This window comes from Synechococcus sp. CCY 9618 (assembly GCF_019038415.1).
In the GTDB taxonomy this organism is placed as follows: Bacteria; Cyanobacteriota; Cyanobacteriia; order PCC-6307; family Cyanobiaceae; genus Cyanobium.
In genome coordinates, this window is record NZ_JAFKRG010000034.1 from 1 (window position 1) to 205,275 (window position 205,275).

General features: G+C 69.3%; 207 protein-coding genes, 2 tRNA genes and 1 pseudogene. 106 read left to right on the top strand and 104 right to left on the bottom strand.

The window, feature by feature from the left end:
- The 5 genes and pseudogenes from KUG41_RS07435 to KUG41_RS07455 form a co-directional block, all read left to right on the top strand.
- Window positions 1-335, top strand: a pseudogene (locus KUG41_RS07435) (photosystem II q(b) protein); the annotation flags it as partial.
- A gap of 263 nt (window positions 336-598) precedes the next feature.
- On the top strand, window positions 599-1,510 hold the full coding sequence (locus KUG41_RS07440) for a metal ABC transporter substrate-binding protein (RefSeq protein WP_216903066.1): 912 nt from the start codon (window positions 599-601) through the stop codon (window positions 1,508-1,510).
- A gap of 4 nt (window positions 1,511-1,514) precedes the next feature.
- On the top strand, window positions 1,515-2,336 hold the full coding sequence (locus KUG41_RS07445) for a metal ABC transporter ATP-binding protein (RefSeq protein ID WP_254216957.1): 822 nt from the start codon (window positions 1,515-1,517) through the stop codon (window positions 2,334-2,336).
- The gene (locus tag KUG41_RS07450; protein WP_216902717.1) at window positions 2,333-3,205 is read left to right on the top strand and encodes a metal ABC transporter permease; all 873 of its coding nucleotides are present in this window, start codon (window positions 2,333-2,335) and stop codon (window positions 3,203-3,205) included. Before KUG41_RS07445 ends, KUG41_RS07450 begins: the two co-directional genes overlap by 4 nt.
- A complete protein-coding gene (locus KUG41_RS07455) occupies window positions 3,202-4,371 on the top strand; it encodes a DUF4336 domain-containing protein (protein WP_216902719.1) in 1,170 nt (389 codons plus the stop codon). The genes KUG41_RS07450 and KUG41_RS07455 overlap by 4 nt, the downstream gene beginning before the upstream one ends.
- Window positions 4,372-4,375: 4 nt before the next feature.
- On the opposite strand, the gene KUG41_RS07460 is transcribed toward KUG41_RS07455, so the two are convergent.
- Together KUG41_RS07460 and lepB are read right to left on the bottom strand one after the other, a co-directional pair.
- The gene (locus KUG41_RS07460) at window positions 4,376-4,735 is read right to left on the bottom strand and encodes a DUF760 domain-containing protein (RefSeq protein ID WP_216902721.1); all 360 of its coding nucleotides are present in this window, start codon (window positions 4,733-4,735) and stop codon (window positions 4,376-4,378) included.
- 49 nt (window positions 4,736-4,784) lie between these two features.
- Window positions 4,785-5,375 (bottom strand): signal peptidase I, encoded by a 591-nt coding sequence (gene lepB, locus KUG41_RS07465; protein WP_216902723.1) that lies wholly within the window; start codon window positions 5,373-5,375, stop codon window positions 4,785-4,787.
- 53 nt (window positions 5,376-5,428) lie between these two features.
- On the opposite strand from lepB, the gene menD reads away from it, so the two are divergent.
- The 7 genes from menD (at window position 5,429) to KUG41_RS07500 (ending at window position 12,872) form a co-directional block, all read left to right on the top strand.
- The gene (gene menD / locus KUG41_RS07470; RefSeq protein ID WP_254216959.1) at window positions 5,429-7,240 is read left to right on the top strand and encodes a 2-succinyl-5-enolpyruvyl-6-hydroxy-3-cyclohexene-1-carboxylic-acid synthase; all 1,812 of its coding nucleotides are present in this window, start codon (window positions 5,429-5,431) and stop codon (window positions 7,238-7,240) included.
- A complete protein-coding gene (gene menB / locus KUG41_RS07475) occupies window positions 7,237-8,088 on the top strand; it encodes a 1,4-dihydroxy-2-naphthoyl-CoA synthase (protein WP_216902725.1) in 852 nt (283 codons plus the stop codon). The genes menD and menB overlap by 4 nt, the downstream gene beginning before the upstream one ends.
- Window positions 8,089-8,114: 26 nt before the next feature.
- Window positions 8,115-8,729, top strand: a complete 615-nt coding sequence (locus KUG41_RS07480) for a L,D-transpeptidase (RefSeq protein ID WP_371734070.1) — start codon at window positions 8,115-8,117, stop codon at window positions 8,727-8,729.
- A 61-nt stretch (window positions 8,730-8,790) separates the two neighbouring features.
- Window positions 8,791-10,335, top strand: a complete 1,545-nt coding sequence (glgA, locus tag KUG41_RS07485) for a glycogen synthase GlgA (RefSeq protein ID WP_216902727.1) — start codon at window positions 8,791-8,793, stop codon at window positions 10,333-10,335.
- A 23-nt stretch (window positions 10,336-10,358) separates the two neighbouring features.
- Window positions 10,359-11,036 carry a hypothetical protein gene (locus tag KUG41_RS15935; protein ID WP_216902729.1) on the top strand — a complete coding sequence of 226 codons (678 nt, stop codon included), beginning with the start codon at window positions 10,359-10,361 and terminating at the stop codon, window positions 11,034-11,036.
- Window positions 11,036-12,457: a UDP-N-acetylmuramoyl-tripeptide--D-alanyl-D-alanine ligase gene (gene murF, locus KUG41_RS07495; RefSeq protein ID WP_216902731.1), complete on the top strand. Its 1,422-nt coding sequence runs from the start codon at window positions 11,036-11,038 to the stop codon at window positions 12,455-12,457. Before KUG41_RS15935 ends, murF begins: the two co-directional genes overlap by 1 nt.
- Window positions 12,458-12,506: 49 nt before the next feature.
- Complete coding sequence (locus tag KUG41_RS07500; protein ID WP_216902732.1) at window positions 12,507-12,872, top strand: YbjQ family protein; 366 nt, start codon at window positions 12,507-12,509, stop codon at window positions 12,870-12,872.
- Here KUG41_RS07500 and KUG41_RS07505 read toward each other — a convergent pair.
- The gene (locus tag KUG41_RS07505; RefSeq protein WP_216902734.1) at window positions 12,815-13,225 is read right to left on the bottom strand and encodes a hypothetical protein; all 411 of its coding nucleotides are present in this window, start codon (window positions 13,223-13,225) and stop codon (window positions 12,815-12,817) included. The genes KUG41_RS07500 and KUG41_RS07505 overlap by 58 nt on opposite strands.
- Before the next feature lie 411 nt (window positions 13,226-13,636).
- Between KUG41_RS07505 and KUG41_RS07510 the strand changes: the two genes are divergently transcribed.
- From KUG41_RS07510 to KUG41_RS07525, 4 genes are all read left to right on the top strand, one after another.
- Entirely contained in the window at window positions 13,637-13,876 is a 240-nt protein-coding gene (locus tag KUG41_RS07510; protein ID WP_216902736.1) for a DUF4160 domain-containing protein, read from the top strand.
- Window positions 13,877-13,907: 31 nt separating this feature from the next.
- Complete coding sequence (locus KUG41_RS07515; RefSeq protein ID WP_254216983.1) at window positions 13,908-14,144, top strand: DUF2442 domain-containing protein; 237 nt, start codon at window positions 13,908-13,910, stop codon at window positions 14,142-14,144.
- Between the two features lie 193 nt (window positions 14,145-14,337).
- Complete coding sequence (locus tag KUG41_RS07520; RefSeq protein WP_216902740.1) at window positions 14,338-15,345, top strand: NAD(P)-dependent alcohol dehydrogenase; 1,008 nt, start codon at window positions 14,338-14,340, stop codon at window positions 15,343-15,345.
- A gap of 35 nt (window positions 15,346-15,380) precedes the next feature.
- Window positions 15,381-17,573 (top strand): FAD-dependent oxidoreductase, encoded by a 2,193-nt coding sequence (locus tag KUG41_RS07525; RefSeq protein ID WP_216902742.1) that lies wholly within the window; start codon window positions 15,381-15,383, stop codon window positions 17,571-17,573.
- A 21-nt stretch (window positions 17,574-17,594) separates the two neighbouring features.
- Here the strand turns inward: KUG41_RS07525 and KUG41_RS07530 are convergent, their stop codons facing one another.
- The 7 genes from KUG41_RS07530 to KUG41_RS07560 are packed head-to-tail and all read right to left on the bottom strand — an operon-like array spanning window position 17,595 to window position 23,083.
- The gene (locus KUG41_RS07530; RefSeq protein ID WP_216902744.1) at window positions 17,595-18,110 is read right to left on the bottom strand and encodes a tryptophan-rich sensory protein; all 516 of its coding nucleotides are present in this window, start codon (window positions 18,108-18,110) and stop codon (window positions 17,595-17,597) included.
- On the bottom strand, window positions 18,107-18,478 hold the full coding sequence (locus KUG41_RS07535) for a VOC family protein (RefSeq protein ID WP_216902746.1): 372 nt from the start codon (window positions 18,476-18,478) through the stop codon (window positions 18,107-18,109). Before KUG41_RS07535 ends, KUG41_RS07530 begins: the two co-directional genes overlap by 4 nt.
- Window positions 18,479-18,526: 48 nt before the next feature.
- Window positions 18,527-19,903, bottom strand: coding sequence for a bifunctional UDP-N-acetylglucosamine diphosphorylase/glucosamine-1-phosphate N-acetyltransferase GlmU (gene glmU / locus KUG41_RS07540; RefSeq protein WP_216902748.1), 1,377 nt, complete (start codon window positions 19,901-19,903; stop codon window positions 18,527-18,529).
- A 29-nt stretch (window positions 19,904-19,932) separates the two neighbouring features.
- Window positions 19,933-20,787, bottom strand: a complete 855-nt coding sequence (locus KUG41_RS07545; protein WP_216902750.1) for an MnmC family methyltransferase — start codon at window positions 20,785-20,787, stop codon at window positions 19,933-19,935.
- A gap of 7 nt (window positions 20,788-20,794) precedes the next feature.
- Window positions 20,795-22,141 carry a 3-phosphoshikimate 1-carboxyvinyltransferase gene (gene aroA, locus KUG41_RS07550; protein WP_371734071.1) on the bottom strand — a complete coding sequence of 449 codons (1,347 nt, stop codon included), beginning with the start codon at window positions 22,139-22,141 and terminating at the stop codon, window positions 20,795-20,797.
- A gap of 53 nt (window positions 22,142-22,194) precedes the next feature.
- Entirely contained in the window at window positions 22,195-22,524 is a 330-nt protein-coding gene (locus KUG41_RS07555; RefSeq protein ID WP_216902752.1) for a DUF2605 family protein, read from the bottom strand.
- 43 nt (window positions 22,525-22,567) lie between these two features.
- Window positions 22,568-23,083, bottom strand: coding sequence for a rhodanese-like domain-containing protein (locus tag KUG41_RS07560; RefSeq protein WP_216902754.1), 516 nt, complete (start codon window positions 23,081-23,083; stop codon window positions 22,568-22,570).
- A gap of 29 nt (window positions 23,084-23,112) precedes the next feature.
- On the opposite strand from KUG41_RS07560, the gene KUG41_RS07565 reads away from it, so the two are divergent.
- Complete coding sequence (locus KUG41_RS07565; RefSeq protein ID WP_216902756.1) at window positions 23,113-23,802, top strand: DUF547 domain-containing protein; 690 nt, start codon at window positions 23,113-23,115, stop codon at window positions 23,800-23,802.
- A 15-nt stretch (window positions 23,803-23,817) separates the two neighbouring features.
- Here KUG41_RS07565 and KUG41_RS07570 read toward each other — a convergent pair whose 3' ends face one another.
- On the bottom strand, window positions 23,818-24,576 hold the full coding sequence (locus KUG41_RS07570) for a TIGR04283 family arsenosugar biosynthesis glycosyltransferase (protein WP_216902758.1): 759 nt from the start codon (window positions 24,574-24,576) through the stop codon (window positions 23,818-23,820).
- Window positions 24,577-24,617: 41 nt separating this feature from the next.
- On the opposite strand from KUG41_RS07570, the gene ubiG reads away from it, so the two are divergent.
- Complete coding sequence (ubiG, locus tag KUG41_RS07575) at window positions 24,618-25,382, top strand: bifunctional 2-polyprenyl-6-hydroxyphenol methylase/3-demethylubiquinol 3-O-methyltransferase UbiG (protein ID WP_216902760.1); 765 nt, start codon at window positions 24,618-24,620, stop codon at window positions 25,380-25,382.
- Here the strand turns inward: ubiG and KUG41_RS07580 are convergent.
- Window positions 25,351-25,797: an Rrf2 family transcriptional regulator gene (locus KUG41_RS07580; RefSeq protein WP_216902762.1), complete on the bottom strand. Its 447-nt coding sequence runs from the start codon at window positions 25,795-25,797 to the stop codon at window positions 25,351-25,353. The genes ubiG and KUG41_RS07580 overlap by 32 nt on opposite strands.
- Window positions 25,797-27,377, bottom strand: a complete 1,581-nt coding sequence (locus KUG41_RS07585) for a UbiD family decarboxylase (protein WP_216903076.1) — start codon at window positions 27,375-27,377, stop codon at window positions 25,797-25,799. Before KUG41_RS07585 ends, KUG41_RS07580 begins: the two co-directional genes overlap by 1 nt.
- Window positions 27,378-27,437: 60 nt before the next feature.
- Here KUG41_RS07585 and KUG41_RS07590 point away from each other — a divergent pair, with 60 nt between their 5' ends.
- Genes KUG41_RS07590 through sds form a run of 5 tightly spaced genes read left to right on the top strand, consistent with a single transcriptional unit; the run spans window position 27,438 to window position 32,009 of the window.
- On the top strand, window positions 27,438-28,193 hold the full coding sequence (locus KUG41_RS07590) for a 2-phosphosulfolactate phosphatase family protein (protein ID WP_216902764.1): 756 nt from the start codon (window positions 27,438-27,440) through the stop codon (window positions 28,191-28,193).
- A gap of 60 nt (window positions 28,194-28,253) precedes the next feature.
- Window positions 28,254-29,072: a carbon-nitrogen hydrolase family protein gene (locus KUG41_RS07595; RefSeq protein ID WP_216902766.1), complete on the top strand. Its 819-nt coding sequence runs from the start codon at window positions 28,254-28,256 to the stop codon at window positions 29,070-29,072.
- A 6-nt stretch (window positions 29,073-29,078) separates the two neighbouring features.
- Window positions 29,079-30,179: an N-acetylmuramoyl-L-alanine amidase gene (locus tag KUG41_RS07600; RefSeq protein WP_216902768.1), complete on the top strand. Its 1,101-nt coding sequence runs from the start codon at window positions 29,079-29,081 to the stop codon at window positions 30,177-30,179.
- Window positions 30,176-31,000 (top strand): glutamate racemase, encoded by an 825-nt coding sequence (gene murI, locus KUG41_RS07605; RefSeq protein ID WP_216902770.1) that lies wholly within the window; start codon window positions 30,176-30,178, stop codon window positions 30,998-31,000. Before KUG41_RS07600 ends, murI begins: the two co-directional genes overlap by 4 nt.
- Before the next feature lie 37 nt (window positions 31,001-31,037).
- Window positions 31,038-32,009 carry a solanesyl diphosphate synthase gene (gene sds, locus KUG41_RS07610; RefSeq protein WP_216902772.1) on the top strand — a complete coding sequence of 324 codons (972 nt, stop codon included), beginning with the start codon at window positions 31,038-31,040 and terminating at the stop codon, window positions 32,007-32,009.
- Here sds and KUG41_RS07615 read toward each other — a convergent pair.
- From KUG41_RS07615 to KUG41_RS07625, 3 genes are all read right to left on the bottom strand, one after another.
- Window positions 32,003-32,662, bottom strand: a complete 660-nt coding sequence (locus tag KUG41_RS07615) for an HAD family phosphatase (protein WP_216902774.1) — start codon at window positions 32,660-32,662, stop codon at window positions 32,003-32,005. The genes sds and KUG41_RS07615 overlap by 7 nt on opposite strands.
- Window positions 32,663-32,676: 14 nt before the next feature.
- A complete protein-coding gene (locus tag KUG41_RS07620; protein ID WP_216902776.1) occupies window positions 32,677-32,988 on the bottom strand; it encodes a hypothetical protein in 312 nt (103 codons plus the stop codon).
- A 106-nt stretch (window positions 32,989-33,094) separates the two neighbouring features.
- Window positions 33,095-33,541, bottom strand: coding sequence for a TspO/MBR family protein (locus KUG41_RS07625; RefSeq protein WP_216902778.1), 447 nt, complete (start codon window positions 33,539-33,541; stop codon window positions 33,095-33,097).
- 81 nt (window positions 33,542-33,622) lie between these two features.
- Here KUG41_RS07625 and acs point away from each other — a divergent pair, with 81 nt between their 5' ends.
- Window positions 33,623-35,596: an acetate--CoA ligase gene (gene acs / locus KUG41_RS07630; RefSeq protein ID WP_216902780.1), complete on the top strand. Its 1,974-nt coding sequence runs from the start codon at window positions 33,623-33,625 to the stop codon at window positions 35,594-35,596.
- 38 nt (window positions 35,597-35,634) lie between these two features.
- On the opposite strand, the gene KUG41_RS07635 is transcribed toward acs, so the two are convergent.
- Window positions 35,635-36,366, bottom strand: a complete 732-nt coding sequence (locus tag KUG41_RS07635; protein ID WP_216902782.1) for a DUF1350 family protein — start codon at window positions 36,364-36,366, stop codon at window positions 35,635-35,637.
- A gap of 1 nt (window position 36,367) precedes the next feature.
- On the bottom strand, window positions 36,368-36,850 hold the full coding sequence (locus KUG41_RS07640; protein ID WP_216902784.1) for a peroxiredoxin: 483 nt from the start codon (window positions 36,848-36,850) through the stop codon (window positions 36,368-36,370).
- Between the two features lie 118 nt (window positions 36,851-36,968).
- On the opposite strand from KUG41_RS07640, the gene KUG41_RS07645 reads away from it, so the two are divergent.
- Together KUG41_RS07645 and KUG41_RS07650 are read left to right on the top strand one after the other, a co-directional pair.
- Window positions 36,969-37,907 carry a 3'-5' exonuclease gene (locus tag KUG41_RS07645; RefSeq protein ID WP_216902786.1) on the top strand — a complete coding sequence of 313 codons (939 nt, stop codon included), beginning with the start codon at window positions 36,969-36,971 and terminating at the stop codon, window positions 37,905-37,907.
- Between the two features lie 109 nt (window positions 37,908-38,016).
- A complete protein-coding gene (locus tag KUG41_RS07650) occupies window positions 38,017-38,271 on the top strand; it encodes a hypothetical protein (protein ID WP_216902788.1) in 255 nt (84 codons plus the stop codon).
- Between the two features lie 118 nt (window positions 38,272-38,389).
- Here the strand turns inward: KUG41_RS07650 and KUG41_RS07655 are convergent.
- The 7 genes from KUG41_RS07655 to KUG41_RS07685 form a co-directional block, all read right to left on the bottom strand.
- A tRNA-Pro gene (locus KUG41_RS07655) sits at window positions 38,390-38,463 on the bottom strand.
- 14 nt (window positions 38,464-38,477) lie between these two features.
- Window positions 38,478-38,834 (bottom strand): hypothetical protein, encoded by a 357-nt coding sequence (locus KUG41_RS07660; RefSeq protein WP_371734072.1) that lies wholly within the window; start codon window positions 38,832-38,834, stop codon window positions 38,478-38,480.
- Window positions 38,831-38,992, bottom strand: a complete 162-nt coding sequence (locus KUG41_RS07665; RefSeq protein WP_216902790.1) for a hypothetical protein — start codon at window positions 38,990-38,992, stop codon at window positions 38,831-38,833. Before KUG41_RS07665 ends, KUG41_RS07660 begins: the two co-directional genes overlap by 4 nt.
- Window positions 38,989-39,294, bottom strand: a complete 306-nt coding sequence (locus tag KUG41_RS07670; protein ID WP_216902792.1) for an MliC family protein — start codon at window positions 39,292-39,294, stop codon at window positions 38,989-38,991. Before KUG41_RS07670 ends, KUG41_RS07665 begins: the two co-directional genes overlap by 4 nt.
- 10 nt (window positions 39,295-39,304) lie before the next feature.
- Window positions 39,305-40,039, bottom strand: a complete 735-nt coding sequence (gene msrA, locus KUG41_RS07675) for a peptide-methionine (S)-S-oxide reductase MsrA (protein WP_216902794.1) — start codon at window positions 40,037-40,039, stop codon at window positions 39,305-39,307.
- Window positions 40,040-40,067: 28 nt separating this feature from the next.
- On the bottom strand, window positions 40,068-40,346 hold the full coding sequence (locus tag KUG41_RS07680; protein ID WP_216902796.1) for a hypothetical protein: 279 nt from the start codon (window positions 40,344-40,346) through the stop codon (window positions 40,068-40,070).
- A 108-nt stretch (window positions 40,347-40,454) separates the two neighbouring features.
- Window positions 40,455-42,203, bottom strand: a complete 1,749-nt coding sequence (locus KUG41_RS07685; RefSeq protein WP_216902798.1) for an ABC transporter ATP-binding protein — start codon at window positions 42,201-42,203, stop codon at window positions 40,455-40,457.
- Between the two features lie 70 nt (window positions 42,204-42,273).
- Between KUG41_RS07685 and KUG41_RS07690 the strand changes: the two genes are divergently transcribed.
- The 9 genes from KUG41_RS07690 to KUG41_RS07730 all read left to right on the top strand — a co-directional run bounded on the left by KUG41_RS07690 (window position 42,274) and on the right by KUG41_RS07730 (window position 53,002).
- On the top strand, window positions 42,274-42,582 hold the full coding sequence (locus KUG41_RS07690) for a DUF3288 family protein (RefSeq protein WP_216902800.1): 309 nt from the start codon (window positions 42,274-42,276) through the stop codon (window positions 42,580-42,582).
- Between the two features lie 173 nt (window positions 42,583-42,755).
- Window positions 42,756-43,796: an anthranilate phosphoribosyltransferase gene (gene trpD / locus KUG41_RS07695; RefSeq protein WP_216902802.1), complete on the top strand. Its 1,041-nt coding sequence runs from the start codon at window positions 42,756-42,758 to the stop codon at window positions 43,794-43,796.
- Entirely contained in the window at window positions 43,793-44,965 is a 1,173-nt protein-coding gene (gene carA / locus KUG41_RS07700; protein WP_216902804.1) for a glutamine-hydrolyzing carbamoyl-phosphate synthase small subunit, read from the top strand. The genes trpD and carA overlap by 4 nt, the downstream gene beginning before the upstream one ends.
- A 104-nt stretch (window positions 44,966-45,069) precedes the next feature.
- Window positions 45,070-45,420: an STAS domain-containing protein gene (locus tag KUG41_RS07705; RefSeq protein WP_216902806.1), complete on the top strand. Its 351-nt coding sequence runs from the start codon at window positions 45,070-45,072 to the stop codon at window positions 45,418-45,420.
- A gap of 16 nt (window positions 45,421-45,436) precedes the next feature.
- On the top strand, window positions 45,437-45,844 hold the full coding sequence (locus tag KUG41_RS07710) for a Mini-ribonuclease 3 (RefSeq protein WP_216903080.1): 408 nt from the start codon (window positions 45,437-45,439) through the stop codon (window positions 45,842-45,844).
- Window positions 45,841-47,574, top strand: a complete 1,734-nt coding sequence (gene rlmB, locus KUG41_RS15590; protein WP_254216961.1) for a 23S rRNA (guanosine(2251)-2'-O)-methyltransferase RlmB — start codon at window positions 45,841-45,843, stop codon at window positions 47,572-47,574. The genes KUG41_RS07710 and rlmB overlap by 4 nt, the downstream gene beginning before the upstream one ends.
- Window positions 47,575-47,634: 60 nt before the next feature.
- Entirely contained in the window at window positions 47,635-47,886 is a 252-nt protein-coding gene (locus KUG41_RS07720) for a DUF1816 domain-containing protein (RefSeq protein ID WP_216902808.1), read from the top strand.
- A gap of 30 nt (window positions 47,887-47,916) precedes the next feature.
- Window positions 47,917-49,389: an Asp-tRNA(Asn)/Glu-tRNA(Gln) amidotransferase subunit GatA gene (gene gatA / locus KUG41_RS07725; RefSeq protein ID WP_216902810.1), complete on the top strand. Its 1,473-nt coding sequence runs from the start codon at window positions 47,917-47,919 to the stop codon at window positions 49,387-49,389.
- 94 nt (window positions 49,390-49,483) lie between these two features.
- Window positions 49,484-53,002: a DNA polymerase III subunit alpha gene (locus tag KUG41_RS07730; protein ID WP_216902812.1), complete on the top strand. Its 3,519-nt coding sequence runs from the start codon at window positions 49,484-49,486 to the stop codon at window positions 53,000-53,002.
- On the opposite strand, the gene KUG41_RS07735 is transcribed toward KUG41_RS07730, so the two are convergent.
- The 3 genes from KUG41_RS07735 to ruvA all read right to left on the bottom strand — a co-directional run bounded on the left by KUG41_RS07735 (window position 52,982) and on the right by ruvA (window position 54,418).
- Window positions 52,982-53,410 (bottom strand): PAM68 family protein, encoded by a 429-nt coding sequence (locus KUG41_RS07735; protein ID WP_216902814.1) that lies wholly within the window; start codon window positions 53,408-53,410, stop codon window positions 52,982-52,984. The two genes, KUG41_RS07730 and KUG41_RS07735, sit on opposite strands and share 21 nt — an antisense overlap.
- A 10-nt stretch (window positions 53,411-53,420) precedes the next feature.
- Entirely contained in the window at window positions 53,421-53,690 is a 270-nt protein-coding gene (rpsO, locus tag KUG41_RS07740; RefSeq protein WP_216902816.1) for a 30S ribosomal protein S15, read from the bottom strand.
- 74 nt (window positions 53,691-53,764) lie between these two features.
- Window positions 53,765-54,418: a Holliday junction branch migration protein RuvA gene (gene ruvA / locus KUG41_RS07745; RefSeq protein WP_216902818.1), complete on the bottom strand. Its 654-nt coding sequence runs from the start codon at window positions 54,416-54,418 to the stop codon at window positions 53,765-53,767.
- Between the two features lie 22 nt (window positions 54,419-54,440).
- On the opposite strand from ruvA, the gene KUG41_RS07750 reads away from it, so the two are divergent.
- Complete coding sequence (locus tag KUG41_RS07750) at window positions 54,441-54,908, top strand: hypothetical protein (RefSeq protein WP_216902820.1); 468 nt, start codon at window positions 54,441-54,443, stop codon at window positions 54,906-54,908.
- On the opposite strand, the gene KUG41_RS07755 is transcribed toward KUG41_RS07750, so the two are convergent.
- Together KUG41_RS07755 and KUG41_RS07760 are read right to left on the bottom strand one after the other, a co-directional pair.
- A complete protein-coding gene (locus KUG41_RS07755; RefSeq protein ID WP_254216962.1) occupies window positions 54,897-56,162 on the bottom strand; it encodes a cation:proton antiporter in 1,266 nt (421 codons plus the stop codon). The genes KUG41_RS07750 and KUG41_RS07755 overlap by 12 nt on opposite strands.
- A 150-nt stretch (window positions 56,163-56,312) precedes the next feature.
- A complete protein-coding gene (locus KUG41_RS07760; protein ID WP_216902824.1) occupies window positions 56,313-57,173 on the bottom strand; it encodes a DMT family transporter in 861 nt (286 codons plus the stop codon).
- Between the two features lie 150 nt (window positions 57,174-57,323).
- Between KUG41_RS07760 and dnaG the strand changes: the two genes are divergently transcribed.
- Together dnaG and KUG41_RS07770 are read left to right on the top strand one after the other, a co-directional pair.
- Window positions 57,324-59,414 carry a DNA primase gene (gene dnaG, locus KUG41_RS07765; protein WP_216902826.1) on the top strand — a complete coding sequence of 697 codons (2,091 nt, stop codon included), beginning with the start codon at window positions 57,324-57,326 and terminating at the stop codon, window positions 59,412-59,414.
- Between the two features lie 92 nt (window positions 59,415-59,506).
- Window positions 59,507-60,505, top strand: a complete 999-nt coding sequence (locus KUG41_RS07770; protein WP_216902828.1) for a sensor domain-containing diguanylate cyclase — start codon at window positions 59,507-59,509, stop codon at window positions 60,503-60,505.
- Window positions 60,506-60,529: 24 nt separating this feature from the next.
- Here KUG41_RS07770 and KUG41_RS07775 read toward each other — a convergent pair whose 3' ends face one another.
- The 4 genes from KUG41_RS07775 to KUG41_RS07790 are packed head-to-tail and all read right to left on the bottom strand — an operon-like array spanning window position 60,530 to window position 63,123.
- Window positions 60,530-61,810, bottom strand: coding sequence for a Y-family DNA polymerase (locus tag KUG41_RS07775; protein ID WP_216902830.1), 1,281 nt, complete (start codon window positions 61,808-61,810; stop codon window positions 60,530-60,532).
- The gene (locus KUG41_RS07780; protein WP_371734073.1) at window positions 61,789-62,175 is read right to left on the bottom strand and encodes a LexA family protein; all 387 of its coding nucleotides are present in this window, start codon (window positions 62,173-62,175) and stop codon (window positions 61,789-61,791) included. Before KUG41_RS07780 ends, KUG41_RS07775 begins: the two co-directional genes overlap by 22 nt.
- A 50-nt stretch (window positions 62,176-62,225) precedes the next feature.
- Window positions 62,226-62,660 (bottom strand): hypothetical protein, encoded by a 435-nt coding sequence (locus KUG41_RS07785; RefSeq protein WP_216902832.1) that lies wholly within the window; start codon window positions 62,658-62,660, stop codon window positions 62,226-62,228.
- A gap of 10 nt (window positions 62,661-62,670) precedes the next feature.
- Window positions 62,671-63,123, bottom strand: a complete 453-nt coding sequence (locus KUG41_RS07790; protein WP_254216965.1) for a pentapeptide repeat-containing protein — start codon at window positions 63,121-63,123, stop codon at window positions 62,671-62,673.
- A 305-nt stretch (window positions 63,124-63,428) separates the two neighbouring features.
- Between KUG41_RS07790 and KUG41_RS07795 the strand changes: the two genes are divergently transcribed.
- From KUG41_RS07795 to KUG41_RS07805, 3 genes are all read left to right on the top strand, one after another.
- Window positions 63,429-65,024, top strand: a complete 1,596-nt coding sequence (locus KUG41_RS07795; RefSeq protein ID WP_216902836.1) for a bifunctional diguanylate cyclase/phosphodiesterase — start codon at window positions 63,429-63,431, stop codon at window positions 65,022-65,024.
- Between the two features lie 13 nt (window positions 65,025-65,037).
- The gene (locus tag KUG41_RS07800) at window positions 65,038-65,532 is read left to right on the top strand and encodes a DUF2721 domain-containing protein (RefSeq protein WP_216902838.1); all 495 of its coding nucleotides are present in this window, start codon (window positions 65,038-65,040) and stop codon (window positions 65,530-65,532) included.
- A gap of 99 nt (window positions 65,533-65,631) precedes the next feature.
- Complete coding sequence (locus tag KUG41_RS07805) at window positions 65,632-65,997, top strand: YraN family protein (RefSeq protein WP_216902842.1); 366 nt, start codon at window positions 65,632-65,634, stop codon at window positions 65,995-65,997.
- 88 nt (window positions 65,998-66,085) lie between these two features.
- Here the strand turns inward: KUG41_RS07805 and KUG41_RS07810 are convergent, their stop codons facing one another.
- Window positions 66,086-67,126: a hypothetical protein gene (locus KUG41_RS07810; RefSeq protein WP_216902843.1), complete on the bottom strand. Its 1,041-nt coding sequence runs from the start codon at window positions 67,124-67,126 to the stop codon at window positions 66,086-66,088.
- A gap of 595 nt (window positions 67,127-67,721) precedes the next feature.
- Window positions 67,722-67,988 (bottom strand): hypothetical protein, encoded by a 267-nt coding sequence (locus KUG41_RS07815; RefSeq protein ID WP_216902844.1) that lies wholly within the window; start codon window positions 67,986-67,988, stop codon window positions 67,722-67,724.
- A 74-nt stretch (window positions 67,989-68,062) separates the two neighbouring features.
- Between KUG41_RS07815 and rsmA the strand changes: the two genes are divergently transcribed.
- The 7 genes from rsmA to KUG41_RS07850 all read left to right on the top strand — a co-directional run bounded on the left by rsmA (window position 68,063) and on the right by KUG41_RS07850 (window position 74,009).
- Window positions 68,063-68,908, top strand: coding sequence for a 16S rRNA (adenine(1518)-N(6)/adenine(1519)-N(6))-dimethyltransferase RsmA (gene rsmA, locus KUG41_RS07820; RefSeq protein WP_216902845.1), 846 nt, complete (start codon window positions 68,063-68,065; stop codon window positions 68,906-68,908).
- A 5-nt stretch (window positions 68,909-68,913) separates the two neighbouring features.
- Entirely contained in the window at window positions 68,914-69,864 is a 951-nt protein-coding gene (ispE, locus tag KUG41_RS07825; RefSeq protein WP_216902846.1) for a 4-(cytidine 5'-diphospho)-2-C-methyl-D-erythritol kinase, read from the top strand.
- On the top strand, window positions 69,861-70,163 hold the full coding sequence (locus KUG41_RS07830) for a DUF3082 domain-containing protein (protein ID WP_216902847.1): 303 nt from the start codon (window positions 69,861-69,863) through the stop codon (window positions 70,161-70,163). Before ispE ends, KUG41_RS07830 begins: the two co-directional genes overlap by 4 nt.
- A 153-nt stretch (window positions 70,164-70,316) precedes the next feature.
- Window positions 70,317-71,300: a pyruvate dehydrogenase complex E1 component subunit beta gene (locus KUG41_RS07835; RefSeq protein WP_216902848.1), complete on the top strand. Its 984-nt coding sequence runs from the start codon at window positions 70,317-70,319 to the stop codon at window positions 71,298-71,300.
- 1 nt (window position 71,301) lies between these two features.
- The gene (gene secD, locus KUG41_RS07840) at window positions 71,302-72,825 is read left to right on the top strand and encodes a protein translocase subunit SecD (protein ID WP_216902849.1); all 1,524 of its coding nucleotides are present in this window, start codon (window positions 71,302-71,304) and stop codon (window positions 72,823-72,825) included.
- A gap of 9 nt (window positions 72,826-72,834) precedes the next feature.
- Window positions 72,835-73,788 (top strand): protein translocase subunit SecF, encoded by a 954-nt coding sequence (gene secF / locus KUG41_RS07845; protein ID WP_216902850.1) that lies wholly within the window; start codon window positions 72,835-72,837, stop codon window positions 73,786-73,788.
- Window positions 73,785-74,009: a hypothetical protein gene (locus KUG41_RS07850; RefSeq protein WP_216902851.1), complete on the top strand. Its 225-nt coding sequence runs from the start codon at window positions 73,785-73,787 to the stop codon at window positions 74,007-74,009. The genes secF and KUG41_RS07850 overlap by 4 nt, the downstream gene beginning before the upstream one ends.
- A gap of 12 nt (window positions 74,010-74,021) precedes the next feature.
- Here the strand turns inward: KUG41_RS07850 and KUG41_RS07855 are convergent, their stop codons facing one another.
- From KUG41_RS07855 to psb28, 3 genes are read right to left on the bottom strand one after another with little or no spacing between them, the layout of a single operon-like run.
- Window positions 74,022-75,029: an AI-2E family transporter gene (locus tag KUG41_RS07855; protein WP_216902852.1), complete on the bottom strand. Its 1,008-nt coding sequence runs from the start codon at window positions 75,027-75,029 to the stop codon at window positions 74,022-74,024.
- Window positions 75,026-76,099: an AI-2E family transporter gene (locus tag KUG41_RS07860; protein WP_216902859.1), complete on the bottom strand. Its 1,074-nt coding sequence runs from the start codon at window positions 76,097-76,099 to the stop codon at window positions 75,026-75,028. Before KUG41_RS07860 ends, KUG41_RS07855 begins: the two co-directional genes overlap by 4 nt.
- Window positions 76,096-76,479: a photosystem II reaction center protein Psb28 gene (gene psb28, locus KUG41_RS07865; RefSeq protein WP_216902861.1), complete on the bottom strand. Its 384-nt coding sequence runs from the start codon at window positions 76,477-76,479 to the stop codon at window positions 76,096-76,098. Before psb28 ends, KUG41_RS07860 begins: the two co-directional genes overlap by 4 nt.
- A gap of 110 nt (window positions 76,480-76,589) precedes the next feature.
- Between psb28 and KUG41_RS07870 the strand changes: the two genes are divergently transcribed.
- Window positions 76,590-77,336: a GUN4 domain-containing protein gene (locus tag KUG41_RS07870; RefSeq protein ID WP_216902864.1), complete on the top strand. Its 747-nt coding sequence runs from the start codon at window positions 76,590-76,592 to the stop codon at window positions 77,334-77,336.
- 33 nt (window positions 77,337-77,369) lie between these two features.
- Window positions 77,370-77,795 carry an ATP-binding protein gene (locus KUG41_RS07875; RefSeq protein ID WP_216902866.1) on the top strand — a complete coding sequence of 142 codons (426 nt, stop codon included), beginning with the start codon at window positions 77,370-77,372 and terminating at the stop codon, window positions 77,793-77,795.
- Here the strand turns inward: KUG41_RS07875 and KUG41_RS07880 are convergent.
- On the bottom strand, window positions 77,761-78,096 hold the full coding sequence (locus tag KUG41_RS07880) for a DUF6439 family protein (RefSeq protein WP_371734074.1): 336 nt from the start codon (window positions 78,094-78,096) through the stop codon (window positions 77,761-77,763). The genes KUG41_RS07875 and KUG41_RS07880 overlap by 35 nt on opposite strands.
- A 64-nt stretch (window positions 78,097-78,160) precedes the next feature.
- Between KUG41_RS07880 and KUG41_RS07885 the strand changes: the two genes are divergently transcribed.
- Window positions 78,161-78,430: a hypothetical protein gene (locus KUG41_RS07885; RefSeq protein WP_216902868.1), complete on the top strand. Its 270-nt coding sequence runs from the start codon at window positions 78,161-78,163 to the stop codon at window positions 78,428-78,430.
- Between the two features lie 18 nt (window positions 78,431-78,448).
- On the opposite strand, the gene KUG41_RS07890 is transcribed toward KUG41_RS07885, so the two are convergent.
- Window positions 78,449-79,777, bottom strand: a complete 1,329-nt coding sequence (locus KUG41_RS07890; RefSeq protein WP_216902870.1) for a glutamine synthetase family protein — start codon at window positions 79,775-79,777, stop codon at window positions 78,449-78,451.
- Between the two features lie 161 nt (window positions 79,778-79,938).
- On the opposite strand from KUG41_RS07890, the gene KUG41_RS07895 reads away from it, so the two are divergent.
- Together KUG41_RS07895 and KUG41_RS07900 are read left to right on the top strand one after the other, a co-directional pair.
- Window positions 79,939-80,457 carry an allophycocyanin subunit beta gene (locus tag KUG41_RS07895; protein WP_216902872.1) on the top strand — a complete coding sequence of 173 codons (519 nt, stop codon included), beginning with the start codon at window positions 79,939-79,941 and terminating at the stop codon, window positions 80,455-80,457.
- 116 nt (window positions 80,458-80,573) lie between these two features.
- On the top strand, window positions 80,574-81,752 hold the full coding sequence (locus KUG41_RS07900) for an alanine--glyoxylate aminotransferase family protein (RefSeq protein ID WP_371734075.1): 1,179 nt from the start codon (window positions 80,574-80,576) through the stop codon (window positions 81,750-81,752).
- Between the two features lie 8 nt (window positions 81,753-81,760).
- On the opposite strand, the gene KUG41_RS07905 is transcribed toward KUG41_RS07900, so the two are convergent.
- Window positions 81,761-82,258, bottom strand: a complete 498-nt coding sequence (locus KUG41_RS07905; protein ID WP_216902874.1) for a nucleoside deaminase — start codon at window positions 82,256-82,258, stop codon at window positions 81,761-81,763.
- 41 nt (window positions 82,259-82,299) lie between these two features.
- On the opposite strand from KUG41_RS07905, the gene KUG41_RS07910 reads away from it, so the two are divergent.
- The gene (locus tag KUG41_RS07910) at window positions 82,300-83,757 is read left to right on the top strand and encodes an aspartate aminotransferase family protein (RefSeq protein ID WP_371734076.1); all 1,458 of its coding nucleotides are present in this window, start codon (window positions 82,300-82,302) and stop codon (window positions 83,755-83,757) included.
- Between the two features lie 92 nt (window positions 83,758-83,849).
- On the opposite strand, the gene KUG41_RS07915 is transcribed toward KUG41_RS07910, so the two are convergent.
- The 4 genes from KUG41_RS07915 to KUG41_RS07930 are packed head-to-tail and all read right to left on the bottom strand — an operon-like array spanning window position 83,850 to window position 88,654.
- Window positions 83,850-85,445, bottom strand: coding sequence for a YcjF family protein (locus tag KUG41_RS07915; RefSeq protein ID WP_371734077.1), 1,596 nt, complete (start codon window positions 85,443-85,445; stop codon window positions 83,850-83,852).
- Complete coding sequence (locus KUG41_RS07920) at window positions 85,442-87,628, bottom strand: transglycosylase domain-containing protein (RefSeq protein WP_216902878.1); 2,187 nt, start codon at window positions 87,626-87,628, stop codon at window positions 85,442-85,444. Before KUG41_RS07920 ends, KUG41_RS07915 begins: the two co-directional genes overlap by 4 nt.
- Window positions 87,609-88,082: a signal peptidase II gene (gene lspA / locus KUG41_RS07925; protein ID WP_371734083.1), complete on the bottom strand. Its 474-nt coding sequence runs from the start codon at window positions 88,080-88,082 to the stop codon at window positions 87,609-87,611. Before lspA ends, KUG41_RS07920 begins: the two co-directional genes overlap by 20 nt.
- A 2-nt stretch (window positions 88,083-88,084) precedes the next feature.
- A complete protein-coding gene (locus KUG41_RS07930; protein WP_216902880.1) occupies window positions 88,085-88,654 on the bottom strand; it encodes a biotin transporter BioY in 570 nt (189 codons plus the stop codon).
- 81 nt (window positions 88,655-88,735) lie between these two features.
- Between KUG41_RS07930 and KUG41_RS07935 the strand changes: the two genes are divergently transcribed.
- Window positions 88,736-89,047: an NAD(P)H dehydrogenase assembly family protein gene (locus KUG41_RS07935; protein WP_216902882.1), complete on the top strand. Its 312-nt coding sequence runs from the start codon at window positions 88,736-88,738 to the stop codon at window positions 89,045-89,047.
- Here the strand turns inward: KUG41_RS07935 and KUG41_RS07940 are convergent.
- Entirely contained in the window at window positions 89,007-90,332 is a 1,326-nt protein-coding gene (locus KUG41_RS07940; RefSeq protein WP_216902884.1) for a pitrilysin family protein, read from the bottom strand. The two genes, KUG41_RS07935 and KUG41_RS07940, sit on opposite strands and share 41 nt — an antisense overlap.
- Entirely contained in the window at window positions 90,329-91,603 is a 1,275-nt protein-coding gene (locus KUG41_RS07945; RefSeq protein WP_216902886.1) for a pitrilysin family protein, read from the bottom strand. The genes KUG41_RS07940 and KUG41_RS07945 overlap by 4 nt, the downstream gene beginning before the upstream one ends.
- Window positions 91,604-91,645: 42 nt before the next feature.
- Here KUG41_RS07945 and KUG41_RS07950 point away from each other — a divergent pair, with 42 nt between their 5' ends.
- The 11 genes from KUG41_RS07950 (at window position 91,646) to KUG41_RS08000 (ending at window position 102,477) form a co-directional block, all read left to right on the top strand.
- Window positions 91,646-92,389, top strand: a complete 744-nt coding sequence (locus KUG41_RS07950; RefSeq protein ID WP_216902888.1) for a phycocyanobilin:ferredoxin oxidoreductase — start codon at window positions 91,646-91,648, stop codon at window positions 92,387-92,389.
- 8 nt (window positions 92,390-92,397) lie between these two features.
- On the top strand, window positions 92,398-93,279 hold the full coding sequence (locus tag KUG41_RS07955) for an HlyD family efflux transporter periplasmic adaptor subunit (protein WP_371734084.1): 882 nt from the start codon (window positions 92,398-92,400) through the stop codon (window positions 93,277-93,279).
- Between the two features lie 16 nt (window positions 93,280-93,295).
- The gene (gene devC, locus KUG41_RS07960) at window positions 93,296-94,462 is read left to right on the top strand and encodes an ABC transporter permease DevC (protein WP_216902890.1); all 1,167 of its coding nucleotides are present in this window, start codon (window positions 93,296-93,298) and stop codon (window positions 94,460-94,462) included.
- A 5-nt stretch (window positions 94,463-94,467) separates the two neighbouring features.
- On the top strand, window positions 94,468-95,199 hold the full coding sequence (locus KUG41_RS07965; protein WP_216902892.1) for a DevA family ABC transporter ATP-binding protein: 732 nt from the start codon (window positions 94,468-94,470) through the stop codon (window positions 95,197-95,199).
- Between the two features lie 40 nt (window positions 95,200-95,239).
- Window positions 95,240-95,395: a hypothetical protein gene (locus tag KUG41_RS07970; protein ID WP_006171625.1), complete on the top strand. Its 156-nt coding sequence runs from the start codon at window positions 95,240-95,242 to the stop codon at window positions 95,393-95,395.
- Window positions 95,396-95,536: 141 nt separating this feature from the next.
- A complete protein-coding gene (locus tag KUG41_RS07975; protein ID WP_216903102.1) occupies window positions 95,537-96,475 on the top strand; it encodes a glycosyltransferase family 2 protein in 939 nt (312 codons plus the stop codon).
- 110 nt (window positions 96,476-96,585) lie between these two features.
- A complete protein-coding gene (gene rpsB / locus KUG41_RS07980) occupies window positions 96,586-97,302 on the top strand; it encodes a 30S ribosomal protein S2 (protein WP_216902894.1) in 717 nt (238 codons plus the stop codon).
- 37 nt (window positions 97,303-97,339) lie between these two features.
- Window positions 97,340-97,999 carry a translation elongation factor Ts gene (gene tsf / locus KUG41_RS07985; protein WP_216902896.1) on the top strand — a complete coding sequence of 220 codons (660 nt, stop codon included), beginning with the start codon at window positions 97,340-97,342 and terminating at the stop codon, window positions 97,997-97,999.
- Window positions 98,000-98,036: 37 nt separating this feature from the next.
- The gene (locus tag KUG41_RS07990; RefSeq protein WP_216902898.1) at window positions 98,037-99,203 is read left to right on the top strand and encodes a hypothetical protein; all 1,167 of its coding nucleotides are present in this window, start codon (window positions 98,037-98,039) and stop codon (window positions 99,201-99,203) included.
- Window positions 99,161-101,713, top strand: coding sequence for an ATP-dependent DNA helicase RecG (gene recG, locus KUG41_RS07995; RefSeq protein ID WP_371734078.1), 2,553 nt, complete (start codon window positions 99,161-99,163; stop codon window positions 101,711-101,713). Before KUG41_RS07990 ends, recG begins: the two co-directional genes overlap by 43 nt.
- Before the next feature lie 62 nt (window positions 101,714-101,775).
- Window positions 101,776-102,477 (top strand): M15 family metallopeptidase, encoded by a 702-nt coding sequence (locus KUG41_RS08000; RefSeq protein WP_216902900.1) that lies wholly within the window; start codon window positions 101,776-101,778, stop codon window positions 102,475-102,477.
- Here the strand turns inward: KUG41_RS08000 and KUG41_RS08005 are convergent.
- Together KUG41_RS08005 and sir are read right to left on the bottom strand one after the other, a co-directional pair.
- Window positions 102,456-102,866: a hypothetical protein gene (locus tag KUG41_RS08005; RefSeq protein ID WP_216902902.1), complete on the bottom strand. Its 411-nt coding sequence runs from the start codon at window positions 102,864-102,866 to the stop codon at window positions 102,456-102,458. The genes KUG41_RS08000 and KUG41_RS08005 overlap by 22 nt on opposite strands.
- An 80-nt stretch (window positions 102,867-102,946) precedes the next feature.
- Window positions 102,947-104,716: a sulfite reductase, ferredoxin dependent gene (sir, locus tag KUG41_RS08010; protein WP_216902904.1), complete on the bottom strand. Its 1,770-nt coding sequence runs from the start codon at window positions 104,714-104,716 to the stop codon at window positions 102,947-102,949.
- Window positions 104,717-104,831: 115 nt separating this feature from the next.
- Between sir and glyS the strand changes: the two genes are divergently transcribed.
- A complete protein-coding gene (glyS, locus tag KUG41_RS08015) occupies window positions 104,832-106,997 on the top strand; it encodes a glycine--tRNA ligase subunit beta (protein WP_216902906.1) in 2,166 nt (721 codons plus the stop codon).
- A gap of 33 nt (window positions 106,998-107,030) precedes the next feature.
- Here glyS and KUG41_RS08020 read toward each other — a convergent pair whose 3' ends face one another.
- From KUG41_RS08020 to KUG41_RS08030, 3 genes are read right to left on the bottom strand one after another with little or no spacing between them, the layout of a single operon-like run.
- Window positions 107,031-108,146, bottom strand: coding sequence for a type III polyketide synthase (locus tag KUG41_RS08020; RefSeq protein WP_216902907.1), 1,116 nt, complete (start codon window positions 108,144-108,146; stop codon window positions 107,031-107,033).
- Window positions 108,137-109,291 carry an NAD(P)/FAD-dependent oxidoreductase gene (locus KUG41_RS08025; RefSeq protein WP_216902909.1) on the bottom strand — a complete coding sequence of 385 codons (1,155 nt, stop codon included), beginning with the start codon at window positions 109,289-109,291 and terminating at the stop codon, window positions 108,137-108,139. The genes KUG41_RS08020 and KUG41_RS08025 overlap by 10 nt, the downstream gene beginning before the upstream one ends.
- Window positions 109,288-110,022: a methyltransferase domain-containing protein gene (locus KUG41_RS08030; protein ID WP_216902911.1), complete on the bottom strand. Its 735-nt coding sequence runs from the start codon at window positions 110,020-110,022 to the stop codon at window positions 109,288-109,290. The genes KUG41_RS08025 and KUG41_RS08030 overlap by 4 nt, the downstream gene beginning before the upstream one ends.
- Before the next feature lie 285 nt (window positions 110,023-110,307).
- On the opposite strand from KUG41_RS08030, the gene KUG41_RS08035 reads away from it, so the two are divergent.
- On the top strand, window positions 110,308-111,603 hold the full coding sequence (locus KUG41_RS08035) for a hemolysin family protein (RefSeq protein WP_371734085.1): 1,296 nt from the start codon (window positions 110,308-110,310) through the stop codon (window positions 111,601-111,603).
- Window positions 111,604-111,628: 25 nt separating this feature from the next.
- On the opposite strand, the gene chlP is transcribed toward KUG41_RS08035, so the two are convergent.
- Window positions 111,629-113,017 carry a geranylgeranyl reductase gene (gene chlP / locus KUG41_RS08040; RefSeq protein WP_216902915.1) on the bottom strand — a complete coding sequence of 463 codons (1,389 nt, stop codon included), beginning with the start codon at window positions 113,015-113,017 and terminating at the stop codon, window positions 111,629-111,631.
- A 127-nt stretch (window positions 113,018-113,144) separates the two neighbouring features.
- On the opposite strand from chlP, the gene KUG41_RS08045 reads away from it, so the two are divergent.
- From KUG41_RS08045 to ccsB, 7 genes are all read left to right on the top strand, one after another.
- A complete protein-coding gene (locus KUG41_RS08045; RefSeq protein ID WP_216902917.1) occupies window positions 113,145-113,870 on the top strand; it encodes a M15 family metallopeptidase in 726 nt (241 codons plus the stop codon).
- Window positions 113,871-114,169: 299 nt separating this feature from the next.
- Window positions 114,170-115,978 (top strand): translational GTPase TypA, encoded by a 1,809-nt coding sequence (gene typA / locus KUG41_RS08050; protein WP_216902919.1) that lies wholly within the window; start codon window positions 114,170-114,172, stop codon window positions 115,976-115,978.
- Window positions 115,975-116,394 (top strand): DUF309 domain-containing protein, encoded by a 420-nt coding sequence (locus KUG41_RS08055; RefSeq protein WP_216902921.1) that lies wholly within the window; start codon window positions 115,975-115,977, stop codon window positions 116,392-116,394. The genes typA and KUG41_RS08055 overlap by 4 nt, the downstream gene beginning before the upstream one ends.
- Window positions 116,395-116,423: 29 nt before the next feature.
- Complete coding sequence (locus tag KUG41_RS08060) at window positions 116,424-116,909, top strand: LptA/OstA family protein (protein WP_254216969.1); 486 nt, start codon at window positions 116,424-116,426, stop codon at window positions 116,907-116,909.
- The gene (gene lptB, locus KUG41_RS08065; protein WP_216902925.1) at window positions 116,906-117,634 is read left to right on the top strand and encodes an LPS export ABC transporter ATP-binding protein; all 729 of its coding nucleotides are present in this window, start codon (window positions 116,906-116,908) and stop codon (window positions 117,632-117,634) included. The genes KUG41_RS08060 and lptB overlap by 4 nt, the downstream gene beginning before the upstream one ends.
- A 56-nt stretch (window positions 117,635-117,690) precedes the next feature.
- Window positions 117,691-118,851 (top strand): LptF/LptG family permease, encoded by a 1,161-nt coding sequence (locus tag KUG41_RS08070; protein ID WP_254217005.1) that lies wholly within the window; start codon window positions 117,691-117,693, stop codon window positions 118,849-118,851.
- Between the two features lie 55 nt (window positions 118,852-118,906).
- Window positions 118,907-119,818, top strand: a complete 912-nt coding sequence (gene ccsB / locus KUG41_RS08075) for a c-type cytochrome biogenesis protein CcsB (protein WP_216902929.1) — start codon at window positions 118,907-118,909, stop codon at window positions 119,816-119,818.
- On the opposite strand, the gene KUG41_RS08080 is transcribed toward ccsB, so the two are convergent.
- Together KUG41_RS08080 and rpe are read right to left on the bottom strand one after the other, a co-directional pair.
- Entirely contained in the window at window positions 119,794-120,126 is a 333-nt protein-coding gene (locus tag KUG41_RS08080) for a hypothetical protein (protein WP_216902931.1), read from the bottom strand. The genes ccsB and KUG41_RS08080 overlap by 25 nt on opposite strands.
- Before the next feature lie 414 nt (window positions 120,127-120,540).
- Complete coding sequence (gene rpe, locus KUG41_RS08085) at window positions 120,541-121,224, bottom strand: ribulose-phosphate 3-epimerase (protein ID WP_216902933.1); 684 nt, start codon at window positions 121,222-121,224, stop codon at window positions 120,541-120,543.
- A gap of 192 nt (window positions 121,225-121,416) precedes the next feature.
- Between rpe and glpX the strand changes: the two genes are divergently transcribed.
- The 7 genes from glpX (at window position 121,417) to KUG41_RS08120 (ending at window position 128,394) form a co-directional block, all read left to right on the top strand.
- A complete protein-coding gene (gene glpX, locus KUG41_RS08090) occupies window positions 121,417-122,421 on the top strand; it encodes a class II fructose-bisphosphatase (RefSeq protein ID WP_216902935.1) in 1,005 nt (334 codons plus the stop codon).
- A 34-nt stretch (window positions 122,422-122,455) separates the two neighbouring features.
- Entirely contained in the window at window positions 122,456-123,766 is a 1,311-nt protein-coding gene (locus KUG41_RS08095) for a glutamyl-tRNA reductase (RefSeq protein WP_216902937.1), read from the top strand.
- A 119-nt stretch (window positions 123,767-123,885) separates the two neighbouring features.
- Window positions 123,886-125,181, top strand: a complete 1,296-nt coding sequence (locus tag KUG41_RS08100) for a glucose-1-phosphate adenylyltransferase (protein ID WP_216902939.1) — start codon at window positions 123,886-123,888, stop codon at window positions 125,179-125,181.
- Window positions 125,182-125,294: 113 nt separating this feature from the next.
- On the top strand, window positions 125,295-126,713 hold the full coding sequence (gene gndA / locus KUG41_RS08105) for an NADP-dependent phosphogluconate dehydrogenase (RefSeq protein ID WP_216902941.1): 1,419 nt from the start codon (window positions 125,295-125,297) through the stop codon (window positions 126,711-126,713).
- A complete protein-coding gene (gene pgl, locus KUG41_RS08110) occupies window positions 126,701-127,441 on the top strand; it encodes a 6-phosphogluconolactonase (RefSeq protein ID WP_216902943.1) in 741 nt (246 codons plus the stop codon). The genes gndA and pgl overlap by 13 nt, the downstream gene beginning before the upstream one ends.
- A gap of 4 nt (window positions 127,442-127,445) precedes the next feature.
- Window positions 127,446-128,000, top strand: a complete 555-nt coding sequence (locus tag KUG41_RS08115; protein WP_216902945.1) for a CIA30 family protein — start codon at window positions 127,446-127,448, stop codon at window positions 127,998-128,000.
- Window positions 127,987-128,394 (top strand): hypothetical protein, encoded by a 408-nt coding sequence (locus tag KUG41_RS08120; RefSeq protein ID WP_216902947.1) that lies wholly within the window; start codon window positions 127,987-127,989, stop codon window positions 128,392-128,394. The genes KUG41_RS08115 and KUG41_RS08120 overlap by 14 nt, the downstream gene beginning before the upstream one ends.
- A gap of 34 nt (window positions 128,395-128,428) precedes the next feature.
- On the opposite strand, the gene KUG41_RS08125 is transcribed toward KUG41_RS08120, so the two are convergent.
- The gene (locus KUG41_RS08125) at window positions 128,429-131,773 is read right to left on the bottom strand and encodes a chemotaxis protein CheB (protein WP_254216970.1); all 3,345 of its coding nucleotides are present in this window, start codon (window positions 131,771-131,773) and stop codon (window positions 128,429-128,431) included.
- 490 nt (window positions 131,774-132,263) lie between these two features.
- Between KUG41_RS08125 and KUG41_RS08130 the strand changes: the two genes are divergently transcribed.
- Complete coding sequence (locus KUG41_RS08130; RefSeq protein WP_216902949.1) at window positions 132,264-133,241, top strand: helix-turn-helix domain-containing protein; 978 nt, start codon at window positions 132,264-132,266, stop codon at window positions 133,239-133,241.
- Between the two features lie 44 nt (window positions 133,242-133,285).
- Here the strand turns inward: KUG41_RS08130 and KUG41_RS08135 are convergent, their stop codons facing one another.
- From KUG41_RS08135 to upp, 4 genes are all read right to left on the bottom strand, one after another.
- Window positions 133,286-133,480 (bottom strand): hypothetical protein, encoded by a 195-nt coding sequence (locus tag KUG41_RS08135; RefSeq protein WP_216902951.1) that lies wholly within the window; start codon window positions 133,478-133,480, stop codon window positions 133,286-133,288.
- 214 nt (window positions 133,481-133,694) lie between these two features.
- Complete coding sequence (gene ilvD / locus KUG41_RS08140) at window positions 133,695-135,371, bottom strand: dihydroxy-acid dehydratase (protein WP_216902953.1); 1,677 nt, start codon at window positions 135,369-135,371, stop codon at window positions 133,695-133,697.
- A gap of 45 nt (window positions 135,372-135,416) precedes the next feature.
- Entirely contained in the window at window positions 135,417-135,704 is a 288-nt protein-coding gene (locus KUG41_RS08145; RefSeq protein ID WP_216902955.1) for a hypothetical protein, read from the bottom strand.
- A 45-nt stretch (window positions 135,705-135,749) separates the two neighbouring features.
- Entirely contained in the window at window positions 135,750-136,415 is a 666-nt protein-coding gene (gene upp, locus KUG41_RS08150) for a uracil phosphoribosyltransferase (RefSeq protein ID WP_216902957.1), read from the bottom strand.
- 191 nt (window positions 136,416-136,606) lie between these two features.
- Between upp and KUG41_RS08155 the strand changes: the two genes are divergently transcribed.
- The gene (locus tag KUG41_RS08155) at window positions 136,607-137,083 is read left to right on the top strand and encodes a pentapeptide repeat-containing protein (protein ID WP_216903107.1); all 477 of its coding nucleotides are present in this window, start codon (window positions 136,607-136,609) and stop codon (window positions 137,081-137,083) included.
- A gap of 54 nt (window positions 137,084-137,137) precedes the next feature.
- Window positions 137,138-138,223, top strand: coding sequence for a cobalamin biosynthesis protein CobW (gene cobW, locus KUG41_RS08160; RefSeq protein WP_216902959.1), 1,086 nt, complete (start codon window positions 137,138-137,140; stop codon window positions 138,221-138,223).
- Between the two features lie 19 nt (window positions 138,224-138,242).
- On the opposite strand, the gene KUG41_RS08165 is transcribed toward cobW, so the two are convergent.
- Window positions 138,243-138,542: a hypothetical protein gene (locus KUG41_RS08165; protein WP_216902961.1), complete on the bottom strand. Its 300-nt coding sequence runs from the start codon at window positions 138,540-138,542 to the stop codon at window positions 138,243-138,245.
- A gap of 157 nt (window positions 138,543-138,699) precedes the next feature.
- On the opposite strand from KUG41_RS08165, the gene purS reads away from it, so the two are divergent.
- Together purS and purQ are read left to right on the top strand one after the other, a co-directional pair.
- Window positions 138,700-138,957, top strand: a complete 258-nt coding sequence (gene purS / locus KUG41_RS08170; RefSeq protein WP_216902963.1) for a phosphoribosylformylglycinamidine synthase subunit PurS — start codon at window positions 138,700-138,702, stop codon at window positions 138,955-138,957.
- A 13-nt stretch (window positions 138,958-138,970) separates the two neighbouring features.
- Window positions 138,971-139,624 (top strand): phosphoribosylformylglycinamidine synthase subunit PurQ, encoded by a 654-nt coding sequence (purQ, locus tag KUG41_RS08175; RefSeq protein WP_216902965.1) that lies wholly within the window; start codon window positions 138,971-138,973, stop codon window positions 139,622-139,624.
- A 22-nt stretch (window positions 139,625-139,646) separates the two neighbouring features.
- On the opposite strand, the gene KUG41_RS08180 is transcribed toward purQ, so the two are convergent.
- Window positions 139,647-140,246 carry a peroxiredoxin gene (locus KUG41_RS08180; RefSeq protein WP_216902967.1) on the bottom strand — a complete coding sequence of 200 codons (600 nt, stop codon included), beginning with the start codon at window positions 140,244-140,246 and terminating at the stop codon, window positions 139,647-139,649.
- A 121-nt stretch (window positions 140,247-140,367) separates the two neighbouring features.
- Between KUG41_RS08180 and KUG41_RS08185 the strand changes: the two genes are divergently transcribed.
- Complete coding sequence (locus KUG41_RS08185; RefSeq protein WP_216902969.1) at window positions 140,368-140,715, top strand: hypothetical protein; 348 nt, start codon at window positions 140,368-140,370, stop codon at window positions 140,713-140,715.
- A 172-nt stretch (window positions 140,716-140,887) separates the two neighbouring features.
- Here the strand turns inward: KUG41_RS08185 and KUG41_RS08190 are convergent.
- The 6 genes from KUG41_RS08190 to psb32 form a co-directional block, all read right to left on the bottom strand.
- Window positions 140,888-140,961: transfer RNA gene (locus tag KUG41_RS08190), tRNA-Met, on the bottom strand.
- 47 nt (window positions 140,962-141,008) lie between these two features.
- A complete protein-coding gene (locus tag KUG41_RS08195) occupies window positions 141,009-142,016 on the bottom strand; it encodes a LysM peptidoglycan-binding domain-containing M23 family metallopeptidase (RefSeq protein ID WP_371734079.1) in 1,008 nt (335 codons plus the stop codon).
- Window positions 142,017-142,170: 154 nt separating this feature from the next.
- Window positions 142,171-142,662 carry a tRNA (cytidine(34)-2'-O)-methyltransferase gene (locus KUG41_RS08200; protein ID WP_216902973.1) on the bottom strand — a complete coding sequence of 164 codons (492 nt, stop codon included), beginning with the start codon at window positions 142,660-142,662 and terminating at the stop codon, window positions 142,171-142,173.
- A gap of 12 nt (window positions 142,663-142,674) precedes the next feature.
- Window positions 142,675-143,259 (bottom strand): bifunctional adenosylcobinamide kinase/adenosylcobinamide-phosphate guanylyltransferase, encoded by a 585-nt coding sequence (locus tag KUG41_RS08205; protein ID WP_216902975.1) that lies wholly within the window; start codon window positions 143,257-143,259, stop codon window positions 142,675-142,677.
- On the bottom strand, window positions 143,249-144,394 hold the full coding sequence (gene pxcA / locus KUG41_RS08210) for a proton extrusion protein PcxA (RefSeq protein ID WP_216902977.1): 1,146 nt from the start codon (window positions 144,392-144,394) through the stop codon (window positions 143,249-143,251). Before pxcA ends, KUG41_RS08205 begins: the two co-directional genes overlap by 11 nt.
- Window positions 144,395-144,415: 21 nt before the next feature.
- Window positions 144,416-145,144 carry a photosystem II repair protein Psb32 gene (psb32, locus tag KUG41_RS08215; protein WP_371734080.1) on the bottom strand — a complete coding sequence of 243 codons (729 nt, stop codon included), beginning with the start codon at window positions 145,142-145,144 and terminating at the stop codon, window positions 144,416-144,418.
- Between the two features lie 93 nt (window positions 145,145-145,237).
- On the opposite strand from psb32, the gene KUG41_RS08220 reads away from it, so the two are divergent.
- Entirely contained in the window at window positions 145,238-145,921 is a 684-nt protein-coding gene (locus KUG41_RS08220; RefSeq protein WP_254216973.1) for a cofactor assembly of complex C subunit B, read from the top strand.
- On the opposite strand, the gene lptC is transcribed toward KUG41_RS08220, so the two are convergent.
- Window positions 145,839-146,969, bottom strand: a complete 1,131-nt coding sequence (gene lptC / locus KUG41_RS08225; protein WP_216902981.1) for an LPS export ABC transporter periplasmic protein LptC — start codon at window positions 146,967-146,969, stop codon at window positions 145,839-145,841. The two genes, KUG41_RS08220 and lptC, sit on opposite strands and share 83 nt — an antisense overlap.
- On the bottom strand, window positions 146,966-148,576 hold the full coding sequence (gene metG / locus KUG41_RS08230) for a methionine--tRNA ligase (protein ID WP_216902983.1): 1,611 nt from the start codon (window positions 148,574-148,576) through the stop codon (window positions 146,966-146,968). The genes lptC and metG overlap by 4 nt, the downstream gene beginning before the upstream one ends.
- A gap of 168 nt (window positions 148,577-148,744) precedes the next feature.
- On the opposite strand from metG, the gene KUG41_RS08235 reads away from it, so the two are divergent.
- From KUG41_RS08235 to KUG41_RS08245, 3 genes are read left to right on the top strand one after another with little or no spacing between them, the layout of a single operon-like run.
- Window positions 148,745-150,625: an FAD-dependent oxidoreductase gene (locus KUG41_RS08235; RefSeq protein ID WP_216902985.1), complete on the top strand. Its 1,881-nt coding sequence runs from the start codon at window positions 148,745-148,747 to the stop codon at window positions 150,623-150,625.
- Window positions 150,622-151,203 (top strand): hypothetical protein, encoded by a 582-nt coding sequence (locus KUG41_RS08240; protein WP_216902987.1) that lies wholly within the window; start codon window positions 150,622-150,624, stop codon window positions 151,201-151,203. Before KUG41_RS08235 ends, KUG41_RS08240 begins: the two co-directional genes overlap by 4 nt.
- Window positions 151,204-151,240: 37 nt before the next feature.
- Entirely contained in the window at window positions 151,241-151,549 is a 309-nt protein-coding gene (locus KUG41_RS08245) for a hypothetical protein (RefSeq protein WP_216902989.1), read from the top strand.
- 11 nt (window positions 151,550-151,560) lie between these two features.
- On the opposite strand, the gene KUG41_RS08250 is transcribed toward KUG41_RS08245, so the two are convergent.
- From KUG41_RS08250 to rpmG, 3 genes are all read right to left on the bottom strand, one after another.
- A complete protein-coding gene (locus tag KUG41_RS08250) occupies window positions 151,561-153,606 on the bottom strand; it encodes a ribonuclease catalytic domain-containing protein (RefSeq protein WP_254216974.1) in 2,046 nt (681 codons plus the stop codon).
- Window position 153,607: 1 nt separating this feature from the next.
- On the bottom strand, window positions 153,608-153,829 hold the full coding sequence (rpsR, locus tag KUG41_RS08255) for a 30S ribosomal protein S18 (protein ID WP_006041316.1): 222 nt from the start codon (window positions 153,827-153,829) through the stop codon (window positions 153,608-153,610).
- 87 nt (window positions 153,830-153,916) lie between these two features.
- Window positions 153,917-154,111 carry a 50S ribosomal protein L33 gene (gene rpmG, locus KUG41_RS08260; protein WP_015108195.1) on the bottom strand — a complete coding sequence of 65 codons (195 nt, stop codon included), beginning with the start codon at window positions 154,109-154,111 and terminating at the stop codon, window positions 153,917-153,919.
- Between the two features lie 113 nt (window positions 154,112-154,224).
- On the opposite strand from rpmG, the gene pheT reads away from it, so the two are divergent.
- Window positions 154,225-156,681 (top strand): phenylalanine--tRNA ligase subunit beta, encoded by a 2,457-nt coding sequence (gene pheT, locus KUG41_RS08265; protein ID WP_216902991.1) that lies wholly within the window; start codon window positions 154,225-154,227, stop codon window positions 156,679-156,681.
- 27 nt (window positions 156,682-156,708) lie between these two features.
- Here the strand turns inward: pheT and rlmD are convergent, their stop codons facing one another.
- Window positions 156,709-158,079 carry a 23S rRNA (uracil(1939)-C(5))-methyltransferase RlmD gene (gene rlmD / locus KUG41_RS08270; RefSeq protein ID WP_216902993.1) on the bottom strand — a complete coding sequence of 457 codons (1,371 nt, stop codon included), beginning with the start codon at window positions 158,077-158,079 and terminating at the stop codon, window positions 156,709-156,711.
- A gap of 120 nt (window positions 158,080-158,199) precedes the next feature.
- On the opposite strand from rlmD, the gene KUG41_RS08275 reads away from it, so the two are divergent.
- On the top strand, window positions 158,200-158,694 hold the full coding sequence (locus KUG41_RS08275; protein ID WP_216902995.1) for an allophycocyanin subunit alpha-B: 495 nt from the start codon (window positions 158,200-158,202) through the stop codon (window positions 158,692-158,694).
- 930 nt (window positions 158,695-159,624) lie between these two features.
- Here the strand turns inward: KUG41_RS08275 and KUG41_RS08280 are convergent.
- Together KUG41_RS08280 and KUG41_RS08285 are read right to left on the bottom strand one after the other, a co-directional pair.
- A complete protein-coding gene (locus KUG41_RS08280) occupies window positions 159,625-160,653 on the bottom strand; it encodes a J domain-containing protein (RefSeq protein WP_216902997.1) in 1,029 nt (342 codons plus the stop codon).
- A gap of 45 nt (window positions 160,654-160,698) precedes the next feature.
- Window positions 160,699-162,363: a DUF3370 family protein gene (locus KUG41_RS08285; protein WP_371734081.1), complete on the bottom strand. Its 1,665-nt coding sequence runs from the start codon at window positions 162,361-162,363 to the stop codon at window positions 160,699-160,701.
- Between the two features lie 175 nt (window positions 162,364-162,538).
- Between KUG41_RS08285 and KUG41_RS08290 the strand changes: the two genes are divergently transcribed.
- Window positions 162,539-162,730: a sigma factor SigF gene (locus KUG41_RS08290; RefSeq protein WP_216902999.1), complete on the top strand. Its 192-nt coding sequence runs from the start codon at window positions 162,539-162,541 to the stop codon at window positions 162,728-162,730.
- On the opposite strand, the gene KUG41_RS08295 is transcribed toward KUG41_RS08290, so the two are convergent.
- From KUG41_RS08295 to KUG41_RS08310, 4 genes are all read right to left on the bottom strand, one after another.
- Window positions 162,678-163,496, bottom strand: a complete 819-nt coding sequence (locus KUG41_RS08295; RefSeq protein WP_216903001.1) for a sigma-70 family RNA polymerase sigma factor — start codon at window positions 163,494-163,496, stop codon at window positions 162,678-162,680. The two genes, KUG41_RS08290 and KUG41_RS08295, sit on opposite strands and share 53 nt — an antisense overlap.
- A 137-nt stretch (window positions 163,497-163,633) precedes the next feature.
- Window positions 163,634-164,464 (bottom strand): DUF4922 domain-containing protein, encoded by an 831-nt coding sequence (locus KUG41_RS08300; RefSeq protein WP_216903003.1) that lies wholly within the window; start codon window positions 164,462-164,464, stop codon window positions 163,634-163,636.
- On the bottom strand, window positions 164,454-165,503 hold the full coding sequence (locus tag KUG41_RS08305; RefSeq protein ID WP_371734082.1) for a SpoIID/LytB domain-containing protein: 1,050 nt from the start codon (window positions 165,501-165,503) through the stop codon (window positions 164,454-164,456). The genes KUG41_RS08300 and KUG41_RS08305 overlap by 11 nt, the downstream gene beginning before the upstream one ends.
- A gap of 114 nt (window positions 165,504-165,617) precedes the next feature.
- Complete coding sequence (locus KUG41_RS08310; protein WP_216903005.1) at window positions 165,618-166,538, bottom strand: NAD(P)H-dependent glycerol-3-phosphate dehydrogenase; 921 nt, start codon at window positions 166,536-166,538, stop codon at window positions 165,618-165,620.
- Window positions 166,539-166,617: 79 nt separating this feature from the next.
- Here KUG41_RS08310 and KUG41_RS08315 point away from each other — a divergent pair, with 79 nt between their 5' ends.
- Window positions 166,618-167,346: an SDR family NAD(P)-dependent oxidoreductase gene (locus tag KUG41_RS08315; protein WP_254216976.1), complete on the top strand. Its 729-nt coding sequence runs from the start codon at window positions 166,618-166,620 to the stop codon at window positions 167,344-167,346.
- A 3-nt stretch (window positions 167,347-167,349) separates the two neighbouring features.
- Here KUG41_RS08315 and KUG41_RS08320 read toward each other — a convergent pair whose 3' ends face one another.
- Window positions 167,350-167,721 carry a DUF2237 family protein gene (locus KUG41_RS08320; protein WP_216903009.1) on the bottom strand — a complete coding sequence of 124 codons (372 nt, stop codon included), beginning with the start codon at window positions 167,719-167,721 and terminating at the stop codon, window positions 167,350-167,352.
- A gap of 131 nt (window positions 167,722-167,852) precedes the next feature.
- Between KUG41_RS08320 and KUG41_RS08325 the strand changes: the two genes are divergently transcribed.
- Window positions 167,853-168,080: a hypothetical protein gene (locus KUG41_RS08325; protein ID WP_216903011.1), complete on the top strand. Its 228-nt coding sequence runs from the start codon at window positions 167,853-167,855 to the stop codon at window positions 168,078-168,080.
- A gap of 13 nt (window positions 168,081-168,093) precedes the next feature.
- On the opposite strand, the gene KUG41_RS08330 is transcribed toward KUG41_RS08325, so the two are convergent.
- The 3 genes from KUG41_RS08330 to KUG41_RS08340 are packed head-to-tail and all read right to left on the bottom strand — an operon-like array spanning window position 168,094 to window position 173,029.
- Window positions 168,094-168,366 carry a DUF4090 family protein gene (locus KUG41_RS08330; RefSeq protein WP_216903013.1) on the bottom strand — a complete coding sequence of 91 codons (273 nt, stop codon included), beginning with the start codon at window positions 168,364-168,366 and terminating at the stop codon, window positions 168,094-168,096.
- A 50-nt stretch (window positions 168,367-168,416) separates the two neighbouring features.
- Complete coding sequence (gene metH / locus KUG41_RS08335) at window positions 168,417-172,112, bottom strand: methionine synthase (protein WP_216903015.1); 3,696 nt, start codon at window positions 172,110-172,112, stop codon at window positions 168,417-168,419.
- Complete coding sequence (locus KUG41_RS08340) at window positions 172,112-173,029, bottom strand: branched-chain amino acid transaminase (RefSeq protein WP_216903017.1); 918 nt, start codon at window positions 173,027-173,029, stop codon at window positions 172,112-172,114. Before KUG41_RS08340 ends, metH begins: the two co-directional genes overlap by 1 nt.
- A 53-nt stretch (window positions 173,030-173,082) precedes the next feature.
- Here KUG41_RS08340 and cobN point away from each other — a divergent pair, with 53 nt between their 5' ends.
- Window positions 173,083-176,847, top strand: coding sequence for a cobaltochelatase subunit CobN (gene cobN / locus KUG41_RS08345; protein WP_216903019.1), 3,765 nt, complete (start codon window positions 173,083-173,085; stop codon window positions 176,845-176,847).
- A gap of 66 nt (window positions 176,848-176,913) precedes the next feature.
- Here cobN and KUG41_RS08350 read toward each other — a convergent pair whose 3' ends face one another.
- From KUG41_RS08350 to KUG41_RS08380, 7 genes are all read right to left on the bottom strand, one after another.
- On the bottom strand, window positions 176,914-177,450 hold the full coding sequence (locus tag KUG41_RS08350; protein WP_216903020.1) for a hypothetical protein: 537 nt from the start codon (window positions 177,448-177,450) through the stop codon (window positions 176,914-176,916).
- Between the two features lie 29 nt (window positions 177,451-177,479).
- Complete coding sequence (locus KUG41_RS08355) at window positions 177,480-178,145, bottom strand: PHP domain-containing protein (protein WP_216903022.1); 666 nt, start codon at window positions 178,143-178,145, stop codon at window positions 177,480-177,482.
- Entirely contained in the window at window positions 178,132-178,749 is a 618-nt protein-coding gene (hemJ, locus tag KUG41_RS08360) for a protoporphyrinogen oxidase HemJ (RefSeq protein ID WP_254216978.1), read from the bottom strand. The genes KUG41_RS08355 and hemJ overlap by 14 nt, the downstream gene beginning before the upstream one ends.
- A 68-nt stretch (window positions 178,750-178,817) precedes the next feature.
- Complete coding sequence (locus KUG41_RS08365; RefSeq protein ID WP_216903024.1) at window positions 178,818-180,359, bottom strand: cryptochrome/photolyase family protein; 1,542 nt, start codon at window positions 180,357-180,359, stop codon at window positions 178,818-178,820.
- 12 nt (window positions 180,360-180,371) lie between these two features.
- Window positions 180,372-180,683, bottom strand: coding sequence for a hypothetical protein (locus KUG41_RS08370; protein ID WP_254216980.1), 312 nt, complete (start codon window positions 180,681-180,683; stop codon window positions 180,372-180,374).
- Window positions 180,680-182,725 carry an excinuclease ABC subunit UvrC gene (uvrC, locus tag KUG41_RS08375; protein WP_254216981.1) on the bottom strand — a complete coding sequence of 682 codons (2,046 nt, stop codon included), beginning with the start codon at window positions 182,723-182,725 and terminating at the stop codon, window positions 180,680-180,682. The genes KUG41_RS08370 and uvrC overlap by 4 nt, the downstream gene beginning before the upstream one ends.
- 9 nt (window positions 182,726-182,734) lie before the next feature.
- Window positions 182,735-183,226: a flavin reductase family protein gene (locus tag KUG41_RS08380; protein WP_216903026.1), complete on the bottom strand. Its 492-nt coding sequence runs from the start codon at window positions 183,224-183,226 to the stop codon at window positions 182,735-182,737.
- A 67-nt stretch (window positions 183,227-183,293) separates the two neighbouring features.
- On the opposite strand from KUG41_RS08380, the gene coaD reads away from it, so the two are divergent.
- Window positions 183,294-183,797, top strand: a complete 504-nt coding sequence (coaD, locus tag KUG41_RS08385) for a pantetheine-phosphate adenylyltransferase (RefSeq protein WP_216903028.1) — start codon at window positions 183,294-183,296, stop codon at window positions 183,795-183,797.
- Complete coding sequence (locus KUG41_RS08390; RefSeq protein WP_216903030.1) at window positions 183,790-184,737, top strand: hypothetical protein; 948 nt, start codon at window positions 183,790-183,792, stop codon at window positions 184,735-184,737. The genes coaD and KUG41_RS08390 overlap by 8 nt, the downstream gene beginning before the upstream one ends.
- A gap of 30 nt (window positions 184,738-184,767) precedes the next feature.
- Here the strand turns inward: KUG41_RS08390 and KUG41_RS08395 are convergent, their stop codons facing one another.
- The 5 genes from KUG41_RS08395 to dapF all read right to left on the bottom strand — a co-directional run bounded on the left by KUG41_RS08395 (window position 184,768) and on the right by dapF (window position 189,767).
- Window positions 184,768-186,102, bottom strand: coding sequence for a D-alanyl-D-alanine carboxypeptidase/D-alanyl-D-alanine-endopeptidase (locus tag KUG41_RS08395; RefSeq protein ID WP_216903032.1), 1,335 nt, complete (start codon window positions 186,100-186,102; stop codon window positions 184,768-184,770).
- Between the two features lies 1 nt (window position 186,103).
- Window positions 186,104-186,628 carry a DUF4330 domain-containing protein gene (locus KUG41_RS08400; protein ID WP_216903034.1) on the bottom strand — a complete coding sequence of 175 codons (525 nt, stop codon included), beginning with the start codon at window positions 186,626-186,628 and terminating at the stop codon, window positions 186,104-186,106.
- Window positions 186,629-186,711: 83 nt separating this feature from the next.
- Complete coding sequence (locus KUG41_RS08405; protein ID WP_216903036.1) at window positions 186,712-187,401, bottom strand: DUF1995 family protein; 690 nt, start codon at window positions 187,399-187,401, stop codon at window positions 186,712-186,714.
- Between the two features lie 25 nt (window positions 187,402-187,426).
- On the bottom strand, window positions 187,427-188,647 hold the full coding sequence (locus KUG41_RS08410; protein WP_216903038.1) for a cysteine desulfurase family protein: 1,221 nt from the start codon (window positions 188,645-188,647) through the stop codon (window positions 187,427-187,429).
- Window positions 188,628-189,767, bottom strand: coding sequence for a diaminopimelate epimerase (gene dapF / locus KUG41_RS08415; RefSeq protein WP_216903040.1), 1,140 nt, complete (start codon window positions 189,765-189,767; stop codon window positions 188,628-188,630). The genes KUG41_RS08410 and dapF overlap by 20 nt, the downstream gene beginning before the upstream one ends.
- A 35-nt stretch (window positions 189,768-189,802) precedes the next feature.
- On the opposite strand from dapF, the gene KUG41_RS08420 reads away from it, so the two are divergent.
- Complete coding sequence (locus tag KUG41_RS08420; protein ID WP_216903042.1) at window positions 189,803-190,042, top strand: hypothetical protein; 240 nt, start codon at window positions 189,803-189,805, stop codon at window positions 190,040-190,042.
- A 45-nt stretch (window positions 190,043-190,087) separates the two neighbouring features.
- On the top strand, window positions 190,088-192,742 hold the full coding sequence (gene leuS / locus KUG41_RS08425; protein WP_216903044.1) for a leucine--tRNA ligase: 2,655 nt from the start codon (window positions 190,088-190,090) through the stop codon (window positions 192,740-192,742).
- A gap of 18 nt (window positions 192,743-192,760) precedes the next feature.
- Here leuS and fghA read toward each other — a convergent pair whose 3' ends face one another.
- The 3 genes from fghA to KUG41_RS08440 form a co-directional block, all read right to left on the bottom strand.
- On the bottom strand, window positions 192,761-193,603 hold the full coding sequence (fghA, locus tag KUG41_RS08430; RefSeq protein WP_216903046.1) for an S-formylglutathione hydrolase: 843 nt from the start codon (window positions 193,601-193,603) through the stop codon (window positions 192,761-192,763).
- Between the two features lie 14 nt (window positions 193,604-193,617).
- A complete protein-coding gene (locus tag KUG41_RS08435) occupies window positions 193,618-194,730 on the bottom strand; it encodes an S-(hydroxymethyl)glutathione dehydrogenase/class III alcohol dehydrogenase (protein ID WP_216903048.1) in 1,113 nt (370 codons plus the stop codon).
- Between the two features lie 89 nt (window positions 194,731-194,819).
- Window positions 194,820-196,421: a glucose-6-phosphate isomerase gene (locus KUG41_RS08440; RefSeq protein WP_216903050.1), complete on the bottom strand. Its 1,602-nt coding sequence runs from the start codon at window positions 196,419-196,421 to the stop codon at window positions 194,820-194,822.
- 395 nt (window positions 196,422-196,816) lie between these two features.
- Here KUG41_RS08440 and KUG41_RS08445 point away from each other — a divergent pair, with 395 nt between their 5' ends.
- Window positions 196,817-197,494 (top strand): helicase DnaB, encoded by a 678-nt coding sequence (locus KUG41_RS08445; RefSeq protein WP_371734086.1) that lies wholly within the window; start codon window positions 196,817-196,819, stop codon window positions 197,492-197,494.
- A 13-nt stretch (window positions 197,495-197,507) separates the two neighbouring features.
- Here the strand turns inward: KUG41_RS08445 and KUG41_RS08450 are convergent, their stop codons facing one another.
- The 3 genes from KUG41_RS08450 to KUG41_RS08460 are packed head-to-tail and all read right to left on the bottom strand — an operon-like array spanning window position 197,508 to window position 200,456.
- Complete coding sequence (locus tag KUG41_RS08450; protein ID WP_216903052.1) at window positions 197,508-198,383, bottom strand: peptidoglycan recognition family protein; 876 nt, start codon at window positions 198,381-198,383, stop codon at window positions 197,508-197,510.
- Window positions 198,380-200,119, bottom strand: coding sequence for a PDZ domain-containing protein (locus KUG41_RS16105; RefSeq protein WP_216903054.1), 1,740 nt, complete (start codon window positions 200,117-200,119; stop codon window positions 198,380-198,382). Before KUG41_RS16105 ends, KUG41_RS08450 begins: the two co-directional genes overlap by 4 nt.
- Window positions 200,112-200,456, bottom strand: coding sequence for a DUF1257 domain-containing protein (locus KUG41_RS08460; RefSeq protein ID WP_216903056.1), 345 nt, complete (start codon window positions 200,454-200,456; stop codon window positions 200,112-200,114). The genes KUG41_RS16105 and KUG41_RS08460 overlap by 8 nt, the downstream gene beginning before the upstream one ends.
- Window positions 200,457-200,463: 7 nt before the next feature.
- Here KUG41_RS08460 and purN point away from each other — a divergent pair, with 7 nt between their 5' ends.
- A complete protein-coding gene (gene purN / locus KUG41_RS08465) occupies window positions 200,464-201,147 on the top strand; it encodes a phosphoribosylglycinamide formyltransferase (protein WP_216903058.1) in 684 nt (227 codons plus the stop codon).
- Here purN and argC read toward each other — a convergent pair.
- Window positions 201,138-202,202 (bottom strand): N-acetyl-gamma-glutamyl-phosphate reductase, encoded by a 1,065-nt coding sequence (gene argC, locus KUG41_RS08470; RefSeq protein WP_216903060.1) that lies wholly within the window; start codon window positions 202,200-202,202, stop codon window positions 201,138-201,140. The two genes, purN and argC, sit on opposite strands and share 10 nt — an antisense overlap.
- Before the next feature lie 120 nt (window positions 202,203-202,322).
- Here argC and ribBA point away from each other — a divergent pair, with 120 nt between their 5' ends.
- Both ribBA and KUG41_RS08480 read left to right on the top strand, forming a co-directional pair.
- Window positions 202,323-203,999 (top strand): bifunctional 3,4-dihydroxy-2-butanone-4-phosphate synthase/GTP cyclohydrolase II, encoded by a 1,677-nt coding sequence (gene ribBA, locus KUG41_RS08475; RefSeq protein ID WP_216903062.1) that lies wholly within the window; start codon window positions 202,323-202,325, stop codon window positions 203,997-203,999.
- 128 nt (window positions 204,000-204,127) lie between these two features.
- Entirely contained in the window at window positions 204,128-205,195 is a 1,068-nt protein-coding gene (locus tag KUG41_RS08480) for a hypothetical protein (RefSeq protein ID WP_216903064.1), read from the top strand.
- Window positions 205,196-205,275 lie beyond the last annotated feature (80 nt).

Sequence of the window (205,275 nt, forward strand, 5' to 3'; positions counted from 1 at the left end):
TTGCAGCCCACGGCTACTTCGGTCGTCTGATCTTCCAGTACGCCTCCTTCAACAACAGCCGCAGCCTGCACTTCTTCCTGGCCGCCTGGCCGGTGGTGGGCATCTGGTTCACGTCCCTGGGCATCAGCACCATGGCCTTCAACCTGAACGGCTTCAACTTCAACCAGTCGGTGCTTGACAGCCAGGGCCGGGTGATCAACACCTGGGCCGACGTGATCAACCGGGCCAACCTGGGCTTCGAGGTGATGCATGAGCGCAACGCGCACAACTTCCCCCTCGACCTGGCCACCGTCCAGTCGATCCCCGTCGCCCTGACCGCTCCAGCGATCGGCTGATCCTCAGGTCCGTTGCGGTCATCCGCTTCCGGCCTCTCAGCGCCTCCTCGGCCCCCTTGCGGAAGGGGGCTTTTTCATGGCCGTGAAGCAGCGGATCGGCTCTGTGGCCGCCATCGGCAGCACCCCCCGCGAACGTCGCCGGCGGCTGGAACAGGGGGGATGATGAGAAACTTTCTCAGCTTTCCCCCGCCCCCATGTCAGCCCGTCGCTGCGACGGCCCGCTCCGCAGGCCCCTCGCCAGCCTTCTGCGCAGGGGCCTGCTGATGGCTGTGCTGGTGCCCCCCCTGCTGGTGGGGTGCGGTCCCGGCCTGCTGACGGGGTCCGGCACCTCCGGGAAGCCCTCCGACGCCGACTCCCGCCCCCTGGTGCTCACCACCTTCACGATCCTCGCCGACATGGCCCGGCAGGTGGCCGGCGACCGGGTGCGGGTGGAGTCGATCACCAAGCTGGGCGCCGAGATCCACGGCTACGAGCCGACCCCCAGCGATCTCAAGCGGGCCAGCGGCGCCCAGATGGTGCTCGAGAACGGCATGGGCCTCGAGCGCTGGGCCCAGCGCTTCTACGCCACGCTGCCCGATGTGCCCCATGTCACCCTCACCGAGGGGATCACCCCCCTGCCGATCGCCAGCGACGCCTACAGGGGCAAGCCCAATCCCCATGCCTGGATGTCCCCGCGGCTGGCCAAGGTCTATGTGCAGAACATCCGCCGGGCCCTCACCGAGCTCGATCCCGCCGGCGCCGAGATCTACCGCCGCAACGCCGAGCGGTACGACGGCGAGCTGGACGCCCTGGACAAGGAGTTGCAGGCCTCCCTGGCCCTGATTCCCCCCCGCCAGCGGGTGCTGGCCAGCTGCGAGGGGGCCTTCTCCTACCTGGCCAGGGATTACGGCCTCACCGAGGCCTACCTCTGGCCGGTGAATGCCGAATCCCAGGTCACCCCCCAGCGCATGGCCAGCCTGATCGCCCTGGTGAAGGAGCGCCGGGTGCCGGCGGTGTTCTGCGAGAGCACCGTGAGCGCCGAGCCCCAGAAGCAGGTCGCCAGGGAGTCGGGTGCCCGTTTCGGGGGGGTCTTCTACGTCGACTCCCTGTCCCTCCCGGGCGGTCCTGCCCCCAACCTCCTGGAGCTCCAGCGTCGTAACCTGAAGACCCTGCGTGCGGGTCTGGCGGGGAGCTGAAACCATGCCGTCACGCCCTGATCTCCGTTCCGGCCCTGAGTCCGGTATCCATTCAGGTCTCGAGCGCATTTCGGTTCGCAATCTCTGCGTCGACTATCACGGTGTGGTGGCGGTTCACGACGCCACCCTGCACCTCGATGCCGGCACCATCTGTGCCCTGGTGGGCATGAACGGGGCGGGCAAATCCACCCTGTTCAAGGCGCTGATGGGCTTCGTGCGCCCCTCCGCCGGCAGCATCGCCATTGATGGCCAGCCCCTGCGCCAGGCACGCCGGGCCCGGGCGGTGGCCTACGTCCCCCAGACCGAGAGCGTCGACTGGAACTTCCCGGTCAACGTCTACGAGGTGGTGATGATGGGCCGCTACGGGGCCATGAACCTGCTGCGCATCCCCCGGCCCGCCGATCGCGAGGCTGTGCGGGAGGCCCTGGAGCGGGTGGATCTTTGGCCCCTGCGCCATCGCCAGATCGGCGCCCTCTCCGGCGGTCAGCGCAAGCGGGCCTTCCTGGCCCGGGCCCTGGCCCAGGGGGCCTCGGTGATGCTGCTCGACGAACCCTTCAACGGCGTTGACATCCGCACCGAGAAGCTGATGATCGAGCTCTTCCAGCAGTTCCGCCGCGAGGGCCGCACCCTGATGATCTCCACCCACGACCTCTCGCACGTCACCAGCTTCTGCGACCAGGTGGTGCTGATCAACAAGACCGTGCTCGCCTACGGCGAGACCTCCTCGGTGTTCACCAGCGAGAACCTGGCGCTCACTTTCGGCGGCCTGCGCCTGGAGGCGGAGCTCCCGTCTGCCATCGACACCGATTCCCCCCAGGCCCCATGACCGCCGTGCTCACCTGGCTGATCGAGCCTCTCCAGCAGGACTTCATGGTGCGGGCCCTGCTGGTCAGCACCCTGGTGTCCTGCGTCTGCGGGTTGCTCTCCTGCTTCATGACCCTCAAGGGCTGGGCCCTGATGGGGGATGCGGTGTCCCATGCGGTGATGCCCGGCGTGGTGATTGCCTACGCCCTCAACCTGCCCTTCGCGGTGGGGGCCTTCGTGTTCGGCGTGGGGTCGGTGGCGGTGATCGGTTACATCAAGCAGATGACCCGGATCAAGGAGGACACCGTGATCGGGCTGGTGTTCACCGGCTTCTTCGCCCTCGGCCTCACCCTGATCTCCAAGGTGCGCAGCACCATCGACCTCTCCCACATCCTGTTCGGCAACGTCCTGGGCATCAGCTCCGGTGACATCCTCCAGACCGTGCTGATCAGCGTGCTGGTGCTGGCGGTGCTGCTGGTGTTCCGGCGCGACCTGATCCTGTTCTGCTTCGATCCCACCCACGCCCGCTCGATCGGCATCCACACCGGGGTGCTGCACTACCTGCTGCTCTCGGTGCTCTCCCTGGCGGCGGTGGCCGGCCTGCAGACGGTGGGCATCATCCTGGTGGTGGCGATGCTGGTCACCCCCGGGGCCACGGCCTACCTGCTCACCGACCGCTTCGACCGCATGGCCTGGATCGCCATTCTCTCGGCGGTGCTCTCCAGCCTCGGCGGCATCTACTGGAGCTACTGGATGGATGCCTCCACGGCGGGCTGCATCGTGCTGGTGCAGACCCTGCTGTTCCTGGTGGCCTTCCTGTTCGCCCCCCGCCACGGCCTGCTGGCCCAGCGCCGGCGTTCCCCCCGGGCCACCCAGTTTCCTTCGGCGTGACGGCCACGGCGGCGGAGCAACGCTGGCCCTGGTGGCCCCTGCTTCCCCTCTACCCCTACGGCCGTCGCCGCACCCTGGTGCGGGAGCTGATCGCCGAGCGCCTCTGGAGCTTTGAGCAGCTGCAGGGGGTCTGGTACGTGGCGGTGCCCATCCGCATGACGGTGCTGCGGGTGCGCGAGGGACTGCTGCTCTACGCCCCGGTGGCCCCCACCGCTGAGGTGCTGGCACAGCTGCACCAGCTGGAGGAGCACCATGGCCCAGTGTGCACCATCGTGCTGCCCACCGCCTCGGGGCTGGAGCACAAGCTGCCGGTGCCGGCCATGGCCAGGGCCTTCCCTGCCGCCCAGGTGTGGGTGACGCCGAAACAGTGGAGTTTTCCCCTGTCCCTGCCGTCCGCCTGGCTGGGCTTTCCCCCCTCCCGCACCAGGGTGCTGCTCACCGACGGGGTCCCCCACGGCGACCAGCTCGACTGGCTGCCCCTCGGCCCCCTGGACCTTGGTCTGGGCACCTTCATGGAGATCGCCTGTTTCGATCGGGCCAGCGGCAGCCTGCTGCTCACCGACGCCCTGGTGGCGATCCCGCCGGAGCCGCCGGAGCTGTTCGATCTTGATCCCACTCCCCTGCTGTTCCACGCCCGTGAGCGCGGCGATGAGCCCCTGGTCGACGATCCGGCGCTGAGGCGGCGGGGGTGGCGCCGGCTGGTGCTGTTCGCCAATTACCTGCGGCCCCGGCCCCTGGAGGTGCCGCCCCTGGGGGAGGTGCTGAGCCACTGTCTGGCCCCGGGCTGCCGCCGCCCCCGCAGCCACTTCGGCTTCTACCCGTTCCGGTGGCTGCCGGACTGGCAGGCGGATTTCGAAGCGCTCGTACCCGATGGCCGCTGCAGCGTGCAGGTGGCGGCGGTGCTGGAGCGGTTGGTGTTTCCCCGCCAGCGGAACGCTCTGGTGGCCTGGATCCGTGGCCTGGCCGGCCTGCGGGAGCTGCGCTGGCTCGTGCCGTGCCACTACGAAGCTCCGGTGGCCTGCTCGCCGGCACGGCTGTCAGCCCTGGCGGATCGGATCGAGGCCGGTCCATGGGCCCAGGATCAGGGGCCATGGCTGACCCTGGCCGGCATTGACCGAACCCTGGTGAAGCTGGGCGTGGTGCCGGGCGAAGAGGCCGACGGCTGAGGCCCTACAGCTCCAGCTCGCCGGGATCATCCTCGAAACTTCCCTCCAGGCCGCCGCTGCCGATCAGGGCGGTTTCCAGCTCCATGCGCTGCTCCATCTGGCGCAGGAAATAGCCGGTCATCATGGCCGAGGCCAGCAGTCCGGCCAGGTTGTCGCGGCTGGCCTGGATCTTCACTTCGAACTGCTCGCCGGGCAGCATGCCCAGCAGGCCCTGGACGTTGTGACGGATGATGTCCTGGATGTCACCGGTGGCGGAGCGAGCCACCCGTTGGAGCACGTCCGGAGACTGGTCCTGCAGGTACTGAATCAGCGAATTGTCGCTGATCGCCTCATTATCGGCGGTCAGGAACTCCGGGTTGAACATTTTCCCTCCGGTGTGCTCTGAAACACGACGTGCACCATAACGCAGCATTTCAAGGGGGGTCCCCGTCGTCCGCAGGGGAGAACCGAATCGGACCGAAACGGGCCGGGGGCCAGTAGCGCCAGATCGCGGTGCCGATCAGTTCGTGCTCCGGAAGGGGACCCCAGAGATGGGAATCCAGACTGGCATTGCGGTTGTCCCCCAGCACCAGCAGGTCACCCGCGGGCACCACGAAGGGCGCCAGGTCGTAGGCCATCGGTTCCCTCGCCCAGTCCGGATCGGCGAGCTGGCCGTTGCGCCAGAGCTGACCCTGCCTCACCTCCACCCGGTCGCCCGCCACGGCCACCACCCGTTTGATCAGGGCCGAGCGGGGATCGTAGCCAGCGTCCCGCAGGGGTTCGGGCGGATGGAAGACCACGATGCTGCCGGGGCGGAGGCCTGCCCCGAACCGGGGGCTGAGCTTCTCCACCAGCACCCGGTCCTGCAGCTGCAAGGTGGGCAGCATCGAGCCGGAGGGAATCCAGCGGGGCTCCACGACGGTCCAGCGCAGCAGCAGAGCCACCAGGACCCAGAGCAGCAGCTGGCTGATCTGGCGCAGGAGCGGCGGGAAGGTGGGTCTGGCGTCGGCGGGGCCACTGCCCATGGGGTTGCCGTCCGTGAGGATGATCGCCCCATCCTGAACAGTGGAGTGCCCCCTTGGCCGGGTCCCCGTCCTCGCTGGCCAATGTCCGGTCGGCCCTGGTGTTGCTGGGGGCCCTGCGGCGGGCCGGGCTGGCCCATGCGGTGCTCTGCCCCGGCAGCCGCTCCGCCCCCCTGGCGGTGGCGGCTGCCCAGCTGGAGCCGGGCGGCCTGCATCTGCATACCGCCATCGACGAACGTTCCGCCGCCTTCTTCGCCCTGGGACTGGGCCGGGGCAGCGGCCTGCCGGCAGTGGTGATCACCACCTCGGGCACGGCGGTCGCCAACCTGCTCCCCGCCGCCGTGGAGGCTGATTTCGGCACCATCCCCCTGCTGCTGCTCACAGCCGACCGGCCGGCGCGCCTCAAGGGCTGCGGCGCCAACCAGAGCGTCAACCAGGAGGCCTTCCTGGGCTGCAGCTGCCGCTGGGTGGGCCATGGGTCGCCGGCGGGGCTCGCGGCCATGGCGCCGGCGGCCCTTGAGGCCCTGGCGGCCCGGGCCCTGGCAGAGGCCCTGGGAGGCAGTGCCGGCCGGCCGCCGGGGGCGGTGCACCTCAACCTCCCTTTCGAGGAGCCCCTGCATGCGGGCGGTGCCGAACTGACGCTGCTGGCTGCCGAACTGGCGGCTGAAGCCGTGTCGCCGCTTCCCATCCCGTCGCGGCCGGGCCCCTCGTCGGCGGCAGGGGGAGGTCTCGATCCGGACCGCCCCGGGGTGGTGGTGGCGGGCCCCTGGCGGGGTTCCCCTTCCGCCTGGCCCGGCCATGTGGCGGCCCTGCGCCGCTGGCAACGGCGCAGCGGCTGGCCCGTGCTGGCCGATGCCCTCTCCGGCCTGCGGGGCCTGGCTGATCTGGAACTGGTGACCGCCTACGACCTGGTGCTCGCGGAGGGCAGGGGTCCCCAGGCGGCGGCCTGGCTGGCGACCCCCCAGGTGCTGCGGCTGGGCCCCCTGCCCGCCAGCCGGCGCCTGCAGCGCTGCCTGGCCACCCAGCGGGGGCGGCAGGTGCTGGTGAGTGAGGGGGACGGCCGCAACCTCGATCCCCTCGCTGTCGTGGAGGCCCAGTGCTGCGACGGTCTGGAGGCCTGGGTGGGGGCCCTGCCGGCGGCCACCTGGCCGGGCCTGGTCGGCGAGGACTGCCGCGCCCTGGCCGACCGCTGGCGACAGGCGGATCAGGCCGTGCAGGGCCTGCTGGAGCGGGAACTGGCCGGGAGCGGCGGAGAGCCGGCTCTGGCCCGTCGTCTCAGCCGCCTGCTGCCCGCGGATGTGCCGGTGCTGCTGGCCAACAGCAGTCCGGTGCGCGACTGGGAGAGCTTCACCGACCCGGCGGCCCCGCCCCGGCCCATGCACGGCTTCCGGGGCGCTTCCGGCATCGACGGCACCCTCTCCAGTGCCTGCGGTCTGGCGGAGGCCCTCGGCCGGGCGGTGCTGGTGAGCGGCGATCTGGCCCTGCTGCACGACAGCAACGGCTGGCTGTGGCACCGCCAGCTGCGGGGGCGGCTCACCGTGGTGCTGATCGACAACGGCGGCGGCGGCATCTTTGAGCAGCTGCCGATCCGCACTCAGCCTGAATCGGCTGTGGATTTCGAGCGGCTGTTCGCCATGCCCCAGGCCCTTGACCCCCTGGCCCTGGCTGCCGTGCACGGGGTGCCGGGGCGGCGGCTGGGCGGCCCGGCCGAGCTGGAGGAGGCCCTGGCCTGGGCTCTGGCCCAGCCCCTGGCCCTGCTGGTGGTGACAAGCGACCGGCGCCGCGACGCGGCCCTGCGGCAGCGGCTGCGCACAATGGCGGCAGGACTGGTGGCAGGACGCTCCACCGGGCCGCTTTCCTCCCCATGACCACCCCCCCAACCCTGCCGACCTGGACCGCTGCCGGCCATTACCGCGACATCCGCTTCGAAACCAGCGGCGACGGCATCGCCCGGATCAGCATCGACCGGCCCGAGAAACGCAACGCCTTCCGGCCCCTGACCGTGCAGGAGCTCTGTGATGCCTTCAGCCGCGTGCGGGACGATCCCTCCATCGGCGTGGTGCTGTTCACCGGCGCCGGTCCGGCGGCCGATGGGGTGTGGGCCTTCTGCGCCGGCGGCGACCAGAGCGTGCGCGGCGACGGCGGCTATCTCGATGAGACCGGCCTGCCGCGACTCAACGTGCTGGACCTGCAGAGGATCATCCGCAGCCTGCCCAAGGTGGTGATCGCTCTGGTGGCGGGGTATGCCATCGGCGGCGGTCAGGTGCTGCACCTGTTGTGCGACCTCAGCCTGGCGGCGGAGAACGCCGTCTTCGGCCAGACCGGCCCCCGGGTCGGCTCCTTCGACGGCGGTTTCGGCGCCGGCTACCTGGCCCGGGTGGTGGGCCAGCGCAAGGCCCGGGAGATCTGGTTTCTGTGTCGCCGCTATTCCGCCGATCAGGCCCTGGCCATGGGGCTGGTGAACGCGGTGGTGCCCCTGGAGCGACTGGAGGCCGAAGGGGTGGCCTGGGCGCGGGAGGTGCTGCAGCACAGCCCGACGGCGATCCGCTGCCTCAAGGCCGCCTTCAATGCGGAAACCGACGGGTTGGCCGGCCTGCAGGAACTGGCGGGCCAGGCCACCCATCTCTTCTACCGGACCAGCGAAGGCCAGGAGGGGCGCAATGCCTTCCTGGAGAAGCGGGATCCCGACTTTTCCGGCGCCCCCTGGCTACCTTGAAAAGGAGGAATTGCAGTCCCAGGGCGGTGACCACCGTGCCGCGCCGTTACAGAACTCCCCTTTTTCGCAGCAGGCGTCAGCTGGCCTGGTGCCTGGCTTCCGTTTTCCTTGCTTCGCTGCCGATGGTGGCTGGGGCCGAGCCCACCAGGGAAGCCCTGGCCCAGCCCACCACGGAGGCCTTGGCCACCTTTCCGGGCCCGGTCGTCGACCGGGAGCTGGTGCTCGACCGGCGCCAGCGGCTGCTGCGGGTGCTGGAGGGGGGGCGGGAACTGCGCCGCTTCCAGGTGGGCGTCGGCATGCCTGGCTGGGAGACGCCGGTGGGCCGCTTCAGCGTCATCGAGATGGTCGTCAATCCGGTCTGGGAGCACCCCGCCAAGGGCCTGACGATCCCCCCCGGCCCCACCAATCCGCTCGGTTCCCGCTGGATCGGCTTCCACCGCGACTGCCTGGGCCGGAAGGGCTTCAACGGCCAGGAGCATCTGGAGGTGAAGGGCTGTGTGACGGCCGGCTTCCATGGCACCCCCCAGCGGGGCAGCGTGGGGGGTGCGGTGTCCCACGGCTGTGTGCGGCTGTACGACGAGGACGTGCGACAGCTGTTCGATCTGGTGCAGATGGGCACTCCGGTGACGGTGCTCCCCTGAGGCGCCGGGCGGCCCCGGGGACGCCCGTAGAGTTCCCAGCGCACCACCGGATCGAGAGCGGATGAGGGTTCTGTTTGCCGCCGCCGAGTGCGCCCCGATGATCAAGGTGGGGGGCATGGGTGATGTGGTGGGCTCCCTTCCGCCGGCCCTGGCGGCTTTGGGCCACGATGTGCGGATCATCCTTCCGGGCTACGGCAAGTTATGGAGCCGGCTGGAGATTCCGGCCGAGCCGATGTGGCGTGGCCATGCCATGGGCACCGATTTCGCCATCTACGAAACCCGCCACCCCGAGAGTGGCCTGACCATCTATCTGGTGGGCCATCCGGTGTTCGATCCGGAGCGCATCTACGGCGGTGAGGACGAGGACTGGCGCTTCACCTTCTTCGCCAACGCCACCGCCGAATTCGCCTGGAACGGTGGCTGGAAACCCCAGGTGCTCCATTGCCACGACTGGCATACGGGCATGATCCCGGTGTGGATGCACCAGGACCCGGAGATCAGCACCGTCTTCACCATCCACAACCTCCGCTACCAGGGGCCCTGGCGCTGGAAGCTCGACCGCATGACCTGGTGCCCCTGGTACATGCAGGGGGACCACACCATGGCGGCCGCTCTGCTCTACGCCGACCGGGTGAATGCCGTGTCGCCCACCTATGCGATGGAGATCCGCACGCCCGAGTACGGCGAGCGCATCGACGGCCTGCTCAATTTCATCAGCGGCAAGCTGCGCGGGATCCTCAACGGCATCGACACCGTGTCCTGGGATCCGGCCACCGACACCAGCCTGGCCGCCAATTTCTCGGCCCAGGATCTCAGCGGCCGATCGGCGAACAAGCGGTTGCTGCAGGAGCGGATGGGGCTCAACGTGAGCCCGGCCAGCTATCTGATGGGCATGGTGAGCCGGCTGGTGGACCAGAAGGGGGTCGACCTGCTGCTGCAGGTGGCCGACCGGGTGCTGGCCTACAGCGACAGCCAGTTCGTGGTGCTGGGCACGGGCGAGCGGGGCTACGAATCGGGTCTCTGGCAGATGGCGGCCCGCCATCCCGGGCGATTCTCCGTCTTCCTCACCTACGACGATGCCCTCTCCCGGCTCATCTACGCCGGCAGTGACGCCTTCCTGATGCCGAGTCGCTTCGAGCCCTGTGGCATCAGCCAGATGCTGGCCATGCACTACGGCTCGATCCCGGTGGTGCGTCGCGTCGGCGGCCTTGTGGACACCGTCCCCCCCAATGACCCCAGCGCCGGCACGGGCACCGGCTACGGCTTCGACCGCTATGAGGCGATCGACTTCTACACCACGATCGTGCGCTCCTGGGAGGCTTACCGCAACCAGCCCAGCTGGCAGGAGCTGCAGCGCCGCGCCATGACCACCGACTTCAGCTGGAACCGCTCCGCGCTCGAGTACGACGCCATGTACAGGGAGGTCTGCGGCGTCAAGGAGCCCACCCCGGACGCCGCCCAGGTGGAGCGCTTCTCCCAGGGCCAGGGGGCCGACCCCAGCCTGCTGCACGACGAACCGCGGCCCGAGGTGACTTCCAAGGAGCCGCCGCCGCCTCAGAAGAGCCGCAACCCCTTGTCCCTGCTGCGCCGTCGCAGCGACGGCTGAGCCAGCCCCCTCGCCCGGCGCCCATGGCTGATCCGGTTCCGCCCCCCTCCGATCTGCCGGCGCCCTATGCCAGCCCCTGGGGCCAGCTGAGCCTGGCCCTGCGGGCCGTTGTGGCCTCCCTGCGCCTCAAGGCGCGGGAGCTGTGGCGCCGCAACGCCGAGGGCGACCTGTCGGTGCCGGGCTTCTGGCCCCAGGGTCTGGCGGCCCTGTTCTGGCCGCTGCTGCTGGCTTTCCTGCTGGCCATGCCGCTGCTGGTGTGGCGGCTGCTGCCCCACCGGGCGCCTGATCCGGCCCCTGCCGCCGGCGGCGCCCCGCCCGTGTCGTTGGCCCCTCCCGCAGCGGTGGAACCCCCTGAGATCGGCACGGCTGAGGAGCCCGTCGCCCCGGCGTCTCCGGCCCCCGAGCCCCCGCCGCTGGAGCTGGATCCCCTGCTGACCCTGCTGGCCGACGACGATCCCGACCACCTGATCGCTTCGGCCCATCCCGAAACGGCCCATGCGCTGCTGGTGCTCACCATGCAGCCGGCCTATGGCCTGCAGGCACCGGCGGCGCGGCGGCGCTGGGCGGAACGCTGGCAGGAGCGGGCCCGGGCCCTGGGCTACGGGCGTCTGCAGCTGGTGGATGGCGGCGGCCAGCTGCTGGCACGGGGGGCGCTGGTGGGCTCCGGCATGATCCTGCTCGATCCCGGTCCGCCCCCCTGATGGTCCTGACAGTCGCGTCGCTCCGCCAGCTCTGGGGCGAGCCGCTCGCCGCCCCCCGGGCGGCCGATCCCGGTCCCATCGCCAGGGTGAGCACCGACAGCCGCGCTGATCTGGCCGGTGCCCTGTTCGTGCCCCTGGTGGGGGAGCGCTTCGACGGCCACCGTTTCCTGGACGCGGCCCTGGCGGCCGGGGCGGTGGCGGCCCTGGCCCAGCGCGACAGGCTCGAGGCAGAACCCGCCCGCGCCCTGGCCGCCGCCAGCGGCCGGCCCATCTGGCTGGTGGACGACACCCTGACGGCCTACCAGCAGCTGGGTCGCCTCTGGCGCCGCGGCCTGAAGGTGCCGGTGGTGGCCGTCACCGGATCGGCGGGCAAGACCACCACCAGGGAGCTGATCAAGGCGGCCCTGGCACCCCTGGGGCCGGTGGTGGCCAGCAGCGGCAACGAGAACAACGACGTCGGGGCGCCCCTCACCCTGCTGAAGGCCGACCACACCACCGCGGCGGTGGTGGTGGAGATGGGCATGCGGGGGCTGGGGGAGATCGAGCGGCTCACCCGCTGCGCCGAACCGGACGTGGCCGTGATCACCAACATCGGCACCGCCCACATCGGCCGCCTGGGCAGCCGCGAGGCGATCGGTCAGGCCAAGTGCGAGATCACCAGCGGCCTGGGCCCCGATGGGTTGCTGGTGGTGCCGGCGGGAGATCCCCTGCTCGAGCAGGCCCTGGCAGCGGTGTGGAGCGGCCGGGTGCGGCGTGTGGCCCTGGCCGACGAGCAGGCAGCCTTCCCCGCCGGTCTGCCTCCGGCCGATCTGGTGGGCCGCCTGGAGGACGGTGCGCTCAGCCTGCCGGCCGGCAGCGACGACCTGCGCCTGCAGCTACCCTTGGAGGGACGCCACAACGCCCGCAACCTGCTGCTGGCGGTGGCCGTGGCGCTGGAGCTGGGGGTGCCCGCCGCCGCGCTGGCCCAGCTGCGGGTGGAGCTCCCTGGCGGCCGGGCCCGGCGCCTGCGGCTGGGGGAGGTGGAGCTGCTCGACGAGACCTACAACGCCTCCCCGGAGGCGGTGCTGGCGGCCCTCGACCTTGTGGCCGCCCCCGGCGCTGGCCGCCGCTACGCGGTGCTCGGCACCATGCTCGAGCTGGGCGAGCGCAGCCTGGAGCTGCACCGGGCGGTGGCGGCCCGCGCCCTGGAGCTCGGCCTCGATGGTCTGGTGATCGTGGCGCCGCAGGCCGAAGCGGCGGCGATGGAGGCCGCCGCCGCCGGGCTGCCGCGCCTGCAGCGGGTGGAGTCGCCGGAGCAGGCGGCCATGGTGCTGCTGGGCTGGCTGGACCCGGGCGACCGGGTGCTGCTCAAGGCCAGCCGGGGGGTGGCCCTGGAGCGGATGATCCCGCTGCTGTCGGCGGGACTGGTGCCTGCCGCTTGAAGCACCGCCCCGGCGCCACCAGGATGGAGGGGCCTGCTGCGCCGCCGTCATGGTGAAACCCGTGTTCGTGACCACCACCTTCACGATCGAGGGCTACGCGATCACCGCCTACCGGGGGATCGTGCGGGGGATCGTGGTGCGCTCCCCGACCCTGCTGCAGGGGTTTTTCGGCGGGCTCAAGCAGATCGTGGGGGGAAAGATCGGCGCTTACACCAACATGTGCGAACAGGCCCGGGAGCAGGCCTACGAGCAGATGATCCAGCACGCCCGTTCCCTGGGTGCCAACGCGATCGTGGGCACCCGCTACGACGGCTCGGAGGTGCAGGGGGGCACGGCGGCAGCCACCGAAGTGCTCTGCTACGGCACCGCCGTGGTGGTGGAGCCCCTGGCCGGCAGCAGCGGCAGCAGCGCGTAGACCAGCAGCAGGGCCAGATAGACGCTGCCAGACACAGGATCCCGGCTCCCGATGATCTGCGACAGCGATTGATGCTCCAGCAGGACCCCCACAGCGAGCTCCGCCAGGAGCACCAGGCCCAGGGCGATGGCCCCGGTGGCGGCCCGCTGGCCGGCGCCGGCTCCCGAGAGCTGACGCCGCCCCACGAAGCGTGCGGCCAGCACCATGGCCACGGCCATGAACGGCATCTCCAGCAGCTCGGCCGTGCGTACCCCCAGCCGCGGCACCAGCAGCGGCACCCGCACCATGCCGAGCAGGAAGCCGGTGCCGAAGACCAGGGCGAAATAGGTGCCGGCCGCGCGCAGGATCGCCATGGGGAAAATGGGGATCGGATCAGAGTCTGGCGTGGCTGGGGGTGGGTGGTACGCGTGGACGCATCACTTCAGGATCCAGACCCTGAAACGCCGGCAGCAACTCGTGAGCTGCAGCGGGCTGAACCCAGGCGTGATGGGGCCAACCTGATCAGCAGAACGCCATCACGGATTGTGTATCACCATGAACAAGTGGTTGGCAGACCCGTAACCATGGATAGAGATTTGAGGCCCCCTACCCGAAACCGTTGCAGCATCAGGCCATTGACCCCGCTCATCTGCTTCGGTCACTCTGGCTCACGGAAAGGGCAGTTACCTACGACGTGGTTCTCGGAACCGCCCAACGACTAGTTGGAAAGATGTGAATAGCCATTGCAGACGCGCCTATGCTGAGACAGGCGTTCAAGACTTAACTTGTCACCAACCGTCTTCAGGGATGGCGAATTTCGTTTCTTCTTCTTCTCACGGGAGGAGAGTCGTCCTCACGTCCATGTCAGTCATCCTGATGGTGAGGCGAAGTTCTGGCTAAGCCCTACCGTTGAACTCGCTCGCAACATCGGGCTAAGCTCACCAAGGATCAAAGAAGCTGAGCGCCTGGTCCAGACACGCCAACAGGAGATCATCGATGCCTGGAACAACCACTTTGGCAGCTGAGGTCACGAATGTCTCTGGACATTGCGTCTGGATGCTTATTGATGATGAAGAGCTAGCGCTTCCCTATTCAGAGTTTCCCTGGTTTAAGGCGGCAACGATTCAGCAGATCCTTAACGTACTGCGTCCGACCTCGGACCATCTTTATTGGCCTGATCTAGATGTTGACTTGTCTGTCGAGTCGATACGCCACCCGGAAAGGTTCCCGCTGAAGGCCGAGAGTACTTTCCAACACTGCCATACACCTGACCCGCCTCCTTCAATGTATTGAGCCCACGGAGACTCGGAATCCGTACCTCTTTGCGGGCAGGTGATGGCCAGCGTTATGCAGCGATAGGCTCGCATCTATCTGTCAGGGCTGCGCATTCGTCTGTCGCTCCACGCCTGATCCGCCATCGATCATTCCGGCGCAGCATCCACCCTGCCCAGATCATTGCCCTTCACGCCGCCCTTCCGTCTCTCCCATGAAGGCCTTTCTCTGCAGGCGCTACGGCCCTCCCGAAGTTCTCCAGCTGGCCGAGATCCCCACACCCACCCCCGCCGCCAACGAGATCCTGATCCGGCTGCGGGCCACCACGGTGAATTCCGGTGATGTGCGGCTGCGGAGCATGGACCTGCCGCCGGGTTTCGGCCTGCTCGCCCGGCTGATCTTCGGGCTGCGGCGGCCCCGTCAGCCCATCCTGGGCACTGAGCTGGCCGGGGATGTGGTGGCCGCCGGCACGGACGTATCCAGCTTCGCCGTGGGGGATCGGGTGTTCGCCTTTCCCGGGGAAGCCATGGGCTGCCACACCGAGTACGTGTGCCTGCCGGCGGATGGGCCTGTGGTGGCCATGCCGGCGAACCTCTCCTACGAGCAGGCGGCGGCCCTGTCTTTCGGGGGGTCCACTGTGCTCGATTTCTTCCGCCGGGCCCGGCTGGCCCGTGGGGAGCGGCTGCTGGTGGTCGGTGCCAGCGGGACGGTGGGCACGGCGGCGGTCCAGATCGCCCGGCACCTGGGGGTCCATGTCACCGGCGTCTGCAGCGGCGCCAACGCCGAGTTGGTGCGCTCGCTGGGTGCCGAGCGCGTGATTGACCACACCCGCGAGGACTTCACCCGCCTGGGCGACTCCTACGACGTGATCCTCGACGCCATCGGCACCGCGTCCTTTCCCCGTGCCCGCCCCCTGCTGGCCCCCGGCGGCCGGCTGCTGCTGGTGTTTGCGGGTCTGGGCGGCATGCTGCTGGCGCCCTGGCATTCCTTCATCAGCGGCCTGGGGGTGGTGGCCGGGCCCGCTGAAGAGCGGATCGCCTATCTCCATGAGCTCGCCGCCCTGGCCGCCGCAGGCACCGTTGTGCCGGTGATCGACCGCGCCTGGCCCTTTGCGGAGCTGGTGGCGGCGCACCGCTACGTCGACCTCGGCCACAAGCGGGGCAGTGTGGTGATCCGGATGGAAGCCGCCCCGGACCCATCCGCCGTGGACTCTCCCGGGTAATTGGTCAGGATGATTCCTGACCGCCTGAGCCCCCCATGACGTCACCCTCCCGCCAGGCGAGCCAGGGCATCCCCCTCGGCCGGGTCCTCATCGCGGCCCTAGTGGTGGCGGGTGTGGCCCTCATCTACAGCCAGGGCTGGCACCGCCAGCTGGATCTCTCCGCCCTGCAGGCCTCCCGGGACCAGCTGCTGGCCTGGCGCCAGGCGTCCCCCCTGGCCACCGGCGCGGCCTTCCTGCTGCTCTACGTGCTGGTGGCCGGCCTGTCGCTGCCCGGGGCCACCGTGCTCACCCTGGCGGGGGGCGCCGTCTTCGGGCTGCTGTGGGGCACCGTGCTGGTGTCGCTGGGCTCCACCCTCGGTGCCACGGCGGCCTGCCTGCTGGCCCGCACCCTCTTCCGCGACCTGGTGCGCCGCCGCTTCGGCAGCCGCCTGAAGCCGATTGAGGAGGGCTTCCGGCGCGACGGCGCCGCCTACCTGCTCAGCCTGCGGCTGGTGCCCGTGTTTCCGTTCTTTGTTGTCAACCTGCTGATGGGGCTCACCCCCATGCCCCTTCTGCCCTTCGCTCTGGTGTCCCAGCTGGGCATGCTGCCGGCCACCATCGTCTATGTGAATGCCGGCACCCAGCTGGGGCAGCTCACCTCCTTGAAGGGGATCCTTTCGCCAGCGCTGCTGGCCTCCTTTGCCCTGCTCGGCCTGCTGCCCTGGATCGTGCGGCTGCTGCAGCAGCGCTGGCGGCTCTGGCAGCTCTACCGGCCCTGGAGCCGGCCCCGCAGCTTCGACCGCAACCTGATCGTCATCGGTGCCGGCGCCGCGGGATTGGTGACGGCCTACATTGCCGCCACCGTGCGGGCCAGGGTGACCCTGATCGAAGCCCAGCGCATGGGCGGCGACTGCCTCAACACCGGCTGCGTGCCCAGCAAGGCCCTGATCAGCAGCGCCCGCCTCGCCGCCCGCCTGCGCCGCGCCGACCATTACGGCCTCACCCCCCAGGATCCCCCGGTGGACCTGCGCCGGGTGCTGCGGCGGGTGCGGGCCAAGGTGGCGGCCATCGCCCCCCACGACAGCGTCGAGCGTTACACCGCCCTGGGGGTGGACGTGCGCCTCGGCCATGCCCGCCTGGTGAGTCCCTGGGCGGTGGCGATCACCTGCGCTGACGGCAGCGAGCAGGTGCTCACGGGCCGTTCGATTGTGCTGGCCACCGGCGCCGCACCGGTGATTCCGCCGATCCCCGGCATCGACACCGTCCGGGCCCTCACCAGCGAGACCCTCTGGGACGCCCTGGCCGACCATCCCCTGCCCCGGCCCTCGCTGGTGGTGCTGGGGGGCGGCCCGATCGGCTGCGAGCTGGCCCAGGCCCTGGCCCAGCTGGGCCTGCCGGTGACCCTGCTGCAGCGCAACGACCGCCTGCTGCCCCGGGAGGACCCGGAGGTGGGCGCCCTGGTGCAGGCGGTGCTGGAGCGCGACGGGGTGCAGGTGCACACCGGCTGCCGGGTGGAGCGGCTGGAGCCCGGCGCCGGCGGGGGGGTGCAGGTGCATTTCGATCTCGGTTTCGGCCCGGCCCGCGTCGAGGCCGACGAGCTGCTCTGCGCCGTGGGCCGCCGGGCCCGGCTGGAGGGCTACGGCCTCGACACCCTGGGCATCCCCAGCGGCCGCACCATCGATACCAGCGCCCACCTCCAGACCCTCTACCCCAACATCCTGGCCGCCGGTGACGCCGCTGGCCCCTGGCAGTTCACCCACACCGCCGCCCATCAGGCCTGGTATGCGGCTGTGAACGGCCTGTTCGATCCGGTCCGCTTTGCCGTGGATGGCCGGGTGATTCCCCGCACCACCTTCACCGATCCGGAGGTGGCCAGGGTGGGCCTGAGCGAATCCGAGGCCGACGAGCAGGACGTGGCGTACGAGGTGACCCACTTCGATGTGGCCGAGCTGGACCGGGCCATCGTGGAGTCGGCCGAGACCGGCTTCGTGAAGGTGCTGACCGTGCCCGGCAAGGACACGATCCTGGGGGTGACGATCGTGGCGGAACAGGCCGGCGAGCTGCTGGCCGAATTTGTGCTGGCGATGAAATGGAAGCTGGGTCTGGGCAAGGTGATGGGCGCCATCCATGCCTACCCAACCCTGGCGGAGGCCAACAAGTACGCCGCCGGCAACTGGAAGAAGGCCCACGCCCCCCAGCGCACTCTCGCACTGCTGGAACGGTTCCACACCTGGCGGAGGGGAGGATGAGCCCTGTGCAGATGAACGCGCTCAGCCTCCGGAAAGGAACGGATCGACGTTGAGCAGCGCCACGCTCACCGCCACGGCACTGGCCAGCAGCAGCCACAGCAGACGCAGCAGGATCAGACCCGCCGCCCGCCGGTCCAGCCCCGCCGCCGCCGCCACGCTCACCACCGCCGCCCCAAGCCCCGCCACCGTGTCCACGGCGGCGAGCACCGGGCTGTGCAGCCCGAAGTAGAGGGTGGTGAAGACGGCGAACAGCAGCCAGCCAATGCCTTCGGACACCAGCACCACCTGCCGCCGCCATCCGTCGACCGCCCCCAGGTTGGCCACCCGGGCCAGACCCATCAGGGAGGTGACGTTCAGCACCAGCCACATCGGTGCGAACAGCCAGTCGGGAGGGGCGAAGGGAGGCAGTTGGAAGCTGGTGTAGAAGGCGCCATCGCCCTGCAGGCCCGCCGGCCAGAGGCTGACGACATTGGCGGCCCCGAGGATCGCCGCGCCATGCCACCAGCGGAAGCGCCGGGCGGGGGCGCCGAGTGTCATGCCTGGGAATGGAGCCCGATGGTGTTGCCCTCGCTGTCGAGCACCAGGCTCATGAAACCGTAGGCGCCGATGGACATCTTCGGCTTGATCACCCGGCCTCCGGCGGCCTCCACCCGGCTTTCCTCCACTCCGCAGTCGGTGCAGGAGAAATAGATCAGGGTGCCGCCGCCCCCCGGTGCCATCCCCTCCATCCTGGCCAGGGCGCCACCGGCCCCCACCCGCTCGTTGTCCATCGGAAAGGCCCAGTACTCCATGCCCGCATCCGGCATGTTCTCCAGGCTCAGCTGGAACACGCCTTCATAGAAACGCCGGGCCCGCTCCATGTCGTCGACGTAGAGCTCGAACCAGATGACAGGATTAGCGGCCATGGCCCCGAAACAGAGTCCCGCAGCGAGACTAGGCCAGGACTGCGGGATTCAGCCCGCCACTCCCTGCTCCTGTCGCGGCGCCGGAGCCGACCAGTTCTCCTTCACCAGCTGACGGGCCCGCCCCAGGGCCAGGGCCCCGGCGGGCACGTCCTTGGTGAGGGTGGAGCCCGCTCCCACCGTCACCCCCTCGCCCAGGGTGATCGGCGCCACCAGCACCGAGTTGGCGCCGGTCTTGCTGCCGCCGCCGATCACCGTCCGGTGCTTATGAACCCCGTCGAAGTTGGCCGTGATCGTGCCGGCACCCACGTTCACTTCGGCGCCCAGGTCGGCGTCGCCCAGATAGCTGAGGTGGTTCGCCTTGCAGCCCTCCCCCAGCCGGCTGTTCTTCACCTCCACGAAATTGCCGATGCGGCAGCCCTCCTCCAGATGGGTGCCGGCCCGGAGCTGGGCGAAGGGCCCAATCACGCAGCCGGGAGCCACGCTGCTGTCGCGCAGCACCGAATGGATCACCTCCACCTCCGCGCCCAGGTGGCTGTCCTCGATCAGGCAGCCCGGTCCGATGCGGCAGCCGTCGCCCACCGTCGTGGCCCCGCGGAAATGGCACTGGGGCTCCACCAGCACGTCGCGGCCGAAGCGGGTGTCCTCGCTCAGGGTGCAGCTGGCCGGATCGATGAAGCTCACCCCCTCCGTCATCCAATGGCGCCGCAGTCGCTCCTGCAGCACCCCTTCGCAGTGGGCCAGCTGCTGGCGGTCGTTGATGCCGGCCACCTCGTTGGGGTCGATCACCTCCAGGTGCATGGCCGGCCGCAGCAGCGCAATCGTGTCGGTGAGGTAGAGCTCCCCCTGGTCGTTGTCGGTGCTCAGCTTCGGCAGCACCGCCGCCAGCTTCGGCCAGTCGAAGCAGTAGATGCCCGCGTTGGTGAGGTCGTTGCGGCGCTGCTCGGCGTCGCAGTCGCGGTGCTCGACGATGGCGTTCACCTGGCCCGTCCAGTCGGCAAACACCCGGCCGTAGCCGCTCGGATCGGCCAGCCGGGCACTGAGCAGGGTCACCGCCGCCCCGCCTTTCCGGTGGGTGGTGAGCAGTTTCTCCAGGGTTTCCGGGCGCAGCAGGGGCACGTCGCCATTGAGCACCAGCAGCTCCCCCTTGAAATCCGCCAGGGGCTCCAGCAGCTGCTGCACCGCATGGCCCGTGCCGTTCTGGGGCTCCTGCAGCACGAATTCCAGGCCCTTCACCCGGCTGAGGGTCTGCTCCACCCGTTCCGCCTGGTGTCCGACCACCATCAGCTGGCGGTCGGGGGCCAGCAGGTGACAGCTGCCCAGCACCCGCTCCACCAGGGTGGCGCCGGCCAGGGGCTGGAGCACCTTGGGCAGGGCGCTCTTCATGCGGGTCCCTTTCCCGGCGGCCAGAACGGCAACGGCGAGCATCGGCGGAGCGGGGGCGTCTGGGCCGGAATCTACCGGTGCCGTCCGGAGCGGCCCAGCCCCTGCTCCCGGCGGCGGCGCTCCAGGATCTCGGCGGCCGTGGCGGTGCCGCTGGGATCCCGGTAAGGCACGCCGGCCCGGCTGGCCAGGTGCTCGTGCTCAAAGGGCTCCAGCGGTCGCAGAGCCGGATGGGGAGCCAGGGGGGCCGGGCCGGCGGCAGTGCCGGCGCTCCATTGCCCCGCCTCGGCAGGGTCCGGCCGGATCGCCTGCACCGCCATTCCCAGATCCAGCAGGCAGCGCCGCAGGGCCGCCGCCGAGCAGTAGGTGAGCAGGCGGCCATCGTTCCGCAGCAGCCGCACCAGCCGTTCGAGGAATTCCCGGCTCCAGAGCTGGGGGCAGCGGCTGGGGGAGAAGGCATCGAGCAGCACCAGGTCGCAGCTTCCCTCCAGGGGGCCCAGCAGGTCCGGCAGCCGTTGGCGGGCATCGCCGAGCAGCAGCCGGCCGCCGGCGCCGAGAGCTTCCAGCCGCGGGATCACCCCGGCGGGCCACTGGGCCCGGAAGCCGCCATCGGCCAGTGCCAGGGCCAGGGGGCGGGGATCCTGTTCCAGCCCCCACCAGTCGAACCCCAGGCGGGCGGCTCGGCAGGCGGCGATCAGGGCCGCGGTGTTGGTGCCGGTGCCCACCGCCACCTCCGCCACCACCAGCTCCCGGCCCGGGGCGAAGCGCTCCAGGGCAGCCGGCCGCACGAATTTTTCGTTCGCCTCCCGCAGGGCGCCCGCCGCGCTGTGGAATCCCTCGCCGAAGCTGCGGCTGTAGAGGCTGAAGCTGCCGTCGGCCCCGCGGCGCAGCAGCAGGTCCGCCGCGGTATCCGCCGAGGCCGCTGCCATCGGTGGATCAGGCCCGCAGCCGGGCCAGATCATCCCAGAAACCCGGATAGGAGACGGCGGCCGCCTCCGGACGGTGCAGCCGGCTGTCGCCCAGGGCCACCAGCGAGGCCACCGCCAGGCTCATGGCCACCCGGTGGTCGGTCTCGCTGTCCACCTCCGCCCCGTGCAGGGGCGTGAGGCCCGCGATGCTGAGGCCATCGGGGTGCTCCTCGAGCCGGGCCCCCATGGCGGTGAGCTGGCGGGCCATCACCGCCAGCCGGTCGGTCTCCTTCACCCGCAGTTCGGCCGCGCCGCTGATCCGGCTGGTCCCGTCGGCGCAGCAGGCCGCCACCGCCAGCACCGGGATCTCATCCACCAGCCGGGGGATCATCGGGCCTTCGATGCTGAAGGCCCGCAGGGGGCCGTGCCGCACCCGCAGCTCCCCCACCGGCTCCCCGGCCACATCGCGGGCATTCAGCACCTCGATGCGGGCCCCCATCCGCTCCAGCACCTCCAGGATGCCCGTGCGGCTGGGGTTGAGCCCCACGTTCTCGATCGTCAGGTCGGCCCCCGGGGTGATGGCCCCCGCCACCAGCCAGAAGGCGGCGGAGCTGATGTCGCCGGGCACCACCACGCTCTGGCCTCGCAGGGTGGGGCCGGGCCGCACGGTGATGAACCGCCCCAGGTCGCCACCCACCTCCAGATCGGCCCCGAAGGCCCGCAGCATCCGTTCGCTGTGGTCCCGGGTGGGTGCCGGTTCGATCACGGTGGTGGGGCCGTCGGCGGTGAGGGCCGCCAGCAGCAGGGCGCTCTTCACCTGAGCCGAGGCCACCGGCGTGCCGATCACGCTGCCGTGCAGGGGCTGGCCCTGCACCGCCAGGGGCGCCAGGTTGCCGTCCTGGCGGCCATGGATCCGGGCTCCCATCTGGGCCAGCGGTTCCCCCACCCGGCGCATGGGCCGGGAGCGCAGCGAAGCATCACCACTGAGCACGAAGTGGCGCCCCCGGCGGCCCGCCAGCAGCCCCAGCATCAGCCGCATGGTGGTGCCGGAATTGCCGCAGTCGAGCACCTGGGCCGGTTCCTGCAGACCATCCAGGCCCACCCCCTCCACCAGCACCGGTTCGCCAGCCTCGATCGGCGAGACCGTCACCCCCATGGCTCGCAGGCAGGCGGCGGTGCTGAGGGGATCCTCGGCGGGCAGCAGGCCGTCGATGCGGGTCCGTCCTTCGGCGATCGCCCCGAACAGCAGGGCGCGGTGCGAGATCGACTTGTCGCCCGGCACCTTCACCGTGCCGCTCAGGCTGCCACCCGCCGGCAGGGCCAGCGGAGCGACCAACAGATCGACGCTCCCATCGGCGCCTGCGGAGGGGGACAAGAGCTCTGGTGACGACTGGGGCGATCCTATGGAGCGACCGGTACGGGACCCGCTCAGGGGCGGATGCCGACGGCCCGCAGACTGCTCGACAGGCTCCAGACCTCCACCACCAGCCGGTGCCAGGGGGTGATCGTCTCCATCGACAGGCCCATGGGCTTGGGGGACGCAGCCCGCAGGGACCGGGCCGCCGCCAGGGAACGGCGCGCCTCGTCGAGCCGCTGCCGCAGCAGCTCCTGTTCACCGGCCGTCAGGACCGTGTCCGGGCAGTGCTCCAGCAGCAGCAGGCCACGGTCGAACGACTCGGCGTAGTCGGCCAGAAGCGGCACCAGCAACTCCTCCAGGAGGGGGCCGGTGGGGTCGGGCAGGGAAGGGGCAGGAACCATCAAGCCAGCGTAGGAATCGCCTCTGTCGCCGGACGGGTACGGATCACCAGCCCTTCTGCGCTGAATCGGCCGCGGTCACGGGAGGCTCCAGCAGGCCTTCCCAGAGAGGATGGAACGGATGCACCGGGCGTTGCCCGGGCGGGGCGCCCTCCAGTGGCAGGCCCAGGTTGGCCCAGCGGAACAGGGAGCCTTCCAGGTTGCGAACATCCCGGTACCCCGCCCGCCGCAGGGCTCGGGCCAGCCGGGCGGAGCGGTAGCCCACCGAGCAGTAGGCGACGATCGGCCTGTTCAGCTCCAGCCCCGCCGCCGCGACGGCCTCCACCGTGGCCAGCCGGCGGGCCCCGGCCAGGCGGCTGACGGCGAACTCCTCGTCGGAACGGGCGTCGACCAGCACAGGCGCCGGTCCATCGGCGGCCAGCTCCGCGGCCAGCTGTTCGCAGCCGACCACCGGCACCTCCGGGAAGCGCCGGCGGATCGTCGCCATCACCAGGCTCCAGGCAAGCCGACGCAGGGCCCGGAGGCTGGCCTGACGGAGAGCGCCAACCGGCTGGAAGGCCATGGAACGATGGGCTCCGAACGGATCCCCCCATGATCGATCTCGCCGTCTGGGATGGCCTGCTGCGGCGCCACGTGGACAGCCGTGGACGGGTGGACTACGCCGCCTGGCAGGGCCAGGACGCCAGGGAACTGGACGGCTGGCTGGCGGCCCAGCGCCCTTTCGATCCGGATCCTGGCGACGGGCCCGAGGCGATGGCCTTCTGGATCAACCTCTACAACGCCCTGGTGATCCGCCAGGTGCTGGACCGTTTCCCCCTCGCCTCCATCCGCCCCACCTGGGCCGGGATTCCCAACTGGCCGGCCTTCCTGCGCTTCTTCTCCCGGCCGGCGATCGTGCTGCAGGACCGGCCCCTCAGCCTCGACCGCATCGAACACGGCATCCTGCGGCCCCGCTTCGGTGATCCCCGGATCCATTGCGCCCTGGTCTGCGCCGCCATCGGCTGCCCCCTGCTGCGGCCGGAGGCCTACCGCCCGCAGCAGCTTGAGATCCAGCTGCAGGAGGACGCAGGTCGCTTCCTGCGGCATCCGCAGAAGCTGCGATTCGATCCGGCCACCGGACTCCTGCACTGCAGCCGGGTCCTCCAGTGGTACCGCCGCGATGTCCTGGCGGTGGCCCCCTCGATCGGCGCCTGGGTGAGTCGTTACCGTCCGGATCTGGATCTGCCGCCCCGCCCCCGGATCGTCTGGCTCCCCTACGACTGGGCCCTGAACGGACGCTGACGCAGGGTCACCCGCTCACTGGCGGGTCTCGCCGTAGAACCGCTTCAGCGTCGCCGCCGGCACACCCAGCCCCCAGAGCAGACCGATCGCCAGGTGGATGCCGGTGGCCTTCCAGGCCCCCCAGCGGGCCACCCGGCGGTCGGAGGATTCCACCACCCTGTTCAGCTGGCGGATGCGTCCCAGCCGGCCGAGCCGGCGGCAGAGATCGGCGTCCTCCATGATCGGCAGGGACGCATCGAAGCCGCCGCAGCGCTGGAAGTCGGCCCGGCGGCAGAACATCACCTGATCGCCGAACAGCACGCGGAAGCCGTTCAGCAGGTAGCGATGGGGCCGGAACAGCAGGGCCGCGTAGTGGGTCTTGAGAGCGTTGTGGAGGCTGATGCCCCAGCGGGTGCGGCGGGGGCCGCCCATCAGGGACAGGAAGCCCCCGCAGCTGATCGCCGGGTCGGCCAGGGTGTCGCAGATCAGCGGCACGAGATCCGGGGGCACCAGGGTGTCGGCATGCAGGAAACAGAGGATCTGGCCCCGGGCCAGGCCCGCTCCCCGGTTCATCTGCACGGCTCGCCCCGGCCGCTCCACGCGCACCACCCGGCAGCCGTGCACATCAGCGATAGCCAGGGTGGCGTCCGTGCTGCCCCCATCCACCACGATCACTTCGGCGGCGGCTGGATCCAGGATCTCCACACGGTTGAGGGTGCACTCCAGATGAGCGGCTTCGTTGAGGGTGGGGATGATGATTGACACCGTCGGGGTGTTGAGGGGGCGGCTGTTCACCTCACTGTTCACATCGAAGCTTCTTCTCGCGGCGTGACATCTTGATCCGGAACAATCTTCAATTCTACGATCAGCAGGCGGCGACCTGGTGGGAGGAGGGCGCCACCATCTTTGCCCTGCATCGACTCAATCCGCTCCGCTTTCTTTGGTTCGATCGCCAGGTTCCCCAGTGGCGGGGACTGCGGGTTCTCGATGTGGGTTGCGGTGGCGGCTACAGCTGCGAGTTCCTCGCCCGCCGAGGCGCGCTGGTCACCGGCATCGACCGCTCTGCGCCCTGCATCGAGGCCGCTCGGGTCCATGCCGCCGCGATGGGGCTGACGATCACCTATCACGCCGGCCTGGCAGAAAGTCTTCCCTTCGCTGCCGAACGTTTTGATGTGGTGCTCTGTGTCGATGTGCTCGAGCATGTGGAACATCCGCAGACCGTGATCCGTGAGATCGGCCGTGTGTTGGTGCCGGGAGGTGTCTTCTGCTTCGACACCATCAACCGCACCTTTCGCTCCCGCCTGATCATGATCTGGCTGCTGGAGCATCTGCTGCGGCTGATTCCCGCCGGCATCCACGACTGGGACCGCTTCGTGCCCCCGGACGACCTGCGCCGCTGGCTGGCGACCAGCGGCTTCGAGGCCATGGCCATCGAGGGCATGGACCTGTTCGGTCGCGGTCCGCTGCGCACCCTCGGACGGCTCGTCCACTACCTGCGCACCGGATCCCTGCAGGTGCGCTTCGATCAGGATCTGGCCGTGATGTTCATTGGTTCGGCCCGGCTCAGCCTCAGCCCAGCAGCAGACCGCCCGATTCGCTGAAGGCCGCCCGGGCGCTGTGCAGATCGAAGAGCAGATCCTCCAGGGTGAGGTTGTCGAGCTCCCGCTCCAGGGCCTGCAGCAGCCGCCGGTTGAGCACCCGGGTCACCCGGTCGCTGGGCAGGGGATCCTCGCCGCCATCGGCCGGGGCGAGCAGGCTGGCGGCCGGGGCCTCCACTGCCGCCAGGATCGCGGCCAGGGGCAGGTCCGCCGGCTGGCGCCGCAGCCGGTAGCCCCCCTGTCGCCCCCGCCGGGCCTCCACCAGAGCGGCCCGGCGCAGTTTGAGCATCAGCTGCTCGAGCATCGGCGCCGGCAGGTCCTGGGCTTCGGCCAGCGCGGTCACCGACTGCCAGCGGGGGGGGTCGAGGGCCAGCTCCAGCAGGGCCTTGAGGGCGTAGGTGCCACTGCGGCGCAGCATCAGCGGCCGGCGGCCAGGCGTTCCAGCACGTGTTCCAGGGTGTAGCCGAACAGGGCGGGATCCGCTTCGCCGCCGCCCAGGTCATCGAGGCCCAGCTCGCTCCAGCGGCGGTCCACCCGCGCCTCGAGTTCAGGATCGCGGCCCAGGGCCTGGCCCCAGTCGTGGCGTTTCTCCGGCCCGATCTTGGTGGTGGCATCGATCGCCAGCCGTCCCCCCAGCCCAAGCCGCTCACTGGCGAAGTCGAGCGAATCGAAGGGGGTGTTCTCCAGGACGAACAGGTCGCGCTGGGGATCCACCTGGGCACTGATCGCCCAGATCACCTGGCGCGGATCGCGGATGCTGATCGCCTTGTCGACCACCACCACGAACTTTGTGTAAGTGAACTGGGGGAGGGCGCTCCAGAAGGCCATGGCCGCCCGCTTGGCCTGGCCGGGGTAGGCCTTGTCGATGGCGATCACCGCCAGCTTGTAGCTGAGCCCCTCCATGGGCAGGAAGAAATCGACGATCTCCGGGATCTGCTGGCGCAGGATCGGCGTGTAGATCCGGTTCAGGGCGATCGCCAGCATCGCCTCCTCCTTGGGGGGCCGGCCGCTGAAGGTGGTGAGGAAGATGGGATCGCGGCGCTGGGTGACGCAGTGGAAACGCACCAGCGGCGAGTCCTCCTCGCCGCCGTAGAAGCCCATGTGATCGCCGCAGGGCCCGTCGGGGAGCATCTCCCCGGGGGTGATCGTTCCCTCCAGCACCACCTCGCTGTGGGAGGGCACATCCAGGTCGAGGGTCTTGCAGCGGGTGAGCCGCACCCCCTCCCCGGCATACAGCCCGGCGAACAGCCATTCGCTCAGCTGCACCGGGATCGGCGTGGCCGCCGCCATCACCAGCAGGGGGTGGACGCCGATCGCCACCGCCACCTCCAGCTTGCGGCCCAGGGCCGCCGCCTTGCGCAGGTGCCGGGCTCCGCCCCGCACGCTCAGCCAGTGCACCGTTGCCGTGGTCGCCGACTGGCGCTGCAGCCGGTAGACCCCCACGTTGGGCACACCGGTCTCCGGGTCCTTGGTGATCACCAGGCCCAGGGTGATCACACCGCCCGCATCCCCCGGCCAGGGGCGCAGCAGGGGCAGCTGCTCCAGGTTGACCTGCTCGCCCTTCAGAACCTGCTGGTGGCAGGGGGGGGTGAGGTCGCGATCGGGCCGGGCCCGCACCAGATCCCAGAACACCCCGCCGAACTTCATCAGTTCCTTCATGCCCTTGGGCGGGCGGGGCTGCTGCAGCAGGGCCAGCCGCTCCCCCAGGGCCTCGAGTTCCTCGGGCCGTTCCATGCCCATGCTCCACAGCACCCGCTCCACCGTGCCCAGCAGGTTCACGGCCACCGGCATGGGGGAGCCGATCACGTTCTCGAACAGCAGGGCCGGTCCGCCCATGGCCAGCACCCGGTCGGCGATGGCCGCCAGCTCCAGATCCGGATCCACCGGCGCAGGGATGCGCCGCAGCTGGCCGCGCCGCTCGAGCAAGGCGATGAAGTCGCGCAGATTGCGCTGGCGCCCGACCGCCTTGCCGATCCCGTCTGCCGCCACCGTCACCACGCCGTCCTGAGCCGTCAAGCCGCTGCCTACTGTGACGCACCCCCGTAGCGACCGCGGCCCGTGCAGCTCTCCTATTTCCATACCTCCGAAACGGTGCCTCCCCTGCTGCCGGTCGAGGAGGGTGGCCCCGACGCCGCGGTGGTGATCGACGTGCTGCGGGCCACCACCACCATCGCCTGGGCCCTGCAGAACGGGGCCGAGGCCATCCAGGCCTTCGCCGATCTGCCTTCCCTCCAGGCCGCCGCCGCCGCCTGGCCCGAAGTCCGCCGTCTGCGGGCCGGTGAGCGGGGCGGCCAGCGGGTGGAGGGCTACGACCTGGGCAACTCCCCCCTGGCGGTGACCCCGGAGGTGGTCGGCAGCAAGCGGATCTTCCTGAGCACCACCAACGGCACCCGCTCCCTCGACCGGGTCCGGCAGGTGCCCCTGCTGCTGACCGCCTGCCTGCCCAACCGCACCGCCGTGGCCCGGCGGCTGATCGAGCGGCAGGCCCTGCAGGTGTGGATCGTGGGCAGCGGCTGGGAGGGCTCCTATTCCCTCGAGGACAGCCTGGCGGCGGGGGCGGTCGCCTCAGCCGCCATCGAGCTGGCCGTGGCCCCCCACATGGGGGTGCGCTGCGCCAACGACGAGATGCTGGCGGCCCTGGCCCTCTGGCAGCAGTGGCGCCATGACACCGAAACCTGCCTGCGCAGCGCCACCCACGGCCAGCGCCTGATCGGCCTGGGCAACCACGATGCCGATTTCGCCTGCTGTGCCGCCGTGGACAGCCTGGAGATCGTGCCGATCCAGGCCGAACCGGGGGTGCTGCGGGCCAGCTGAAGGGCGCATTGCCCCCCTTGGCAGCTCCCTTACGATTCGCCGGTCTTGAGGGGTCCGGCGGTGAGCAGTTTTCTGGCAGCGGCGCTGCAACTCACCAGCACCCCCGACCCGGAGGCCAACTTCGCGGTCGCCGAGGAGCTGATCGAGCTGGCGGCCCGCCGCGGCGCCGACCTGGTGGGACTGCCGGAGAACTTCTCCTTCATGGGCGACGATGCCCGCCGTCTGGAACTGGCGCCGACCCTCGCCGAGCGCTGCAGCCGTTTCCTGGTCACCATGGCGCGCCGCTACCAGGTGACCCTGCTCGGGGGAGGCTTTCCGGTGCCGGCCGGCGACGCTCAGACCTTCAACCGGGCTGAGCTGGTGGGCCGGGAGGGCCAGCTGCTGGCCCGCTACGACAAGATCCATCTCTTCGATGTGGACATTCCCGATGGCATCACCTACAGGGAATCGGCCACGGTGCAGCCCGGCCACGATCTGCCCCCGGTGGTCGACGTCCCGGGCCTCTGCAGGATCGGCCTCTCCATCTGTTACGACGTGCGCTTTCCGGAGCTCTATCGCCAGCTGGCCGGAGCGGGGGCCGAGCTGCTGATGATCCCGGCCGCCTTCACGGCTTACACCGGCAAGGACCACTGGCAGGTCCTGCTGCAGGCCCGGGCGATCGAGAACACCGCCTACGTGCTTGCCCCCGCCCAGACGGGCCTCCACTACGGCCGTCGCCAGACCCATGGCCATGCCCTGGTGATCGACCCCTGGGGCACCGTCATGGCCGACGCGGGCGTGGAGCCTGGCCTGGCGATGGCCCCGGTGGACACCGCCCACGTGGCCCGGGTGCGGGCCCAGATGCCCAGCCTCCAGCACCGTCATCCGGCCCTTTTCTGAGTGGCCATGGGAGTGCGTCCGGCGCGATTCGCCTGGTTACTGGCCCTGCCCCTGCTGCTCTCGGCCCTGCCGGCGCGGGCGGCGAGCGCTCTGGCGGCCTGGCGCCTCAGCCGGGAGGGGGTGCTGGAGCTGCGCACCTCACCCGGGGTGAGGCTGCAGGCCTTCTTTGAGGAAGGGTCCGGCGGCACCGGTCCCCGGGTCTGGGTGGATCTGCCGGGGGCCCCCCAGCGCAGCCGCTCGGTGCCCGTGGGCGGCCTGGTGCGGGAGGTGCGCATCGGCCGGCCCGATCCCGGCACCACCCGGCTGGTGCTGGAGTTCCGACCCGGCACCCGCATTGACCCCCGCCAGCTGCGACTGGTGGGCACCTCCCGGGACCGCTGGCGCCTGGCCCTGACCGGCCTCCCCACCAGCGGCTTCACCCGCACGGTCGGCGAAGGTGACATCAACGCCCCGACATCGAGCTGGACCGCTTCCCGCCCCGGCGGCTTCGGCAGCAGCGGCCAGGCCACCTCCGGCCGTCCCCTCTCCGCCGATGGCCTGCCGGTGGTGCCCCGTGGCCGCTTCCGGGTCGTGATCGATCCGGGCCATGGCGGTCCCGATCCCGGGGCCGTCGGCATCGGCGGCCTGCGGGAAACCGACATCGTCCTGGACGTGGGTCTCCAGGTGGCCCAGCTGCTCCAGGCCCGCGGGGTGCAGGTCCTGATGACCCGCACCTCCGAGGTGGACGTCGACCTTCCGCCCCGGGTCTCCCTGGCCAACAACAGCAATGCCGACGTGTTCGTCAGCATCCACGCCAACGCCCTGAGCATGGCCAGGCCCGATGTGAACGGCGTCGAGACCTTCTATTTCCAGGCGGGCAATTCCCTGCGGCTGGCCCAGGCGATCCAGTCCCAGATCATGGCCGTCTCGCCCGGCACCCCCGATCGCGGCGCCCGGCCGGGCCGGTTCTTCGTCATCCGCCGGACGGTGATGCCGGCGGCGCTCGCCGAGATGGGCTTCGTCACCGGTCGCATCGATGCCCCCCGCCTGGCCGATCCCAACTTCCGCCGCCGCCTGGCGCTGGCGATTTCCGCCGGCATCCTCAACTATCTCCGGGGGGCCTCTTGAGCCTGCTGGTGGGCCTGTTCGACAGCGGCCTGGGAGGACTCACCGTGCTGCGCCAGGTCCATGCCCTTTATCCCCACTCCCCCTGTCTCTACCTGGGGGACACGGCCCGGGTCCCCTATGGCCAGCGTTCGACCGAGGAGATCCGCTCGATCGCCTCGGAGGTGGTGCACTGGCTGCGGCTGCAGGGGGTGGGGGTGCTGGTGATGGCCTGCAACACCTCCAATGCCCTGGCCCTCGACGTGGCCGTGGCCGAGGCGGGGGTGCCCGTGGTGGGGTTGATCGACAGCCTGGCCAGCGAGCTGGCCAGCGACCACGTGGGGGTGCTGGCCACACCGGCCACCGCCGCCAGTGGCGCCTACCGGCGTTCGATCCAGGCCTGCCGTCCCTCGGCCCGGGTGCTGGAGGTGGGCTGCCCCGCCTTCGTCCCCCTGATCGAAGCCGGCGACCTGGAGGCCCCCGATCTGCGGGCGGCGGCGGGGGATTACCTGGCGCCGCTGCTGGCGGCGGGCGTGGACACGATCGTGCTGGGCTGCACCCACTACCCCCTGCTGCGGGCCCTGCTGGCCCAGCTGCTTCCCCCCGATGTGCAGCTGGTGGATCCGGCCCTGGCGGCCGCCCAGCGCCTGGGTCCGCTGCTGGCCAGCCTCGGCGATGCACCGGAGGTGGACCAGGCGGGGGAGTCGGTGCGGCCGCCCCTGGAGCGCACGCGCTTCTGCGTCACCGGAGCCGCCGATGACTTTGCCGTCGCCGCCTCCGCCTGGCTGGGCAGCCGGCCCGCGGTGCGCAGCGTCAGCCTGCAGTCGCCTGCCCGCGCCTACTGAGGCACGGCACCTAGGATCCAACCATCGTGGAGGTGACGTGGCGACGGTTGCAGAGTTGCTCCAGCCGGTGGAGTCCGACCTCGATGCCCTGCTGGCCGACCTGCGCAGCCTGATCGGCGCCGGTCATCCGATTCTTCAGGCCGCCGCAGAGCATCTGTTCGCGGCTGGCGGCAAGCGCATCCGACCGGGGATCGTGCTGTTGCTGTCCCGGGCCATCGCCCCCGACGGCGGCCTCAGCCCCCGGCACCGGCGCCTGGCGGAGATCACCGAGATGATCCACACCGCCTCCCTGGTCCACGACGACGTGGTCGACGAAGCGGCCACCCGCCGTGGTGTGGCCACCGTGCACAGCCGCTTCAATCACCGGGTGGCCGTGCTGGCCGGAGACTTTCTCTTCGCCCAGGCCAGCTGGCACCTTGCCAACCTCGACGATCTGGAGGTGGTGAAGCTGCTCTCCCGGGTGATCATGGATCTGGCGGATGGCGAAGTGCGACAGGGCCTGTTCCGTTACGACACGGGCCAGAGCTTCGAGACCTACCTCGAGAAGAGCTACTGCAAGACCGCCTCTCTGATCGCCAACAGTGCCCGCGCCGCCGGCGTGCTCACCGGCCTGGCCGAAGGGAGGCTCGACGCCCTCTACCGTTTCGGCCGCCAGCTGGGCCTGGCCTTCCAGGTGGTCGACGACATCCTGGATTTCACCGCCAGCGACCAGCAGCTCGGCAAGCCCGCCGCCAGCGACCTGGCCTCCGGCTACCTCACCGCCCCGGTGCTCTATGCCCTGGAGGAGCGGCCCGCCCTGGCGGGGCTGATCGAAAGGGAATTCTGTGAGGCCGGCGATCTGGAGCAGGCTCTTGCCCTGGTGCGGGGCTGTGATGCCATCCCCCGTTCCCGGGCCCTGGCCGAAGGTTTCGCCCGCGAGGCCCATCAGGCGATCGAGTGGCTGCCGGCCTCCGAACCGCGCAGTGCCCTGCGGGCCTTGCCCGAATTCGTCCTCAGCCGGCTCTACTGATTGAGGCGCACCTCCTCCAGCGACCGGAGGCAGTGGACGTCCCCCGGGTAGGCATCGCAGCTCACACCCGGCGGCAGCAGCACATGCACCCGGCAGCCGGCGGCCCGGGCTGCGGCAACTCCGGCGAGTGAATCCTCGAAGGCCCAGCAGGCCGTCGGGGCCACACCCAGCCGCCGGGCCGCCAGCAGGAAGGGATCGGGGGCAGGTTTCCCGTCGCTCAGTTCGGGGTCGTCACCATGGACCCGTTCGCTGATCAGGGCGATCCAGGCGTGGGGAGCCACCTTGATCTCCACCGCTGGACGGGAGCTGCTGGTGGCCAGAGCCATCGGGATGCCGAGGGTCAGGCAACGCCGAACCAGGGCCTCAGCGCCGGGCATGGCCGGTGCCGAGGCCAGCAGGGCTTCGGCGATGGGCTGACGCACCGCCAGCAGGGCCTCATCACTCAGCGGCGGGCCACCGGCGGCCGCGATCCAGCGGCGCACCTGTTCGGCGCAGTCCAGACGCCGCCGGCCCCGCAGCGCCTGCAGTTCTGCCTCCGTGAGGGGCCGGCCGAACTGCCGGGCCGTCTCCTGCCAGGCGTGGGCATGGGCGGGCTCGGTGTCCAGCAGCAGACCATCCAGATCGAAGAGGCAGGCGGCGGGACGGGGAAGCATCTCCCCAGCCTGCATCAGGACGGGTCGTTCTCCGGATACCTGTCCTCCAGGGCCGTTTCCAGCGTCGTGAGCAGCAGCACCAGGGCGGCCCGGGCATCGAGGTCGGTGCCGCTCACCTCCTCGATCCAGCGGTGGCAGAGGGCTTCGATCTGCTGGAACAGGCCGCTGCCGCCCCGCAGCAGGGTCATCACCTTCTCGACGCTGTCCTCGTCGATGTCCGGTGGCAGGCCCACCACGTAGCGGCGGCCGTCGTCGCCCACGTAGGTGAGATTGCCGTCTGCGTCGACGGTGGGGCCGGCATGGGGCGTGATCGGCTGCTCCTCCATGGCCATTGGCTCCCTTTCCGATCGTTCGTTCCCTGGCTAACGCCGCCCGGGGTTCTTGCCAACCCGCCATGAGCAGCCCTGATCAGCCCGGTCCGCCCGGCGCCCTTCAGGGATTCAGCTTCTGCATCCGCCAGGTGACGAAGGTGCCGATCGGGCTCCAGAGCAGAAACGGCAGCAGCAGCCAGGCCGCCGGCGCCGAAAAGCCGGCCACGCGGATCGTCAGCCCCAGCCCCCACAGCCAGCCGGCCAGGCCCGCTGCCGTGCCCCACACCAGCCGGCGGGTGCGGCAGATCAGCAGTGTGTAGCTCTGCACCAGCACCTGCAGCACCAGGTAGGCCGCCATCGGCGCCTCCCCGCCGCCGCTCTGCCAGCTCAACAGGGCCGAGGCGTAAAAGCACAGGTAGATCAGGCTCCAGATCAGGGGGATCCAGCGCTCGAAGCTGAGCCAGCGGGGGCGCCGCAGCTGCATGAACCAGCGGAACTCGGCCCGGCTGGGGGTGAGCAGGACGATCACCACCCCCATCACCAGCAGGATCGTCAGCCAGGCGGGCATCGGGGCGTTGCGGAACTGCCTCCAGCGTGGCCCCACTGCGGTTGAATGCACCATGTCCAAGCCCGTCCGGCAGGCCTTGCCATGACCCAGGACTCCTCACCCACCATCGAGTCGGTGCTCCAGGAACAGCGGCAGTTCGATCCGCCGCCCGAGCTGGCGGCGGGAGCCCGCATCGGTTCGATGGCGGCCTACGAAGCCCTGGCGGCCCGGGCGGTGGCCGATCCCGAGGCGTTCTGGGGGGAGGCGGCCCGACGCGAACTGCACTGGTTCGAGCCCTTCACCAGCGTGCTCGACTGGAGCGATCCCCCTTTCGCCCGCTGGTTCGAGGGGGGCACCACCAACCTCTCCACCAACTGCCTCGATCGCCATCTCGAGGGTCCCCGGGCCGACAAGACGGCACTGATCTGGGAAGGGGAGCCGGGGGACGTGCGCACCTTCACCTACCGCCAGCTGCACGGTGAGGTGTGCCGGGCGGCCCAGGCCCTCAGGGCCCTTGGGGTGGGCAAGGGGGATCTGGTGGCCCTCTACATGCCGATGGTGCCGGAGGCGGCCATCGCCATGCTGGCCTGTGCCCGTATCGGCGCCCCCCACTCGGTGGTCTTCGGCGGCTTCTCCGCCGAGGCCCTGCGCGACCGGCTGATCGACGGCCAGGCCAGGCTGGTGATCACCGCCGACGGCGGCTTCCGCAAGGACAAGGCGGTGGCCCTCAAGCCGGCGGTGGACCAGGCCCTGGCCGAGGGCTGCCCCAGCGTTGAGCATGTGCTGGTGGTGCGCCGCACCGGCGAGGTCACCGACTTCGAACCGGGCCGCGATGTCTGGTGGCATGAACTGGTGGACGGCCAGAGCGGCGACTGTCCGGCGGAGCCCATGGCCAGCGAGGACCGCCTGTTCGTGCTCTACACCTCCGGCTCCACCGGCAAGCCCAAGGGGGTGGTGCACACCACCGCCGGCTACACCCTCTGGGCCCACCTCACCTTCCAGTGGATCTTCGACATCCGTGAGGACGACATCCACTGGTGCACCGCCGACGTGGGCTGGATCACCGGTCACAGCTACATCGTCTACGGACCCCTCTCCAACGGCGCCACCACGGTGATGTACGAGGGGGCACCGCGTCCCTCCAAGCCGGGCGCCTTCTGGGAGGTGATCGAGAAGCACCGGGTGACGATCTTCTACACGGCCCCCACCGCCATCCGCGCCTTCATGAAGAGCGGCCGCGAGGTGCCCGACCAGTACGACATGTCGAGCCTGCGGATCCTCGGCACGGTCGGTGAGCCGATCAATCCCGAGGCCTGGATGTGGTACCGCGACGTGATCGGTGGCAACCGCTGCCCGGTGGTGGACACCTGGTGGCAGACCGAAACCGGCGGGGTGATGATCAGCCCCCTGCCCGGGGCCACCCCCACCAAACCCGGTTCGGCCACCCTGCCCCTGCCGGGCATCGTCGCCGACGTGGTGGATCTGGAGGGCAACAGCGTGCCGGCGGGTGAGGGGGGCTACCTGGCGGTGCGTCAGCCCTGGCCGGGGATGATGCGCACCGTGCACGGCGATCCCGACCGCTTCCGCCGCAGTTACTGGGAGCACATCCGCCCCGCCGACGGCAGCTGGCTCTACTTCGCCGGGGACGGTGCCCGCCGCGACGCGGACGGCTACTTCTGGGTGATGGGCCGGGTGGACGACGTGATCAACGTCTCGGGCCACCGGCTGGGCAGCATGGAGATCGAATCGGCCCTGGTGAGCCATCCGGCCGTGGCGGAGGCGGCGGTGGTGGGCCGGCCCGACGACCTCAAGGGCGAGAGCATCGTCGCCTTCGTGACCCTGGACGTGGGCCTGGAGGGGAATGCGGCCCTGGAGGCCGACCTGCGCCGCCACGTGGGCCAGGAGATCGGCCCGATCGCCAGGCCGGATCTGATCCGCTTCACCGATGCCCTGCCCAAGACCCGCAGCGGCAAGATCATGCGCCGCATCCTGCGCTCCCTGGCCTCGGGGCGGGAGGTGAGCGGCGACACCAGCACCCTGGAGGACCGCTCGGTGCTCGATGCCCTGCGGGTCTGAGGCCGGACCCGGAACGGGTCGCCGGCCCAGCCGGCCGCTCAGGTCCCGGAGCTGCTCCAGGCCAGCACCGCCTCCGCCAGCCGCTCGATCTGACGCTGGCGGGACGGATCGTCGGCCCAGTCGCCCAGCAGGTTGCGGCGCACGCCGGCACTGGCGGGGGTGAGGTGGTCGCCGGGCAGTTCCAGCAGGTCGCTGGCATCGCCGGGCCGGGCCTGCAGGGCCTCCAGCAGCGGCGGGCTCTCATCAAGGCCGTCCCGCCGGAAGCGCACCAGCAGGTTGCGAGGCTGGCGGTAGCTCTCGTTCACCTGCTGCAGGGTCTGCCGGGGCGAGGGGCTGAACTCACTGCGGAACCCGAACTGCTGGCCCATCTCCGCCAGCAGCGGCACGGAACGCTCGGCCGAGAAGTTGTTGAAGCTCAGCGCCACCAGCCCGTTGCAGCCCCGGCCGCCGTCGGGGGCCAGCAGGTGCAGCTTGCAGCCCAGGCTGTGGCCCAGCCGCAGCCGCAGGCCGCTTCCTGCCTCGACGCCACGGGCAGTGCGGAAGGCACGCCAGGCTTCGTTGGCCTGGTTCTGGTGGTCGAAGCCCGGCACGTAGCTCCAGGCCAGGATGCGCCGACCCCTGGCGGCCAGGGCCTCCAGCAACCGCCGGTAGCTCAGCTGGGGCGTGGCGGCCAGGTAGCTGCCGCCGATGAACTCCACCACGCCGAGGTCTCCGCTGCCCGGGGCGGGCGCGAGGGTCCAGAGCGGGCCTTGCTGGCGCCAGAGGGCCATCTCAGGAGCCGCTGCCGGCGGAGCCGGCGGCCAGCTGCTGCAGGACCTTCCGGGCCTCGCTCCGGTGGGCCGGGCCGTCCAGCAGGTTGTTGAACACGTGGCGGATCACCCCCTCGGCGTCGATCACATAGGTGACCCTGCCGGGCAGCAGGCCCAGCACGCTGGGGACCCCGAAGGCCTTGCGCAGCCGGTTGCCGCCGTCCACCAGCAGTGGGAAGGGCAACTGGTGGCGGCCGGCGAAGCGCCGGTGGCTGGCGGCATCGTCGCCGCTCACGCCCCACACCTCGGCGCCCAGCTCCTGGAATTCGGCATAGCTGTCGCGGAAGGCGCAGGCCTCCATGGTGCAGCCGGGGGTGTCATCCTTCGGATAGAAGAACAGAACCAGGGCCTTGCCGCCCAGCTGGTCGCTGCGCCGTTCGATCCCCTCGGCATCCGGCAGGGCGATCGGGGGGGCGGAATCGCCGGGGACGAGGGCAGCGGCCACGGAGCGGGGGGGTCAGGGCTCGACAACCCTAGGAAGCAGGGCCCGTCGGGGTCGGGCGCTGCACCCGGGGGGGTCTTGCCCGGCTTGCGACCATGGGAGAGAGCGTGAGCGCGCCGCTATGCACGAGCAACCCGGTCTCTGGCAGCAGAACGACCTGCTGGGCCTCGCCGAGCCACCGCCCGCCCCCGATGCCAGCCCCGACGCCAGCTCCAGCGCCATCGCCCCCCCCACTCCTGCCCCTGCGTCCACCGGGAAGGCCGGCCTTCCCGCTCCGGCAGCGCCCCAGGCTCCCGTGGCCCTGCCCGCCTGGTCGGGACCCCCTGCCCGGGCGCGCCGCCGCTGCCCCGACACGCTGCTGATCCTCGACACCGAGACCACCGGCCTCTCCAGTCGCGAGGGCCAGTGCATCGAGGTGGGCGCGCTGCTGTTCCATGTGCCCCACCGGGCCGTGCTCACCCAGGTGTCGTTTCTGATGCCCTGCGCCAGCAACGGCGCCGAGGCCATCAACGGGATCGCCGCCGCGGTGACACGGCTGGAGCAGCCCTGGCAGGACGCTCTGGCCTGCTTCATGGCCATGGTGGCGGCCAGTGAAGCCCTGGTGGCCCACAACGCCGCCTTCGACCGCCAGTGGTTCGGACTCGGCGCCCTGCCGGTGCTGGATCGCCCCTGGATCTGCTCCATGGAGGACATCCACTGGCCCGCCGACCGCCAGTTGCGCGGCACCCCATCGGTGCGGGATCTGGCCCTGGCCTACGGCGTGCCTGTCTGGGCCGCCCACCGGGCCCTCACCGACTGCACCTACCTGGCCCAGGTGTTCGAGCGCTGCACCGATCTTGAAGCCCTGCTGGAGGCGGCCCTGGAACCCCGCAGCCTCTACCGCGCCGAGCTGCCCTACGCCGAGCGGCACCTGGCCAAGGCCGCCGGCTTCCGCTGGAACGACCCGGTGCCCCGTGCCTGGAGCCGACGGCTCAGCCGGCGGGAGGTGGAGGATCTGCCGTTCGGCGTGCAGCCGGTCGGGGACCCTGCGGCGGCGGCGGACCTGCCCTGCACGGCCTGAACCGGGCAGGATCTTCCGTTTTTGTTTCGCTAGTTGAAGCAGAAGCGAAGATCCCGGACGCCGTGCTCAGGCCTTCCCACCCTGGGAGCGTCCGCCCGGCACCGATGCGATGCTCACCCGGCTGCCGTCCAGCTCCGGTGACCTGGGCGAACCCGCCCAGCAGCGGGTCCGCCGCTGGCAGACGGCGCGCACCTGGGCGCGGCTGATCCGGGAAGCGGAGGCCCTCTGGCGTGTCGACGTGCGGGCCCTGCATCGACTCGCCGCTCAGGAGCTGTTCCAGCTGGTTCAGGAGGTGCCGCCGAGGATGCGCCGCCGCGTCAACCTCTGGCTGGTGCGCTTCCGGGTCATGACCCGCCTGCACTGAGCGCGGACCCCGAGATCGGCCAAAAAAAATCAGCTGATGGGATCAGCTGACACGAGGCAATGAATGAGGCGATGAAAACAGAGCACCGCGGTGGCGGTGGCCCTGCGGGCCGGCTGAATCGGAGCGGCGGGATTTGAACCCACGACCCCCACTACCCCAAAGTGGTGCGCTACCAAGCTGCGCTACGCCCCGGCGAATCGAAGTTATCACAGCGTCCTGGGGCCCCGGCGCCGTCGGGAGAGGCGTCGCAGCAGCCGGTTCGTGAGCCGCTGCCGGCCCATGGACGCGTAGCCGCAGATGCGCTCCCGGCAGGCCAGCTGCCGCAGTTCCGCCAGTCCCATCGTGGCCAGCTGCAGTTCCGGCAGTCGCTGCCAGGCCATCGACGGCAGCGGCAGCTCGGAGCCATCCCGGGCGTCCCGGAAGCCGCTCAGGACGCCGCCCGCCATCCATTCCGGCACCAGCACGAACAGCACCGCCAGAAGGCCGTACAGCTCAACGAGCCCCCTGGGCAGGGGGTGCATCTGGCGCCGCGGCCGCTCCGGTTCCTCGACGGGATCTCTCACGGAGCGACCGTCAGCAGCTGGGCGCTCGGTCCCTGGCGCCACTGCAGGGGTGGTTCACCGGAGGGATGCAGCCGGACGGTCCAGAAAGCCAGGGCGAAACACAGGCCGACTGCCGTGATCAGGGCCACGATCACCACCCTGTCGGGGAGCGGCGTCATACCTCTTCGGTGCGCAGGCAGACCCGGCGGGTGGGAAGTTGCTCGAGGGTGAGCTCGTCTCCCCGCAGGATCACCCGCAGGGACTCGTTCTGGTAGCGGAGCCCAGGGGCATCCGATTCCTCGCGGAACAGGGTCGCCCTGGAGCCCCCGGTGATCAGGGAGGCCTGGGAGGCATTGCGCTCCAGAACCACCGACAGCCGTTCACCGCAGACGAAGCGTTCGCGCAGGTCGTAGTGCTCCCACCAAGGGGACTGCATCGCCAGCAGCGGCAGGAGTCCGAGCGTCAGCAGCGGTGCGGCCATGGACGAGGCGTCAGTCGAGGGCGATCGGCGCATTGTCGCCGCGCAGGACGCAATGGGGAATGGCCCAGTCATAGCTTTCCCACACGAGGGGAGGCAGCCGGTAGGTCGCCCCTGGGAACGGGCCGAGGTCAACGCCCGTGGGCTGGGCGGAGCAGTAGGGCCTGCTGCCGGGCTTGGCCAGGTACTGCTGGTGGTAGGGCTCAGCGAAGTGGAACGGCTGGCCGCTGGCGATCTCCGTGGTGATCGTTCCCCTGCCTGCGGCCGTCAGAGCGTCCTGATAGGCCTGTCGGCTGGCTTCTGCCAGGGCCAGCAGATCCGGATCGTCCACGAAGATGGCCGAGCGGTACTGGCTGCCGCGGTCGTTGCCCTGGCGGTTCCCCTGGGTGGGGTCGTGACATTCCCAGAACAGTTTGAGCAGGTCGGCGAAGGACACTCTGGTGGTGTCCCAGACCACCCGCACCACTTCGGCATGGCCGCTGCGGCCGCTGCACACCTGCTCGTAGCTGGGGGACGGCAGCTGACCGCCGGCGTAGCCCACCGCCGTGGTGACAACCCCGGGCAGGCGCCAGAATCCCTTCTCCGCTCCCCAGAAGCAGCCGCAGCCGAACAGAACCTCAGCCTGCCCCGCTTCCAGAGGGGCCGCCAGGGGTGTGCCGAGGACGGCGTGGGTGAGACCCACCGGCCCGACTGCGGCTGCGGAGGCTGGGCCGGTGCCCCCGGAAGGGCTGCTGAAGAGTCCGAACAAGGCGCGTGCTGCGATCAGGCTGAACAGCCTAGGAAGGGCTCCGGCGCTCCGGCTCCGGCACCAGGGCGATGTGGTTCAGCAGGGTGGTGGTGAAGGCGAACAGCAGGAAGGGCAGCGACAGCACCAGAATCAGGCCCACCCCCACAAGGGCGAACAGGGGACGGCTCGCTCCCATCAGGGCCAGGCCCGCCGCCAGGCTCACGAAGATCACCGCCATCCAGATCAGGATCTGTCCGTAGATGTCCCCGAAGGTCAGGGTGCAGCGCAGGTTGTACGGCTGGCTGAGGCTGGACGGGGTGGGGGCCATGGGGACGGCGTGGCAGGCGGCGGGGATGGACCACGGCCCTTCCAGGTAAGCCCAACCGCTGCCCCTGGACGATGTCGCTCAACATCTTTTGAACCGCCGACAGGCCTGTCAGGCGGCCTGCAGCTGGCGCACGGCCTCTTCCCGGTCCCACAGCCGCCGGTAGGTGCCCTCCTGCTGCAGCAGGTCGTTGTGGTGGCCCTCCTGGACCAGCTGGCCCGCTTCCAGCACCAGGACCCGATCACAGGCCGCCGCAGCCGAGAGCTGGTGACTGATCATCACCACCGTGCGGCGCTGTTCCTCGCGCACCGAGCGCAGGATCCCGGCGGCGGTGGTGTTGTCCACGCTCGCCAGGGCGTCGTCGAGAACCAGCAGGGGAGCCTCCACCAGCAGGGCCCTGCCCAGAGCCGTGCGCTGGCGCTGGCCGCCGCTCAGGGTGATGCCCCGTTCCCCCACCAGGGTGCGGAAGCCGTCGGGGAACCCCTTGATGTCGCCCTCCAGCCGGGCCTGCCGGGCAGCGTCTTCGACCCGGTCGAGGCCGGCCTCCGGATCGCCGTAGCGCAGGTTGTCGGCCAGGCTGGCGGTGAACAGGTAACCCTCCTGGGGCACCAGGGCCACCTGACGGCGCAGGTCGGGCAGGTCCAACCGGGTCACATCCACCCCGTCCAGGAACAGCTGGCCCGGGGGCACCTCCACCATCCGGCCCAGGGCCCGCGCAAGTGTGGTCTTGCCGCAGCCCACCGGTCCCACCACCGCCACCAGTTCCCCCGGGTGGAGTCGGAAACTGAGATCCACCAGGGCCGGGCGATCGGCACCCGGATAACGCACCGTCAGCCCCCGGGCTTCCACCGCCCCGAGGGCCGGCCGTCCGGGGGGCAGGGGATCGACGGGCGACTCGATGGCGGGTCGGTGGCTCAGCAGCGTCTCCACCCGCTCCATGCTCACCTGGCCGGTCTGGAAGGTGTTGAGGGTGAAGCCCAGCAGGGCGGTGGGAAAGACCAGCCGCTCCACGAAGAGAATCAGGGCCACCAGGTCGCCGATGCTGAGCCGGCCGCTCTCGAGCTGGCCGCTGCCCAGGGCCAGCAGCAGCAGCAGGCTGAGGGAGGCGATGCCCTCCAGCAGGGGAAACAGGGTGCTGCGGGTGCGGGCCAGGGACAGCTGGGCGTCGAGGTAGACCCGGTTGAGAGCGTCGAACGCCTTCTCCTCGGTGGCCTCCTGGCCGTAGATCTTGATGGCGCCGATCCCGGAGAGGTCCTCCTGGACCAGGTCGCTCAGCTGGGCCAGCGCCTCCTGCTGGCGTCGCTGCTGCTTCATCATGCGGCCGCCGAACAGGCGCACCACCATCAGCATGCCGGGGTAGAGCGACACCGCGGCCAGGCTGAGCCAGGGATCGATCGCCAGCATCGCCGGCAGGGTCAGGGCATAGGCCAGCACGGTGTTGGTGAGGCTGAGCAGGGCGAAGCCCAGCAGGCGGCGGATGTTCTCCACGTCGCTGGTGGCCCGGCTGATCACCTCGCCGCTGCCGGTGGTCTGCACCCAGCCCGGATCCTGGGTGAGCACATGGGCAAAGATCCGTTCCTTGAGGCTCGCCTCCACCTGGCGCCCCACCCCGAAGACCAGCATCCGGGAGTAGAGGCGGCTGGCTCCCATCGCCGTGGCCATCACGATGATCAGGCCGGCCACGCCCAGCACGTCAGAGAGCACGAAGCCGGGCTTCAGGTCGTTGATCGCCTGCCGGACCAGCAGGGGAATGCCCACCCCGAGCAGGTTCACCACCACCAGGGCACCGGCACCCAGCAGAACCGTGCGCCGGTGCGGGCGGAGATACCGCCGGATCAGATCCAACCGCAGGGCGCTCATGCCGGGGGGTGGGGCAGCAGGGCCCCCTAACCTAGGCAGTGCTCCCCAGGGCCCATGGGCCGCCCGGGCCATGGACGACCAGAACCATCCGCTGCATGCCCTCGATCGGGAGACGGTCGATCGACTCCTGGTGGTGGACACGCCCCAGGAAGTCCATCTGGTGGACGCAGCACGGTTGCAGATGCGTTACCGGGGGTTCCCCGGAGCCGCCGACATCCGCGACGATCTGGACAAGGTGCTGGCGCACTGGGGTCTGGCGCCCGACGCCCTCCACGCCCGCACCAGGGCCATCTGGGCTGCCGGCTTCCGGCCGGGCCCGGCTCCGGTGCCCGAAGCAGTGGGTTCGGGCTTCGACACCGCCTCCGACGAGGCGTCCTGAGCCGGTTTCGCTCCCGTTGGCCAGAAAGGCGTTCTTCGGGTGATAGTGGGAGTGTCCCCATCACCCGGCCCGGCGTGCCCTGCACCCGGGCTTTTTCTTGCCTTCACCTCGGCGTCTTCGGCGGTGATGTCAGGGGCTCCCGTAAGTTGCCGGGATCAGTTCCGTTTTCGCTGATGAGCGCTCGAGCCGCCTGGCCCCCGCTGCTGGAGCAGCTCCTCCGTGGGGAGGATCTCCGGGCGGATCAGGCCGATGCCCTGATGCGGGGCTGGCTGGCCGGGACGATCGAACCGGTGCTCACCGGTGCCCTCCTGGCGGCCCTGCGAGCCAAGGGCACCACCGGGGAGGAGCTGGCGGCGATGGCGGCCGTGCTGCGGGAGGCGTGTCCCCTGCCGGGGGAAAGGCCCTCCCTGGAGCTGATCGACACCTGCGGCACCGGCGGTGCCGGGGCCGACAGCTTCAACATCTCCACCGCCGTGGCCTTCACTGCCGCCGCCTGCGGTGCCCACGTGGCCAAGCACGGCAACCGCAGTGCCAGCGGGCGGGTGGGATCCGCCGACGTGCTGGAGGCCCTCGGTCTGCGCCTCGGGGCGCCGGCCCAGCAGGTGGTGGACGCCCTGCCCCGCACCGGGGTCACCTTTCTGTTCGCGCCGGGCTGGCATCCGGCCCTGGTGGCCATGGCGCCCCTGCGAAAGACGCTCGGGGTGCGCAGCGTCTTCAACCTGCTCGGACCGCTCGTCAATCCCCTGACCCCCGAGGCCCAGGTGCTGGGCGTGGCCCGGCCCGACCTGCTCGACCCCATGGCCGACGCCCTGCGGCGCCTCGGTCAGCGGCGAGCGATTGTGGTTCATGGTCATGGCGGTCTGGACGAGGCCACCCTCTCCGGTCCCAGTGAGCTGCGCGTTCTGGAGGACGGCCAGGTGCGCAGCGCCTGGCTGGACCCCGTCGAGCTGGGGCTGGAGCCGGCCGATCTGGAGGCCCTCCGGGGCGGGGACGTGGCCGCCAACCGCGCGATCCTGGAGGCGGTGCTGCAGGGTCGGGGCACCCGGGCTCAGGCCGACGTCGTCGCCCTGAACGCCGCCCTGGTGCTGAAGGCGGCGGGGCTGGAGGACTCCCTTGCCGCCGCCCTGCCCCGGGCCCGCCAGGCGCTGGTGGATGGGCGTGCCTGGGCCCGGGTGGAAGCCCTGCGCGAGGCCCTGGCCGGGTCTGAAGGATGATCGGGATTCCTGCCGCCCCCGCCCTGGACGCCCCTGCGACCACCGCCGATTCCGCCGTTCTGGTGCTGGCCGACGGCACCGTGCTGCGGGGCCGGGCCTGCGGTGCCCGGGGCAGGGTCTGCGGGGAAGTGGTCTTCAACACCGGCATGACCGGCTACCAGGAGGTGCTCACCGATCCGAGCTACGCCGGCCAGCTGATCACCTTCACCTACCCGGAACTCGGCAACACCGGCGTCAACGGGGAAGACCAGGAGGCGGACCGGCCCCATGCGCGGGGCTTCATCGCCCGCCAGCTCGTGCCCGGCGCCAGCAGCTGGCGTCGGCAGGAGGACCTGGACCCCTGGCTGGCCCGCCATGGCGTGGTGGGCATCTGCGGGGTCGACACCCGTGCCCTGGTGCGCCATCTGCGTGAGGGTGGTGCCATCAATGGCGCCATCGCCAGCGACGGCACGCCACCGGCCGCGCTCCTGGAGCAGGTGAAGGCCACCCCCGCCATGGATGGCCTGAACCTGGCCGCTCTGGTGAGCACGGACGAGCCCTACGAATGGCGCCGGACCTGTGCGGCCGGCTTCGATGGGCGCCCCCAGCCCCGGCCCGAACGGCCCTACCGGGTGGTGGCGATCGATTTCGGCATCAAGCGGGCCATCCTCGAGCGTCTGGTGGCCCACGGCTGCGACGTCACGGTCCTGCCCGCCACCGCGACGCTGGCCCAGGTGCTGGAGCGGCATCCGGAAGGGGTGTTTCTCTCCAATGGGCCGGGGGATCCGGCGGCGGTGAGCGAGGGCATCGCCCTGACCAGGGAACTGCTCCGGCAGCCGGATCTGCCGCTCTTCGGCATCTGCCTGGGCCACCAGATCCTCGGGCTGGCCCTGGGGGGGAGCAGCTTCAAGCTGGCCTATGGCCATCGAGGTCTCAACCATCCCTGCGGATCGCCCGGGTCGGTGGAGATCACGAGCCAGAACCATGGCTTCGCCATCGATGCGGACTCCCTGCCCGCCGAGCGGGTGCGCATCACCCATCTCAACCTCAATGACCGCACCGTGGCGGCCCTTGCCCTGCGTGATCAGCCGGTGTTCGGGATCCAGTACCACCCGGAGGCCAGTCCCGGCCCCCACGATGCCGATCATCACTTCGCGCGGTTCGTGTCGCTGATGGCGGAGCGCCGCTGACTTCCCCACGATTCGTTGCGGTTTCCTGATTCGCTGTGCGGGTCCCTACACTGCTTCGCGAGCATCACCGAACGGGGGCCGAGACCATCACCGACCTGCAGCGATTGACCGTCTCCCTGAGAGGGGGCTGCGAACGGCGGGAACAGTGCCTGCTGTTCGGTTTCACAGGACAGCTCGACGCCTACTCCGACAAGCAGTTCACCGACTTCGTCTCTGATCACGCCAAGGCCACCAAGGTCCCCGTGATCATCGACCTCAGCCGCATCGACTTCATCGATTCCTCCGGACTCGGTGCTCTGGTTCAGCTCGCCAAGCAGTTCAACGACGGCTCCCGTCAGTTCCTCGTGGTCGGCAACGCCCGCGTCGTCCAGACCGTGAAGCTCGTGCGCCTGGAGGCATTCCTGCACCTGCAGCCCGATCTGGAGTCGGCCCTTGGCAGCCTCGCCCCCGCCTGAGGGTCCCGGGCGCTGGCTGGCTTCCCTTCCCACGCTCGCCTCGGAGGTTCCTCTGGCCACAGCCCAGCTGGCCTGGCTGGGGGATGCGGTCTGGGAACTGCACCAGCGGCTGCGCCACTGCCAGCGGCCGGCCAGAGCAGCTGATCTGCACCGGGCGGTGGTGGCTGAAGTGCAGGCCGAAGCCCAGGCGGAGGCCCTGCGGCGACTGGATCCTCTGCTGAGCGAGGAGGAACGGCGCGTGATGCTGCGTGGCCGCAATCAGGCCGGCCGGGGCCCCCGTCGTGGCGCCCCAGCGGCCTATGGGCAGGCCACGGGATTTGAGACGATGCTGGGATGGCTCTTTCTGCAGAACCCCAGACGGCTGGCTGAGCTGCTGGACCATCTTGAGAAGACCGAACCCTGTCCCCCGTCCACCAGCCCATGAGCCCCCCTCCCGATCGCCGCAGCGACCGTCGCTCCGACCGTCGTCCCGATCGCCGTCCTGAGCCAGGCGCCGACCGCACCCCCCGCCGGCTCGGCTCCGGAGCCGGAGGCCGCCCGGTGGGCCGCGGTTCCGCTTCCGCCCGCCCCCGCCGTCCGGGAGGTGCCTATGGCCGGGACAAACCGCCCTACGACCGCGAAGGGGGCGGAGAGCGGGGCCGTGAGCGTGGCAGTGAGCGCCCCGGTGGTGCCGACCGCTTCGGCGCCGGCGAACGGTCGGGCGGTTCTGCCTATGGCCGCCGCCCTTACGAGGCCCGTCCCGACAGCGATGGTTCCTTCTCCCCCCGCGGTGGCGAGAGCCGTCCCCCGCGCGAGCGTCGTGGCGGCGACCGCTTCCCTGCCTCCCGTCCGGCCTTCGGCCGTTCTGGCCCTGGGACCGGCCGCCCGGGCATGGGCCGTCCCGGCACCGGCCGGCCCGGTGCCGTGCGCCGCGGGCCGGCCCTGTTCCGGGACGCCGACCGGGCTCCCCGGGCCTTCCAGGGGCGCCCGGGGCAGGAGGGTCCCGAGTCCGATGGCTCCGATGTGGATTTCCGCGGCGAAGCCAGTGCCTTCGCCGCCGCCGCCCCCAGCGACCTGATCTGGGGACGCCACACCACCCAGGCGACCCTGGAGAGCGGCCGGCCGATCCACCGGGTCTGGTGCACGCCCGAGATGCGCTTCAGTCCCCGTTTCCTGCAGCTGCTGCGGGATGCCAAGGCCTCCGGCGTGCTGGTGGAGGAGGTTACCTGGGCCCGGCTGGGCCAGCTCACCGGCGGCGCGGTCCACCAGGGCATCGTGCTCCAGCCGGCCGCCGCCGAGACCCTCGACCTGGGCAGCCTCATCGACGGCTGCCGCGCCATCGGCGAGGCCCCGCTGCTGATCGCGGTGGACGGTCTCACCGATCCTCAGAACCTGGGGGCGATCGTCCGCAGCGCCGAGGCTCTCGGCGCCCACGGCATGGTGCTGCCCCAGCGTCGCAACGCCGGCCTCACCGGTTCGGTGGCCAAGGTGGCCGCCGGAGCGCTGGAGCACCTGCCGGTGGCCCGGGTGGTCAACCTGAACCGTTCCCTCGACACCCTCAAGCAGGAGGGCTATCGGGTGGTGGGCCTCGCCGAGGAAGGCACGGTCAGCCTGGAGGAGGTGGACCTGGAGGGTCCCCTGGTGGTGGTCACGGGTTCCGAAGGCGATGGCCTCTCCCTCCTCACCCGCCGTTCCTGCGACCAGCTGGTGCGCATCCCCCTGCGGGGGGCCACCCCCAGTCTGAACGCCTCGGTGGCCACCGCCCTGCTGCTCTACGAGGTGGCCCGTCGCGGCTGGATGCGCGGCCTTCGGGGTTCCGCCCCGGCCCCGAGGATCGTGCGACCCTCCATGCCTGCGCCGCCCGATCCCGAGCCGGAGGCCCTGGCCGAGCCGCCCGCCCTCGATACACCCGCCGAGCCGCCTGCCCCGGCCACACCCTCTCCAGAACCCGCCCCGGACTCAGCTTCCGAGATCTCCGCGGACCTGGAATCCGTCCCGCCGGCGCCACTCGAACCGGCACCCTCTGAAGTGGCGTCAGCTGCCGAGGAAGAACCCCGGGCGCTTGAGGATGGTCTGCCCGTGGCCGAGCCGCCGCCCCCCGCGTCGGGCGCCTCTGAGTCGCTGCCCTACCCGATCGTTCCTCCCTCAGGTTTCGATGGCGACATCCGCCTCTGACTCCTCCGGGGGAGTGGTCCCAGCGGCCCCCCAGAATGGGACCCTCGCTGCTCCTGCTCCATGAATCCGCTGCTCTGGCCCATGCGCGGTATCGCCAATGGGTTGGGCCTGGCCTGGTGGGCGCGGGTGGAGACCCGCTCCCCCGACGCGGTGTACTGGTTCGGTCCCTTCGTGCGTCGCCAGACGCTGGAGCAGGCCCTGCCGTCCTTCCTCGACGACCTGCGCTCGGAGTCGCCCGCCTCCCTGGAGCACCGCTGCCTGCGCACCGGCCGCGGAGAGCCCCTCACCGAATCGCCGGATCTGGCCGACTGATAGCGTCCATCCCAGCGGATGAGCGGTTGGATGGGCATCGCCGAATGGCGGCAGCGGCTTCGGCGGGGAGAGGTGTCGGCCCGGGAACTCACCGATCGCCACCTGGCCCGCATCGCAGTGGTGGACCCCACCCTTCACGCCTTTCTGGAGATCACCAGTGAGCGGGCCAGGGCCGATGCCGACCGCATCGACGCCGCCCGGGCTGCCGGGGATCCCCTGCCGCCCCTGGCTGGCATCCCTCTGGCGATCAAGGACAACCTCTGCACCCGGGGCATCCGCACCACCTGCTCCAGCCGCATGCTGGAGACCTTCGTGCCCCCCTACGAATCGACGGTGACCGACCGGCTCTGGCAGGCCGGTGCCGTGCTGCTGGGCAAGACCAACCTCGACGAGTTCGCCATGGGCAGCTCCACCGAGACCTCCGCCTTCGGCGCCAGCCGTAACCCATGGAATCCGGACCGGGTTCCCGGTGGCAGCTCCGGGGGCAGTGCGGCCGCCGTCGCTGCCGGTGAGTGCCTCGCTTCCCTCGGCTCCGACACCGGGGGCTCCATCCGCCAGCCCGCCAGCTTCTGCGGTGTGGTGGGTCTCAAGCCCACCTATGGCCGGGTGAGCCGCTGGGGCCTGGTGGCTTTCGCCTCCTCCCTCGACCAGGTGGGGCCCTTCAGCACCAGCGTGGCCGATGCCGCCGAGCTGCTGCAGGTGATCGCCGGGGAGGATCCCAGGGACGCCACCTGCCTGCGGGCTCCGGTGCCCGACTACAGCGCTGATCTGGAGAAGCCCATCGCCGGCCTGCGGGTGGGGCTGATCCGGGAGTGCTTCGACCAGGAGGGTCTCGATCCCGAAGTGAAGGCCTCGGTGCTGGCGGCCGCCGCCCAGCTGGAGGCCCTGGGCTGCGAACTGGCGGACGTGAGCTGCCCCCGTTTCAACGACGGCATCGCCACCTACTACGTCATCGCCCCGTCGGAGGCCTCCGCCAACCTGGCCCGCTATGACGGCGTCAAGTACGGCTACCGGGCCGCTGCCGGCGAGCCGGGCAGCGACGGCCTGGCGGCCATGACCGCCCGCAGCCGGGCCGAGGGCTTCGGCGAGGAGGTGCAGCGCCGCATCCTGATCGGCACCTATGCCCTCTCCGCCGGCTATGTGGATGCCTACTACAAGAAAGCCCAGCAGGTGCGCACATTGATCCGCCGCGACTTCGATCGCGCCTTCGAAACGGTCGACGTGCTGCTCACCCCCACGTCTCCCACCACCGCGTTCCCCAGCGGCTCCCACGCCGGTGATCCCCTGGCCATGTACCTGGCCGACCTGCTCACGATTCCCGCCAACCTGGCCGGCCTGCCGGCCATCAGCGTGCCCTGCGGGTTTGATGCGGCGGGATTGCCCATCGGCCTGCAACTGATCACCGGTGTGCTCGAGGAACCGAAGCTGCTGCAGGTGGCCCACCAGTACGAACGGGCGGCGGCGGTGATGGCCCGGCGACCCGCGGCCCCGCTGGTGCCCTGACCCCATATCTGGTGTGCAAGGCCGCGCCAGGGGCTCCCATGACCCCGAATGTTGCGTGCCCCCTTACCCTGGGTTCCACCAGGACGCGTTCCCGTTGGCCTTTGTTCCGCTCCACAACCACAGTGACTACAGCCTGCTGGACGGGGCCTCCCAGCTGCCGGCGATGGTGGCGCGGGCCGTCGAATTGGGCATGCCGGCCCTGGCCCTCACCGACCACGGGGTGATGTATGGCGCCATCGAGCTGCTGAAGCTCTGCATGAAGGCGGGCATCAAGCCGATCATCGGCAACGAGATGTACGTCATCAACGGCTCGATCGACGATCCCCAGCCGAAGAAGGAGCGCCGGTACCACCTGGTGGTGCTGGCCAAGAATGCCGTCGGCTACCGCAACCTGGTGAAGCTCACCAGCATCAGCCACCTGCGTGGCATGCGCGGCCGTGGCATCTTCGCGCGGGCCTGCATCGATAAAGCTCTGCTGAAGCAGTACAGCGAGGGCCTGATGGTGGCCACCGCCTGCCTGGGCGGGGAGATCCCCCAGGCGATCCTGCGGGGCCGCCCCGATGTGGCCCGGGAGGTGGCGCTCTGGTACCGGGAGGTGTTCGCTGACGACTTCTACCTGGAGATCCAGGACCATGGCGGCCTCGAGGACCGCATCGTCAACGTCGGCATGGCCCAGCTCAGCGCCGAACTGGGCATCCCGCTGGTCGCCACCAACGACGCCCATTACCTCACCAGCAACGACGTGGAGGCCCACGACGCCCTGCTGTGCGTGCTCACCGGCAAGCTGATCAGCGACGAGAAGCGCCTGCGCTACACCGGCACTGAATACATCAAGAGCGAGGCGGAGATGGCCGCCCTCTTCGCCGACCATCTGGCGCCGGAGGTGATCGCCGAGGCGATCACCTCCACCGCCCGGGTGGCCGAGAAGGTGGAGGACTACGACATCCTGGGCCGCCAGCAGATGCCCCGCTTCCCGATCCCCGAGGGCCACACCCCGGTGAGTTACCTCAGCGAGGTGAGCCACCGGGGGCTGCGGGCGCGGCTGTCCCTGGTCGAGGATGCCCCCATCGAACCGGCCTACGGCGAACGGCTGGCCTTCGAGCTGCAGGTGATGGAGCAGATGGGTTTTCCCACCTACTTCCTGGTGGTGTGGGACTACATCCGCTTCGCCCGGGAACAGGGCATTCCGGTGGGGCCGGGCCGCGGCTCGGCCGCCGGTTCCCTGGTGGCCTATTCCCTCGGCATCACCAACATCGACCCGGTGGAGCACGGCCTGCTGTTCGAGCGCTTCCTCAACCCGGAACGCAAGTCGATGCCTGACATCGACACCGACTTCTGCATCGAGCGGCGCGGCGAGGTGATCGAGTACGTGACCCGCCGCTACGGCGAAGACAAAGTCGCCCAGATCATCACCTTCAACCGCATGACCTCCAAGGCCGTGCTCAAGGATGTGGCCCGGGTGCTCGACATTCCCTACGGCGAGGCCGACCGGCTTGCCAAGCTGATCCCCGTGGCCCGGGGCAAACCGGCCAAGCTGGCCGAGATGGTCGGGCCTGACTCCCCGGCCCCCGAGTTCCGCGAGAAATACGAGAACGATCCCAAGGTGCGCCACTGGGTGGACCTGGCCCGTCGCATCGAGGGCACCAACAAGACCTTCGGTGTCCATGCCGCCGGGGTGGTGATCGCCGCCGAGCCCCTCGATGAACTGGTGCCCCTGCAGCGCAACAACGACGGTCAGGTGATCACCCAGTACTTCATGGAGGACGTGGAGGCGATGGGCCTGCTGAAGATGGACTTCCTGGGCCTCAAGAACCTCACCATGATCGAGAAGACGATCGAGCTGGTGGCCCGCTCCGAGGGCGAGCGCCTCGATCCCGACGCCCTGCCGGCCAACGATCCCGGCACCTACGCCCTGCTGGCTCGGGGCGATCTGGAGGGCATCTTCCAGCTGGAATCCAGCGGCATGCGCCAGATCGTGCGCGATCTCAAGCCCTCCTCCCTGGAGGACATCTCCTCGATCCTGGCCCTCTACCGGCCGGGGCCCCTGGATGCGGGCCTGATCCCCAAGTTCATCAACCGCAAGCACGGCCGTGAGGCCATCGAGGTGGCCCACGCCAAGCTCGAGCCGATCCTGAAGGAGACCTACGGGATCATGGTCTACCAGGAGCAGATCATGCGGATCGCCCAGGATCTGGCCGGCTATTCCCTCGGCGAAGCCGACCTGCTGCGGCGCGCCATGGGCAAGAAGAAGGTGTCGGAGATGCAGAAGCACCGCCAGCAGTTCGTCGGCGGCGCCACCGATCGGGGCGTGGAGGGGGCCGTCGCCGAGGCTCTCTTCGATCAGATGGTGCTGTTCGCCGAATACTGCTTCAACAAGAGCCACTCCACCGCCTACGGGGCCGTCACCTACCAGACCGCCTACCTCAAGGCCCACCACCCTGTGGCCTACATGGCCGCCCTGCTGACGGTGAACGCCGGGGCCAGCGACAAGGTGCAGCGCTACATCGCCAACTGCCTGGCCATGGGCATCGAGGTGATGCCGCCGGATGTGAACGCCTCCGGCATCGACTTCACGCCGGTGGGCAAGAAGATCCTTTTCGGCCTCTCGGCCGTGCGCAACCTGGGCGACGGGGCCATCCGCCAGCTGATCGAGGCCCGCGCCACTGACGGACCCTTTCTGCATCTGGCCGATCTCTGCGACCGCCTCTCCGGCCAGCAACTCAACCGCCGGGCGATCGAATCGCTGATCCACTGCGGCGCCCTCGACGGCCTCGAGCCCAAGGCCAACCGGGCCCAGCTGATGGCCGATCTGGATCTGGTGCTCGACTGGGCCAGTTCCCGGGCCCGCGACCGGGCCAGCGGCCAGGGCAACCTGTTCGATCTGTTCGCCGGGGCCGGCGACGGGGCGGCGCCCGTGGCGGCTCCCGCCCCGCCGAAGGCGGCACCGGTCCCGGACTACCCCCCCACCGAGAAGCTGAAGCTCGAAAAGGAGCTGCTCGGCTTCTACATCTCCGACCACCCCCTGCGCCAGCTGGCCTCCCAGGTGCGTCTGCTCACACCCATCGGCCTGGCCAACCTGGAGGAGATGGCCGACAAGGCCAAGGTGAGCGTGGTGGTGATGGTGAGCGAGATCCGCCAGGTGACCACCCGCAAGGGGGACCGCATGGCCGTGCTGCAGCTGGAGGATCTCACCGGCGCCTGCGAAGCGGTGGTGTTCCCCAAGAGCTATGCGCGCCTGGCCGACCACCTGATGGTGGATGCCCGCCTGCTGCTCTGGGCCGGCGTCGATCGCCGCGACGACCGGGTGCAGCTGCTTGTCGACGACTGCCGCAGCATCGAGGACCTGCAGCTGGTGATGGTGGAGCTGGCCCCGGAGCAGGCCGGAGACATCGCCGTGCAGCATCGCCTGCGCGAGTGCCTCACCCGCCACCGCCCCGGCCAGGAGGAGGCGGGGGTGCGGGTGCCGGTGGTGGCCCTGGTGAAGCAGCAGAACGAAACCCGTTTCGTGCGCCTGGGGGGCCAGTTCTGTGTCGCCGACGCCCAGGCGGCCGTCCAGACCCTGGGGTCTGCGGATTTCAGGGCCTGGCTGCGCTCACCCCTGGGGGCTGCCTGAGCCGCCGCTGCCCTGGCGCATGGCCCGCACCGAGGCCCGCACCCTGCTGATGTTGATGCCGATCTGCTCCAGGCCCAGCAGGCTGCCGGGGCCGTCCTCCCAGCTGGCGGAGAGCACCCCGTAGCTGAGACCCAGCAGGCCCAGCAGGAAGAAGGCGCCGGAACCCACCAGCGTGAGGCCGGGGGGGATGTCGAGCACCCCGCGGCTCACCAGCAGGTAGCTGGCCACGAACACGGCCATGCCCAGAGCCGTTGGGGTGCCGGTGGCGATGGCGATGCGCCGCACCATGCGACTGGCCACCGCATCGGGGATCACCTGCTGGCGGGGAGCTGGGCGGGTCTTGCCGGGGTTCGGCCCACCCCCGGCTGGGGCGGTGCCGAAGGCTTTCGGGCGGGGCCGACGGGCCATCGGAACGACCTCAGCCGCGAATGCCGAGCTTGGCGATCAGGGTGGCGTAACGCTCTTCGCTCTGGGCGCGCAGGTAGCCCAGCAGCCGCTTGCGGCGGCCGATCATCTTGAGCAGGCCCTGGCGGGAGGAGAAGTCGTGGATGTTCTTCTGCAGATGGCCACTGAGTTGCTGGATCCGCTCGCTCAACATCGCGACCTGCACCTCCACCGATCCGGTGTCAGTGCCGTGGGCCTGATGGGAATTGATCAGTTCCTGTTTCTGGGTGGTGGAGAGCGGCATGGGCGGATCGGGGCCCGGACGGTGCAAACCAACACCTTAACGTGCGGCCCGATGACCTCCCCGTCCCGCCGCGCTCAGGCCACGGCACGGGACAGCCAGCGCAGACTCTCCCGCAGCCAGTCGTCGGGGCCGGCCGCCCCATCCAGGCCGGCGGTGGCCACCGCCCGCAGGGCCCGGTGGATCTCCAGGGGCTCGTAGCCCAGGGCCGCCAGGGTGATCTGCACCTCATCCCGGCAGGGACCGGAGGGGGAGGACGGTGCTCCGGTGGCGAGTTCCTCATCTCCCTCCAGGGGATCGACCAGTCCGGTGAAGCGGTCCTGCAGCTTGCGGCGCAGTTCCACCGACAACCGCTCGGCCGTGCGTTTCCCCACCCCGGGGGCCTGGCAGAGGCTGCGCAGGTCGGCGTGGACGATGGCGCGCACCAGGGCGTCCACCTCCAGCACCCCGAGCAACCCCAGGGCCATCTGGGGTCCCACGCCGCTGACTGCCACCAGTTCGCGGAACAGGTCCCTCTCCTGGCGGGTGGCGAAGCCGTAGAGGGTCCAGCCGTCGTCGCGGATGCTGTGGTGCACATGCAGGCCCAGGTCGGCGCCGGGCTCAGGCAGCCGTTGCCACTGGCGCAGGGTCAGCTGCACCTCGTAACCCACCCCCTGGCAGATCAGCAGCACCCCGCATCGGTGGGCCTGCTGCCATGGTTCGGCCAGTCGCCCCTGCAGCCAGCCGATCATGGTCCAACGTGCGTCGGCCCCCATGCTGCCCCTTCTGCCAAGCCCCCAGCGCCCGCGGTCGGCGCTGGCCTCCCTGGTGCTGGCACCGCTGCTGGCCCTGCTGCTGCTGCTGGGAGGCTGCTCCAGGGTGGGCCAGCCCCCCCGGAGCGTGCTGCTCGAGGCCCTCTCCCTGCAGATTCAGCTCACCCAGGGGGCCATCGCCGAGGCCCTGGAACTGGAGGCCGGCGGTCTGCCCGAGGTGAGCCGGGTGCGGGTCGAACAGCAGGAGGCCGTTCCGATCGGGGATGGCCGTGGTCTGCACCTGGCCGGTCGCTTCGACTGGCGGCTGCCGGGCGACCCCATCCGGGTCGACAGTCCGTTCGAGCTGTACCTGGAGCGGGGTGTCAAGGGCCAGAGCTGGCGCCTGGCCCGCCCCAGCGGCAGCGGGGACGGCAGCCGCCAGGCGTGGATCACCGATCCCCTCCCCCTGCCGGGCCGGTCACGGGGTTGAGGTCAGTTGCTCATCGGCGGTGAGTCCAAGCCAGCGGGACATGTGGGGGAGGGTGAGCCCCTGCACGAGCAGGTTGATCACCACCACGCAGAAAACGATGCCTCCCGCGTTCTGCACCAGGCTGGGAACGGTCGCCGGGTCCATCCCCCGCACGCGGGGGATGGCGTCGACCATGACGAAACTCAGGGCCAGGGGAACAGCCCCCCGCAGACCGCACCAGGAGACCAGCAGCGACTCCCGCAGGCTGAAGGGCGAAAATCGCTGCAGCAGCAGCACACTCACCGGCCGGGCCACCAGCATCATGCCGATGGCGACGACGATCCCCTCGGGGACCGCGGGCAGGATCGTGAGCGGGTCGATGCTGAGGCCGAAGATCAGGAACACGGTGATCTCGGTCATGTTGTTGAAGGGCAGCAGGGTCTGCTGCAGGGCCTCCGGGGTGATCTTTTCGTTGCTGTAGCTGTGATTGCTGAGCATCAGGCCGGCCACGTAGGCGCTGATGAACCCGGATCCCCCCAGGATCTCCGCCATTCCGTAGGCGATCAGGCCGATGGAGACGCCCAGGATCAGCAGCTGGCTGGTGTCGCGTACCAGCTGATTGAGGCTGAAGCGCCCCAGATAACTGACGATCACCCCGATCAGCAGGCCGGAACCGATCTTCTGCAGGAACATCTGCACCTCCCCCAGCACCAGCTCATGCCCGCTGGTGCCGTTTCCGACGGCCGTCAGCCCGATCACCAGCCCCAGGAAAAGAATGGCGGTGGGATCGTTGACGGAGGATTCGAACTGCACCAGGGCCGCCAGCCGGCGCGGAATCGCCCTCGGAACCGACTGCAGCACGTTCACCGTCGCTCCCGCATCCGTGGAGCCGAGGCAGGCGGCGATCAGCATGGCCACCGAGACAGGGATCTGGCGGAATCCGAGCTCAATCCCGCCGGCATCGGGGGAGGCCACGAACCAGACGATCAGCCCCAGAATCAGGGTGGAGAAGATCACACCGCCCACCGCCAGAATGATGCCATATTCAAGAAAGCCGCGAATCGATCGGATCTCGGTTTCAAGTCCTGCATTGAACAGCAGGATCGACAGACTCAGCACCTGCAGGCGTTCGATGGCTCCGTGGCTGAACAGGGTGTAGGAGGGATTGATGACAAATCCGAAAAGCAGCACCCCGAGGATGGCTGGTATGCCGATCTTCAGTGAGAATCGACTGATCGCCAGGGTGCCGAGGAAGAGGCCCCCGATGATCACCATCATCAGCGGTAGAGATATGGAATTCTGCAGAACAGATGATGTGAGCAATGGCGTTTCGGGCGCCTCATCGACCGCTGCGACCAGCGTTGCCAGCCAGGGATTCAGAGCGCTGGGCTGAGCGATTGACAGCAAGTGCAGGGTGCCGGGGGCTCACTGTACGGGCGTTTCCGGTGGGGCTTCCGGCCGTTTGCTGACCCCCGCACGATCGCTCAGGCTGATCAACGTCGCCATCAGGATCAGCAGAGCTCCGGCCGCCGTCGACAGGTCGATGGTCTCCCCGAAGATCCACCAGCCCCAGAATCCGGCCAGGCCCACCTGCACGTAGCTGATCGCCGTGGCCCGGGCCGCCGGCAGTGCGGAGAGGGCCCGGGTGAGCCCCACCTGCCCCACCTGGGTGAGCACTCCCACCCCCACCAGGGCGAGGAGTTCCATCGGGGTGGGGAGCACCGGATCGAGCAGCACCAGGGGCAGGCTCATGGGCACGGTCACCAGGGGGAAATAGAGCACGATCACGGCCGGATGCTCGCTCTCCGCCAGGCGGCGCACGCTCACGTAGGCCAGGGCGGTCAGCACGGCTCCGGCCACCGCCACCAGCACCCAGACCGGCGGCAGGGGGGCTGTCGCCGCCGGCCGGGCCACCAGCAGCACCCCCAGCCACCCCAGTCCCATGGCCATCAGCACGCGCCGTCCCAGGGGTTCCCCCAGCAGCATCCAGGCGAGCAGGGCCGTGAAGGTGGGATAGAGGTACTGCAGCACCGTGGCGGCGGCCAGGGGCAGGTGCACCACGGCGGCATAGACGCAGAACAGGGCGGCACTGCCCACCAGCCCACGCAGCGCCAGCAGCCCCCGACGCCGGCCCCAGGGGTTCACCCCCAGGCGCCGGACCATCCACAGGCTCAGGGCCAGGCTCACCAGCCCCCGGGCCAGCACCACCTCCCCCAGGGGGATGCGGTCGCCCACCTGCTTGACCCCCACCACCATCAGGCTGAAGGCGAGGGCGCTGAGCAGCATCCAGCCCCCGGCTCCAGGCACGCCGCCGCTGTCGCTGCCGGGCGTTCGGTTCAGGGTGAGACCTCCATCGGTGGTGGCAGGCCCCAGAATGGCGGTAGGGAACCACTACCGATGGTGCCCTGAACCCGTGGTCCTCTTCCCGCGTCCGCCTTGAGCCTTCCCCGTCTCCACCCCCGCACGATCGAGGCCGTCAAGGAGCGGGCCGACATCGTCGATGTGGTGGGGGAGCACGTGGTGCTCAAGAAGAAGGGCCGCGAGTTCGTGGGGATCTGTCCGTTCCACGACGACAAATCCCCGTCGATGACGGTGTCGCCGGCCAAGCAGTTCTACTACTGCTTCTCCTGCGGCGCCGGTGGCAATGCCATCAAGTTCCTGATGGAGCTGCAGCGCACCAGCTTCAGCGAGGTGGTGCTGGAGCTGGCGCGCAAATACCAGTTGCCGGTCGACACTCTCGATGGCCCCCAGCAGGAACGGCTGCGCCAGCAGCTCTCCCGCCGCGACCGGCTGCACCGGGTGCTGGCCCTGGCGGCGGGCTGGTTCCAGGCCCAGCTGCGGGCGCCGGAGGGGCAGGCGGCCCTCGCCTACCTGCGTCAGCAGCGCGGCCTCAGCGAAACCACCCTGGAGGCGTTCCAGCTGGGTTATGCACCGGCCGGCTGGGATGGTCTGCTGCGGCATCTCCAGCAGGTGGAGGGCCTTGGCCCCGACCTGCTGGAGGCCGCCGGGCTGGTGGTGGCCCGCAAGGGCGGCGGCGGCTTCTACGACCGCTTCCGGGATCGGGTGATGGTGCCGATCCGCGACCGTCAGGGCCGGGTGATCGGCTTCGGCGGCCGGGGCCTGGACGGGGCTGAGCCCAAATACCTCAACTCCCCGGAAACGGAGGTGTTCGAGAAGGGCAAGCACCTGTTCGGCCTGGATCGGGCCGCCGACGCCATCCGCCGTGATGACCGGGCCGTGGTGGTGGAGGGCTACTTCGATGTGATCGCTCTGCACGCCGCCGGCATCACCAATGCGGTGGCCGCCCTCGGCACCGCCCTCAGCTCCAGCCAGATCACCCAGCTCTGCCGCTGCTGCGACAGCCGCCGGCTGATCCTCAACTTCGACAGCGACGGCGCCGGGGTGCGCGCCGCCCAGCGGGCCATCGGCGAGGTGGAGCAGCTGGCCCTGCAGGGCCAGCTGGAACTGCGGGTGCTGCACCTGCCCGCCGGCAAGGACCCGGACGAGTTCCTCAAGGACCACGGCCCCGGCGAGTACCGCTCCCTGCTCGACCAGGCCCCCCTCTGGCTCGACTGGCAGATCGAGCAGGTGCTCGAGGGCAAGGACCTGGCCCGGGCCGACCAGTTCCAGCAGGCGGTCACGGGGCTGGTGGAACTGCTGGGCAAGCTGCCCCAGTCGGCGGTGCGCAGCCACTACCTGCAGCAGGTGGCAGAACGCCTCTCCGGCGGCCAGGCCCGGCTGGCCATCCAGCTGGAGGACGACCTGCGCCAGCAGGTCAAGGGCCAGCGCTGGCACGGCCGCTCGGTGAAATGGGAGCAGCCCGGCGAGGTGGGGCTCCGTGAGCGGGCCGAGGCGGAGATCCTGCGCCTCTACCTCCACTGCCCCCCCTGGCGCGGGGTGATCCGCGCCGAGCTGCGGCGCCGGGAGCTCGACGATTTCGCCCTCCAGCACCACCGCCAGCTCTGGGCCGCCATCGGCGAGCTGGAGGAGGACAATCTGGGCGCCGGCCGGCTGGAGGCCATCAACCGGGGCACCGATCCGGGCCTGGATCTGGGCGATCTGGATCTGCCCCGGCTGCTGGGGGATCAGCTGCTGGTGGAGCAGAGCGCCCTGCTCAGCCGCCTCACGCCGCTGCTGGAGCCCACCGAGGTGCAGCGCATGGCCCTGGCCCACCCGCCCCTGCAGCTGCGGGGGGCGACGGCGTCTCTGGAGCGTCAGCGGGTGCTGCGCCGCTGCCGCCACCTGCTCGATGCCTGGTCCAGTCAGCGGCTCCAGACCCTGGAGCACTGCATCGCCCGGCTGCTGGAGGAGGAGCGCCAGGCCGCCCCGCCCGCGCCTGGCTCCACCCCAACCGCTCCCGGCGCCGGACTCGACATGGAGACCCGCATCCACGTCCTCTTCGATGCCCTCAACGGCGATGCCCTGCGTTTCCAGGAGGCCTACTACGCCGAGCGCCGCTACCTGAGCCAGCTGGACGACGGTCGCCGCGCCGGCTACGAGGAGACCCTGGCGGTGCCCGCCGCCTGACCCTCCGGGTTTTCCTGGCCGGTTCTCTCTCCCCCGCCGATCCCCGGCCCCGACGGCCTCCTGCCTAAGTTCGGATTGGTCGCTGATCCGCGATGGCTCCCTTCCCGTCGTTTCCGGTCCCCGTCGATGAGGATCAGCGGCTGCGTGATCTGGAGCGCTACGGCGTCCTGGATACCGGACGCGACGAGCACTTCGATCGCATCCTCGACCTGGCCGGGGCCATTTTTCATACCCCCATCGTCGCCATCTCCCTGGTGGAGTCCGACCGCCAGTGGTTCCTGGCCCATCGCGGGCTGGACGTGCAGGAAACGCCCCGCGACCAGAGCTTCTGCGCCCACGCCATCGTCCACGACGAGGTGATGGTGGTGCCTGATGCCCGCAGCGACGAGCGCTTCCGCACCAACCCCCTGGTCTGCGCGGATCCCCACATCCGCTTCTACGCCGGTGCCCCGCTCCAGACCCCGGAAGGCCACAACCTCGGCACCCTCTGCATCATTGACCGGGAACCCCGCGATCTCACCCAGGAGCAGCGCCAGTTGCTGCATCGCCTGGCCCAGCTGGCCATGCGTGAACTGGAGCTGCGTCGCCAGGCCCATCTCTGTCCCGTCACCGGCCTGCCGACACGCCACACCTTCCTGAGCATCGGAGCCCGGGAGTTCGACCGGTCCCGCCGGGATCACCGCTGCCTTTCGCTGCTCCTCTTCGATGTCGACAACCTGCGCCTGATCAACAACCGCTGGGGTCATGAGGCCGGCGACCAGGTGCTGGCCGATGTGGTTCGCCTGGCCTGCACCTTTCTGAAGGAGCGGGATTTCGCGGCCCGTCTGGGGGACGGTGAATTTGCCATGCTGCTGGTGGGCATCGACCCTGACCAGGCCATGGCCCTGGCCGACGGTCTGCGCACCGCGGTCGCCCACATGCCCGGTGTGTACACCCATTCCGATTTTTGTCTGCACATCAGCGGCGGCCTCACGGCCCTGGCTGCCTCGGACCGCCGCTTCACCGACCTGGTGGGACGCGCCAGCCGCGCCCTGGAGCTGGCCAAGGGCAACGGCCGCAACCAGATCGCCAGCCTCTATGAGGGTCGCTGAGACCTGCCCTGGCGTCTGCCGGCCTCATGCCCGCACCACCGGCACGTCGCTCAGCCGGGTGGTGGCGGCCCGGGACAGCCGTGAGCGGCGCATCGTCCAGTGGGGGTGCAGTCCGCAGGCGGCCCACTGCACGGTGCCGCTGCCGTAGCGGCGGTTGAGGCCGTCGATGGCGGCCATCAGGGCCTCACGACGCCGCTGCTGCTCCGGCGGCAACGGTGCCAGCAGATGGTGCTGCAGCAGTTCCACCGGCTGCAGATCCTGCAGCAGCACGCCCGCCTTCTGCAGGGGCTTGTGGGGCCGGAACAGCCGCCCGGCCAGGGGCAGGGCGGCACTGAGCAGCACGGCGGTGTCGTTGCTGGCCAGCGGCAGCTGGACCGTGGCGGCGTTGGCGTAGAAGCGGGTGCCGTTGAAGGGGCTGCTGCGCACGAAGACCGTGACGCAGCCCGCCCGCTGCCCCTGGCGGCGCAGCTTCTCGCAGCCCCGGCTGAGGTAGGTGGCGATGGCCTGACGCAGGTCCTCCAGGCTGGTCACCGGTTCGCTGAAGCTGCGACTGACGCAGGTTTCCTGCTTCGCCGGCGGCAGGCTGACCAGGGGCAGGCAGCTGTGTCCCCGCAGTTCCTGCTGCAGACGTACCCCCACGACACCGCAGCGATGCCGCAGTTCGCCGCTGGGCATGTCGCGCAGGGCCCGGGCATGGCCGATGCCCCGCAGCCGGCACCAGCGGGACAGTCGGCGGCCGATGCCCCAGACGTCCTCGACGGCGACCGCCTCCAGCCAGGGGTCCGGATCGCCGGCCCGGTCCAGGTCGAAGACGCCGCCGTGGCGGGGGTCGCGCTTGGCGATGCGGTTGGCGATCTTGGCCAGCACCTTGGTGGAGGCGATGCCCACCGCCACCGGCAGCCCCAGTTCGCGGCGCAGCTGACGGCGCAGGTCCCTTCCCCAGGCGCTGAGGTCGCCGTCGCCCGGCGGGCGGTGCAGGCGGCCGAAGGCTTCGTCGATGGAATAGATCTCCAGCTCCTCCACCCAGGCCTCGAGGCTGGCCATCAGCCGCTGGCTCATGTCGGCGTAGAGGCCGTAGTTGGAGCTGCGCACGATCACGCCGCGGCGCTCCAGGTCATGGCGCACCTGGAACCAGGGGGTGCCCATGGGAATGCCCATGGCCCGGGCCTCGGCGCTGCGGGAGACGATGCAGCCGTCGTTGTTGGAGAGCACCACCAGGGGCCGTCCGATCACGGAGGGATCGAGGGCCGCTTCGCAGGAGGCGTAGAAGTTGTTGCCGTCGATCAGGACCGTGGCCGCTCCCATCGCCCTCCCGGCAGCGAACGGATCACGTGCAGCGCCACCCCCCACAGCCGGTCGTCGTCGCTGCCGCCCAGGGCCAGGGGCGGGTAGGCGGGGTTGGCCGCCTCCAGCCACCAGCGGGGCCCGCGGCGGACCAGACGCTTGAGGGTGAAGCCCCCCTCCAGCAGGGCCACCACGATGCGGCCGGACCGGGGCACGGCGGCCCGGTCCACCACGAGCAGATCACCGTGGCGGATGCCGGCGCCGAGCATCGAGTCGCCGCAGACCCGCAGCAGCAGGGTGCGGCCGGGGTGGAGGTTCAGCTGCTCGTTGAGATCGATGCCGCGGCTGCCCGGGCCGGTGGCTGGATGGGTGGCTGGATCGGGCACGGGCACCGGGCGACGACCCGCAGCTTAGTACTCCTGTACTGGTTCAGCGGTCAGTCGTCGTCCTCCAGCAGCAGTTGCTGGAAGGCGGTGTAGAGGTCCTGGTGGGGATCGCCGGCGGTGGGCCGAGGCTTCAGGGGGCGCTGTCGCGGGGACCGCCGGCGCCCGGGCGCCACGCCTGCGCCCGGGCCTGCAGCTGAGCCCGGTCCGTCGGCAGGCGTGCCGCTGGGCGGGGGCGGCGCTTCCAGGTGCCGCAGCCGCTCGAGCAGATGGGGGGGGACGCTGCCGTCGGGACTCACGTCCATCAGTTCACGGAACAGCTGGTGCGGATCCTGTTCGGTCTCCACCGGATGGCGGCGATCGACGGCCCGGTCGCCGCTGGCTCGGCCGCCCGCGGAGGCGGTGGGCAGCGTCGGCGCGACGAGCTTCTGGGGCAGCTGGCGGCCGAGGGCCTCGAGGCGTTCCCGGCTGCGGGCATCGAAGCTCATCGGGACGGGTTCAGGGACAGTTCAGTGTGTCGCGGGTGGAGCGGCCGCTGACGGGGTTGGTGCCGCTGGCGGTAGCGCAGAGCGTCGTCAGGGCATCACCGCGCAGGGGGACGTTGCTGAAGTCGGCGCCGTCGATGCGCACGTCGCGGAACTTGGTGTTGAAGGCGAAGGCGTCGTCGAGCCGGGCATTGCGCAGGTCGGTGCCCTCGAACACGGCCGAATCCAGGGTCGCGTCCCGCAGATCGCTGCCACTCAGGTCGGCGTCCTGGAGCTTGGCGCCGAACAGGCTGGCGCCCCGCAGGTCGGCCTCCGAAAGGTCGGCGTCGCGCAGGTTGGTGAGGTTGAAGGTCACGCCGCGCAGGTCGGCGCCGTGGAAATCGGCACCGATCAGCACCTGCTTGGCGTAGTCCATGGCCGCCGCCACCGGGACGGGGCGGGCCAGCAGCAGGAGGACGCCGAGCATGACCGAGAGGACCACGGACAGCAGCGTGGCTGCGGACCGAGGCGGGGAGAGGGGGCTCGCCATCGGGGAGGGAGCGGAGCGTATCAGCCTAGGAAAGTGGGGCATCGCCACTCCGGAGCCGGTGGATCCATGCCGATGAGGTCGGGGCGACTAGCGTGGAAAGGGCAGGATTTGCCGATCACCCGATCACCGATTCCCTATCCATATCCATTGATGGTCAAGGACGTCCAGCGATCAGGAGTCGGAGGGTGCCACCGCACCGGAGCACCATGACCGGGCGGAAGAGGGCCGCAGGCGGAGAAGAGATGCCAGGCACCGGAGCGATCGAGGGTCTGCTGAGGAGAATCGAGAAGCCTGCGGCCCTGGCCGATGGTCAGGGTGTGATCGTGGCGGCGAACGAGGCGTTCTGCCGTCGGGCGGGTCTGGAGCTGGCGGAACTGCGGCAGCGGGATCTGCAGCAGCTCTGCATCGCCGACGTGACGCCGCTGCTGAAGGGAACGGTGGCGGCGCTCAGCAGCGATCTGCTCGGCTCCCCAGGAGCCGATGGCGCCATCCCCCTGTCGCTGACCCGTCTGGAGGCCACCGCGACCGATGATGGCGAGCCCCCTGCCCCGGAGCGGGGGTGGTGTCTGCTGGAACTGCTGGATCAGCGGGTCAGCCTGGGGGATCTCGATGAGCTCGTGTCGGCCCGCTGCCCGGACGGTGCGGTGCTCCTGCACCTGGAAGTGCTGCAGCTCGACCTGGTGCGCGGCCGGCTGGGCATCGCCGCCTGCGAGGCCCTGATCGAGGAGATCGCCCACCGCCTGGAAGCGGTCCTGCCCTCCAAGGGGTTCTTCTCCCGACAGGGCGGCGATCGGCTCCTGGCCCTGCTGCCGGGTTCGATGGGCATCGATGCGGTGCGGGACCTGGCCGGCGAGCTGCTCGCCAGCCTGGAGGCCCCCACGACGGTGCTGGAGCACGTCATCGAACCGTCGCTCAACGTGGGCATCAGCCGCTGTCCCGAGGACGGCAGCGAGTTCGCCCTGCTGCTGGATGCCGCCACCCGGGCACTGGAGGAAACCCACCGCCAGCCCTTCTCGAGCTGCTGCATCGCCGCGCCGGTGGAACGGTCGGTCCAGCTGCAGGAGCTGCTGGCCCGTCCCCTCGCCCTGGCGATCGAGCAGGAGCAGCTGGAACTGGCCTACCAGCCCATCATCGAGCTGGAGTCAGGTCGGGTGATCGCCGCCGAGGTGCTCTGCCGCTGGGATGATCCGGTGCTCGGTCGCCAGTCGCCCGCCGATTTCATCGACGTGGCCGAGGCGACGGCCCAGATCTCCTCCCTCGGTCGCTGGGTGATGGAGCGGGCCTTCGAGGCCCTGCATCGCTGGGATGTGGCCGGGCTGCAGCTGGAGAAGATCTGCGTCAACGTCTCCCCGCTCCAGGTGCAGGATCCCACCTGGAGCAGCGACCTGCTGATGGCCCTGGAGCGCCACCGGCTGACCCCCGATCGGATCGTGCTGGAGCTCACCGAGGGCAACATCATGGAGATGTCCAGCCACGTGGCCAACCAGCTGCGGGATCTGCGCCGGCAGGGGTTCCATCTGGCCATGGACGACTTCGGCACCGGTTACTCCGGCCTGCAGCGGCTCACCGAACTGCCCTTCAGCGAGGTGAAGATCGATCGCAGCCTCATCTCCGCGATCGACTACGACCAGCTGCAGCAGGCCATGCTCAGCGCCGTCATCCGGCTCAGCGAAGCCACCGGGATCACGGTGGTGGTGGAGGGGGTGGAGCGCTCGCGTCAGCGGCAGATGCTGCTCACCCTCGGCTGTCGCCACGGTCAGGGCTATCAGCTCTCGGCCCCCCTTTCCGATCTGGATCTGGAGGCCCTGCTCCAGAGTCAGATCTTCCCTGCGGCCTGACCGCCGACCGGTGATGCTCTGGAGCGATCCGCTGCTGCTGTCCCTGGAGGTGGGGGACGCCAGAGGCGTGGCGGGCCTGTCCCGGGCGATCCAGCTGTCGGTGGCGCCGGTGTTTCTGTTCACGGGCGTCACGGGGCTGCTGAGTCTGTTCACCTCGCGGCTGGCCCGGATCATCGATCGCACCCGCGTCATCCAGGAGGCGCTGGGGGCGAGCCTGGCGCGGGGGGAGAGCGAGCGCCAGGAGGCGGAACGGCTGGAGCAGGTGCTGGTGGTCCAGCGGCGCCGCACCTTCCTGATCAACCGGGCCATCCTGGCGGTCACGCTCACGGCTCTGCTGGTGGCGGCCGTGGTGGCGGTGCTGTTCATCAGTGCGGTGGCGGCCCTGGACGTGGCCGCGATCGTGGTGCCCCTGTTCGTGACGGCCATGGGCGCGATGATCGTGGGGCTGCTGCTGTTCCTGCTGGAGGTGCAGCTGGCCATTCGCCAGAATCCGCGCCGCTATTACTGATCCCTGGTCACCCGCCTACCCCATCACCGGTTCTGATCACCCTTCACCCGCAGGTTGGCGGCGGCCGGGAAGTCTGGATCCGTTGATGCCAGGCTCGCCATGTCCCGCAGCCCCGCCCAGCGTCAGGGAGCCTGGGCGGAGCAGCGGGTGCTGAGGTTGCTGCGACTGCGTGGCTGGCAGTTGCTGGAGCGCAACTGGCGCTGCCGCTGGGGGGAGCTGGATCTGGTGGTCCAAAAACCGGGGCGCCTGCTGCTGGTGGAGGTGAAGGGGCGCCGTCCCGGCAACCGGGACGGGTGGGGCACCGCGGCCCTGCGCCGGCCCAAGCGCCGCCGCCTGGCGCGGGCCTGGTCCTGCTGGCTGGCGGATCACCCCCGCTGGGAACGGACGCCGGTGGAGCAGGTGGCGGCCCTGGTGCCCCTGCCGCCGTCGACCGCTCCGGTGCGCTGGATCCGGCTCGGGGACTGAACGTCGTGAGGTCCCTCAAGGGGGGGATGTCCGCGGCCAGGCCAGGAGTCCCGTCATGGTGAGGACAGGCTGTACCAAAGGGTCGGGGTCACGCTGACCGCCTGCGGCTCACTGATCGCGGGCCATGCGGTGCGCTGTGGCCCTGTCGGGGATCGGTGCCGCACTGATAGGGCCGCTGCTGCTGGGGGAAGAGCGTTCCGGAACGCTCGGATCGGCAGAGGGGGTGCGGCTGCAGCCGGTGGAGGTGAGGGGGGTGTCCGGGGCTCCAGGACAGGAACAGGGAGGCTCGGTGAGCTGGGGGATCGGAACACCGTGTCGCCTTCGACGCGGCGCGGATCACGGAACCTGCCTCTTGCGATTTCTGGCTCGTGCTGTGGGAGGCCATGGCCCGGGGAAGATTGGAGCCCAGTTCCGCGTCGGTGATGGAGCCATCGCCGTTGATGTCGGCGGCACCATCCAGGGCTCGGATCAACAGTGGGGTGAAAAGACGCTTGGCAGGCACTTCTGCATGGACATCCCCCGCAGTGATGAACTGTCTGACGGGCATACTGATCTGGCGCTGCGGATAGGTGGGCAGGGGAGATGCGGAGCGGACCTTGAACATCGCGCCGGAGACACAACTGTTAAACATGAACAGGACGTGGCGGGCTTCCATCTGCCGTGCCCAGGACATGACCTGCTCCATGCTGAGAGCGGAGGTCGCGAAGGCCAGATCACCCTCGACCCGATCGTTGGCCGGAGCATCCACGGCTACGAGATAGCCCAAAGCGTTGTTTCGAGTCCATCGATGACCAGCAAAACAGATCAACAGACGGATGTAGTAAGCAAACCCGTAGCGTTTGATGAATGAGTCGATCGAACTCTTCAGCCTGATCGAATCAGGATTCGCAACCATTTCCAGCTTGGAGCCTTGGCGATTCAGGACCTGCCTGAAGTCGCTGGCCATCTGCTGAAGATTGTGCAATGTCTTCCAGAACGAATGCTTGTCGTCCACGGCCCGGATCACCAGGACATGACTGCTGCCCTGCCGAAACAGGTGAGTTCCGCCGGCATGCTTGACCTCCGGCTGGCCCTCGGCGGCCGGTCCCTGGATCGCCGGGCCCAGGCTGATGGCGAAGCCGATCGGCACCCGTTGTGCCAGGCCGACAGCTGTCTTGGCAGCAGAGATTTGATCGCATCGATGACTTCGGCCCGCTTCGGCTGTTCCTGGACACGGAAGATCCTGAGCTGTCCTGACTGTCCCTGGTCCACCAGAATGGTGCCAGCCGCCAGGCGTCGGTCGTTCTGGACCAGCAGCTTCCCGTCGTGCTGCCGCCGAACGACGATGCCGCGGTAGCGGATGTCTTTGGACGCGGTCATCAGCGTGTTCACCAGGGCATCGACGCTGACGATCCCGACCAGCAGGTAGAGCAGGGCAGAGGAGCGCAGCTACCAGCGGATGTCCACCTGACGGTCAACGATCGAGTCCGTCCGTCCAGGGAGAATGCTCTGGAGCAGCAAGAGAAGCCCCAGGCCCATACAAGTGGTTGAGGCGCTGCCTGCATGGCCGTAGGAATTTTGGCCGCTTCGGGTGCTGCGGTTCGAAGGGGAAGGGAAGAGTTCCATGCCCGGATGGACCGCCATTCTCTGCATTCTGGAGACCACCGGCAGCCAGGGAGCAAGGCACGCCTGAATGCAGCAGTTCCGCTGTTTTGTGAGGGCCTCCCCGCTCCGATGGCGAGGACTCAGGGCTGGGAGGGGGCCGGCGCCGCTGGATCGGTCGTGTAGAAGACGGTGCACCGGTAGCGGGTGTTGTCCATCCCCACCTCCAGGTCCTCGCAGAGTGTGCGGGTGACCCTGGCTCCCTTGGGCACCTGTTCCATGGCCCTCTGGCGGGTCGCCTGGCGATCGAAGATCGATTCGGCGGTGACGCTGCCGGCGTGGACAGGGCCACTCAGCAGCACCAGGCCGCCCGCCAGGAGGGTGCCGCTCAGCAGGATTCGATGGACCATGGGGATCAGAGGGGCTGTACCACCCCTGGCCAGGGCTGACGGCCCTGCAATCTGGGGAGACCTGTCGGCGCCCCATGACCTTCAGCGGCCACCGGGCCCGCAAGCGCTTCGGCCAGCACTGGCTCCAGGATGGCCAGGTGCTGGATCGCATCCTGGCGGCCGCCGAGCTCGACAGCGGCGACCATGTGCTGGAGGTGGGCCCCGGTCGGGGGGCCCTGACCGAACGGTTGCTGGCCTCCCCGGCCGCATCCGTGCTGGCGGTGGAGCTGGACAGGGATCTGGTGGCGGGCCTGCGCCAGCGCTTCGGAGCTGATGGTCGCTTCAGCGTCATCGAGGGTGACGTGCTGGCCCTGCAGCTGCCCCCCCCCGGCCGGCCGGTCCCCACCAAGGTGGTGGCCAACATTCCGTACAACATCACCGGACCGCTGCTGGAGCTGCTGGTGGGGCGCCTGGGCCGGCCGGCCCCCTGCCCCTTCGAGCGCCTGGTGCTGCTGGTGCAGCAGGAGGTGGGCCAGCGCATCCGGGCCAAGCCCGGCAGCAGTGCCTATTCGGCCCTGAGCGTGCGGATGCAGTTGCTGGCCCGCTGCAGCAGCGTCTGCCCGGTGCCGCCGCGCAGCTTCTCGCCGCCGCCGAAGGTGAACTCCGAGGTGATCCTGATCGAGCCCCTGCCTGAGGCGGCCTTGCCACCGCCGGAGCAGGCCCTGGCGGTGGAGCGGTTGCTCAGGCGCTGCTTCGCCGCCCGGCGCAAGATGCTGCGCAGCAGCCTGGCGGGGCTGCTGCCGCCACCGGCCCTGGCCGAGCTGGTCGCCACCGCCGGGGTGGACCTGCGCCAGCGCCCCCAGGAACTGGGACCCGAACGCTGGCTGGCCCTGGCCACCGGCTTGAATCGGGCGTCCACGCCTTCTCCTGGCGGAGCATGACTTCGATGGCTGACGTGACGGTGCGGGCCCCCGCCAAGATCAACCTGCACCTGGAGGTGCTGGGTCTGCGGCCCGACGGCTTTCACGAGCTGGCCATGGTGATGCAGAGCATCGACCTGAGCGACACCCTGGTCCTGCGGACCACCGCCGATGCCGGCATCCGCCTGCGCAGCGACAGCCAGGAGCTGCCCACCGATGGCTCCAACCTGATCGTCAAGGCGGCGCAACGGCTCCGGGACCGGGTGGGGCTGCCGGAGCTGGGGATGGAGTGCACCCTCCACAAGCGCATCCCCATCGGTGCCGGGCTGGCGGGCGGCTCCAGCGATGGCGCCGCCGCCCTGGTGGGCCTGGACGCCCTCTGGGGCCTGGGGCTGGGCCGGGAGCGGCTGCACGGCCTGGCAGCGGAGCTGGGATCCGACATGCCCTTCTGCCTGGAGGGTGGCACCCAGCTCTGTTTCGGCCGGGGGGAACGGCTGGAGCCGGTCCCCCATGCCGGGGCCGCACAGCGGGCGGTGCTGCTGCTCAAGCACCCGGCGGCCAGCGTGTCCACCCCCTGGGCCTACGCCCGGTGCCGCGATCTGCGGGGCGATTTCTACCTGGACAACGAGGCGGATTTTGAGCAGCGTCGCCTGGCCCTGCGCCAGGGGCCGCTGCTCAAGGCCCTGGCAGGATCCGCTCTCCTGCCGCCCCTGCGCAACGATCTTCAGGCCGTGGTGGCCCCGGAGGTGGAGAGCGTGCGTCTGGGCCTCGACCTGCTGCGCAGCCAGCCCGGATCGCTTGCCGTTGCCATGAGCGGTTCCGGGCCCAGTCTCTACGCCCTCTTTCCCGACCTGGCAGCGGCTGAGGCGGCCCGCAGGGGACTGGAGCAGGAGCTGGTGGAGCTCGGCTTTGAGGCCTGGTGCTGCCGCTGCGGCGGCTCCGGTGTCAGCCTGGTCGCGGATGGATCCCCACCATGACCGACGAGAGCCCTGCCCCGCCCCCCCGCAAGGGACCACTCAGCTTCCTGTCCGGTGCCCTCACCAGCGGCCTGCTGGCCTGGCTGAGCCTGGGGCTGAGCCAGCGGGTGGTGGGCTGGTACGTGAGCCATCCGCCCCACTTCGATTCACCCTTCGCCCAGAGCATCGCCACCGCCATGAAGACGCTCATGGTGGGGATGTGTTTCCTGGCCACCTTCAGCTTCGCCTTCATCGGGCTGGGGCTGCTGCTGGTGTTTGTCCGCAGTCTGTTGCCGGCCGGAGCGGAGAGCCCTTCCTAGGCTGCAGACGTCCCTGACCTCCTCCCATGACCCCCCACGACCTGGGCCTGCTGGTGGTCCTGCTGCTGCCGGGCATGCTGCTGTCGGTCCTGCTGCTCAGCACCTTCGCCGCCGGAGGCTGAGATAGGTTGGCCGCGCAAAGGCCCCTGCCCCGTGGCTGAAACCCTTCTGTTCAACGCCCTGCGCGAAGCCATCGACGAGGAGATGGGGCGAGATCCCCATGTCTGCGTCATGGGAGAGGACGTGGGCCACTACGGAGGCTCCTACAAGGTCACCAAGGATCTCTGCGAGAAATACGGCGAACTGCGTGTGCTCGATACACCCATCGCCGAGAACAGCTTCACCGGCATGGCCGTGGGTGCCGCCATGACGGGCCTGCGGCCGATCGTGGAGGGCATGAACATGGGCTTCCTGCTGCTCGCCTTCAACCAGATCTCCAACAACATGGGGATGCTCCGTTACACCAGCGGCGGCAACTACACCATCCCCGCCGTGGTCCGGGGTCCGGGGGGTGTGGGTCGCCAGCTCGGCGCCGAGCACAGCCAGCGGCTGGAGGCTTACTTCCATGCGGTGCCGGGCATCAAGATCGTTGCGGTGAGCACCCCCACCAACGCCAAGGGCCTGATGAAGGCCGCCATCCGCGACAACAATCCCGTGCTGTTCTTCGAGCACGTTCTCCTCTATAACCTCAGCGAAGATATCCCCGAAGGGGACTACATCTGCGCCCTCGACCAGGCTGAGCTGGTGCGGGAAGGGAAGGACGTGACGATCCTGACCTATTCCCGCATGCGCCATCACTGCCTCAAGGCGGTGGAACAGCTGGAGGCCGAAGGGGTGGATGTGGAACTGATCGACCTGATCAGCCTCAAACCCTTTGACATGGAGACGATCGCCCGCTCAATCCGCAAGACCCACAGGGTGATGGTGGTGGAGGAATGCATGAAGACCGGCGGCATCGGCGCCGAACTGATCGCCCTGATCACCGAGCATTGCTTCGACGACCTTGACGCCCGCCCCCTGAGGCTTTCGTCCCAGGACATCCCCACGCCCTACAACGGCAATCTGGAGAACCTCACCATCATTCAGCCCCATCAGATCGTCGTTGCGGCGCGCGAACTGAAAGCAGGCCGTCGCTGAGATGGGACGTCAACAGGGCTGGTTCGCCCTCATCCTCGCCCTCACCATCGCCTCCGGGGCCCTGCTGGCCAGCTACGGGCTGCAGCTGGGTCTGGATCTGCGGGGCGGCAGTCAGCTCACCCTCCAGGTGATGCCGGCCGGGGCCATCACCCGGGTGGATGCCGAGCAGCTGGAGGCGGTCAAGGACGTGCTGGAGCGGCGCATCAACGGCCTGGGGGTGGCGGAATCCACCCTGCAGGCCGTGGGCAGCGACCAGCTGGTGCTGCAGCTTCCCGGCGAGCAGGATCCCAGCCAGGCGGCCCGGGTGCTCGGCAGCACCGCCCTGCTGGAGTTCCGGGCCCAGAAGCCCGGCACCGAGGAGGAGATGCAGGGGCTGCTGGCGCTCAAGCGCCAGGCCGAGTCGGTCCTGAGGGCCAAGCGCCCATCGGCGGCAGACGCTGCCGATGGGCCCCAGGCACCGCCGCCGCCGGTCCTCTCCACTAAGGATCTGGCGAAGGCCCTGGCCGCGCTTGGCGTTCAGGTGCCCCCCGGCAGCAGCGAGGTGGACCAGATCGAGCTGCTGCTCCAGGAAGCCAACCGCCGCATCCTCAGCCTCTACGGCCCGCCGCTGATCACCGGCAAGGACCTCACCAGCGCGGGTCGTCAGCAGCAGGCCACCGGCTCCGGTTGGGAGGTGACTCTGGGTTTCAACCGCGAAGGAGGCGAGAAGTTCGCTGCCCTGACCCAGTCGATCGCAGGCACCGGAAGGGTGCTCGGCATCATCCTTGATGGCCGCTCGATCAGCGAGGCCAGTGTGGGAGAGCAGTTCAAGGTGGCGGGCATCACCGGTGGCGCCGCCTCGATCACCGGCAATTTCAGTGCCGACGAAGCCCGCGATCTCGAGGTGCAGTTGCGGGGCGGCTCCCTGCCCCTGCCGGTGAAGATCGTCGAGGTCCGCACCGTGGGACCGTCCCTGGGGGCCGAGAACATCCGCTCCAGCCTGGTGGCAGGCCTCTCCGGCCTCGCCCTGGTGGCGGTGTTCATGGTGGTGCTCTACCGCCTGCCTGGGGTTGTCGCGGTGGTGGCCCTGAGTCTCTATGCCCTGTTCAACCTGGCGATCTATGCCCTCATCCCGGTCACCCTCACCCTGCCGGGGATCGCCGGTTTCATCCTCTCGATCGGCATCGCCGTGGATGCCAACGTGCTGATCTTCGAGCGGGTGAAGGAGGAGCTGCGCAGGGGCAACACCCTGATCCGTTCGATCGACACGGGCTTTTCCCTGGCCTTCTCCTCCATCTTCGACGGCCACGTCACGGGCATGATCAGCTGCGCGGCCCTCTTCTTCCTGGGCACCGGGCTGGTGAAGGGTTTCGCCGTCACCCTGGCCATCGGCCTTCTGCTCAGTCTGTTCACCGCCCTCACCTGCACCCGCACCCTGCTGCGGTTGCTGATGAGCTATCCGGCCCTGCGGCGACCCACCTACTTCCTCACCGCCCGCCAGCTCCCCGGGGCCAAGGCGGCGGATACCAACCCGGGTCTGGCCTGACTGTCCCCCATGACCACTCTCCCCTCCCCCAGGTTCCGCATCAACCGCCATCGCCGTCTGGCCTGGACGGGTTCGGTGCTGGCCTGCGGCCTCAGCCTGCTGGGCCTGGCGCTCTGCTGGCTGAACCCCTCGATTCATGCACCGCTCAAGCCAGGCCTCGACTTCACCGGCGGCACCCAGGTGCAGGTGGAGCGTGACTGCGCCCCATGCACGGCGATCACCGCGCCCGAAATCCGCCAGAGCCTGGCCCGGTTGAACCTGCCTGTGGCGGAAGGGGAGCAGCCGCCGAACCTCGACGGCGCCTCGGTCCAGGTGCTGGACGGTGGCCGCTCCCTGCTGCTTCGGCTTCCCACCCTCGCGGCCGACCAGAGCTCGGCCCTGGTCACACAGCTTTCCAGCAGCTTCGGGCCGCTGCGGGCCAGCGGCACGTCGGTGAACACCATCGGTCCGACCCTTGGTTCCCGTTTGCTGCGCGGCAGCATGATTTCCCTGCTGGTCAGCTTCGTGGGGATCGCCGTCTACATCTCCTTCAACTACAGCGGCATCTTCGCCTTTCTGGCCCTGCTCTGCCTGGCCCACGACGTGCTGATCACCTGCGGACTGTTCGCCTGGCTCGGCCTGCTCCAGGGCGTCGAAGTCGACTCCCTGTTCGCCGTCTCCCTGATCACCGTGGCCGGTTACTCGGTCACTGACACCGTGGTGGTCTATGACCGGATCCGGGAGCAGCGCCGCACCATGGCTGAGCTTCCCCTGGTGGACCAGGTGGACGTGGCCGTGGATGCCACCCTCACCCGTTCGATCTACACCTCCATCACCACTCTGATGCCATTGGTGGCGCTGATCTTCTTCGGAGGCAGCACCCTGTTCTGGTTCGCCGTGGCGCTCACCGTCGGCATCGCCGTCGGCAGCTGGTCCAGCATCGGTCTGGCCCCCACCCTGCTGCCGGTGATGTCGAAGCGATGAGCGCGTCTCCCCGCCGCCAGGGGAGCCGGCGGGGTCTGCCGCTTCTCCCCCTGGTGCTGCTGCTCCTGGCCCTGATCGACCTGCGGGTGGAGTTGATGCTCCTGTGGGATCACCTCACTTGGACGGCCATCAGCGCCGCTGTCCGCTCCCATCTCCTGGCCGTGACCGTCCTGCTCTCCCAGCCTTCCCTCTGGCGCCACTACCGACGTGCCCGCGGTTGATCTCCGGCCGGATCAGGCCTGGTCCCAGGCATCCATCAGATCACGGACCAGGACCTCTTCGCAGGCCACCTGCAACACCACGACCAGGGGCAGGGCCAGCAGCAGACCGGGCAGCCCCAGCAGCGCCCCCAGGCTCAGCTGGGCCATCAGGGCCACCGTCGGCAGCAGGTTGACGGTGCGGCGCAGCAGCAGGGGAGTGAGCAGGAAGGCTTCGCCGTTCTGGAGCAGCAGGCGCAGCACCAGCACCTGCACCACCTTGGCCGGCGAGATCAGCAGCGCCACGGCCAGGGGCAGCAGGGTGGCGGCGGTGGGGCCGATGGTGGGCACGAAGGTGAGCAGGCCGCAGACCAGGCCGCTCAACAGGGCCAGGGGCACCTTCAGCAGGGCCAGACCGGCCCAGGTGGTGACGAACACCACCGTGGCGGAGATGGTCATGCCCGCCAGCCAGCCGCCGAGGGCCAGGCGGCACTCCCGCAGCAGCAGCTCCATGCGCCGCCGGTAGAACTTCGGTGTCGCGGCCACCACCAGCCGTTGATGGCTCACCGGATCGAGAGCCATCAGGATCGCCAGCAGCAGCATCAGCAGCAGCTGAACCGTGCTGTTGGCGGCGCCGCCGGCCACCCCCAGCAGCTGGGTGCCGAGGGGCTGGAGCCGGTCCCAGAGGGAGCCCTCGTTCAGCTGGCGCTCCAGGTCCCGCAGCAGGGGAGCCTTGGGCACCATGTCGCCGAGCCGCTGCATCAGCTGGGGAACCAGCTGGCTGAACTGGCGGACCTGATCGATCAGCTCCGGCAGCAGCAGATTGCCCAGGAACCATCCCACCACCAGCACAGCCAGCAGCACCAGCGAAAGGGACGCGCCCCGGTTCAGGGGGCTGAGGCGGCGCAGCAGACTGGTGGGAACGTCAAGGGCCACGGCCAGCACCACGGCCCCGAAGAGGATCAGCAGCACCCAGCGCAGCTCCCAGAGCAGCAGGAACAGGGCCACCAGGGCCAGGGTTCCGAGGAGGGTGCGTGCCTTCATGTCAGGCGCCGTTCCCGCTTCCAGGGGTCGAGGATGTCGCGGATCAGCACCTCCCGGAGAATCACCTGCAGGCACACCGCCAGGGGCAGGGCGAGCAGCAGCCCGAGCGGGCCGAACACCACGGTGAAGATCAGCTGGGCCGTGAGCGTCAGACCCGGCAGCAGACGCAGCTGGTGGTGCATCACCGAAGGGGTGATGACGTAGCTCTCCAGGTTCTGGACCAGGATGTAGACCAGCAGGACAGCCACGGCCTTCCACGGCGCATCCAGCAGGGCCACCGACATCGGGAAGATGGTGCTCAGTGTCGGACCCACGTTGGGGATGATGTTGAGCAGGCCGGCCAGCAGGGCGTTGGCCGCCACCAGCTTGATGCCCAGCAGGGAGAGGCCGATGGCGGCCAGCAGCCCCACGCACACGGAGCTGATCAGCACCCCCACCATCCAGCTGCTCAGAGCGGTGCCGCAGGCCACCACCACCTGGCGCAGCCGTCGCCGATAGAAGGAGGGACACAGGAGCAGCACCACCTCCCTGTAGGCGTCCGGCTGGGCGGCCACCATCAGGGACACCGCCACCACGAACAGGGTCTGCACCAGGCCTGTGCCGAGGTTGCCGGCCACCCCCACCAGTCCGATCGCTCCCCCACCGATCCGGTCGAGCAGGTCAGGAGGCAGGGTCCTGGGAATTCCCAGACTCGATTTCAGCCAGTCCAGGGAGCCGTCAGTCTGTCCGTAGAGCATGCGCGAGGCGCCCTGCAGGGTCTGGCGCAGCAGTTTCAGCAGCTCCTCCCAGGCCTGGGGCACCTGGAGCAGCAGTTCCCGGAACTGCTCCACGAAAGGCGGAATCACCGCCGTGGCGACGACCACCACCACCAGAACCACCACCAGCAGGGCCAGCAGCAGGGCCAGGGGCCTGGGACAGCCGATCCGCTGCCGGATGGCGCCCACCAGGGTGCAGAGGGCCATGGCGAGAACCACGGCGGCGAACAGGAGCACGAGGGCGTCCCGCAGGTTCCACAACAGAACCAGCGCCGCCAGCAGCGCGATCAGGCCCAGCCACTGGCCGAATTTCAAGCCTCCTCCTGCCCCTCCGCGGCGGCCTCGCCTTCCCCATCCCCCTGGCCGGCGAAGCCGAGGCCGTGGCCGTCGGCGTAACGCTGGGCGAAGCGCATGAAGCGCTCGAAGTCGGCGGTGCTCTTCCAGGTGTAGGTGGCCTCGAGGGCGCTGGCCTTGCCGTTCACGAACCTGGCCTTCACTTCGCGGGTCACCATCTCGCCCTCCTCATCGAGCATGAACATGCCGGTGATGTCGCCCACCGCCTGGGGCGCCAGGGCCTCCGGTTCCTCGAACACGAACGTGGCCTGGCCGGTGCGGCCATCCCGGGAGCGCGTCAGACGGATGTCGGGCACGACCGTTTCGTCCACCCCACGGAAGAACTGAATGGCGGCGGCCATGGCACTCGGGCAAAGGGGGACTTTAGGCAGAGCCCGCTCCGATTTCTCCGGCCCGTGGCCCCTGACATAGTGGGGCCAGCCATGCTGCCTTTTCGGCTGGTCGTTCTTCCATGCTCTCCGGTCCCCCGGTTTCCAGCACCGTCGGTGCCGAACAGCTGCTGGAGCGTTTCCTCTCCGGCTCGCTGCGCCAGCGCCGCAGCCTCATGGCCGCCCTTGAGCAGGCCGGCTCCGAACTTCTCGAGCTGATTCCGGATCGCCTCGACCGACTCGATGCCACCGGCGATGACTGGGCCGCCGGCCACCTGATCCAGCTCCTGCTCAGCGCCGCCGAGCCCGGAGCCCGGCAGGCGCTGCTGGAGCGCCACCCCGAAGGCTGGCTGGCGGTTCCCAGCGCCGCCGGCCGGAACTATGCCCCGCTGCAGCGGCAGCTGATGGGCCAGGACTTCGAGCAGGCTGACCGGCTCACCAGTGAGCATCTGCGTCAGCTGGCCGGCGAGGCGGCGGTGCGCCGCGGCTACGTCTATTACAGCGAGGTGGCGACGATGGCCAGCACCGACCTGGAGAGCCTGGATCGGCTCTGGGTCTGCTACTCCCAGGGCCGCTTCGGGTTCTCGGTCCAGGCCCGGCTGCTGCAGGGCTGCCAGGGCCAGTGGGATCGGCTATGGCCCCGGCTGGGCTGGAAGGCACAGGGCACCTGGACCCGCTACCCCGGGGCCTTCGTCTGGTCGCTGGAGGCGCCTGAAGGCCACATGCCACTCATCAACCAGCTGCGCGGGGTACGGCTGATGGACGCCCTGTTGCAACATCCCGCCATCCAGGGGCGCCTGGAGGCGGCGAGGCTGGACCGTCCGCGTTAGGTTCCGATCAGGCGAACCGGAAACCCCTGCTTCATGCCGCTCCGCTGGGCCGATTACATCACGCCGTCCACCCTGCAGCTGGCCCCTCTGGTGGAGCTGCTTCTTGAACCCATCGGCTGTGCTCTGCGTCAGGCGGAGCTGCAGCTGGGTCTGCAGGAAGCCCTGGTCAATGCGGTGCGTCACGGCAACGGCTGCGATCCGGGCAAGTGTCTGCGCATCAGGCGGATCGTCACTCCCCGCTGGGTCGTGTGGCAGGTGCAGGACGAAGGCCCGGGTCTGCCGATTCATGCCCGTCGCAGCTGTCTCCCCTGCCAGGCCGATTCCATCTCCGGCCGGGGGCTGTTCCTGATCCACCACTGCTTCGACGATGTCCGCTGGAGCGGCCGAGGCAATCGCCTGCAGCTGGCCGTCCGCCGGGCGAGGGTCAGCGGCCGTGACGCGGACAGCCCGGGTCGCTGATCTCCGCCTTCAGCCAGGCCTGGGCATGCTCCAGCAGGGCCAGCGCCTGATCCCGGCCCTGCGTGGTCGCAGCGGCACCGGGGTCGTCGGAGGCCAGGAGCTGCACCAGGGCTGCGGCCACCTGCTCGGCGGCCCGCCTGGGCCGCTGCCGCTTGAGGGCATGCCAGTCCCGGTCACTGATGCTCAGCTGCCGGTGCAGCCGTTCGGCCAGGGGCAGGGCCCCTTCGGGCCAGCCCCGTCCCGGCTGGACGGAGGGATCCGAGGGGGCAGGGGCTTCAGGGGGGATGGTGATGGCAGCCACTGGACGTACGGCCGGAGTGCGTTCATCCTGTCGTCCCCGGGTCCTCCCTGTCGATGCCGCACCGATGAGCCGCCTCCAGCGTCGACGCCGGACCTCCCCGGCCCGTCTGCTCCATCACCTGGCCGCCGTGCTGCTGCTGGCCGGCCGTCCAGAGGCCGCTCCCCTGAGCGGCCTGAGCCTGCGGCGCCGCCGTCAGCGCCTGGAGCTGGCCCAGCGGCTGCTCGATCCCCTGCCGGAGGCCCTGCAGCCCAGCACCCGGCACGGGGATCGCTTCTGGTCAGCCCTCCGCTGGGGGGGACTGGGAGTGCTGCTGGCCTGGCTGCTGCGCCCCTGAGCGGGACCGGATGGTCGATCAGGCGTTCGGATGGAGGCTGAACTCGTGGGGGTGAGGCCGCTCCTCCACCGCTTCCACCTCCTGACGCTTGGTTCCGATCCAGTGCTGGATCAGCTCTGAAGGGAACACCCCTCCGGCCAGCAGATAGGCATGGTCCGCGGCGAGGGCGTCAAGGGAGCCGGTCAGGTCACGGGGCAGGGCAGCGGTTCGGTCGGGCGTCGCGGCCCCGGCCGAGGCCTCCCGATCGCACGGCGGACCAGGATCCAGCTGTCGACACAGGCCATCGAGACCGGCCAACAGCATGGCCGAAAAGGCCAGGTAGGGGTTCGCCAGTCCATCCCCCTGACGTGCCATCACCTGCCGATGCCAGGGATCCTCCCCCGTCGGCGGGACGCCGATGACGGTGGAGGGGTCGTGGCGGGCATAGCTGAGCCGCGTCGGCGCCTGCGGACCGCTCGCCAGGCGCCGGTAACTGTTGGTGCCGCAGTTGCTGAAGGCCGCCAGGGAGGCCCCATGGTGCAGCAGACCTCCCACGTACCAGCGCGCGGTCTGGGACAGATCCGCGTAGGTGCCCTCGCCGAAGAACAGCGGATGGCCGGCTTTGAAGAGGCTCTGATGCACGGCCAGGCCGGCGCACAGCGGAGCCGGCAGGGGCTTCGGCAGGAAGGTGGCGGTTCTGCCATGGCGCCGGGCGCCATGGCGCACCACGTAACGGGCGACCATCAGGTTGTCGGCGGCCCGCAGCAGATCGGCGCTCTGCAGGGCCAGGGTCTGCCGGGGCCCTGCCGGTGGGGCTGAGGACGGGCCCACCGCGATTCCCAGGGCTTCGAGGGTGAGCAGCAGCTCCTGCCGGAAGGCCTCCGGCGGCGGCTCGCCGGGGATGACGCGGCAGCCATCGCCGCTGGCGTCGGAATGGCAGGTGACCTCCTCGAAGACGAAGAAGTCACTCTCCGTCGCGAAGCGGGCCCCGTCGGCCAGACCGGTGCTCCCCAGATGGGCCATCGCCCGGGCCGCCAGGGAGCGGGGGCAGTGGCGCAGGCCGTCCACCGTGCCTGCGGGCACCTGAAAGCTCCCGATCAGACTGAGGCTCCTGGGGGTCAGAAAGGGATCGATCCAGGCGGTGGTCGGGTCGGGTCTGACGGTCAGGCTTCTGGGCAAGGCCGCAGGCCAGGCTTCGCTGGCGGCGACCTCGAAGCTGATGCCGTGGTGGAAGGCGTCCTCACTCAGCCGCTCGGCGTCCAGGCCGATCGAATGCCAGCTCCCCCCGAGGTCGCTCAGCTTGAGAACGATCCGTTCGATCCCGTCGTCCCCGAGACGGCGCAGAACGTCCTGGATGGAGGTGGCCATGGCGGGGGCTGGGAAGGAGCTGGCGCCACGATCGTGCCGCCCGGACGGATCCGCGAGCGCGTAACCGTTTCTGTCAGATTCTCCAGAACCAGCCGCAGCACAGGAATCTGGCGGATTGCAAGTGCTACCTTCCGCTGCAGGTGCGTCGATCCGTTTCGTCCATGCGAGATGCCATCACCGGTCTGATCGGTCGGTACGACCAGCTCGGCCGCTACTTCGACCGCGCCGCGATCGACCGGATCGATTCCTACTTCGGTCAGGCGGAACTGCGGCTCGCCGCCGTGGAACTGATCAACCGCGAGGCCGCCACCATCGTGAGGGAAGCGGCCCAGCGGCTGTGGCTGGAGGACCCGGAACTCCTCCTTCCCGGTGGCAACGCCTACACCACCCGGCGGCTGGCGGCCTGTCTGCGCGACATGGATTACTTCCTCCGCTATGCCAGCTACGCCCTGATCGCCGACGACGTCACCATCCTCGACGAGCGGGTGCTGAACGGGCTCGATGACACCTACAAGAGTCTGGGAGTGCCCACCGGTCCCACCGTGCGCAGCATCGCCCTGCTGGGCGAGGTGATCAGCGAGATGCTCGCTGATGGCGGCATGGCCGACACCGCCGTGGTGCGGGCCCCCTTCGATCACATGTGCCGCGGCCTCTCCTCCAGCAACGTCCGCGCCCGCTGAGGCCAACGCTCGCTTCGCCCCCTGAGGCCAACGGCTGCGTCGCTCACTGACGCCGACGGCCGTTTCCTACTCTCGGTTCACTTCCGCCGCTCCGCCCGGTCTTGCCTCCTCTCCCCGTGCCTTTCTCCATCAGCAGCACCCACAGGCTCGGGCTGGATCCCATCGCCACCCCCGAGCGCCTGCTCCTGGGGCCCGGACCCTCCAATGCCCACCCCACGGTGCTGCAGGCCCTTTCCAGGATGCCCATCGGTCACCTCGATCCGCTCTACATCGAGCTGATGGGGGAGGTGCAGGAGCTGCTCCGCTACGCCTGGCAGACCGACAACCGGCTCACCATCCCGATGAGCGGCACCGGCAGCGCCGCCATGGAAGCCACCCTGGCCAACACCATCGAGCCCGGCGACAAGGTGCTCGTGGCGGTGATGGGCTACTTCGGCCTGCGGCTGGTGGACATGGCCGGCCGTTACCGGGCCGAGGTGGCCACCATCGAACGACCATGGGGTGAGGCCTTCGACCTCGCGGAGATCGAAGCCGCCCTGATCGCCCACAGGCCCACCATTCTGGCCATGGTGCACGCGGAAACCTCCACCGGGGTGTGCCAGCCGATGGAGGGCATCGGTGAGCTCTGCCGTCGCCACGACTGCCTGCTGCTGCTCGACACGGTCACGTCCCTCGGCGCCGTGCCTCTCCACATCGACGCCTGGCAGGTGGATCTGGCCTACAGCTGCAGCCAGAAGGGCCTCAGCTGCCCCCCCGGACTCGGTCCTTTCACCATGGGACCCCGTGCCGAGGCCAAGCTGGCGGCCCGCAGCGACAAGGTGCCCAACTGGTACCTGGATGTCTCCCTGCTCAACCAGTACTGGGGCAGTGACCGCGTCTACCACCACACGGCCCCGGTGAACATGAACTTCGGCATGCGCGAGGCCCTGCGCCTGCTGGCCGAGGAGGGCCTGGACGCTGCCTGGGCCCGCCACCGCGCCAATGCCGAGCGTCTGTGGGCCGGGCTGGAGCGCCTGGGTCTGGAGCTGCACGTCAGCGAACCCCTGCGGCTCGCCACCCTCACCACCGTGCGGATCCCCGAGGGTGTGGACGGCAAGGCCTTCAGCCGCCACCTGCTCGACCGTTTCGGCATCGAGGTGGGGGGGGGGCTGGGTGCCCTGGCCGGGAAGGTGTGGCGCATCGGCCTGATGGGCTACAACAGCACCCCCGAGAACGTCGATCGCCTGCTGGGTCTGTTCGAGAGCGAACTGGCGGCCTTCCGCTCTGCCCCGGCAGCCGTCGCTGCCATCGCCTGAATCAGTCCTCAGGCGTCGACGGGTCGCCCGGAGGCAGTGCCCTTTCCGCGCCTCTGCCGGAACCATTCCTCCAGTTCCCGGCCGGCGCAGTCGCCCAGCACTCCGCCGACCACGCGCATGTGGTGATGCGCACTGGCGTGGCGTGAGAGATCCAGACAGCCGCCCAGGGCTCCCCGCTTGGGATCCGCCGCGGCGAAGACCACCGTGCCCACCCGGGCCTGGATCAGGGCACCGGCGCACATCGGGCAGGGCTCCAGGGTGACGATCAGGGTGCAGTCGTTGAAGCGCCAGTCGCCCCTGGCGGCGGCGGCCTGACGCAGGGCCAGCAGTTCGGCGTGGCCCAGGGGATCGGCCTGCCGGTGGCGACGGTTGGTGCCCCAGCCCAGACAGCGGCCGGAGCCATCCAGCAGGGCGGCGGCCACGGGGATCTCACCCCCTGCTCCGGCCGCCCGGGCCCGCCGCAGCAGGCGGTCCATCCACAACAGGGTGAGGGCGTCATCCACCATCCCTTCCTTCTAGCCATCCGGGCTTGAAGGCAAGCGGCAGAATGCCGATGCCCTCACTTTCGCCGTTGGCCAGCGTTCCCCCCGCCCAGCGGCTGCCGCCGCCCCTCCGGGACTGCGAACCGTTTGCGGATCCCTCCGTTGCGGATCCGGCCCTTGAGGCCTTCCTGCAGCAGGCGGCCGCTCTGCTGTGTCGCTGGCTGGGCCAGGCGGGACAGGGCACCCCCCTGCCCGGCCTGAGTGTGCTGCCCGTGGTGGAACCGGAGCGGGCAGGGCTGGACAGCGAACGGCTGCTGGCCGATCTGCAGCTGGTGATGGAGGGGGCCTACAACCCCAACCATCCCGGCGCCCTGGCCCACCTGGACCCACCGCCCCTGACGGCGTCGATCGTGGCCGACCTGGTCTGTGCGGGGCTCAACAACAATCTGCTGGCGGAGGAGCTGTCCCCCAGCCTCAGTCGGCTGGAGCGGGCGCTGTGCGCCTGGATGGCCAGCCGTCTGGGGCTGCCCGGCGGGGCCGGTGGCGTGGCCGCCAGTGGCGGCAGCCTCAGCAATCTGATGGCCCTGGTCACCGCCCGTCGGCAGCGGGGGCTGGCCTGCCGCGGCGATGCCGTGGTGCTCTGCAGTGAGGATGCCCACGTTTCCCTGGCCAAGGCCGTGGCGGTCATGGGCCTGCCTCCGGAGGCCCTGGTTCAGCTGCCCGTCGATGCCGCCGGTGCCCTTGAACCCCTGGCCCTCGAGAGCTGCCTGGCGCGGCTGGATCGTTCCGCCACCCCTGTGATCGCCGTGGTGGCGACCGCCGGCACCACCGTGCGGGGAGCCCTGGATCCCCTCGACACCGTGGCGACGCTCTGCAGCCGCCAGGGTCACTGGCTGCATGTGGACGGCGCCATCGGGGCGATCTTCGCGTTCAGCGACCGGCACCGCTCCGGGCTCGCCGGCCTGGGACGGGCCGATTCCGTCACGGTCAACCCCCAGAAGCTCCTGGGCATCACCAAGACATCCTCCCTGCTGCTGCTGGCCGACCCCTCCCATCTCCAGCAGGCCTTCCGCACCGGCCTTCCCTATATGGAACCCAGCTGGGGGGGTGGCCATCAGGGGGAGGCGGGGCTGCAGGGCAGCCGGCCGGGGGAGATCCTGAAGCTCTGGCTCGGTCTGCGCCAGCTCGGCCTGGACGGCATGGCCGCCCTCATCGACGGGGCCGTGGCGCGTCGCGCCGAACTGGAGCGCCGGCTGCGGGCCATCGGCGGCCTGGCCCTGCGCGGCGGTCCACTGCATCTGATCGCCTTCCGGCCGGAGGGGCTCGATGGCCCCGCGGCGGAACGCTGGAGTATCGCCACCCGCCAGTGCCTGCTGGAGGAACAGCTGATGCTCTCCCGCCCCCACTACCGAGGGCACCACCATCTCAAGGCCGTGCTGGGCAACCCCCACACCGGTCCGGAGCAGCTGGATCGGCTGGCCCTGGTGGTACAGCGCAGTCTGATGGGAGGCTGCGGTGCCTGAAGCCGGCCCTTCTCCCGACCGTCGCGGCCGCTGGGTGGCGATTCTCACCGGGGCCCTCTCGATCCTGATCGGGGTCGCCTATCTGGTGCTGATCACGGTGCTGGATTCCCGCGGCCCCCTTCAGCCTCCTCCGCCCGAGGCCCTGGGCGGGGCGGCAGCCGCCGGGTCCGGCGCTGCTGCAGCGGCTCCACCACCCGCCCCAGGGCCGTTTCCAGGAAGCTGCGCAGCAGGCCCTCCCGCCTGTTGAGGTCGTATTCCCGTTGCAGCACCTCCTGCAGGCCCCCGTCGCCCCAGTCCTGGTTCTGGCGGAAGTAGGTGATGAAGCTCCTGCCCGCCACCCGCGTCAGCCAGGCCGCACTCACCGCCTGGATGGCACGGCTCACAAGCAGCGTGGGCAGATTCAGACTCAGGGCGCTGCTGATCAGCCCCACACCCCCCTTGACCAGGCCCAGGCCCGCCAGGGTGCGGCCCACGGAGAGGGCCAGATCCTGGGCCGTCTCGCGGCTGAGGCTGACGCCGTAGACCTTGCCGATCTCCACCACCATCTGGGCGTTCACCGCCGCGGTGCCGAGCAGGTCGATGCCGGGCAGAGGCGTCACCATGACCACCCCGGCGCCGATCCACATGTAGCGGTCGACGATGGTGGTGGCATCGCTACGACGCTGACGATCCAGCAGGGCCTGGCTGGCATGGCTGAGTCGCCTGCACTGGAGCAGCAGGTTGTCGGCGATCAGTTCCTCCCCGTCGGCATGGAGCACGGCAGCCATGCGGCGCACCAGGGCCTCCACCTCCGGCATGGGCTGGAGCGGCCTCCCCCCCGGCATCGGCACGCTCTGGGGGGAGGCGCTGGCGGGGATCACGTCGTCCGGCTCGAGGCGGCCTGCGCAGCGCTGCCGCAGCAGCGCCAGCAGGCGCCGTTCCTCCTCCTCGCCGCGCAGGTCGCACTTGTTGAGCACCAGCAGCAGCCGCTTGCCCAGCCCCGCCAGCGCCTCGAACACCTCCAGTTCGCTGGCGCGCAGATCCCCATCGACCACCAGCAGCAGCAGATCGGCCCGGGCGGCCAGGCCCCGGGCCAGCCGCTCCCGCTCGCGCCCCTCCTGGCCGGCCTCGAGGATGCCCGGAGTGTCCTCCAGGATCACGGCGCGGGGCAGGCCTCGCAGGCGCAGTCGGTAGCGGCTGGAGGCGGTGGTCGATCCCATCGGCGCGCCCACCTCCCCGACGACCTCCTGCAGCAGGGCCCTGATCAGGGAGGTTTTTCCGGCCGACCCCGTTCCGAACACGACGATCACCAGATCGCCCCGCTCCAGTTCGGCCGTCATCCGCTGGCGTTCCTGGCGCAGGGCTTCCCGCTCCACCGCATGGCGCACCTTCTCCAGGGTGCGGTCGATGGCTCCCAGGTTGCGCTCGGCCGCCTCCCGGCGGCTGGAGGAGGGCGGGACGGCGGCTGTCCGGCGTCCCGCTGCCGGGCCCCTGCGGCGCCACAGCTTCAGCCAGGGCCAGCCCACCTGCACCCCCGCCACCAGCACGGCCGCCAGCAGCAGCAGCATCAGCGGCCCCACGAGCCAGTAGGGGAGCCAGGTGCTGAGGGTCCACTGCAGCTGCTGGATCGCCTGCAGCACCATGCCCAGGGCCAGCAGGGCCAGCAGGCCGAGAACGATCCCGATCCAGAGGCGGGGGGGCAGGTTCACGGCGCCGGCGGAGCGGTGCGGACGATCTCCCCCCACAGGGAGGCGGCCAGGGCGCTGCTGGCGGCGGTGGGGCTGTTGTCGTCGTTGCCGAGCCAGATGCCGATCACCCAGTGGCGTCGGGGGACATAACCCACGAACAGCAGATCCCGACCCTCATTGGTGGTGCCTGTCTTGCCCCAGCTGCCAGGGCCCACATCGGCGGCTCTGCCGGTGCCGCCGCTGACGACGGCCTCGAGCAGCGATTGCATCGCTTTCGCCGTGGCGACGCTGGTCACACGGCGCCCGGGACTGGCAACGGCCCTGGCGCCGGCGGCCCGGCAGTCAGCCCCCCCGTTCCCGGCGCTGGACTGGGAGCCCGGGCAGGCCTCGGCATCGGTGAGACGTCGGATCGTGGTGGGTGGTCGCCAGACGCCTTCCGCCGCCACCGCGGCATAGGCGGCGGTCAGCTCCAGCAGGGTGACTTCGCTCTGGCCCAGGGCCAGACCGGGCACCGGCGCCAGGGGGCTGGTGAAGCCCAGGTCCCGCCCCTTGCGGACGATCGCGTCCAGCCCGTCCTTGCGGGCCAGCCGCAGGGCGGCGGTGTTGCTGCTGATCGCCAGCGCCTGGCGCAGGCTGAGGCTGCCCCCGCAGCCGCTGGCGAAGCGCTGGCCTGCCCACTCCAGGGGTCCACAGCCGATCCGGTCTCCCGGCTTTGCACCCCGTTCCAGGGCCACCAGGTAGGGCACCAGCTTGAAGGTGCTGCCCGGCTGGCGCAGGGCCATCGAGGCCCGGTTGAACTGGCTCTGCAGGTAATCCCGCCCGCCGGCGATCGCCACGATGCCACCGCTGCGGCTGTCGAGCACCACCACCGCCCCCTGGCTCACCCCCAGGGACCGGCTGGCGTCGATCCGCTGCCGCAGCAGCAGCTCGATCCGTTCCTGGAGGGCCGGGTTGAGGTGGGTGTCGATGAGGAAGTTGCCTTCCGCAGCCACATCCTCGCCCACCAGGTTCTCCAGGTCGCGGCGCACCTGATCGGTGTAGAAGGGGGCTCCTCTTCCCTGGGTGGAGAGACAGGCATCCGCCGCCAGCCGGATGGGCTGGCGGCGGGCGCTTCGGGCCCGGTCGGCATCGATGCGGCCGGCGGTCGCCATCTTGTCGAGCACCCGGTTGCGGGAGGCCAGGGCGGCGGCGGGATCCAGGCAGGGGTCGTAGCCGTTGGGGGAGGGAAGCAGACCCACCAGCAGGGCGGCCTCTTCGAGTGTCAGCGCGGCTGCCGGCCGGGCGAAGAAGCGTCGTGAGGCGTCCTCGAAGCCCCAGACGGCGCCCAGGTAGACCCGGTTGAGATAGCTCAGCAGCAGCTCCCCCTTGCTGAACCGGGCCTCCAGCTGGAGAGCCACCAGCAATTCCCGCCATTTGCGGCCCAGGGTCTCCCCCTGTCCGACCTGCTCCGGGTAGAGGCTGCGGGCGATCTGCTGGGTCAGGGTGCTGCCGCCCTCAAGCACTCTGCCCCCGAGCAGGTTGGTGAGCAGGGCGCGGGCGGTGCCGATCGGATCGACCCCTGGATGCCACCAGAAACGGTTGTCCTCGCTGGCCAGCAGGGCCTCGATCAGGACGGGGGGATAGGCCTCCAGGCTGGCCAGCTCCCGATGCTTGCGATCGGCCAGGGAGGCCACGGGCCGGTCGCCGCGGTCGTAGAGGAGCAGAGGGCCGCGCACCGTGGCCAGGCTGCCCCGGGTGGGCACCTGCACCAGGGAGAGGCCCAGCAGCAGGATGCCCGCCCCGGCCAGGCCCGCGGCGCAAGGCCCCGCCCAGCGCCCCAGCCGCTTCCAGGCTGGATTCCCGTCGCGCCGGAACAGCAGCGTCGGCAGGTCGGCCTGGTCGTCCGGACCGAAACGCACCCGGTCGCCGTCGCGCAGCAGCAGCTCCCGCACCCGCCGCCCCTGCCACCAGAGGCCGTTGGTGGAGCCCTCGTCGCTCAGCAGCCAGTGCTCCCCGTGGTTCTCCAGCAGGGCGTGCCGCCGGCTCACGGCGCTGTGGTCGATGACGATGTCGTTGTCCGAGGCCCTCCCCAGCCGGTAGCAACCGCCGTGGAGCGGATGGGTCCGCTGCTGCAGTCCGGGGCTGTGCAGCTCAAGTCTGGCCCCCGCGAGCGGGGGCCGGCGGCGCAGCCGCGGCTCCAGGCGCTCAGGAATGGCGGTCGGCATGGGGGCGGAGCAGATCGAGGAGGAAGCAGGCCACGGCCAGGTTGATGGCCACGTCGGCAATGTTGAAGATTGGGAAGTGGATCGGGATGAACTCCAGGAAGTCCACGACCGCACCGTCTCGCCAGCGGTCGATGCCGTTGCCCACGGCCCCGCCGAGCAGCAGTCCTAGGGCGAGGACGTTCCAGGGTCCGGCGGGTGGGCGCCAGAGGATCCAGCCCAGCAGAACCAGGCTCACCACCGCACTCACCAGCCCCAGCAGAGCCGGTGCCCCGGTGAGCAGACTGAAGGCAGCACCGGTGTTTCTCACCCTCTGGAGCTGGAGCAGGCCTGGAAGCAGGGGCTGGATGCGGCCGCTGGCGAGGTGCTCCAGAGCCCATCCCTTGCTCAACTGGTCCAGGGCCACGGTCAGGGCCGCCAGCAGCAGCATGGCCAGCCGTCGCAGGGTCACGCGCACGGTCACGAGGGCACCAGCAGCAGCCGGCGCAGCAGCCAGGCCACCAGCCCGGCGGAGCAGCAGAGCAGCAGCTGGGGCAACAGGGCCAGGCTGTAGGTCACCGCCAGTGTCAGGGAGTCGCCCCCCCAGCGGCCGGCCAGATGGCCCAGCAGCAGGTTGGCGAGACCGCAGAGATGCAGCACCACCAGACCGATGGCGGCGGCGCCGGTGAGGGTGAGGGGATCGTCCATGCCCTGCTGGCGGGCGAGCTTGCCGGTGATCCAGGCGGCCGGAAGGAAGCCAGCCAGATAGCCGAAGCCCGGATCGAGAAGGTAGCCGATGCCTCCTCCTTCATGGAAGACCGGCAGCTGGAAGAGTCCGACGCTCAGATAGGCCACCGCCGCCAGGGTGGCACTGCGGGGGCCGCAGACCAGGGCACTCAGCAGCAGGGCCGGCACCTGCAGGGTGATGCCCAGGGGGCGCACGCCCCAGCCGCTGGCCTCGTGAACCGGAAAGGCCGCCGGCACCAGGCCGCCGACGAGAATCAGGAGCAGGCCGGCGATCGCTCCGCTCCAGGTGGCAAGGGCCCGCAATGCTCCGTCCGTGGCTGGCGCCCATCCTGCTGCAGCTAGGTTCGGCTGAGAAGGGCACGGTGCCCCTGGAGCGTCGAACCCATGCCGGATGCCACCCCCGCCGATCCCCTGCCCGAGAAGGGACTGCCCGAAAGGGGCCAGGCGGGTGAACCTGCCGGAGAGGCCCCTGGAGCGACGGTCCGCCTGGGGGATGCGGTCCGGCTGCGCCAGCCTCCCCGCTACCTCAAGAGCGCCGATCCGATGCCCATGCTTCGGCCACCTGACCTGGTGGATCCGGAGGAAGTGGGACGGGTGGTGGAGATCCGGGCCCTCACCCTGAGAGCGGTCCGCTTTCGCCGCGGCACGTTCCTGATCAGCGAAGCGGATCTGGAACCTGTGCCCCCGGGCGACTGAGCGGATGGCTGAGCCAGGCCCGCCGGCAGGCCGCCAGGGCCGGCTCCGGACCCACCAGGCTCAGGCAGGGTGCGGCCAGCCAGCGGCGGGCGGCGTCCCGCAGTTCCTGGGCGCTGATCCCTGGAGCCCGCTCCAGAACACGGCGAACGTGATCGGTCGGCAGGCCGTGGCTGAGCACGAGTGCCTGGCGCTCGGCGATCTGGGAGCAGGTCTGGCGACCCATGGCGTCCTGGCCCCGGAATTTCGCCAGGGCCAGCAGGCGGGCTTCCCCATCGAGGGGCTCCTGCAGGATCCGCTCCCATTCCTCCAGCAGACAGGTGGTGGCCTCCGCCGCCCGTTCGGCCGAGGTGGACAGGTGCATGACGAACGGGGTTGGGCCTGACCGGGCCGGCAGGTGAACGCCGACGTCGTAGGCCAGGCCGCGTTCCTCCCGCATGGTCACGAACAGCCGACTGGACATTCCCATGCCCAGATGGGACTGCAACAGCCGCAGGACCAGGGCATCCGGATGGCCCAGGGGCACGGTGGCGGCCCCGAGCATCAGCACCACCTGCTCGGTGTCCTGGACCTGCTGGCCGTAGCGCCCGGTGGGCTCAGGGGGGCCGGCGAAGGGCTTGGGTGCAGGCATGCCGGTGGTCCAGGGGGCTGACGCCAGGCCCTGCTCCAGCAGCGTCGTCAGGGACGCAGGTGCATCACCGCAGAGCACAAGCACGGCGCCGTCTTTGCCGAGCCTTTCGACGAGGGGGTGGAGCTGTTCCTGTCCGAGACCAGCCAGGTCCGCCTCGATGCCGAGCGGATCGTGGCCGTAGGGGCCGCTGCCGTAGAGCAACTGACACAGCTGGTCGTGAGCCACCTGGAAGGGATCCTCCTTCTGGCGCTGCAGCAGCTGCAGGTTGAGCTGGCGTTCGATCGCCACCTGGTCAGGTTCCAGCCGCGGCCTGCGGGCCATGGCCAGCAGCAGGGGCAGCAGATCGGATGCGTCGGCGGCGGCACATTTGAGAGCCAGCACGAGGCCGTCCTCATGGGCCTCCACCCGCAGGGCCGCCCCGGATCCTTCCACCCGATCGGCCAGGGCGTCGGCGTCCAGATCTCCGCAACCGCGGGTCATGGTGCCGGCCAGCAGCTGGTGGGCGCCGCGCTGACCCATGGGATCCAGGCCGCTGCCGCCCGGTACCGCCAGACGGGCCGCCAGGATCGCCGGGCCGGGTCGGTGCAGCACCCGGAGCGGCAGCCCGCCGCTCAGCCGGCGGTGGTCGTCGTGGCAGGTCGGGGGGGCGATGGTCATGCCGGCACAGCCTCCAGAAGACAGGCCCGGGCGGGGTCCAGCAGGGGAAGCAGCTGCCGCTGCAGGCGCACGGGTGACCAGCCATCAAGCAGCTGCAGGGGGTGGTCCAGGGGCTGGCTGCGTCCCCAGAGGTGGTTGCTGCCGATCAGGGAAGCGACGCCACCGGCGGATTCCAGCGAGAAGCGATAGCCGTTGGCCACCAGCCGGCGGGCCCGCAGCCATTCCTGCTCCCCGAGCGGCTCCCGGTGCAGCTCCCCCCAGACCTCCTCGATCGCCTGGCCCACAGCGGTCAGGTCCTCCGGGTCACAGACCGCCTCCAGCAGGGCGAAGCTGCCGCCTTCCATGGCATGCAGATCCAGGTCGATGCTTTCCACGATCTGCAGCTGCTCCCGCAGCCGTTCCACCAAGCGGCTGCGCCGTCCCTCCGCCAGCACGGTGGTGGCCAGATCCGCTCCCGCCATGCCCTCCAGGTCGCTGGCGGGGGGCAGCCACCAGAGCATCAGCAGCCGGGCGGCCTCCAGCCGCGGTACGGCCAGCCGGTGGCGGCCGGTCACCACGTTCAGTTCAGCCGGATGTCTTGCCCCCTCGGCGGCGGCCAGGGATCCGAGCGGCCCGGCGGCGGCCCGTTCCATCAGCGCGCCGTCGCCGACGGCTCCGGTGAGGGCCAGCACACAGCGGCGACCTCCATAGAGGCGCCCATGAAAGGCGGCCATCGCGGCCGGATCGTGGGCGAGCAGCGCCTCCCGCCGGCCGAGGATGGGCTGGCCGTAGGGGTGGTCGGGGCAGGCCAGGGCGAGCAGCCGCTGCAGGGCCACCTCTTCGGGCTGGTCTTCGCTCTGGGCCAGCTCCTCCAGCACCACCTGCCGTTCCATGGCGAAGCTGCCCGCCTCCAGCCGGGGCCGCAACACCAGATCCAGCAGCAGATCGAGGGCCTCGCTGGCCCCCTCCGGCGGGATCAGAACGTGGTAGTGAACGTCATCGAAGCCGGTGGCGGCGTTGCTGCTGCCGCCCAGCGCCTCGATGCGACGGTCGAACTCTCCGGCAGCCAGTCCGTCGCTGCCCTTGAACACCATGTGTTCCAGAAAATGGGCGATGCCGCTTTCATCGGCGCGCTCAAAGGCACTGCCGGCACGGCACCAGAAGTCGAGACACACCAGGGGGGCCTCGGCCTGGTCGAGCTGCACGAGCTCGACGCCGTTGGCCAGGGGGCGGCTGATCGGTGTGGCCAGACCGGGCAGCAAGGAGCCGCAACAACCCAGGGAAATGCTCACGGACCCATGGCAGGATCCGCATTCTGCTGCGGCGGTGCGTCGATGGGTGAGGTCGGTCGGGATGCGGACGGTGGCATCCACCCCATGGTGGATGCTCTGGCCGAGCGGATCCGCCTCTGCCGCAGGGATCTTCCGGATCTGGCGCCGCTGCCCATAGACCCGGAACTGGAGGCCATCACCGGCAGCCTGGATGGGGATGCTCTCTTCATCCGCAACGAGGTGCACCGCTGCAGGGGGCTGCGCAAGCTGCATCTCGAGACCGCCCGTCTCGGGGCCGGGCTGCAGATCCTGCACTGTGTCTTCTTCCCCGATCCGCGCCACGATCTGCCGGTCTTCGGCGCCGACATCGTGGCCGGCAAGGCCGGTGTGAGCGCCGCCATCGTCGATCTCTCCCCGGTGGGGGAGACCCTGCCGGCCCCGGTGGCCGAGGCCCTCGCCGCCCGCCCCCGGGCCAGCTTCAGCCAGGAGCGGGAGCTGCCGCCCTGGGGTTCGATCTTCTCGCCCCATGTGCTGTTCGTGCGGCCTGGCTCCCCTGAGGAGGAACAGGCCTTCATCGAGGAAGTGGCCGCGTTCCTCGGGGTGCTTTCCGCGGCGGCGGCGCAGAGCACTTCCCAAGCACCGGAGGATGCAGCTACCGTTGCCCGATGGAAGGGGCAGTTGAAGTATTGCAAGCAACAGAAACTAAACGACAAGACCCGTCGGGTCCTGGAGAAGGCGTTCCATCCCCAGTGGGCGGATCGCTACATCGAGGAGTTGCTGTTCGACGACCCACCGGCCCCTGGCTGAAAGCCCTGCTGATCCTGGGGGCCGCAGGTCTCCTGGTCTGGACAGTGGCATTCGTTCGCCGCAGCCCATCCACACCGTCCGCGGCCACTGCCGTGGTCAATCGTTCGCCTGCACCGACGAAGGCGGTCGCCGCCCTCGGCCGCCTCGAGCCGGCCGGAGACATCAGGGTGCTGGCGGCCCCGATCACCGGGATCGGTGGCAGCCCCCGCATCACCCAGTTGCTAGTCGCCGAGGGCGACAGGGTCAGCGCCGGCCAGTTGCTGGCCCGCTTCGACAACCAGGACAACCAGCGTGCCGAACTGAATCTGATCCGCACCCGCATTTCCAACCTGAGCCGCCGCCTGACCATTCAGCAGCGGGATCTGGGTCGCTACCGCAAGCTCGCCAGTGATGGTGCCTTTTCCGCCGCTGACCTCGATGTCCTGGAGCAGCGGACCCTGGAGCTGCAGGGTCAGCTGCTGGAGGCGAGGGCCGCTCTGGTCAAGGCGTCCACGGATCTGGTCAACACCGAGCTGAGGGCCCCGATGAACGGCACGGTCCTGAGGATCCACACCCGGGTCGGCGAGCGACCGGGTGACAAAGGCATTCTCGAACTGGGGGCCAGCGACCGGATGGAAGCGATTGTGGAAGTCTACGAAAGCGACATCGATCGGGTGCGGCTTGGCCAGGTGGCCACACTCACCAGCGAGAACGGAGGTTTCAGCGGAAACCTCACCGGCCGTGTCAGCCGGATCAGCCCCCAGGTGCGCCAGAGAGATGTGCTCTCCACCGATCCCACGGGAGATGCCGACGCACGCATCGTCGAGGTCCGCGTCGTGCTCGATCCCGACGATATCGCCCGTGTCCGTGACCTCACCGGACTGAAGGTGATCGCCCGGCTGACTCCCTGAAGCCCCCTAGTCGCTGATGCAGTTCTGGCAGGCTCGAAAGATCCCCCTGGCGTGGCTCCTGCTGACCCGTCAACCGATGCGGCTGGCCGTGGCGCTGGCGGGGATCGGCTTCGCCGGTCTGCTGATGTTCATCCAGCTCGGTTTCCGTGACGCTCTGTTTGATTCCAGCGTCACGGTTCACAAGATGTTTGACACCGATCTGGTGCTGCTGAGTCCTCGAACTACCAGCTCCATCAGGATGGCGAGCTTTCCTCGCCGCCGGCTGGCCCAGGCCATGGCGAACCCTGCTGTTGTTGACATTGTGCCTGTGCACTGGGATTTCGCCCTCTGGAGAAACCCTGAGAACAAATCCAATCGACCCATCCTGGCCCTGGCCTACGAACCCGGCCACAAGGTGTTTCTCGATGAGAAGATCACCGATCAGTCCAGCCGGCTCACGCAGCGGGGCCGGGTGCTTTTCGATGAACTGTCCCGCAACGAATTCGGGCCTGTACCGGAATGGTTCCGGCAGGGCCGAACGGTGGAGACGGAGGCGGCTGGGAAGCGCCTGAGGGTGGCCGGGCTCTTCAGCGCGGGCCCCTCCTTCGGAGCCGATGGCACGATTCTGCTCAGTAACGAGACCTTCCTGAACCTGTTCCCCAACGCCCCTCCAGGCAGCATCGAGCTGGGACTGATCCGGCTCAGAAACGGTTCTGACCCGACCAAAGTCAGGGATCAGCTCAGGCGTCTTCTTCCCAATGATGTCAGTGTTCTGACCAAGCAGGGATTCATGGATATGGAGATCAATTATTGGCGCACCAGTACGGCCATCGGTTTTATCTTCGGCCTGGGAGCAGCCATGGGGTTTGTTGTTGGATGCGTGATCGTTTACCAGATTCTTTATTCTGATGTGAGCGACCACTTGCCTGAATATGCCACCTTGATGGCCATGGGATACAATCTCTTTTCACTCGTCGGAGTTGTGGCCCGCGAGGGTTTTCTGCTTGCGCTCATCGGTTACCTTCCAGCCTTGGGAGTCAGCAATCTTCTTTACATCGCTATTAAGAGCGCCACAAAGCTTCCTGTCCTGATGATCTTTGACAGGGCGCTGCTTGTCTTCGTCATGATCCTTGTGATGTGCATGGGATCGGCAGCTCTTGCCATGCGACGCCTGGGTGATGCCGATCCAGCAGAAATCTTCTGACTCCGATGGTGCTCTCTTCTCCTATCGCCGATACCTCCAGCCAGACTTTCGCCACCGTCGCCGTGAGAGGGCTCAGTCACTGGTTCGGCACCGGGACGATGCAGCGCCAGGTGCTGCAGGGCATCGATCTGGAGATTCGCCCCGGCGAGGTGGTGCTGCTCACCGGACCCTCCGGCTGTGGCAAGACCACCCTGCTGACGCTGGTGGGAGCGCTGCGGCAGGTGATGGAAGGATCCGTGCGGGTGCTGGGCTGCGAGCTGAACGGTTCGAGCCGCCAGGAACGGCAGTTGCTGCGCCGCAGTGTCGGGATGATCTTCCAGGGTCACAACCTGCTGCGCTGCCTCACCGCCGAACAGAACGTGCAGATGGGTGCCGATCTCCTGCCTGGGCTGGGCTACCGGGCTCGCCGCGACCTCGCCAGGGAGTGGCTGCGGGCCGTGGGTCTCGATGACCATCTGAGCAAGCTTCCCCACGACCTCTCCGGTGGCCAGAAGCAGAGGGTGGCCATCGCCCGGGCCCTGGCGGCCCATCCCCGCCTGCTGCTGGCGGATGAACCCACCGCCGCCCTCGACAGCCGCACCGGCCGGGAGGTGGTGGATCTGCTCAAACGCCTGGCGCGGGACGAGGGCTGCTCCGTCCTGATGGTCACCCATGATCCGCGCATCCTCGACGTGGCCGATCGCCTCGTGCGCATGGAGGATGGCCGGCTCTGGGCCAGTGAGGCCCCGGTCGTTTGAGTAGGGTGGAGGTTCTCCGTCTCTCTGAAGCGCTGTCCGTATGGCGAAACGCAGGAATCTCAAGAAAGAAAAGCAGGAGCGCAACCGCGCCTACGCCCGCAAATTCAAGAAGCGCAAGCTGCGCAACGACGGCCGCGGTGAAGGGGCCGGCAACGGCGTGACCGGCACGGCCAACAACGGCGGCGCCGCCGACTGATCACGGCAGGCCAGCCACGGCTGATCCGGGGGGATTCGATCGGGATCCCCTTTTTTCATGGCCGCCCCTGATTTCATGGCCAACCCTGAGGCTGCTCGCCCCGTCACGCCCCTCCGCGACCCTGAACCGCCCCACCCTCCGATGTTCATCAGCGTCGTCATCCCCACCTACAACCGGCTGCCGATCCTGCGCCAGTGCCTGCAGGCCCTGGAGCGGCAGGAGGTCGATGGTCCCCTGGAGGCCTATGAGGTGGTGCTGGTGGACGACGGCTCCACCGACGACACCGTGCGCTGGCTGGATGCCCATGCCACCGCCTTTCCCCATCTGCGTCTGATCCGTCAGGACCACGGCGGTCCGGCGGAGGGTCGCAACCGCGGGGTGGAGGAGGCCCGCGGCGATGTGATCGTCTTCATCGACAGCGACCTGGTGGTGACCGGGCGTTTCCTTCACCACCACGCCACCGCCCTGGAGCGGGCCTGGCGGCAGGACGGGGACCGTCTCTGCTTCACCTACGGCGCCGTGATCAACACCCACAACTTCGAGGATCCCACCGCCGAACCCCACAAGCTCCGGGATCTGTCCTGGGCCTATTTCGCCACCGGCAACGTGGCGATCGACCGCCGGGTGCTGGAGGAGGCCGGGCTGTTCGACACCGGCTTCCGGCTCTACGGCTGGGAGGATCTGGAGCTGGGGGAACGGCTGCGCCGCATGGGGGTGCGGCTGGTGCGCTGCCCGGAGGCCGTCGGTTACCACTGGCATCCGCCCCTCAGCCTTGAGCAGATCCCCGACCTGGTGCGGGTGGAGCGGGAGCGGGCACGGATGGGGCTGGTGTTCTTCCGCAAGCACCCCACCCGCCGGGTGCGCTTCATCATCCAGTTCACCTGGCTGCACCTGCTGCTCTGGGAGCTGCTCACCCTGGGGGGGCTGATCAACGAACGCAGCCTCCGGCCCCTGCTGGGCTGGCTGATCCGCCATGGCAAGCCCGGTCTGGCGATGGAGCTGCTGCGGCTGCCCCTCAACCGTTTCGGGGTACGGGCGCTCCACGCCGAGGCCCGTGGGCAGGGCCGTTTGATAGGTTGACTCAGTAACCCAACACCGCACACCTGCATGTTTCGGGTGATCCGCTGCCTTCCCTATGGCGCGGCATCCCTGGCAGGTGGAGGCCAACCCGAAACCCAACCCCAACTCAAATGGCTGTCGTCACTCTTTCCGAGATGATGGAGGCTGGTGCCCACTTCGGACACCAGACCCGTCGCTGGAATCCCAAGATGTCGCGCTACATCTATTGCGCGCGCAACGGAGTCCACATCATCGACCTCGTGCAGACCGCCGTCTGCATGAACAACGCCTACAAATGGACCCGCAGTGCCGCCCGCAGCGGCAAGCGTTTCCTGTTCGTGGGCACCAAGAAACAGGCTTCCGAAGTGATCGCCCAGGAGGCGGCCCGCTGCGGTGCCTCCTATGTGAACCAGCGCTGGCTGGGGGGCATGCTCACCAACTGGAGCACGATGCGGGCCCGCATCGATCGCCTCAAGGATCTGGAACGCATGGAGTCCTCCGGCGCCATCGCCATGCGGCCCAAGAAGGAAGCTGCCGTGCTGCGTCGTGAACTCGACCGCCTGCAGAAATACCTCGGCGGCCTCAAGAACATGCGCCGCCTGCCCGACGTGGTCGTGCTGGTGGACCAGCGCCGCGAGACCAACGCCGTGCTCGAGTGCCGCAAGCTTGACATCCCTCTGGTGTCGATGCTCGACACCAACTGCGACCCTGATCTCTGCGACGTGCCGATCCCCTGCAACGACGACGCCGTGCGCTCGGTGCAGCTGGTGCTCGGCCGGCTGGCGGATGCCATCAACGAAGGCCGCCATGGAGCCCAGGATCAGCGCGGCAGCGACGACGACGCCTGAGCCGTTCCCTCCCTCCCGACCATCCTCCCTCCCCCCCATGGCTGAGATCACAGCGAAGCTCGTCAAGGACCTGCGCGACAAGACCGGCGCCGGCATGATGGACTGCAAGAAGGCCCTCACCGAATCGGGCGGGGATGCCACCAAGGCCGCCGAATGGCTGCGCCAGAAGGGCATCGCCACCGCCGAGAAGAAGTCCGGGCGCACCGCGGCCGAAGGGGCCGTAGGCAGCTACATCCACACCGGCGCCAGGGTCGGGGTGCTGGTGGAGGTCAACTGCGAGACCGACTTCGTGGCCCGCGGCGAGCTCTTCCAGGAGCTGGTGCGCAACGTGGCGATGCAGATCGCCGCCTGCCCCAATGTGGAGTACGTCAGCACCGACGACATTCCCCCCGAGGTGGCGGAACGGGAGAAGTCGATCGAGATGGGTCGTGATGATCTATCCGGCAAGAAGGAGGAGATGAAGGTGAAGATCGTGGCCGGCCGCATCGGCAAGCGCCTCAAGGAACTGGCCCTGATGGACCAGCCCTTCATCCGTGACAACACCGTCACCGTGGGCGAGATGGTCAAGTCGGCCGCCGGCAAGACCGGCGAGAACATCCGGGTGCGCCGCTTCACCCGCTACACCTTGGGCGAGGGGATCGAGGTGGAGCAGTCCGACTTCGCTGCCGAAGTGGCGGCGATGGGCAAGGCGGCCTGAGCCGCACCCTTCCCCCCTCTGCCGATCCGGAGCCCCGTTGAGCGACCCGTCCGATCCCATTGATCTGCCGGGTCAGCTCGAGGCCCTGACGGGGATGCTGACGGACTCCAATCCCCAGCTGTACCGCCATCTGGCCCTCTACCTGCAGGTGCTGCGCCAGGTCCTGCCGCAACGGGTGAGCCAGGCCTGTTTCCATCTGGCCACCCAGGTTCACCCGCAGCGCTATGCGGAGCTGTCGCAGGAACGGCGCAAGTGGCTCCACCGTCAGGTGGAGCAGCTGGTCCGCCGTTGCTCCAGCCTGCTCACCGTCGAGCAGCTGGCCATCCTCGCCGACCAGATCGCCCGCGAGAACCAGCGGCGCAGGCGTCACGACCAGCAGCAGATCCTGACGGAACTCACCCTGGCCGGGGATCCGGAGCCCATCCCCGGCTCTGATGTGTCTGCCGAGCTGCTGCCTCCCGGTTCTGTGCAGCTGGCCCTGGCTCCGCCGCTCTCCGGAATGGCGTTCGCCTGGAGCCGGATCGGACACGGCGACAGCCGGCAGGAGGAGGATGGGGAAGAACCCGAGGCCGAAACCGCCGAGACAGGCCTGGAGGATCACCAGAGCCTGGCCAGAGTCCTGGCGGCGGGGCAGACCGATCGCAGCGACGAACCTGATCCGACCGGGGAGGAGACCGGCACGGAAGCGGCCACCCAGGGCGACGGGAGCATGGACGGTCAGAGTCCGGACTCCATCTGGCAACCGGGACGGTTGCCCCGGGATCCCCGCCAGGTGCTCCGGTGGATGGACGGCATGGAGCTGGCCCTGGCACGGCGGCTGCGCAACCTCTCCCATGCCATCAACGTCGAACTGCTGCGGGCCGGGGTGAACCGCAGTCTTCTGCCGGTGAGCCTGCTCGATGCGGTGCTGACCGGCCAGCTGGACACGATGGCGGCTCCTCCCAACCTGCTGCGGCTGCCACTCCCCTTCGGTGGAGGTGTCGGCAGCACCCAGGCCCAGACCATGGCGGTGCTGCTGCGGGCCGTGGAAATGGAACTGGAGGAGCCCCGCCTGAGAACCTGCCGGCGGCGGCTGCAGCAGCATCGCCAGGAGGTCCGCAGAATGGCCCAGCAGTTCCGTCGCCTGCAAGGGCGTCTCCGGATTCACCAGGCCGAACAGCTTTGGCTGCAGGACATCCGCCCCACCCCGAACCCGGACGACTGAGCAGCTCGGCGGCGGCTGGTGCTGGGCTCGCGTCCGGCTCCCCGACGTTCGACGCCTGGTGCACCCCCCTGCAGCAGGCCTGTCGGCTGGAGGCCGAACGGGGCTTCGGGGATCTTCAGGGGCGTCAGGACTGCTTCAGCGGCTTCGTTGGCGCAGCCCTGGCGGCTCCGGCGGCAGGGCTCGGGGCACGGGAGCGGCAACGGCTGACGAGCCTGGCCAGGGAGTTCGCCGGCTACGGCCGACTGGCCCTGGGACACCGCCAGTCGCTGGTCCGGCGGCTGCGCCAGATGCTCCATGACCTGCGGCTTCAGCGCCAGGAGGCGCGTCCGGTGGGTCCGCCCCGCCTGCGGCTGGCGACTCCACCCGAGGCCGCGCCCGCCGCCGGGCGGTCGACGCAGGGGCTGACAGCGGAGACGCCCCTGGCGGAGGTGGCCGGCATCGGTCTGAAGACGGCCACCCGGATGGCCGCCCTCGGCCTGCTGGTGGTGCGCGATCTGGTGCACCACTATCCGCGCGACTATCTGGATTACGCCCATCTGGTGCGGATCGCGGCCCTGGAGCCGGGGCGTACCGCCACCATCGTCGCCACGGTGCGCCGTTGCCATGCCTTCGGCAGCCCCCGCAACCCCAACCTGGCCATCCTGGAACTGCACCTCCAGGACGTCACGGGACGCCTGAGGGTCTCCCGCTTCTTCGCCGGCCGTCGTTTCAGCAGTCCGGGCTGGTTGAAGTCCCAGCAGCGGCTGTACCCGGTGGGCGCCACCGTGGCGGTGAGCGGCCTGGTGAAGGAGAGCCCCTACGGGCCCTGCTTCGCCGATCCGCTGCTGGAGGTGCTGGAGGCGCCTGGGGCAGCGGTGCGCTCCGAGCAGATCGGTCGGCTCGTTCCGGTCTATGCCCTCACCGAGGGGCTCAGCGGTGAACGGCTCGGCAGGGCGGTCGCCGCCCTGCTGCCCGAGGTGGGCCGCTGGGATGATCCCCTGCCGGAGTCCCTGCGGCGGGATCTGGACCTTCAACGTCGTGGCGAGGCCCTTCAGGGCATCCACCGACCCCTCGATCGGGCCGCCCTCCAGGGCAGTCGGCGGCGCCTGGTGTTCGACGAGTTCCTGCTGCTGCAGCTGGCCCTGGGGCAGCGACGGGAACGGCTGCGCCGGCTGCCCGCCCCACCCCTGCTGCTGCCCGGCGGCGGCGGCGACCTGGTGGGTCGGTTCCTGGACCTGTTGCCCTTCGCCTTCACCACCGCCCAGAGCCGGGTGCTGGCGGAGATCCGCGCCGACATGGCACGCCCCCAGCCCATGGCGCGGCTGGTCCAGGGGGATGTGGGCAGCGGCAAGACCGTGGTGGCCCTGGCGGCCCTGCTGGGCGCCATCGAGGCCGGCTGCCAGGGGGCCCTGATGGCCCCCACCGAGGTGCTGGCGGCCCAGCATTTCCAGAAGCTGGCCCAGTGGCTGCCGCAGCTCAACGTCAGCGTCGAGCTGCTCACCGGCTCCACCCCCTCCCGGCGGCGGCGCCAGGTGCTGCAGGATCTCGCCAACGGGCAGGTGAAGCTGCTGGTGGGCACCCATGCCCTGCTGGAGGACCCGGTCCAGTTCGATCGGCTGGGGCTGGTGGTGGTGGACGAGCAGCATCGCTTCGGCGTGCGTCAGCGCAACCGCCTGCTGGCCAAGGGGTTGCAGCCCCACCTGCTCACCATGACCGCCACGCCCATACCCCGCACTCTGGCCCTCTCGATCCACGGGGATCTGGACATCAGCCAGATCGATGAGCTTCCGCCCGGTCGCACCCCGATCCGGACACGGCTGCTGCGTGGTTCCGAGCGCCCCTCCGCCTGGGAGCTGGTGCGTCAGGAGGTGGCCCGGGGCCAGCGGGCCTATGTGGTGCTGCCGTTGGTGGAGGATTCGGAGAAGCTGGATCTGCGCTCCGCGGTGGAGGTGCACCGCCATCTCGAGGAGGAGGTGTTTCCCGCCCTGAGCGTGGGGCTGCTGCACGGCCGCATGACCGGTGAGGAGAAGCAGCGGGCCATCGCCGCCTTCCAGGACGGTCGCTCCCAGGTGCTGGTCTCCACCACGGTGGTGGAGGTGGGAGTGGACGTGCCGGCGGCCAGCGTGATGGTGATCGAGCATGCCGAGCGTTTCGGCCTGGCCCAGCTGCACCAGCTGCGGGGACGGGTGGGCCGGGGCTCCGCGGCCTCCCACTGCCTGCTGATCCATGAGGGCGACAACCCCATGGCCCGCCAGCGCCTGGAGGTGCTGGCCCGCAGCAGCGACGGCTTCGAGATCGCCGAGATGGATCTGCGCCTGCGAGGCCCCGGTCAGGTGCTCGGCACCCGTCAGTCGGGTCTCCCGGACCTGGCCCTGGCCAGCCTCAGCGACGACGGGGCCGTGCTGGAGGAGGCCCGCACAGCGGCCCGGCTGATCCTGGAGCAGGACCCCGACCTGGAGGGCCATCCCGGCCTGCGTGAGGCCCTCGAAGCCCAGCGCCGCCGATCGGTGGAGGCGGCCCAGCTGAACTGACCGGTGCCCGTGAACCCTTGCTGGCGGCGATTGAATGGAATCCAGCCGCAGATGCTGCAGCCATGGCGCCCCTGCGTCCCTGGAGTCCGATCCCCATCCACGATGCGGGTGAGCCGCTGATCGGTCTTCCGGCAGGTCTCTGGCGTCTGGAGCCCCATCCCTATCAGGCCCTGGGGGCCCCCTACGGCGAGGGGGCCAGCCCGTTCCGGTTGCGCCGGGCCGTGATCACCCGGCTCGAGAAAGCCCAGCAACGGCTTCAGCGGCAGCAACCCCGCTGGCGACTGGCCATCTTCGATGCCTGGCGCCCCATCGCCGTGCAGGCCTTCATGGTGCGCCACGCCTTCGTCGAGGCCTGCCGCCAGCGAGGGCTGGATGCGGATGGCACCGGTCCCGCCCAGCGGGCCCTGGCGGCCGAGGTGGATCGGTTCTGGGCGCCGCCCAGCGCCGATCCGGCCACTCCGCCCCCCCACAGCACCGGCGCGGCCGTGGATCTCACCCTGGCGGACGGGCTGGGTCGGCCTCTGGCCATGGGCGGTGCGATCGACGCCATCGGGGCCGTTTCAGAGCCCGACCACCACAGGGGCGCTGCGCAAGGCACCGAAGCCGCCGCGTGGCACCAGCGGCGGGTCCTGCTCGCAGAGGTGATGGCCGGCGCGGGCTTTGTCCAGCACCCCAATGAATGGTGGCATTTCAGCCACGGGGACCAGCTCTGGGCCTGGCGGCAGGGAGAACCCCGCGCCCGCTACGGCCGCGTGGATGGCTGAACCGAGTCCTGTGGCGCCTGGCCGGGCGGCATGGCACCGGCCGGAGGGATCGGGGTGCCCGGCAGGGTCAGCCCCAGTTCCCGAAACAATGTGCTGGCCTCCTTGCGGAGCAGCAGGCCCTTCTGGACGCAGCGTTTGAGGCTGGCCAGGGTCATGTCGTCCTGGAGCCGCCGCAACCGGGCCAGCACCACGGGGCTCTGATCGGCGTAGGGCAGCAGATGGGCCCGGTAGGAGGAGCGGATCGCTTCCGGCTTGCAGGCGAGCGGATCGGAATCGAAATACCTGGTGGGCGGGGGCGGCGACTGGGGACGCTCCGGCTCCACCGTCCAGCCGGGGGATGCTGCCCCAGACCAGCACAGCCCCCCCAGGACGGAGGGCAGCAGGATCAAGCGGAGGAAAGAAGCAGGCGTCCGCATCCAGGGGGCCTCACGGCTTCAAGGGTAGGAAACCGGGGGCTCCGGATCAGAAATCAGGCAGGGCTGAGCAGCCGGGCCACCCGTTCGGGACCGATCTTCTCGATGAAGTCGCCGAATCGGCTGCGCTGCCCGCCCTCGTCCCGCCAGGCCGTCAGCAGGGGTTCCAGGGTGGTCTCCAGGTCCTCCAGGGCCATTTTCTCCAGGTACGGCTGAGCAAGTCTGGTCAGGCTGTGGCTGCCGCCGAGCCACAGCTGGTAGGCGTCCACACCGCTGCCCACCAGACCGATCTCCGCCATGTAGGGGCGGGCGCAGCCATTGGGACAGCCCGTCATCCGCACCAGCAGGGGTTTGCGGATCTCCAGCTTCGCCAGCAGGGCATCGAGGCGGTCGAGCACGGCGGGAAGGATCCTCTCGGCTTCGGTGATGGCCAGGCCGCACAGGGGCAGGGCCGGACAGGCCAGGGCATGGCGGGCCAGGGCGGCGGGGGCCTCCGGGCTGGTGATGCCCAGGGACGTCAGCCCCTCCCGCACCGAGGCCCGCTGGGAGGTGCCGATGTTGCAGAGGAGCAGGTCCTGGTTGGGAGTGAGTCGCACCTCCAGCTGGTAGGTCTCGACGAGCTGGCGCAGACCCCGCTTCAGTTCACCCTGCAGGCGACCGCAGAGGACGGGAAGACCCACGAACCAGAGGCCGGGTGACTGGCGGTGCCAGCCCAGGTAATCGGTGAGGGTGGAGGCCGGTTCGCTGCGCAGACCCTTGATCGGATGAGGGAAGTAGCGGCCCAGTTCCTCCCGGAACCAGTCCACCCCCCGGTCCTGGATGAGGTACTTCATCCGGGCATGGCGGCGCTGCTCGCGGTCGCCGTGATCCCGCTGCAGGGCCACGATCGCCTGCACCAGCTCCAGCACATGTGCCGCGGCCACGTAGCCGAGGGGATCGGCGGTCCGGGCGAAGGTCTCCTCCTTGTTGTGGGTCCGGCCCATCCCGCCGCCGACGTAGACGTTGCAGCCGCGGGGTCGGCCGGATGGATCGGTGAACAGCACCAGGCCGATGTCCTGGGTCAGCAGGTCGACCGAGTTGTCGCCGGGGACGGTGACGGCGACCTTGAACTTGCGCGGCAGGTAGGTGGCGCCGTAGAGGGGCTCGGCGGCATCGCCGCTGAAGACGGCCCCGGCCTCCTGGAGCTTGCGTGCCTTCTTCACGGCCCCCTCGGGCTTGATGCGGTAGCTCAGATCACCGTCCACCCAGAGGTCGAGATAGGAGCCCTCGGCCGCCTGGGGGGCGAGCAGGTCGGCGATGCGATCGGCCAGCAGGCGGGCCTCCGGATAACCATCGCGCTCAAAGGGAGCGGCAGGGGCCATCACGTTGCGGTTGATGTCGCCGCAGGCCGAGAGGGTGGAGCCCAGGGCCCGGACGATGCCGCCGATCACCTCCTTGAGGTCGGCCTTGGTCACCCCATGCATCTGGAAGGCCTGACGGGTGGTGATCCGCAGGGTGCCGTTGCCCAGCCGATCGGCGAGGGCGTCGATGGCGAGGTAAAGGGAGGCAGGAACGCGACCGCCAGGGTTGCGCAGCCGCAGCATCATCTGCCAGTCCTTTTCAGCCCCCTTGCGGCGCTTGTCCCGGTCGTCCTGCTGGTAGCTGCCGTGGAACTTGAGGATCTGAACGGCCGGTTCACTGAAGCTGGGCCGATCGTTGTCCAGTTCGCCCGCCAGCGGATCGTGCAGGTGGCCGCTGCCGGCCTTGAGGGCCTCCTGGCGGGTGGGGGGTTTGGCAGGGGAAGCCGATGGGAGCGACGTGCTGTCGGCGACCGTCGTCGTGGACATCGGCAGATGGACGGGTAGGAGAGGAATGAAACTAGCGAACGGCAAGTCTCGCCCCGCTGGATCGCCTGCCCTTCTCCCCCATTTGCATACAGTCTCGTACTGACCGCCCCGCCGCATGGCCACCTTTCTGCTGGAGATCGGAACCGAGGAACTGCCGGCCGATTTCGTGCGCCTGGCTCTCCCCCAGCTGGAGGCGATTGTGGCCCGCGATCTGGCGGACGCCCGGCTGGCCTCGGACGCGATCACGGCCAGCGGCACCCCCCGGCGGCTGGCCGTGAGCATCACCGGGCTCCCCGAGCTGCAGCCGGATCTGGTCGAGGAGCGCAAGGGACCGCCGGCCCTGCAGGCCTTCCGGGATGGCCAGCCCACCGCCGCCGCCATTGGTTTCGCCCGGCGCTGCGGCTGTTCCCCCGAGCAGCTGGAGATCCGCGACACCGACAAAGGCCCCTTCGTGTTCGCCCGCACCACCGCTCCCGGCCGTGCCACCGCTGAGGTGCTGGCCGGCCGGATTCCCGAATGGATCCGGTCGCTCCAGGGACGACGCTTCATGCGCTGGGGTGAAGGGGAGGGACGTTTCAGCCGCCCCCTTCGCTGGCTGGTGGCGCTCCTCGACGAACGGGTGGTGCCGGTTCAGCTCCCGGATCTGGACCCACCCCTGACCAGTGGCCGCCTCAGCCGCGGTCACCGGCTCCACGACACCGAGGTGGCGATTTCCTGCGCCGATCGCTACGTCCCCTCCCTGGCCGAAGCCTGTGTGCAGGTCGACCGGGGGGAGCGGGCCGCGGGCATCCGGCAGGCCCTGGAGGGGGCGGCGGCCCGGGCGGAGGGCGTCCTCGATCTGCCGCCGGAGCTGTTCGACGAACTGGTGGATCTGGTGGAGTCCCCCCGGCTGATCGAAGGCGCCATCGACACGGCTTACCTGGCCCTGCCCCCGGAGGTGCTCAGCACCGTGATGCGTCTGCACCAGCGGTATGTGCCCCTGAAGGTCTCCGCCGTCGCCGCCGATCCCCTCGCCCTGACGTCCGATGGGGTGCTCCTGCCCCGCTTCCTCTGCATCGCCAATGGCCTTGCTGCTGCCGACGCCACCATCCGGCGGGGCAACGAGCGAGTGCTGCGGGCGCGGCTGGCCGATGCGGCGTTCTTTCTGGCCGCCGACCGGCGTCAGAGCAGCACCGAGCGGGTGGCGGCCCTTGATCGGGTCACCTTCGCCGAAGGCCTCGGCAGCCTGGCGGATCGCAGCCGGCGCATCGCCTGGCTCACCGACCTTCTCTGCCGCAGCCTGGAGATCGATCCGGCCACCGCGGAAGTCGCTCGACGGGCCGCCCCCCTGTGCAAGCACGATCTGGTGAGCCAGATGGTGGGTGAGTTCCCTGAGCTGCAGGGGGTGATGGGGGCTAAGTACCTGCTGGCCGAGGGGGAACCGCGCGCTGTGGCCCTGGCCGTGCTGGAGCACTACCAGCCCCGCGGTGCCGGCGATGCCCTGCCCGGATCCCCGGCTGGCGGCCTGCTGGCCCTGGCAGAAAGGCTGGAACTGCTGCTCAGCATCTTTGCCCGGGGGGAACGGCCCACGGGCTCCTCCGATCCGTACGCCCTGCGCCGCGCCGGCAACGGCCTGCTCCAGATTCTCTGGGATCGGGGCTGGTCCCTGGATCTGGTCAGTCTGCTGGGCCAGGCGACGGCCCACTGGCAACAGCTGCTGGAGACCCTGGCGGTGCGACCCCAGGCCCTGGCGGCCGACCTGCTGGAGTTCCTGCGCCAGCGGCTCGCCAGCCTGCTGGAGGAGGAAGGCTTCGGCACCGATCTGGTGCAGGCGGTGGCTGGTGAGGGGGTGTCCGTGGAGAGGGTGCTGCGGGATCCGGCCGACGCGCGGGCCCGGGTGGACCTGCTGCGGCGCCTGCGACAGGACGGCCGCCTGCCCCTGGTGCAGGCCGTGGTGCAGCGGGCCTCGCGCCTGGCCGAGCAGGCCGATCTGGAGCCGGAGGTGGTGACTCCGGAGGGGGCGGTGGACCCGGCCCTGTTCCGTTCCCCCAGTGAAGCTGCCGTTCTGGGCGTGCTGGAGCGGCTGGCGGTCCACGCCGCCGCCGCCGGCACCTCCCGCTACGAGCCCCTGGCCCAGCTGCTGGGGGAGAGCGGTGAAACCCTGGCCGCCTTCTTCGACGGCGCCGACAGCGTGATGGTGATGTGCGACGAGCCGGAGGTGCGCCGCAACCGGCTCAGGCTGCTGGCGGTGCTGCGCAACCAGGCCGCGGTGCTCGCCGATTTCAGCCGCCTCGGGGGCTGAAGTTTGTGGCCGCCGGCGCCGGCGGCGGATGCCTCAGTGCAGCAGGGCCACCTCCACGCACAGGCCGGGGCCGAAGGCCATGGCCAGGCAGGGGCCGGGTGCCCCGCTACGCCGCAGTCGCTCGAGGATGAACAGCAGCGTCGGGGAGGACATGTTGCCGCAGTCCCTGAGCACCGAGCGGGAGGGTTCGATCAGCGTGGGGGCGAGTCCGAGGGCGTCCGTCACCGCCGAAAGGATGCGGGGCCCGCCGGGGTGCACCGCCCAGCTGCCGATCGCCGCCAGATCCAGGCCATGGCCGGCCAGCCAAGCCTCCAGCCAGGGCCGCAGATGCTCCCCGATCAGCTCCGGCACCCGGGGCGAGAGGTCCATGGCGAAGCCGTGGTCCTCGATGCCCCACGACATGGCCTCGGCGCTGGCGGGCACGACCAGGGAGCCACTGGCGATCAACCGCCCCAGCGGGGGAAGGCCTGGCCCCCCCACCGTCCTCTCCCCTCCACAGGCCACCAGGGCGGCGGCCCCGTCGGCGAACAGGGCATTGGCGACGATCCGCTGGGCATCCCAGCCGTACTGGAGGTGCAGGCTGCAGAGCTCGACGGCGCACAGCAGAACGCAGGCCTGCGGATCGGCGCCGATGAACCCGGCGGCCACCCGCAGACCGTTGAGGGCCCCATGGCACCCCATGAAACCCACGTGGGTGCGGGCCACATCGGCGGCCAGGGGCAGGGCGGCCATCAGGGCGAGATCGACCCCGGGTGCCTGGAATCCCGTGCAGGAGACCGTGACCAGGTGGGTGATCCGTTCGGGGGGCAGCCGGGCCTGGGCGAGGGCGGCCTGCACGGCCCGCAGGGCCAGGGGGGCCGCTTCGCGGGCATAGCGCCGCATCCGTTCACCCGTGCCGGGGCTGGTGGGACCGAAGAAGGTCTGGTGGCAGGCGGCGTCGCTGTCTCCGTCCGGACCGCCGGGCTCAAGCAGGACGCTGTGGCGCGTGGCGACGCCGGAGCGGCGGTGGAGCGTCTCCAGCAGCCGCAGCTGGGTCGGGGAGCGGCCCTGGTTCGGCAGGGCCACCTCGGCAGCCAGAGCCGAGGCCTCTCCCTGGGCGATGCGATGGGGGGGCAGGGCCGTGCCCAGGCCGTGGATCGTCAGGGCCATGGGTCCAGGCTCAACTGTTCCAGGGTTGCACCTTCGAGCTGATGAAACAGCGGCGCCGCCAGCGCCGGCCAGCGGGCCACCAGCGCCAGCAGGCGGCGACTCAGCCCGGGGCGCCTCAGGGCGAAGGCGAGGCCGTGGCAGAGGCGCTGCCTGGAACCGATCAGACGGGCATGGCGGCGGGACCATTCCCGCTCGATCGCCACGGACCAATCCTCCTGGCCGCGCAGCACCAGGGGCACCGCCGCCAGTGCCCCCACCAGTCCCCAGCCCATGCCCTCGCCGGTGAAGGGCTCCACGTAGCCGGCGGCATCCCCCAGCAGCAGCAGGCGCTCGGCCGAGGGCGGGGTGCAGCGGCGGGTGAGGGCCGGGGTGGCGCGCCAGCAGGCTGCCTCCGCTTCCGGCAGGGGATCGAAGCCTGCGTCCGCCAGAACCCCGGCGCTGGCGGCGGCAGGTCCCCCGGCGGCGATCACATGGGCCCGGTCGAAGGCGGCGGCCAGGTTGAGGTCGCCGGTTTCGTTCCGCACCAGCCCCACGTACCCGTGGCGACCGATGGCCATGTGGATCGTCCCCGCTGCGTAGCCGCCGCTGTCGCCGGCCATCCTGCAGCCGGCGCCGATCCTGGCGCCCGGGCGGATCCGCGTCCGGATCGGCAGGGACTGGTCGAGGCCGGGGCTGCCAAGCCCTGTGGCCAGCAGCACCACCCGGCCGCTGGTGCTCCAGTGGTGGTCGCCGCTGCGCAACAGCACCTGCCGGCCCCCGGTGCAGGGGGCCGTCACGGTGGCCTCGGTGTCCATCCGCAGCACGGCGCCGGCGGCCTGCGCAGCCCCGCAGAGGGCCTGGTCGAAGCGCGCCCGGGAGATGGAGAGGCCCATGGGCAGTCCCAGTTCCGCCCCCTGGCCCCCCAGGCCGAGCCGAAGCCTGGCGAGGGGCACCCCCCCGAGCCCTGCGACCAGCCCGCCGAGGCCCGCCTGCTCCAGCGCCCTGAGGCCGACCCCGCTCAGGCAGCTGCCGCAGACCTTCCAGCGGGGAAACGTGCGCTTCTCCACCAGCAGCACCCGCAGGCGGTGGCGGGCCAGCTGCTGGGCGGCCAGGGCCCCGGCAGGCCCCGCCCCGAGCACGATCACGTCCCACTCCGGAGGATTCATCGGTGGGCCGATGTGCCGTTCGGCTGGTGCCAGCTCAGCAGGTACCGCTCGGGCCAGCTGCGGCGGACCCGGGCGCCCTCCAGACCGGCACGGGCCGCCAGGTCCCGCACTTCGTTCAGACGAAAGGCTCCCTGCACCGAGACCGGCCCATCGAACCGGACGATCGCTGACCGGCTCAGCAGACGGCAGCCCACCCAGGCCAGCCCGTAGCCGAGGGGGCTGCGGATCAGGTCGTTGACCAGCACCAGGGAACGGCTGGCCTGGGCCATGCGGCCCAGCAGATCGATGGCGGCTCCCTCGTCGAGGTGATGCAGGAACAGGGAGCACAGGATCACGTCGTAGCTCTCGGGCAACCGGTCCTTGAGGACATCGGCCTGGAAGAAGGTGGCATTCAGATCGCGCTCGGCCGCACGGCGGCAGGCGATGGAGAGCGCCGTGGGGCTGAGGTCGCAGCCGTCGACCTGCACCGCCAGGCCTGCTGAGCGGGCCTTCCCGGCCAGGGCGATGGTGTTGTCGCCACCACCGCAGGCCAGATCCAGAACCCTCAGGGGCCGGCCGTGCCGCTCCCTGGCCAGCACATCGATCGGCCCGAACAACGATCCGACCGCGCCGCTGATGGCATTGATGCGTCGCAGCCCTGCCAGGGCCTCGGCATGGGCCACCGGATCGATGCCGGGCTGATCCATCATTTCGGCTTGCCGGTGCCGCTGGGCCAGGGGTTGGAAGCGCATCGGGTCAGTTCATGGGGCCAACGGCGCCGCAGCGACCTGGAGGTGTGGGAATGGCAGAAGAGTGAGTTTCAGGTTAATTCGTTTACCAGAAGGCTGTGACGCCAAGACGAGGCGAACAGCTCAAACGGCAGTGGGCCTTGCTGTTTGCCCGATTCAGCCACTTTCTCCACGGCAAAGAATCTGACCGGATAGATACACCACTACCTGTTAATCTTGCCTTCCTATCCGTACGTGGTCTGTACGGCCTCCCTGGCGTCATCAATGCTGCTTGAGTGTCTGTTGATCGTGCTGTTGATTCTCATCAACGGTGTTTTTTCCGGTTCGGAACTGGCCATGATGTCGGCGCGGAAACTTCGTCTGGAGCACCGGGCGGAGCAGGGTGACCAGAAAGCCTCCGTGGCCCTGAAGCTGATCCGTTCCCCCAATGACTTTCTCTCGACGGTCCAGATCGGCATCACCCTGATCGGCATCCTCAGTGGGGCCCTGGGTGGGGCCACGGTGGCCCGATCGCTGCGGCCGATGCTCGAGGCCCTGCCCCCGCTGCGGCCCTGGGCCGAGCCCCTGTCCCTCGGAATCGTCGTCACGCTGATCACCTATCTGTCCCTGGTTCTCGGGGAACTGGTGCCGAAGCGCGTCGCCCTCAGCGACCCGGAGCGCATCGCCTGCTTCGTGGCACCCCCGATGCGGATCCTTTCGGGCTGGATGGCGCCCCTGGCCCATCTGCTGGGCTCCTCCACCGATCGCCTGCTCTCGGTGATGGGCATCGTCGAGAGTCAGGAGCCCGACATCACCGAGGAGGAGATCAAGGCCCTGCTGCGCCGGGGTACGGAGTCGGGTCTGTTCGACGTGGAGGAGCACGCCATGGTGCAGCGGGTCTTCCGGCTGGCTGATCGTCCGGTGAAAGCGATCATGACGCCCCGCACCGAGATCAGCTGGCTGGATCTGGCCGAGTCCCCCCAGACCCATCTGGATCAGGTCAGGGCGGTGAACCACTCCCTCTTTCCGGTGGCCCGCGACAGTCTCGATGCCTGCGTCGGGGTGGTGCGCGGACGCACCTTCCTGGCGGCCCAGCTCAGCGGCGGTCCCCGGGAGGTGGAGGCCTTTCTGCAACCACCTCTCTATGTGGGGGAGAGCACCCGGGCCCTCACGGTGATCGAGCAGTTCAAGACTTCGGGCATTCACATCGCCCTGGTCACTGATGAATTCGGCGGCGTCGAAGGCCTGGTGACTCTCAACGACATGATGGAGGCCATCGTGGGCGATCTGTCCTCCGCCAGAGACAGGGAGGACCCGATGATCATCCTGCGTGAAGATGGCTCGTGGCTCCTCGATGGCGCGCTCGACATCGCCGACTTCAAGGACCTGGTGGCCAGGACTCGCCTTCCGGATGAGCTGCGGGGCGGCTATCAGACCCTGGGTGGTTTCGTGATGCACCACCTCGAGCGCATCCCCCGGGCCGGGGAACATTTCGTATGGGAAGACCTGCGGATCGAGGTCGTCGACATGGACGGCAAGCGGATCGACAAGCTCCTGGTCAGCCGGTTGCCGTCTGGGTCCAGTTCGGGAGAAGGGTCGGACTGAACCCGGCCCCCCACGGGTCAGTCGATCACTTGCTGGCCAGCACCGGCTCCCGCAGGGACTCTGGCCCCGGTTCCGGATCCACGGCGGTGGTGGGGCGCCCGCCCGCGGGCTTCATGGCGGAGCGGGGGGCATCGGCCGCCAGGATGGCCTCGGCCTCCTCGGCGGAGCGAACGGCACTGGGCACCGGCCTGTAGCCGGCCGGGGCCAGGGCCTGACCCCGCAGCACCGCGCCGAGGGTGAGAACCGTCAGCTTGATCTGCTGCCAGGGGTTCATCATCACCACCCGCTTGTAGAGGTAGCTGTCAAAGGTGAGGCGCTGCACGTCCTTGTCGTCGCACATCTCGACGAAGGCCTCCCGGGCCGCATCGTTGCTGTAGAAAATGTTCTGCAGCAGTTCGAGCACCTTGTAGGTGGCGCCGTACTTGCGGTCCCACTTGCGGATGTAGACCTTGAGATTCTTCTCGGTGGGGATGCGGGTGCCGGCGGCGCTGGCCGCCACGATCTCCTCGGCGCACATGCGGCCGCTCTTGGCGGCGAAATAGATGCCCTCGCCGGAGCTTTTGGTCACATAGCCGGCGGCATCGCCCACCAGTGCCATGCGGCCCACCACCCGGCGGGGACGGGGATGTTCCGGAATCGGATGGGCTTCCACCTTGATCACCTCACCGCGAAGCAGCCGGCGGCTGGCCCGTTCCCGGATGCCCTTCTGCAGTCCCTTGATCAACGACTGGTTGGCCTGCATGGTGCCGGTTCCCACGGCCACGTGGTCGAACTTGGGGAAGACCCAGGCGTAGAAATCAGGGGAGACATCGGTGCCGACGTACATCTCGGCCAGATCCTCGTAATAGGCCATCTCCTCGGCCGGCAGGCGGATCCGCTCCTGGAAGGCGATGGCGACGTTGTAGTCGCCGGCATCCATGGCCTTGGCCACCCGGCTGTTGGCCCCGTCGGCGCCCACGATCAGGTCGACCTCGAGGGTCTTGAGTTCGCCGGTGGGCCCACCCGAGGAGTAGTCGGCGTAATGAAGGGTGTAGGGACCCTGCCGGTTGCTGCCGGTGTCGATGCTCTGCACCAGGCCATTGACCAGGTGGGTGCCGAGCTCGGCGGCCCGGTTGCGCAGGAAGCCGTCGAGCACCTCGCGCCGGCACATGCCGATGTACTCGTTGCTGTTCTCCAGATGGATGTCCACTTCCCGGTTGGAAGGGGAAATCATCCGCATGTTCCGCACTTTGCGGTCGATGATCGATTCGGGCAGATCGAATTCCTCCACCATGCAGAGGGGGATCGCCCCGCCGCAGGGTTTGGCGTTGTCAAGCTTGCGCTCGAACAGCCAGGTCTCGATGCCGGCCTTGGCGAGAACTTCCGCAGCACAGGAACCGCTGGGGCCGCCGCCCACGACTGCCACTCGCAACATCTTGAAACCTGCTCCGCCATTGGGATGTGAACGGAAACTAACACCGTCGTGCGGTCATCCGACGGGGAGAAAGTCCAATGAAATGGGGCCTCCCATCTAAGATCGCCGCCGGCTTGCAGCACAGGGAGTGTCCGCCCCAGGCGTCGGTGATGACATTCCTCTGGCCCGGCGCACCACGCCCCGCCCCCGCAGGCAAGCCTCACTCCGGAAGCGGCTGGCACGGCTCCTGCTCACCAGCGCCCTGCTGGCCGGCGGGGGCGTGCTGCTGCTTCTGGGGCCCCTCCGCAGCCTGATCGCCCCACCCCCACCGGTGCCAGGCCTGGCGGCGCGGCTCGGCCCGGACGGCCGGCTGCTGGGCCATTTCCCCTATCCCGACACCGACCAGGCGGATCTGGTCAGCATCGCTCCCGGGCTGCAACTGCGGCCCGAGGCGGCCCGTGCCCTGGAGGCCATGCGCGCGGCGGCGGACGCTGATGGCATCGCCCTGTCCGTGCTGAGCGCCTACCGCGGTCGCGATCTCCAGCAGCAGCTGTTCTTCGATGTCAAGGCCGAACGCAACCAGACCTCCGTGGACCGGGCCCGGGTGAGTGCCCCGCCCGGGTTCTCGGAACACAGCACCGGCTACGCGGTGGATCTGGGCGATGGCCGACGGCCGTCCACCAACCTGATGGAGAGCTTCGAAGACACCGAGGCCTATCGCTGGCTCGATCGCCACGCCGCCCGCTTCCACTTCGTGCGCTCCTTCCCCAGGGGGAACCGCCAGGGGGTCAGCTACGAGCCCTGGCACTGGCGTTTCGAGGGATCCACCGAAGCCCTGGAGATGTTCGAACCGGCCCAGCGGCTGGACCGTTGAGGCCAGGGTTCGGGGACCCACCTCCTGGGAGAAGGAGGCTGGGAGTAGGATCAAGAATCGCTTCAACGTTTCGCCATACGTCCACCTCGGGCCGGCGCGGCAGGGCCCTTGCAGGGGATTATTTCTCCAGAAGATCCCCGCCGGAGCGTCAGAGCGCAGGTTGGCTCGATTTCACCGGCCCGTTTGCAGCGAACCACACCCTCCTTGTGTCGCTTCCAACGCTTCATCTGCCACCAGACGAACGCCGTCGTTTCGATTCCATCGAACCCTTCTCCCCCCCATCGCAGGACGACATCCCCATGAGCGGCGACATCAAAGGCGCCCCGATACGCAATATCGCGATCATTGCCCACGTCGACCACGGCAAGACCACCCTGGTGGACGCCCTGCTCGAGCAGTCCGGCATCTTCCGCGAAGGTGAGGCGGTGCCCACCTGCGTGCTCGATTCCAACGACCTGGAAAGGGAGCGGGGCATCACGATCCTTTCCAAGAACACGGCCGTCGATTACAACGGCATTCGCATCAACATCGTCGACACGCCCGGCCACTCCGATTTCGGTGGTGAGGTGGAGCGGGTGCTGGGCATGGTGGATGGCTGCCTGCTGATCGTCGACGCCAACGAGGGCCCGATGCCCCAGACCCGCTTCGTGCTCAAGAAGGCCCTGGAGAAAGGGCTGAGGCCGATCGTCTTCGTCAACAAGATCGACCGGGTCCGGGTGGATCCCGAGCAGGCCGTCGACAAGGTGCTGGATCTGTTCATCGAGCTCGGCGCCGACGACGACCAGTGCGACTTCACCTATCTGTTCGGCAGCGGCATGGGGGGCTACGCCAAGCCCGACATGGCCACCGAGAGCGACAACATGAAGCCGCTCTTCGACGCCATCCTGCGCCACGTGCCGCCGCCGGTCGGTGATCCGGCCAAGCCCCTGCAGCTGCAGGTCACCACCCTCGACTACTCGGATTTTCTCGGCCGGATCATGATCGGCCGGGTCCACAACGGCACCATCACCGGCGGCCAGAGCGTCGCCCTGATCCGCGACGACGGCAGCATCAAGCGAGGCCGGATCAGCAAGCTGCTCGGTTTCCAGGGCCTGCAGCGGGTGGAGATCCCCGAGGCACGGGCCGGCGACCTGGTGGCCGTGGCCGGTTTCGACGAGGTCAACATCGGCGAGACGATCGCCTGCCCCGACCATCCCGAGGCCCTGCCCCTGATCAAGGTGGATGAACCCACCCTGCAGATGACCTTCGTGGTCAACGATTCCCCCTTCGCCGGCAAGGAGGGCAAGTTCGTCACCAGCCGCCAGCTGCGTGACCGCCTGCAGCGGGAGCTGCTCACCAACGTGGCCCTGCGGGTGGAGGACACCGACTCTCCCGACCGCTTCTCCGTCTGCGGCCGGGGTGAGCTGCACCTGGGCATCCTGATCGAGACCATGCGCCGGGAAGGCTTCGAGTTCCAGGTGTCCCAGCCCCAGGTGATCTTCCGCACCATCGACGGCACCCCCCATGAGCCGTTCGAGACCCTGGTGATGGATGTGCCCGAGGAGGCGGTGGGCAGCTGCATCGAGAAGCTCGGCATGCGCAAGGGCGAGATGCAGAACATGGAAGCCACCAGCGACGGCCGCACCCAGCTGGAGTTCGTGGTGCCCTCCCGGGGGCTGATCGGCTTCCGCGGTGAGTTCATCCGCGCCTCCCGGGGGGAGGGGATCATGAGCCACTCCTTCCTCGACTACCGCCCCATGCAGGGGGATTTCGATACCCGCCGCAACGGCGTGCTGATCGCCTTCGAGGAGGGCACCGCCACCTTCTACGCCCTCAAGGGGGCCGAGGACCGGGGCCAGTTCTTCATCACCCCCGGCACCAAGGTCTACAAGGGGATGATCGTCGGCGAGCACAACCGGCCGCCCGACCTGGAACTCAACGTCTGCAAGGCCAAGCAGGTGACCAACATCCGCTCGGCCGGTGCCGAGGTGCTGGACACGCTCCAGTCGCCGATTCAGATGACCCTGGAGAGGGCCCTGGAGTACATCGGCCCCGATGAGATGCTGGAGGTCACTCCTGAGTCGATCCGGCTGCGCAAGCTGCCGGTGAAGAAACCCGCCAAGCGGTGAGCCCCGCCGCACGGCCCGGCGCCGACGAGGAGACCCTGCTGCAGGCCGACCCGCGCCTGTGGCAGGCGGTCGACCGGTTCAACGCTGGCGACTGGTACGCCTGTCACGACGGCTTCGAGGAGCTCTGGCACGAGACCCAGGGTCCGATGCGCCCGGTGCTGCAGGGCATTCTGCAGATCGCGGTGGCCGAGCTCCACCTGGAGAAGGGCAACCGCCGTGGTGCCACGGTGCTGATGGGGGAAGGGCTGGGGCGCCTGCGCCGCTGCGGCGATGATGCCCTCGGCCTGGCCCTGGATCCCTTGCGGGCCCTGGCGGCGGTTCGCCTGGACGCCCTGCAGCAGCAAGGTGATCTCGACCAGCTCCGCCTGCCGCGCCTTGAACTGGCGCGGGATGCCGACACGCCGCCGGTACATTGAGCACACTCAAGGCCTCTCCGTTCCCCACCTTGACCCTGCCCAACCGACCACTGCTGTTTGTCCTTGCCGCAGGGCTGACCGGATCCGCCCTGCTGCTGGCCCCGTCACCTCCGGTGGCTGCCCAGGCGCCTGCAGGACAAGACCAGGCCCAGGCCCAGGGGGCCGCGCCGAAGCCCGTCCCCACGGGCATGGTCACGATCGAGTCCGATCTGCAGCAGGCCGACAACCAGAACGGCATCGTCACCGCCACGGGCAACGTGCGCATCGTCTACCCCGATCGGGGCATGACGGCCACCTCCCGCCAGGCCCAGTACTTCAGCAGAGAAGGGCGCCTGGTGCTCACCGGCGACGTCGACGTGATCGACGAGGACGGCCAGCGCCTGCGGGCCGAGAAGCTGGTCTATCAACTCGACAGCGAGCGCATGCTGGCCGAACCCCCCGCCGGCAAACAGGTGATCAGCAAATTCCGTCTGCAGCAGCAGGGCAGTGCTCCCCCTGCAGCCGGCAAGCCGTGAGCCTGGTACTGGAGAGGGTGGCCATCACCCTCGCAGGCCGTCCGCTGGTGAGCGACGTGAGCCTGGATCTCCATCCCGGGGAGGTGGTGGGACTGCTCGGTCCCAACGGCGCCGGCAAGACCACCACCTTCAACCTGGTCACGGGACTGCTCAGGCCCGACTGCGGCGAGGTGCTGCTGGACGGAGAATCCGTGGCCCATCTGCCGATGCCCCGCCGAGCCAGGCTGGGCATCGGTTATCTCCCCCAGGAGGCGAGCATCTTCCGCCAGCTGACCGTGCGCGAGAACCTGACGCTGGCCCTCCAGGAGAGCGGCTCCGATCGCTCCCTGCGCCGCCAGCGGCTCGACGAGCTCATCCACGACTTTCATCTGGATTCCTTCCAGCACCGTCGCGGCTACCAGCTCTCCGGCGGGGAACGGCGTCGCTGCGAGGTGGCCAGGGCCCTGGCCGTCGGCAACCACGGCCCCCGCTATCTGCTGCTGGATGAACCCTTCGCCGGGGTGGATCCCATGGCCGTGGCCGACCTCCAGTCCCTGATCGACAGCCTGCGCAGTCGTGGCATGGGGCTGCTGATCACCGATCACAACGTGAGGGAGACCCTGTCGATCACCGACCGTGCCTACATCCTTGCTGAGGGCAGGATCCTCGCCGCCGGATCCTCCCTCTCCGTGGCCAACGACCCCCTGGTGCGGCGTCACTACCTCGGCGAGGGCTTCCAGCTTTGATCGGAGCCCTGCTGGAACGGCGCCCCGCCTGGTTGCAGCTGCCCAGCGCGGAGCGGCTGCGGCACTGGCGGCGGTCCCCCCGCTGGCGGGATCTGCCGCTGCTTGACCGCTGGCTGCTCCAGGAACTGCTCGGCCCCCTGCTGTTCGGCATCGCCGCCTTCACGGCCGTGTCGCTGTCGGTCGGGGTGGTGTTCGAACTGGTGCGACGGGTCGCCGAATCCGGTCTGCCGGTGCTGGCGGCGGTGAATGTGCTGATGCTGCGCCTGCCCTCCTTCCTGGTGCTCTCGTTTCCGATGGCCACCCTGATGGCCACCCTGCTGGCCTACAGCCGACTGTCGGGCAGCAGCGAACTCACCGCCCTGCGCAGCGTCGGGGTGAGCACCCGCAGGATGGTGCTGCCCGCCATGGCTCTGGCCCTGGTGATGACCCTGCTCACCTTCGTGTTCAACGACGTGATCGTGCCGCGGGCGAACCTTGCGGCCACGATCAGCCTGCAGCGTGAACTGGGCCGGGCGATCGCCACCGAAGAGAGCGATAACACCCTCTACTCCCGTTTTGGTGATGTGCAGCTCAGTGATGGGAGCACTGATTATCTGCTGAGCCATATCTTCTACGCCAGGAAGTTTGAGAAGGGCATCATGTTGGATGTGACTCTCATTGACTTTTCCCGATTCAAGTATCGCCAAATGTTGACGGCAAAAATCGGCAAATGGAATGAAGCTGAAGGGATGTGGGAATTCAGAAATGGCCGCACCACCAATATTGATACAGAGACCGGATCCACCACCTCGGCCAAGTTCGATCGCTACCTCTATCCCTTCACCCGGGATCCGATCGAGGTGGCCCAGCTCCCCACGGACGCCAGCACAATGACAGTGGGTCAGGCCCTCACGGCCGAACGACTGCTGCTGGAAGCGAACAACACGAAGGAGGCCCGGCGCTTGAGGGTGCGGGTCCAGGAGAAGTTCGCCTTCCCGGCCATCTGCCTGGTGTTCGGACTGATCGGCAGCAGCCTGGGTGTTCGCCCCAACTCCCGCACCAGCCGCAGCCAGGGATTCGGCATCAGCGTCCTGCTGATCTTCGGCTACTACCTGATGTCCTTCATCTTCAGTTCCCTGGGGATCACCGGAACCGTGTCACCCTTCCTGGCGGCCTGGCTGCCGGTGGGTATCGGCCTGGCGGGAGGGCTCTGGTTGCTTCTCCAGGCCAGCCGCTGAGGCCCGTCCGGGATCACGACACGGCAGAGTGGACTGGTTCCGCTTTCGCTGCCTGGTGAACGATCCGGTCGTCGGTCTGGGCCTTGCCGCCTTCGCCCTGCTTCTGCTGGTGCTGCCCCTTGCCTTCTGGTCCCTCAGTGGTGGCCGCAGCAGCACAGCGGTGCGGATGCTGGTGGCCTCGGCCAATCTCTGCCTCACGGCCCAGCTGGTGCTGCGCTGGTGGCAGTCGGGACACTTCCCGATCAGCAACCTCTACGAGTCGCTCTGCTTCCTGGCCTGGGCCTGCACCCTCACCCAGCTCCTGGTCGAGCGCAGCTGGCCCAATCCCCTGGTGGCGGCAGCGGCCACCCCCATGGGTCTGGGCTGCGTCGCCTTCGCCAGCTTCGCCCTGCCGGATCGTCTCCAGGAAGCCTCGCCGCTGGTGCCGGCCCTGCGTTCCAGCTGGCTGGTGATGCATGTCAGCGTGATCATGGTCAGCTATGCGGCGCTGCTGGTCGGATCGCTGCTGTCGGTGGCGGTTCTGTTCGTCGACCGCGACCAGGATCTGGAGCTGCGCAGCAGCTCCATCGGCAGCGGCGGCTTCCGCCAGGCTCGCCTGGCCAGCGACGGGCCCGGTGCGATGGCCCTGAGCAGCAGCAGCTTCCGCATCAGTGAACAGCTCGACAGCCTCAGCTACCGCACGATCACGGTGGGATTCCTGCTCCTCTCGGTGGGTCTGGTGAGCGGGGCGGTCTGGGCCAACGAGGCCTGGGGCAGCTGGTGGAGCTGGGATCCAAAGGAGACCTGGGCCCTGATCTGCTGGCTGGTGTACGCGGCTTACCTGCACACGCGCCTGATCCGCGGCTGGCAGGGCCGGCGTCCGGCTCTGCTGGCGTCAGCGGGTCTGGTGGTGATCGCCGTCTGCTACATCGGCGTGAATCTTCTCGGCATCGGCCTGCACAGCTATGGCTGGTTCCTGGGCAGCTGATCTCCAAGCCCGGGGCCGCCGCTCAGCCGCCTGGAGCAGGCGTATTCCGCCACCCCCGCCAGCAGGGGCCACAACGTGGCGGGTGGCTGGAAGGACAGGCTTCCCGGGGTCATGCCGAAGCTGCTGGCCCAGTAGAGGAGATCGTTGGGGGCCAGCCACACCAGAAGCAGAGAACTGGAGGTACCGAAGCCGGGAGCCTGGCAGAGGAACTGGTCGAGCTGGCAGGCATTTCCCTTCTGGGCGACGGCTGACCGGAAGCCATCGGGTCGGAAGAGGGAGCGGATGGCGATGACGTTGACGTTCTCCACCCCCGAGGTGGCTCCGTTGAACGCGTCGTTGGTGCCTCCCGCCAGCGAGGGCCCGGGAGCAGGGGAGTGAGGGTGAAGGTCTGCCAGAGAGCTTCGGGCGCGACAGGGCCCTTGGAGGCTCGCCCGGCGGCATAGGGCGGTGGCGGCAGGAATGGGGTGGAATCGGCGGGCACCCCGACCGTCTGGCCAAAGGATTCGGTCAGAATCTTGCCGTTGCCCGTGTCAGTGAGGCTGTCGCCGACCACCCCCAGGACGGCGACAAGCAGCCTCTGGACCACGGCCTTGCTCCCTCCCTTCAGGACTCCGGCAAAGGTAAAAAAGCAAAAAAAAGTCGCCACCTGGACGGGGGCGACCGTTCCATCAAACGTCACAGTTCGGTACAGGCCTTCATGGCAGGCGGGCCGACTGCGGGCCTCAGACCAGGGCAGGCTCGGGGCGCCGGCTGTTGCGGATGCCGGTGATCGCCTCGGCGTAGTCGGCATGGCCGAAGACGCCGGAGCCGCTGACGATGGCGTTGGCCCCAGCCTCGATCACCTGCCAGGCGTTGCTGCCCTTGACACCGCCATCGACCTCGATCCAGGGATCGAGGCCCCGCTCGTCGCACAGGCGCCGCAGCTGGCGGATCTTCTCCACCTGGGAGGGGATGAAGCTCTGGCCGCCGAACCCGGGGTTGACGCTCATGATCAGCACCAGATCACAGAGCTCCAGGCAGTACTCGAGCGTGTCCAGCGGGGTGCTGGGGTTGAGCACGGCGCCGGCCATCTTGCCGAGATCCTTGATCTGGCTGAGGTTGCGGTGCAGGTGGGGGCAGGCCTCCACCTGGACGCTGATGATGTCCGCACCGGCCTTGGCGAAGTCGGCCACGTACCTCTCGGGCTCGACGATCATCAGGTGCACGTCGAGGGGCTTGGCCGTCACCGGCCGCAGGGCCTCGACGATCAGCGGGCCGATGGTGATGTTGGGCACGAAGCGACCGTCCATCACGTCCACATGGATCCAGTCGGCCCCCGCCGCATCCACGGCGCGCACGTCGTCCCCGAGGCGGGAGAAGTCGGCGGAGAGGATCGACGGGGAGATCACCAGGGGCTTGGTGCTCATGGACGGCCACCGCTGCGGAAGAGTCAAATAATTGTAAGGAGCGGCCTTCCGGGGCTTCCCGGGCGCGCTGATACGATGACCCCGCTTCAATTCCGAGAGGCCTTGCAGCGGCTGGAACTTCCCCCGCTTCGCCTGCGGTCCGCCTCCGGCGTGCCGGCCCCTCGTTGAGGCCCCTTCCCCTGCCGGACCGTTGTGGATCGCACTCTCATCCAGGAACTGCTCGAAGTCGTCGAGCAGGCCGCCATCGCCTCCGCCCGCCTCACCGGGCTCGGCAAGAAGGACGAAGCCGACGCGGCGGCCGTTGAGGCGATGCGGCACCGGATGGGGAGCATCGCCATGCAGGGGCGGATCGTGATCGGGGAAGGGGAGCGGGACGAGGCCCCCATGCTCTACATCGGTGAGGAGGTGGGCAGCGGCACCGGCCCCGGCGTGGATTTCGCCGTGGACCCCTGCGAAGGCACCAACCTCTGCGCCAATGCCCAGGACGGCTCGATGGCCGTGCTGGCCGCCAGTGACCGGGGTGGGCTGTTCTATGCCCCCGATTTCTACATGAAGAAGCTGGCGGCCCCGCCGGCGGCCAAGGGCAAGGTGGACATCCGCAAAAGCGCCACCGAAAACATCGCCATCCTCAGTGAGTGCCTGGGCATGCCCGCCAGCGACCTGGTGATTGTGGTGATGGACCGGGCCCGCCACAAGAGCCTGATCGCCGAGATCCGTGCCACCGGCGCCCGGGTCAAGCCGATCAGTGACGGCGACGTCCAGGCCGCCATCGCCTGCGGCTTCGCCGGCACCGGCACCCACTGCCTGATGGGGATCGGCGCCGCTCCCGAGGGGGTGATCTCCGCGGCGGCCCTGCGCTGCCTGGGCGGCCATTTCCAGGGTCAGCTGGTCTACGACCCCGCCATCGCCCAGACCAGCGAGTGGGCCGACTACACCAAGGAAGGCAACATCGCCCGGCTCAACGAGATGGGCATCACCGATGTCGACAAGGTGTACGAGGCGGAGGAGCTGGCCTCCGGGGAGAACGTGGTCTTCGCGGGCAGCGGCATCACTCCGGGCCTGCTGTTCAAGGGCGTGGTGTTCGAGCGCGACTGCACCCGCACCAGCAGCCTGATCATCAGCTCCCTCGACCGCAGCGCCCGCTTCACCGATACGGTGCATATCAAGGAAGGCGCCCAGAGCATCGCCCTTCGCTGAGCCCACCAGAGTCAGGACCTCGGAGCCCGTCTCCATGCACATCGCCGTCGTCGGTCTCAGCCATCGCACGGCTCCGGTGGAAATCCGCGAGCGCCTGAGCATCCCCGAGCAGACCATGGAGGACTCCCTCCAGCGGCTGCGCTCGGATGAGCAGGTGATCGAGGCCTCGATCCTGAGCACCTGCAACCGGCTGGAGATCTACACCCTCCTGCGCCACCCGGAACGGGGTATCTCCGCCATCGGCGATTTCCTCAGCCACCAGTCCGGTCTGGCGGTGGAGGAGCTCAGCCCCCATCTGTTCACCTTCCACCACGAGGAGGCGGTGGGCCACCTGCTGCGGGTGGCTGCCGGGCTCGACAGCCTGGTGCTGGGAGAGGGCCAGATCCTCTCCCAGGTGAAGAAGATGGTGCGCCTGGGTCAGGAACACCGCTCGGTCGGTCCGATCCTCAATCGCCTGCTCAACCAGGCGGTGAGCACCGGCAAGCGGGTGCGCACCGAAACCAATCTCGGCACCGGTGCGGTCTCGATCAGCTCGGCGGCCGTTGAACTGGCCCAGCTCAAGGTGGGCCAGGCCCGCGGCACCGATGAACTGGTGCCCCTGGACCAGGAGCAGGTGGCCGTGGTGGGGGCCGGGCGCATGGCCCGGCTGCTGCTGCAGCACCTGCAGGCCAAGGGCTGCCGCGGGGTGGTGCTGCTCAACCGCACCGTGGCCCGCGCCGAGGCCCTGGCGGCCGATTTCCCCGCCCTGCCGGTGCAGTGCCGTCCCCTGGACGACCTGGACCACTGCCTGAGCACCTGCTCGCTGGTGTTCACCAGCACCGGCGCCGAGGAGCCGATCATCACCGCCCGGCGGTTGGCGGGGCTCAACCGCCGTTCCAGCCTGATGCTCATCGACATCGGGGTTCCGCGCAACATCAGTGCCGATGCGGCGGATCTTCAGGGGGTCGACAGCTTCGATGTCGACGACCTGCAGGAAGTGGTGGCCCGCAACCAGGAGGCCCGGCGGGAGATGGCCGCCGAGGCCGAGGGGTTGCTGGCCGAGGAGTCACGCCTGTTTCTCGAGTGGTGGGATGGCCTCGAGGCGGTCCCCCTGGTCAACCGCCTGCGGCTGCAGCTGGAGGACATCCGCGAGCAGGAGCTCCAGAAGGCCCTCAGCCGCATGGGCCCCGACCTGTCCGCCCGGGAGAGGAAGGTCGTGGAGGCCCTCAGCAAGGGGATCATCAACAAGATCCTCCACACTCCCGTCACCCGGCTGCGGGCGCCCCAGCCCCGCCAGCAGCGCCTGGCCGCCATGCGGATGCTGCAGGACCTGTTCGAGCTTCACGACGACCCCCCGGACGACTGACCCCCCGGCAACCACCCCGACCCCCCGCAACGGAACATGAACCGACGTGCCGCCGCTTCTCGCCCTGCGCCACCCCGCTCCAGTACGGTCTGCCCTGCCAAGGACGGAGGAGTGGGCTGATGAAACGTGTTCTGGCGATCATCCTGGGCGGTGGGGCGGGCACCCGCCTCTACCCCCTCACCAAGATGCGGGCCAAGCCCGCCGTACCCCTGGCCGGTAAATACCGCCTGATCGATATTCCCATCAGCAACTGCATCAACTCGGAGATCAACAAGATCTACGTGCTGACCCAGTTCAACAGCGCCTCACTCAATCGTCACCTGACGATGAGCTACAACCTCTCGGCCGGATTCGGCCAGGGCTTCGTGGAGGTGCTCGCCGCCCAGCAGACCCCCGACAGCCCCAGCTGGTTCGAAGGCACCGCCGATGCGGTGCGCAAATACCAGTGGCTGTTTCAGGAGTGGGATGTGGACCACTACCTGATCCTCTCCGGCGACCAGCTGTACCGCATGGACTACAGCAAATTCGTGCAGCACCACATCGACACCGGTGCCGATCTCTCGGTGGGTGCCCTGCCGGTGGATGCCGCCCAGGCCGAGGGTTTCGGCCTGATGCGCACCACCTCCGAAGGACGCATTCTGGAATTCAGCGAGAAGCCCAAGGGGGCGGCGCTCGAGGCCATGAAGGTGAACACCGAATCCCTGGGGCTCTCGGCAGAGGATGCCGTCAAGCGGCCCTTCCTGGCCTCGATGGGCATCTACGTCTTCAACCGCAGCACCCTGTTCAACCTGCTGGCCAGCCATCTGGAGGCCACTGATTTCGGTAAGGAGATCATCCCCACCTCTCTGGTGGAAGGTGACAATCTGCAGACCTATCTCTTCGACGACTACTGGGAGGACATCGGCACGATCGGGGCGTTCTACGAGGCCAATCTGGCCCTCACCGATCAGCCCAACCCGGCCTTCTCCTTCTATGACGAGAAGTTTCCCATCTACACCCGTCCCCGCTATCTTCCCCCCAGCAAACTCCAGGACGCCCAGGTGACCCGATCGATCATCGGCGAGGGGTCCCTGCTCAAGGCCTGCAGCATCCACCACTGCGTGCTCGGGGTGCGCTCCCGCGTCGAGGATGAGGTGGTGCTTCAGGACACCCTGGTGATGGGGGCCGACTTCTTCGAGTCGTCCGAGGAGCGGCTGGTGCTGCGCGAGCGGGGCGGCACTCCCATGGGGGTGGGCCGGGGCACCACCGTCAAGGGCGCCATCCTCGACAAGAACGTGCGCATCGGCCGCGACGTCACCATCGTCAACAAGGACCGGGTCGAGGAGGCCGACCGGCCGGAGCTGAACTTCTACATCCGCAATGGCATCGTGGTGGTGGTGAAGAACGGCACCATCGCCGACGGCACCGTCATCTGAGGCCTCCTCCGGGAGGGGCTGGGCCAGCAGTTGCTGACATCCCCCCACCGGAGACCGACGGCCCGCCGACCGCTGGCCACAGTGGCAACGAGATCCAACGGAACAACGGCCCCATGAGCAAGGCGCATTTCGGACTCATCGGCCTGGGGGTGATGGGTGAAAATCTGGTCCTCAACGCAGAGAGGAACGGGTTCTCGAGCGTCGTCTACAACCGCACCTACGCCAAGACCGAGGAGTTCCTGGCCGGCCGAGGTGCCGGCAAGGACATCGTCGGGGCGGCGACCCTGGCGGAGTTCGTGGCGGCCCTGGAGCGACCCCGTCGCATCCTGATGATGGTCAAGGCCGGCGATCCGGTGGACGCCACCATCGCCAGCATTTCCCCTCTGCTGGAGGAAGGCGACCTGCTGATCGACGGCGGCAACTCCCTCTACACCGACACCGAACGGCGGGTGGCGGAACTGGAGAGCAAGAGCTTCGGTTACATCGGCATGGGTGTCTCCGGCGGCGCCAAGGGGGCCCTGGAGGGCCCGAGCATGATGCCCGGCGGCACCCGGGCGGCCTACGACGCCATCGAGGGGCTGGTGCGCAAGATGGCCGCCCAGGTGGAGGATGGCCCCTGCGTCACCTACATCGGCCCCGGCGGCGCCGGCCACTTCGTCAAGACCGTCCACAACGGCATCGAGTACGGCATCGAGCAGATCCTGGCCGAGGCCTATGACCTGATGAAGCGCATCGGCGGCATGGATGGCGATGCCATGGCCGATGTGCTGGGCGGCTGGAACCAGACCGAGGAGCTGGCCTCCTTCCTGGTGGAGATCACCGAGGTGTGCCTGCGCACCAAGGATCCCGAGAGCGGCGGCGATCTGGTGGAGCTGATCGTGGATGCGGCGGGCCAGAAGGGCACGGGGCTCTGGACCGTGGTGAGCGCCCTGGAGATGGGTGTGCCTGTGCCCACCATCTATGCGGCCCTGAACGCGCGGGTGCTCAGCTCCCTGCGCAGCGAGCGGATGGCCGCCGAATCGGTGCTGGCCGGGCCCGCCGCCCACAGCTTTCCGCTGGGCGAGCCCGCCACCGGCATGGAGCCCCTTCGCGACGCCTGCATCCTGGCCTGCATCGCCAGCTACGGCCAGGGGATGGCCCTGCTGCAGGAGGCCTCCAAGCTGCACGACTACCACCTGGATTTCTCCGCCATCGGCCAGATCTGGAAGGGGGGATGCATCATCCGGGCCCGGCTGCTGCAGCGGATCCAGGACGCCTACGCAGCGAATCCCTCCCTGGCCAATCTGATGCTGGACCCCTGGTTCGCCGCCCAGGTCAACCAGCGGATCGACGGCCTGCGCCAGGTGGTGGCGGGGGCAGCCCTGGCGGGCATCCCCGTGCCCTGCCTCAGCAGCACGCTTGATTACATCGACAGCTATCGCACCGGCCGCCTGCCCCAGAATCTGGTGCAGGCCATGCGCGACTGCTTCGGCTCCCATACTTACGAGCGCACCGATCGCCCCGGGGCGTTCCATACCGAATGGCTCACTTGACGCACCCCGCCACCCGCTATCACCTGATCGTGGCGGCCAGCGCCGAAGATCTGGCCCGCCAGACGGCCGAGCAGGTGGCCGCCGGCATCGACCTGGCCCTGGCCGAGCGGGATCGGGCCCAGATCGCCCTGGCTGGGGGTGAAACCCCCAGAGCGGCCTACCGGCATCTCGGCGGCGAGCATCTGCCCTGGGAGCGGGTGGATGTGCTGCTGGGCGATGAGCGCTGGGTGCCCGCCGACGACCCCTCCAGCAACGCCCGCATGCTGCGTGAAACCCTGCTGGCCCAGACACCGGCCAGTCGGGCCCGCTTCCATCCGGTGCCCACCGATCGCCCCACGCCTGAGGCCAGTGCCGAGGCCTACGCCGCCGAGCTGGCCGCCCTGTGCCCGGGCCCCCTGCCCCGCTTCGACGTGGTCCTGCTCGGTCTCGGCGATGACGGCCACACCGCCTCCCTCTTCCCCGGCACGGCGGCCCCCGGGGTGAGCGACCGCAGCGTCACCATCGGCGCAGGCAAGGGTCTGCCGCGCATCACCCTCACCGCCCCGGTGCTCTCGGCTGCCCGCCGGGTGATCTTTCTGGTCAGCGGCGCCGGCAAGAATCAGGCTCTGGCTCGCCTGCTTGATCCCGCCGAGCCCGCCATGCGCACACCGGCCCGGCTGGTGCGACCCGCCGGCGAGGTGGTGATCCTGGCCGATGCCGCCGCCGCCGCCGATCTCCCCGACGCCTGACGTCATGCAGGTGGTCGCCGGGGACGGATTCAGCGGCTGGCACGCCCTCAACGACACGGTGATGGGAGGCCGCAGCAGTGGCAGTTGCAGCGTCAGCAGCCGGGGCCTGCGCCTGGAGGGCGAGGTGGTGGAAGCCGGCGGCGGCTTCGTGAGCTGTCGCTCGCCGGTGTTCTCCCCGCCCCTGGATCTCTCCGGCCAGGCGGCCTTCGAGCTGGATCTGCAGGGGGATGGTCGTGATTACAAGCTGGCGGTGGCCTGTGCCGACGGAGTGGCTGGCCTCACCGAGCTGATCCCGGGCGGGGTGCGCTGGGTGGCCAACTTCGCCACCGCCGCCGACGCTCCCTGCCGGGTGAGGATTCCCTTCGACCATCTGCGCGCCTCCATCCGGGCCAGGCCCATCGAGGCCCTGCCCCTCGGCCTGCCCCTGCGCTTCGACCCCGGGCGCATCACCCGACTGCAGATCCTGCACTCCAGATTCGGCGATGATGGATCCGCCAACCCAGGGTTCCGGGCCGGCCCCCTGATCCTGGAGCTGATGGCGATCCATGCCGTGCCCTGAGTCCCCCATCGGCAGTGCCAACACCGACCTGAGCCGGCTGGTGGCGTCCGCCGCCGATCTCTGCCGCAGGCCCCTGCGCCATGCCGTGGTGGCTGACCCTGAGGCTCCGGACCTGCAGCGCCTGGATCTCTGCCTTCGGCTCGAGGCCCGCACCCCCGAAGGTGAACGGATTCCCCAGGAGGACCTGGACCTGGAGATCTATCGCAGCGGGGACGCCCTGAACCTGACCCTGAGCTGGCGGGATGACGGGGAGCGTCCCCTGCTCTGGCATGGCAGCCATCCCGTCTGGATGGAGGCGGCCACCGGGCAGCGCAGCGTCTGTCCTCCGGAGGGCCTGCCGCTGGAGGCCCTGGCGCGCCGGCTGAAGGCCCTGCTGCAACCCGATCAGGGCTGAGGGCCCGATCCCAACGTCGCCGGGTTCTGGGCCCCTAGGCCGTGGGAAGCACCACCAGCAGGGAACCACTCACCATCGACGACGGCAGCTTCCACAGTTCGGCCCCCATCTGCAACGTGCTGCCGTCCCGATGGCGCAGGGCGAGGGTGGCTCTGGCGGGGGCGTCTGATCGAAGCGGCTGCCCCCCGGCCAGGAGCTCGGGCAGGTCGCAGAAGAGGGAGGCAGGGGAGCCCACCAGACTGTCCGGCTCGAATCCGATCAGCTGGCAGAGGGTGCCGTTGACCTTCACCACCCGCTGGCTGGCGTCAAGCACGACCATGGCGAAACTCTGGCTGCTGATCAGGGTCTCCAGCAGCAGCCCGAGGTCCCGGCTGTGTTCCTCGACCCGGTGCTCGGCGGTCACGTCGGAGAGCGTGCCGACCACATAGCGATCCATCTCCTCGTTGAGCACCTTGCCGGTCTCGAGCACCCAGCGGCGCAGGCCATCGCGGGTGGTGATCCGATACTGGACCGACCAGCCTCCCTGGCGCAGATCGCGGCTGGCCCAGACCCGCTCCCGGTCTGCCGGATCGATGGCCTCATCGAGAAGTTCGGGCTTGTCGAACAGTTCAGCAGGGCTCCAGCCTGTGAGGGGCAGGAAGCGGCGGCTGGCATAGAGCAGGCGACGCATGGTGTAATCCCGCTTCCAGACGGCTTCGTCGAGGGCATCGGTGAGGCTGGAGAACTCCCCGAGCGAGGCCTCGGCGGCCCGGCGCAGCGCCACCAGTTCCGACACATCGGTGAGGGTGACGATGGCCCCCCGCCGCTGGCCTTCCCGTTCCTGATAGGGCAGCACCTGGGCCATGTAGGCCACCTCCTCGCTGAAGGCCTCGATGCTGCGGCGGGGGGCTCCGGCCAGCACCTCACCCAGGGCCGCCCGCAGTCCCGGCAGTCCCACGGTGGTGGGAACACCCAGGAGGGGCTGGCCGATGTCGCCATCCACCAGGGCGAAGACCCTTACGGCCAGTGGGGTGAAGCGGGTGACCCGCAGGTCCTTGTCGACGATCACCATGCCCTGGTTGAGGGAGGTTTGGATGTTTTCCAGGTCGGTGGTGAGCTGCACCAGTTCGTCGCCCCGGGTCCGCAGCTGCTGGTTGAGGGTGCCCAGTTCTTCATTGGTGGCCTGGAGTTCCTCGTTGGAGGATTCCAGCTCCTCGTTGGAGGACTGAAGCTCTTCCGATGAGGCCTGCAGCTCCTCGGCGGAGGCCTCAAGCTCCTCGTTGGCCCCCTCCAGATCCGCCAGAGAACGGCGCAGGGAATCCTGGCTGTTGAGCAATTCGTTCTCAAGCCGCGAGATCTCCCGATCGAAGTCCCCGTCGCGATCGAACGCATTGATCGTGGACGGGACATCAGCGCTGCCCGAACTCTCCTGCAGAAAGGTCAGCACGGTGAGCACCCGATCGCCGACCCGCATGGGGCGGGCCTCCAGGCGCAGGCGGATGTCGAACTCAGGAAGATGCACCAGGCGGCTTCGGATCGGTAGACCGTCCGCCCGGACCATCAGGAAAAGGGCGCGGGCTTCCGCCTGCAGCTCGGGCAGAAGGAAGGTGGTGGCGGCGCTGGAGATCCGGCCTTCCGGCAAGCGGCAGAAGGGTCGCACCTCCCCGATCACCTCGACGAGTTCGTGGTTTTCATCCAGGACCACGCACGGGGGGCAGGTGCTGCGGACCAGGGCCTCAAGGGTGGCGATGTGCTGCTCAGGAATGGTTTCGCGCAGGATCGACAACCGGCCCGCCGGTGCGACCGGGACGGTGGCACGCTGCTGGGAGAGGGCGAAGGAGCTGTTTCTTGGGGGCTGCCGCTCGGCGGTGCGGAAGAAGATGCGATGTTCGGCATCGGCCACACCGAAGCCGGGCGTGCGGTTGCCGAGCGATTCGGAGTGGCCCAGGAAGAGCAGACCGGCGGGCAGCAGACCGAAGCGGAACAGACTCAGCACCCGCTCCTGCAGAGGGGGGGTGAAATAGATGAGGGTGTTGCGACAGGAGATCAGGTCGAGCCTGGGGAACGGCGGGTCTTCCCCCACGTTGTGCCTGGCGAACACAACGCAGTTGCGCAGCGCCTCGCTGATCACGATGTCGCCGTTGCGCTGAACCACGAAGCGATCCCTCAACTCCTCCGGAATCGCTATCGCAGCCGCTGCGGAATAGGTGGCCCGGCGGGCCACTGCCAGGCTTTCTTCGTCGAGATCGGTGCCGAAGATCTTGAGGTGGTTCGACAGATCCAGGGGATGGTCGAGCACCTCGCTGATCAGCATCCCCAGGGAGAACACCTCTTCGCCGGTGGCGCAGCCCGGCACCCACACCCGCAGCCGATCCTTCCGGGGCCGCTGGGCCACGTAGGCCCGCAGCACGTCTCCGAGGGCTGCAAAGGGTTCGGGGTCGCGGAAGAAGGAGGTCACGGTGACCAGCAGGTTCTGCGCCAGGGCGATGGGTTCGTTGGCATCCGTGGCCATCAGCTGGAGGTATCCCTCCACACTGTCCACCTGCCGGATCGCCATCCGCCGCTGCAGCTGCCGCCGCAGGGTGGAGGCCTTGTACTGGGAGAAATCGATGCCGGTCATGTGTTTCAACTGGCCCATGACGCTCGAGAGGTTCACGGGCTCGGCCTCCGGCAGGCATCGCCCCACCCAGTCGCCATCACCACGCATCAGTTCGTCGAGGCGCTTGGCGATCGCCGCCGGGTCCAGCACCAGATCGGCACCACCGAGGGCGATCGCGGCGGATGGCATGCCGTCGAAGCGGGCACTGTCCGGAGACTGGGCAATGGTGAGACCACCGGCAGCCCGCACGGCCCGCAGCCCTCGGGCACCGTCGGACCCTGTTCCCGAGAGCACCACGGCCACCCCCCGTTCAGCCCAGTGCTCGGCGATCGACTCGAACAGGCGATCGACGCAGGGGCTGGGGCCGAAGCGCGGATCGGGATCGACCACCACCAGCCGGTTCTGCTGCACCGCGATGTCGTGGTTGGGGGGGGCCACGGCGATTGTGTCGGGGCGCAACTCGGCCCCATCGACCGCGACGAGAACCTCCAGCTCGGTGGTGCGCCCCAGCAGATCGACGATCAGGCTGCGGTGGTCGGGGGCCAGATGCTGGGCCACCACGTAGGCCACGCTGCCACCGGGCATCAGGCTGCCCACGAACGCCTGCAGGGCTTCGAGGCCCCCGGCCGAAGCCCCGATTCCCACCAGATGCACCAGGTCCCCATGGCGAGGCCCCTCGCTGGCGGTCGGCTCTCCAGGCGGGAGAGGATCCAGGGCCACCGAAGGCAGGCTGGGCTCGAGCGACGACGCCACATCTGGGTCCTGCAGGGAGGGCTCCTCGCTGGACGCTCCCTGCTCCATGGACACAGACCACTGATTGAAACAACTCTAGGCGGATGCCGGCCATCGGTTCCCCGGCACCCGGCGCAGACCGGCGCCGGGGAGGATGACCGTCCGGAAGACAGCAGGCTCAAGGCTTCACAGGTGAGGATGGGAGAAACGCCGATCTGGTCTTGATCGGGCCAACGGATGCTTCAGCCCCCTGAGTGCTTCTACTCACCTCTGAATGGTCCTATGGTGGCCAGAGCCTCACGAGGGAGAGGGCAAAAATGGCCGCTAAGTCTAAGTATTTGATCAATAATGATTGGGCCGTTGTTGTGGCATCTGACCCGCCGCATCCATCAGGCATAGGTTTATGCAGGTGATGCATCCATCATCACCGGTGGCCGAAAAGCAGATGTCCAGCGGCTCCTCCATGCCTCTTTTTCAGCATGCTGAAGCTGCCGGATTCCGGAATCCTCTTCTCCGGAAGCCGCGCCTGATCGAAGATGCGGGGGCCAGTGCCGACCTGATGCGAGAAAGCCTGGCTCTCGTTGATCTGATTTCTCTGGACAGGGATCCGGGCTGGTGGTTCTACGGCGACAGTCTCATCCTGGGCAGCATCCCTGCCATCGCATGGACCGCCAGGCCCATGCGCCTCTGTTTCGGCGAACAGAGGCAGCTCATGGTCTTCATCGGCTATGGCGGCGAACAGCGGGTTCGCCAGGGCTCGCGCACCTGGCGTTGCCGAAGTGACAGTTGCCTGCTGATGGCCAGTACGACCTGCTCTCTGGAAAGCTCCCTGTCCTCGGCCGTGGCCTTTCCCCTCTCCCATGAGCGACTGCTGCACACGGCCATGAGCATGGGAGGCCTGAATCACAAGCCCGGTGGCTGGAATCAGCATCTGGAGCAGGCCCATGGATGGAGCCTGCCGGGTGATCCTGCGGCTCCATCTCTTCAGGCGGCCCTGCGCCAGGTGATCGCCACCGCGGGGCAACTCTCCAGCTATGGGAACGGGCTCCTGGAGAGACTGCAGCTGGATGATCAGATCTATCGGTTGCTGGCCGCCATGCTGTTGCCGGAGCTGCGTGAGGAGAAAACACTCGATCGCCTGCTGCATCGCCAGCGGCAGGGACGGGATGCATTCGATGAACTGATTGATTACATCAGGCAGAACCTCGGCGAGCCCCTCAACCTGACGTTGCTGGAGTCAAGGAGTCACTACTCACGGCGCGCTCTGCAGTACGCGTTCGTGGAACGGATGGGTTGCACCGCCACCCAGTGGATCCGCAAGCAGCGCCTCGACAAGGCCCGAGAGCACCTGGAGAAACCACGGCCCACGGACACGGTCGGAAGCATCTCCCGTGAGTGCGGCTATCGCTCTCTCGGGCTGTTCAGCGTGGATTTCCAGCAACGCTTCCACGTCAAGCCCTCCCAGCTGCTGCGGGAATCCCGGACATCGATCTTCGGTGCCCTGCCGGCTGCGTCCATTGCCCCTCCGGAGGAGTGAAGAACCACCTCCGAGCGGTGACCTGAAAGCCGCTCCCGACCCCCTCAGTGGCGTAGTTCCTTCGACTCCCTGGATTCAGTCATCTGGAGGGACGACTCCAGCAGGTAGGCAGCCAGGTTGGAGAGCGACCGTCCCTGTTTGTTGCTCCGCTCCACCAGGGACTGATAGGCGTTGAACGGAATGGTGATCGTGACGCGAACGGGCCGCAGGAAGGGCCCCGGGGTGGCGTGGCTTCGCATGGGTTCATGTCGGCTTCAGTCTTTGTTCTAAGCCGATCGCGCCAGTCTGTCCAATACCGTATTTCTGCGCATCAACCGTGCTGCATCGGCATCGTGCCTTGTCTGCACTGCGTTTCGAGGTGCAGTGATCAGCAGCAGGGAGCCGGTGGCGCCGGCGCAGGTCTGCATCGCTCTGCTCTCGCTGCACGATTCTGAAGATGGGCTTGACGTTCGCTCAGAGGTCGGGTTGGTCGGTCACCGCCCCCAGGCTGCTGCTGCTCACCAGGCGGGCGTACTTGCCGAGCACGCCGGTGCGGTAACGCGGCAGGGGGGCCACCCAGGCGGCGCGCCGACGCTGGAGTTCGGCCTCCTCCACATTGAGCTGGATCAGCAGCTGGCGGGCATCGACGGTGATGCTGTCGCCCTCCTCGACCAGGGCGATGGTGCCGCCGACGGCGGCTTCCGGGGCCACATGACCCACCACCATCCCGTAGGAGCCACCACTGAAACGGCCGTCGGTGATCAACGCCACCGACTCGCCCAGGCCCTGGCCGACGATGGCGGCCGTGGGGGAGAGCATCTCCCGCATGCCGGGCCCACCCACCGGCCCTTCGTAGCGCACCACCACCACATCACCGGCGCCCACGGATCCGGCCAGGATCGCCGCCAGGGCCGTCTCCTCACTGTCGAACACCCTGGCCGGACCGGTGATCACCGGTGTCTTGACACCGCTGATCTTGGCCACGGCCCCTTCCTCGGCCAGGTTGCCCTTGAGGATCGCCAGGTGCCCCTTGGCATAGAGGGGGTTGGAGAGGGGGCGGATCACCTCCTGGCCGGCGGGGGGCTCGGAAGGCACATCCGCCAGCACCTCCTTCAGGGTGCGGCCCTCGATCGTGCCGCAGTCCCCGTGGAGCAGGCCGGCATCCAGCAGCAGCTTCATCACCTGGGGGATGCCGCCGGCCCGGTGCAGGTCCACCGTCACGAAGCGGCCGCTGGGCTTGAGGTCGCAGATCACCGGCACCCGCTGGCGGATGGTCTCGAAGTCGTCGATGCTGAACGGCACTTCGGCGGTGCGGGCGATGGCCAGCAGGTGCAGCACCGAATTGGTGGATCCGCCCACCGCCATGATCACACTCACGGCATTCTCGATCGCCTCGCGGGTGATCAGATCGCGGGGGCGGATGTTCGCCGCGATGGCCTCCACCAGCACTTCGGCCGAGCGGGCGGCACTGTCGGCCTTCTCGGGATCCTCGGCCGCCATGGTGGAGCTGCCCGGCAGGCTGAGTCCCATCGCCTCGAAGGCGGAGCTCATCGTGTTGGCGGTGAACATGCCGCCGCAGCTGCCGGCGCCGGGACAGGCGTTCTTCTCGATCGCCAGCAGTTCCTCCTGGTCGATGCGGCCGCCGGAGAACTGACCCACCGCCTCGAAGGCACTCACCACCGTGAGGTCGCAGGGACCGAGCCGCCCCGGTTTGATCGTGCCGCCGTACACGAAGATCGCCGGGATGTTCATGCGCGCCATCGCCAGCATGGCGCCGGGCATGTTCTTGTCGCAGCCGCCGATGGCCAGCAGCCCATCCATGCTCTGGGCATTGCAGGCGGTTTCGATGCTGTCGGCGATCACCTCCCGCGACACCAGGGAATACTTCATGCCCTCGGTGCCCATCGAGATGCCGTCGCTGACGGTGATGGTGCCGAACATCTGGGGCATGGCGCCGGCGACGTGCGCCGCCTGCTCGGCCCGCCGGGCCAGGTCGTTGAGGCCGATGTTGCAGGGCGTGATCGTGCTGTAGCCGTTGGCGATGCCGATGATCGGCTTGTTGAAGTCGCCGTCACCGAAACCCACCGCCCGCAGCATGGCCCGGTTGGGAGAGCGTTGGAGCCCCTGGGTGATGGCGGCGGAGCGCAGCATGGCGGGCGTTGGATGGCGATCCAGCAACTTACCGAGCGGGGCGGATCAGCCCTGGGGCTGAAGCTGCTCGAGCTGCCGGCGCACCTCATCGATCGCCCGGTTGAGCTGCTGGACACGGTCGTGCAGCTGCTCGCTGCCCACCGGGACATCCACCTGCCCATCGACCAGGCGGGAGACCCGCAACATGCGCAGCTGGCGCAGGCCGAGACGGTGGCGTTCGGCGCGACGCAGCAACCAGACCGCCAGTCCTGCGGCCCCCAGCACAGCCCCGGCAGCGCCCGCCAGCAGAACCAGGCTGCCGCCGCTGGACGAACCCTCCCTGGAATCAGCCATGAGCCTGCACGCGAGGGGGGAGCCCCTGAATGGATGGCAACCAGCCTAAGCAGTCGCCGCGGCACTTCCGTACAGCCGTTCGCTCACGTCGCCGAAGCCAGGAACAATTCTGTTCAGGCCATCGATCTCGGCGTCGATGCCGCTGCAGTAGAGGGTGAGATCTCCATGCCGTTCGCCGACGACCTTCAGTCCCGGTGCCGCCGCCAGGGTGGTGATCACCCGCAGCCGCTGCCCGGTCACCCCGAGACCCTGGAGGCGCTCCAGCAGGGCCAGCAGGATCGCCCCGCTGGCCAGGGCGGGAAGAACCACCAGCACACCGCAGCGGGGGTCGATGGCGGCAGGCAGATCATCCAGGAACCAGTGGGGCTGGTGACCAGGGCTGTCGGCCTCGAGGCCGACATGGGCCACCCGGGCCGAGGGGAGCACCGACTGGGCCCCCTGCCACAGGCCGAGGCCACCGCGCAGCACCGGGATCACCAGCAGGGGCACCTCGGGGTCCACCACCTGGCCGTCGCAGGTTCCCAGGGGAGTCTCGACCGTCACCTGCCGGTGCGGCAGCCAGTCGCGCAGTGCCTCGTAGGTGAGCCAGCGGCCCAGTTCCGCCATCGCCGTGGCGAACAGGGGCGAGGGGGTGGAGCGATCACGCAGCAGGGTGAGCCAGTGGCCGATCAGGGGGTGAGGGGGCACCACCACCCGCAGGGACATGCTCATGACGGGCTGGTGAAGGGCTCAGGACGACGCTGGCGGGCGATCGCCTGCCATAGCTTGAAACGGCAGCGTACCGGTGTGGCATGGCCCCCAGTTTCCGATCCCCCTTCCACCGCACTGTCGGGACAGGGAGTCCCTGGACGAGGGTCCTGATCAGGCCGGACCTGCGGCGGCAGCTCAGCGGGCTGCTGGGCATGCTGCTGGGGGTGGTGCTGCTCTGGGGCGGACTGCCGGTGAATCGGGCGCTGGCGATCACCGCGCCGGAGCTGCGGGCCCAGCGCTCGTTCCAGGAGCTGGATCCCGACCTGCGGGGCCGCAATCTCCAGCAGCAGGAATTCCTCAAGGCGTCCATGGAGGGCTTCGATCTGCGGGAGGCGGATCTGCGCGGGGCGGTGTTCAATTCCAGCAATCTGCGCCAGGCCGATCTGCGCGGGGCTGATCTGGAGGATGCGGTGGCCTTCGCCACCCGCTTCGACGGCGCTGATCTGCGTGGTGCCCAGCTGCGCAACGCCATGCTCATGCAGAGCAGGTTCCGGGACGCCCAGATTGAGGGTGCCGATTTCAGTGATGCGGTGCTTGACCTTCCCGAGCAGAAGGCTCTCTGTGCCCGTGCCTCCGGTCGCCACCCGCTGACGGGTGTGGACACGCGGGAGAGCCTCGGTTGCCGTTGAGATGGGGCGGGGCGCCTCCCCTAGGTTCGGTGCTGCCCTTTTCCGCTTGTTCCGATGCCGGTCCACTCCCCCCAGCGACTGCCGGTCACGGTGGTGACAGGCTTCCTGGGGGCCGGCAAGACGACCCTGCTGCGTCACCTGCTGCTGGAGAGCGGGCTGCGCCTGGCGGTGCTGGTCAACGAGTTCGGTGAGGTGGGCATCGACGGCGACCTGATCGCCGCCTGCGGCTTCTGCCCCGAGGACGAGCTTGATGGCCGGCTCGTGGAGCTCGCCAACGGCTGCCTCTGCTGCACCGTGCAGGACGAGTTCCTGCCCACCATGACCCGGCTGCTGGAGCGGGCCGACCGTCTCGACGGCATCGTGGTCGAAACCAGCGGCCTGGCCCTGCCCGAACCGCTGGTGGCGGCCTTCGGCTGGCCGGAGATCCGCAGCCGTACCCGTGTGCACGGAGTGGTCACGGTGGTGGACGGCGAAGCCCTGGCCGCCGGCCATGTGGTGGGGGATGCGGAAGCGGTGGAGGCCCAGCGCCGGGCCGACCCCAGCCTCGATCACATCAGCGCCATCGAGGATCTGTTCAGTGATCAGCTCGGCGCCGCCGATCTGGTGCTGGTGAGCCGAGCCGATCGGCTCGAGCCGGCGGAGCTCGAAAGGGTGCGGGCGCGGCTGGCGGCAGGCCTGCGGCCGGGAACCATGGTGTTGCCCATGGCCCGGGGGCGCATCGATCCCGCCCTGGTGCTGGACGGACCGGGCCGCCAGGACGCCCATCCCGGCGACCACGACCACGACCACGACCACGACCATGACCATGACCATCACGACCATGCCCATGTGGCCATGGAATCGCTGGTGGTGCGCCGCTTCGGTTCCTGGGAGCGCACGCGCCTCGAGGCGGCCCTGCAGCAACTGCTGATCGACCATCCGGTGGTGCGGCTCAAGGGGCGGCTGCGGCAGGACGGCAAGCGGGTGCCCCTGCAGATCCAGGGGGTCGGCCGCCGTCTCGACTGCTGGTATGAGGAGGGTGGAGGCCTGTCCCGTCCAGGAGCCGAGGCCCCGGGGGAAGCCGTTCCGGATCTGGAATTGGTGCTCCTCGCCACCGTGGGGGCCGGCAGCGCCCTGAGGCAGGCCCTCGATCAGCTCTGAAGCACTGGCCGTCGCCTAGTTAGTCGAGGGGTATGTCCCCCCTGGCGCAGACCCCATCCCAGCAGAGGCTGGTGTCCTCCAGCCAGCGACTGTTCACTGGGCGCCAGCCCCCGCTCGGCTTGAGCATCGTCACGCTGCCACGGCCGTCATGGCGGAATTCGATCCGCTGCCCATTCACCAGCAGATACCAGTGGACGCCGAGCTGCTCCACCTGCATCTGGCAGGCCTGCCAGGGACCGTCCGCCAGGCGGCACTCCAGGGACACCAGACCGGGGATCGGATGGGCCTGAAGGGCGGTGCAGGCAATCGCCAGGCCCATGGCTCCGCATGCCAGGTGGCGGCCCAGCGGATCAAGGTGAGACCGCTGCAGGAAAGGCACCGTGACCGGAGCTACGGAAGTCCGTCTCCAGGCTGGACAGCGGCCGGTGCTGACCGCGCGGCGGGCTGCCAAGATTTAACAAATGTGCGTGGCTCCGGTGCCGATCTTCAACGCCCGTGTTCAGGTGTCCCTGAGGCCCTCCGTACTGGATCCCGCCGGCGAGGCCACTCGCGCCGCCGCGGCACGGCTCGGCGTCGAGGGTGTTCAGCGGCTGCGGATCGGCAAGGCCATCGAGCTCGACCTGGAAGCCCCCGACCGGGCCACCGCCCAGGCCCGTCTGGAACTGCTCAGCGACCGCCTGCTGGCCAATCCCGTGATCGAGGACTGGTCGCTGGATCTGGTCGAAGCCGGTTGAGGGGAGCAGATTCATGACCGTCGGCATCGTGGTGTTTCCCGGTTCCAACTGCGACCGGGATGTGGCCTGGGCCCTGGAGGGCTGTCTCGGCATACCCGTGCGCTTCCTCTGGCATGAGGAGCGCGATCTTTCCGGCCTGGAGGCGATCGTGCTTCCGGGTGGCTTCAGTTACGGGGACTACCTGCGCTGCGGCGCCATCGCCCGGTTCGCGCCCGTGCTCCAGGACGTGCGGACCTTCGCCGAGCGAGGCGGTCCGGTGCTCGGCATCTGCAACGGCTTCCAGGTGCTCACCGAGATGGGGCTGCTGCCGGGGGCCCTCACCCGCAACCGCGATCTGCACTTCCTCTGCCAGAACAGCTCCCTGGAGGTGAACTCCGGAAGCTGCCGCTGGCTCGGCGGCTACGGCGCCGGAGAGCGGATCAGCCTGCCCATCGCCCATGGGGAGGGCCGCTACCAGGTGGCCCGCGAGCAGCTCCACGCCCTGGAGGACCAGGGCTGCGTGGTGCTGCGCTACACCGCCAATCCGAACGGGTCGATGGGGGACGTGGCCGGGCTGAGCAATCCCGCGGGCAACGTGCTCGGTCTCATGCCTCACCCCGAGCGGGCGTGCGACGCCGCCACGGGAGGTCTGGACGGTCGCCGCCTCCTGGAGGCGGCCCTGGGCTGAGCCGGCTGCCCGGGAAGGCCGTTCAGTCGCGGTCGGCGAAAAAGGCGCGACTCGCGATGGGATCCGGCTGGATCGTCCTGGCTCCAGGAGTCCAGCCGGCGGGGCACACCTGGTCGGGATGGGCCTGCACATGCTGAAAGGCCTGCAGCACCCTCAGCGTTTCCTCCACGCTGCGACCGACCGCCAGCTCGTTGATGGTGCTGTGCAGGATCACACCGTCCGGATCGATCAGGAACAACCCCCTCAGGGCCGTGCCGGCAACCTCGTCGAGCACATGAAAAGAGCGGGCGATCTGCTTGGTGAGGTCCGACACCAGGGGGAAGGCGATGTCACCGAGCCCGCCGCTGCGGCGCTCGGTCTGCACCCAGGCCAGGTGGCTGAACGGGCTGTCGACCGACACCGCCAGGATGTCGGTGCCGAGCCGGGCGAAGTCCCCGTGCCGATCGCTGAAGGCGGTGATCTCGGTCGGACAGACGAAGGTGAAGTCCAGGGGATAGAAGAACAGCACCACATAGCGACCCCGGTACTGGCGCAGGGAGATCTCCCTGAACGCATGGTCCACCACGGCGGTGGCGCGGAAATCGGGGGCCTCGAGGCCGACGAGTCTGCCGCTGCTGGTCATGGAGCCACACCCCGGAAGCTGAAACGGATTCCCATGCTGGCCTGACTGCAGAACCCAGCATGGCCAGGTCCGTGGTGTCACGGGCCCCTACGATGGAGTTCAAGAAGTGAAGAAAGCCACCATGGGTTGGGATCCGTCCGTTCTGCGCAAATACAACACCACCGGTCATTTCCGCCTGCTCAATCAGCTGCGCTCCGAACTCAGGGGAAACCCCCTGATCCGCCCCAAGGATGGGGAGACGGTGGGGGCGGCCAACCGCAGCAAAAGCCTTACCCGCGCGCTTCAGAACCGTGGTAGCGGCGGTTACGGCCGCAACCGCCGTCCGCTCCAGGCTCCCTCCACCGTCACCGCCGCCCCGGCGTTGCCCGTGGTCGTTTCAGCGGCCTCTCCAGACGCCGCTGCCGAAAGCCAGGAAGCCGCCAACGCCCGCAGCTTCCGCGAGCGTCTGAACGCCATCGAGATGCGCTGAAGACGCCCTCCTGTGAGGCAGCAAGCGGCTTGGATGCCTCCCATCTCTTGAGCATCGGGCGGCATATCCGATTGTCTTACTGAACTGGATGTGGATCCAGCTCTTGTCCCTGAGCTGAGGAATCTTGCCGTGGGAAACACATGAGAGTGGAAGCCCAGGCATGGGCGAACAATGGCTCGGGGGAGACTTGAACTCCCGACCTTGGGGTTATGAATCCCACGCTCTAACCAGCTGAGCTACCGAGCCAATCAAGGCGACTCTAAACGATCACCTTCTTCGGTCCCCCCGGAGACTCAGGCCCGTGGGGGGAGGATCTGCAGGGGGTTGACCGCGCCCTTGCCGGGGGGGTGAATCTCAAAGTGGAGATGGGGCCCGGTGCTGCGGCCGGTGCTGCCCATCTGGCTGATCACCTGACCCTGGGAGACCGACTCGCCCTTGCTGACCAGGAGCCGGCTGTTGTGGGCATAGAGGCTGCGGCTGCCGTCCGGGTGGGAGATCTCGACCAGATAGCCGTAGCCGCCGTCATGCCAGCCGGCGAAGGACACCTGACCTTCCTTGGCGGCCATCACGGGGGTGCCCACGTTGTTGGCCACGTCGATGCCTTTGTGCATGCGTCCCCAGCGCCAGCCGTAGCCTGAGGTGAAGACCCCCTGGGTGGGCCAGATCCAGGTGGTGGACGGAGACGTGGTGGGTCCCTTGAAGGGGGGCTGGGGATCGCCGAATTCGGGGATGTCCGGCCAGCTGATGCCGCCGCTCACCGAGGGCTTGAGGCCCAGCAGGAGCCGGGAACGACCGGGGGCGGACTGGGCCAGCCGGACCTGGCTGCCCACCACCAGCCGGGCCGTTTCCAGACCCGGGTTGAGGCGCACCAGTTCAGCCACGCTCAGGCCGTAGCGCTGGGCCAGTTTGAGCACGGTGTCGCCGAAGCGGACCACCCCGTCGTTCTCCAGCGGTGGTGGGGTGGTGACGGGGGGCGTCCGGCGTTGGACGGAGGGGTCAAGGGAGGCGATGCGTCCGAGACGCTCCTTGCCGCGGCTGGGAACGACGAGCCATTCGCCGCTGTTGAAGCGATGGTCCTCATCGACATCGTTGAGCCGTGCCAGACGGCTCTCGTCGAGATCAAGGGCCGAGGAGAGCTCCTCGATGGACACCGGCCGCCTGACCTTGACCCAGAGCTTGTCGGAGGCAGACGGCAGGGAGGCCAGCAGGGTTTCCGTGGAAACCGTGCTGGGGGCGTCATTGGCAAGGACAGCCACGAGCGGCACGACGGCCGGTGAGGCGAGCAGAAAAGGAAGAACCAATCGGAAAGGCTTCATGCATTTCACACCTATCGGACAAGAACCGGCAGAGAAGCCAACATCTGCAGGTCGGGCAGAGAGTAGCGCCACGAACCTCTGGCGGCAAGCTTCCGCTCGCAGCTCCCCACCGAAGTGCCGCGGGGAAATCCGCCGGATCTCAATCCCGGACGCCTGCGTGGGCCCCGAGCTGACGCAGGGCTTCGAACAGCACGATGCCAACGGAGACCGAGAGATTGAGGCTGCGCACGCCCCCCGCAGCGTCGCGGGCGGAGCGGGCCATCGGGATGCCCAGACGGGCGTCGGCCGTCGCCTGCAGAGCGGTCGGTAATCCGTCCGTCTCCCGGCCGAAGAGCAGCCAGTCATCGGCAAGGAAGTCGAAATCCGTGTAGGCAGCATCGGCCCGGCTGCTGAGGGCCACCAGGCGGCCCCCCTGACGTCGACGGTGCTGCTGGAACGCCTCCAGGTCGCCATGGCACACAAGGGAGACGAACGGCCAGTAGTCGAGGCCGGCGCGGCGCAGATGGCGATCGCTGATCGTGAAGCCGAGGGGCTCGATCAGGTGCAGTTCGGTTCCGGTGGCGGCACAGGTGCGTGCCACGTTGCCCGTGTTAGGCGGAATCTGGGGCTGGTAGAGAACGACGCGGGGCATCCGGAACCGGTCTCAGGCGGCGGGAGGTACGGGCACGCCCAGGGCCTGCAGATCGAGGGCCCGCCCCTGCAGGACGAGCCAGGCCGCATCGCTGTGGTGCTGAAGGTGCTCCTGCAGCGCTCCGAGCCGATCGCGGAAGCTGGATCCCGCCGCCGTCGGTGGCACCACACCCCAGCCGGTCTCCTCACAGACGATCACCAGAGGGGCCCGACAGGCGGTGATGGCCTCGCTCAGCTCCTGGCAGCAGCGCTGCCACTCCGCCTGCTCCCGGTCGAGATGGGCCGCCACCCAGGTACCGAGGGAATCCACCAGCCCCAGCTGACCCTCCTGCAGGGATCCGAGCCCCGCGGCAAGCGCCCCGCCGACCTCGCGGCAGGTCCACTCGTAGGGGCGGCGCTCGCGGTGGCGGCGCAGTCGCTCCTGCCAGGCATGGTCGTCAGGCAGCAGCGGCCCTGTGGCCAGGTAGATCACGGTCAGGCCGCTGAGCACAGCAAGATGCTCGGCCCAGCGACTCTTGCCCCCCCTGGATGGACCGCTGACCAGAGTGAGCCGTGGGGCCGGGTCGGGCCGGACTCCGAACCCGGCCTCAACCGCCACCGTTCATGTTGCGCAGGGTGGCCACAGAGGACGGGGAGACGCGGTTGAGGTAGCGGAAGATCCAGTACTTGAAGATTGTGGCCAGCACCACCGGGAAGGTGGCGATGAACAGCATCACGAAATTCTCCTGGGCGGGAAGTCCCAGATGGTCGGCCACGCCGCCGAGCAGCACGGTCCAGCCCTCCGGGCTGTGGAAACCCACGAAGATGTCGGTGAACAGGATGATCGCGAAGGCCTTGGCGCTGTCGCTGAGCCCGTAGACGAGCTCATCGATGAAGCCACGCAGCACCTGGATATCCCGCCGGCCGCCGAGACCGACCGCGACGAAGCCGATGAAGCCGCAGACGTCGGCCAGCACGTTCTTGACCGCATGGGTGCTCTCCTGATCGGCCTCCTCCTTGAGGATCTGGGCCCGCTTGGCCAGCTCGGACTGCAGATCCTCCCGGCTCGGCATGGGCTTGCCCTCCAGCAGGGCATCGAACTCGATCTCCGCCTGGTAGACGCGCAGCTTCTCGACGGCCTTCTCCTCCAGCTGGGGTCGGGGGTAGGTGAGGAAGGCGTTGTCGGGGGCGAAGCGATCGACCAGGGGGGAGACCACATAGGTGCGGCTGACCTGCTGGACCAGCACCGGCACCAGGATCAGCAGCAGCAGGATTCGCAGAGACACCAGGGTGGAGTCGCGGCGCCGACGGAAGCCGGCCACCACGCTCGCCTCCGCCTCGGGGTCGAGCTGGCGGCGCACCTGGTCGACCACGCTCACCAGGCTGCGGGGCAGCATCTCCGGCGACCGGCTGAGGGCCGGCAGCTCCTCCCGCGTCCCCGAATAGCGGCCGCTGACCAGGTCGATCAGCTGGTACTGGCGCAGTTCCTGGCCGGAGAGTTCCTGGCGGTAGGGGGCCAGGACCTCCTGGGCCTGCCGACAGACCTGCAGGGCCGCCCGGAAACGGCGCAGCACCTGGGCCTGCACCGCGCGCGGGATCCGCAGCTCCAGCTCCGGACGCACCGGCCGGTCGTTGTAGTGCTCCATCTCGATGCTCTGGATGAGCAGGGCGGCTTCGTAGCCGCGTTCGAGATCGGAACTCAGGTCGAGCGATCGGGCCCGCCCGAAGGTACCCATCCAGTCAGTCAGTCCCATGGGGTGGAGAGGATCGGGTGATCAGCGGGAGAAGACCCACCAGGTGAGCATCGGCACCACGGAGCCCACCACCAGCAGAACCACCACCCAGGTGAAGGCATTGCTCTGGGAGGTCTCCTCCCGGGTGGGGATGTTGCTGACGACAGCCACGGCTTCCTCGACCACCGGTTCACCCGGATCTTCACCACCCTGGAGCACGGTGGCAAGACGCTGCAGGGCATCCACACCGGCCTGGCGGTAGCGGTCGCCGCTGCGCAGCGGCTGGGCCATGGTGGTGGAAGCGGTGCTGTCGAGCAGCTCGAGGGGCAGCTGGCGGTCCAGCGGCGCCTGGGCCACGATCGCGGTGGAACGGGTCTGGGTGTCGATCAGCAGCAGCAGCAGCGGATCCGGGGTGCTGCCCGCCGGAGGATCGGCCGACCAGCGATCGACGAGCTGGTATCCGAGAGTCGCCAGGTCGAGGCCGTAGTCGAGCCGGGAGAGGGTGATCAGGCGGGCATCCACCCGCTCAGGGGAGAAGCTCTCCAGCTGTCGCTCGATTTCCCCGTTGCCGGCACGGCTGAGCACGTGGGCGTCGTCGATCACGTGCTCGACCGGGGGACGGGGCGGCAGATCGGCCACGGAGACCGCGCGGACGGCGGCGATCGGCCCCGCCAGCACCAGGCCGATGGCCAGCGCCAGGGACAGGAGGGAGCGCCGCAGGTGCACCCGCAGGGACGGGACGGGGAGCGCAGCGGCAACCGGACGCGTCACTGAAGCCACGGGCATGGTGCGAGAGGCCACCAGTCTGCCGTTGGAGCTCCGTTCCGGCATCCTGAACGGATCTTCGGTTCATGAGCTCCCACCATGGCGATGCCCCCCGCCGCCCGCGTGGTGCTGGCCTGCGGCCTGGCGGGTCTTGTCCTGGTGGTGATCAATCAGATGACCGCCGCCAGCCTGGACCCCCCCCTGGAGAGGGCTTCGGTGCTGGGCAGCATCCTGGCGGTGCTGCTGCTGCTGGTGGCCCTGCTCTGGCAGCGGGTCGAGCCCCTGGCACCGGAGCGGGTGACCCTGGAAGGAATCGAGGGGCTGCGTCTGGCCCCAGATCTGGACGCCGCCCTGGGCGAGGAACTGGGCTGGGGCAGCACCATGCTGCTGACGGCGACGCCGGCGGCGGTGGTGCTGCTCCACTGGCGCGGCAGGACGCTGCTGGAGAGAGGTGTGCTGGGCTCCGGCGATTTCCGCCCGGGGGCGATCTGTCAGCGCAGCATGGTGAAGGGGAAAGCCATCTCCCTGGTGGATCTGAAGCTCTATCCGGGCCGGGAGGAGTTTGCGGCCCTGCCCGGTGGTCTGCCGGCCGTGGTGGTGCAGCCCCTCGGCGAGGAAGGCGTGCTGGTGCTGGGTGGCTGGTCGCCACGGTGCTTCAGCCGCAGCGATCTGGTCTGGGTGGAAGGCTGGGCCCGGCGGCTCACAGGCGAATTGGCTCGGGTTTCGGGCGGGGGGGAGCCGGCCGCGGAGCCCTCTTCGCCGGGGGCACCTGGAACTGGCTGAACACCCGTCCGCCGGGCTTGCTGATCACCACCTCACCCTTCTCCCCCAGCCGACCCCGCAGCCGGGTGCCGCGGGTGACCTGTCGACTTTCCGGCCGCTGCAGCAGCACCGAGCCGTCGGCGGTGATGGCCTGGGTCTCCCAGTTCCAGGAGCAACTGTCGGCCTGGAGGGTGGCGCCCCCCTGCTGGATCAGGCAGCCCACAGGGATGCGCACCAGCTTCTTGGCGGCATCCACCTGGAGCGCCTGGCCCCGGGCGCTGAACCCCCCGCTCTGCGCAGGATCCCTGAACAGCACCGGAGGCGCCAGGTTGAACTGCTGCTTGAGGGTGTTGCCGCTCAGGGCCGTGGCGGTGAGGACCTGGGGCGCCCGGTCTGCAGGCGAACCGGGCGGGCGGCGTTCGCCCAGGACCGGCCCCTTGGCAGTGAGGGCACCGCTGCCCGGCTTCCACATAACAGCGCTGACGCTGACCACGATCTGGGGGGCGCCGGCAGGATTCGCCAGGAAGGGATCGAAAGCCTTCGACCAGCGCTGCAGGCGGGGCCGCCCCTGAAGCTCCAGGGTGTCCTTGTCGATCCGGAACGTGGCCCGCTGTGCCGTCAGACGGGTGTGGGGATCGAAGCCCTCCGGTTGACGGTCGATCTCCATCAGGTTCCGCCCAGGCAACCAGCGCACCCGGGAAGCCTGGATCATCACAGGCTCACCGCCAAGACGCTGCAGGCGGATCCTGCCCTCCAGCAGGATCACGGCGCCATCGTCAATCACCGTTCCCGTGGTGGCCTCCACCCGATAGGCCGGCTTGCCGGCCCTGTAGATGATTCCACGGGGCTGAAGGGCCCGTGCCACGCGCCGGCGCAGGTCGTAGCGGGCCTCCGGACTGGTCAGCTCCCAGGTGGGACGCCCCAGCACATCCTGCTGGCGCAGATCGAGGGAACGGAAAACGAAGGGAGTGGCGGCGTCCTCCCGTGGCGCCTGGCTCCGACCACATCCGCTCAGCAGAAGCAGCAGAACCGCCAGGTGCCAGGGCCGTGCCAGTGGGGATCGGGTCAAAGGGGGGAATCCAGTTCCAGTCGTTGCATCACGGGCGTGGGCTCAGGCAGGGGATGGCCGCAGGCCAGCTTCCCCCACCGGAGGGCGAGCGTCCAGGCGGATGCAGCCGGTGCCGGTTCCATCCCAAAGCCGTTCCCATCTCCGCTGCCCGTACCGGAGGCTTCGGCGCAGAGCGGGGGCTGATCCAGTTGCTCCAGCATGCGGGCGGAGAGATCCGGCAGCAGGGGGGCGAGCAGCAGGGCCACCCAGCGGCTTGTTTCCAGCACGGCATAGAGATCGGCGGCCACGGCCGGGCGGCTCTCCTCGTTCTTGATCGCCTTCCAGGGAGCCCGGTCGTTGAGAAAACCGTTGGCGGCTTCCGCCAGCTGCAGGATTGCCGCCGCAGCGCTGCGAAAATCCAGCCGCTCCAGGCCCCTGTCCACCTCCTCGCCGCAGGCGATGCAGTGCAGGGCCAGGGGATGGTCGGCGGCGGCAGCGTCCCCGGCCGGAGGCACCGCCCCCTCGAACCAGCGGCGGGCCATGGAGGAGGTGCGGTTGAGCAGGTTGCCGATGGTGTTGGCCAGATCGTTGTTGACCAGATCGGTGAAGCGCTGCTGCTGGAAATCGCCGTCCTCACCGAAGGGGATGTCCCGCAGCAGATACCAGCGCACGGCGTCACTGCCGCAGCGCTCCAGCAGCACCTCGGGGTCGAGCACGTTGCCCAGCGATTTGCCCATCTTCTGCCCCTCCCGGGTGAGGAAGCCATGGCCGAAGACCCGCTCCGGCAGCTCCAGGCCGGCCGAGAGCAGCATGGCCGGCCAGTAGACGGCATGGAAGCGCAGGATGTCCTTGCCGATCACGTGCAGCTGGGCCGGCCAGCCGCGCCCGGCGATCAGGTTCAGATCGGCGGGATCCTCCGGCCCCAGCAGGGCGGAGAGGTAGCCCAGCAGGGCATCGAACCACACATAAAAGGTGTGACCCGCGTAGCCCGGCACCGGAATCCCCCAGGGCAGGTCGAGCCGGGAGATGGAGAAGTCCTTGAGCCCCCCGGCCACGAAGTTCTCCACCTCGCGGCGGCGGGAGCGGGGGGCGATGAAACCGTCGGAGGCCACCAGCCGCTCGATCGCTTCCTGGTGGCGGGACAGGCGGAAGAACAGGTTGAGTTCGTCGCGCCACTCCAGGGGCCGCAGATGGGTGGAGCACTCGGGGGCCCGGGCTTCCGGCGACTCCTCCTTGAACTCTTCGCAGGCCACGCAGTACCAGCCGCGCTGGCGCCCTTCGATCACGTCGCCGCTGGCTTCCACCCGGGCGAAGAACTGCTCGACGATCGAACGGTGGCGGGGGTCGGTGGTGCGGATGAAGCGGTCGTTGCTGATGCCCCAGCGGCGCCACAGGTCGCGATAGGCGCCGCTGATGGTGTCGCAGTGGGCCTGGGGGGTGAGCCCGGCAGCCTCGGCGGAGCGCTGGATCTTCAGGCCGTGTTCATCGCAGCCGGTGATGAAGGTCACCCGCTCGCCGCGGAGGCGATGGAAGCGGGCGATGCTGTCGCAGGCGAGGGTGGTGTAGGTGCTGCCCAGGTGGGCGCGGTCGTTGACGTAATAGAGGGGGGTGGTGAGGGTATAGGTCATCAGAGATCGACGTCGGCCGGGATCACCGGCGATGCGAAGGTCTCCCCGCGATGCCGCTGGGCCAGGCCCGGGGGGCGGATCCTAGCCACAGCCCCTCCGGTGACCCCCGCCGCCTGGCCTGCAGTGGGATGGGATGCTGGCGACCGGACGCCGGTTCCCCACCTCCCGATGCGCACGGGCTTCGATCACAGGGCAGCGGTGCTGGTGTGGGGGGGCGGAAGCGGTGGCATCGCCGCCGCCCTGCAGGCGGCCCGCTCCGGCGCCGACACCCTGTTGCTGACCCCCGGACCCTGGCTGGGGGGGATGGTGAGCGCCGCCGGGGTCTGCGCCCCGGACGGGAATGAACTCACCCCCTGGCAGACCGGGCTCTGGGGGGCCCTGCTTCGCGCCCTGCAGCGGGCCGAACCGGAGGGACTGGACCAGAACTGGGTGAGCTGCTTCGGCTATCGGCCAGCCAGTGCCGAGCGGATCCTGCGACGTTGGCTGGCCGCGGAACCTCGGCTGCAATGGTGGCCCGGCTGCCGGCTGCGCCAGGTGGAGCGCCGGGGCGACCGCATCGTCGCCCTCAGCGTGGAGCGGGACGGAGCCAGCCGGCGCCTGCTGCCGACCATCGTCATCGACGGCAGCGATCGGGGTGACCTCTTCCCCCTGGCCGACGCGCGGTTCCGCTTCGGCTGGGAGGCGAAGCAGACCTGGCAGGAACCCAGCGCTCCCGAGGCCGGGGCCCTGGAGAGCGACCCCTTCTTCCGGGAGCAGCCCGTCCAGTCGCCCACCTGGGTGTGTATGGGCCAGCTGGAGGAGAGCCAGGGCCCCGTCGCCCCTGATGGGGAGGCCTGGCGCCGATCGCCCCCCAGGCTGAAGGATCCCTTCCACAGGGCCACCCAGTCCTTCGGGCTGGAGCGCACCCTCACCTATGGCCGGCTGCCGGGGGGACTGGTGATGCTGAACTGGCCCCTGGGCGGCAATGACTGGCATGGGGGTCTGGACAGGGCCTTTCCAGAACAGCTCGGCGCTGGACCCGATGTCGCCACGACAGCCGCCGCCGAGCAGGCGCTGTACGAGGCCATGCGCGACCACAGCCAAGCCTTTGCCGCCGCGCTGCGTCAGGCCGGCGGCGGCTGGCTGCGCCCGGGGGCTGTCTTCCCCAGCCCGGCGGCGGCGTCCGCCGGGCGTCTGATCGGGGATGAATCCCTGGCGCTGATGCCCTACTGGCGTGAAGGCCGCCGACTGGTGGCCCGGGAGCTTGTGCTGGAGCAGCATCTGCTTCCGCAGGGGCCCGGGGCCTGCATCGCTCCCCTGCGCTGGGACGGCGACGGCGCCTTCAACGCCATCGCTGTGGGCAACTACGCCAACGACCACCACTATCCCGGTGGCGACTGGCCCCTGGCCCCGAAGAGCTGCCGCTGGGGGGGACGCTGGAGCGGCACCCCATTCACCATTCCCTATGGAGCCCTGGTGAGTGAGGGGGTGAGCAACCTGCTGGCGGCCGACAAATGCCTGGGGGTCAGCCACATGGCCAACGGGGCGACCCGACTCCAGCCCCTCGTGCTCAATATCGGCCAGGCCGCGGGCCTGGCCGCCGCCCTCTGCGTCCGTGACGGACTGGAGCCGGCGGCCCTGGCGGTGCGCCGCCTGCAGGAGGCGCTGATCGCCGATCCGGTGGCCCCAGCCGGGGTGCTGCCCCTGTGGGACACCCCCTGGCATCACCCCCGCTGGCGTGAGCGGCAGCGGCAGGCCCTGGAAGCCCCGGAGCGACTGGATCGTCACGGCCATCTGCCTGGGACCGGACCCGGCCCGGCCGGGGGAGACCGCGCCCCACAGGCCGCAACTCCCGCCGAGCCTGGGGAACGACTCTGGCGGGGGGAGCTGATGGCCGATGGGGCAGGCGGTTACGTGTTGCAGGGTGCAGACGGCCCCTGGCCCGTGATCACCCTGGAACCTGACCTGCACGAGTGGCTGCTGGGCGTCGATCGGCCGACCCCGGTGGCTCTGATCGGCTGTGCAAACCCCTGGGGCCCCTGGCTGCGGGTCTCCCGGAGGCTGGAGTGAGGGTGCTGCTCAGCGGGGCCGCGATCGCGATCACCTTCGCCGCCTTCCTGCCCTACATCCACTCGATCCGCCAGGGCCGCACCCGTCCCCACCTGTTCTCCTGGCTGATCTGGGGCTCCACCACCCTGCTGGTGTTCCTGGCCCAGCGCGCTGGCGGGGCCGGCGCCGGCGCCTGGCCCATCGGCATCTCTGCTCTGATCACCTTCTCCATCGCCTGGCTGGCCAACGCCCACCGGCCCGATCGGGCGATCACCACCAGTGACTGGCTGTTCCTGACGGGAGCCGCTTCGGCGCTGCCCCTCTGGTTTCTGACCGCCGACCCCCTCTGGGCCGTGGCGATCCTCACGCTGGTGGATCTGCTCGGTTTCGGGCCCACCCTGCGGCGGGCCTGGACCCATCCCCAGCAGGAACGGATCAGCTTCTTCGCCCTGTTCGTGCTGCGCAATCTGCTGGTGCTGCTGGCCCTGGAACGGGTGACCCTGACCACCGCCCTGTTCCCGGCGGCCGTCGGTCTGGCTTGTGGGGGGGTGGTGCTGCTGCTGCTCTGGCGGCGACGTCCCCGGGGCCTGCCGGAATGATCTCGGCCAGGATGCGGTAGTTCATCGTCGCTGTTCCATGGCCGTCACCGGCAGAGACTCCAGGCCCTTTGCCCCCCTGCTGGCGCTGGTCAGCACGGTGGTCCTGGTGGCTTCCCAGCCCGCCCGGGCCGATGGGCTGAACAACATGCGCGATCAGCTGATCATTCACTACTGCACCATCGCGGTCGATGCCGACTTCGCCAAAGCGGGCAAGGCGGCCCCCCAGGGACTGGCACAGGACACCTGCACCTGCGTGGCGGAGCAGGTCAACGCCAAGGCGTCCATTGCCCAGGCGGAAACCATCTGCAAGCAGCAGGCGATGAGCAAGTACAACCTCAGCCCCTGAGCCGCCCCTGCCTAGCCGCTGGCTGTGAGACGCAGCAGGTCCCGCTGGGAGTCCACCTGCTGCAACCGCACCAGCAGGGCATCCCCCGGAGCGAAATCGCCATGGCATTCCGCAGCCACGTCCATGGCCAGCTCCGGCAGGTGCACCAGGCCGAGCCGGTCCTGGGGCCTCAGCCAGCGCAGGAAGGTGCCCCGCCACTGATGCACCTCCTGCTGCTCGAACCACACCTGCTGCCAGTGGCGCTGGTCCTCCCGGGAGATCAGCAGGCCCTGGCGGATCGCCCCCTCCAGCTCATTCAGCAGCGGTGCCAGATCCGCCTCCGTGAGGGCCGGCTCCCCCAGCTGCTGGGCCAGCAGCTGACGCTGAACCACCAGGTCCCCATAGCGCCGGATCGGCGAGGTGGCCTGCACGTAGCACGCGAGGCCGAGGGAGAAGTGGGCGGCCGGTGTGGTGCCGAGGTGGCCCCGGCTCAGGCAGCGCTTGATGGCCGCATGGCGCACGGGGCCGGGGGCCAGACGTTCGAGCTCCTCGGCGGGGGGCAGCTCCGCCGGCAGCTGGCTGCGGTAGGGCAGGGCAAGCCCCTGCTCCTGGCCATAGGTGGCGATCACGGCACCGGCCAGGATCATCGCCTCGGCCACCAGGGTGCGGGACGGTGAGGGCTCGGTGATCTCCAGCTGGGCTTCGTCGCCGCAGCAGCGCACCCTTCCCTCCGGCTGATCCAGATTGAGCGCTCCCCGCGCCATGCGCCAGCGGCGCCTGAGCTCCATCAGAGCGTGGATCTCCCCCAGGTAGCGCTCGGGCGGCGGGGCCAGCTCGATCAGCTCGTCCGCATCCCCATAGCTGAGCCGGTAGGCGGGCTTCACCCAGCTGCGTTCCAGCCCGCTGGAGGCCACGGAGCCGTCGTCCGCCAGGGTCACCCAGAGACTCCAGGCCGGGCAGCGCCGGCCCATGCGCAGGCTGAAGGGGCCGGCACTGAGGGACTGGGGGAACATCGGCAGGGCTCCCCGGGCCAGGTAGAGGCTGCTTCCCCGCCGGCGGGCCTCCCGGTCGAGGGGGCTGTCCGCCTCCACCAGCCGGCCGGGGTCGGCGATGTGGATCCACAGCAGCGGATGCCCATCGGCTCCGGTCTCGAGGGAGAGGCCGTCGTCGATGTCGCGGGTGTCCTCGTCGTCGATGGTGACCGTGTGCAGGCCGGTCAGATCCCGACGACGCTCGTCACCCGGCAGGTCCCCATCGGCCAGGGCCACCAGGCGGGCGGCCTCGGCTTCGAGTTCCGGGGCGAAACCGTCCTGCCAGGTGGTGTTCTCGAGGGAGGGGAGGTGATGCCGTTCCCACTGGCCCAGATCGACGAGCAGGTGGCGGATCGGTGCGGCTTCGGCATGGCAGTGGGCCGCCTGCAGGGCGCGCAGCAGAGCGTCCGGCAGGGGGTGGCTGGTGTCGCCGCCGGCCCACTGCCGCAGCAGGGCCAGCTGTTCCCGCTGCTCACCAGCCAGCTGGTCGGCGGCGATCGGCTGGCGTTGGCGCAGGGTGTCATGCCAGCGGCGGCGACCCGTTTCCAGCAGCTGCTGACGGTGGGCGTCGCGGCGCAGGCGGCGCACATCGACGAGCGGACGGGCTTCCACCAGCCCCTGGCGCCAGCGGAAGAAGGTCTGGGCTCCCTGGAGCCACAACCAGCAGGCGGCCCTCTGGGCGTGGTCCGTGCCGTCGCCGACTAGGTCGACAAACTCCGCCAGGCTGAGGGGCGCCGGCTCCTGAACCAGCAGCAGCCAGGCCGCTGCCAGTTCCCGGCGGCACGGCTGGGCCTGCTGCAGGGCCTCCGGGCTGAGCCGCCAGGGAGGCTGGGAGAGTCGGGTGGGCAGGGGGTGATCGCTGGGGGCGGAGGCCAGGCGATCGAGCTGCCGTGCACTCCGCTGCAGGGGCCTGGCTTCGAAGCCGGCCCTCAGATCGATCCGGGAGCCCTTCTCACCCACCACCACGGCCAGCAGGCACCGGCCGTCGTCATGGACGCCGACCAGATCACCCGCCGCGAAGGATCGTGAGGCGGCTGCGGGAGGCAACTCAGCCTTCGGGATTCACAAAGGGCAGCAGGGCCACGATGCGGGCCCGCTTGACGGCATTGGTGAGATCGCGTTGCTGCTTGGCCGTCAGGCCGGTGAGCCGCCGGGGCAGGATCTTGCCACGCTCAGTGATGAACTTCTTGAGCAGATCGACGTCCTTGTAGTCGATCGGATCGCCGGGCTTGATCGGCGAGAGGCGTTTCTTGAAAAAGGAACTGGACATGGGAGCGGAACGGAAGGAAGGAACGAAGAGGTGAACTGCGGCTGCAGGGGACGGATCAGAGGCGGCGCTTCCTGTCGGAAGCGTCCCTCACTTGATCTCCTTGTGGACCGTGGAGGCGTTGCAGTGGGGGCAGAACTTCTTGAGTTCGATCCGTTCGGTGGTGTTGCGGCGGTTCTTCTGGGTCGTGTAACGGGACACGCCAGGGGACCGCTTGGCGGGGTTGGACCGGCATTCGGTGCACTCGAGGGTGATCACCAGCCGGACGCCCTTGTTCTTGGCCATGGAAGGACGTTGCGCCGCGTATGCGTTGCAGGGAGACGATTCAGCACCTTACCTCCCGAAGGGAATGCCCGCCCTCCGCTTCCTAAGGTGGGCGGCTGCTGTGCACCCATCCGATGCGGGTTTCGCTCCAATGGCTCCGGGAGCTGGTCAGCGTCGAGCCGGGCTGGCTGGAGCCGGAGACGCTGGCGGAGCGGCTGTCGATCGCCGGCTTCGAGGTGGAAGCGATCGAGGATCTGGCGGCCAGGGCCGACGGCGTGGTGGTGGGCTTTGTGCAGGAGCGCAAAGCCCACCCCAATGCGGACAAGCTGAGCGTCTGCACGGTGGCGGTGGGCCAGGCGGAACCCCTGCAGATCGTCTGCGGCGCGCCGAACGTGCGCATGGGCCAGCACGTGCCGGTGGCCCTGGTGGGCAGCACCCTGCCGGCCGTGGGACTCACGATCAAACCGGCCGAACTGCGTGGTGTGGCCAGCAGCGGCATGATCTGCTCCCTGAAGGAGCTCGGGCTCGACGACGGCAGCAACGGCATCGCCGAACTGGACACCCTTCTGGAGGCTGTGCCGCCCCTGGGCACCCCGGTGGGGCCGAGCCTCGGGCTGGATGACCAGGTGCTCGAGCTGGCGATCACCGCCAACCGGCCCGATGGTCTCTCGATGCGGGGCATTGCCCGGGAGGTGGCGGCCCTCAGCGGCGGCTCCACCCGCTTCGCCGAGGCCGCTCCCGCAGTCCCCGCCCATCCCCTGGAGGCGGCGGCGGCTGACCGTGTCGCCATGGAGGCGGGGGGGCTGTTCAGCCTGACGGCCCTGAGCAACCTGGAGGTGGCGCCGTCGCCGCGCTGGCTGTGCCAGCGGCTCGAGCGGGCGGGGGTGCGGCCGATCAACAACGTGGTGGACATCACCAACCTGGTGATGCTGGAGACCGGCCAGCCCCTGCATGCCTTCGACCGGGACCGGCTGGCGGCCCTGGTGGATGGTGCCGCCGGGCCGGAGCGGATCGGCCTGCGCCAGGGCCGGCCTGGTGAAAGCTTCCTGGCCCTGGACGGCCAGGAGCGCGCGCTCAGCGAGGAAGCCCTGGTGGTCACCTGCGCCGACCATCCCATTGCCCTGGCCGGGGTGATGGGCGGCCTGGCCGAGGCCGTGACTGAGACCACCACATCCATCTGGCTGGAGGCGGCCGTCTTTGCTCCTCAGGCGGTGCGGCGCTCCGCCCGCAGGCTCGGCCTGCGCACGGAGGCCTCCAGCCGCTTCGAGAAAGGCGTCCCCCGCGACATCACCCTGGCGGCCGCCGACCGGGCCGTGCAACTGCTGCAGGAGCTGGCCGGAGCCCGGGTGGAGGGCCGCTGGCTGCACCGGAAGGCCTCGGAGCCTGTGACCGCGCTGTTCCTGCGCCGGGACGCCCTGCACAACCTGCTGGGACCGGTGCTGCTGGAGGGGGTGGAGCAGGACCTGGAGGACGGCCGCATCTCGGCCACCCTGGAGGCCCTCGGCTGTCAGCTGAGTCCCGAGGACGACGGCTGGCGGGTGGTGGTGCCCCCCGAGCGGGCCATGGACCTGCAGCGGGAGGTGGACGTGATCGAGGAGGTGGCCCGGCTGGTCGGCTACGACCATTTCGCCAGCCATCTGCCCGATCCCCTGGAGCCGGGTGGCCTCGAGCCCGCCCAGCAGCTGGAGCGCCGCCTGCGGCGGGCCCTCTGCGCGGCGGGCCTGCAGGAGATCTGCGCTCTGTCGCTGGTGGCGGCGGCCCCGGGCCGGGTGCCCCTCGCCAATCCGCTCCTGGCCGATTACGGCCATCTGCGCGACAACCTGCACGAAGAGCTTCTGCAGGCTGCCCGACGCAACCTGCAGGCCTCCCAACCCGGGTTCTGGGGCTTCGAAATCGGCCAGGTGTTCCCCGGTGGAGCAGCCGACAGCGCCGACAGCCATGCCGAGCGCACGCTGCTGGTGGGCGTGATCGCCGGCGAGCGGGGCAGCGAGCGCTGGCGCAACAGCGGCAAGCCCAGCCCTCCCGATTATTTCCAGGCCCGCGGCGTGCTGCAGGCCGGGCTCGAACCCCTGCGCCTGGCGGTGGAGGATCGTCCCTGGGCGGACTCCTCCCTGCTGCATCCCGGCCGGGCAGCCCAGCTGCTGGTGGAAGGGCGTGCGGTGGGCTGGTTCGGTCAGCTCCATCCCGCCATGGCCGAGCCGCTCGATCTGCCCTCGGCCACCTATGTGTTCCAGCTGGCACTGGAGCCCCTGCTGACGGCCGGCACCCGTCGCAACCGCTGGCAGCCGTCCTTCCGCCCTTACCCCACCGTGCCGGCGTCCGAGCGTGACCTGGCCCTGGTGGTGCCCGTCGACACCAGCGCCTCCGCCCTGCTGGCGGCCATCCGCAAGGCGGGCAAGCCCCTCCTGGAGGAGGCGCAACTGATCGATCGTTACGAGGGAGCCCAGCTGGCAGCAGGCCGCTGCAGCCAGGCCTTCCGCCTGCGGTACCGCGACAGCGTCCGCACCCTCACCGACGAGGAGGTGGAGGCGGCCCATCAGCGGGTGCGCGAGGCCCTCGAGCGCCAGTTCGGGGCGGAGCAGCGTCGCTGAACGGCTGCCTGCTGATCGACTGATCCGTCAGGTCCGCTGCAGGGCCGCCAGGGCCTCGACGTGGCTGGTGTTGGGAAAGAAGTCGACCGGCTGCACCCAGTTGAGGCGATAGGCACCGGTGCCGCACAACTGGGCCAGATCCCTGGCCAGGGAGGCCGGATCGCAACTGATGTAGGCGATCCTGGCCGGCGGGTTGGCCAGGATCGCAGCCGTGGCGGCCGGGGCCAGCCCCTTGCGGGGCGGATCCAGCACCAGGGCGTCCATCCCCTGCAGCCGCTCCTCCAGCACCAGGGGCACGTCGGCCTGCTCGAAACGGGCCCGCTCCTCCAGCTGGTTGGCGGCCGCGTTGAGACGGGCCATGGCCACGGCGCTGGGATGGAGCTCCAGCCCGTGCACCTGCCAGCCGGCGGCGGCCAGGGGCAGGCTGTAGGTGCCGATGCCGGCATAGGCATCCAGCAGCGACCCGCCTCCCGGGCCCGGGCCGAGCGCCTCCTTGAGGCAGGCAACGAGGCGCTCGGCCTGGCGGGTGTTGACCTGGAAGAAGGTGTCGGCAGCGATGCGGAAGCGCAGGCCGGCAAAGGTTTCGTTGATCCACTCCCGGCCCCGGATCAACCGGGTCTCCTCGCCCATCAGCCGGTTGCTGGGCAGGGGCTGCAGGTTGAGGCAGACCCCGACCAGATCGGGCCAGCGCTCCCGCCAGGCGTCAGCCAGCTCCGCCAGTCCCGGCAGGTCGTCATGGCTGCTGATCAGGGTGATCAGCAACTCCCCCGTGGCCACCCCCACCCGCAGACCGAGGTGGCGCAGGCCCGGGCCCTGGTCGGTCTCCCCGGCGCCCCCATGGCGATCGACCGGCCAGTCGCTGGCCTCCAGATCCGCCTTGAGAGGGGCGATCAGGCAGTCGATGCGGGGGTCGAGCACCGGACAGCGGGCCATGTTGACGATCCGGTGGGATCCCCGCCGGTAATACCCGGCCCGTAACCGTCCCTCGCCGGTGCGCTCCAGGGGAATCAGGGCGCGGTTGCGGTAGCCGAGGGTGGGCGTGGCCGCCAGCAGGGGTCGCACCGGAGCGGACAGGCCGCCGATGCGCTGCAGCGTCTGCTCCAGGCTGCGTTGCTTCCAGGCCGCCTCCGCTGCGTCCTCGAGGGGCTGGAGGCTGCAGCCGCCGCAGTTGTCGGCCAGGATGCATGGGGACCTGCGACGGTCGCCGGAGGGAGCCACGACGCGCTGGAGCTGGCCCACCAGATGACGGCGGGCCGCCGCCAGCAGGCGCACCTGCACCGTGTCGCCGGGCAGGGCTCCGGGGACGAACACCACCTGCCCCTCATGACGCCCCACCCCCTGACCCTCGTGGCCCAGGTCGGTGATCGCCAGTTCCAGCTTTTCGCCCACCGCAACCATCGGGGTTCCGCCACTGGTGCGACCCTATCGGGGGTCGTGCAAAGGGGCGTTACACCTTGCGCCCGGGACCATGTCCAGGGGGTCGGCATCGATAGGATGCCGCCGACTGTGGTCGCTGCTATGAGCGTCGTTCGCGATCTGATCCTCCAGGCCGATGATCAGCTCCGCTATCCCACGGGCGGCGAGTTGCGCTCGATGGTGGAGTTTCTCAGTGGCGGGGCCCGTCGCCTCGCCGTGGTGCGGGTGCTGACCGACAACGAGAAGAAGATCGTCGCCGAAGCCTCCAAGCAGCTGTTCCTGCGCAAACCCGACTACGTGGCCCCCGGCGGCAATGCCTTCGGTCAGAAGCAACGGGCCCAGTGCCTGCGTGACTACAGCTGGTACCTGCGCCTGGTCACCTATGGCGTCCTGGCCGGCAGCACCGAACTGATCCAGCAGATCGGACTGGTGGGCGCCCGCGAGATGTACAACAGCCTCGGCGTGCCGCTGCCCGGCATGGTGGAAGCCATGCGCACCCTCAAGGCAGCCTCCCTGGTGCTGCTCGCGTCCGAGGAAGCCGCCCTGGCCGGTCCCTATTTCGACTACCTGATCCAGGGGCTTCAGACGAGCACCTGATCGTCCTCATGCGTCTCTGATGAGACCCAGAGCCGGACCCAGTGTGGTTCCCAGGTGAGACTTCTGAGTCATCTAGCCTGGGGCGTGTGACCCTCTCCCATTCCTTCTGTCCGGCCGGCATGGCCTCGTCTGGGGCGGTTCGGCTTTGGGAGCACCAGCGAAGAGCAGCGGCTGTCTTGCCCGCAGCCGCTCGGCTGTGATCGGGGGGGGCGTGCCGCGGTTGTCCGATAGGGCCCCTGGGGGGGCTCGCAGGCTGATCGCATCTATCCAGAGCGGGACTGCTACTGGGACCAAATCCCAGTCCAGGATGAGATGGTCGGACGCGCTGAGGCTGTCCGTCCCGGCCGATGGCGCCCCCGCCCAACGCTCGACCATACGGACACGGACCCAATCGAGCTCTCAGGCGTCCAGGTTCAGAGGCAGGGTGGGACCAGGTACGAGTCTTAGGCGGGAACCACGGGATCTCACCACAGCCTCCCCGAACGCATCCCCAGCCTGAAGCGTTCACAGGGGGCTCAGGGTCTGCGTATCTGTGTCAAAGACAGATACGCAGGCGTGAAGAACCCGCTGCCTGTCTTGTTCTGTGGCTGTCCATTTTCTGGCCAGGCTGGGATCAGCTGGTCCATGCGGATAAGCCTGTGGCCTGGGGCCCGGCAGCATGATCCATCGACGGAGGCGCTGGGATTCCGAGGGGACCTGCCACCCTTCGCGACCGGTGAAATCGATGAAAATTCCCAGTCTTGTGGTTCGCGTCTGAGCCGCATGGCAAGACACACCCAGAGTCCAGTCTGAGATCAGCAAACACAGGCAGCGTCGCGCCTGAACGCGATCCCCTCGCGCGACAACCAGATAAGAACTCACGGGTCTCATCCTGGACGTACCATGGGTCTCGTGGATGGTCCCATCCAGGACTGTTGAGTCGATGCAATGTCAGCGGTCGGAGGTGGCCCCCTGGCGGTACAGCTCCTTCAGCAGCTGGTAAGCCTCGTTGAGACGCCGCATCGCCTCCACCGAGCCCCCCGCATCCGGATGGTGGTTCTGGGCCATGTCCCGATAGGCCTCACGGATCTGGGCGAGGGTCAGTCGCTGCCCTGGGTCGGTGGGCAACTGGAGCAGCCGCAGGGCGCCATGGAGGGTCATGGTGTGCTCCAGGGTCTGGAAGGAGGTACCGCGGCGGCGGCGGCGGAAACGGTGCACGAACCGACGGATCAGGGTGGGAATGCGAAGGGTGAGGGTCGAACCGCTGAAGGGATCTTCCAGGACCCCCGCGGTGACCATCACCCGCCCGAAGCTCGGTGGTCCGTCGCTCCAGGCAGGGATGAACTGCTGCATCACCTGACAGGCGGCAGTCCAGGTGAACGGGCGGCCGTCGCTCTGATCGGACTGGAGCCAGATGTCCTGGGCGAGCCAGAGCATGGCCGCTTCCAGCACCGTGGCGTTCGCCGGCTGGCCGTAGAGGGCCAGCCAGTGGTTGACAGCCTCCTCCATGGCCTGCTGAACCATCTCCGCGGCGAGAGGGGGCAGGGGTGGACCTCCAGCCATCACAGGCCCGGGAGGGCGCAGGCTGCGTTTGATTCCCTCGGAACGGCGCCGCACGAAGCCAGGCAGATCGATGCCGCCACTGCTGCGGCCCTTTGGGGACGGCACCTCCATGGGCCCATCCCATTCGAATTCGGCCTGGAGGGTTTCGAGTGCCCCCCGGCCCACCAGCACCAGGGCTCCCTGCTCATCGAGCTCCCCTTCCTCCGGCCGGTGCTCCCGGTTCGGGCCTGCATCGTCGACGGGCCCTTCCCCGTCCTCCTCCTGGGGAGAACAGAAGAGATCGTCCAGCAGCCGCTCGAGCACATCGCCGCGGCTGCGGATGCCCCACTCCCTCTTCAATACATCGAGGTGGGCCACCAGCTCGCGGGTGAGGTCGAGGCTGATGCGCTGTTTCGTCTCGTTCGAGTGTTCAGCCACGACAGCCTTCCATCGCTGCTGGGTTCGCTGGCATCAGGATCTCGCTCAGGGCGCCTGCTGGCCGCGCAGAAGCTGCTGCTGCGCCTCCACGGCATCCCGGTAGCGGTCCACCAGGGTGCCGCCGGAGCTGCCGGCGCCGGAACGGTTGCGCAGGGGGGAGATCAGGGGGGATGGGGCCATCACCCCCCGGCTGGGAAGAGCGGGCGGTGGATTCAGCCAGCCGGGCACGGGAGAGGGCCTGAGGATCTGAGGCGGCGGCAGAAGCGGGCCGGTGCCGATCCCCGGATCAGGAGCGTTGGCACGGGGCGTGGGGGCGATGGTGAGTTCAGGAGGCGGGGCGGCCGGCGGTACGGCCGGGCGACTCGAGGCCCCGGCCCGGGCCAGTTCCAGCTGGCGTTCCCGCTCCTGGACGATGGCCAGCTGGCTGCTGGTCACCACGCTCAGCAGATGGCCCGGAGTGGCATCGGCCGGGTACACCAGGCTGACGCGCACGGGGTTGACCACCCCCGGCTGCAGATCGATCTGGCCCAGGGAGAGGCTCTGGCCCGAGCGCAGCCCCACATGGACCTCCCGCAGACCGGCAGGGGTCTGGATCTGGATTGAGCCCCGGAAGGCCGTGAACGGACGCCCGCCGCTCAGGGTGGGATGGCTCATGACCAGTTCGTAGGGACCGTTGCCCCTGAGATTCAGGTCGACGTCGAACCGCACGCCGTAGGTGCCGACGTTGTCGAGGGAGGAATCCACCATGCGGCTGGCCAGCGGATTGACCTGCACATCCCTGGTGCCGAAGTTGTGACGATCGGTGCTGGTGAAGGGCACATGCAGGGGGCCTTCCTTGATGAGATCGTGGCTGATGCTCGCCTGGTAGGCATCCCCCAGGGCGACACCACCCACACGGGAGAAGATCCTCCGGTTGTGGATGTCGTTGATCCTGCTCAGGTAGACCCGGCCGGGAGCCAGGCGAGCCGAATCCAGCACCGCCAGGACGTCCGCATCCGAGCGGGGGTTCTTGGCCGCCACCACCGCAATCTGGAACGGTCCGTCGCTGCGGCCGCGCAGAAGCGCGTTGGCGATTCCCAGGGCCGGCAGATCGGTCTGGAAGAGAACGATGCGGCTGCGGGCCGGAATGGTGATCTCGTCGGCCAGTTTGCTGTCGAGCCGGCCACGCAGCATCTGGACGGCGGTGGCATCCCCGGGCCCCGTGTTCCAGGGCCTGGGGCCCAGCGGCTTCACCCCCATCAGGTTGTTGGCCAGGTAGGGAGCTTCAAAGCTGTTGCGCACCGCTCCGTTGATGAAACGGATGTGAACCGGCCGGACACCCGGATTGATCAGGATCGCGGCAAGGGTGAGCTCGGCCCGCCGATCGGAAGGTGAAATGGAACGGCGGTTGGTCGGAAAATACTTGTGGTGGAGGTGCATCCCGAAATCGCCGTTGAAGGTGAATTCGGCGTTGCGCAGGGGCTGACCCGTTTCGCTGGCGTAGGCGGAACCGGGGGCAGTGCTGATCAGGATCCCGGGGCCTTCCACCTCCTCGGGCTGGTTGGAATGCAGAACCGGCACGGTGTTGAACGTGCCGTTCAGGGGCTGGGCCCGCTGGCCGGCCATCAACGCCACGTAGGCGTGGGCCGGGCGGGCCGGCTGGACGACTGCCACCCCCAGACCCAGCGCTAGCCAGACACCGATGGGACCAATGGGAGCGACCGATCTCAAACTGCAACTGGCGGGGTAGGAGGGCTGGAGGAGACCATGGACCTGAGTCCACCATGGCAGGGACGGTCCTGGCGGGGATGGAGCCGGTGGTTCCACCCTGGCAAGGGGTGGGGAACGGAGATCCCCGGTCGGAAGGATGGGCTCGCTAGAACGTTGGAAACCTGCAGATTTTGTCATGATTCCACCTTTCGGGTACTGCTCCGGATCGGAGTCCGGATCCGGTGCCCTGCGGCGGTATCAGGAGCGCAAGCTACGCATGCTCAGCTTCTGGAGGGATGGCATCGAGCGTCAGCTTGCTGCCCTCAATGGAGCCATCACCACCCTGGAGCAGCAGATGCACCGCGATCAGGCCGATTCCCAGGTCTGAATCCAGGGGCATCCATCTGCTGCCGCAACTGCTCCAGTCCCTTGTGCAGCAGACGCTTCACGGTCATCGGACTGACCTCCATCTGGCGTCCCAGCCGCCGGTAGCTCCAGCCCCCAAGCACCACCTGCCGCACCACCAGACTCTGCCGCGGTTCCAGCAGGGCCAGCAGTTCCGCCACCGGGACCTGCCCAGCACATGGGAGAGCATCTGCAGGCGCTTCCTGCACCGCTGAGGCTGCCACCGCCTCTGCCAGCTCCGGGTCGTCGAGATTGGCGGGTCGGGCCAGCAGCCGCTGCACCTCCAGCCGCTGCCACTCCTCCCCGCTGACGCCAAGGGCCCGGCAGAGGACATCGGTCCCGTTTCCCCCAGCGACCCCGGCCGACGGGGAATGGCACAGCCGGTTGAACCGTTCCTGCAGTTCCGCCTGGCGCCTTGGCAACCGCACCAACGGAGCGGAGTCCCGCAGGTAGTGAAGGATGGCGCCGCGGATGTGGGGACGGGCAAAGGCCTCGAAGGGGGTCTGGCGCTCTTCGCTGTAGAGCTCTGCGGCCCGGATCAGGCCCATCAGTCCCACCTGCAGCAGGTCATCGATCGATTCAGGGCTGCAGCGGGCGTAGTGGACCGCCAGCGGCCGGACCACGGCGCGATACCGCTCGACGCGGCGATTGCGGGCGGCGATCAACCTGTCGACGGAGGGCCGCCGGCTGGGCCTGCCGGATCTCCGGGAGGGGGAGGACGGTGGAAGGCTGGAAATGGACTGGGCCATGGACGGAAAGCCTGGAAGGCTGGCTGGATCAGTGGACGGAGAAGCCGACGTCGCCGGGTCGGCGGCAACGCAGGGAACTTCATTCCAGAGAGCGCCAGGCTGGCTGCCATTCGCAACCGTGGAACCACGGGATGCAATCAGAGTGTGGGAGCCGCCACCGATTCCAGCAGGGCCCAGGGGCCATGCCGTTCCAGCCAGCCGAGGTCGGAGCGCTCGGTGCTGAGCAGGAATCCGGCGAAGCCCAGGGCATTGACACTGAAGCCGGCGCCGTGCTCGTGCAACCGTCGCACGGTCATGAACCATTGGTCATCGAACAACAGGTTGTAGGGGTGGAGCGGATGGGGGTCGCGGGCAGGATCCCCCAGGCCGAGAGCACAGCTGTGGCGCAGGTACAGGTCCTCCAGGTCAGAACCACCGCCAGGATCGGTCCGGGGGCTGATGTGATAAGCCCAGTTCCAGGGCAGCTCCCGGCCGGTCAGCTGGGCCAGGAACAGGGGGGCCAGGGGACAGCTGCGCTCACCGGCGCGGCGGGGCAGCAGCTGCAGATGCCGATGGGGCTGGCTCGCCCCGGAGCGGGCGCCGCTGTTGAAGAACCACAGGCCACCGGTGTCCTGGCTCACGGCTGAGACCGCCTGCCAGTCGCTGGCTTCGATCCAGCCGGCCTGGGGACGCCATTCCCGCGTGATCACCAGGAGGTGGGCCTCCTGCACCGGATACTTGTTCAGAAGGAGCACATGGCCCGGCTCCAGCAGGTCAACCTGCAGGGGCACGTCCCAGGGAAGGAAGGGATTGGGTTTCGGACCCCCCTGCCGCAGGTGACGGGGCGTGGCGGTCAGCAACTGCCGCACCAGGAACGGATCTGCGCTCGGTATCGGCAGGATGCGCGTGTCGAGGGGAATCAGGGCACCCTCCCTTCGGGCCCGTTCCGACACGTCCCTGGCCCGCTGCCAATGGCGCTCAGCTCGCACCGGCCTGCAGACGGGCCAGGGAGGCCCCCTGGTAGTACCGCCCCAGGATCTCGTTGTAACGCAGGCCCTGCTGGGCCAGCTCCTGGGCACCGTGCTGGCTCATGCTGGCTCCCAGGTGCCCATGGGCCTCCTGGGTGATGCGGCTGGTGGCGGCATAGAGGCTTTCGACGATGCCCCCCTGGTAGCTGAGGATCACCCCGGAGGTGCTGGATGTGGCCTGCCGGGTGCGGGCCGTGACGCTGCTGAGCCCCCGGTAGGCCTGCCAGCGGGTGGTGTCGCCGAGATGCCAGTGGGCACTGGCGGGCCGGGCCATGTGAGCCATCGCATAGGAGCGGGCCGCCACGGCCTGCGCCCGCAGGGCCTCCATGTGCCAGCCACTGGGCATCTCGGCTCCCACCACAGAGCTGATGTAGAGCTCCAGGGGAAGGTGGTTCACCACCTGCAATCCCTGGGATCCGCGCAGCACCCGGAGCCGGCCCTCGTAGGGCTGACCATCCACATAGAGCGCCTGGCCGGCTCCGGTCTCCATCCACACCTCAGCCCGGCCGGAGAGGGCGGCGCCGAGATCGGGGGCCGTGTCGGCGCCGCCCTCCTGGAGGGACCGACCATCCCGGTCGGACAGGCGCCAGGGGCCACTGGCGGCCAGGCGGGGAGAGGCGGAGGCCTTCAGCAGCGCCACCCGGATCTCGAGGGGCACCTCCGCACCAGCCTGCGGTTCCATCAGCGAGCGGTCGGGGCTGCTGAGGCTGGTGCGCTGGGCCCGCAGCGAGGCCGCCGCCAGAAGGCCGGCGTCCTGGTCCGAAGCGGTGGCGCTGACCGGCCCTGAGCTCTGCTGGGGCTGGGCGATGAGAGCTTCGAGCAGGTCGGCATCGGAGCGGGATGGACTGCCGGGAAGCAGATCCTGGGCGGCGATACCGGCACCGACCGCGAGCATCGCCAGGGGGGCGCTGATCAGCAGTGGGTGACGGCGGCATTCCCTGAGAATCCCCAGGCCACGGGCACGGAGGACAGCGATGGCGCCCGCGCAGTGCCGTCTCACGGTGAGGATTCAGAAAGCATCTGCCGGATCATGCCTGATCGAGCGCCATTGCACCCGTTTCCGGCAGGACGGTCGGCGCATTGCCCCCCGCGCCGCCGGGGCTGGAGGCCTTGATCAGAGGGCCGCTTCGGCCTTCAGGTCGCGCTGCATCAGCTCCTGAACCGCCTGGCGGGCCTCCACCTGTCCCTCCAGAAGGCGCACCACCTGCCGGCAGATCGGCAGTTGCCAGCCTTCCCGCGACGCCAGGGCCAGGGCGGCCCTGGCGGTGCGGGGTCCCTCCACGGTGGCGGCGATCCGCTCCAGGGCCACGGCTTCGTCGCAGCCCTCGGCCAGCAGGATCCCGAACCGGTAGTTGCGACTGAGCGGACTGTTGGCGGTGGCCAGGAGGTCCCCCAGTCCGGCGAGGCCATAGAGGGTGGCGCTCTGGCCTCCCAGGGCCTGCAGCACCACGGCGATCTCCGCCAGACCGCGGCAGAGCAGGGAGGCCTTCGCATTGGCCCCGAGGCCCAGGCCGTCACTGATGCCGGCCGCCAGGGCCATGACGTTCTTGAGACCACCGGCGGCCTCGGTGCCGATTGGATCGTTGTTGGTGTAGAGGCGCAGGTTCGGTGTCCGAAGCTGCTCCTGCAGGTGACGGGCCAGGGCGGTGTCGACGCTGCTCACCACGCTGGCCGCCGGCAATCCACGGGCCAGTTCCTCCGCCAGATTCGGTCCGCTCAGCACCGCCAGAGGGGCCCGCGCCAGGTGCTGGCGCCACAGCTCACTGGCCGTGCAGAGCGCCTGCTGATCGATGCCCTTGCTGCAGCTCAGCAGGGGCAGCCCCTCCGGCCAGGACGCCTGCAGCCTGGCGGCCAGAGCCCCCACCCCTGCCATCGAGACGGCGGCCACCACCAGATCACAGTCCGGCAGGAGCCTGGCCGGATCACCCCCATCCCGTCGCGACCAGCTGCTGAGCCGGTGCCCCTCCCGTTCCCAGAGATGCAGCAACGTGCCGCCCCAGGCGCCCCGCCCAAGAACGGTGATGCGCAGACTCATGGACCGACGCGGCCAGGACCGCGATACCGGGGCGACCCCCCGGATGGCCTTGCCATCATGCGCCATCCCGGTGTCCGCCATGACCACACCCTCCTTCCAGCCCTGGTCGTCCTGGGAAGGCCAGGCCCTGATCGTCGGGCCGGGAGGCATCGGTGCCGCCCTTGCCTCGGAACTGGGGCGCCGTGCTCCGGGACTGCGGGTACGGACCGCCGGACGCGGAGGTGGCCATCTTCAGCTCGACCTGACCGATGACGCCAGCCTGGCCCGGCTGGCCGCCACGGCCGCCCGGGAGCTGGCTCCCCTGCGAATCGTGATCAACGCGTCCGGACTGCTGCATGACGGGGAGCTGCAGCCGGAGAAACGGCTTTCCCAGGTGCATCGCTCCGCACTGGAGCGAAGTTTCGCGGTGAATGCGTTCGGCCCCCTGCTGCTGGCCCAGGCGATCGAGCCGGCCCTGCCGAAGGATCGGCCGGTCCATTTCGCCAGCCTGTCGGCCCGGGTGGGGAGCATCGCCGACAACCGGCTGGGCGGCTGGTACGCCTACCGGGCGGCCAAGGCGGCCCAGAACCAGCTGTTGCGCACCCTGGCGATCGAATGGCAACGGCGGCTGCCCCAGGCCTGTGTGACCATGCTCCATCCCGGCACCACGGCCACGGAGCTTTCGGCACCCTTCAGAAGCTCCGTCCCCCCGTCGGGCCTGTTCACCCCACTCCGGGCAGCCAGCCATCTTCTCGACGTGCTGGAGGGTCGTACGGCCGCCTCGAGCGGGGACTTCCTGGCCTGGGACGGCCAGCCCGTGCCCTGGTGAGGCTCAGGCGGCGTGGCTGCGCAGCACCTCAAGGGGAATGATCTCCAGGCTGGAGATCTCGGAGGCCTCCAACCGCACCGGCGGTGCCATGCCGTCGTCGTAGGCCTCCAGCCAGCGGGCCGCACAGACGCACCAGTGGTCCCCTGGCCGCAGCCCGGGAAACGAGTAGGCCGGCACCGGCGCGGACAGGTCGTTGCCCTGGGCCCGGCTGTAACTCAGAAAGGCCTCGTTCACCACGCAGCAGACCGTATGGCGGCCGGCATCACTGGGATCGGTGCGGCAGGAGCCGTCCCGGAACCAGCCGGTGAGGGGAGCACATCCACACTCCTGCAAGGGTTCTCCCAATACATTGCGGCTGTTGTCTGGGGACGGCATGGAGGCGTGGACCAGGTCCCGGGCAGTGGCGGTACCGGCTGAGTCTGACGGAGGACTGGCACAAAATGCCGCCAGGAGGTTGACGAATTCCGGGGGGGAGGCGTTAAAGGTCTTTCAGCACGACCCCCTTCATGAGCTGGGATTTCACCGAGGATGCGGCCTTCCTGGCCCTCTGCGACGCCTACAAGGAAAGCGGTGAGCCCTCCGCCATGGAGTTTCTGGCCCACGGCGAAGGCGCTTTCCACTTCCAGGAACTCACCCAGAACGCGGCCGGGGAGGGAATCGATCTGAGCGATTCCGACGCCCTTGATGCCTTCCAGACGGAGGTGATCGACAGCCTGGAGGAGATGTGCAGCTGACGGTCTGCGGGCCTCAGTCGTAGAAGAAGGCGATCTCCTTGTCCTTCAGGCCTTCCCAGCCGGCCTCCCGGAGCCGTTGATCCAGGCTGAGACGGTCGAGATGCTTGGCTCCGGTGCGCACGATGCGATTGCGCATCGATTTCTTCACGCCGCTGCGGGCCCTGCGGCTCTCCAGCTCCATCACTTCGGCATAGAGGGCCAGCATGGCCGGGGGAAGGGGGGTGCCGTCGAGATCCAACCCTGCCGCAATGGCGTCGTCGACGCCGCCGGGTCCTGCGATGGCCATGGCTGGGGATGCGAAGGTCGCTCAAAGCCTGCCATGGCCCGGGGATCGACTCAGGCGCTGAAATAGCGGGCCTGGCTGTGCAGGGCCACCAGTGCCGTAGTGCTCTGCTCCGGCTCCAGCTGGTCGCTTTCGTCCATGGTCAGGCCAATGCGACCGGCGCCGAGCCAGGCGAGCTGCTGGCGGGAATCCGCCACGTTCGGGCAGGCGGGATAGCCGAAGGAGTAACGGCTGCCGCGGTAGCGCTGGGCCAGCACATCGCGCAGGGCCGAGGGCTCCTCGGCCTCAAAACCCATCTCCCGGCGGATACGGGCGTGGGTCCATTCCGCCAGCGCTTCGGCCATCTGGACCGCCAGACCGTGGAAGTAGAGATAGTCGCTGTAGCGGTCGGCCCGGAACAGCTCCTGGGCGAAGCTCGTAGCCCGCTCCCCCATGGTGACGGCCTGCATGGGCAGCACATCCATGGGGCGGACCGATCCCTGCTGGGAGGGGACGACGTCCTGGTAGAAGTCGGCGACGCAGTAACGGTTGCCGCCCCGCTGGCGCGGCAGAACGAAGCGGCCCAGCTCGGGACCCGCTCCGGCCGGTGCGCTGCCTGGCGCCATCGCGCCGGGATCGAACACCACCAGCCCATTGCCCTCGCGGCCGCAGGGGAAGTACCCATAGGCGACCCGGGGGGTGAGCAGCTGCTCGTCGCGGCAGCGGGCCAGCCAGTTCTGAAGCACGGGCTCGGCCTTGTCCGCCAGCATCGCCTCGTACTCCTGACGGCTCTGCTGCTGGGTCTTGCGCAGCTGCCACTGGCCTGCGAACAGGGCGTTGCGATCCAGGAAGGCGAACACCTCATCAAGGTCGATGGCCGCTTCCGTCAGCACCTCGGTGCCCCAGAAGGGAGGTGCGAGTGCCGGCTCGACGGGGACCGCTTCGGAGCGATGATCGGGGGCTGCCGGGGCTGGTTCAGGGGCTGAAGCGTCCCGACGGTCCGTTGCGGCGGCCTCGGTCTGATCAGGCAAGGCGGCCGTCGCATCATCCGGCGCGTCGCCGGGGTGGCTGCTGAAGCCCAGCCCCTCGGGGGCCCCGTCGAGGAATCCCGTCCGGTCGTCCCAGCGGCCGGCCGCCTTGGCCTCCATCAGGGCGTCCATGAAGCGCAGGTCGGCGAAGGCATCGCGGCCGTAGACCACCTGACCCTGATAGGCCGCACGGCAGTCACCGTTCACAAACCGGGGGGTGAGGGCCGCACCGCCGAGAATCACCGGCGCCGTGATGCCGACCTGGTTGAAGGATTCAAGATTGTCCTTCATGAAGGCGGTGGATTTCACCAGCAGCCCGCTCATGGCGATGCAGTCGGCCCCGTGCCGCTGCTGGGCCTCGACGATCGCATCAACGCTCTGCTTGATACCCAGATTGATCACCTCGTAGCCGTTGTTGGTGAGGATGATGTCCACCAGATTCTTGCCGATGTCGTGCACATCGCCCTTGACTGTGGCGATCAGGAACTTGCCCTTGCTGCTGGATTCGCCTTCCTTCCGCTCCATGTGCGGTTCGAGAAAGGCCACGGCAGCTTTCATGGTCTCGGCGCTCTGCAGCACGAAGGGCAACTGCATCTGGCCGGAGCCGAACAGCTCGCCCACCACCTTCATGCCATCGAGCAGGAAGGTGTTGATGATCTGGAGCGGTGGATAGGCCGTCAGTGCCTCCTGGAGTGCCGGCTCCAGACCGATGCGTTCGCCGTCGATGATGTGCTGTCTGAGCCTCTCCTCAAGGGGCAGATCGGCCAGGGAGGGTCCCGAGGCCCGCGCCTCCTTCGCACTCACCCCCTCGAACAGGGTGGTGAGCACGGTGAGGGGATCGTGGACGCAGATGTCTCCCTCGAAACGACGCCGGTCGTGGATCAGATCGCGGCAGATCTGCTGGTGCTCCTCGCTGATCTTCGCCAAGGGCAGGATCTTCGCCGGGCTGACGATCGCCGCATCCATGCCCGCATCGCAGCAGTCGTGCAGGAAGACGGAATTGAGCACGATTCGGGCCGCCGGGGAGAGGCCGAAGCTGACGTTGCTGACCCCCAGCAGCACATGCACCCCGGGAAGGTCAGTGCGGATCCGGCGGATCGCCTCGATCGTGGCGGCAGCGTTGGCCCGGTCCTCCTCGATGCCCGTGGAGATGGGCAGGGCGAGGGGGTCATAGAAGATCTCGTGGGCGGGAATGCCGTACTCCAGAGCATCCCGGTAGGCTCGCTGGGCGATGGCGAACTTGCGCTCGGCGCTGCGGGCCATGCCCTCCTCATCGATGGTGCCCACCACCACACCGGCCCCATAGGACCTGGCCAGTTCAAGCACCTTGAAGAAGCGCTCGTCACCGTCTTCGTAATTGGTGGAATTGAGAATGCACTTGCCCCCTGCCACCTTCAAGCCGGCTTCCATCTTCTGCCATTCGGTGGAATCCAGCATCAGCGGCAGGTTCACGTTCGTCACCAGCCGGCCGACCAGTTCGTGCATGTCCCTGACGCCATCGCGACCGACGTAATCGACGTTGACATCGAGCACATGGGCGTTCTCCTTCACCTGGCCCCGGGCCACGGCCACCAGGCCGTCCCAGTCCTCGTCATTGAGCAGATCGCGCACTTTCTTCGAGCCGCTGGCATTGAGCCGCTCACCGATGATCAGGAAGGAGTTGTCCTGGAGGTAGGGGGTGACGCCGTAGATCGAGGCCACTGCGGGCTCGTAGTGCAGGGGCGGGCGCTCCAGGCGCTGCTCCGGCCGACGCACCTGCCGCGGAGCGGGCTGGAGGCCGGCGGCGAGCTCGGCCAGGGCTCCGATGTGGGCTGGGGTGGTACCGCAGCAGCCGCCGATCACCTGCACCCCCAGATCCTCGACGAAGTGCATCAACTGCATCTTCATCTCGGTGGGGGTGAGTCGGTAATGGGCCACGCCACCGATGTTCTCCGGCAGTCCCGCATTGGGGATGCAGCTCACCACGAAAGGACTGTGCTCACTGAGGTAGCGAACGTGTTGCTTCATCTGCTCCGGTCCCGTGGCGCAGTTGAGGCCCAGGACGTCGATCGGGAAAGGTTCGAGGATCGCCACCACCGCGGCGATGTCGGAGCCGACCAGCATGGTGCCGGTGGTCTCCATGGTGACGGACACCATCAGGGGCCGGCGCTCCCCGGCGGCGGCGAAGGCCTCTTCGATGCCCTGAAGGGCGGCCTTGATCTGCAGCACGTCCTGGCAGGTCTCGACGATGAACAGGTCGACGTCGCCGGCGATCAGGCCCTCGGCCTGCTCCCGGAACGAAGCCTTCATTGAGTCGAAGTCGATGTGGCCGAGGGTGGGCAACTTGGTGGTGGGACCCATCGACCCCGCCACGAAACGGGGCTTCTGCGGTGTGCTGAAGGCGGCGGCCATTTCCCTGGCCAGTTCCGCCGCCCGGCGGTTGATCGCGAACGCCTGATCCTCGAGGCCGTACTCGGCCAGCACGATCGAAGCCGCCCCGAAGGTGTCCGTTTCGATCACGTCACAGCCTGCCTCCAGAAACTGGCGATGCACGGCCTGAACCGCATCGGGCCGGGTGAAGACCAGGTTCTCGTTGCAGCCTTCCAGGGCCGCACCACCGAAATCCTCCGCCGTCAGCCCCATCTCCTGCAGTGAGGTGCCGGTGGCGCCGTCGAACACGAGCACCGGACGCCCCGGTCCGTGCAGCCGCTCGAGGAAGCCGATGCGGTCGGTGGGGCGATGGAGGGCGACGGTGACGACCATCAGGCGTCGATGCGGATGCGGGTGACCCAGTGGTCATAGGCGGGATCGCGCCCCTCCGTGATCGCCGTGAGGCGCTCGCGCAGACGCTCCATCACCGGCCGGTGGCTGGAGAGATCGGTGGATTCGATCCGACGCACGGGGGTGACCCGCGCCGCCGTGCCGCTCAGGAACACCTCGTCCGCCACCATCAGTTCGGTCTTGTCGACCGCGCGCTCGAGCACGGGGATGTCCATGGAACGGGCCAGTTCCATGATGCTGGCGCGGGTGATGCCCTCGAGGATGTCCTGGTCGACGCCCGGGGTGATCAGCACGCCGTCGCGGACGAGGAACAGATTCATGCCGCTGGCCTCGCTCACCTTGCCGCGGCTGTTGAGCAGCAGCGCCTCATCGAAGCCGCTCTTGACCGCTTCGGTCTTGGCCAGGGAACTGGTGATGTAGGCACCGCTGATCTTGCCCCGCAGGGGCAGGGAGCGATCCTCCTGGCGGCACCAGCTGCTGATCCGGCAGCTCACCCCCTCGGGGGAGAGGTAGTCGCCCATCTCGATGCCGTAGATCAGGAAATCGGTCTGGATGTTGTGCAGTCGGGGGGCAATGCCCAGATCGCTGGTGTAGACGAAGGGCCGCAGATAGACCGGGCAGGTGGGCCGGTTGGCCTCCAGGAACGCGCGGATGGCGCTGTGGATCGTCTCCTCCGCCAGCTCGGTGAGCAGCAGCCGGGCGCTCTGGCTCAGACGCCGGGCGTGTCGATCGGCGCGGAACAGCAGGATCTCGCCGGGGTCGGCGGGATTGGGGAGGGCCCGCATACCGCCGAAGGCACCCGTGCCGTAGTGGAGGGCGTGGGTGGCCACCGACAGGGTGGCGTCGGCGAAGGGGACGCATTGTCCGCCGAACCAGGCATAGGGCAGGAACTGGTGCATGGAAGGCGGTGGCGATGGAGCGATCTTCTCATCGCGTTCGGCAGGATGGGGGGATGCATCGACTCGCGTCCATACCAGGCGACAGGACGGAGGATGGGGGGGACCTGTTCGTGGAGCAGCCGCCGGCGCCGGTGGTGCTGCTCAGCAGCGCCGACACCGACCTGCTGGCCGTGGCCCAGCTGCTGGAGGCCGAACCCGACCTGCTGCCGGTGGCGCTGCGTGCCCTGAACCTCTCCGCCCTGCAGCACCCGGCGGTGATCGACCACTACATGGCCACCTCCCTGGCCACTGCCCGGCTGGTGGTGGTGCGCCTGCTGGGGGGACGGGGCCACTGGAGCTACGGGCTCGAATGTCTGCGGCACTGGGCCGCCTCCGGCCAGGGCCGCCAGCTGCTCGTGCTGGCCGGCACCGCGGAGGAGGACAGGGCGCTCTCGGCCCTCGGAACCATCGACGGTCCCCTGGCCACGGCGCTGGCCGGCTGCCTGCGGGAGGGGGGGGCGGCCAACCTGCGCCTGCTGCTGCGGAGCCTGGTCGCCCTGCTCGAAGGGGAACATCCGGAGGCGCCCCGGCCCCAACCCGCCGCCGATCCCCTGCCGCACGACTGGGGCACCGAACCGGGCTCCCGGGTGGGGGTGATTCTCTACCGAGCTCTCTGGCAGGCGGGCGACCTGGCCCTGATGGAGGCGATTCTGTCGGCCCTGCGCGCTCAGGGGCTCTGTCCCAGGGCCCTGTGGGTGAGCAGCCTGCGGGACAGCGCCGTGCAGCGGGGCGTTGGAGACCTGCTGCAGAGGGAGGGGGTGCAGGCGGTGCTCTGCGGCACGGGTTTCGCATCGGTGTCCTTCGAGGCGGCCGGCCTGGGGGCTCCCCTGTGGGAGCGGCTGGACGTGCCGGTGCTGCAGGTGCTCTGCAGCGGCCGTCCCCGCGAAGCCTGGGAGCGGAGCAGCATCGGCCTGGCGCCCCTCGACCTCAGCCTCCAGGTGGCCCTGCCTGAACTGGACGGACGCCTCACGACCCGGGTGGGGGCCTTCAAGGAAAGGGTCGCCACCAGCGATGCCCTGGCGACCGCCCTGCATCGCTACGCGCCCGACGGCGAGCGACTGGACTGGATCGCCCAGCTCACCGCCGCCTGGATCGACCTGCGCCGCACGCCGGCCGGGGAGCGCCGGGTGGCGCTGGTGCTGGCCAACTATCCCAACCGCAACAGCCGACTGGCCAACGGGGTGGGACTGGACACCCCGGCCAGCGCCGCGCTGATGCTGGGCTGGCTGACAGACGCCGGCTATGACCTGGGCCCGGCGGGGGACCTGCCGGCGGATGGCGATAGCCTCATCCACCGGCTCCTGGAGGGCCGCAGCAACGATCCCGAGAGCGGCCACCGGGCTCCCCTGGCCCACCTGCCCCTGGACGCCTACCAGACCTGGTACGCCACCCTCCCCAGTGAGGGGCGCCGGCGGCTAGAAGCGGTCTGGGGGCCGCCCGAGACAGATGGGGGCCTGGAGCGGGTGGCCGCAGATGGCGGCGGGGCGGCAGCGGCCTTCCCGGTGCGCGGCCTGCGTTTCGGCCGGGTGCTGCTGCTGATCCAGCCGGAGCGTGGCTACGAACGGGATCCGAGCCTCAGCTACCACAGCCCTGACCTGCCGCCCACCCATGCCTACCTGGCCCAGTACCTGTGGCTGCGACAGACCTTCGGGGCCCAGGCCGTGGTGCACGTGGGCAAGCACGGCAATCTGGAATGGCTACCCGGCAAGGGCCTGGGCCTCTCCCGGGACTGCTATCCGGAATGGGCCCTGGGCCCGGTGCCCCATCTCTATCCCTTCATCGTCAACGACCCTGGCGAGGGCAGCCAGGCCAAACGCCGGGCCCAGGCGGTGATCCTCGACCACCTCACCCCGCCCCTGGGCCGGGCCGGCCTGCATGGAGATCTCCAGGCCCTGGAAACCCTGCTGGACGAGTACTGGGAGGCGAGGCAGCTGGGCAGCGAACGGGCGTCGCTGCTGCGGGATCGGCTCGGCGACCTGCTGGAGGGTCTGCGTCTGCCAGCGGGGGGCAGCGGGGGCCGGCAGTCCCCGCTGGACGGGCTGGAGGCCCGGCTGGAGGCTGCCGACGGCTACCTCTGCGAACTCAAGGAAGCCCAGATCCGCCTCGGCCTGCACACCTTCGGCACCCTGCCTCCGGAGGGCCTGCTGGCCGAACTGCTGCTCTGCCTGGCCCGGGCCCCCCAGGCCGGCCAGCCCGGTCTCACCCAGGCCCTGGCTGAGGATCTGGGCCTGGATCTTGACCCCTGGGCCGATCCGGAGGAGACACCGCTGAGCACCGCCGACCGCCTCCGGCTCGCACCCCACGGGGAACCAGGACAGGCCCTGCGCCACGGGGGCGACGCGGTGGCCCTGCTGGAGGACCGGGCCCTGGCGCTGGTGAGGGGCGAGCTGGAGGAGCAGGCCCCCGATCCACTCCTCCTGCCAGGCCGGGCCACCGGGCGCGCCCTGGCCCATCTGCGGCGGGCCCTGCTGCCCCCGCTGCTGGCCTGCGGCGAAGCGGAGCGCCAGTCCCTGCTCACCGCACTGGCCGGTGGCCGCATCGCCGCCGGACCCTCGGGCGCTCCGACCCGTGGAAGGCCCGACCTGCTGCCCACCGGCCGCAACTTCTACAGCGTGGATCTGCGCGGTCTGCCGACGGAGGCCGCCTGGGACCTGGGCCGACGCAGCGCCGAGCTGCTGGTCCAGCTCCACCTCCAGGAGGAAGGGGAGGACCTGCGCAGCCTGGCCCTCTCGGTGTGGGGCACCGCCACCATGCGCAACGGCGGCGAGGACATCGGCCAGGCCCTGGCCCTGATGGGCGTGCGTCCGGTATGGGACGGGCCCACCCGCCGGCTGGTGGACGTGGAGGTGATCCCCCTGAGCCTGCTGCAACGGCCCCGGGTGGACGTGACCCTGCGCATCTCCGGGCTGTTCCGCGACGCCTTTCCCCAGCTGGTGGGCTGGTTCAACAGGGCCTCCCGGCTGGTGGCCAACCTGGAGGAGGAGGGGGAAGCCAACCCCCTGGCGGCCTCGGCCCGGCTGGAAGGGGAATGGGGGCGGATCTACGGGTCGGCCCCCGGGGCCTACGGGGCAGGCCTGCAGGGGCTGATCGATGGCGGCCACTGGGAGGAGCGGGGCGATCTGGGGGAGGCGTTCCTCAACTGGAGCGCCTGGCGCTACGACGGCGATGCCACCGACGCGGCCAGCGGCGGGGCGATCAGGGCCACGCCGGACCGCAGCGGCCTGGAGCGGCGGCTGGAGCAGGTGCAGGTGGTGCTTCACAACCAGGACAACCGGGAGCACGACCTGCTGGATTCCGACGACTACTACCAGTTCCAGGGGGGCCTCAGTGCCGCAGCCGAGAAGCTCCAGGGCCGGGCCCCGGCCCTCTGGTTCGGAGACCATTCCCGCAGCCAGCGGCCCCGGATGCACCGGCTGGAGCGGGAATTCGACAAGGTGCTGCGCTCACGGCTGCTCAACCCCCGCTGGATCGAGGCCATGCGGGGCCACGGCTACAAGGGAGGCTTCGAGATGGCCGCCAGCCTGGATTACCTGTTCGCCTACGACGCCAGCACCGGCCGGGTGCCCGACTGGGGCTACGGAGCCCTCAGCGAGGCGTGGCTGGAAGACCCCGAGGTGCGGGAGTTTCTGGGCCGCAGCAACCCCTGGGCCCTGCGGGACATGGCCGAGCGGCTGCTGGAAGCCCACCACCGCGGACTGTGGGAGGGGGCTGACGCCACCCGGCTGGAGCGGCTCAGGCAACTGGTGCTGGAGAGCGAGAGCCTGGTGGAGCACCGCTGAAACAGCTCCAGGCCTGACGTCCGGGGCTGCTGAAGTCTGGGCGGGATGGCGGCCCTCAGGCGAAGGTCAGAGATCGAGATCCCTGACCATGGAGCGGAACGGATCGGTGGTGCCCGGCTTGGCGGCCTGCTGGGTGATCTGCGGCTGACCTTCTGCCGCCGCCTCCTTCTGCTTCTTCGCCGCTGCCGAGCCTCCAGGAAGATTGGTGCCGGTGACGGCGGTGCCCTTCAACCGCTGACCCAGCTCGGCGGGGGTCATCTGCTGGGCGAAGGTCTTCTTGACGGGCTTGGGCACCCCTCCGGTGAGGTTCACCGAACCCTGCTCGGTGGCCTGGATGCCGGCCAGTCCGGGGGTCATCTTCTCGACCCGCGCCTCCATCGAGGCCACCTCCGCGATCATCTCCTTGTCGCCGGGGCTGTCGGCGTTGCCGGGGAAGGTGTGGCGGATCGTGTTCGACCGCTTCATGAACTTCACATCCCCGAGGCTGGAGGAGGACTCGGGATCGAGGAAGAAGGTTTCGGCCTTGGGCTTCGGCTTGGCGGAGCCGGCGGGTTTGGTCACCGACTCGGCGCGGGAACCGAACAGACGATCGAACAGACCCATCGACGCAAGGTGGTATGTGTCAGCAAACCCTAGCGGCCGCGGAGCACCAGACCATGGGTATCCGTACCGCAACTCATCAAAAGGCCACGTCGCTCGAGGTCGGCGGCGATCGCTTCACAGACCAGCGGCGTCGGCTGCCAGCGGGGCTGCATGCCGTAGTCGTACCAGACCTCCGCCCCGTCGAAGCCCAGATCCGCCGCTGCCGCGATCAGAAGCTGGTGGGGCAGCCGGTAGCGGGCGGGGTGAGCCAGCAGCGCCAGTCCCCCCGCGGCCCGGATCGCCTTCACCACCGCCGGGGCCCGCAGGGCCGGCCCCACCACGGAGCTGCCCTGCAGGTAGGGATCGAGGGTGGGGTGGCTCTCGGCGAAGCCCAGGCCGAGCACGTGCACCAGGCAGCCCTCCAGCAGGCAGCTGATCTCCACGCCTCGCCACAGGGTGGGAGCCGGCTCCCCCCGCCGGCGGCGTTCGTCGAAGGCGGCCTCGATGGCCCCATGGGCCGCCAGGGCATGGTGATCGGTGACCGCCAGGTGCTCCAGGCCGATGGCGAGGGCCTCGGCGGCCAGATCCCCGGGCTGGAGGCTGCCGTCGCTGCAGATGGTGTGGCAGTGGAAGTTGAAGCGCTCCGGGCAGCTGTCGGCCCGTACCCGGCGCAGCACCGGCGTGAGCGGATGGGCGAGGGCTTCAGGCCGCAGCACGACTGCTCTCCTGCTGGGCCATCCGTTCGCTTCGAAGCCTCCGCCAGCGGGCATAGAACTGGATCGAAGCGGCCATGAACACCACCAGGGCCACCAGGAACCAGGTGGCGGCGCCGGTGGGGAACTGGCCCTTGAACACCACCAGCATCACCACCAGCACCAGCAGCAGAGTGGGCAGTTCGTTGAGGGCCCGCAGCTGACGGCCGCTCCAGCGGCATTCGCCGCGCTGCAGCTGGCCCATCAGCCGATAGCAGAAGGCGTGGTAGGCCAGCAGGGCCACCACCACGGCCAGCTTGGCGTGCATCCAGCCCTGCTTCAGCCAGAGAGGTTCCACCAGCAGCAGGCCCACGGCCATCGCCACCGCCACCACCATCCCGGGGGTGGTGATGATGTTGGCCAGCCGCCGCTCCATCAGCCCGTACTGGGCCTCGAAGGCCCCCTTCAGGGGGGGCTCCAGTTCGGCCGCTTCGACGTGGTAGATGAACAGCCGCACCAGATAGAAGAGGCCGGCGAACCACACGACCACGCCGACGATGTGCAGGGTCTTGAACCAGAGATAGGCCTCAGGCGGCCAGCTCAGGGCCAGGAGCAGCGGGGAGGTCATGGCTGGGAGGTCATGGCGGAGAGCCTGGCGCTGGCCAGGGAACGCGGGCGGGGCGGCGGACCGTCAAGTTAGACGCCACCCGCCATCGTGCTCCGGTGCTGCGCCGCCGTGGTCCGGATCGCCGCCAGGTCGGCCTCGGCGAACTTCTCCAGCTGCTTCATCACCAGGGCCATGCGCGGGTTGGCGGCCAGCTCCTGCCGGTGACGCTCGAGGAAGTCCCAGTAGAGGGCGTTGAAGGGACAGGCCACCGGGCCGGTGCGCTGTTTCGGGTCGTAGCGGCAACCCTTGCAATGGGTGCCCATGCGGTTGATGTAGCTGCCGCTGGCCGCATAGGGCTTGCTGGCCAGCCTGCCCCCGTCGGCGAACAGCCCCATGCCGAGCACGTTGGTCTGCATCACCCAGTCGAAGCCATCGATGAAGACGCGCCGGAACCAGTCGGTGAGGGCCGCCGGCTCCAGCCCCGCGATCAGTCCGTAGTTGGCGAGCAGCATCAGCCGCTGGATGTGGTGGGCATAGCCCAGTTCCCGGATCGCCGCCAGAGCGGTGTCCATGCAGGCCATGCCGCTGCCCCCCAGCCGCTCGAAGAACGGAGGCAGGGGGGCCTGGTGGCCGAAATGGTTGGAGGCGGCGTAGTCCTCCCCGAACCAGTGGTAAAGGCCATGGGTGTATTCCCGCCAGCCGAGGATCTGGCGGATCACCCCCTCGAGGCTGGCCAGGGGCACCCCCCTCGCCAGGCCCTCCTCCTCCAGGCGTTGGATCACCTCCAGGGGCTGGAGCAGCCCCAGGTTCAGATAGGGACTCAGCAGGGCATGCCAGAGCGTTGGCTGGCCGCCCACCATCGCGTCCTGGTAGGGGCCGAACCCCGCCAGCCGGGTGGCGATGAAGTGCTCCAGCACCGCCAGGGCCTGGGCCCGGGTCACCCCCCAGCGAAAAGGCTCCAGATCGCCGGGAAGGGGGCAACTCCCATCGGCCCGCCGACGCTCGTCGAGGGCCCCCACCTTGGCGATCACTTCCCGGGTGATGGCGTCCGGCTCGAACCACAGGGGTTCCGGCCCCACCAGCCCCCGGGGGGGCGAGCGACGGTTCTCCTGGTCGTAGTTCCAGCGCTCGCCGAGGGGCTGGTCGCCGCCGGCCTCCATCAGCACGCCGAAGCGCCGCCGCCCTTCCCGATAGAAGGTCTCCATCCGCAGCTGGCGCCGGCCGGTGGCCCAGGCGGCGAAGGCGTCGCGGCTCCAGAGGAAGGCGTTCGAAGCCACCCAGACCAGGGGAACCGGTAGTGCGAGGGCCTCGATCATGCGGCGGAAGGGCCGGTCCGCGGGCTCCATGACCCGCAGCTCCCGGATCCCTTCGCGGCCGATCCAGGCCAGCAACGTTTCGCCAAAATCGTCTGTTTCCAGGAGATCCACCGTCCAGCCGGCCTGCCGCTGTTCAACGGCGAAGTGGCGCATGGCGCTCCACACCAGCACCAGCTTCTGGGGGTGCACCGCCAGACGCCCCGGCAGGGTGGTGCTCTCGATCAGGAGCACCCGGGTCCCGGCCGGGTTGGCGCTTGCCAGGGCGGCCTGGCCCGCCTGCAGCTGGTCCCCCAGCACCCATATCCCGGTGGTCATCGGGCCCGGGGCTCAGGCCTCACCCGCCAGCCGGCAGAGCCTGCGGGCCACGGCAGCGGCGTAGCCCCGCTCCACCGGTCCCTGCTGCGGGCTGATGACCCCATCCCGGCAATCCACCACGATCCGTTCATGATGGCGATCCTGATCGCTGACCCGCAGCCTCAGCTGCCAGTGGTGGTTGGCGCTGCGGGTGACCTCGTCACCGCAGACCGGCCCGACGCACAGTCCGGGAGCCGCCATGGCCGGCGGAGCGAAGCGGCCGGCCAGGAGCAGCAGAAGCAGCAGCGGCACCAGTCCGGCCCACATCCGCGACAGGCCCCTCATCCGGCCAGCTCCAGGGGCTGGTCGTGGCGGTCCGGGGCATCGGCCGGCGGCGAGGGGGACTCATCACCACCGTCCTCGGCGGGATGGAAGTGCTCCCACACCTGCCGTGCCAGGGCCGGCCCCAGGCCTGGCACAGCGGCGATCTGCTCCGGACCGGCCAGCTGGATGGCGTCGATGGAGCGGAAGTGGGCCAGCAGCTCCTTGACCCGCCGCGGACCCAGGCCGGGTATGTCGCTGAGCCGGGAGCGCTTCATTCGCTCGCCCCGCTGCTGGCGATGGAAGCTGACGGCGAACCGGTGGGCCTCGTCCCGCAGCCGCCGCAGCAGCACCACCCCCAGCTGGTCGGCCTCGCTGTCGAGGGGCTGACTGGCCCCCGGCAGGAACACCTCCTCCCGCTGCTTGGCCAGGGAGCAGACCACCAGCTCCTCGTGCAGATCCAGCTCCCGCAGGGCCTCCATCACCGCCGACAGCTGGCCCTTGCCGCCGTCGATCATCACCACATCGGGCCAGTCATTGAGGCCGTCGGTGTGCAGGGCCGAGGCGCCGGCGCGACGCAGGGCGGCGAGGTCGGCCCCCTCGGCTTTGGCCTGGGACCAGCGCCGGAAGCGACGCCGCATGATCTCCGCCATGGCCATGAAGTCGTCGGAATGGCCCGCCCGGATGCTGCTGCTGCGGATGCGGTATTTGCGGTAGTGCTGCTTGGCCGGCAGGCCGTCGATGAACACCACCTGGGAGGCGACGGCATCGCTGCCCTGGATGTGGCTGATGTCGTAGCCCTCGATCCGGCGTGGTGGCACCGTCAGGTCCAGCAGCTGGGCCAGGTCCTCGGTGGCCAGCAGCTGCTGTTCGGCACCCCGCTGGGCCCGGGCCAGCTCAAAGCCGGCATTGCGCTCCACCAGCTCGATCAGATCGGCCTTCTGTTGTCGCTGCGGCACCGCCAGCTTCACCCGCCGGCCCCGCCGCTCCGCCAGCCAGTCGCCGATCAGTTCCTGGGCCGGCAGGGCATGCTGCAGCAGCAGCTCCGGCGGAATCTCCACCGGCTCCACCTGGCTGTAGTGCTCTTCGATCACCCGCTGCAACACCTCGCCCGGGGTGGCGATGGCCGCGTCGGCGGTGTAGCCCAGCCGGCCCACCAGCTTGCCGGCGCGCATCTGGAAAATCTGCACCGCCGCCACCCGCTCATCCGCCGCCAGGGCGATCACGTCGCGGCTCACGGAACTGTCCCCCAGGCTCATCTTCTGGTCGGCGGTGAGCAGATCCAGACCCTGGAGCTGGTCCCGCACCCGGGCGGCGGCCTCGAAATCCAGCCGTTCGGCGTAACGCTGCATCTGCTCCCGCAGCAGGGTCAGCAGTTCGTCGTTGCGGCCCTGGAACACCATCGCCACCTTGCGCAGGATGCGGTGGTACGCCTCGGAGCCGATCTTCTCCTGGCAGACCCCCGGGCAGCGGCCGATGTCGTAGTTGAGGCAGGTGCGGTCGCGGTAGAGGGGCTGCGGGCGCTGGCGCAGGGGAAAGACCCGTTTCACGATCGCCAGGGTGCGGCGCAGCAGGCCCACATCCACGTAGGGGCCGTAGAAGCGGTCCAGCGGGCTGCGCAGCCGGCGCCGGCGGGTGATGAAGATGCGCGGGTAAGCCTCGCTCCAGGTGATGCAGAGGTAGGGGTACTTCTTGTCGTCCTTGAGCAGGACGTTGAAGTGGGGCTGGTGGTTCTTGATCAGGTTCGACTCGAGCGCCAGCGCCTCCGCCTCGCTGTCGGTGACGATGAACTCGATCTCGCAGACCTGGCGCACCATCAGGGCGATGCGCGGACTGATGTCGTGGGAATCGCGGAAGTAACTGCGCACCCGGGCCCGCAGGCTCTTCGACTTGCCGATGTAGAGGATGCGGTCGCTCGCATCCCGCATCAGGTAACAGCCCGGCTCCGCCGGCAGCTCCCGCAACCGGGCCGACAGACGCTCACGCTGGAGAAGCAGCGGCCCGACGACATCGCCGCCCGGAGTGCCGCCCGGAGTGCCGACTGGAGTCGCAACCGGCTCAGCCATGGCGGATCCTCAACCGCCGTACTGCCAGCCGGTGGCGGACAGTTCCAGGGCGGACGCATCGCGATGCAGGGTGGCCGCCTTCACCTCACCCACGAACACGGTGTGATCGCCGTGGGCCACCTGGCCCACCAGCTCGCATTCCAAAGCCCCCAGGGCATCCTCAAGCACCGGCAGGCCCAGGGCGCCCAGCTGGAACGGGGCGGCCTCGAAACGCCCGCCGACCCCCTTCTGGGGTTTGAAGAACACGGCGGCCAGGTCCTTCTGGTCGGCACGCAGCACGTTGAGGCAGAAGCGCCCGGTGCGCTGGATCATGCCGTTGCTGGTGGAATCGGCCCGCACCGCCATCACCACCAGGGGCGGCTCGAAGGAACCCTGGGTCACCCAGCTGGCGGTGAACCCGTTCACCTCCTCTCCTTCGGCCACACCGCAGATGAAGACCCCATGGGGAATCTTGCGCAGCAGGGTCTTCTTGGCGGCCGCGTCCAGAACAACGTCGGTCATGGGGATCGTGCGGCAGGGATGGACCGACTTTAGGAACCTGGCCGGGCCACCTCCATAGGCTGGCCGCATGCGAGCCCTCTATCCCGGCAGTTTCGATCCCCTCACCCTGGGCCACCTCGACCTGATCGAGCGGGCGGCGCGCCTCTTTGACGGTGTGCTGGTGGCGGTGCTGATGAATCCCTCCAAGCAGCCGAGCTTCAGCCTGGAGCAGCGGCTGGAACAGATTCACCTGGCCACCACGGGCATCTCCGGCGTCGAGGTGGGGCACTTCGACGGGCTCACCGTCAACTACGCCCAGACCTGCGGCGCCCAGGTGATCCTGCGGGGGCTGCGGGCCATGAGCGACTTCGAGTTCGAGCTGCAGATCGCTCACACCAACCAGACGCTGGCGCCCAGGGTCGAGACCCTGTTCATGGCCACCGCAGCCCACCACAGCTTTCTCAGCAGCTCGGTGGTGAAGGAGGTGGCCCGCTTCGGCGGTGACGTGAGTCACATGGTGCCGGAGGGAGTGGCGATCGACCTGGAGAGGCTCTTTAATCGAAAAGCAGCTTCCGAATCTCGATATGGCTGAAGTCCGCATCACCGTTCTCGACCAGCTGGACCAGCTGGAGGACATCGTTCTCGACGGCAGCAGGATCCCCTTCAGCGGTGGTCGGCTCGTGAATGAGCAGGACGCCATCGAGATGATGGACGCCCTGCGGGAGGCCCTGCCCGGCCAGATCTCCCAGGCCGAGGATCTGATCCGTCAGCGGGAGGGCTTCATCGAGAAGGCCAGGCTGCAGGCCGAGGAGATCGTCACCCAGGCCCGCCGGGAGCGGGAGCAGCTGATCAATGCCGCCGCCATCCGCCAGGAGGCCGAGCGCCAGGTGACGGAACAGCGGGAGCAGGCCCGTCAGCAGTGCGAGCAGATGGTGCTGCAGGCCCGTCAGCAGGTCGCCCACACCGAACAGGAACACCAGGCCCGGATGGCCCAGTTCGAGCAGCAGTTCGCCGGCCGCCGGCAGCAGCTGGAGCAGGAAGCCCAGAACCGTCGCCAGCAGCTGGAGCAGGAAGCGGCGGAACGGAACCGCCAGCTGCTGGAGCAGCACGAGCGCAGTCGGGCCCAGGCCCTTCAGGAACTGGAGGGGATCCGCCAGGAAGGCCTGCGCATCCAGCGGGACAGCCAGGCCGAGGCGGAGCGGCTGCATGCCGACGCCCTCCAGTTCCGCCAGCAGACCCAGCAGCAGTGCGACGCCCTGATCAGCCGCACCCGCCAGGAGTCAGCCACCATCCAGGAGGGCGCCAACCGTTACGCCGAACAGGTGCTGGGCGAACTGGAGGTGCGGCTCAAGGAGCTCAGCCAGGTGGTGCTGGGTGGCCGCCGGGAACTGGTGCGGATGCAGGGGCAGGACGCCGCCCCTGCCCACCGCCCCGTGGAGGCGCCCATCCCGCTCGATAACGCCACGGTCAATCGCGCCCGGCGCGCCGCGGACAAACTCCGCCGTGCCGCCGGCCGCGGGCTGGCCAGCTGACCCCTTCCCGGGGAACGGGGACGATCAGGTTCAGGAGGTCGGGGGGCAGAGGCTCACATCCTGGACCTGGCGCAGCAGCTTGCCGATGGTGGTGTTGGGTGTACCGGCACCGACGGAAAGGGCGCTGACGTAGCGGGGGCCATCCACCGTCTGCAGCACACCGCTGATCGACCGCACCCCGGTGAGCGTGCCGGTCTTGGCGAAGAACTGGCCATCGAGGCTGGTGCCCTTGTAGAGATTGCGCAGGGTGCCGCGTCGCCCGGCGATGGCCAGGGAACTGACGTAATCCCGGGAATAGGGATGGTGGTCCATGCGCAGCAGCAGGGCCACCAGGAAGCGGCTGGTGAGCCGATTCGACCGATCCAGGCCGCTGCCGTCGGCGATTCTGACCCCTTCGAGCGGCAGTCCCTGGTCGCTGAGCCAGAGGAACTCCTGGCGGCTGGCCTCCACCACATCCCAGCTGCCCGCCGCCTGGCGCAGGAGCACTTCGGCGGTGAAGTTGTGGCTTTCGGTGTTGGCCAGGCTGAGCAGCCCATGCATCGAGGTGGAGGGCTCCTCGTGGACCAGCACCGCGTCGCCGGGCAGGGGCTGGCGGGCAGAGACCAGGGTCAGCTGAACCTGCTGACCGCCGTTCTGGGCGATGCTGCGGCGCAGCAGGGTCTGGAGCCTGGAGGGGGGATTGCTGACCGCATCGTCGATCGCGTTGCTGGTGACGGCCAGGCGGGTGATGGGGGCGCCGTAGGCGTAGGCGCGATCCGCCACGTTCCAGCCGCGGGGCCACCAGTTCTGGGAGGACTCCTCCGCCAGTTCCAGGCGCACGGGGCTCTGGGGGGCGGCAGAGCCGGCGCCGGTGGCCAGGGCCAGACGGGCGAAGCGCTGCAGCTGGGGCAGGGCCAGGTCCGGGTCGCCCTGGCCGGTGAGCCGCAGGGTGCCGTCCTGGAGGCGCCACAGCTGGGTGCTGAGTCGGTAGTCGGGCCCCAGCCGGTCGAGGGCGAAGGCGGTGCTGACGAGTTTCTGGTTGGAGGCTGGAACCCTGGGCAGCCGTCCGTTGATGTCGGCCAGAAGGCGCCCGCTGCCGTCGCCCACGCTCACGCTCCAGCGGGCCTGCTCCCCTCCCAGCACCTGGGCGACCTGGCGCTGCAGGGCCGGGCAGCTGACCTCGCTGGCCAGCCGCGGCATGCCGATCGGAGGCGGAGCCACCGGCAGGGAGGCCACCGGCAGCGACCGCCCCGGCCGGGGGGAGGCCAGGGCAGGGCTGCTCCGGGCCCATCCCGCCGTTTCCAGGACGCCGCTGCCGCCGGCGACCAGCAGCAGGCTCGCCAGGGCGAAGCGGTGGCACCGCTGCGGGCATGGGGGAACAGTCATGTCAGGAGGTGCCGAGCTTCAGATCCGTGACCGTGCCGTTGAAGCGGTAGTTGGTGCCTTCCAGCTCGACCGGGGCGCCGATCTTGATCGTCTGGTTGCCGAACACCACCCCGCCACCGGTGCGACGCCCCTGCCCTTCCAGCACAAAGCGACCATCGAAGGTGCTGAAGGTCTTCTGGTTGGGATCGGGGGCACTCACCACCGTCCCGTCGGGGGTGAGGGTGGAGATGATCCGCTCGAGGGGAATGATCTGTTTCAGCGCCACGCTGCCGTGGGGCTGGTTGCGGATCACGATCGCCACCTTGCCCTCCTGACGCGCCTGCTGCAGCAGGGCGGAAGGGTCGGCGGAAGGGGCGCCGCGCACATCGACCATCACGGTGACGGGCTCAAGGGCCCCGGTGGCCTGGGCCACTGCTCCGCTCAGCCGGGGGCTCCAGACCACCCCCCCGATCGCCAGCAGGGCCGCGGCGGCGGCGCCGAGGTCGATGGGGCTCCAGGAACGGGATCGGGGCGACTCGCTGGGCATGGGGTCAGGAAAGTCAGCGAAGTGTACGCAGCCTTTCCGGGAAGCACCAGCCAGGGCGGATCCCTCTCCACCGGATCCTCCGATCAGTTCTGCAGGTCCTCGAGCATCTGCCCGAGGGCCCGCAGATTGCCTCCCAGACCAGCCTCCTCCCTGCCGCTGAGCGCCAGGTCCCGCTGTTCGGCGTCGGGCTTCTGCTCGAAACGTGCCGCCAGCCGGTAGCCGTCGTCATCGCGCCGGTACAGCTCCCAGTCGTCGGGGAAGGCACAGCGCAGGGCACTGTCGGCCTGGGGCAGCAGGGCATAGGCGGCCAGCCAGCCGGCCAGGAAGCCGCGACGGCGCTGGCGGGCCACGCTGCCGATCCCCACCGCCGCATCCTCCAGAGATGGATTGACCAGCACCACGCTGCCCCCGTGGCCGCCGCAGACCTGCTCCACCAGCTCGTACTCCGCCTGGCTGGCCCCCACCAGCACCAGCACCCCCTGGGAGGGCCCTTCCTGCTGCAGACGGCGCTGGTCGCCGAAGCTGGCGATGGATGGGGCCAGGGCGGGGGCGTCACGGCGGGCCAGGGCCATGGCACCCGCATCCGGGAACAGCAGACGGACATCGTCCCGTTCCCCCTGCAGTCCCTCGAGCAGTCGCAGCACCACCGGCAGGAGCCTGAGTCCCTCGAATCGGAACTCCACGGTCCAGCGACCGCTGGAGCCGGTTGCCAGGGCTGCCTGGAGCGACTGCAGGGCTTCGGCTTCGGCCGTGCGCAGATCGGCAGGCAGCATGGTGGAAGGGGACGCTGGTCGGACCCTACCGAGGCGCTTCCATCAGCCTGCGGCGGGCCTGATCCAGGGCCGGAACCACCCCTGCCAATTCGGCGCCGCTGAGCCAGGGGCCGAGGCTGATCCGCAGACCGCTGGCTGCCTCCTCGGCGGAGTACCCCATGGCCAGCAGAACGGCACTGGCAGCGGCCGCCGCCCCGCCGCCGCTGGTGCAGGCTGAGCCGCTGCTGATGGCATAGCCCGAGCGGGCCAGTTCCCGCACCAGCTGCCGACCGTTGAGGCACCGGCCCTCCGGCGTGGCGACCAGCAGGCTGATGTGATGGGGCAGACGACCGCCGGGGTCCTTCGGATCCGGCCCACTGAGCTGCACGCCCTCAAGCTGCAGCAGATCCTTGAGCAGGCCATCACGCAGTGACGCCAGCGGATCATGGCCTTCATTTACATCGAGTCGTTGGGCGGCCAGCTCCAGGGCCGCCGCGAAACCGGCCGCCAGTGCCACCGGTTCGGTGCCGCCACGACGCCCCCCCTCCTGAACCCCGCCGATCAGGGGCTCAAGGCGCAGGCCGCGGCGCACCAGCAGGGCTCCCACGCCGCGGGGCCCCTGCAGCTTGTGGGCCGCACAGCTGAGCAGATCCACAGGCAGGCGGGTGAAATCGATGGGGAGGTGGCCCACCACCTGCACCGCGTCGACGTGCAGGAGCACCCCGGCCTCCCGACACAGGCGGCCGATCGTGGCGATCGGCTGGATCGTGCCCACCTCGCTCTGGCCCCACAGAACCGACACCAGCCGCGTCGGCGGCGCCAGCAGGGCCTGGAGAGCGTCCAGATCCACCCGGCCGACCCGATCCACCGGCAGCAGCTCCAGCTGCCAGCCCCGGCGCACCAGCTGGGCCGCGGCGGCGTAGCTGGCGGGATGCTCCACGGCCGAGAGCACCAGCCGGCCGGGTTCCAGCGCCGCTGCGCTGCCGATCAGGGCCGTGTGGATCGCCTCACTGCCACCGGAGACCATCACCAGCTCCTCAGGGTCGCAGCCGAGGAGGTGGGCCAGGGTCTGGCGGCTGCGCTCCAGCCGTTCGGACGCCGCCTGACCGGAGCGATGCAGGCTGGAGGGATTGGCCCAGGCGTCAGCGTCGGCCTGGGCCATGGCCGCCAGCACCGGTGCCGCCGGGGGACTGGTGGCGCAGGCATCGAGGTAGATCTCCCGCTCGGGACGGGCCGGGGTCCGTGGCTCAGAGGGGGCCGGGTTCATCTCGCGACAGGCGGCCGCGGCTGCGGGATTCCAGGGACGCGCTGGCCATGGCCAGCAGGTCGTCGAGGGAGCGGCCCTCCAGCAGGGCGGTGACCCGGGCCCGGGCCTCCGCACTGGCGCAGGCTTCCGGCCGGATGCAACCGCCGACACAGACCGTCGCGCAGTCGATGGCGGGCAAGCCCTCCGCAGCGGTCTCGGCGGGGCCAGGGGCCGCTGGAGCGGCCGGTTCGGGTCCCTGCTCCGAGCTCTGGGGGAAGAGGGAAGGGGCCACCACGCCGTCGAAGACCGCCTCAGCCGGTCCGGTCATGAAGACGTGGTCGGTGGATGGATCCCATTCGATCTCGAGAGGCCCCCCGGGCAGATCCAGCCGGGCGCGACGATCCGCCAGTCCCAGCAGATGGCAGGCCACCAGAGTGGCGCAGGCGCCGGTGCCGCAGGCCAGGGTGGGCCCGGCGCCCCGCTCCCAGACCCGCATCACCAGATGGTCAGGGGCGAGAACCTGGACGAAATGCACGTTCGTGCGGGCCGGAAAAGCCTCGTGAACCTCCAGAGCGCTGCCGAGACCGTCGAGATCGACCGCGGCCACGTCAGCCACGGGCACGACGGCGTGGGGGTTGCCCATGCCGGCGGCGGCCACCGCCAGGCGCTGGCCGCCGACGGTCAGTTCCCCGACCGGCAGACCCTGCTCGCCCACCACCAGGGTGGTGGGAACCGCTTCCGCTGCCAGGAACGGGGGGCCCATGTCGACCCGGATGCGGCCGTCGTCGGCCAGGGACGGCACGATGCGACCGGCGAGGGTTTCGATCTGCCAGCTGCGGGGGCAAACATCGCCGTCGCTGTCGGCAAGGAAGCGGGCCAGGCAGCGAATGCCGTTGCCACACATTTCGGGCTCGCTACCGTCAGCGTTGAAGATCCGCATGCGCAGTTCTCCACCTTCTTTGGGGGGCAGGGCCAGGATCACCCCATCCCCCCCGACGCCGAATCGTCTGTCACAGAGCCTCTGCACGGCCTCTGGCCCCAGCCCGGGGACTTCCTCACCAACCTCTAAGCTGCGTGCGTCCAGAACCAAGAAGTCATTCCCCAAACCCTGGTATTTGCTGAATTGGAGTCCTTGGAGCACCGTTCTGTACAGCCTTGAAGTCAGGGGTCGATCCTATGCAGAGTTTCTTTGAACGACGGGGGCCAAGGCTCGACACGACCCTCCCCAGCGTCCGCCACGTCCAGGAACTGATCCGGATCCGGACCCCTGTGAACATCGTTCTGCTGAGCGGTCAGGACATCGATGGGATGATTCGCTGGCAGGACAATCACTTTCTGGCGATCAGCACCGAGCCCGGCGCCCCCCTGCTGCTGATCAATCGCGACGCGATCGCCTCGCTCCGGGCCCTGAGCTGAACGGCCCATGGGCTGTGGCACGATCACACCCTCCCCGGACGGCCTGTGACAGAACCCTCCCGCTATCGGCCCGACGCGATCGAGGAGCGCTGGCAGCAGCAGTGGGACCAGCTGGGACTTCACGCCACTCCGCCGGTTTCCGCCCCGGAAGCGGACACCTTTTACGCCCTGTCGATGTTCCCCTATCCCTCGGGGAGCCTCCACATGGGGCATGTGCGCAACTACGTGATCACCGATGTGATCGCCCGGGCGGCCCGGCTGAAGGGGCTTCAGGTGCTCCATCCCATGGGCTGGGACGCCTTCGGACTGCCGGCGGAGAACGCCGCCATCGAGCGGGGTGTGGACCCCGGCGAATGGACCGACCGCAACATCGCCCAGATGCGGGAACAGCTCCGGCGCCTAGGCCTCTCGATCGACTGGGATCGGGAGCTGGCCACCTGCCACAGCGATTACTACCGCTGGACCCAGTGGCTGTTTCTCCAGTTCCTCGATGCGGGCCTGGCCTATCGCAAGGAGGCCACGGTCAACTGGGACCCGATCGACCAGACCGTGCTGGCCAATGAACAGGTGGATGCGGAGGGACGGTCCTGGCGCTCCGGTGCCCAGGTGGAGAAGCGCCGTCTGCGCCAGTGGTTCCTGAAGATCACCGCCTACGCCGATGCCCTGCTCGACGATCTCCCCTCGCTCCAGGGCTGGCCGGAGCGGGTGCGCACGATGCAGGCCAACTGGATCGGCCGCTCCCTGGGGGCCGAGCTGACCTTCCCGGTCGAGACCGGCGGCGACCCCCCAGCCTCGCCGGAGGCCCCCGCCAGCGCCATCACGGTCTTCACCACCCGGCCGGACACGATCTTCGGAGCCACCTACGTGGTGCTGGCCCCTGAGCATCCTCTGGTGGCCGAGCTCACCAGCGACGACTGCCGCCTGTCAGTGATCGCCTTCTGCGACCTGGTCAGCCGTCAGAGCGAACAGGAGCGCACTGCCGAGGACCGGCCCAAACGGGGGGTGCCGATCGGTGCAACGGTGCGCAATCCGGCCAATGGCGAGTCCATTCCTGTCTGGATCGCCGATTACGTCCTGGCCGAGTACGGCACCGGCGCGGTGATGGGGGTGCCGGCCCACGACCAGCGGGATTTCCTGTTCGCCCGCCAGTACGAACTGCCGGTGCGCCAGGTGGTGGTCCCGGAGGGGGCGGATCCCCACGCCTACGCGGGCCAGGCCTGGACCGAGCCGGGCGTGCTGATCCATTCCGGCCGCTTTGATGGGCTCGCCAGCGCCGAGGCCAAAGCCCGGATCATCGCCACGGCCGAGGCCGAGGGCTGGGGGATGGGCCGGGTGCAGTACCGCCTGCGCGACTGGCTGATCTCCCGCCAGCGCTACTGGGGCTGCCCGATCCCGGTGATCCACTGCGAGAGCTGCGGGGTGGTGCCCGTGCCCGACGCCCAGCTGCCGGTGGAGCTGCCCCGGGATGTGCCCCTGAGTGGCAAGGGGGGCACGCCCCTGGCCCGGCTGGAGAGCTGGGTGAACGTGGCCTGTCCCTGCTGCGGCGCCCCCGCCCAGCGGGAGACCGACACCATGGACACCTTCATGTGCTCGTCCTGGTATTTCCTGCGCTACAGCGACCCCCACAACGACCGGCTGCCCTTCGAGCGGGCGGCCGTGGACCGCTGGCTGCCCGTGGACCAGTACGTGGGCGGCATCGAGCACGCCATCCTGCACCTGCTCTATTCCCGCTTCTTCACCAAGGTGCTGCGGGATCGGGGCCTGCTGGGCTTCTCCGAACCCTTCGCCCGCCTGCTCACCCAGGGCATGGTGCAGGGCGTCACCTACCGCAACCCGGCCACCGGCCTGTACGTGGCTCCGGCCGAGGTGGCCGACCCCAGCGACCCCCGCGATCCGATCACAGGTGAGGTGCTGGAGGTGTTCTACGAAAAGATGTCCAAGTCGAAGCACAACGGTGTCGATCCGGCCCTGGTGATCGACCGCTACGGCGCCGACACGGCGCGCATGTTCATCCTCTTCAAAGCTCCCCCCGAGAAGGATCTGGAGTGGGATGACGCCGATGTGGAGGGCCAGTACCGCTTCCTGCAGCGCCTCTGGCGGCTGGTGGAGGGGGCCCATGGCCGGGGCCTGCGGCTGGTGCCGGGCCAGGCATCACCGCCGGACGGCATCGATCCGGCCTCCCTCAGCGACGGGGAGCGGGACCTGCGCCGGGCCGTGCACACGGCCATCGCCGCCATCAGCGAGGACCTGGAGGGGGACCTGCAGCTCAACACCGCCGTGTCGGAGCTGATGAAGCTCAGCAATGCCCTGGGCACCCACCTGGAGACGGCTGGTGAGCCGGTGGCCCGCGAGGCCCTGGGCACCCTGCTGATCCTGCTGGCCCCCTTCGCCCCTCACCTGGCGGAGGAGTTGTGGCAGAAGCTGAGCGCCGTCGAAGGGTCGGCCTTCGTCGCCGGGGCGAGCGTGCATCGCCAGCACTGGCCCGTGGCCGATCCGGCCGCCCTGGCGAGAGACACCATTCCCCTGGTGATCCAGGTGAAGGGCAAGATGCGCGGCAGCCTGGAGGTGCCCGCGGACGCCGATGCGGCCACCCTGGAGCGGCTGGCGCTGGAGAGCGAGGTGGCCCAGCGCTGGCTGGAGGGTCAGCCCCCCCGGCGGGTGATCGTGGTGCCCGGAAAGCTCGTCAATCTGGTGCCCTGAGGTCAACCGGGCCGTTGCTCAGGCCAGAAGGGCGGCGGCGTGGTGGCGCAGATGGTCGTCGATGAAACTGGCGATGAAGAAGTAGCTGTGGTCGTAGCCCTCCCGGTGGCGCAGCTCCAGGGGATGGCCCGCGGCCTCGGCCGCCGCCGCCAGATCGGCCGGCCGAAGCTGGGTCTCGAGAAAGGGATCGGCGCTGCCCTGGTCCACCAGCAGGGGCAGCCGCTCCTCCGCCTGGGCCAGCAGCAGGGTGGCGTCCCAGGCGGCCCAGGCCCGGGGGTCGGTCCCCAGGTAGGCGCCGAAGGCCTTGCGGCCCCAGGGGCAGGCCGACGGATGGCAGATGGGGGCGAAGGCCGAGACGGAGCGGTAGCGACCGGGATGGCGCAGGGCGGCCACCAGGGCCCCGTGGCCGCCCATGGAATGGCCGCTGATGCCCCTCACCCCACTCAGGGGCAGCTCCGCCTCCAGCAGGGCCGGCAGTTCCTCCACCACGTAGGAGTGCATGCGGTAGTGGCGGTTCCAGGGGGCTTCGCTGGCGTCCACGTAGAAGCCGGCCCCCTGGCCCAGGTCCCAGCCACCGGCGGGGTCTGTGGGCACCTCCGCCCCCCGGGGACTCGTGTCCGGGGCCACCAGGGCCAGGCCCAGCTGCGCCGCCAGCCGGTGGGCGCCGGCCTTCTGCATGAAGTTCTCGTCAGTGCAGGTGAGGCCCGACAGCCAGTGGAGGGCGGGCACCCGGTCGCCGGCGAGGGCCTGGGGCGGCAGGAACACCGCCAGGGTGGCTTCACCGTTCAACGCAGCGGATCGGTGGCGGTAGCGGCGGTGAACGCCGCCGAAACTGCGGTTCTCACTGAGCAGTTCGAGCATGGGGAAGGCGCCGCTCAGAAGTGGATCACCGAACGGATGCTCTTGCCTTCATGCATCAGATCAAAGGCCAGGTTGATGTCCTCGAGGCCCATGGTGTGGGTGATGAAGGTGTCGAGGGGGATCTCCCCCTGCTGAAAGCGCTCCACATAGCCGGGCAGCTCGCTGCGCCCCCGCACACCGCCGAAGGCTGACCCGCGCCAGACCCTCCCGGTCACCAGCTGGAACGGCCGGGTGGCGATCTCCTGGCCGGCCCCTGCCACGCCGATGATCGTGGATTCACCCCAGCCCTTGTGGCAGCACTCCAGGGCCGCCCGCATCACGTTGACGTTGCCGATGCACTCGAAGGAATAGTCGACACCACCGTCGGTGCGATCGATCACCACCTCCTGGATGGGGGCCTCGAAGGCACAGGGATCGATGCATTCGGTGGCACCGAGCTGGCCGGCGATGGCGAACTTGGCCGGGTTGGTGTCGATGCCGATGATCCGCTCCGCCCCGGCCATCACCGCGCCGATGATCACCGCCAGGCCGATGCCGCCCAGACCGAAGACGGCCACAGTGGAACCGGGCTCCACCTTGGCGGTGTTGAGCACGGCACCGATGCCGGTGGTGACGCCGCAGCCCAGCAGGCACACCTTCTCCAGGGGAGCCTCCGGTGCGATCTTCGCCACGGCGATCTCCGGCACCACCGTGTACTCGGAGAAGGTGGAGGTGCCCATGTAATGGAAGATCCGCTCCCCGTTCCTGGAGAAGCGGCTGCTGCCATCCGGCATCAGGCCCCTGCCCTGGGTGCCCCGGATCGCCTGGCAGAGGTTGGTCTTGCCGGAGAGGCAGAAGCTGCAGGCCCGGCATTCCGGCGTGTACAGGGGGATCACGTGGTCCCCCACGGCCACCGAGGTCACCCCCGGCCCCACCTCCTCCACCACCGCGCCGCCTTCATGGCCGAGCACCGCAGGAAAAATTCCCTCGGGGTCGGCGCCGGAAAGGGTGAAGGCGTCCGTATGGCACACCCCCGTGGCCACCACCCTCAGCAGCACCTCCCCGGCCCCGGGGCCCTCCACCTCGATCTCGGTGACCTCCAGGGGCTGGCCGGCGGCCCAGGCCACCGCGGCGCGGGAGAGGACCATGGCAAAGACCGGCAACTTATCAGGGCTGGATGATCGGTAGCGACAGATCAGCTGGGACGGATCAGCTGGCGGGGATCAGCTGGCGGGGATCAGCCGTGGCGGAAGCTGAGGCCGTCGGGGGTTCCCCAGTCCCCTTCGGCCCGGTAGCCGCGGGCATTGGCGCAGAGGTGCCGGAGCAGCCAGAACACCGGCTCCACCGCCTCCAGCTCCAGCTCGGCGGCGATCGCCGCCAGGCTGCGGGTCCGGCCGTCGGCCAGCAGGATCTCGACCCGGCTCTGCAGGGAGAGAATGCCGGCGGCGGCCTTCTTGCCGGCCTCCACCCCCGGTTGGTGGTAGGCGTTGACGTTGACCAGTTCGCCGTAGAGCCCCACCGCCCGCTCGAACAGGGCGACCAGGGCCCCGAGGGCCCGGGCATCGAAGCGGCGCAGGGTGATGGTGAGGTTCTGGCGGTCCTGTTCGGTGAGGGCGGCGCGGGTGCCCTGCAGGAAGCCCTCCAGGAAATCGGCGGGAGATTCGCCAGCGATGGTGGGGATCGCTTCGGGATCCTCGAGCACCTCGATGAAGGTGACGAAGAAATTGTCGAGCCCGTCCCGCAGCTGCTGCACATAGGCGTGCTGGTCGGTGGAGCCCTTGTTGCCGTAGACGGCGAGGCCCTGGTGCACCACCTGGCCGTCCCGGTCGAGCCGCTTGCCCAGGGACTCCATCACCAGCTGCTGCAGGTAGCGGCTGAACACCTCCAGCCGGTCCCGGTAGGGGAGCACCACCATGTCGCGTCGTCCCCGGCCATCGCCGGCCACGTGCCAGGAGGCGGCCAGCAGGGCGGCAGGATTGCTGCGCAGCTCAGCCACCCGGGTGAGCCGGTCCATGGCGGCCGCACCCTCCAGAAACCCCCGCAGATCGGCATCGATCAGGGCGGCGGGCAGCAGGCCGACGGCGCTGGTGATGCTGGTTCGGCCGCCCACCCAGTCGAACATGTCGAAGCGGCGCAGCCAGCCTCCCGCCTCAGCCTCCTGATCCAGCTTGCTGCCGGCCATGGTCACGGCCACGGCCTGGTCGCTCCACTGGCCGCCGGCGGCCTGCACGCGGGCACGGGCCTGAACCATGCCCAGATGGGGTTCGGGGGTGCCCCCCGACTTGCTCACCACGATCACCAGGGTGGTGGCCAGCCTCTGCTCCAGGCCGGCCAGGGTGCGGGCCATGCCGTCGGGGTCGACGTTGTCGAAAAAGTGAAAGGGCAGGCCCACCCCCTGACGCTGCAGGGCCCGCAGCATCAGCAAAGGGCCCAGGCCCGACCCGCCGATGCCGATCCAGAGCACGTCGGTGAAGGGGCGGCCACCGGGGGCGCTGACCGTGCCCGCCAGCACCTCACGGCCGAAGGCCTCAAGCCGGTCGACCTCGGCGGCGATGGCGGCGGCCACCTCCGGATCGGGGGCCAGTTCCGGGGCCCGTAACCAGTAGTGCCCCACCTGGCGGTCCTCATCGGCGTTGGCGATGGCGCCAGCCTCCAGGGCGGCCATGGCGGCGAAGGCCCGGGCGAAGGGCGCTTCGAAAGCCTCCAGGTCCTCGCCGGTCAGGGCCATGCGGCTCACATCCAGCCAGACACCGAGGTCGTTGTCATGCCAGAGAAGCTGGCGGAAGCGCTCCCAGAGGGCGGCGGAATCGTGGCCGTTCAACGGCGGAAGCGGGGACATGGCTCCTGGGGCGCCGGGACGGTGCCCGAACCGTATCCATGCGCCTCCACGTTCGGCAAGCAGAACGGCGGATGCGCGCTTTCCCCCACAGGGGGCCAGCGCGGCGAGTGCGCCAGAAAAAAGAAAAAATGGAAATGTTCCTTACAATTGGGAGGTCAGACAGGTACTGCTTGCCGTTCCGCTTCCGATCCACACGGCCTCGCCGGCCAGGACGGCGGCTGTCATGGCCGGCCGGCCCCCTGCGTCGCCCCCCCCTCCCGGGCGGTCTGAGGCTCTCCCTGCTGGTCGCCGCCGCGGGGCTCAGCCTCGCGCCGCTCCTCCGCCAGGCCGAGGCTCCGGGCCGCTCCCCCTTCCTGCTCGCCACCGAGGCGGACACCGGCCCCGGTCCGGCAGGGGTGCCCCTTCCCTTCACCAGCGAGGGCTCCCGGCCCGACCCGGTCGATTTCACGGCCGAGGAACTGCGGGAACTGAACCGCCGCTTCGGGGTGCACGGGCCCCAGCCCCGACTGGCCCAGCTGTTCACCGAGGGCATCGACCAGCTCCAGCCCCTGCGCACCCACACCCTGGGACGGCTGGAGGAGCTCCGACCGGTGATCCTCAGCGAAAGCCGTCGGCACCACATCAATCCGATGCTGGTGACAGCGATCCTGTTCGACGAACTGCAACACGCCAAGCCGGGCGAGGATCTGCCCATCGCCGCCCGCAGTGGCCTGTTCAGCACCCATGGCCCTGCCCAGCTGAGTCTGGGGGAACTGGTGAAGCAGGGGCTCCTCCCGGCCGATGCCACCCCGGAGCAGATCGACGAGGCCCGGCTTGAGCTCCTCGACCCTGACCACAACGTCAGGCTGCTGGTCGGCAAGTTCGTGCGCCTCAAGCAGGCCCTGGGCCTTTCCGGCAAGGTCCAGCTGATGGCGAGCCGCTCGCCCGCCGATGCCAAGGCCATGGCCACCCTTGCCTATCTGCACAACGGCAAGCTCGACTATCCGGGCCGGGTCCTGCGCTACATGCAGGACCCCGAGCTGCACGCCCTCCTCTACGGAAGCCGCAAGCCGATCACCAGCCCGCTGATCTGATCCCCGCCGTCTCTCAGCAGAGAACCCCGAGGGCGGCGAGGCGGACCTCCAGTTCGGCCCAGTCGAAGCTGCGGGGGTCCATCCGCTCCCCGCCCAGGTCCACGTGGCGGTGGGTGGTGATGTGGCCGGCGGGGATGCCGTAGCGGCGCATCCAGCGCGCCAGCACGATCGCCATGGCGTCGTACTGGGCCGAGGTGTAACCGCTGTGGGCAGGGGCGTCATCTTCCCCGTCGATGGGCGTTTCCAGGCTGAGGTGCAGGGCGAAATTATTGATCGACCCTCCCACCTCCGGATTGGTCACGACCCAGCGGCCATCGAAGGCGGAATTCCCCGAGCCGAAAGCCCGTTTGGAAGGGTCCAGGGCTTCCACCACCTGGCCGTCCAGGCCGATCAGGGTGTGGTAGCTGACCTGATCCTCGTCCCGGGGGTGGGGGGTCATGAAGGTGTTGACCGCCGAATCGATGCCGTAGACGGTCTCGTGCAGCACCACCACCTGGGGAGTGGGATCCACCGGCCGACCGAAGGCATCCCGGCGGAAGCGTTCGCCGTAGTTGCTCGGGTCGATGCGGAGTCGCCGGGTGTCGTAGCGGAGCCGCTCCGCCCGGGCGCTCAGCCGGGTCGCCAGGACAGGATCGGCTCGACAGTCATCCCCCAGGGGAGCCTTCCAGGCGGCATGGGGTGGTGGCAGGGCCGCAGGGGGCGGCGGCAGCTCGTCGGCGGGCGCCTGTGGGGGCTGACGAACCTCCTCCAGCAGTTCCAGCAGGGAGGCGCGGCCGCCGGCGTTGCCGGGAGTCCCGAACAGGTCGCGGGACAACCAGGTGAGACCCCCCAGACTGACAACCCCCACGCCGACCACCGCGAGAATCAGGGGGCGCAGGGGGGACGTCACGGCTGGAGGGACAGCCAGCGCTGCCGCTTCTCCCTCGCCCTCTCGTCGTCGAGGAGAGGGTCGATCACCAGGCGCCAGCGGGCCACGGCCGGCGGGTCGGGCGTCAGCCGGGTGGTTCGCACCCTGCCGTCGCGGCAGTAGAGCAACTCCCCCTGTCGTGAGGGCGCGACGAACGCGGCCAGGTCGTCCGGACGTCGGAGCCGCTGGCCATCGAAGGCCAGCAGCTCATCGCCGGCCTGGAGCCTGGCCCGTTCGGCCGGGCCGCTGCGGTGCACCCTGCGCAGCAGCATCGGCCCGGCGCTGCCCTCCTCCAGCTGCCAGCCCAGGAACCCTTCGCTGGCCGGCTCGGGCACCAGCTTCAGTCCCACGTCGGCCAGATAACCGGCGAGGTCGGGGTCGTCGGTGCTCTCCAGCCAGTGGGGCAGAAGGCCGGCCAGATCGGGGACCTGGTCGGCGAAGGCGGTGATCAGGTCCTCCTGGTGATAGCCCCGGCCCCAGGCCCCATGGCTGCGCCAGAGACAGCGCAGCACCAGGGCCAGGCACGACCCGTGGCGCCGCAGGTGCAGGTCGAGCATCAGGGCCACGACGGCCCCCTTCAGGTAGTAGCTGATCTGGCTGTCAGGGGAAGAGGCATCCTGCCGGTAGAGCTTCACCCAGGCCTCCTCGGCGCTCTGTCGCAAGCCCTGGACATGGCGTCCGGGGGTGAGCAGGTAGCGGCTCAGATCGGCCCCCAGGTCCTCCAGCAGATCCTTCTCCGTTCCCACTCCCGCCGCCAGAGGCAGCAGCTGATCGAGATAGGAGGTGACGCCCTCGGCAAACCAGAGGCCTGGCACGATCGCCACCCGGTCGTAGTCGATCGGGGTGAGTTCGGCCGGCCGCAGCCGGCGCACGTTCCACTGGTGCAGATACTCATGGGCCACCAGCTGAAGCAGCTTGCGGCGTCCCTCCGGCGCCGCCAGGGCCCGGCGACCGAACTGGAGCACGCTGCTGTGGTCATGCTCCAGCCCCCCATACCCGGCGTCGAGCAGATGCAGCACGAAGAGATAGTCCTCGCTGGCCGGCGCCGCCACCCCCATCAGATCGCAGCAGGCCAGGGCCACCCGTTCCACATCGGCCAGCCAGGCGGGATCCTGTGCCGGCAGATCGCCCCCCCAGGAGACCCAGCGGTGGGGCACGCCGGCCACACGGAAGGGATGGCAGGGATGGGGGCCGACCTCGATCGGGCTGTCGATCAGCCGGTCGAAATCAGTCGCCTCCCAGCTGCCGTCGCCAGCGCCTGGGAGAGGAACGAAGGCCTGCCAGCCCCCGGGGAGCTCCAGCGTGAGCCGGTGGGGATGCCAGCGTTCACCGGACACCTGCAGCGCCACCCCGGCCAGGGCCAGGAACCCATGGTCGGCGGTGAGATGGCAGGTGCGAACACTCAGCTCCGTGGCCTGGATGCGGTAACGGACCACCACCGGATCCAGGCACGCCAGGGAGAGACCCCAGCAGGCGGCCCCGAGGCGTCGGGCCGGGATGGCCGCTTCCCCCTGACGGACCTCCAGCCCCTCCAGACAGCGGACGTAATCACGGATCAGGTAGGAGCCCGGTGTCCAGGCGGGCAACCGCAGTTCCGGCTGCAGGGTGCGGGGAGTGAAACGGAGGCTGACCCCGACCAGATGCCGGTGGGGTTCGCGGAGATCGAGATGGAGCGTCGGCCCGGCGGTCGTGTCGGGAACGGGCTGGTCGTCAGACACTGAGCTCGATCGACGCCGTGGGGAGCACCAGGCTGGCCTCCTGCAGAGCCAGCCTGGCGGCGTAGGCCCGGGTGATCCGGCCCAGCAGCACCTGCAGAGCGGTGCTGCGACTGATCCGCTGGAGATCGCCCACCAGGGCGAGCGAGCCATCGTGCTGGCGGGCCCATCCCAGGGGTTGTCCATCCTTCAGCTCCACCTGAAGCGCCACCTCCTGGTGCTCACCGCCGAAGCCGACGAGCACCCCGCCGCGGCGCCAGCGAAGGTCGAGCGACGCCAGGGTGGCCGCCAGGCATTCGGTGTCTCGCAGCACGGTGGGCAGGATGGACAGATGGGACATGGACGCAATGCCCGATTCCGCAGACCATAGCGATGCTGAGAAGTCTCTCCAGTGGCCATTGCCACAGCCCGACACGGCTGGAGCGGCCCCGTTGCGGCTGGCGGTGATGGCCTCAGGCAGCGGCAGCACCTTCGAGTCCCTGGCGGTTGCCTGCAGCGCCGGCCGACTGCACGGTCGGGTGGTGCTGCTGGCGGTGAATCGCCAGGACTGCGGCGCCCGGCGGCGGGCGGAACGCCTGGCCATTCCCTGCGAGCTGATCGACCACCGCCACCAGCCGAGCCGGGAGGCCCTCGACCAGGCCCTGATCGCCCTGTTCCGGCAGCACCGCATCGATCTGGTAGTGATGGCCGGCTGGATGCGGATCGTCACCCGCTTGCTGATCGAGGCCTTTCCGGAGCGGCTGGTGAATATCCACCCCTCCCTGCTACCCAGCTTCCGTGGCGCCGACGGCGTCGGACAGGCCCTGGCGGCCGGGGTCACCCTGGCCGGATGCACCGCCCATCTGGTGACTGCAGAGGTGGATGGGGGACCGATCCTGGTGCAGGCGGCCGTGCCGGTGCTCGCCGGCGACGACCGCGACCGGCTGCATGCGCGCATCCAGGTCCAGGAGCGGCGGATCCTGCCGCTGGCGGTGCAACTGGTGGCCCAGCGGCTCAGCGCCGCCGGCCCGCGCAGCGCAGCTCAGGGATAGAACGGCAGCAACGGCAGGCCGGTGCCGGCCTCCAGGCCGGCGAGCAGGTTGAGGCACTGCACCCCCTGCCCGGCCTGCCCCTTGATCAGGTTGTCGACCGCGCTCATCACGATCAGTTGGCCGGTGCGCGGATCGACCTGGACCGAGAGCAGGCAGCGATTGGTGTTGCGTACCCACTTGGTGGAGGGGTAGACCCCCACCGGCAGCACCTCCACGGCCGGACTGTGGCGGTAGGAAGCCTGCAGCAGGGTGGTGCAGTCGTCGGCGGTGAGGCCAGGGTCCCGCAGACGCCCGTAGAGCGTGGCGAGCAGCCCGCGCACCATGGGCATCAGGTGGGGGGTGAACTGCAGCTGGATCGGCTGGCCCGCCGCCTGACTCGCCAGCTGCTCGATCTCGCTGGTGTGGCGATGACCCACCACGCCGTAGGGGGCGACGGCCTCGGAGGCTTCGGCCAGCAACAGATGCTCCTTTGCGGCCCGGCCTCCACCGGAAGCACCGGTCTTGGCGTCGATGACGATGCCGCTGGTCTCGATCAGGCCCTGCTCGAGAAACGGCAGCAGGGCCAGCAGGCTGGCGGTCGGAAAACAGCCCGGTGCCGCCACCAGGCGGGCCTCCCGGATGCGCGCCTCCTCGAACTCCACCAGGCCGTACACCGCTTCGGCGCACAGGTCGGCATCCTGTCGGCCGAGCTGGCGGGCCTCGCTGGCGTACACCTCCTCCCACTGGGCCAGGGAGCGGTAGCGATAGTCGGCGGAGAGGTCCACCACCTTGACGCCGAGGCGCAGCAGATCGGGCACCAGCTTGGTGGCCAGGCCGTTGGGAAGGCTCAGCACGGCCAGATCGGCCACCGAGGCGATCGCTTCCGGATCCGGGGAGCGCACCACCAGGTCGTCCTCCAGGGGCAGGAAGGGCACCAGTTCGCTCCAGCGTCTGCCGGTGCTGCGCTCCCCGCCCAGAAAACTCACCGACAGTTGGGGATGGCCCTGCAGCAACCGGAGGGTCTGCAGTCCCCCATAGCCGCTGGCACCGATCACCGCGACGCGCTTGCCGGCCATGCGGAACTCAGAGGAACGGTGGATCGTACCGGCAGCCTATAAATGAGGTCTGATCGTTTCAGCGATCGATCACGACCATCGCCCCTGCGCGCGCAGGCCGTTCCTTCTCAGTCCGTCCCCTTGACCGTTCTGTCCGGCCCACCCCTCGCCACGGGCATTCATTTCGATGCCATCGCCGACGCCCTGGCAGCCATCCGCAACGGTGAATCGATCGTGGTGGTTGATGACGAGAACCGGGAGAACGAAGGCGACCTGATCTGCGCGGCCCAGTTCGCCACGCCCCAGCAGATCAATTTCATGGCCACCGATGCCCGGGGGCTGATCTGCCTGGCCATGGAGGGTGAACGGCTCGATGCCCTGGATCTACCATTGATGGTGGATCGCAACACCGACAGCAACCAGACCGCCTTCACCGTCAGCGTGGATGCGGGGCCGGAACAGGGGGTGAGCACGGGCATCTCCGCGGAGGACCGGGCCCGCACGATCCAGGTGGCGATCCATCCGGGCAGCCGCCCCGGCGATCTGCGCCGTCCCGGCCATGTCTTCCCCTTGCGGGCCCGCCAGGGCGGGGTGCTCAAACGGGCCGGCCACACCGAGGCGGCGGTCGATCTGGCCCGGCTGGCGGGTCTCTATCCGGCCGGCGTGATCTGCGAGATCCAGAACCCCGATGGCTCCATGGCCCGGCTGGCCCAGTTGGCCGACTACGCCCGCCACCATGGGCTCCGGCTGATCAGCATCGCCGACCTGATCCACTATCGGCTCGACACCGAGAGGTTCGTGGCGCGTCAGGCGGAGGCGAGCCTGCCGAGCAGCTTCGGCCAGTTCCGGGCGATCGGTTATCGCAACGACCTCGACGGCAGCGAGCACGTGGCCATCGTCAAGGGCTTCCCGGAGCGCTCCGCCGGCCCGGTGCTGGTGCGAGTGCACTCCGAATGCCTCACCGGGGACGCCTTCGGCTCCCTCCGCTGCGACTGCCGGCCCCAGCTGGAGGCGGCCCTGAAGATGATCGAGGCCGCCGGCGAAGGGGTGGTGGTCTACCTGCGCCAGGAGGGCAGGGGCATCGGGCTGGTCAACAAGCTCAAGGCCTACAGCCTGCAGGACGGCGGCCTCGACACGGTGGAAGCGAACGAGCGGCTCGGCTTCGCGGCCGACCTTCGCAACTACGGCGTCGGCGCCCAGATCCTCAGTGATCTGGGCGTGCAGCGCCTGCGGCTGATCACCAACAACCCCCGCAAGATCGCCGGTCTCGGCGGCTACGGGCTCGAGGTGGTGGATCGGGTTCCCCTGGTGATGGACCCCGGCATCCACAACGCCGCCTACCTGAGGGTCAAACGCATCAAGCTGGGACATCTGATGGATACGGAGTCCCATGGACTCACGGCGGTGCTGGGGTGGCACGGCCCCCTCGATCCGCGGCAGGCGGCGTCGAGGCTGGAGACCCTGAGGGACTGGGCCCGTCGCAAGGGCCTGCTGCTCGAGCGCGAGGAGGATCCACGCCTGCTGGCCCTGCTCGATGGTCCCGGGCTGGCCCTGCTGCTGGCGGCCCATCAGAGCAGACAGCTCACGGTCGCCGATCTGGCCGGTCCACTGATGGAGATGGCCCGCTGGGAGGACACCCGCGGGGTGAGCCTGCTGCTGGCCCCCGATGCCCGCCGCAAGGGCCATCCCAGCATCGACCTGGAACCCGAGCGCCGGCAGCTGGCCGACCTGGTGCCAGCGGGCGGCGACGGCACCGTTCAGAACCTGACCTGCCCGCTGCTCAACCTCACCCCCGGGGGCTTTCTCGTCTGGACCTGATCGGGCCATCCGGTCGGTTGCGAACAGTGAAGTCGGTACCCACGATCACAGCGTCATTGCACCATTGCGCATGGGCGCAGCCGAAAAGCGCCTAGGGATGGAAGAGCAGCTCGGTGAAAGGGAACGCGATGGGGCAGGCCATCCGCCATTTCCGCAAGGTCGTGAGTCTCCGGAACGATTCCGGCCGCCTTTCGCTGGAGAGCCTGCTGAGTGGATCAGCCCTCTGGCTGGCGCTGCTCTACCTGATGCAGGATGGGGCCATGGCAGCGGGCCCGGCCGAGGGGGCCCGGGGCTCCTCCGGGAGCGATGCCGGCGACATGGGGCTGGGAGGCGCCGGACCGGCGGGCGGCGGCAGCGGTGAGGCCACGGCTGGCTCCTCGGGAATCGGCTCTCCCCCGGTGCCGTCCGCCGAGCGGGGGACCGACGGCGTGGCGGCCGGCGAGTTCCCGGCACCGTTGAGCGGCCCGGGACGCTGGAACCCGCCGGGAGGCGCTACCGTGACGGCCGGCACTCCCCCCCTCACCCCCCAGGACACGCCGGCAGGGGCAGTGAGCTCCCTGGTCGCGGGCTCGTCCGAGATGCCCTGGACCGTCGGCGGAACCGTCGAGAAAGCGGTGGTCGGCGAGGGGGGCCCTGAGCCAGAGGGGCCAGGGACAGGGCCGGAGATCCCCGGGTTCCGGGTGGTGCTGCGCAGCCTGGAAGGCGTCGTCAGCCGTTCGGTGGAGGGCGTGGCCAGCACCAGCTACCACAACTCCCTGGGAACCATCACCGATGCGGTGATCGATCTCCGCCACGTGGCCACCCCGAAGGCGCTGGTGAGCTCTGACCGGCAACTGCACTTGCTGAGCCTCTCGGTGCTCAACGACGCCGAGCTGGCCATGGACAGCCAGCACACCGGGCTGAAGCAGGCCCGTCTCCTGTTCGGGCCCGAAAGCAACGACATCCGCCTCCATGTCTCCGACGCCATCGAACTCGCCCTCCTGGCCGGCGGAACGGCCCGGGGACAGATCCTCCAGTCCCTGATCGGCATGCTGGACAGCCAGCTCGAGGACAGCGGCGGCGGCGGTGTCCTTGAGCTCAGCAGCCTGGGCCAGTTCCATCTCAAGGCCCCGGCGGACCCGGGAAACCGGCAGCTGGGGATCGATCTGCTCGCCGAGGCGATGCAGAACAGCTCCATCCTCCTAGGAGGCTGCTGAAATAGCCGCCGCTCCAAGACCCTCCAGAGCAGAGTGGGTTCTGCTGTGAGCCTTGTGGCTTTCCCGCCGGGAGTCTTGCT

Bases quoted from the DNA above. Each gene is read 5' to 3' on its own strand.
- KUG41_RS07440 (WP_216903066.1), top strand. From the start codon at position 599: ATGGCTGTGCTGGTGCCCCCCCTGCTGGTGGGGTGCGGTCCCGGCCTG.
- KUG41_RS07445 (WP_254216957.1), top strand. From the start codon at position 1,515: ATGCCGTCACGCCCTGATCTCCGTTCCGGCCCTGAGTCCGGTATCCAT.
- KUG41_RS07450 (WP_216902717.1), top strand. From the start codon at position 2,333: ATGACCGCCGTGCTCACCTGGCTGATCGAGCCTCTCCAGCAGGACTTC.
- KUG41_RS07460 (WP_216902721.1), bottom strand. From the start codon at position 4,735: ATGTTCAACCCGGAGTTCCTGACCGCCGATAATGAGGCGATCAGCGAC.
- lepB (WP_216902723.1), bottom strand. From the start codon at position 5,375: ATGGGCAGTGGCCCCGCCGACGCCAGACCCACCTTCCCGCCGCTCCTG.
- menB (WP_216902725.1), top strand. From the start codon at position 7,237: ATGACCACCCCCCCAACCCTGCCGACCTGGACCGCTGCCGGCCATTAC.
- glgA (WP_216902727.1), top strand. From the start codon at position 8,791: ATGAGGGTTCTGTTTGCCGCCGCCGAGTGCGCCCCGATGATCAAGGTG.
- KUG41_RS15935 (WP_216902729.1), top strand. From the start codon at position 10,359: ATGGCTGATCCGGTTCCGCCCCCCTCCGATCTGCCGGCGCCCTATGCC.
- murF (WP_216902731.1), top strand. From the start codon at position 11,036: ATGGTCCTGACAGTCGCGTCGCTCCGCCAGCTCTGGGGCGAGCCGCTC.
- KUG41_RS07500 (WP_216902732.1), top strand. From the start codon at position 12,507: ATGGTGAAACCCGTGTTCGTGACCACCACCTTCACGATCGAGGGCTAC.
- KUG41_RS07505 (WP_216902734.1), bottom strand. From the start codon at position 13,225: ATGGCGATCCTGCGCGCGGCCGGCACCTATTTCGCCCTGGTCTTCGGC.
- KUG41_RS07515 (WP_254216983.1), top strand. From the start codon at position 13,908: ATGCTTATTGATGATGAAGAGCTAGCGCTTCCCTATTCAGAGTTTCCC.
- KUG41_RS07520 (WP_216902740.1), top strand. From the start codon at position 14,338: ATGAAGGCCTTTCTCTGCAGGCGCTACGGCCCTCCCGAAGTTCTCCAG.
- KUG41_RS07525 (WP_216902742.1), top strand. From the start codon at position 15,381: ATGACGTCACCCTCCCGCCAGGCGAGCCAGGGCATCCCCCTCGGCCGG.
- KUG41_RS07530 (WP_216902744.1), bottom strand. From the start codon at position 18,110: ATGACACTCGGCGCCCCCGCCCGGCGCTTCCGCTGGTGGCATGGCGCG.
- KUG41_RS07535 (WP_216902746.1), bottom strand. From the start codon at position 18,478: ATGGCCGCTAATCCTGTCATCTGGTTCGAGCTCTACGTCGACGACATG.
- glmU (WP_216902748.1), bottom strand. From the start codon at position 19,903: ATGCTCGCCGTTGCCGTTCTGGCCGCCGGGAAAGGGACCCGCATGAAG.
- KUG41_RS07545 (WP_216902750.1), bottom strand. From the start codon at position 20,787: ATGGCAGCGGCCTCGGCGGATACCGCGGCGGACCTGCTGCTGCGCCGC.
- KUG41_RS07555 (WP_216902752.1), bottom strand. From the start codon at position 22,524: ATGGTTCCTGCCCCTTCCCTGCCCGACCCCACCGGCCCCCTCCTGGAG.
- KUG41_RS07560 (WP_216902754.1), bottom strand. From the start codon at position 23,083: ATGGCCTTCCAGCCGGTTGGCGCTCTCCGTCAGGCCAGCCTCCGGGCC.
- KUG41_RS07565 (WP_216902756.1), top strand. From the start codon at position 23,113: ATGATCGATCTCGCCGTCTGGGATGGCCTGCTGCGGCGCCACGTGGAC.
- KUG41_RS07580 (WP_216902762.1), bottom strand. From the start codon at position 25,797: ATGCTGCGCCGCAGTGGCACCTACGCCCTCAAGGCCCTGCTGGAGCTG.
- KUG41_RS07600 (WP_216902768.1), top strand. From the start codon at position 29,079: ATGGGAGTGCGTCCGGCGCGATTCGCCTGGTTACTGGCCCTGCCCCTG.
- KUG41_RS07615 (WP_216902774.1), bottom strand. From the start codon at position 32,662: ATGCTTCCCCGTCCCGCCGCCTGCCTCTTCGATCTGGATGGTCTGCTG.
- KUG41_RS07620 (WP_216902776.1), bottom strand. From the start codon at position 32,988: ATGGAGGAGCAGCCGATCACGCCCCATGCCGGCCCCACCGTCGACGCA.
- KUG41_RS07625 (WP_216902778.1), bottom strand. From the start codon at position 33,541: ATGCCCGCCTGGCTGACGATCCTGCTGGTGATGGGGGTGGTGATCGTC.
- acs (WP_216902780.1), top strand. From the start codon at position 33,623: ATGACCCAGGACTCCTCACCCACCATCGAGTCGGTGCTCCAGGAACAG.
- KUG41_RS07635 (WP_216902782.1), bottom strand. From the start codon at position 36,366: ATGGCCCTCTGGCGCCAGCAAGGCCCGCTCTGGACCCTCGCGCCCGCC.
- KUG41_RS07645 (WP_216902786.1), top strand. From the start codon at position 36,969: ATGCACGAGCAACCCGGTCTCTGGCAGCAGAACGACCTGCTGGGCCTC.
- KUG41_RS07650 (WP_216902788.1), top strand. From the start codon at position 38,017: ATGCTCACCCGGCTGCCGTCCAGCTCCGGTGACCTGGGCGAACCCGCC.
- KUG41_RS07665 (WP_216902790.1), bottom strand. From the start codon at position 38,992: ATGACGCCGCTCCCCGACAGGGTGGTGATCGTGGCCCTGATCACGGCA.
- KUG41_RS07670 (WP_216902792.1), bottom strand. From the start codon at position 39,294: ATGGCCGCACCGCTGCTGACGCTCGGACTCCTGCCGCTGCTGGCGATG.
- KUG41_RS07680 (WP_216902796.1), bottom strand. From the start codon at position 40,346: ATGGCCCCCACCCCGTCCAGCCTCAGCCAGCCGTACAACCTGCGCTGC.
- KUG41_RS07685 (WP_216902798.1), bottom strand. From the start codon at position 42,203: ATGAGCGCCCTGCGGTTGGATCTGATCCGGCGGTATCTCCGCCCGCAC.
- KUG41_RS07690 (WP_216902800.1), top strand. From the start codon at position 42,274: ATGGACGACCAGAACCATCCGCTGCATGCCCTCGATCGGGAGACGGTC.
- trpD (WP_216902802.1), top strand. From the start codon at position 42,756: ATGAGCGCTCGAGCCGCCTGGCCCCCGCTGCTGGAGCAGCTCCTCCGT.
- carA (WP_216902804.1), top strand. From the start codon at position 43,793: ATGATCGGGATTCCTGCCGCCCCCGCCCTGGACGCCCCTGCGACCACC.
- rlmB (WP_254216961.1), top strand. From the start codon at position 45,841: ATGAGCCCCCCTCCCGATCGCCGCAGCGACCGTCGCTCCGACCGTCGT.
- KUG41_RS07720 (WP_216902808.1), top strand. From the start codon at position 47,635: ATGAATCCGCTGCTCTGGCCCATGCGCGGTATCGCCAATGGGTTGGGC.
- gatA (WP_216902810.1), top strand. From the start codon at position 47,917: ATGGGCATCGCCGAATGGCGGCAGCGGCTTCGGCGGGGAGAGGTGTCG.
- KUG41_RS07735 (WP_216902814.1), bottom strand. From the start codon at position 53,410: ATGGCCCGTCGGCCCCGCCCGAAAGCCTTCGGCACCGCCCCAGCCGGG.
- rpsO (WP_216902816.1), bottom strand. From the start codon at position 53,690: ATGCCGCTCTCCACCACCCAGAAACAGGAACTGATCAATTCCCATCAG.
- ruvA (WP_216902818.1), bottom strand. From the start codon at position 54,418: ATGATCGGCTGGCTGCAGGGGCGACTGGCCGAACCATGGCAGCAGGCC.
- KUG41_RS07750 (WP_216902820.1), top strand. From the start codon at position 54,441: ATGCTGCCCCTTCTGCCAAGCCCCCAGCGCCCGCGGTCGGCGCTGGCC.
- KUG41_RS07755 (WP_254216962.1), bottom strand. From the start codon at position 56,162: ATGGTGATCATCGGGGGCCTCTTCCTCGGCACCCTGGCGATCAGTCGA.
- KUG41_RS07760 (WP_216902824.1), bottom strand. From the start codon at position 57,173: ATGCTGCTCAGCGCCCTCGCCTTCAGCCTGATGGTGGTGGGGGTCAAG.
- KUG41_RS07770 (WP_216902828.1), top strand. From the start codon at position 59,507: ATGGCTCCCTTCCCGTCGTTTCCGGTCCCCGTCGATGAGGATCAGCGG.
- KUG41_RS07775 (WP_216902830.1), bottom strand. From the start codon at position 61,810: ATGGGAGCGGCCACGGTCCTGATCGACGGCAACAACTTCTACGCCTCC.
- KUG41_RS07785 (WP_216902832.1), bottom strand. From the start codon at position 62,660: ATGAGCTTCGATGCCCGCAGCCGGGAACGCCTCGAGGCCCTCGGCCGC.
- KUG41_RS07790 (WP_254216965.1), bottom strand. From the start codon at position 63,123: ATGCTCGGCGTCCTCCTGCTGCTGGCCCGCCCCGTCCCGGTGGCGGCG.
- KUG41_RS07795 (WP_216902836.1), top strand. From the start codon at position 63,429: ATGCCAGGCACCGGAGCGATCGAGGGTCTGCTGAGGAGAATCGAGAAG.
- KUG41_RS07800 (WP_216902838.1), top strand. From the start codon at position 65,038: ATGCTCTGGAGCGATCCGCTGCTGCTGTCCCTGGAGGTGGGGGACGCC.
- KUG41_RS07805 (WP_216902842.1), top strand. From the start codon at position 65,632: ATGTCCCGCAGCCCCGCCCAGCGTCAGGGAGCCTGGGCGGAGCAGCGG.
- KUG41_RS07815 (WP_216902844.1), bottom strand. From the start codon at position 67,988: ATGGTCCATCGAATCCTGCTGAGCGGCACCCTCCTGGCGGGCGGCCTG.
- rsmA (WP_216902845.1), top strand. From the start codon at position 68,063: ATGACCTTCAGCGGCCACCGGGCCCGCAAGCGCTTCGGCCAGCACTGG.
- ispE (WP_216902846.1), top strand. From the start codon at position 68,914: ATGGCTGACGTGACGGTGCGGGCCCCCGCCAAGATCAACCTGCACCTG.
- KUG41_RS07830 (WP_216902847.1), top strand. From the start codon at position 69,861: ATGACCGACGAGAGCCCTGCCCCGCCCCCCCGCAAGGGACCACTCAGC.
- secD (WP_216902849.1), top strand. From the start codon at position 71,302: ATGGGACGTCAACAGGGCTGGTTCGCCCTCATCCTCGCCCTCACCATC.
- secF (WP_216902850.1), top strand. From the start codon at position 72,835: ATGACCACTCTCCCCTCCCCCAGGTTCCGCATCAACCGCCATCGCCGT.
- KUG41_RS07850 (WP_216902851.1), top strand. From the start codon at position 73,785: ATGAGCGCGTCTCCCCGCCGCCAGGGGAGCCGGCGGGGTCTGCCGCTT.
- KUG41_RS07855 (WP_216902852.1), bottom strand. From the start codon at position 75,029: ATGAAGGCACGCACCCTCCTCGGAACCCTGGCCCTGGTGGCCCTGTTC.
- psb28 (WP_216902861.1), bottom strand. From the start codon at position 76,479: ATGGCCGCCGCCATTCAGTTCTTCCGTGGGGTGGACGAAACGGTCGTG.
- KUG41_RS07870 (WP_216902864.1), top strand. From the start codon at position 76,590: ATGCTCTCCGGTCCCCCGGTTTCCAGCACCGTCGGTGCCGAACAGCTG.
- KUG41_RS07875 (WP_216902866.1), top strand. From the start codon at position 77,370: ATGCCGCTCCGCTGGGCCGATTACATCACGCCGTCCACCCTGCAGCTG.
- KUG41_RS07885 (WP_216902868.1), top strand. From the start codon at position 78,161: ATGAGCCGCCTCCAGCGTCGACGCCGGACCTCCCCGGCCCGTCTGCTC.
- KUG41_RS07890 (WP_216902870.1), bottom strand. From the start codon at position 79,777: ATGGCCACCTCCATCCAGGACGTTCTGCGCCGTCTCGGGGACGACGGG.
- KUG41_RS07895 (WP_216902872.1), top strand. From the start codon at position 79,939: ATGCGAGATGCCATCACCGGTCTGATCGGTCGGTACGACCAGCTCGGC.
- KUG41_RS07905 (WP_216902874.1), bottom strand. From the start codon at position 82,258: ATGGTGGATGACGCCCTCACCCTGTTGTGGATGGACCGCCTGCTGCGG.
- KUG41_RS07910 (WP_371734076.1), top strand. From the start codon at position 82,300: ATGCCGATGCCCTCACTTTCGCCGTTGGCCAGCGTTCCCCCCGCCCAG.
- KUG41_RS07920 (WP_216902878.1), bottom strand. From the start codon at position 87,628: ATGCCGACCGCCATTCCTGAGCGCCTGGAGCCGCGGCTGCGCCGCCGG.
- KUG41_RS07935 (WP_216902882.1), top strand. From the start codon at position 88,736: ATGCCGGATGCCACCCCCGCCGATCCCCTGCCCGAGAAGGGACTGCCC.
- KUG41_RS07940 (WP_216902884.1), bottom strand. From the start codon at position 90,332: ATGACCATCGCCCCCCCGACCTGCCACGACGACCACCGCCGGCTGAGC.
- KUG41_RS07950 (WP_216902888.1), top strand. From the start codon at position 91,646: ATGGGTGAGGTCGGTCGGGATGCGGACGGTGGCATCCACCCCATGGTG.
- devC (WP_216902890.1), top strand. From the start codon at position 93,296: ATGCAGTTCTGGCAGGCTCGAAAGATCCCCCTGGCGTGGCTCCTGCTG.
- KUG41_RS07965 (WP_216902892.1), top strand. From the start codon at position 94,468: ATGGTGCTCTCTTCTCCTATCGCCGATACCTCCAGCCAGACTTTCGCC.
- KUG41_RS07970 (WP_006171625.1), top strand. From the start codon at position 95,240: ATGGCGAAACGCAGGAATCTCAAGAAAGAAAAGCAGGAGCGCAACCGC.
- KUG41_RS07975 (WP_216903102.1), top strand. From the start codon at position 95,537: ATGTTCATCAGCGTCGTCATCCCCACCTACAACCGGCTGCCGATCCTG.
- rpsB (WP_216902894.1), top strand. From the start codon at position 96,586: ATGGCTGTCGTCACTCTTTCCGAGATGATGGAGGCTGGTGCCCACTTC.
- tsf (WP_216902896.1), top strand. From the start codon at position 97,340: ATGGCTGAGATCACAGCGAAGCTCGTCAAGGACCTGCGCGACAAGACC.
- KUG41_RS08000 (WP_216902900.1), top strand. From the start codon at position 101,776: ATGGCGCCCCTGCGTCCCTGGAGTCCGATCCCCATCCACGATGCGGGT.
- sir (WP_216902904.1), bottom strand. From the start codon at position 104,716: ATGTCCACGACGACGGTCGCCGACAGCACGTCGCTCCCATCGGCTTCC.
- glyS (WP_216902906.1), top strand. From the start codon at position 104,832: ATGGCCACCTTTCTGCTGGAGATCGGAACCGAGGAACTGCCGGCCGAT.
- KUG41_RS08020 (WP_216902907.1), bottom strand. From the start codon at position 108,146: ATGGCCCTGACGATCCACGGCCTGGGCACGGCCCTGCCCCCCCATCGC.
- KUG41_RS08025 (WP_216902909.1), bottom strand. From the start codon at position 109,291: ATGAATCCTCCGGAGTGGGACGTGATCGTGCTCGGGGCGGGGCCTGCC.
- KUG41_RS08030 (WP_216902911.1), bottom strand. From the start codon at position 110,022: ATGCGCTTCCAACCCCTGGCCCAGCGGCACCGGCAAGCCGAAATGATG.
- chlP (WP_216902915.1), bottom strand. From the start codon at position 113,017: ATGTTGCGAGTGGCAGTCGTGGGCGGCGGCCCCAGCGGTTCCTGTGCT.
- typA (WP_216902919.1), top strand. From the start codon at position 114,170: ATGAGCGGCGACATCAAAGGCGCCCCGATACGCAATATCGCGATCATT.
- rpe (WP_216902933.1), bottom strand. From the start codon at position 121,224: ATGAGCACCAAGCCCCTGGTGATCTCCCCGTCGATCCTCTCCGCCGAC.
- KUG41_RS08095 (WP_216902937.1), top strand. From the start codon at position 122,456: ATGCACATCGCCGTCGTCGGTCTCAGCCATCGCACGGCTCCGGTGGAA.
- KUG41_RS08100 (WP_216902939.1), top strand. From the start codon at position 123,886: ATGAAACGTGTTCTGGCGATCATCCTGGGCGGTGGGGCGGGCACCCGC.
- gndA (WP_216902941.1), top strand. From the start codon at position 125,295: ATGAGCAAGGCGCATTTCGGACTCATCGGCCTGGGGGTGATGGGTGAA.
- pgl (WP_216902943.1), top strand. From the start codon at position 126,701: ATGGCTCACTTGACGCACCCCGCCACCCGCTATCACCTGATCGTGGCG.
- KUG41_RS08115 (WP_216902945.1), top strand. From the start codon at position 127,446: ATGCAGGTGGTCGCCGGGGACGGATTCAGCGGCTGGCACGCCCTCAAC.
- KUG41_RS08120 (WP_216902947.1), top strand. From the start codon at position 127,987: ATGCCGTGCCCTGAGTCCCCCATCGGCAGTGCCAACACCGACCTGAGC.
- KUG41_RS08125 (WP_254216970.1), bottom strand. From the start codon at position 131,773: ATGGAGCAGGGAGCGTCCAGCGAGGAGCCCTCCCTGCAGGACCCAGAT.
- KUG41_RS08130 (WP_216902949.1), top strand. From the start codon at position 132,264: ATGCGAGAAAGCCTGGCTCTCGTTGATCTGATTTCTCTGGACAGGGAT.
- KUG41_RS08135 (WP_216902951.1), bottom strand. From the start codon at position 133,480: ATGCGAAGCCACGCCACCCCGGGGCCCTTCCTGCGGCCCGTTCGCGTC.
- ilvD (WP_216902953.1), bottom strand. From the start codon at position 135,371: ATGCTGCGCTCCGCCGCCATCACCCAGGGGCTCCAACGCTCTCCCAAC.
- KUG41_RS08145 (WP_216902955.1), bottom strand. From the start codon at position 135,704: ATGGCTGATTCCAGGGAGGGTTCGTCCAGCGGCGGCAGCCTGGTTCTG.
- upp (WP_216902957.1), bottom strand. From the start codon at position 136,415: ATGAGCATGTCCCTGCGGGTGGTGGTGCCCCCTCACCCCCTGATCGGC.
- KUG41_RS08155 (WP_216903107.1), top strand. From the start codon at position 136,607: ATGCTGCTGGGGGTGGTGCTGCTCTGGGGCGGACTGCCGGTGAATCGG.
- cobW (WP_216902959.1), top strand. From the start codon at position 137,138: ATGCCGGTCCACTCCCCCCAGCGACTGCCGGTCACGGTGGTGACAGGC.
- KUG41_RS08165 (WP_216902961.1), bottom strand. From the start codon at position 138,542: ATGGGCCTGGCGATTGCCTGCACCGCCCTTCAGGCCCATCCGATCCCC.
- purQ (WP_216902965.1), top strand. From the start codon at position 138,971: ATGACCGTCGGCATCGTGGTGTTTCCCGGTTCCAACTGCGACCGGGAT.
- KUG41_RS08180 (WP_216902967.1), bottom strand. From the start codon at position 140,246: ATGACCAGCAGCGGCAGACTCGTCGGCCTCGAGGCCCCCGATTTCCGC.
- KUG41_RS08185 (WP_216902969.1), top strand. From the start codon at position 140,368: ATGGGTTGGGATCCGTCCGTTCTGCGCAAATACAACACCACCGGTCAT.
- KUG41_RS08200 (WP_216902973.1), bottom strand. From the start codon at position 142,662: ATGCCCCGCGTCGTTCTCTACCAGCCCCAGATTCCGCCTAACACGGGC.
- pxcA (WP_216902977.1), bottom strand. From the start codon at position 144,394: ATGGGACTGACTGACTGGATGGGTACCTTCGGGCGGGCCCGATCGCTC.
- KUG41_RS08220 (WP_254216973.1), top strand. From the start codon at position 145,238: ATGGCGATGCCCCCCGCCGCCCGCGTGGTGCTGGCCTGCGGCCTGGCG.
- metG (WP_216902983.1), bottom strand. From the start codon at position 148,576: ATGACCTATACCCTCACCACCCCCCTCTATTACGTCAACGACCGCGCC.
- KUG41_RS08235 (WP_216902985.1), top strand. From the start codon at position 148,745: ATGCGCACGGGCTTCGATCACAGGGCAGCGGTGCTGGTGTGGGGGGGC.
- KUG41_RS08245 (WP_216902989.1), top strand. From the start codon at position 151,241: ATGGCCGTCACCGGCAGAGACTCCAGGCCCTTTGCCCCCCTGCTGGCG.
- rpsR (WP_006041316.1), bottom strand. From the start codon at position 153,829: ATGTCCAGTTCCTTTTTCAAGAAACGCCTCTCGCCGATCAAGCCCGGC.
- rpmG (WP_015108195.1), bottom strand. From the start codon at position 154,111: ATGGCCAAGAACAAGGGCGTCCGGCTGGTGATCACCCTCGAGTGCACC.
- pheT (WP_216902991.1), top strand. From the start codon at position 154,225: ATGCGGGTTTCGCTCCAATGGCTCCGGGAGCTGGTCAGCGTCGAGCCG.
- rlmD (WP_216902993.1), bottom strand. From the start codon at position 158,079: ATGGTTGCGGTGGGCGAAAAGCTGGAACTGGCGATCACCGACCTGGGC.
- KUG41_RS08275 (WP_216902995.1), top strand. From the start codon at position 158,200: ATGAGCGTCGTTCGCGATCTGATCCTCCAGGCCGATGATCAGCTCCGC.
- KUG41_RS08290 (WP_216902999.1), top strand. From the start codon at position 162,539: ATGATTCCACCTTTCGGGTACTGCTCCGGATCGGAGTCCGGATCCGGT.
- KUG41_RS08295 (WP_216903001.1), bottom strand. From the start codon at position 163,496: ATGGCCCAGTCCATTTCCAGCCTTCCACCGTCCTCCCCCTCCCGGAGA.
- KUG41_RS08310 (WP_216903005.1), bottom strand. From the start codon at position 166,538: ATGAGTCTGCGCATCACCGTTCTTGGGCGGGGCGCCTGGGGCGGCACG.
- KUG41_RS08315 (WP_254216976.1), top strand. From the start codon at position 166,618: ATGACCACACCCTCCTTCCAGCCCTGGTCGTCCTGGGAAGGCCAGGCC.
- KUG41_RS08320 (WP_216903009.1), bottom strand. From the start codon at position 167,721: ATGCCGTCCCCAGACAACAGCCGCAATGTATTGGGAGAACCCTTGCAG.
- KUG41_RS08325 (WP_216903011.1), top strand. From the start codon at position 167,853: ATGAGCTGGGATTTCACCGAGGATGCGGCCTTCCTGGCCCTCTGCGAC.
- KUG41_RS08330 (WP_216903013.1), bottom strand. From the start codon at position 168,366: ATGGCCATCGCAGGACCCGGCGGCGTCGACGACGCCATTGCGGCAGGG.
- metH (WP_216903015.1), bottom strand. From the start codon at position 172,112: ATGGTCGTCACCGTCGCCCTCCATCGCCCCACCGACCGCATCGGCTTC.
- KUG41_RS08340 (WP_216903017.1), bottom strand. From the start codon at position 173,029: ATGCACCAGTTCCTGCCCTATGCCTGGTTCGGCGGACAATGCGTCCCC.
- cobN (WP_216903019.1), top strand. From the start codon at position 173,083: ATGCATCGACTCGCGTCCATACCAGGCGACAGGACGGAGGATGGGGGG.
- KUG41_RS08350 (WP_216903020.1), bottom strand. From the start codon at position 177,450: ATGGGTCTGTTCGATCGTCTGTTCGGTTCCCGCGCCGAGTCGGTGACC.
- hemJ (WP_254216978.1), bottom strand. From the start codon at position 178,749: ATGACCTCCCCGCTGCTCCTGGCCCTGAGCTGGCCGCCTGAGGCCTAT.
- KUG41_RS08365 (WP_216903024.1), bottom strand. From the start codon at position 180,359: ATGACCACCGGGATATGGGTGCTGGGGGACCAGCTGCAGGCGGGCCAG.
- KUG41_RS08370 (WP_254216980.1), bottom strand. From the start codon at position 180,683: ATGAGGGGCCTGTCGCGGATGTGGGCCGGACTGGTGCCGCTGCTGCTT.
- uvrC (WP_254216981.1), bottom strand. From the start codon at position 182,725: ATGGCTGAGCCGGTTGCGACTCCAGTCGGCACTCCGGGCGGCACTCCG.
- KUG41_RS08380 (WP_216903026.1), bottom strand. From the start codon at position 183,226: ATGACCGACGTTGTTCTGGACGCGGCCGCCAAGAAGACCCTGCTGCGC.
- coaD (WP_216903028.1), top strand. From the start codon at position 183,294: ATGCGAGCCCTCTATCCCGGCAGTTTCGATCCCCTCACCCTGGGCCAC.
- KUG41_RS08390 (WP_216903030.1), top strand. From the start codon at position 183,790: ATGGCTGAAGTCCGCATCACCGTTCTCGACCAGCTGGACCAGCTGGAG.
- KUG41_RS08395 (WP_216903032.1), bottom strand. From the start codon at position 186,102: ATGACTGTTCCCCCATGCCCGCAGCGGTGCCACCGCTTCGCCCTGGCG.
- KUG41_RS08400 (WP_216903034.1), bottom strand. From the start codon at position 186,628: ATGCCCAGCGAGTCGCCCCGATCCCGTTCCTGGAGCCCCATCGACCTC.
- KUG41_RS08405 (WP_216903036.1), bottom strand. From the start codon at position 187,401: ATGCTGCCTGCCGATCTGCGCACGGCCGAAGCCGAAGCCCTGCAGTCG.
- KUG41_RS08410 (WP_216903038.1), bottom strand. From the start codon at position 188,647: ATGAACCCGGCCCCCTCTGAGCCACGGACCCCGGCCCGTCCCGAGCGG.
- KUG41_RS08420 (WP_216903042.1), top strand. From the start codon at position 189,803: ATGCAGAGTTTCTTTGAACGACGGGGGCCAAGGCTCGACACGACCCTC.
- fghA (WP_216903046.1), bottom strand. From the start codon at position 193,603: ATGCTCGAACTGCTCAGTGAGAACCGCAGTTTCGGCGGCGTTCACCGC.
- KUG41_RS08435 (WP_216903048.1), bottom strand. From the start codon at position 194,730: ATGGTCCTCTCCCGCGCCGCGGTGGCCTGGGCCGCCGGCCAGCCCCTG.
- KUG41_RS08440 (WP_216903050.1), bottom strand. From the start codon at position 196,421: ATGTCCCCGCTTCCGCCGTTGAACGGCCACGATTCCGCCGCCCTCTGG.
- KUG41_RS08460 (WP_216903056.1), bottom strand. From the start codon at position 200,456: ATGTCCCATCTGTCCATCCTGCCCACCGTGCTGCGAGACACCGAATGC.
- purN (WP_216903058.1), top strand. From the start codon at position 200,464: ATGCCCGATTCCGCAGACCATAGCGATGCTGAGAAGTCTCTCCAGTGG.
- argC (WP_216903060.1), bottom strand. From the start codon at position 202,202: ATGGCCGGCAAGCGCGTCGCGGTGATCGGTGCCAGCGGCTATGGGGGA.
- KUG41_RS08480 (WP_216903064.1), top strand. From the start codon at position 204,128: ATGGGGCAGGCCATCCGCCATTTCCGCAAGGTCGTGAGTCTCCGGAAC.